Origin of the sequence: Shewanella sp. SACH (assembly GCF_001887095.2) — a bacterium.
Taxonomy (GTDB): Bacteria; Pseudomonadota; Gammaproteobacteria; order Enterobacterales; family Shewanellaceae; genus Shewanella; species Shewanella baltica.
In genome coordinates, this window is sequence record NZ_MPDG02000004.1 from 31950 (window position 1) to 230182 (window position 198233).

At 47.0% G+C, this 198233-nt stretch carries 173 protein-coding genes and 1 pseudogene; 99 read left to right on the forward strand and 75 right to left on the reverse strand.

All coding sequences use genetic code 11. The annotated features are described in order from the left end of the window. On the reverse strand, positions 1 to 567 hold a 567-nt coding region (locus BM607_RS22170; RefSeq protein ID WP_249269598.1), incomplete at its 3' end, for an EamA family transporter. Between the two features lie 126 nt (positions 568 to 693). Further along, positions 694 to 1467, reverse strand: coding sequence for an ABC transporter substrate-binding protein (locus tag BM607_RS15665; RefSeq protein WP_071940364.1), 774 nt, complete (start codon positions 1465 to 1467; stop codon positions 694 to 696). Positions 1468 to 1627: 160 nt separating this feature from the next. Here BM607_RS15665 and trmL point away from each other — a divergent pair, with 160 nt between their 5' ends. Then, positions 1628 to 2092: a tRNA (uridine(34)/cytosine(34)/5-carboxymethylaminomethyluridine(34)-2'-O)-methyltransferase TrmL gene (gene trmL / locus BM607_RS15670; RefSeq protein ID WP_006079682.1), complete on the forward strand. Its 465-nt coding sequence runs from the start codon at positions 1628 to 1630 to the stop codon at positions 2090 to 2092. A gap of 54 nt (positions 2093 to 2146) precedes the next feature. On the opposite strand, the gene BM607_RS15675 is transcribed toward trmL, so the two are convergent. After that, the gene (locus BM607_RS15675) at positions 2147 to 2701 is read right to left on the reverse strand and encodes a hypothetical protein (RefSeq protein ID WP_071940363.1); all 555 of its coding nucleotides are present in this window, start codon (positions 2699 to 2701) and stop codon (positions 2147 to 2149) included. 294 nt (positions 2702 to 2995) lie between these two features. On the opposite strand from BM607_RS15675, the gene BM607_RS15680 reads away from it, so the two are divergent. Next, positions 2996 to 5017 (forward strand): S9 family peptidase, encoded by a 2022-nt coding sequence (locus BM607_RS15680; protein ID WP_071940362.1) that lies wholly within the window; start codon positions 2996 to 2998, stop codon positions 5015 to 5017. 117 nt (positions 5018 to 5134) lie between these two features. Here the strand turns inward: BM607_RS15680 and BM607_RS15685 are convergent, their stop codons facing one another. From BM607_RS15685 to BM607_RS15710, 6 genes are all read right to left on the reverse strand, one after another. After that, positions 5135 to 6568, reverse strand: a complete 1434-nt coding sequence (locus tag BM607_RS15685) for a pitrilysin family protein (RefSeq protein WP_071940388.1) — start codon at positions 6566 to 6568, stop codon at positions 5135 to 5137. 11 nt (positions 6569 to 6579) lie between these two features. Further along, positions 6580 to 7911 carry a pitrilysin family protein gene (locus tag BM607_RS15690; protein WP_012090519.1) on the reverse strand — a complete coding sequence of 444 codons (1332 nt, stop codon included), beginning with the start codon at positions 7909 to 7911 and terminating at the stop codon, positions 6580 to 6582. A gap of 137 nt (positions 7912 to 8048) precedes the next feature. Then, positions 8049 to 9464, reverse strand: a complete 1416-nt coding sequence (locus BM607_RS15695) for an amidohydrolase (RefSeq protein ID WP_071940361.1) — start codon at positions 9462 to 9464, stop codon at positions 8049 to 8051. 584 nt (positions 9465 to 10048) lie between these two features. Then, entirely contained in the window at positions 10049 to 10282 is a 234-nt protein-coding gene (locus BM607_RS15700; RefSeq protein ID WP_071940360.1) for a hypothetical protein, read from the reverse strand. Continuing rightward, positions 10279 to 10548, reverse strand: coding sequence for a hypothetical protein (locus BM607_RS15705; RefSeq protein ID WP_212669163.1), 270 nt, complete (start codon positions 10546 to 10548; stop codon positions 10279 to 10281). The genes BM607_RS15700 and BM607_RS15705 overlap by 4 nt, the downstream gene beginning before the upstream one ends. Positions 10549 to 11165: 617 nt before the next feature. Beyond that, positions 11166 to 11885 carry a winged helix-turn-helix domain-containing protein gene (locus tag BM607_RS15710; protein ID WP_071940359.1) on the reverse strand — a complete coding sequence of 240 codons (720 nt, stop codon included), beginning with the start codon at positions 11883 to 11885 and terminating at the stop codon, positions 11166 to 11168. A 64-nt stretch (positions 11886 to 11949) separates the two neighbouring features. Here BM607_RS15710 and BM607_RS15715 point away from each other — a divergent pair, with 64 nt between their 5' ends. From BM607_RS15715 to BM607_RS15725, 3 genes are read left to right on the forward strand one after another with little or no spacing between them, the layout of a single operon-like run. Next, the gene (locus BM607_RS15715) at positions 11950 to 12333 is read left to right on the forward strand and encodes an NIPSNAP family protein (RefSeq protein ID WP_063882506.1); all 384 of its coding nucleotides are present in this window, start codon (positions 11950 to 11952) and stop codon (positions 12331 to 12333) included. Continuing rightward, positions 12330 to 12659 (forward strand): antibiotic biosynthesis monooxygenase, encoded by a 330-nt coding sequence (locus tag BM607_RS15720; RefSeq protein WP_071940358.1) that lies wholly within the window; start codon positions 12330 to 12332, stop codon positions 12657 to 12659. The genes BM607_RS15715 and BM607_RS15720 overlap by 4 nt, the downstream gene beginning before the upstream one ends. Before the next feature lies 1 nt (position 12660). Next, a complete protein-coding gene (locus BM607_RS15725) occupies positions 12661 to 13314 on the forward strand; it encodes a DUF6058 family natural product biosynthesis protein (RefSeq protein ID WP_071940357.1) in 654 nt (217 codons plus the stop codon). 46 nt (positions 13315 to 13360) lie between these two features. Here BM607_RS15725 and BM607_RS15730 read toward each other — a convergent pair whose 3' ends face one another. Further along, a complete protein-coding gene (locus BM607_RS15730; protein ID WP_071940356.1) occupies positions 13361 to 14011 on the reverse strand; it encodes a methyltransferase domain-containing protein in 651 nt (216 codons plus the stop codon). A 105-nt stretch (positions 14012 to 14116) separates the two neighbouring features. Beyond that, a complete protein-coding gene (locus tag BM607_RS15735; protein ID WP_071940355.1) occupies positions 14117 to 14488 on the reverse strand; it encodes a hypothetical protein in 372 nt (123 codons plus the stop codon). A 292-nt stretch (positions 14489 to 14780) separates the two neighbouring features. Here BM607_RS15735 and BM607_RS15740 point away from each other — a divergent pair, with 292 nt between their 5' ends. Further along, positions 14781 to 16901: an EAL domain-containing protein gene (locus BM607_RS15740; protein ID WP_071940354.1), complete on the forward strand. Its 2121-nt coding sequence runs from the start codon at positions 14781 to 14783 to the stop codon at positions 16899 to 16901. A gap of 496 nt (positions 16902 to 17397) precedes the next feature. Here BM607_RS15740 and BM607_RS15745 read toward each other — a convergent pair whose 3' ends face one another. Then, positions 17398 to 17988 carry a tRNA-uridine aminocarboxypropyltransferase gene (locus BM607_RS15745; protein ID WP_071940353.1) on the reverse strand — a complete coding sequence of 197 codons (591 nt, stop codon included), beginning with the start codon at positions 17986 to 17988 and terminating at the stop codon, positions 17398 to 17400. A gap of 157 nt (positions 17989 to 18145) precedes the next feature. Beyond that, the gene (locus tag BM607_RS15750; RefSeq protein WP_006079661.1) at positions 18146 to 19354 is read right to left on the reverse strand and encodes a multidrug effflux MFS transporter; all 1209 of its coding nucleotides are present in this window, start codon (positions 19352 to 19354) and stop codon (positions 18146 to 18148) included. A gap of 113 nt (positions 19355 to 19467) precedes the next feature. Between BM607_RS15750 and BM607_RS15755 the strand changes: the two genes are divergently transcribed. Continuing rightward, positions 19468 to 20439, forward strand: coding sequence for a LysR substrate-binding domain-containing protein (locus BM607_RS15755; protein WP_006079659.1), 972 nt, complete (start codon positions 19468 to 19470; stop codon positions 20437 to 20439). 85 nt (positions 20440 to 20524) lie between these two features. Here the strand turns inward: BM607_RS15755 and BM607_RS15760 are convergent, their stop codons facing one another. After that, a complete protein-coding gene (locus tag BM607_RS15760; protein ID WP_071940352.1) occupies positions 20525 to 22396 on the reverse strand; it encodes a methyl-accepting chemotaxis protein in 1872 nt (623 codons plus the stop codon). Positions 22397 to 22770: 374 nt separating this feature from the next. Between BM607_RS15760 and BM607_RS15765 the strand changes: the two genes are divergently transcribed. Further along, positions 22771 to 23118 carry a hypothetical protein gene (locus BM607_RS15765; RefSeq protein ID WP_006079655.1) on the forward strand — a complete coding sequence of 116 codons (348 nt, stop codon included), beginning with the start codon at positions 22771 to 22773 and terminating at the stop codon, positions 23116 to 23118. Positions 23119 to 23203: 85 nt separating this feature from the next. Here the strand turns inward: BM607_RS15765 and BM607_RS15770 are convergent, their stop codons facing one another. Together BM607_RS15770 and BM607_RS15775 are read right to left on the reverse strand one after the other, a co-directional pair. After that, on the reverse strand, positions 23204 to 24679 hold the full coding sequence (locus BM607_RS15770; RefSeq protein ID WP_071940351.1) for a DUF4145 domain-containing protein: 1476 nt from the start codon (positions 24677 to 24679) through the stop codon (positions 23204 to 23206). A 33-nt stretch (positions 24680 to 24712) separates the two neighbouring features. Further along, positions 24713 to 25420, reverse strand: coding sequence for a hypothetical protein (locus tag BM607_RS15775; RefSeq protein ID WP_071940350.1), 708 nt, complete (start codon positions 25418 to 25420; stop codon positions 24713 to 24715). Positions 25421 to 25609: 189 nt separating this feature from the next. Here BM607_RS15775 and BM607_RS15780 point away from each other — a divergent pair, with 189 nt between their 5' ends. Further along, on the forward strand, positions 25610 to 26140 hold the full coding sequence (locus BM607_RS15780; protein ID WP_006084587.1) for a DUF2780 domain-containing protein: 531 nt from the start codon (positions 25610 to 25612) through the stop codon (positions 26138 to 26140). 101 nt (positions 26141 to 26241) lie between these two features. Further along, positions 26242 to 26715, forward strand: coding sequence for a TerB family tellurite resistance protein (locus tag BM607_RS15785; RefSeq protein WP_071940349.1), 474 nt, complete (start codon positions 26242 to 26244; stop codon positions 26713 to 26715). Between the two features lie 284 nt (positions 26716 to 26999). Here BM607_RS15785 and BM607_RS15790 read toward each other — a convergent pair whose 3' ends face one another. Continuing rightward, positions 27000 to 27824 (reverse strand): HDOD domain-containing protein, encoded by an 825-nt coding sequence (locus BM607_RS15790; protein WP_071940348.1) that lies wholly within the window; start codon positions 27822 to 27824, stop codon positions 27000 to 27002. Positions 27825 to 28164: 340 nt separating this feature from the next. Here BM607_RS15790 and BM607_RS15795 point away from each other — a divergent pair, with 340 nt between their 5' ends. Further along, a complete protein-coding gene (locus BM607_RS15795; protein WP_071940347.1) occupies positions 28165 to 28776 on the forward strand; it encodes an energy transducer TonB in 612 nt (203 codons plus the stop codon). Positions 28777 to 28866: 90 nt separating this feature from the next. On the opposite strand, the gene yjeH is transcribed toward BM607_RS15795, so the two are convergent. Beyond that, on the reverse strand, positions 28867 to 30129 hold the full coding sequence (gene yjeH / locus BM607_RS15800; protein WP_071940346.1) for an L-methionine/branched-chain amino acid transporter: 1263 nt from the start codon (positions 30127 to 30129) through the stop codon (positions 28867 to 28869). 251 nt (positions 30130 to 30380) lie between these two features. Between yjeH and BM607_RS15805 the strand changes: the two genes are divergently transcribed. After that, entirely contained in the window at positions 30381 to 30812 is a 432-nt protein-coding gene (locus BM607_RS15805) for an Lrp/AsnC family transcriptional regulator (protein ID WP_006079646.1), read from the forward strand. A gap of 279 nt (positions 30813 to 31091) precedes the next feature. Here BM607_RS15805 and nrfD read toward each other — a convergent pair whose 3' ends face one another. The 4 genes from nrfD to BM607_RS15825 all read right to left on the reverse strand — a co-directional run bounded on the left by nrfD (position 31092) and on the right by BM607_RS15825 (position 33741). Next, a complete protein-coding gene (gene nrfD, locus BM607_RS15810) occupies positions 31092 to 32033 on the reverse strand; it encodes a cytochrome c nitrite reductase subunit NrfD (protein ID WP_006079644.1) in 942 nt (313 codons plus the stop codon). Next, positions 32030 to 32716, reverse strand: coding sequence for a 4Fe-4S dicluster domain-containing protein (locus BM607_RS15815; RefSeq protein WP_006079643.1), 687 nt, complete (start codon positions 32714 to 32716; stop codon positions 32030 to 32032). Before BM607_RS15815 ends, nrfD begins: the two co-directional genes overlap by 4 nt. A gap of 9 nt (positions 32717 to 32725) precedes the next feature. Further along, positions 32726 to 33187 carry a nitrite reductase gene (locus BM607_RS15820; protein WP_011845461.1) on the reverse strand — a complete coding sequence of 154 codons (462 nt, stop codon included), beginning with the start codon at positions 33185 to 33187 and terminating at the stop codon, positions 32726 to 32728. 77 nt (positions 33188 to 33264) lie between these two features. Continuing rightward, positions 33265 to 33741, reverse strand: coding sequence for a DUF2726 domain-containing protein (locus BM607_RS15825; RefSeq protein ID WP_006079641.1), 477 nt, complete (start codon positions 33739 to 33741; stop codon positions 33265 to 33267). A gap of 409 nt (positions 33742 to 34150) precedes the next feature. Here BM607_RS15825 and BM607_RS15830 point away from each other — a divergent pair, with 409 nt between their 5' ends. From BM607_RS15830 to menE, 5 genes are all read left to right on the forward strand, one after another. Then, positions 34151 to 35119 (forward strand): LysR family transcriptional regulator, encoded by a 969-nt coding sequence (locus tag BM607_RS15830; protein ID WP_012197786.1) that lies wholly within the window; start codon positions 34151 to 34153, stop codon positions 35117 to 35119. Between the two features lie 181 nt (positions 35120 to 35300). Beyond that, on the forward strand, positions 35301 to 37022 hold the full coding sequence (gene menD / locus BM607_RS15835) for a 2-succinyl-5-enolpyruvyl-6-hydroxy-3-cyclohexene-1-carboxylic-acid synthase (protein WP_071940345.1): 1722 nt from the start codon (positions 35301 to 35303) through the stop codon (positions 37020 to 37022). After that, a complete protein-coding gene (menH, locus tag BM607_RS15840) occupies positions 37022 to 37816 on the forward strand; it encodes a 2-succinyl-6-hydroxy-2,4-cyclohexadiene-1-carboxylate synthase (RefSeq protein ID WP_071940344.1) in 795 nt (264 codons plus the stop codon). The genes menD and menH overlap by 1 nt, the downstream gene beginning before the upstream one ends. 27 nt (positions 37817 to 37843) lie before the next feature. Next, positions 37844 to 38944 carry an o-succinylbenzoate synthase gene (menC, locus tag BM607_RS15845; RefSeq protein WP_071940343.1) on the forward strand — a complete coding sequence of 367 codons (1101 nt, stop codon included), beginning with the start codon at positions 37844 to 37846 and terminating at the stop codon, positions 38942 to 38944. A gap of 1 nt (position 38945) precedes the next feature. Next, positions 38946 to 40361 (forward strand): o-succinylbenzoate--CoA ligase, encoded by a 1416-nt coding sequence (menE, locus tag BM607_RS15850; RefSeq protein WP_071940342.1) that lies wholly within the window; start codon positions 38946 to 38948, stop codon positions 40359 to 40361. A gap of 4 nt (positions 40362 to 40365) precedes the next feature. Here the strand turns inward: menE and BM607_RS15855 are convergent, their stop codons facing one another. Beyond that, entirely contained in the window at positions 40366 to 41604 is a 1239-nt protein-coding gene (locus BM607_RS15855; RefSeq protein WP_071940341.1) for an EAL domain-containing response regulator, read from the reverse strand. A 332-nt stretch (positions 41605 to 41936) separates the two neighbouring features. On the opposite strand from BM607_RS15855, the gene BM607_RS22175 reads away from it, so the two are divergent. The 3 genes from BM607_RS22175 (at position 41937) to BM607_RS15865 (ending at position 46134) form a co-directional block, all read left to right on the forward strand. Next, positions 41937 to 42173, forward strand: a complete 237-nt coding sequence (locus tag BM607_RS22175; RefSeq protein WP_249269599.1) for a response regulator transcription factor — start codon at positions 41937 to 41939, stop codon at positions 42171 to 42173. An 83-nt stretch (positions 42174 to 42256) separates the two neighbouring features. After that, on the forward strand, positions 42257 to 42562 hold the full coding sequence (locus BM607_RS22180) for a response regulator transcription factor (protein ID WP_249269600.1): 306 nt from the start codon (positions 42257 to 42259) through the stop codon (positions 42560 to 42562). Beyond that, a complete protein-coding gene (locus BM607_RS15865; protein WP_071940340.1) occupies positions 42559 to 46134 on the forward strand; it encodes a transporter substrate-binding domain-containing protein in 3576 nt (1191 codons plus the stop codon). The genes BM607_RS22180 and BM607_RS15865 overlap by 4 nt, the downstream gene beginning before the upstream one ends. Before the next feature lie 43 nt (positions 46135 to 46177). Here the strand turns inward: BM607_RS15865 and BM607_RS15870 are convergent, their stop codons facing one another. The 9 genes from BM607_RS15870 to ftsY all read right to left on the reverse strand — a co-directional run bounded on the left by BM607_RS15870 (position 46178) and on the right by ftsY (position 58218). After that, entirely contained in the window at positions 46178 to 46912 is a 735-nt protein-coding gene (locus tag BM607_RS15870; protein ID WP_083548644.1) for a molecular chaperone, read from the reverse strand. Then, positions 46878 to 48206 (reverse strand): fimbrial protein, encoded by a 1329-nt coding sequence (locus tag BM607_RS15875; RefSeq protein WP_071940339.1) that lies wholly within the window; start codon positions 48204 to 48206, stop codon positions 46878 to 46880. The genes BM607_RS15870 and BM607_RS15875 overlap by 35 nt, the downstream gene beginning before the upstream one ends. 18 nt (positions 48207 to 48224) lie before the next feature. Then, positions 48225 to 50813 carry a fimbria/pilus outer membrane usher protein gene (locus tag BM607_RS15880; RefSeq protein ID WP_249269601.1) on the reverse strand — a complete coding sequence of 863 codons (2589 nt, stop codon included), beginning with the start codon at positions 50811 to 50813 and terminating at the stop codon, positions 48225 to 48227. 12 nt (positions 50814 to 50825) lie between these two features. Then, positions 50826 to 51572: a molecular chaperone gene (locus BM607_RS15885; protein ID WP_083548642.1), complete on the reverse strand. Its 747-nt coding sequence runs from the start codon at positions 51570 to 51572 to the stop codon at positions 50826 to 50828. Between the two features lie 68 nt (positions 51573 to 51640). Further along, positions 51641 to 52171 (reverse strand): fimbrial protein, encoded by a 531-nt coding sequence (locus tag BM607_RS15890; protein ID WP_071940338.1) that lies wholly within the window; start codon positions 52169 to 52171, stop codon positions 51641 to 51643. Positions 52172 to 53696: 1525 nt separating this feature from the next. Further along, on the reverse strand, positions 53697 to 54554 hold the full coding sequence (rpoH, locus tag BM607_RS15905) for an RNA polymerase sigma factor RpoH (protein WP_006079635.1): 858 nt from the start codon (positions 54552 to 54554) through the stop codon (positions 53697 to 53699). Between the two features lie 224 nt (positions 54555 to 54778). Next, complete coding sequence (gene ftsX / locus BM607_RS15910) at positions 54779 to 55744, reverse strand: permease-like cell division protein FtsX (RefSeq protein WP_006084599.1); 966 nt, start codon at positions 55742 to 55744, stop codon at positions 54779 to 54781. Beyond that, the gene (gene ftsE, locus BM607_RS15915; protein ID WP_006079632.1) at positions 55741 to 56454 is read right to left on the reverse strand and encodes a cell division ATP-binding protein FtsE; all 714 of its coding nucleotides are present in this window, start codon (positions 56452 to 56454) and stop codon (positions 55741 to 55743) included. Before ftsE ends, ftsX begins: the two co-directional genes overlap by 4 nt. Positions 56455 to 56457: 3 nt before the next feature. After that, on the reverse strand, positions 56458 to 58218 hold the full coding sequence (gene ftsY / locus BM607_RS15920; RefSeq protein WP_071940335.1) for a signal recognition particle-docking protein FtsY: 1761 nt from the start codon (positions 58216 to 58218) through the stop codon (positions 56458 to 56460). A gap of 213 nt (positions 58219 to 58431) precedes the next feature. Between ftsY and rsmD the strand changes: the two genes are divergently transcribed. Together rsmD and BM607_RS15930 are read left to right on the forward strand one after the other, a co-directional pair. After that, complete coding sequence (gene rsmD / locus BM607_RS15925; RefSeq protein ID WP_006079628.1) at positions 58432 to 59100, forward strand: 16S rRNA (guanine(966)-N(2))-methyltransferase RsmD; 669 nt, start codon at positions 58432 to 58434, stop codon at positions 59098 to 59100. After that, complete coding sequence (locus tag BM607_RS15930; RefSeq protein WP_006079627.1) at positions 59075 to 59359, forward strand: DUF1145 domain-containing protein; 285 nt, start codon at positions 59075 to 59077, stop codon at positions 59357 to 59359. The genes rsmD and BM607_RS15930 overlap by 26 nt, the downstream gene beginning before the upstream one ends. Before the next feature lie 96 nt (positions 59360 to 59455). Here BM607_RS15930 and BM607_RS15935 read toward each other — a convergent pair whose 3' ends face one another. Next, a complete protein-coding gene (locus tag BM607_RS15935) occupies positions 59456 to 60019 on the reverse strand; it encodes a NapC/NirT family cytochrome c (RefSeq protein ID WP_006079625.1) in 564 nt (187 codons plus the stop codon). Between the two features lie 434 nt (positions 60020 to 60453). On the opposite strand from BM607_RS15935, the gene BM607_RS15940 reads away from it, so the two are divergent. From BM607_RS15940 to BM607_RS15970, 7 genes are all read left to right on the forward strand, one after another. Beyond that, on the forward strand, positions 60454 to 60816 hold the full coding sequence (locus tag BM607_RS15940) for a hypothetical protein (RefSeq protein ID WP_071940334.1): 363 nt from the start codon (positions 60454 to 60456) through the stop codon (positions 60814 to 60816). A gap of 100 nt (positions 60817 to 60916) precedes the next feature. Further along, positions 60917 to 61372 carry a DUF2057 family protein gene (locus tag BM607_RS15945; RefSeq protein ID WP_011845453.1) on the forward strand — a complete coding sequence of 152 codons (456 nt, stop codon included), beginning with the start codon at positions 60917 to 60919 and terminating at the stop codon, positions 61370 to 61372. Positions 61373 to 61481: 109 nt separating this feature from the next. Then, on the forward strand, positions 61482 to 61919 hold the full coding sequence (locus tag BM607_RS15950) for a hypothetical protein (protein WP_071940333.1): 438 nt from the start codon (positions 61482 to 61484) through the stop codon (positions 61917 to 61919). 267 nt (positions 61920 to 62186) lie between these two features. Continuing rightward, positions 62187 to 62447, forward strand: a complete 261-nt coding sequence (locus tag BM607_RS15955; RefSeq protein ID WP_071940332.1) for a heavy metal-binding domain-containing protein — start codon at positions 62187 to 62189, stop codon at positions 62445 to 62447. A gap of 21 nt (positions 62448 to 62468) precedes the next feature. Continuing rightward, positions 62469 to 64010, forward strand: a complete 1542-nt coding sequence (locus tag BM607_RS15960; protein WP_071940331.1) for an efflux RND transporter periplasmic adaptor subunit — start codon at positions 62469 to 62471, stop codon at positions 64008 to 64010. A 9-nt stretch (positions 64011 to 64019) separates the two neighbouring features. Beyond that, a complete protein-coding gene (locus BM607_RS15965) occupies positions 64020 to 67169 on the forward strand; it encodes an efflux RND transporter permease subunit (protein WP_071940330.1) in 3150 nt (1049 codons plus the stop codon). Positions 67170 to 67377: 208 nt separating this feature from the next. Next, complete coding sequence (locus BM607_RS15970) at positions 67378 to 68547, forward strand: ribonuclease T2 (RefSeq protein WP_071940329.1); 1170 nt, start codon at positions 67378 to 67380, stop codon at positions 68545 to 68547. Between the two features lie 79 nt (positions 68548 to 68626). On the opposite strand, the gene BM607_RS15975 is transcribed toward BM607_RS15970, so the two are convergent. The 3 genes from BM607_RS15975 to plsB all read right to left on the reverse strand — a co-directional run bounded on the left by BM607_RS15975 (position 68627) and on the right by plsB (position 73229). Beyond that, a complete protein-coding gene (locus BM607_RS15975; protein WP_071940328.1) occupies positions 68627 to 69400 on the reverse strand; it encodes a VOC family protein in 774 nt (257 codons plus the stop codon). A gap of 149 nt (positions 69401 to 69549) precedes the next feature. Next, positions 69550 to 70806, reverse strand: coding sequence for a tryptophan permease (gene mtr / locus BM607_RS15980; RefSeq protein ID WP_071940327.1), 1257 nt, complete (start codon positions 70804 to 70806; stop codon positions 69550 to 69552). Further along, a complete protein-coding gene (gene plsB, locus BM607_RS15985; RefSeq protein WP_006079610.1) occupies positions 70806 to 73229 on the reverse strand; it encodes a glycerol-3-phosphate 1-O-acyltransferase PlsB in 2424 nt (807 codons plus the stop codon). The genes mtr and plsB overlap by 1 nt, the downstream gene beginning before the upstream one ends. 160 nt (positions 73230 to 73389) lie before the next feature. On the opposite strand from plsB, the gene lexA reads away from it, so the two are divergent. From lexA to BM607_RS16015, 6 genes are all read left to right on the forward strand, one after another. Continuing rightward, entirely contained in the window at positions 73390 to 74010 is a 621-nt protein-coding gene (lexA, locus tag BM607_RS15990; protein ID WP_071940326.1) for a transcriptional repressor LexA, read from the forward strand. Next, positions 74007 to 74519, forward strand: coding sequence for a SulA-like leucine-rich domain-containing protein (locus BM607_RS15995; RefSeq protein WP_006079607.1), 513 nt, complete (start codon positions 74007 to 74009; stop codon positions 74517 to 74519). The genes lexA and BM607_RS15995 overlap by 4 nt, the downstream gene beginning before the upstream one ends. 402 nt (positions 74520 to 74921) lie before the next feature. Beyond that, on the forward strand, positions 74922 to 76478 hold the full coding sequence (gene coxB / locus BM607_RS16000; RefSeq protein ID WP_071940325.1) for a cytochrome c oxidase subunit II: 1557 nt from the start codon (positions 74922 to 74924) through the stop codon (positions 76476 to 76478). 9 nt (positions 76479 to 76487) lie between these two features. Next, complete coding sequence (gene ctaD, locus BM607_RS16005) at positions 76488 to 78080, forward strand: cytochrome c oxidase subunit I (protein ID WP_006084616.1); 1593 nt, start codon at positions 76488 to 76490, stop codon at positions 78078 to 78080. Position 78081: 1 nt separating this feature from the next. Further along, positions 78082 to 78663: a cytochrome c oxidase assembly protein gene (locus tag BM607_RS16010; RefSeq protein WP_071940324.1), complete on the forward strand. Its 582-nt coding sequence runs from the start codon at positions 78082 to 78084 to the stop codon at positions 78661 to 78663. Then, the gene (locus BM607_RS16015) at positions 78660 to 79535 is read left to right on the forward strand and encodes a cytochrome c oxidase subunit 3 (protein WP_071940323.1); all 876 of its coding nucleotides are present in this window, start codon (positions 78660 to 78662) and stop codon (positions 79533 to 79535) included. The genes BM607_RS16010 and BM607_RS16015 overlap by 4 nt, the downstream gene beginning before the upstream one ends. Positions 79536 to 79539: 4 nt before the next feature. Here the strand turns inward: BM607_RS16015 and BM607_RS16020 are convergent, their stop codons facing one another. Further along, on the reverse strand, positions 79540 to 79758 hold the full coding sequence (locus BM607_RS16020; protein ID WP_006079600.1) for a DUF2909 family protein: 219 nt from the start codon (positions 79756 to 79758) through the stop codon (positions 79540 to 79542). On the opposite strand from BM607_RS16020, the gene BM607_RS16025 reads away from it, so the two are divergent. The 5 genes from BM607_RS16025 (at position 79757) to BM607_RS16045 (ending at position 83735) form a co-directional block, all read left to right on the forward strand. Then, positions 79757 to 80521 (forward strand): SURF1 family protein, encoded by a 765-nt coding sequence (locus BM607_RS16025; RefSeq protein WP_071940322.1) that lies wholly within the window; start codon positions 79757 to 79759, stop codon positions 80519 to 80521. The two genes, BM607_RS16020 and BM607_RS16025, sit on opposite strands and share 2 nt — an antisense overlap. A gap of 91 nt (positions 80522 to 80612) precedes the next feature. Then, positions 80613 to 81158, forward strand: a complete 546-nt coding sequence (locus tag BM607_RS16030; protein ID WP_071940321.1) for a hypothetical protein — start codon at positions 80613 to 80615, stop codon at positions 81156 to 81158. Then, positions 81158 to 82135 carry a COX15/CtaA family protein gene (locus BM607_RS16035; RefSeq protein ID WP_071940320.1) on the forward strand — a complete coding sequence of 326 codons (978 nt, stop codon included), beginning with the start codon at positions 81158 to 81160 and terminating at the stop codon, positions 82133 to 82135. Before BM607_RS16030 ends, BM607_RS16035 begins: the two co-directional genes overlap by 1 nt. A gap of 14 nt (positions 82136 to 82149) precedes the next feature. After that, on the forward strand, positions 82150 to 83055 hold the full coding sequence (gene cyoE, locus BM607_RS16040) for a heme o synthase (RefSeq protein ID WP_006079596.1): 906 nt from the start codon (positions 82150 to 82152) through the stop codon (positions 83053 to 83055). A gap of 47 nt (positions 83056 to 83102) precedes the next feature. Continuing rightward, on the forward strand, positions 83103 to 83735 hold the full coding sequence (locus BM607_RS16045) for an SCO family protein (protein WP_012090557.1): 633 nt from the start codon (positions 83103 to 83105) through the stop codon (positions 83733 to 83735). On the opposite strand, the gene BM607_RS16050 is transcribed toward BM607_RS16045, so the two are convergent. Continuing rightward, positions 83736 to 84782, reverse strand: coding sequence for a polysaccharide deacetylase family protein (locus BM607_RS16050; RefSeq protein WP_071940319.1), 1047 nt, complete (start codon positions 84780 to 84782; stop codon positions 83736 to 83738). It lies immediately after the preceding gene. Positions 84783 to 84804: 22 nt separating this feature from the next. Between BM607_RS16050 and BM607_RS16055 the strand changes: the two genes are divergently transcribed. Together BM607_RS16055 and BM607_RS16060 are read left to right on the forward strand one after the other, a co-directional pair. After that, positions 84805 to 86172, forward strand: coding sequence for an MATE family efflux transporter (locus BM607_RS16055; RefSeq protein WP_071940318.1), 1368 nt, complete (start codon positions 84805 to 84807; stop codon positions 86170 to 86172). An 80-nt stretch (positions 86173 to 86252) separates the two neighbouring features. Continuing rightward, complete coding sequence (locus tag BM607_RS16060) at positions 86253 to 88190, forward strand: S9 family peptidase (protein WP_071940317.1); 1938 nt, start codon at positions 86253 to 86255, stop codon at positions 88188 to 88190. An 86-nt stretch (positions 88191 to 88276) separates the two neighbouring features. Here BM607_RS16060 and nfuA read toward each other — a convergent pair whose 3' ends face one another. Beyond that, on the reverse strand, positions 88277 to 88855 hold the full coding sequence (gene nfuA / locus BM607_RS16065; RefSeq protein ID WP_006079591.1) for a Fe-S biogenesis protein NfuA: 579 nt from the start codon (positions 88853 to 88855) through the stop codon (positions 88277 to 88279). 241 nt (positions 88856 to 89096) lie between these two features. Further along, positions 89097 to 89888, reverse strand: coding sequence for a ComF family protein (locus BM607_RS16070; protein ID WP_071940316.1), 792 nt, complete (start codon positions 89886 to 89888; stop codon positions 89097 to 89099). A gap of 32 nt (positions 89889 to 89920) precedes the next feature. On the opposite strand from BM607_RS16070, the gene bioH reads away from it, so the two are divergent. Further along, positions 89921 to 90715: a pimeloyl-ACP methyl ester esterase BioH gene (bioH, locus tag BM607_RS16075; protein WP_012588844.1), complete on the forward strand. Its 795-nt coding sequence runs from the start codon at positions 89921 to 89923 to the stop codon at positions 90713 to 90715. A 61-nt stretch (positions 90716 to 90776) separates the two neighbouring features. Beyond that, positions 90777 to 91334 carry a hypothetical protein gene (locus BM607_RS16080; RefSeq protein WP_071940315.1) on the forward strand — a complete coding sequence of 186 codons (558 nt, stop codon included), beginning with the start codon at positions 90777 to 90779 and terminating at the stop codon, positions 91332 to 91334. Positions 91335 to 91431: 97 nt separating this feature from the next. Here BM607_RS16080 and BM607_RS16085 read toward each other — a convergent pair whose 3' ends face one another. From BM607_RS16085 to BM607_RS16105, 5 genes are all read right to left on the reverse strand, one after another. Then, on the reverse strand, positions 91432 to 93396 hold the full coding sequence (locus BM607_RS16085) for an LTA synthase family protein (protein ID WP_071940314.1): 1965 nt from the start codon (positions 93394 to 93396) through the stop codon (positions 91432 to 91434). A gap of 217 nt (positions 93397 to 93613) precedes the next feature. After that, positions 93614 to 95977: a Tex family protein gene (locus BM607_RS16090; RefSeq protein ID WP_071940313.1), complete on the reverse strand. Its 2364-nt coding sequence runs from the start codon at positions 95975 to 95977 to the stop codon at positions 93614 to 93616. 163 nt (positions 95978 to 96140) lie between these two features. Further along, positions 96141 to 96644, reverse strand: a complete 504-nt coding sequence (greB, locus tag BM607_RS16095; protein WP_006079584.1) for a transcription elongation factor GreB — start codon at positions 96642 to 96644, stop codon at positions 96141 to 96143. Positions 96645 to 96727: 83 nt separating this feature from the next. Then, a complete protein-coding gene (locus BM607_RS16100; protein WP_071940312.1) occupies positions 96728 to 97660 on the reverse strand; it encodes a diguanylate cyclase in 933 nt (310 codons plus the stop codon). Continuing rightward, entirely contained in the window at positions 97660 to 102549 is a 4890-nt protein-coding gene (locus BM607_RS16105) for a PAS domain S-box protein (protein WP_071940311.1), read from the reverse strand. The genes BM607_RS16100 and BM607_RS16105 overlap by 1 nt, the downstream gene beginning before the upstream one ends. A gap of 358 nt (positions 102550 to 102907) precedes the next feature. Here BM607_RS16105 and ompR point away from each other — a divergent pair, with 358 nt between their 5' ends. From ompR to BM607_RS16120, 3 genes are all read left to right on the forward strand, one after another. After that, positions 102908 to 103633, forward strand: a complete 726-nt coding sequence (ompR, locus tag BM607_RS16110; protein WP_006079507.1) for a two-component system response regulator OmpR — start codon at positions 102908 to 102910, stop codon at positions 103631 to 103633. Positions 103634 to 103675: 42 nt separating this feature from the next. Further along, complete coding sequence (gene envZ / locus BM607_RS16115; RefSeq protein ID WP_071940310.1) at positions 103676 to 104992, forward strand: two-component system sensor histidine kinase EnvZ; 1317 nt, start codon at positions 103676 to 103678, stop codon at positions 104990 to 104992. Positions 104993 to 105121: 129 nt separating this feature from the next. Then, positions 105122 to 107104: a methyl-accepting chemotaxis protein gene (locus tag BM607_RS16120; RefSeq protein ID WP_071940309.1), complete on the forward strand. Its 1983-nt coding sequence runs from the start codon at positions 105122 to 105124 to the stop codon at positions 107102 to 107104. 77 nt (positions 107105 to 107181) lie between these two features. Here BM607_RS16120 and BM607_RS16125 read toward each other — a convergent pair whose 3' ends face one another. Together BM607_RS16125 and BM607_RS16130 are read right to left on the reverse strand one after the other, a co-directional pair. Next, positions 107182 to 107655, reverse strand: coding sequence for a peroxiredoxin (locus tag BM607_RS16125; RefSeq protein WP_006079504.1), 474 nt, complete (start codon positions 107653 to 107655; stop codon positions 107182 to 107184). 80 nt (positions 107656 to 107735) lie between these two features. Continuing rightward, positions 107736 to 108692: a choice-of-anchor H family protein gene (locus BM607_RS16130; protein ID WP_071940308.1), complete on the reverse strand. Its 957-nt coding sequence runs from the start codon at positions 108690 to 108692 to the stop codon at positions 107736 to 107738. A gap of 358 nt (positions 108693 to 109050) precedes the next feature. Here BM607_RS16130 and BM607_RS16140 point away from each other — a divergent pair, with 358 nt between their 5' ends. The 10 genes from BM607_RS16140 (at position 109051) to BM607_RS16185 (ending at position 118146) form a co-directional block, all read left to right on the forward strand. Next, the gene (locus tag BM607_RS16140) at positions 109051 to 109341 is read left to right on the forward strand and encodes a PepSY domain-containing protein (RefSeq protein WP_012588852.1); all 291 of its coding nucleotides are present in this window, start codon (positions 109051 to 109053) and stop codon (positions 109339 to 109341) included. A gap of 2 nt (positions 109342 to 109343) precedes the next feature. Beyond that, complete coding sequence (locus BM607_RS16145; RefSeq protein ID WP_006079500.1) at positions 109344 to 110039, forward strand: response regulator transcription factor; 696 nt, start codon at positions 109344 to 109346, stop codon at positions 110037 to 110039. Beyond that, on the forward strand, positions 110032 to 111396 hold the full coding sequence (locus tag BM607_RS16150) for an ATP-binding protein (RefSeq protein WP_071940307.1): 1365 nt from the start codon (positions 110032 to 110034) through the stop codon (positions 111394 to 111396). The genes BM607_RS16145 and BM607_RS16150 overlap by 8 nt, the downstream gene beginning before the upstream one ends. A gap of 148 nt (positions 111397 to 111544) precedes the next feature. Then, positions 111545 to 113047: a DUF3300 domain-containing protein gene (locus BM607_RS16155; protein ID WP_071940306.1), complete on the forward strand. Its 1503-nt coding sequence runs from the start codon at positions 111545 to 111547 to the stop codon at positions 113045 to 113047. A gap of 259 nt (positions 113048 to 113306) precedes the next feature. After that, positions 113307 to 113942 carry an alpha/beta hydrolase gene (locus BM607_RS16160; protein WP_071940305.1) on the forward strand — a complete coding sequence of 212 codons (636 nt, stop codon included), beginning with the start codon at positions 113307 to 113309 and terminating at the stop codon, positions 113940 to 113942. Between the two features lie 86 nt (positions 113943 to 114028). Further along, positions 114029 to 114202 (forward strand): YezD family protein, encoded by a 174-nt coding sequence (locus BM607_RS16165; RefSeq protein ID WP_071940304.1) that lies wholly within the window; start codon positions 114029 to 114031, stop codon positions 114200 to 114202. Between the two features lie 91 nt (positions 114203 to 114293). Beyond that, positions 114294 to 115307: a sulfate ABC transporter substrate-binding protein gene (locus tag BM607_RS16170; protein ID WP_071940303.1), complete on the forward strand. Its 1014-nt coding sequence runs from the start codon at positions 114294 to 114296 to the stop codon at positions 115305 to 115307. Between the two features lie 66 nt (positions 115308 to 115373). Beyond that, the gene (gene cysT / locus BM607_RS16175) at positions 115374 to 116198 is read left to right on the forward strand and encodes a sulfate ABC transporter permease subunit CysT (RefSeq protein ID WP_071940302.1); all 825 of its coding nucleotides are present in this window, start codon (positions 115374 to 115376) and stop codon (positions 116196 to 116198) included. Between the two features lie 4 nt (positions 116199 to 116202). After that, positions 116203 to 117054: a sulfate ABC transporter permease subunit CysW gene (gene cysW, locus BM607_RS16180; protein WP_071940301.1), complete on the forward strand. Its 852-nt coding sequence runs from the start codon at positions 116203 to 116205 to the stop codon at positions 117052 to 117054. A gap of 27 nt (positions 117055 to 117081) precedes the next feature. After that, positions 117082 to 118146 carry a sulfate ABC transporter ATP-binding protein gene (locus BM607_RS16185; protein WP_071940300.1) on the forward strand — a complete coding sequence of 355 codons (1065 nt, stop codon included), beginning with the start codon at positions 117082 to 117084 and terminating at the stop codon, positions 118144 to 118146. A gap of 30 nt (positions 118147 to 118176) precedes the next feature. Here BM607_RS16185 and BM607_RS16190 read toward each other — a convergent pair whose 3' ends face one another. Both BM607_RS16190 and BM607_RS16195 read right to left on the reverse strand, forming a co-directional pair. Then, positions 118177 to 118653, reverse strand: coding sequence for a cytoplasmic protein (locus BM607_RS16190; RefSeq protein ID WP_071940299.1), 477 nt, complete (start codon positions 118651 to 118653; stop codon positions 118177 to 118179). A gap of 97 nt (positions 118654 to 118750) precedes the next feature. Next, positions 118751 to 122398, reverse strand: a complete 3648-nt coding sequence (locus BM607_RS16195) for an EAL domain-containing protein (protein WP_071940298.1) — start codon at positions 122396 to 122398, stop codon at positions 118751 to 118753. A 599-nt stretch (positions 122399 to 122997) separates the two neighbouring features. On the opposite strand from BM607_RS16195, the gene BM607_RS16200 reads away from it, so the two are divergent. The 6 genes from BM607_RS16200 (at position 122998) to cyoE (BM607_RS16225) (ending at position 128570) form a co-directional block, all read left to right on the forward strand. Further along, on the forward strand, positions 122998 to 123387 hold the full coding sequence (locus tag BM607_RS16200; protein WP_006079495.1) for a hypothetical protein: 390 nt from the start codon (positions 122998 to 123000) through the stop codon (positions 123385 to 123387). A gap of 188 nt (positions 123388 to 123575) precedes the next feature. Then, on the forward strand, positions 123576 to 124679 hold the full coding sequence (cyoA, locus tag BM607_RS16205; RefSeq protein WP_071940297.1) for a ubiquinol oxidase subunit II: 1104 nt from the start codon (positions 123576 to 123578) through the stop codon (positions 124677 to 124679). Positions 124680 to 124681: 2 nt separating this feature from the next. After that, the gene (gene cyoB / locus BM607_RS16210; RefSeq protein WP_006079491.1) at positions 124682 to 126661 is read left to right on the forward strand and encodes a cytochrome o ubiquinol oxidase subunit I; all 1980 of its coding nucleotides are present in this window, start codon (positions 124682 to 124684) and stop codon (positions 126659 to 126661) included. A gap of 1 nt (position 126662) precedes the next feature. Continuing rightward, the gene (gene cyoC, locus BM607_RS16215; protein ID WP_006079490.1) at positions 126663 to 127283 is read left to right on the forward strand and encodes a cytochrome o ubiquinol oxidase subunit III; all 621 of its coding nucleotides are present in this window, start codon (positions 126663 to 126665) and stop codon (positions 127281 to 127283) included. Further along, entirely contained in the window at positions 127283 to 127624 is a 342-nt protein-coding gene (gene cyoD, locus BM607_RS16220) for a cytochrome o ubiquinol oxidase subunit IV (protein ID WP_006084647.1), read from the forward strand. Before cyoC ends, cyoD begins: the two co-directional genes overlap by 1 nt. Before the next feature lie 13 nt (positions 127625 to 127637). Continuing rightward, positions 127638 to 128570, forward strand: a complete 933-nt coding sequence (cyoE, locus tag BM607_RS16225; protein WP_006079488.1) for a heme o synthase — start codon at positions 127638 to 127640, stop codon at positions 128568 to 128570. 29 nt (positions 128571 to 128599) lie between these two features. On the opposite strand, the gene BM607_RS16230 is transcribed toward cyoE (BM607_RS16225), so the two are convergent. The 6 genes from BM607_RS16230 to BM607_RS16255 form a co-directional block, all read right to left on the reverse strand. Next, positions 128600 to 129331 (reverse strand): class I SAM-dependent methyltransferase, encoded by a 732-nt coding sequence (locus tag BM607_RS16230; protein WP_087486559.1) that lies wholly within the window; start codon positions 129329 to 129331, stop codon positions 128600 to 128602. 143 nt (positions 129332 to 129474) lie between these two features. Beyond that, on the reverse strand, positions 129475 to 129999 hold the full coding sequence (locus BM607_RS16235) for a protein disulfide oxidoreductase (protein WP_071940384.1): 525 nt from the start codon (positions 129997 to 129999) through the stop codon (positions 129475 to 129477). A gap of 25 nt (positions 130000 to 130024) precedes the next feature. After that, positions 130025 to 130909, reverse strand: coding sequence for a thioredoxin domain-containing protein (locus BM607_RS16240; protein WP_071940383.1), 885 nt, complete (start codon positions 130907 to 130909; stop codon positions 130025 to 130027). A 135-nt stretch (positions 130910 to 131044) separates the two neighbouring features. Beyond that, the gene (locus BM607_RS16245) at positions 131045 to 133156 is read right to left on the reverse strand and encodes a protein-disulfide reductase DsbD domain-containing protein (RefSeq protein WP_071940296.1); all 2112 of its coding nucleotides are present in this window, start codon (positions 133154 to 133156) and stop codon (positions 131045 to 131047) included. Between the two features lie 279 nt (positions 133157 to 133435). Beyond that, positions 133436 to 133864: a hypothetical protein gene (locus tag BM607_RS16250; protein WP_071940295.1), complete on the reverse strand. Its 429-nt coding sequence runs from the start codon at positions 133862 to 133864 to the stop codon at positions 133436 to 133438. A 196-nt stretch (positions 133865 to 134060) separates the two neighbouring features. Beyond that, positions 134061 to 134810 (reverse strand): 3-oxoacyl-ACP reductase family protein, encoded by a 750-nt coding sequence (locus tag BM607_RS16255; RefSeq protein ID WP_012090585.1) that lies wholly within the window; start codon positions 134808 to 134810, stop codon positions 134061 to 134063. A 184-nt stretch (positions 134811 to 134994) separates the two neighbouring features. Between BM607_RS16255 and BM607_RS16260 the strand changes: the two genes are divergently transcribed. Next, a complete protein-coding gene (locus BM607_RS16260) occupies positions 134995 to 135915 on the forward strand; it encodes a LysR family transcriptional regulator (RefSeq protein WP_083548646.1) in 921 nt (306 codons plus the stop codon). A 46-nt stretch (positions 135916 to 135961) separates the two neighbouring features. On the opposite strand, the gene BM607_RS16265 is transcribed toward BM607_RS16260, so the two are convergent. The 5 genes from BM607_RS16265 to BM607_RS16285 all read right to left on the reverse strand — a co-directional run bounded on the left by BM607_RS16265 (position 135962) and on the right by BM607_RS16285 (position 141753). Then, positions 135962 to 136609 (reverse strand): CatB-related O-acetyltransferase, encoded by a 648-nt coding sequence (locus tag BM607_RS16265; protein WP_071940293.1) that lies wholly within the window; start codon positions 136607 to 136609, stop codon positions 135962 to 135964. A 257-nt stretch (positions 136610 to 136866) separates the two neighbouring features. Then, positions 136867 to 137553 (reverse strand): class I SAM-dependent methyltransferase, encoded by a 687-nt coding sequence (locus BM607_RS16270; protein ID WP_071940292.1) that lies wholly within the window; start codon positions 137551 to 137553, stop codon positions 136867 to 136869. Positions 137554 to 137620: 67 nt separating this feature from the next. Next, on the reverse strand, positions 137621 to 138775 hold the full coding sequence (locus tag BM607_RS16275) for an MFS transporter (protein WP_071940291.1): 1155 nt from the start codon (positions 138773 to 138775) through the stop codon (positions 137621 to 137623). Between the two features lie 11 nt (positions 138776 to 138786). Further along, positions 138787 to 140346, reverse strand: coding sequence for an ABC-F family ATP-binding cassette domain-containing protein (locus BM607_RS16280; protein ID WP_071940290.1), 1560 nt, complete (start codon positions 140344 to 140346; stop codon positions 138787 to 138789). Positions 140347 to 141009: 663 nt separating this feature from the next. Beyond that, the gene (locus tag BM607_RS16285; RefSeq protein WP_071940289.1) at positions 141010 to 141753 is read right to left on the reverse strand and encodes a transporter substrate-binding domain-containing protein; all 744 of its coding nucleotides are present in this window, start codon (positions 141751 to 141753) and stop codon (positions 141010 to 141012) included. 359 nt (positions 141754 to 142112) lie between these two features. On the opposite strand from BM607_RS16285, the gene BM607_RS16290 reads away from it, so the two are divergent. The 10 genes from BM607_RS16290 to BM607_RS16335 all read left to right on the forward strand — a co-directional run bounded on the left by BM607_RS16290 (position 142113) and on the right by BM607_RS16335 (position 151138). After that, positions 142113 to 142619 carry a sigma-70 family RNA polymerase sigma factor gene (locus BM607_RS16290; protein ID WP_012090589.1) on the forward strand — a complete coding sequence of 169 codons (507 nt, stop codon included), beginning with the start codon at positions 142113 to 142115 and terminating at the stop codon, positions 142617 to 142619. Between the two features lie 2 nt (positions 142620 to 142621). Then, a complete protein-coding gene (locus BM607_RS16295) occupies positions 142622 to 143611 on the forward strand; it encodes a FecR domain-containing protein (protein WP_071940288.1) in 990 nt (329 codons plus the stop codon). 101 nt (positions 143612 to 143712) lie between these two features. After that, positions 143713 to 146112, forward strand: coding sequence for a TonB-dependent receptor (locus BM607_RS16300; RefSeq protein ID WP_071940287.1), 2400 nt, complete (start codon positions 143713 to 143715; stop codon positions 146110 to 146112). Between the two features lie 2 nt (positions 146113 to 146114). After that, complete coding sequence (locus BM607_RS16305; RefSeq protein WP_249269604.1) at positions 146115 to 146477, forward strand: hypothetical protein; 363 nt, start codon at positions 146115 to 146117, stop codon at positions 146475 to 146477. Beyond that, a complete protein-coding gene (locus BM607_RS16310) occupies positions 146474 to 148153 on the forward strand; it encodes a PepSY-associated TM helix domain-containing protein (protein WP_071940286.1) in 1680 nt (559 codons plus the stop codon). The genes BM607_RS16305 and BM607_RS16310 overlap by 4 nt, the downstream gene beginning before the upstream one ends. A 20-nt stretch (positions 148154 to 148173) precedes the next feature. Beyond that, entirely contained in the window at positions 148174 to 148542 is a 369-nt protein-coding gene (locus BM607_RS16315; RefSeq protein ID WP_071940285.1) for a DUF3325 domain-containing protein, read from the forward strand. Between the two features lie 8 nt (positions 148543 to 148550). Then, positions 148551 to 149477 (forward strand): MotA/TolQ/ExbB proton channel family protein, encoded by a 927-nt coding sequence (locus tag BM607_RS16320; RefSeq protein WP_071940284.1) that lies wholly within the window; start codon positions 148551 to 148553, stop codon positions 149475 to 149477. Beyond that, a complete protein-coding gene (locus BM607_RS16325) occupies positions 149461 to 149931 on the forward strand; it encodes a biopolymer transporter ExbD (RefSeq protein ID WP_012197833.1) in 471 nt (156 codons plus the stop codon). Before BM607_RS16320 ends, BM607_RS16325 begins: the two co-directional genes overlap by 17 nt. Next, on the forward strand, positions 149931 to 150335 hold the full coding sequence (locus BM607_RS16330) for a biopolymer transporter ExbD (protein ID WP_006079461.1): 405 nt from the start codon (positions 149931 to 149933) through the stop codon (positions 150333 to 150335). The genes BM607_RS16325 and BM607_RS16330 overlap by 1 nt, the downstream gene beginning before the upstream one ends. Further along, positions 150332 to 151138: an energy transducer TonB gene (locus BM607_RS16335; RefSeq protein WP_071940283.1), complete on the forward strand. Its 807-nt coding sequence runs from the start codon at positions 150332 to 150334 to the stop codon at positions 151136 to 151138. Before BM607_RS16330 ends, BM607_RS16335 begins: the two co-directional genes overlap by 4 nt. Positions 151139 to 151247: 109 nt before the next feature. Here the strand turns inward: BM607_RS16335 and BM607_RS16340 are convergent, their stop codons facing one another. Beyond that, complete coding sequence (locus BM607_RS16340; protein ID WP_006079459.1) at positions 151248 to 151994, reverse strand: class I SAM-dependent methyltransferase; 747 nt, start codon at positions 151992 to 151994, stop codon at positions 151248 to 151250. Positions 151995 to 152260: 266 nt separating this feature from the next. Between BM607_RS16340 and BM607_RS16345 the strand changes: the two genes are divergently transcribed. Both BM607_RS16345 and rlmJ read left to right on the forward strand, forming a co-directional pair. Further along, a complete protein-coding gene (locus BM607_RS16345; protein ID WP_071940282.1) occupies positions 152261 to 154525 on the forward strand; it encodes a bifunctional diguanylate cyclase/phosphodiesterase in 2265 nt (754 codons plus the stop codon). Positions 154526 to 154617: 92 nt separating this feature from the next. After that, complete coding sequence (gene rlmJ, locus BM607_RS16350; RefSeq protein ID WP_006079458.1) at positions 154618 to 155463, forward strand: 23S rRNA (adenine(2030)-N(6))-methyltransferase RlmJ; 846 nt, start codon at positions 154618 to 154620, stop codon at positions 155461 to 155463. A gap of 68 nt (positions 155464 to 155531) precedes the next feature. Here the strand turns inward: rlmJ and BM607_RS16355 are convergent, their stop codons facing one another. From BM607_RS16355 to BM607_RS16365, 3 genes are read right to left on the reverse strand one after another with little or no spacing between them, the layout of a single operon-like run. Then, positions 155532 to 156287, reverse strand: a complete 756-nt coding sequence (locus BM607_RS16355; protein WP_071940281.1) for a lytic transglycosylase domain-containing protein — start codon at positions 156285 to 156287, stop codon at positions 155532 to 155534. Further along, the gene (locus tag BM607_RS16360) at positions 156287 to 157324 is read right to left on the reverse strand and encodes a DUF3137 domain-containing protein (RefSeq protein ID WP_071940280.1); all 1038 of its coding nucleotides are present in this window, start codon (positions 157322 to 157324) and stop codon (positions 156287 to 156289) included. Before BM607_RS16360 ends, BM607_RS16355 begins: the two co-directional genes overlap by 1 nt. A gap of 49 nt (positions 157325 to 157373) precedes the next feature. Beyond that, positions 157374 to 157940 carry a LemA family protein gene (locus tag BM607_RS16365; RefSeq protein WP_006079455.1) on the reverse strand — a complete coding sequence of 189 codons (567 nt, stop codon included), beginning with the start codon at positions 157938 to 157940 and terminating at the stop codon, positions 157374 to 157376. A gap of 572 nt (positions 157941 to 158512) precedes the next feature. On the opposite strand from BM607_RS16365, the gene BM607_RS16370 reads away from it, so the two are divergent. Beyond that, positions 158513 to 160135, forward strand: a complete 1623-nt coding sequence (locus BM607_RS16370) for an AbgT family transporter (RefSeq protein WP_071940279.1) — start codon at positions 158513 to 158515, stop codon at positions 160133 to 160135. 74 nt (positions 160136 to 160209) lie between these two features. On the opposite strand, the gene BM607_RS16375 is transcribed toward BM607_RS16370, so the two are convergent. From BM607_RS16375 to BM607_RS16390, 4 genes are all read right to left on the reverse strand, one after another. After that, positions 160210 to 160533, reverse strand: coding sequence for a hypothetical protein (locus tag BM607_RS16375; RefSeq protein ID WP_071940278.1), 324 nt, complete (start codon positions 160531 to 160533; stop codon positions 160210 to 160212). Between the two features lie 37 nt (positions 160534 to 160570). Then, positions 160571 to 160834, reverse strand: coding sequence for a hypothetical protein (locus BM607_RS16380; protein ID WP_071940277.1), 264 nt, complete (start codon positions 160832 to 160834; stop codon positions 160571 to 160573). A 133-nt stretch (positions 160835 to 160967) separates the two neighbouring features. Continuing rightward, entirely contained in the window at positions 160968 to 164102 is a 3135-nt protein-coding gene (locus BM607_RS16385) for an efflux RND transporter permease subunit (RefSeq protein ID WP_071940276.1), read from the reverse strand. Between the two features lie 9 nt (positions 164103 to 164111). Next, entirely contained in the window at positions 164112 to 165257 is a 1146-nt protein-coding gene (locus BM607_RS16390; protein WP_006079450.1) for an efflux RND transporter periplasmic adaptor subunit, read from the reverse strand. 899 nt (positions 165258 to 166156) lie between these two features. Here BM607_RS16390 and BM607_RS16395 point away from each other — a divergent pair. Next, complete coding sequence (locus BM607_RS16395; RefSeq protein ID WP_083548640.1) at positions 166157 to 166903, forward strand: TorF family putative porin; 747 nt, start codon at positions 166157 to 166159, stop codon at positions 166901 to 166903. Positions 166904 to 167036: 133 nt separating this feature from the next. Here the strand turns inward: BM607_RS16395 and BM607_RS16400 are convergent, their stop codons facing one another. Beyond that, positions 167037 to 167726 (reverse strand): DNA-3-methyladenine glycosylase I, encoded by a 690-nt coding sequence (locus BM607_RS16400; protein ID WP_071940381.1) that lies wholly within the window; start codon positions 167724 to 167726, stop codon positions 167037 to 167039. A gap of 207 nt (positions 167727 to 167933) precedes the next feature. Here BM607_RS16400 and BM607_RS16405 point away from each other — a divergent pair, with 207 nt between their 5' ends. Beyond that, positions 167934 to 168581, forward strand: coding sequence for a glutathione S-transferase family protein (locus tag BM607_RS16405; RefSeq protein ID WP_006079447.1), 648 nt, complete (start codon positions 167934 to 167936; stop codon positions 168579 to 168581). A gap of 25 nt (positions 168582 to 168606) precedes the next feature. Here BM607_RS16405 and BM607_RS16410 read toward each other — a convergent pair whose 3' ends face one another. Both BM607_RS16410 and prlC read right to left on the reverse strand, forming a co-directional pair. Further along, on the reverse strand, positions 168607 to 169137 hold the full coding sequence (locus BM607_RS16410) for a thioesterase family protein (RefSeq protein WP_006079446.1): 531 nt from the start codon (positions 169135 to 169137) through the stop codon (positions 168607 to 168609). Positions 169138 to 169321: 184 nt separating this feature from the next. Further along, positions 169322 to 171361, reverse strand: a complete 2040-nt coding sequence (gene prlC, locus BM607_RS16415) for an oligopeptidase A (RefSeq protein WP_071940274.1) — start codon at positions 171359 to 171361, stop codon at positions 169322 to 169324. 268 nt (positions 171362 to 171629) lie between these two features. Between prlC and BM607_RS16420 the strand changes: the two genes are divergently transcribed. The 17 genes from BM607_RS16420 to BM607_RS16500 all read left to right on the forward strand — a co-directional run bounded on the left by BM607_RS16420 (position 171630) and on the right by BM607_RS16500 (position 192071). After that, complete coding sequence (locus BM607_RS16420) at positions 171630 to 172421, forward strand: hypothetical protein (protein WP_071940273.1); 792 nt, start codon at positions 171630 to 171632, stop codon at positions 172419 to 172421. Positions 172422 to 172589: 168 nt separating this feature from the next. After that, positions 172590 to 173153, forward strand: a complete 564-nt coding sequence (locus BM607_RS16425; RefSeq protein ID WP_071940272.1) for a hypothetical protein — start codon at positions 172590 to 172592, stop codon at positions 173151 to 173153. 179 nt (positions 173154 to 173332) lie between these two features. Next, entirely contained in the window at positions 173333 to 174688 is a 1356-nt protein-coding gene (gene gorA, locus BM607_RS16430) for a glutathione-disulfide reductase (protein WP_071940271.1), read from the forward strand. A gap of 181 nt (positions 174689 to 174869) precedes the next feature. Next, positions 174870 to 175070, forward strand: a complete 201-nt coding sequence (locus BM607_RS16435; protein WP_006079439.1) for a DUF1656 domain-containing protein — start codon at positions 174870 to 174872, stop codon at positions 175068 to 175070. A gap of 6 nt (positions 175071 to 175076) precedes the next feature. Continuing rightward, positions 175077 to 175940 (forward strand): HlyD family secretion protein, encoded by an 864-nt coding sequence (locus BM607_RS16440; protein ID WP_071940270.1) that lies wholly within the window; start codon positions 175077 to 175079, stop codon positions 175938 to 175940. 5 nt (positions 175941 to 175945) lie between these two features. After that, positions 175946 to 178018, forward strand: a complete 2073-nt coding sequence (locus BM607_RS16445) for an FUSC family protein (protein WP_071940269.1) — start codon at positions 175946 to 175948, stop codon at positions 178016 to 178018. A 163-nt stretch (positions 178019 to 178181) separates the two neighbouring features. Beyond that, positions 178182 to 178358 (forward strand): hypothetical protein, encoded by a 177-nt coding sequence (locus tag BM607_RS21940; RefSeq protein ID WP_006079436.1) that lies wholly within the window; start codon positions 178182 to 178184, stop codon positions 178356 to 178358. A 3-nt stretch (positions 178359 to 178361) separates the two neighbouring features. Continuing rightward, entirely contained in the window at positions 178362 to 179858 is a 1497-nt protein-coding gene (gene putP / locus BM607_RS16450; RefSeq protein WP_006079435.1) for a sodium/proline symporter PutP, read from the forward strand. Positions 179859 to 179869: 11 nt separating this feature from the next. Next, complete coding sequence (proB, locus tag BM607_RS16455) at positions 179870 to 180970, forward strand: glutamate 5-kinase (RefSeq protein ID WP_006079434.1); 1101 nt, start codon at positions 179870 to 179872, stop codon at positions 180968 to 180970. 48 nt (positions 180971 to 181018) lie between these two features. Next, positions 181019 to 182266: a glutamate-5-semialdehyde dehydrogenase gene (locus tag BM607_RS16460; protein WP_012588921.1), complete on the forward strand. Its 1248-nt coding sequence runs from the start codon at positions 181019 to 181021 to the stop codon at positions 182264 to 182266. 402 nt (positions 182267 to 182668) lie between these two features. After that, positions 182669 to 184855, forward strand: a complete 2187-nt coding sequence (locus BM607_RS16470; protein WP_071940267.1) for a TonB-dependent siderophore receptor — start codon at positions 182669 to 182671, stop codon at positions 184853 to 184855. Positions 184856 to 184895: 40 nt separating this feature from the next. Beyond that, positions 184896 to 185537: a nickel transporter gene (locus tag BM607_RS16475; protein ID WP_071940266.1), complete on the forward strand. Its 642-nt coding sequence runs from the start codon at positions 184896 to 184898 to the stop codon at positions 185535 to 185537. A 27-nt stretch (positions 185538 to 185564) separates the two neighbouring features. Continuing rightward, a complete protein-coding gene (locus tag BM607_RS16480; protein WP_071940265.1) occupies positions 185565 to 186614 on the forward strand; it encodes an efflux RND transporter periplasmic adaptor subunit in 1050 nt (349 codons plus the stop codon). Positions 186615 to 186618: 4 nt separating this feature from the next. Continuing rightward, positions 186619 to 189786, forward strand: coding sequence for an efflux RND transporter permease subunit (locus tag BM607_RS16485; protein ID WP_071940264.1), 3168 nt, complete (start codon positions 186619 to 186621; stop codon positions 189784 to 189786). After that, positions 189779 to 190147: a hypothetical protein gene (locus tag BM607_RS16490; RefSeq protein ID WP_071940263.1), complete on the forward strand. Its 369-nt coding sequence runs from the start codon at positions 189779 to 189781 to the stop codon at positions 190145 to 190147. Before BM607_RS16485 ends, BM607_RS16490 begins: the two co-directional genes overlap by 8 nt. Beyond that, a complete protein-coding gene (locus tag BM607_RS16495; protein ID WP_071940262.1) occupies positions 190144 to 191748 on the forward strand; it encodes a PepSY-associated TM helix domain-containing protein in 1605 nt (534 codons plus the stop codon). The genes BM607_RS16490 and BM607_RS16495 overlap by 4 nt, the downstream gene beginning before the upstream one ends. Next, entirely contained in the window at positions 191745 to 192071 is a 327-nt protein-coding gene (locus BM607_RS16500) for a DUF3325 domain-containing protein (RefSeq protein WP_071940261.1), read from the forward strand. Before BM607_RS16495 ends, BM607_RS16500 begins: the two co-directional genes overlap by 4 nt. Positions 192072 to 192426: 355 nt before the next feature. Here BM607_RS16500 and BM607_RS16505 read toward each other — a convergent pair whose 3' ends face one another. Then, positions 192427 to 192846 (reverse strand): SH3 domain-containing protein, encoded by a 420-nt coding sequence (locus BM607_RS16505; protein WP_071940260.1) that lies wholly within the window; start codon positions 192844 to 192846, stop codon positions 192427 to 192429. Positions 192847 to 193208: 362 nt separating this feature from the next. Beyond that, positions 193209 to 194741 (reverse strand): DUF3612 domain-containing protein, encoded by a 1533-nt coding sequence (locus BM607_RS16515; protein ID WP_071940259.1) that lies wholly within the window; start codon positions 194739 to 194741, stop codon positions 193209 to 193211. 253 nt (positions 194742 to 194994) lie between these two features. Between BM607_RS16515 and BM607_RS16520 the strand changes: the two genes are divergently transcribed. Beyond that, a complete protein-coding gene (locus tag BM607_RS16520; protein ID WP_006084707.1) occupies positions 194995 to 195558 on the forward strand; it encodes a malate synthase in 564 nt (187 codons plus the stop codon). Positions 195559 to 195846: 288 nt separating this feature from the next. Continuing rightward, positions 195847 to 196797, forward strand: a complete 951-nt coding sequence (locus BM607_RS16525; RefSeq protein ID WP_071940258.1) for a putative sulfate exporter family transporter — start codon at positions 195847 to 195849, stop codon at positions 196795 to 196797. A 23-nt stretch (positions 196798 to 196820) separates the two neighbouring features. Here BM607_RS16525 and BM607_RS16530 read toward each other — a convergent pair whose 3' ends face one another. Both BM607_RS16530 and BM607_RS16535 read right to left on the reverse strand, forming a co-directional pair. Next, positions 196821 to 196967, reverse strand: a complete 147-nt coding sequence (locus BM607_RS16530) for a hypothetical protein (RefSeq protein ID WP_170927471.1) — start codon at positions 196965 to 196967, stop codon at positions 196821 to 196823. Between the two features lie 112 nt (positions 196968 to 197079). Next, positions 197080 to 197625 (reverse strand): LuxR C-terminal-related transcriptional regulator, encoded by a 546-nt coding sequence (locus tag BM607_RS16535; RefSeq protein ID WP_006079428.1) that lies wholly within the window; start codon positions 197623 to 197625, stop codon positions 197080 to 197082. Positions 197626 to 197770: 145 nt separating this feature from the next. Between BM607_RS16535 and BM607_RS22185 the strand changes: the two are divergent. Further along, positions 197771 to 198233 (forward strand): annotated as a pseudogene (locus tag BM607_RS22185) (metal transporter); the annotation flags it as partial.

Consider the following 198233-nt stretch of genomic DNA (forward strand, 5'->3'; position numbering starts at 1 on the left):
CGGGCCCGCCATAAACCACGCTAGCGGGATTAACATCAAACCACCCAAAAACAGCTGCCAGGCGGTGAGCACTAAAAAGTCACCCACATCCCACTTTTGCATCCAGCGAGAAGAGAAAGCAATTAACGTCGTGGCACTCAACATGCACAACACGCCGATAGGGTCGAGATCCGCCGACGGGTTAAGCAGTAAAATCACCCCGCCAAGGCCCATTAAGCCTAATAGTAACCACTTCATTCCAGGACGTTTTTTATCAATCACCCAAGCTAAAATTAAGAAAATTAACGGCAGCGTCGCCCCTAAGGTCCCCGCCACTGCGCCCGGCAAACGATACGCGCCGATAAATAACAAGGTGAAGAAGGCACCGATATTACAAAAAGCCAGCAAACCAAGCTTTGACCACACCAGCGTTGGCAAGCGAGGACGCAGCATCAACATCAGTATCCCCGCAGGCAGCGCGCGCCACACCGCCACCCAATAGGGCGACATATCATGTAAGTAGAGACTCACTAACGCATAGGTCGTCCCCCAAAATACAGGGGCGAGTAAGGCGATTACAAAAGGCATAATAACTCTTCAAAAAGTATCTTGATGTGAAGATATGTTATTCTCAGTCTTCACTCCTAGCAAGTGAAGTTTATGAATATCTCGTTATCGGTGGGAGTTAATCAGGTTAACTATTTGATTTTAAATCTAAGGTTGCCAGTCATTGTAGGACAGATGGATAGTTTGATAAATCTGGCTTAATTCTCCAGTCTGCCGCAGTAATTCAATCATGCGAGTCAAATATGCGTCCACGGCATCCCCTTCGGGGCCCTTGGCAATCACAAACACATCTTCAAAATCGCCAAAGTCTTCACGGTGGATATTATGCAACTTCAACTGTTTCAGCATCATATCGGCCTCTTCCTGCGCCCAAACGAAAGCATCGATACGGCCATGGGAAAGTTTTAGCAAAGAACGTTTAATGGTTATTGAAGGCTCCGCAGGGATAGGCATGTAATCCGGAATCGCCTCCACGGTAAATACGCGCCCCGTTTGCTGCTGATCAAATAACATGGCCTTCGTTATCGGCTTATCCACATTGGTATAAAGCACGTGGGTGACTTGCCCAAATGAAACAGAACTAAAACGGTAAGGTAAGGCATCTAACGCGGCATTATTACGGATTGCGGGCAAACCAAAATCAGCACGACCAAGCGTCACGCCTAGCATCGCACGTGAAAGCGGGAAAACCTTAATATCAATTTCAACCTCAGGATCTGCCCTATCAATTGCTTTAACCAGTTCCACAAATGGCCCTGTGCCATCGGCATTAATTAATCCAGGGATCTCCCCTAAATAAGCCGTCATCTGCCGCTTGCCGCCAGCATTAATGACAGCATCATCCGCGGCATAGGCTGGGGTGAGAATGCTGTGAAGGAAAAGCACGGAAAAAATACACAAGGTAATAAAGTGACTGAACATGAATGGTCCCTCGGTGGCTGTCTCAAGCTTAGCAGACGACAACGATTGTGGCGTTCATTCCTCGCATCCAAATGAGAACGTGATAAAGCATCACTCTGTCACTGCGCTTAGCTGCCGTTTGCCGTATAATCAGCCGTCATTTTTCTATAGGCGGGCCAGTATGTTCCATATCGCACTCTATGAGCCAGAAATCGCACCTAACACAGGTAATATCATTCGCTTATGCGCCAACAACGGTTGTCAGCTGCATTTGATTGAGCCATTAGGTTTTGATCTAGAAGAGAAAAAGTTGCGCCGCGCTGGTTTAGATTATGCCGACTTAACCAATGTAACTCGCCACAAAGACTTCGATGCCTTCCTCGAAGCCATGGCAGGTAAGCGCATTATGGCCTGCACCACTAAAGGCAGTCGTCCGCATACTGAGCTGAGTTTTGCGAAAGATGATGTGCTGCTATTTGGCCCTGAAACCCGCGGCTTGCCGATGGCGATTATCGAATCGATTCCGACTGAACAGAGACTGCGCATTCCAATGGCGGCCACCAGTCGTAGTTTGAATCTGTCGAATGCGGTGGCAATTATCAGCTATGAGGCGTGGCGCCAACTGGATTTTGCTGGCGCACTTTAAGCGCTGCCGCAGCTAAATCGCGGATTTGTGGCTAAGGGGCGGCTAAGAAGGCGGCTATGGAGATGGTGCGACAGGCGTCATCTCTATCCCGCGAAACAGCTGATAGCGATCGATATCATCATCGAGATATTGGATGTTCTGCGTCCATTGCCATCCACCCGCTTGATTTTGAGCCCGAGTCTGAGCATCGAAGAGTAACTGGATCAACGCGGGTCTCGCATTGACAACCCCTTCCCCTAGCAGGGAATAATCCCCATTTTGTCGATATAAACTAAAGACTTGCTGTTTATCTTCCGCCACACCGTCGTAATAGGTCAGTAATACTTGATCGCCCTGCTCCCTAAACCACCAAGTTTCGCTAAAGGGCGCCCTCGTGCCGATACTCACAGATAAAATCAACTGGCGCTGATCGTGGGAGCAAAAGCCCGTGACGGCCACTCTCCTCGGAATCTCCCCCGCCTTGGCAGCATCACCCGCCCATTGCCCCACTAATTGTGGACAAAATTCCTTGAAACTGACCTTAGCGGCCATGACTGAGAAGGACGAAAACACGCTCAGTGTGATGGCAAGACCCAGCATAAGGTTCAAACGGTCGATTTTAAGCGGCATATCTCTAGCACCTACCCGAAACATATCAATACATTAGCGTTAAAAGCATCAATCGACAAATCCCCCATCATAAATGATTCCTTTAACTACGGAATGAACGCTTTGGTATTGCAGTTAGCCTTACTGTTTACCGCCTACATCCGCCGCTTTTGAGCTGAGATACCCAACAAAGATTCACAGTTGCTTACATAACAGCTTATTCAGGCATAGCGGGTTTTCATGCTAACTTGCCACTTAGCAAAAATACGCAACATCATAATCCTAGTAACTGTTTGTATCACAAGGAGACTCATAGTGAAGAAGACAGGCATTTTATTACTCTGTTTACTGATGCCCTTTAGCTCGGCATTTGCAGACCAAGGCAAACCACTCTCAGCGGAATTACTTTGGCAACTCAAACGTATCGGTAGCCCGATTGTATCCCCAAAAGGCGAACACATCATCGCGCCAGTCACAGAGTACGATCTAAAAGCCGATAAAGGCTCAACCCAGCTGTGGCATTTCGATGGCAAGCATAACCGAGCCATCACAGCCAAAGGTTTAAGGGTGAGCGAGCCCGTGTTTTCCCCCGACGGCAAAACCTTGGCATTTGTAAGTCAGCGCAATGAAGACGAAGCGAGCCAAATTTACCTGCTGCCGATGGATGGTCCGGGTGAAGCGCAGCGCTTAACCGATATTCCCACTGGCGTTAACAGCATTAAGTGGGTTGGCAAGCATCTGTATTTCATCAGCAATATCTTTCCCAATCAAAGTTGGGAAGAAATGAAAACCCAGCTCGCCACAGATACAGACAATAAGGTTTCCGCCCATCAATGGAACGCCTTGCCCTATTCCCAATTTGATCACTGGTTAGATGAACGTCGCCAAGCCCACGTATTTAGAATTCCGGCCAAAGGCGGTAATGTCGAAAACATCACCCAGCCTGCGGGCCATGAATTACCACGATCAGATCAAAGCAGTGCAAGCTATGATGTTTCCCCCAATGAGCGCTGGATTGCCTTCAATGCCTATGGTTCTGAGAATAAAGTCGATCCTAAAATTGATATATTTCTCGCCACGATTGGAGGCAACAAGGCCGAAAATCTCACCGCAGATAATCAAGCGCCGGATCTGAATCCTAGCTTTAGCCCTAACGGTAAAACGCTCGCCTTTACCCGCCAGAAAATTCCCGGTTTCTACGCCGATACCTCAAGGCTGATGCTGCTGGATATCGACAGCCGTAAACTCACAACACTCACATCTGACTGGGACCGTTCTGTCTCTCAATTCAGTTGGACACCCGACAATAAGGGCTTTTATGCCACTGTGGAAGACGCCGCTACAAACCGCATTTACTCTATCGATGCCAAGAACGGCAAAGTAAAAGCCATCACAGAGGCAACCGATTTTAGCCAACCCGCCATAGGCAAAGACGGCGAACTGATTACCACCAATCAGAGCTTTTTGTATCCCGCTCGCTTGGTCAGCATCAATCCTCGCAATGGCAAGATTGAGCGCCTAGAAAACTTTAACGACGATATTCTCAAAGATGTTGACCTAGGCACCTATGAATCAGTGACCTACAAAGGCTATCAAGGTAAAGATATTCAAATGTGGGTTCACTATCCCGCAGGGTTTGATCGCAGCAAAAAATATCCACTGTTTATGCTCGTCCACGGCGGTCCACACAATGCCATTACCGACGGTTTCCATTATCGTTGGAACGCGCAAACCTTTGCTTCTTGGGGTTATGTCACTGCGTGGCCAAACTTCCACGGTTCGAGCGGCTTTGGTCAGGAATTTGCTGATTCCATCAATCCCGATTGGAAGACAAAACCCCTTGAGGATGTGCTCAAGGCGGCAGACTGGTTTAAACAACAAAGCTGGATAGACAGTGATCGCATGGTGGCGGGTGGTGCAAGTTATGGTGGTTACCTGACCTCGATTATTTTAGGTCAGCCGCATCCCTTTAAAGCGCTATTGATCCATGCTGCGGTCTACGACATGTATGCACAAATGGCGTCGGACTTTGCCGTACACAGCACCCGATTTGGCAACTATTGGGATAATCCAGAACTGTATAAAGCCATTTCGCCCCATTACTTTGCGGCTAACTTCAACACTCCAACCTTAGTCAGTCATGGCCAACTCGATTACTTAGTGCCGGCGACCCAAGGGTTCGAGCTGTTTCACACCCTACAAAGTCGACATGTTGAATCGCGGATGATTTATTTCCCCGATGAAAATCACTGGATTATGAAGCCCAATAACTCAGTCTACTGGTATAACGAAGTGAAGAAGTGGATGACCCACTTTGCCGAACCTGGCGCGCGTTAAACACCATCCATAAGATACAAAAAAGGTCTGCAATGCAGACCTTTTTAATGGGTTAACTTAAGCTAAAGCATAAGCTAACGCCTTAGTTTGAAATGACTTAGCTTGAAATGACTGAGCTTATTGGCCAAAGCCAGTGGCTTTAATATCCACGGTTTGCACTTTGCCATACTTAGCGGCGATAGGTGCAATCTTAGCCGCATTGCCAATCAACACAAATTGTAGATCTTTTTGCGGGAAGTAAGTTTTCACGAGTCTTTGAGTTTCTTCTAAGGTCAAACCATCCACCTTAGCTTGGAACTCATTGATAAACTTATCATCGAAGCCATACAGATACATGCCTGACAACAATCCCGCCAGCTGACCTGAGGTTTCAAACTTAGGTGGGAACTGGCCTTTCACATAGGCTTTAGCCGAATCTAAGGTGGTTTGATCTACGCCTTTCTCCCATAAACGAGCATAGGTTTTCAGTGCGAGATCAATCGCTTCTTGAGTGGTTTCCGTCTTAGTGAAAGTACTGATAGTAAACACACCCGAGTCGGTATAAGGGCTAAAACCTGAGCGTGCGCCATAGGTTAAGCCAGCGTTTACCCGCAGTTCGTCGTTAAGCCAAGAGGTAAAACGACCACCTAAAATAGTGTTCACTACCGTTAAACCGACATAGTCTGGATTGTCACGACTAATGCCTAAACCGCCGATAACAAAGGTGGTTTCGATTGCATCGGGTTTATCCACCAGCAAAACTTTAGCCGCAGTTAACTGAGGTAAGCCTTGATTTAAGTCAGGCTGCACCAGCTTTTCGCTGCCTTTCCACTGACCAAAGGTTTGCGTCAGCTTGGCCTTCATCGCAGCAACATCAAAGTCACCCACGACGGTAATCGCAGTATTGGCTGGTTGGTAGTAACTCTTATGGAAAGCACGCAGTTGCGACACAGCCACTTGTTCAAGCGAATCGCTGTTACCCGAAGCCGCATTACCATAAGGATGGGCACCAAATACCAGCTTATCGAAGTAACGACCAATCACCGCCCGTGGGCTTTCTTTATCTTGCTGTAATCCCGCAATCGCGCGTTGCTTGAGTTTATCGAACTCGGCAGCATCAAAGTCTGGCGTTAACATCGCCGCGCTAAATAAGCCCAGCATGACATCAGTGTCTTTCGCCATAAAATCGGCGCTGAGATAGCTGCCTTCTTTATCCGCTTCCGCGCCTAAACTTGCACCGAGAAAATCCACTTGCTGCTCGATATCCGCCTTAGATTTACCCGCCGCCCCTAACAACAAACCTTCTGCCGTCATTTGCGCCACGCCTGCGGTGGTGTCATTGACAGCACCCGCACGTACCACGGCATTTAAGGTCACTAAAGGCACTTCGCGCTGCGGCATTAAATACACAGTTAAGCCGTTATCCAGTACGAACTTGTCGTAACTTGGCATCACAAAGCTGCCAGTTTCAACGCGTTTTGGCGCCGATGTCGTAGCACAACCCGCTAAGGCTAAACTTGTGCCTAGGGCTAATGCGGCCATTAACTTAGAAGGTTTCCCGAGTGATGCCATCTTAAGTGATTTCATTGAGAGATCTCCTCGTTTGCCGCCAGCACAGCTACAGTGCGATTCGATTTACGTAAATAGGTTTGGGCAACACGTTGAATATCCGCTGGCGTCACCTTGTTATAGGCTTCTGGCGCATTAAATAGCTTGTCGTAACTGCCAAAATACATCTCATAGGTGCCTATGGTATTGGCCTTGCCATTAATGGTTTCCATCGAACGATAGAAATCCATCAACTTGATATTTTTAACTTTATCCAGTTCTTGCTGGGTAACGCCCGTTGTCGCAATCGCATCGATTTGTTCAATCAGCGCCTGCTCCAGCGTCGAGGCTTTCACCTCAGGCGTGGCAACACCCATCACATAGAAGAGGTTAGGATCGACCGACATCGGCATATAGGTTTGCGCTTCTAAGGCCACTTGTTTATCAACCAGTGATTGATATAAACGCGAGCTATTACCTTGGCTCAAAATCGAGCTTAATAAATCCAGCGCATAAAAATCTGCGTGAGTCGCCGCCGGAATATGGTAAGCCAGCATCACATTAGGTGTACTCACCGATGCCTTTTGCACAAAGGTACGACGCTCGCCCTTTTGCTCAGGTTCTACGGTGCGAATCGCTTTAGGCGGAGTTTGTGCCGGAATAGGCGCAAAGTATTTGTCGGCCAAGGCTTTAACTTGGGCAACCTTTACATCACCGGCAATCACGACCACGGCATTGTTCGGCGCGTAATAGGTTTTGTGGTACTGCACGAGATCTTCCAGCGTCCAAGCGGCAATATCCGACTCATGGCCGATCACCGACCACGAATAAGGATGAGCTAAAAATGCCACGCCTTTAATTTCGCCTTCAAGGGCATTCCAGTTAGAGTTTTCTAAGCCAGTGGAGCGCTCCGACTGCACTACGCCACGTTCGCTATCGACCATAGTTTGGTTGATATCCAAGTTTGCGATACGGTCAGCTTCAAGATCGAACATAGTTTCGAGCGCATTGGCAGGGAACCAATCGGTATAAACCGTCATGTCTTCAGTGGTATATGCATTGTTCGCGCCACCTGCAGCTTCCATAGTGCGGTCGAACATTTTCGGGCCGTACTTTTTTGAACCGTTGAACATCATGTGTTCGAAAAAGTGCGAAATACCGGTGATGCCGGGAACTTCGTTACGTGAACCGACTTTCCAAAACAAATACATGTTGGCATTGGGAATTGAGGCATCTTCTAGCACCATAATTTTCATGCCGTTATCTAGCGTGAAACTCTTAATGTCTTCTGCCGTGGTGGCCTGTGCTTGGCTTAGGGGGTTAAAAAGTCCCATGGCCAACACAAGAGCCGATAGCGTGCGCTTCATCTTGTTCGCTCCTTGCTGTAAATATCCACATATAGAGGCAAATTGTTTAACAAATCAAGCGCAGAAAGCGTATCCCGCGCCGATTTTTTGTAAGCTCAAGTTATACCGAAGAGCTTACGGAATAACGTCTGTCCGACTTATTGCGCCTTAAGCGCAGTCAACGCCACTTTAGTCATGGCCTCAACTCCCACTTTTAGCGCACTTTCATCCACATAAAATGCCGGAGAATGATTGCTGGCAGCGGTTTCAGGGTCAGTTCCCTTTGGCGTCACCCCAAGGAAGAAAAACATCCCCGGCGCTTCTAAGGCGTAATAAGAAAAGTCTTCGGCACCTGTAATTAACCCAGGTTCAATCAGCATCTTATCGCCCACCACACTGGCAAGCACAGGACGCATGCTAGCGACTAATTCAGGATTATTAACCACAACAGGATAACCTGGGTGGATCTCTGTTGTCGCACTCGCCCCCAACGTTTTCGCCGACAACTCGGCCATTTCAGCTAAACGCACTTTGATATCGGCGCGCATGGGCTGGTCGAAGGTGCGAATCGTACCAATCAGCTCGACTTCATCGGGAATAATGTTAGAGCGAATGCCACCATTAACCGCACCAAAACTCACCACGGCAGGGGCTTTAGTGATATCCACCTGACGGCTGACGATCGTTTGCACGTTAGTGATAATTTGCGCCGCAGCGACAATAGGATCGACCCCATTCCAAGGACGCGAACCGTGGGTTTGGCGGCCTTTCACTTTGATGGTAAAGGAATCTTCACTCGCCATCGCCGGACCACTGCGCACACCAATCATGCCACTCGGCATGCTGGAGGTAACATGCATACCAAACACTTGATCAGGTTTACGCTTAGCAAACAGCCCTTCCTTTAGCATCAATTCTGCGCCGCCTTCTTCCCCGTCTGGCGCGCCTTCTTCGGCTGGTTGGAAGATAAACATCACATCACCCGCGAGGCTATCTTTCACTTTCACGAGGTTTTCAGCAACGCCCATCAACATGGCCACATGGGTATCGTGCCCACAGGCATGCATCACCCCCACCTTTTGATCGCGGTAAGTGTCGGTCGCTTTAGAGGCAAAGGGCAAGTCAACCACCTCAGTCACAGGTAAAGCATCCATATCCGCCCGAATTGCAATCAACGGACCAGACTTGCCACCTTTCAGCTTTCCGCCTTTTAAGATAGCCACCACGCCCGTATGCGCCACACCCGTCTGTACTTCTAACCCTAATGATTTCAGATGCTTTTCAATAATCTTGCTGGTGCGAAATTCACGATTTGACAACTCAGGGTGTTGATGCAAATCGCGGCGCCAGTCGATCACCTTTTGCTCCACACCCGCCGCCAACTTAGCCGCATCCGGCATAGTATTGGTCGCCGCTTGCGCCGAACTCAAACCCGCGCCCATAAAGCTCAAGGCGAGAGCAGAAGCGATTAAGGTCCTGGAAAAAATGGCTTTGTTTGCAGAGGATTTAAAACCAAATGCCTTTGGGATTGCTGATTTTGAAATAGCAGATGGTGATACAGAGGATAAAGTCATAGCGATAGCCTATTGTTGTTTTTACAAGCTATCTAAACTACACGGACACTGAGGAATTGTTAATAGATTTAATGATGAAGGTAAATAACACAACAGGTATTAGGGACTAAAAACCGTCAGCAATAGAGATTAAGCACTGCCACTACAGTGACTCGCAGCCAGTCCGTCCATGGATGCTCGAACGTGGCATCCATGCCACGGACGGTCACTTCCATGGCAGTGCTTAATGCCGTTAATTCCGGCGTACATATTTAGCTTATTTCTCATCCACAACATCTATTAATGGATGAATCACGCTGTTCTTTAGGCGCAAATTTTCACGACCATAAACCGACTTAATTTCCATTATTTGGCATTGAATCAATTCTTAAGAGATTTGATTCATTTTGAGGTAATAAATTTCCTTATATGGCACTTAAACAGAAAATAAGGAATAGTTTTTAACGGCGGCGTGAATCAGTCTACGGTAGAGTATTGACAGGCACGATTTAAGACTAAACCGTCATTATAGAATCTATGGTTAACGCTGCCGTAATCTATACAGCAGCGTCGTAGCCACCAGCGCCCTTCACTGTCTTGTTAACTTATAACTCGTCTCGTGAAAAATCAGTGATACCTGATCCGAACTGGCTGATAGCCTTTTCTTTTAGAGGGTTGAGCAACAAGCGCAGTTCAATTAGATCATTGCCGATATCTGCAATCTCATCAGGATCATCTGAGGCTTCACAGGTTTCGGCCATTTGCAGCTCAAGCGCCATAAGGCCCTCAAGCACGTACTTCAATTCTGATTCTGCAAGCTCAAGCTTGAACTGGCTCATACAACTTTTCCTTCTTTCTTGAAGACAAGAGATGCTTTCAAAGACATTTCTTCGAGCAATCCCTTGAACTTGTCCACCGGCATGTTCTGAGTTGGAGAAATATAATAATGGTGAGACTTATCCTGAACCATTTTTAATCCATGTGGAGGCTGGGTATTCGGCGGAAACATCCAAATCCAATCAGTCATAGGAGCGTTGTTGATGCCTTCCCTGTCAAACACGCTGATTTCTTTTCCGTTCGCGATGATTCCATTAATGGTTGTCACATAGCTAGCTCACACATTAGATAAACGTGGACTTGAGGCATTTCCTAGACGAAAAGCTCTTCGGGTAGGATGTAAAATTCCTTTGGATACATAATGATCTCCATATCGTTGATAAAAAAGTTAACAGCGTTTTACTCTGACTTCTCGTTTAAACCCTATTAGACACAAGAAATTAAAGCGTGAGAAACATTAAATAACTAATTAATATCAGCAGGTTAACGCCATAAAAATTCAGGATTCAACAATCTTTGGGTAAGAGAAAGCGAGAATAGCTTGTGACCCTGTAATAATGGACCCTGTGCACCATTAGTTAAATTGGGGCTATAAGTAGGAAGCAGACTAGTACTCTCATTTACTCAAAACACGCTTTATGGCAAAGCGCGTTAACTCACAGCTAATCCCAAATGGCTGAGTTCTGTACGTAAACCAGACTAGGCAAAAGTGCTTCACAAATTTTAACGACCATGTATTTCAATCTCGTCCTAAAGACATTTTATAAAAACTTCAGGTCACACATTATTATTGATAAATTTCTTCAAAACATCGGACTGGCGGCGCGCTGTTAAACAAGGCCAAGTCGCTATGCATCATTGGTAAAATAGACCAATTTACCTTGTCTATTTTGTCGCAATGCCATAGTCAGCACGAAAGGATTTCAACCCTCGGCTTGAAAATTGTAGGGCACGGGTGTCGAGGGCTTTCTCTGCCCAGCCTTTAGCCAAAATATCCTTAAGAACCCATTGACCTAGAACACCAGCTAGATGGCTGCGACGCTCGCTCCAATCGAGGCATGACTTACACAAAGGGCGGCGAGATTGACGACTTTTCGGTACATCGAATACATCATCTGGTGCACCCAGCAACGAGTGTTCTACGCCACGTTTAGCAAAAAAGGTCATCCCTGCTGCGGTGATTTTTGTTTCGCCCCCTTCATGGACGATCAAATTCTGCCGACTTAAGCTGTCGTAAAGCGCCACCCCCAATTCACCCGCGAGATGGTCATAACAAACACGAGCCAGTCTCAATCTAGGGTCCGCAGGTCCATGAATGACCTTAGGGTTCGCAATGGCAGCGCTCATGTTGAGCAGACTTTCCAACAGTTCGGCCACTTGGCGGCTCTGCAGCTGAAAATACTTATGCCTTCCCTGCTTACGCACGAGCAATAGCTCGCCTTCTACCAACTTAGTTAAATGGCTGCTGGCAGTCTGTGGCGTGATGTCAGCTTCAAGAGCCAGTTCTGTCGCAGTCAATGCCTCTCCGCCCATTAAAGCTATCAACATACGTGAGCGGGCGGCGTCACCAATCAAGTTGGCAATAAAAGCGATGTTAGGTTCCATGCTTGTAATCTCATTCGGGAACAGTTCGATAACCATCGAAGCATTAAGTTTTCAGGTAATTACAATGCAACTAAAACCTTTAGCACACAAGTCAATGGCGCCAAACATAATGAAAATTACCTGTTTTATCGAATACAAAATAGACCCCTTCAAATTGGAACAATTTGCCCAATATGCTGAAAACTGGGGCGATATCATTCCAGCCTACGGCGGCGAACTCCTTGGCTACTTTCTGCCACACGAAGGCACCAACGACACTGCATTTGGTCTCATTAGCTTCGATAGTCTGGCTCACTATGAACGCTATAGAGACAAACTGAAGACAGAAGCCGCAGGCAAGGCAAATTTTCAGTTGGCAAAGCAAGGAGAATTCATTTTGAGTGAAAAACGCAGTTTCCTAAAGCCGATAGCCAAGACCTATCAAAGAGCCGCGGAGACAAAACTATGATGGTAGTTATTTTTGAAGTCGTGCCGAATCCCAGCTGCCAAGAAAGGTATTTAGAGATAGCCGCCGACCTGAAATCAAGCCTGAGTAACATTGCAGGATTTATTTCAATCGAACGGTTTCAGAGCATGGTCAATCCCGAACGCTTATTATCGCTGTCATTCTGGGAGAATGAGGCTGCGGTACAGGCTTGGCGACAACAGATATATCACCGCGAGGCACAAACTCAAGGACGCGTACAATTATTTGCCGACTATCGCCTGCGGGTTGCCGAAGTTGTTCGTGACTATGGCATGTTCGACCGTGCTCAGGCACCAAGGAGCAACTGATATGCTGCTACTTGAGTATCTGAACGCCCATTTTTATACTCGGCAACAACTGCTCGAAGTGACAGGGCAGACAGAAGCTAGGTTTATTAACTACCAAAATCAAGGCCTTATGCCTGCATGCTCCTATCGACTGCAGCTCAGCATAGTTTGCGATTCCGTCTTTGGCACACATAATGAACAGCTGGCAATTGAATACTATGCCAAAGGCTATGGCGCTTGGTTAACTATGCTGCATCAACTTGACACAGACACAGACACAGACATTTATCCCATCTTTCAGCGGCGCTATCTTGAAGCCATTAAAAAATTAACCATCCCAGAAGGCAACGGCCTCGAGCGGATTCCAGACACCAATCTAGAGCAACATATACAGCAGGAATGGGAGCATTTCCTAGCGGGCACCTATGGCTTATGTACTCAATCTGGATTACCGGAAGATATTGCCGCCAAAGAACTCGCCATAATCACAATTAACGCTTTAACCAGTAAAGACGAGCTGAGTCATAACGAGTTACTCAAACTGACAACGGCAGTCACGCTGCTAGATGAGGTCAGCGCTGCATTTGCGCCGCACGAAAAATCCCGAAGTTCCCGCTATCGTCTAGTGGATGAAATACGTCGGCGTTATCGACTAGCGGATCACGCCAACACATAGCCTTAGCTGCAAAGGACATGATTTTAGTTAAACCGCTACGATTGCACTAATTTACTTTATGCATCTCTTTATATAAGAACACTACGTCTTTATCGATGATTTCGAGTCGCCAGCCATAGTGATGCGCGAGCCACTCAAAGGTCGCTTGTGCGTAAAAGTTGATGTGGGTGGGATCGTTTTTATAGTGCCAGCGAGTAAATGCGGTTTGATCTTGTACGCGTTTAGTCATTACAGCCAAAATGCCGTTGGATTTTAATAACCTATCAAGTTGGGCAAGCAAACCTGCGGCATCGCTCACATGCTCTATGACTTCGGTTAGCGTAATAAAATCGTATTGGCGAGCCAAGGCTTCAGGATTGTTGGCGTAATAAAGATCGTAATTATCGATGTGATAGCCACGCGCCTTTGCCATCATACTCAATGCCTTGCCTTCGCCGCAGCCAAAATCGAGCCCTTGGGCCGAAATGCTAACACGGCTAAGTAATGGCTCAAGTGTGCGATTTAAAAAGGTTTGATAGCCAAGATCATTGGCATGATTCTCGTGCTTATCGTACTCGGCTTTTTCTGCCTCGGCCGAGAGATAAAACTCAGGAGGCACGCTCACCAGTTGGCAGGTTTGGCATTGATGGTAGTCGCGCTTTTTATCTTGATGATAAGCGAGCAATTCAGTGCCATGGCATAAGGGGCAGATATTCAACAACAATTCCTAGGGATAGTAAGGTGCATAGTAATGAGAATAATCGCAATGCCCACAAATAATGCTCGCACTGCCTAGCTGAAATCGACTGTGTCGATGCTCTAATTAAGGCTTAGGGATTTTACGCTCTTTTGCTGCGGCTTCTTTTGCTTCCCGTAAATATTTTTGCTCGCGACTTTCTCTTTCGTCGAACTGTTTCTGTGCCTTGAGTTTTTGCTGAGCCTCCCAATCATGGGTTTGGGACTGCTGTTTGATTTTATCTTCTCGCTCTGCCGTCTCTTTCGCCGCTTGGCGCGCCTTTTCTAATTGGGCCTGCTCTAATCGCTGGGAGTCTATGCGGGCCTTATCGGCTCTTTGCTCTAGGGTTAATTTTGGCTTAGGGGACTCGGCGGCATTGGCTACAGCAAAATAAACACTAGAAATCAGTATTAACGACATCAACCTTTTAGAGATTAGCACTTTAGATAAATGCGCCATTTCCGGCCTCCTTTATTTGGTCATCGGATGGATGAACGATAACAGCCAACTCGCACAAGATGCGCAAAACATAGCATAAAATCTGCCTAAGCTTGGAATATTCAGCAGGTGTTCTTAAAAAATATGCTTAAATACAAGTCTTAAACTACACTTTTTAAGTTTCTATTTGAGTGAAACAACAATTAGGTTTATTTTTAACCCCATGGGAATGATGTACTATTGGGCAACTTCGTATCAACGAAGACCTAAAAATAGGATGTGACCTTATATGCGTCACAAGGGAGTATCCTAAATGATCAGATGGCAACACTTACTTAAGAAACTCAGTACGGATGATCCAGTACTGCAAGAAAAGCTGTCGCTCTGGCAAGCACATCCGCACAAAACTCCCTTGGCCTTAATTCAAGGCTTCAGCTTTATTAGCGCCAACCAAGCGGCCCTCGGTTATTTTGAGGCTGAGTACGACGCCTTTGTGAATGCGACTCCCTATGATTTTTCGCCGAGAATTCAATCTTCCGGCCGCAATAGTGTTGAATATGCGAGGGAAATGATCCTCGAAGCCATTGCGGGTAATAATGTTGAATTCAACTGGCTACACCTGAGTCAAGTCGGCAATGAACTGCCAACTCGAGTGTACCTCTATCGCTGCTATCTGCAGCAACAACCCGTAGTGCTCGTGGAATTTCAAGCTCTCAATCGCCGTAATCAAACTCGCGAAATTATTTCCGATGGTTTTGCCCATATTCCTAAAGAGATTTTGTCGACTACGCTCGAGGAAAGTGCCGAAGCTGTGTATATCACAGACTCAGATGATCAGATTTTGGCCGTTAATAAAGCAATGTGCCGTATTTGCGGTTATAGCGCCGAGCAGCTTATTAGTAAAACCCCTGAATTTTTAGAGTTGAAAAGCCATCATTTAGGGGAAGAAACCGAATGCCAAATTGCACTAAAACAAAGGGGCTTTTGGCAGGGTGAGACCTGGAAAAAACGTTCAGATGGTAGTAATTTCCCTGCTTGGCAAAGTAGTCGAAAAATTATTACCGAAGATGGCGCTCATTATAATGTGAATATTTTCAGTGATATTAGCACGAAAAAGTTGTTAGAAACTCAGCTGACGACCCGTGCTATGTACGATACCTTGACTGGATTGCCTAACCGATTCCACCTTAAGCAGATCCTCAATAAAGCACTAGAGAAGCTCAAAACGGATCCTCTCACATTAGGTGCGCTGATGTTTTTAGATCTCAATGGGTTTAAAAATATCAATGACAGCTTCGGCCACTCCATGGGCGATCGGGTGTTACAACTCGTCGCCGCCAGACTCGAAGCCGGTTGTATCGAAAAAGCCGACATAGCCCGCATGGGTGGAGATGAGTTTACCTTAGTACTGCAAGACTGCAGCTGCAAAGATGAAATCCAGCTATTTGCCGAACAAATTTTAAGCCTATTTGAGAGCCCCTTTGAAATTGAAGGGCAAAAGTTCTTCCTAGGCACGAGTATCGGCATTGCGCTATTTCCGACTCACAGTGATAAAGCGGGACAGCTAATTAGCCTTGCAGATACAGCCATGTATTGCGCTAAAAAGAGCTTACCGCACCTCGTGTTTTACGATAAGGCTATGAGCCAGGCCGCGGAGTTAAAGCTACAGTTGATCAATAGCCTAAGGCATGCTCACAGCCTAAAACAATTCACTCTCGCCTATCAGGCCATAGTGGATTTACACACAAATCAAACGATAGCTGCCGAAGCCCTACTGCGCTGGCAAAAATCACCTACCGAGTATTATGACGCCGCCGATTTTGTGCCATTGCTGGAAGAGACAGGGTTAATTGTCAGTATTGGTCAATGGGTATTAGAACAGGCTTGCGTGCAAGCGGCACTATGGCGGGCACATAATCAGGCAGACTTTAGAATTTCAGTCAATGTGTCGCCACTGCAATTGGAACACTTAGATTTTATCGACCAAGTGATTAATGCCTTGGAAATGGCTAATTTACCTGCTGAGGCACTGATTTTAGAAATCACCGAATCGGCACTGCTACGCCAACCTGAGCAAGCACAACTCACACTCAATCGCATCAAAGCCTTAGGTGTCAGCATTGCCATTGATGATTTTGGGACTGGGTTATCTTCACTCAGTCGCTTAGGCACTTTGCCCATAGACAGTGTAAAAATTGATGCCGAGTTTGCCCTACGTTTAAACGAAGTGTCAGGACAAAAGCTCTGTAATGCCATAGTGCAACTCGCGCAGGCACTCGATATTCACTTCGTCGCCGAAGGCATAGAGACTCAACAACAAAGGGACATAATGACAGACATGGGCCAAGGTTTTGCCCAAGGATTTCTTTTTGGCTACCCGAGTTCAGTCGATAACTTCACCCAAACCTTTCTTACGGAAAAACATATAGCTTAAAGCTCGATAGCCCTGCCAGCACGCCATTAACTAATTGTGATTAACAATGGAATCACTCCCTGCAAAGCCAGTTATTGTCTGGCAAAGCCATCTCATCATTTGCTCCGAACAATGAACATATATACAACTGTTTTATCGGATGAGCTTTGATTAAAATTAGAGGCTAAGCAGAAATATTGCTGCGATATCATTGCGGAAAAATACAAAGCTTAAAGCTCGATAGCCCTGCCAGCACGCCATTAACTAATTGTGATTAACAATGGAATCACTCCCCTGCAAAGCAATTGGCTGGCAAAGCTATCTCATCATTTGCTGCGCAAATGAATCCTTGTTATTAAACCGTATTTCACACTAAGTTAGCGTGATCTGAATAAGATTTTGACTATTTTAATTCGTACGCAGTATCAAAACTGCAATAACTTAAAAGCACTGATTCAGACCTAAAACCTCTAAGACTAAATAATCACTTAGTCTCGCAGTTAGGTTTGTTTGAGTTCTAATAACGAGCCTGCACAGTGCTCGGCATCGCCTTAATCCGCAGTTCAACCATAGCATCAAATGCCGTCATTAAGGGTTGAACATCAAGCCGAGGATCAAGGGCGCTTAGCATATAAGCACAAGCTTCTAAGGTCGATAAACTGTCGCTACGACTCGACTTACGGATCCGGTAGCGCGACTCATAACCTTCAGCCAAATGCACCGCAGGATACTGGGTTAACCAAGGATTCAGCTGCAACATCTTAAACGCCTTGCGCCAAGTACCATCGAGTAAGAGCAATACACAATCTGGATTGATAGGCTGCTGTTCAACACTCACACTTTGCTCAGAGGGATAGACGAGATAAATCGGCTTATTACACGCCGTTAAATGTTCCCGTAAACCATTGAAGTCGGCCTCGCTTTCGCCCACATAAACTTGCGTTTCAGCAACAACAAGACTCAATACCCGCACACTATTTTTTTTATGTTCGACTTCACTCGGGTGCTGTAAAACCACCAACTGAGTCATTGGAGAAATAGGCTGAACACTCGCGCACAGGCAAGCATTCAGGGGATAACGACAAATAGCACAATAGTGACGGGACAAGCTTTACCCTCGGTTTGAGTAAGTTATTTTACGAGTATACCAAAGGATAAAGGGGTATTAGGCACAATAAAAAATACCCACAGTTCGCGGTCAAACAAACTGTGGGTAAAGGGTGTGCTCTGTAATTAACGACTTTGTAATTAACCTGTGCCGCGAACTAATGCTCGCCAGCTAACTGCTCTTGATGCCAGTGGTCGAATCGACTCAGCGCCATCATCAACAATAAACCAATAGGAAATACGCCCATTACTAAGGCCACTGCATAAGGTGCGGTTAAATTCGTTTGCTGTACGAGTCCAGCGAGCACGGATGCACCGCTCATCTGAATAAAACCTAACATAGCCGCCGCCGTTCCAGCTCGTTCACCGAAGGCCGACAGGGCCATACTGGTCGCAGGGCCAAGTAAGAAGGAAAATCCCACGCCTAACATCAACATGGGCAACATAAAGGCAAACGCTGCCATCATTCCAGTGCTCGGACCGAATTGCTGACCCGCCACTGTGATAGCGGCAGACAGAACAAGTATGGACAGCGCCAAAATCGTTGTCGGACGATTACCGAGTTTACGAATGACCAGCGGCGCCGTAAAACAGGCCACGATATTAAACACTGCATTGAAACCGAATAGACCACTGAACATGAGTTCAGAAAGCCCTAAATGCCCAATCAGCCACACAGGCGCATACGACACGTAACACAAAATCGCCGCCATCGCCGACATACAAGCAAAGGCATAAAACAAGAAGTGAGTGTTACCCAGTACAGGTTTGTATCGACCCCAACGGTAAAGCGGCCCTGTGGTAACCGTATTGGCAGGTCGAGTCTCGGGTAAGCGATAACCGACAACGAGCAACATCAACATGGCATATAACGTCATGAAAACGAAGGTTGAGCGCCACCCAAATTGCATTGCCAATAAACCACCTAAAGTCGGCGCTAATGCAGGAATAACGCAAATGGCACCATTTAAGTAACTGTAAATCTTAGCGCCTTCTTTTTGATCGTAGCAGTCACGCACCGCGCTAAACACCACGATAGAAGTCGAACAGGCAGCTAAACCTTGCAGCAAACGGGCAATCTGTAACCAATGGAACTCGATAGCCGCAGCGGCTAAAAGGCTGCTCGCACCGTAGAGTAAGACCCCAAAGATTGCCACAGGACGGCGGCCATAACGGTCGGCTAATGGCCCGATCAACACTTGGCCTAAGCCCATGGCGAATAAAAATAATACGATCGTAGATTGCACATCACTGGCAGATACGGCGAATTCTGCCGCCATAGTTGGCATTGAAGGTAAGTAAATATCAATTGCCAATGGGCTGAGAAGCACCATAGACATCAGGATAGGTAATAGATTGCGCCGCATAAATAATCTCAGTTGATCAGGAAAAGGTATTTCAGTGGGCGCTATTTTAATTAACTCAAGGTATGAACAGAAATGGTATAATTTCCAAAGTAAATTTCCTCTGAGGAATATCTGTGAATATCGACAACTTAGCCAGAATCGATCTTAACTTGCTGGTCATACTCAAAGTTCTGCTAGAAGAGCAAAGCGTGACTCGCGCCGCAAGCCGATTACATATCAGCCAGTCAGCCCTCAGCAAGAGCTTAAATCGGCTCAGAGAAACCTTAGATGATCCCCTATTTCAGCGCACGGCCCACGGCTTAAAACCGACGGCACACGCCCTAATTCTTGGGCAAAAACTGCCGAATATTTTGCAAGACTTGTATCAACTCACCCAGCCTCCGACCTTCAATCCCGCCAGTAGCAATCGACAATTCTCCTTTGCCATGGTGGAAAGCGCCTATGAAACCTTAATCCCGTATTTTATTGGCCCTATGCTAACCACGGCGCCCAACGTCAAACTTGACTCCTATGTCTGGACCGAAAAATCGATGCAGGATTTACAACAAGGGCAAATTGACTTTGGTATTTCAGGGCGGGACTTGCATCCATTGTCCGATTTTCAGGTGGATCGCCTGCCCGAAGGGATTGCCTATCAAACACTGTTTACCGATCAACAAGTATGTTTAGTGCGTGAAGACCACCCGCTGATGGCGGCGCTCACTTCAGACCAATGGAATCTCCCACTCTACCTCGACATGGCCCATGTGCAGGTTCGCTGTGAAGGCAGCGATTGGTGGGCGCTGGATTACTTTCTTGCCGATCTCGGCCATCGACGCCGGATCAGTACGACAGTACCCGATTTTTATGGTGCCGCCAGTGTATGCGCCCACAGCGATTTAATCTTCACTCTGCCCTCGAGCTTTGCACGGCACGCCTGCCAGCTCTATCCGCTTAAACTACTGCCCTTACCCTTCGAATTTATGCCCATGGCCTATGTGCTGCTATGGCATCAAAGAAATGATGAAGATCAAGGGCATAAATGGATTAGAGAAACGATTTGTCAGAGTGTGGCTAAGTTATTTACTCCCGCAGAAATGCTTTAACACACCAAATCACCATCAATAAAAAAGCCCGATAAAGCAAAGGCGTTATCGGGCTCTTATCAAAGTGAAGCGCTACAAATAGTGGTTACAGAATAAAGGTCGCGACTTGTGCATTAAGATCATTAGCACGGGCTTTTAATCCACGCGCCTGTGCCAAATCTGCCATGGCCGATGCGGTGATCTCATCGGTCACATCTTTAATCGCAACTGTGTTTTGGGTGATTTCACCCGTCACTTGAGTCTGCTCTTCCGCTGCGGTAGCAATTTGGCCTGCCATATCTGAAATCACGTTGACCGCTTGAGTAATTTCTTCAAGGGCTTTCGCCGCCGCATTCGCATCTTCAACACTGTGACCCGCTAATGCTTGGCTGCTTTCCATCAAGCTGACGGCTCTGGCGGTTGTGCGTTGCAGTGTTTCAATCGTGGTATGCACTTCTTGAGTCGAATCTTGAGTACGACGCGATAACACGCGCACTTCATCGGCGACCACGGCAAAACCACGACCCTGCTCACCAGCACGCGCCGCCTCAATGGCAGCGTTAAGCGCCAACAAGTTGGTTTGTTCTGCAATCCCTTGAATCGTCGCTAGAATGCTTGAAATTGATTGAGCGTGACGGCTCAAATCAGCAATGACATCGGTCGCTTGAGTCACTTCATCGGCCAGCGAATTAATTGAGTTACGGGTTTTATTGACTAACTCTTTACCCTGTAAACTGCTCGCTGCAGATTGTTGAGCCGCCGTTGCCGTGTTTTCAGCATTGGCCGCAATCTCATTGGTGGCACTCGCCATTTCTGTGACTGCGGTCGCGACCATAGCCACTTCCTGTTGTTGACGTTGTAGTTCAGTCACCGAGGTTTGTGTGGTGGCCAGACTACGCTCAGCATCGGCATCTAACTCATTCGCTAACTGGCGAATATGGCTGATCAGCTGATGTTGACTACCAACAAAACGGTTAAAACTGTCGGCAAGCACGCCCACTTCATCTTGAGTGTCGACTGAAATACGCTGAGTTAAATCACCGTTACCATCGGCGATATGCGCCAGTGCCTGCGATACTCGGCTCAATGGACCCAGTAACATGCCTACTAACCAAGAAATCGCTAACACACTCAACAGCAGTGCGAGTGCCGCTAGACCCAGTTGGGTGAATAACAGGCTCGACAGTGGCGCTTCTAGCGTTTCCTTATCAAGCACTAACACTAATTCCCAATCTGTATTGGGGATATCAACGCTCCAAACTAACTTATCGCGTCCTTCATTTTCAAAATACATAGGCAACAGAGTACCCGCTGCACGGCTCTGTTCTGGCAAGTTGCGATTAAGATCGTTGTCGATTTCACCTATAGGTTTCATCGTCTTAGCTTGATCTTTATAAGCGATAACTGTGCCGTCTTTGTGCATCATGATGGCATAACCGTTGGCCGGTAACTTCATCCGATTAACACCGTCAACTAGGCTCGCGATAGATAAGTCACCACCCACAACACCTTGTGTCGTAGGCTGCGCCATAGTCACAACCAGAATGTTATAAGCCACATCCACGTAAGGCTTAGTCAAGATAGGACCGCGTGCACTGATGGCTTGTTGATACCAAGGACGGCTACGAGGATCATAACCAGTACGGTCTACACTCGGATCAGAATCCAGCATTTGCCCCGCTTGGCTCCCAAAATAGGTCAACTGGAAACGGCCAGACGCTTGTGCTTGTTGTAACGTATTTAGGCTATCACCCTCAACTTTGCTCGCCAGTGCCCCCATAATATCTTGGCGGCCGGCCAACCATTCTTGAATACGCTCAGCCTGCTGCTCACCTAAGCGCTGCACTTGTTCTAGGCTGTTTTTTAACAGCTGAGACTTTTGGCTGGAATAACTTTGCCATGACAACAAACCAATCACGAGTGAAAGGGCTACCACGACGGAGAACAGAATTTTTTGCTTGAGCGAATATGAGTTCATGTTGGCGTCTAATTTATTAACAAAGCAGTGAAACAAGAGGGTGTCTGAGCGAGTTGAACGAACATTTAAAACTAATTTAATAAAGCGGCAAACTGAGTTAAAACTGCAGCTTAATCTGAACTGAATTTTCTCATACTCTGTACAGTTCGCAAAGAAATTGCTCAGATTTACATCAAAAAAATTCTAGCAAAAACATATGATTAACTAACCGTTATTCTATACACAACATAGGTGACCACGAGATCACATATCGGGATGATACGTAACAGCCCAATGGCCTCAGAGGTAAAATAAAGTAAATTAATCAAGATTAACGTGACCTAGACGCACTCGCTATTGCACACTAAATGTCCACTGCCTATCGAGGAGTTCTTATGATTTATCAACAGTTCCAACAGAGCCCGTTGCAGACCCGAATTTCTGGCCCACGGGCTTGGTTAGCCATGGCAATTAGCGTTAGCCTTATCTGTTTATCGCTATTTTTATTGCCCTTCGTGCTTTTATTTGGCGCCATTGCGCTCGGTTGTTTAGTCCTGTTTAGCCGTTTTTACATGGCACGTCAGTTGGCTAAATTTAATCAGGCACAGGCAAACGCCAAGCAACACGCCCATGCTGCAGATGAGCCACAGAGCCAGGTTTATGGTTCAGAAACGATTGTTAGGGAATCTAATGCGACCCGCCATCAAGGGCGGACTTTTGAGCATAAAGAGGATGAACACTAGGGCGTGTTGACGGTTCGAGATTAAATTTTGTTCGCTCTAGCAAGCTAGTGATCTCGAAACGAGGTGTGAAGTGTCGTTATTCTACTTAAATGACGAGTAATGTCTGTGCGCGTTTAAGGCTATGAATTTCTGCGGGATCTTGAGTTACCTTAAGTACATTTTCAATCTGTAATGCAAGAGAACGCCAAAGAGGCTCGATAATCTCGGCCTCTTTTTTATTGGCATGTTGTCGCGCCAACTTCAGCAAAGCAGCGGCCCCCACAACATCAATTCGCCCTAACATACCGTCGGCCAGTGCCATACTCAGCTCGATCATCGCAGGCACACTGTGGCCATATTTAATCACTTGGCGCAGATAATCCTCTGCCTGAGTCAAATCACTCCCAAAGGCATTGTCGTCATTGAGCATATGCTGCGCACGCGTCAGCAGGGCATCGAGTTGCCCTTGCTCGGCGGCTTCAGCCATCCAATACTCGCTGGCAATCATATCTCGAGTACAGCCATCACCGTTGGCGAGCATTAATGCCAAATGATACTGGGCGTGGGGATAACCCGCTTGTGCGGCTTTGCTAATAAAATGATAGGCTTGAGTTAGATTTTTTTGCTGATAATACAGCACACCTAAGTTCGCCATCGCTTCGGTTTGCTCACCCTCAGCGGCGCGCTGTAAGTATTGCTGCGCTAATTTGCTATCGGGTTGAAACGACTCACTGCCGACAAGATAAAAATATCCCAATAACGCCATCGCATTAACGACACCCGCCTCGGCCGCCGTCGCAATAAGCTGCTCACCTTTCGCCACCTCTGGCACACCTTGATAACCGTGGATCAAGGCCACACCGTGCTCATGTAACGCTTCCATATGCCGAGGCGCCGCAAGGGCAAACCAATAGGCGGCACGGGCAAAACTGTCAGCGGCGCTGATGTGGGAAGTAAGAGGTGAAACGCCAGAAGATTCTGGATTAGATGTGGCTTCAGCTGAAGTGGCAAACTCTTGATCTTGTTGCAGCTCTTGCTCTCTCAGTATCAGAGCCTTGGTCTTAAAGGATATTCCCACTAGATACTGGGCTTCGGCGTCATCTTCCATCACAGCGCGGTAGCATAAATCCTTCGCCGTCAGAGTATCAGACGCTTCATAACGATAATCAGGTGCGACTTGGCCTTTAACCTTGGGATACAAGTGTTCGACTAGCGCCAAAACATCTTTAATAGATTTTTGCGCCAGCGCGAGCAATTGCGCTTGAGTCAGGTGATATTTTTCAGGATGAGCGCCGCGGTTACCGTCGGCCCGCAATCGATGCAGCGCGCGAGTCGTCTTAACATCGATAACGCGCTGCTGATTTAGTTGCTCGATCCTATCGTATAGATTCGGACTCGAAAACACTATGTGCTTACCTTGCCCCAGTAACTCGGTGAGCTTATGGGTAAAACTGCGAATGTGCAGTAGCGACTGAGTCGGCACATCCTGCACATAGCTTTTTGCCTTGAGGTAGTCATCACTCAGGGAGGCCGAAAAATCTTGGATAAACTCACTATCCTTAATGACCGTTTTCGTCCCCATGAGTGATTCCCTGCAGGCTGAATTGAGTTTGCGCTATTCGACGCTTGGTTTTTTCGACACCATATATAAGCGGAACAAAGCCACGTTAACGAATAAGCCAATGAAAGACATAAAGGTATCCGATAGCATTTGCAGCGGTAATCCGCCCATAGAGGCAGCACCTGACAGCAGATTACCCACCACTGAAAGTGGCAGATAGAGCATTAATAGTGCAATAGTTCTCAGCACGATAGGACCACTAAAGCTAAAACTGCCCTTGATGGCTTCCAGCGGTGTTAAACGCTCAACCACGACCATAAAGTTCACATAGGCCAAACGGGCGAAGAGATAGAAGCTAATAACCAACCCCACCAGCCACACAGGACCGAAGGCGGCAAACAGCATCACTGGCGCTAAAATCGCTAAACCAGAAAACACCCCAGCTAATAATAGTGGTGGAACAAAAGGTAGACTTGCCTTCAGCACCATGCCCGCAGAAGGACTCTGTCCCTGCGAGCGCAGCTCTAAAAACAGTGTCAGGGCGGCGATTAATACCGAAAAGGTGAGCAGTAACAGCATCATGGCGACCATGTGTGGTGCGCCAAACTGTGGATTTTCAAGATCGACTTTACTCATCTCTACGCCAAGCCACAACTGGATCCCTACTTGGATCAAAAGTAATGGAATCGTCAGCATAGCGAGTTGCGCCAGATGATTACGGAAGAAGTTATAGGCTTCTGACAAAATTGCGGACAGTGACATGCGACTTTCCAAATAATTGAAATGAATTAACACTTAGAATTGCGCTAAGGATACCGAAAATCCCGTAGCAATGCACAGCAGAAATCACCAGTGTGAATCGTAAATCACAGAAAACTACTGCAACAAAAGTTGCAAACCCGCTAAACTGTCCTGCGAACACATGCGCAAACCATCAAAGGACGCTTCCATATGAAACACACTCTTACCCTCTCTATCTTCCTCGGCACTTGTATTTTAGCAGCGCCAGCCAGTGCAGGATGGTTAGATAACTTGGCCGGAACTCAAGCCAAAACTGAAAAAGCGGCCACGACGGCGACAGCAACTCAATCAAATGATTTGGTTGGCAGCGTCATGTCACAATTGGGTTTAAACCAAACTCAAGCCGAAGGTGGCTTAGGCAGTTTATTAGGCTTAGCGCAATCTAGCCTAGGGACAACCGACTATTCAAAACTGGCTGCCAGCATTCCTAATGCCGATAGCTTGTTAGCAGCAGCGCCTAAATTGGACTCAAAATCAGGCGTTTCTGGCTTGTTATCCAAAGCGGGGGATTTAGGTTCATCATTGCAAGGCAGTGCGATGGTGTTAGACGCCTTTGAAAAATTGGGCATTTCTAAAGATCTGGCGATGCCGATGATCAACATAGCTAAGTCTTACTTGGATACCAATGGCACTGAAGGCACCTCAGACTTACTGATGAAAGGTCTGAACTCGCTACTGTAATCCCGTTTTATCTCACCCTAAGCAATACACTGCTTAGGGTGAACTTTCGCCCCCCAATCGACTCTACCTTAATATTCCCTCCAACATGAGAACCGCCAAATATGATTGCGAAGTTAAGACGATTCTTTGAAGCACATACGCAAGCAGTCTCCCCTGAAGACAAGGCGCATCAACTTAAACTCGCCGCGGCGAGTATGTTACTTGAAGTGGTGTTTGCCGATGATACCTTAACGGCAGAGGAAGAAGCCTTATTGCCTAAGTTACTGACAGAAACGCTATCAATGTCAGAAGCTGACGCTAAAATACTGATTGATGAAGCCAAAAGCGTGCAAGGTAGCGCGACCTCACTGTTTGAATTTACCTCAGCCATTAACGCTGAATTTAGCCTAGCGCAAAAGCAGCAATTATTGCTCGCGATGTGGCAACTGGCCTATGCCGATGGACAGTTATCCCAATATGAAGACCAAATCATTCGTCGCACCGCTGATTTGCTGTACCTCAAACACAGCGAGTTAATTCAAATGCGCAATCTTGCCATCGCCGCCAATCGACATATTGATCAGGCGCCCCAGTGATTCAACGGTTTAATCAAAGTACCAATCGATTAATCCGCCGCATAAAAAAGCGTGAATGCGAAACGCTATCTCGTTTCACATTCACGCTATAGTCTTAAGACCTTATTGATATCGTCTTTGACTAAAAATGATTTGTCATGCCGCGCAATTTACTTAAACCCAACTCACTTAAATCCTAGTCAGTTAAGTCTTAGTTCGTTAAACACTAGCCAGTTGAACGCCACTCATCAGTTAAACCGACTCAGTAAAGCTCCAGACAATAAAGCACTATGCTCAATTAAATCCTAAGCTAAGGCTTTACCGATTTCGAACCCTGAACCGCGTAACTCCGTCAACTTAGTCCGCAATCCACCCATCTCCATTCTTAATCCTTTCTTGGTCGCTAACTGGGATAACCAACTGGTTTTCTCATCATCCTCAATGGTATCCCACTCATCCAACACTTTGTAAGATAGGCATAATAATGCGGCAAGTTTTGAAAATGGGTCCGAATCCTTAGGGTGATCTTGATATAAAATACCTTCCACCAACGCTGTGGTGAATTTCCAATTTTTGGCCAGCAATGCGCCGATATCGGGTGAATCATATCCAAGCAACTCACGCTCAAATTCATGCTTATCTTTACCCAGCGCCACGGCTTCAGCAATTTTTGCCGCATCTTTAGGTGACACAGCCGCAATGAGTAAGTCGCCAATACGGTGCAAGATACCGCAGGTAAATGCTTCTTCAGGCATAGCACCACAACGTTTCGCCATTTCTTGGCTATAGAGGGCAATCTCAAAGGTTTGCCCCCAAAACTGGGCTAAGTCGATTCCTTCACACTTAGGAACTGCGCCAATGACGGCCGATGCAAGCACTAAAGTACGCAGGGTTTGCATCCCAAGACGCACCACGGCTTCGTCGATCGTACCCACCTCTCGACTGCGTCCATAGTGGGCACAGTTGGCAAGGCGTAATACCCTCGCGCTGATTAAGGGATCGTGCGCAACCTTAGTGGCAATACTTTTTACTGTCGCATTATCATCATTGACTGCGTCTAATAGTTCACTGATCGCCTTGGGTAACCTGGGTAATTCATCCACTCGATTGAGTAACGCAGCTGAATCCATTTTTATGCTCCTTCTGTATGAATGATCAAAATATAGAACACAAACTAGCGCCTCGCTCGCGAGATATAATTAAATATCAGTAATGTGCAATCCTTCTGCGACACCTATTACCGGCCATCAAACTTAAGGTTTACTCCTCGATTTCGCTCAATATTAGTCACACTCCAACATATTCAGCATCGAGATCCACAAAGCTATACACAGGCTGACGGAGAGCGAAAGCGGGATTGAAGCCCTAACGCTAGAGGAGCAACTTTGCTTAAATTGTAAATAAATATTTCAAAAATTAAGTAAAGAGTGATATTGATAAAAAGCTATTAACTCACTGTAAGGAAGCAATATGAGCCAAAACGCACTCGTTAGCCGCACTGGTCTTATCTTAGCTAGTGCTTTAATCACCTTAGGGCTGTTCGTCTTTATGGCGCAGCTCATCAACAATCCACAACCTGTCACAGGACAAGCCTCGGATGCGCCGCAAATCAATATACTGATGGCAGAACGCACGCCGATACCGCCAAAAGAAAAAACTAAGCCAGAACCACCAAAGCCCATTCCTGCGCGGGAGCGTGTGAGTGTCCCTGGTGAAACCAGCGAGTCGTTAACTTTTACTCCTGAGACATTCATGCCCGAAATGCCAACGCAAACCACCCTCTATACGCAATCTGCGATGACAGCCGAAGCTCTGCCAGTTGTGCAAGTGTCGCCTCGTTATCCCATAGATGCGGCGCAAAGTGGTAAAGAAGGTTATGTTGTTGTGGGGTTTGATATTACGGCTGACGGCACTGTGAGTAATGTGCGGGTATTGGACGCAAACCCTAAGCGCGTTTTCGATAAGGCGGCGTTATCAGCGGTGCAGAATTGGAAGTACAAACCGAAATTTGATGCAGGCAAAGCCGTTGCGCAACTCAATCAGCAAGTGCAGTTAGACTTTAAATTAGATCAAAAGATTTAATCCGCAGACGAATCAAAACGCACAAAAAAGCCCTGCAATCTCTTTCGAATTAAAAGAGTTCAGGGCTTTTTGATTGAACTTTTTTCAGGATTACTCAGGAATCGCTAAATCTTGTTTGCGGCTGATGTGGGTCTTTTGCCACCAGAGAAATGGCGCCACCACTAATATCAACACCAACACATAGGACATGCTCGCACCTAGGGCAAAACCTAATGCCAAGCAAAACGCACAACCCAGCGCTACTAGTGGCCAATTATGGCGCGGTAATAACTTAGCGGCCGCTAACATAGCCATCAAATAGATCACCACAAATACGCCGTTGCTCCATGCAATAAGGTGTTCTAACTCTTGTCCAGTAAGATAAGTCAGCACTATCACGCTCGCCATCACAGATAACAGTGCAGCCAGCGCGCGAATTGGTACGCCGTGGGCGTTCTTCACCGCAAAGAAACGCGGCAAAATCCCTTCACAACTAAAGCTCCACACTAAACGTGCCGCACTGGCCGAATACACGTTCACGGTAGCTAATCCACTTGCGATCCCCAACACGCCAATCACTTGCGCGCCGTAACCACCGAGCAACTGATCAAACACGCCGATCATAGCGACGCTTTTATCCGTCGGTACTAACAGTAGTAATAGTGTACAAGCCACATAAATGACGCCCACCAGCACAGTGCCCATCATCATAGCGGGGATCATATCCTGCTGCGGACGGCGAAAATCATCGGCCAGATGGGTCATCGCTTCTATGCCCAAGAAACTCCAAAAAGCGATGCCAGCGGCAATCATCACGGTTGGCATTTCAGGCATACCATGGCTGGCAAGTGTTGTCAGATGACCAGGCTGAAAACTGCTTGCGCCAAATAAGAGGACCACAACGGCCACTATGCACAGCGTTAAGCCAAATTGCAGCTTGGCCGACACTTGAATGCCCCTTAAATTAATCAGGAACAGGCCAAAAATCACTAATACTTCAACACCGACCTTGGACCAACCCGATATCGGCATTAAGGCATTCACAAACTGAAAGGTCATCAAAATCGCGGCGGGGGCGCCCATGGGCACAACAAGTAAAAAGATCAGTCCAATTGTTCGACCAGCGGTGCGACCAAAGGCTTTTTCGACAAAGTAAGCGGGGCCAGCAGCATGGGGAAATACACTCGCTAAACGACCAAAAACCAGCGCCACAGGAATAATGGCTAAGGTGAGCAATATCCATGCGACTAGCGCGCCAGATTGCGCTTTTTCAATTGTCATCTGAGGCAAAATAAACACCCCAGTACCAAGCAAAGTGGTCGCCATCAGACCCGCACCTTGCCAACGACCTATAGTTCCGCTATTTGAATTCATCTGTTAATATTCTGTGGTATTTGAGCTGTCAGTATAGTGAGATTTTGCCCCACAATCTGCCGTTAATTTCAGTGTTCTCCACGTCCAATACCGGCAAAATCACGGCAAATAGCGTTATTTCCATCAAAATGACGGCCAGCTTAAGGTGTGGTGAAATTGTAAGCTCAAATACTCAGTAAATTCTGTTGCCATTCAAACCAATGGCAAAATTGCACACAGATCCAATATAGCCATTTTCACTGGAGTCACCCTTGGATAAATTCGATACCGCCATCATTCATAGTTTGCGTCAGGATGCACGCCAGAGCGTGTCGAATATTGCCGAACAAGTGAACCTTTCCCGCAGCGCGGTAGCCGAGCGGATTAAAAAACTCGAACAGACTGGGGTGATCCGTGGCTATCAAGTGCTCTTGAGTGAGTCGCAAAAAGAAGGGGTGTCGGCTTATTTCGAAATCCAGCATCAATGTCCACGTTGCGCCGACGTAGTACACGTATTCCAAGCGATCCCCGAAGTGATCACTTGCCGTGGTATTTCCGGTGATATGGATTTGCTCGTGTATGTGCATGCGCCCTCGATGCGCCGCCTGCATGAGATCCGTGAATATATCGACACGCACACTGATATCATCAAGATCAAAACCCATGTGGTAATGAGTGAGTGGATTAATAATTTAGGCGAGTAAAGGAAAATCGAGTGGCCCTAAAGCAAGAAACGCCACCCTAAGGAATAGAGGTGGCGAGGCCCATTTGGAGGCAGGGCAAAATATTGAAGTGTAAAATATGGCATCCTTGCCCAGCGACCTCCCTGTTACACAACCAACCGCGACTAGACTTACCCCTTGAGAGCTCAGCCAGCGCCGCAAGGGCCTCATCTACAATGTTTTCCTTTGACATTGTTTCCGCGATCCGTCGATTTCCTTGGTTCTTATCATTTTGTTCGTCTTGAATGAAGCGTTCGCACCTTAAGCGATCGTCATTTGTCCTGTGTACAGTATGAAGTTACGTAGCAACAAAACCCCGATTAAGCTCAAGCAAGCCGTCCCTGCTACATAAGCCCATTTACGTTTCGACGTCGTGGTCATAAACAGGTTCATCGCTAACGGGCCTGATAAACCGAGTCCGATAATCCCTACCCAGAAAATCCAGCCCCAGAAGCCATAACCTAAGGCATTAAAGGCGGCAATTTTACTCTGTCCTCCGGTGAGCAATAAGCCAACGAAGAAGGTAAACAGCAGCACAATCTCAACTAAGATCAGCGGGATTTCAACCTTGTGGATAAAGTGCACCTCTTTGTCATTCGGTTTGCCATTCATCAACACGCCACCGAGTAAAGAAGATGCCGCACCGGAAGACAGCCCTGATGCCAAGAACAGTAAAGGCAGCACAGGATTTTTCAGCATGGGATAACCAGGTAATGCCGATAACAAGAAGCCGGTATACGCGCCCAATGCTAAGGATAGAATCACCAGTAATCCCGTGATCGTCGCCTCAAACCGAGCTAGCAAAGCCGTCAGTTTAAGGACGATAGGGAAACGCGATTCACACCAAGCATCGACAGGTTTGCGGAAGGTTAACCCTATCCACATAAACATAAACACTTGGTAAATCAGCAGAATCAGTACGCCCATCGACATCACAGATTTAGGATTGTAAAACACCAAAATCTTCCAAAAATCGAGGGGTTTAGTTAAGTCTGCAACCAATATGCCTAAGCCCGCCATCACGGCGACTGGGGCGACAATACAGGCGGCTCGCACAAAGCCAGACTGATAGGCGTTTTGCTTCAAAACAAAATGTTTCAACAGTACGGCGAAGAACATAGCCCCTGCTGATACACCCGCCAAAAACAGGTAGATCGCAATCGGCCAATGCCAGACTAAGGTATCAAAATGTAGGGCACTCATAGTATCACCTCCCCAGATTTCGCCAGGATACGGAACAACTTAGGTCGCGTTCCGAGGGCGACTTTCGCGCGTTGAGTTGGATTTGCGCGCAGCACTTGTACTAACTCAGACGTCGGATCTTTTAAATTACCGAACACTAACGCCTTAGTCGGACACGCCTCAACGCAGGCAGGCTGTTTTCCTTGAGCGAGATTCGTCTCACGGCAGAAATCACACTTATCCGCCGCGTGGGTGACTGGGTTGATAAAGCGAATTTTATAAGGGCAAGCCGCAATACAATATTGGCAGCCGACACATTTCCACGCATTGACTGACACTATGCCGGTTTCTTTATCAATAAAGGCAGCGCCCGTTGGGCAGACGTTGACACAAGGTGCATCTTCACAATGCTGGCAAGAGATACGGCTGAAGTGATAATACTCATTCGGATACTCACCGAACGGTCCAGTTTGTTCAATCCTGACTCGAGAAACCCCTTCTGGCACTTGATTGGTTTCACGACATGCCACTTCACATGCGCGGCAACCAATACACTTAGTTTCATCATGAATCATCGCATATTTAATATCTGACTCTGCTTTAGCACCTTCAGCGGCATTCACTGTGGCGAGCAGTGATGCGCCCGTAGCGCCAGCAAATAAGGCACATGTGCCTTTTAGAAATCTTCTTTTTGAATTTTCCATAACCTACCCCTACTGGCCACTATGGCAATTGCGGCACAGCTCACTGCGAACTTTTGGCGTCATATCCGCCATAGGTTCGGTTGGGCTATGTAATTTATGACAGGCGGCACAGGGCACTTTTTGTGCGTGCACATTATGCGTCCATTCGGTTTCACCCAGTTTTCGCTGGGTATGGCACTTGTGACAAACGGCGAGCTGAGTATCAAGCTCCGAGCCATCTTTCATACCAAACACCACGATATCATTCGGCTTTTTAGGGTGGTCGCCTTTTTCGCCATGACAGGTTGAACAGGTCATTTTCATCGCATCTTGGCCGTGATGCCCTAACATTTGACCGTTACGTTTGTGGCACTTCATACAAGTCGTGTCACTGTTAATTTGAAGGGCCGACTCGGCACTTGTCGCACCAAAGCTTAAAAGCAATGCAATTGCACCCAAGCGAATCGACCACAGCCATTGTCTTTTGGACATAGGGAGTCCTCACATTTATTTTGGGAAGGGAGAAGAGGAGTGTCAGGGTTCGGAGTTACCCGAACCCGACGGTCGGATCAGACGGCTAACGCTTGCTTTAGGCTCTGTGTATCCCACTGTTTATGTTGGTTCATTTCAATAAAGTTGATATTGAACTTACTAAACAGCTTTTTCATTGGCGAGTTGTGTTCTTTGCCAAAATCACTGATCACCATTTTCACTTCAGATGAGTCATGATCTATTAACACATAGTCTAGTCGGCACTCGTGATTTAAATCAGCGTCATGCTGGTCCATTTCAAATACGGTGTCTAGCGGGACATTACAGCAAACATCGTATTTGCCTTCCACTACGGTTTTTAACGATTTAAAAAAGTTAAAACTTTGTTTATCGAACAGTACTGGTTTAAGTTTCATTTCATGATGCTCTGCCTCATCGGGGCCTGCTTTAAAAAACTTAATGCAGGTCATGACGAACATGACAAAAACAAATGGCACTGCTACAAACAGCACGAAATACATAAACGCATAGCTGAGAATGACTGAAGTATTCATAACGCCTCCAATAACCTATTTATTTTTTGTTATCTCTTTTAACGCAACTTTAGTATTAACGTGAAGCGTTTTATTTTTTTTGAACACGATCACATTTAACAATGGCAATTTAATAATAAACAACAAGTTAAGAATTCGATCTCATTACCATTTAGCGCAAATCTCGAATATAAAAATAGATAGTTGATAATCGCCAATGTGAAATTCAATTAAATGAATTTCACCTTTTAAAATTCCAAATTTATCTTTATCACATTTTGAAATATAAAAAACATTAAATCTAAAAACGACACTAGCAGACTGCGATATTATAGTTTTGAAGTTGAGATATGTTTCACATTAAATTTATTTAATGACGCCATAATTAATCGTTCTTTAAAGTATTTGCTCGATAAAAGGGATATAAAAAATGCACATTAGTAACATGGATGGCCTGGATATTCTGAGTTTGAAAATACTCGTTTCATTATATGAGAACAAGTCTGCAACTTATGTCTCTAAGGCTCTTGATATTCCGGCTCCTAAAATAAGTCGTAGCCTTAAAAATCTACGGGAAATTTTTGGTGATGAACTTTTCATTCGTCGTAAATACGGACTATTCCCCAATGAGTTTGCGACCCATTTATATCCAATCGCGAAAGAAGCCATTGAATGTACTGATAAGTTTCATAAGGCCAGAGCCGCAAATGCTAACTTAGTGAAAACGCATATCGAGATTGCTGCTCCCGGCTTGATTGCTTACGCTTTTCCGAAAGCGTTAATGCAGGCCATTAAAGATGAACAGAAGCTGATGCACATTAATATCACCCCTTGGTCTATGCATACGACCCAAGACATTATTAACGGTGATACTACGCTGGGCATTTGCTGCAATAAAAGCACGGCTGATGTGGCCGCCTTTGGCGATAAACTCCTGACGACCACTCTGCAACGCATGGATAAGGTTTACCTTATTGCGAGCCGTAATCATCCGATTTTCAAACGGGAAATCACTTTAGAGACGATTGCAGAATATCCCTATGTAAATACCGACCTCGGCAATCCCAGTTCTAAGCTCAGTCCTTACCAAGAGTTTTGTCTGAAGAGCAACATTAAACTCAATACTGAAATTACCATTACCAGTATTTCAAGTTTGTTTGAATACCTAGGAGAGAGTCAGGCACTGTCGTTATTGCCCTACCGCGTGGTTTACGAGATGGTAAGTGATGTGGCTGAACTGCACACATGCCAGCTATCGCAACTCGAAGCCGAACGTTTATATGCTCATGCCGAAGCGCCAACCATTTTCTTAGTGCAAAAAAATCAGCCAAGCAAAGTGAATGATGATTTAGTGTGGCTAAGTGGACAGATTAAAAAGATTGTTGACCATATTATTTAGCCCAAAGCAGCTTACACAACCCATAGACTAGCCACTGTACAGAGGTGATAGGCATCCCTTGCCTTAGCTTAGGCTCCACCTCAGCCCCCATACAAACCCGCCGAGAATTGTTAAGCCAAGCATACATCTTGGGGCATAAACACGTTACACTAAGCCCATCTTTATCCTAATAGATTCAGCTATGCGGACCGAAAATACAGCCACTCTTAATCTTATTTGGGGCGCCCTTATTCTTGAGGAGTTGGCACGTCTTGGCGTGCAACATGTGTGTATGGCACCGGGCTCGCGCTCGACGCCGTTAACCCTCGCCGCCGCCCAGCAAACTAAACTCCAGCGTCATCTGCATTTTGACGAACGTGGACTCGGCTTTATGGCCTTAGGTCTGGCAAAAGCCAGCCGCGCACCGGTCGCTATCATCACCACCTCGGGTACTGCGGTCGCTAACTTGTATCCTGCGATTGTTGAAGCTTGGCTAACCCACGTGCCTTTGATCGTCTTAAGCGGCGATCGTCCACCCGAATTACTCGGCTGCGGCGCCAATCAAGCCATAGTCCAACCGGGGATTTTTGCGAATTACGCCACCCAAGTGAATTTGCCAACGCCGGATGCGCATATCGCACCGCAGGCATTGCTCACCACAGTGGATGAGGCAGTGGCGAATCAAACTCGTCCAGTGCACATCAACTGCATGTATCGCGAGCCCTTGTACCCGAGTGAACTCAGTGGCGTGATTCTCGATGCCGAATCGCCTTACCTCAAACCACTGCAAACTTGGCTGCAACTCGCCCGCCCGTATACTCAATACGGCAAGAGCAAACAGCTGAGCAGCCCCAGTGACGATGCCATTATGCGGTTCGTCCACGGTAAAGGCGTGATCGTTGTCGGTACACTCACGCCCGAGCAAGATCCACAGCAGCTTATCGCCCTGTCGCAAAAAATCGGTTGGCCGTTACTTACCGATGCCCAGTCGCAACTGCGCCAACATCCCGCGGCGATAGGCAATATCGATCAACTGCTGCAACATCCAAGGGCACGCAATCTATTACAGGAAGCCGATCGCGTACTCGTATTCGGCGGGCGTTTATTGTCAAAACGCGTCATCAGTTATCTCGCCGAGCAAAATTGGCACAGCTACTGGCAAGTGTTACCCGAACAAGACAGGCTAGATCCGAGTCACAATGCGAAGCACATTTGGCATGCCAATGCAGAGCAGTTTGCGGCCTTGAACTGGTATCGTTCATCCTCGGCGAACTGGGCGAATACCTTAATCACCTATAACGATGAATTGCATAACTTATTTGTGCGCAATATCGACCAAGGGGAATTTGGTGAAGCGCAGGTGATACGCGCTATCGCTAATACTCGCCCCTTAGAACAACAGCTTTTTATCGGCAACAGCCTGCCTGTACGCTTGTACGACATGTATGCCCCAGTCAGTTGCTGCACAGCGACCACTTATACCAACCGTGGCGCCTCGGGTATTGACGGCTTGCTCGCCACCGCTTGCGGCATTGCGGCCCACGAAGGCAAGCCCACCAGTTTGATCATCGGTGATTTATCACAACTGCACGATCTCAACTCGCTGGCCATCGCCAAAGGCTTAAGCAGCCCGCTGGTGATCGTGATCCTCAATAACGATGGTGGCAATATCTTTAACTTATTGCCGGTTCCCAATGAACAAGTCCGCAGTGATTATTATCGACTCAGCCATGGCTTAGAATTTGGCTACGCCGCAGCCATGTTTAATCTGCCCTATAATCAAGTGGATAATTTAGCCGATTTTCAAGATAGTTATAATGAAGCGCTGGATTTTCAGGGGGCTTCGATCATTGAAGTCAATGTGAGCCAAAACCAAGCCAGCGACCAAATCGCCGCGCTCAACCTTTGGGTGAAACAAAGCTAATGCCAACCATGGCCCGTTACGGCGATCCTTCACTACCGACCTTAGTGCTACTGCACGGCTTTTTAGGTACTAAGGCCGACTGGTTGCCGTTAATGCCAGCGCTAAGTCAGCACTTTTATTGTATTTGCTTGGATCTGCCGGGCCATGGAGATAATCAAGCTGAAGGGTCGACTGAAGCTAAGCTCGATTTTGACTTTTGCGTCGAAAACATAATGGCGCGGCTCAACAGCCTTAATCCAAGTCCCGAACCGTTTCATCTCTACGGTTATTCCTTAGGCGGGCGTATTGCCTTGCACCTTGCAAAAGCCTATCCGCAGCGCTTGTTAAGTCTGAACCTCGAATCCTGCCATCCAGGGCTGGTGGACCCGCAAGAAAAAACGGCCAGAACCAAGAATGATGCCCAGTGGGCCGAGCGTTTATTGCATCTGGCTAGCAAAGATTTTTTAAACTTGTGGTATCAGCAGCCCGTGTTTGCCGACATGACTGCGGCCAAACGTAAAGCCTTAATCGAGCAGAGATCTGCCGTCTTAGATCAGCATCCCAAACAGCTGCTTAAAGAGGTATTCGTAGCCACTTCACTTGCGCGCCAAGCATCGATGTGGGATGTGCCTTCACAACTTGCCTGTGAGTGCCATTTCTTTGCGGGTAGCCAAGATGCCAAGTTTCACGCCCTCGCCCAAGAGTGGCAATTACACGCGCCTATTCTCGTCCACAGTATTAGCGGCGCCGGACACAACATACACCAAGCAGCTCCCGAGGCATTAATCGCAACAATAGTTAAGCTGCTTGGGTAAATAACAGAATTAAAATGTAGGAAATATATGATCTTAACTTCGCTTAACCTGTATCAATATCGACTACCGCTCGACGTATTATTGCCCGTAGGCAAGCAACGCATCGACCACAGGGCTGGATTAGTATTGCAAGCCTGCGCCAGCGCTAATGTTGGTGGCGAATACAGACAAGTCGAAGTTGAAATCGCCCCACTCTCTGGCATAGATGTCGATGAACAAGTCTTAGTGGGATTTAGCCGCGAAACACTGGCTCAAGTGCAAACGGCGTTAACCGAGTTATTGCCCCTACTCGGCGGTCAGCATATCGATACCCTGCTGGATTACGCCGAGCAAAGTCCTTACCCTTCCTTGGCCTTCGGTTTAAGTCTGTTGCATGCCAAGTTAATGGGCAAACTCGATGCCATTCGTCCACAAACTGCCACAGTCCCTTTGATTTATCATCCAACGGATGCGGGCAATGACTTGCTCGATAGCAAGATTGCGGCGCTCGGCATGCATGTTCACTCGGTGAAAGTTAAAGTCGCGCAGACCTCAATCGAAGACGAACTGAGCCTGATTTATGGCATTTTACGCACCCGCCCCGATCTCAAGCTACGTTTAGACGCAAACCGAGGGTTTACACTGGAACAAGCCATCGAATTTGCCGCTTGTTTGCCCCTAGACACCATCGAATACATAGAAGAGCCTTGCCAGAATCCACAGGATAATCTGGAATTTTATCAAGCGATTGGTATGCCCTACGCCCTCGATGAATCACTTAACGATCCCGATTATCAGTTTGTAATGCAAAGTGGCCTGACTGCGCTCGTCATCAAACCTATGCTGCTCGGCAGTATTGAAAAGCTAGCCCATTTAATCGATACGGCGCAAAGCTATGGCGTGCGTTGCATTATCAGTTCGAGTCTTGAAAGCAGTTTAGGCATTAGCGATCTGGCCCATTTAGCCGCGATTCTCACTCCCGATGAAATCCCAGGACTCGATACCCTCAGCGCCTTTAGCCAAGATTTAATCGTGTCATCGGGTAAAAAACACTGCCTTACTCTGGCGCAACTTGAGCCTATTGCACAACACGCCATTGATTCAACGCCGCAAAGTGATGTTGGTGTAGCCAAGCGTGAGGAAAACTAGTTTGTCTGCTACCCACCTATCGAAGTCGCTAGCACAGTCCCCCGTGCACCAAGCCGCACTGGCGTTTCCACAGCAGACGGCCATCAAGTTGGCGGGACAAGACATTCGTTACTCTGAGCTTAGTCAACGCGTTATCGCACTGGGTCAGCAGCTAAGAGCAGCAGGCATCGCAGAGGGGGAGCCACTCGCCTGTATTGCTGTGAATAACCTCCAGATGATTTGCCTCTATTGGGCCTGCATCGATATCGGGGCGATCTTTTTCCCGATTTCGCCCCGTTTTCCTCTAGCGCAGATCCAAGGCTTAATCGATGAACATCAGATCCACTATGTTTGGCGTGCTGAGATTTCTGATCTGCAGAATTGCAGCCAATTAGCCTTAGATTTTAATCGCCTCAGCAACGAGTTAGCCCAGCCTATCGATGTTACCCGACCCGCCAATGTGATTTTAACGTCGGGGTCTAGCGGTTTTCCAAAAGCGGCAGTCCATTGCTTAGCCAACCATATTGCCAATGCCGAAGGCGCCCGCAGCTTAATCGCGCTCGAACAAGGTGATGCTTGGTTGCTCTCCTTGCCATTATTCCACATCGGTGGTCTAGCGATATTAAACCGCTGTGCCCTAGTCGGTGCCACTGTTGTTATGCCAGACCAAGCGCTAAGTCTTAGTCAGCAAATTAACCAAGATAAGCTGACCCACCTCTCTCTGGTACCTGCACAACTGAGCAAGTTATTAGCCGACACAAGCAGCAAACTTATAACCATCAAAGCCTTACTACTGGGCGGCGGCGCAGTCTCGCTAGACTTACTCGCCGAGCTTAAGCTACGCAATATCGCCAGCTACACAAGTTACGGCATGACAGAAATGGGCTCGCAGATCACCACAGGCCGCGCGTTAAGCGACGGCAGCAGTGGCAAATTACTCCCCAAACGTGAGCTTAAAATCGAAGACAGTGTGATTTGGGTGCGCGGCGAATCCCTGTTTATGGGCTACCTCAGTTCAGAGGGAATAAGAGCTGGCGTGGATCAAGATGGCTGGTTTTATACCAAAGACAGGGGCGAATGGGACGAAAATGGCAATCTGCGCATCCTTGGCCGCGTCGATAACATGTTCATCTGTGGCGGCGAAAACATCCAACCAGAAGAAATCGAAGCCGCACTTAAACAGCACCCACAGATAGACGATGCTATCGTTTTCGCCATCCCCGATGCACAATTTGGCAATCTCCCCGCCGCTATCCTTCGCGGCAGTTTAACTCATCACACAGAATCGATTGCAAGTGAACTCGAATTGTTCCTCGCCGACAAAATCGCCCGTTTCAAACGCCCAAGACAATATTATGTATGGCCAGAAAATCATGAGCAGACAGGACTGAAAGTAAACAGAAAAGCATTAACTAACCTAATTCCAAAAAATGGTTAATCAACTAACACTCAAGGCTACATTCCTTTGTGTCAAGCAGGTCTAGATTTGCAGGTAAGAAACGTTTAATAAACGTATGCTCATCTATCGGTCGTGAAAAACAAAAGCCTTGGCCAGTTGTGCACCCAAGCTGTTGTAACAATATCAATTGCGAATTTGTTTCAATTCCTTCTATTACTAGCTCCATATTAAGTGCTTGTGATAAAGCGATCACACTTGAGATTGCAGCTTGGCATCTTGGCTCAACACTGAGTTCACGTACAAAACAACCATCCAATTTAATTTGTGAGAAAGGTAATTCACATAAACGTGCCAATGAAGAATGTGCAGCACCAAAATCATCTATCGCTAATTCAAATCCTTGCATGCGTAAACGGATTAAATTTTCCATATTCACTGCAGGCGCAGCCAACAGACCCGTCTCTGTGATTTCAAGGGTTATATATTGTGGATTGATATTAAATTTTCTGACCATATCAACAATTCGGTACACTAACTCAGTCGAATTGAGCTGAGATATATCGAGATTGTAAGCGATGGAAATCTGATTTTCTTGCTGCTGCAAACGTTGCTGTAAACAACAACCCTGTTCAAAAAGTTGTAAAAATAACTTATCAAGTAAGCCGTGTGAAATAAGCGGTTCAATAAAGGTGCCAGGATTTAGCAACCCAAAATCAGGATGATGCCAGCGTGCAAGCATTTCTGCGCCTTTCAGACTAAAGCCTGCAACATCAAACTTAGGTTGGTAAAAACCAATGAACTGCCCCAGCTTTAATGCTCGCTCAAAATCCTCGAATACAAAACTTTCGGGATCCCTGCCAATAATCAAACCAGAGGCTATCTGACTCTTTTGGATACGGCTGTACGTAAATCTATCTAACATGCGCTGTAAATTATCCACTGAAGGGCATTTACTTAAATCTCCAAGATATTCAAAATTAAGCATTTTAATCATCTGCGATACAGCGCGTCTGAGCTCTTTATCAATACCGCTAAATAACGCAACAGAAGCAATATTGTATCTCGCTTTTGCTTTACGTAAGAAAGAGAGACCATCTATGCCAGCCATCATGAGGTCACATATCACTATATCCGCAGTATGATGTTCATCGAGCCAAGCAAGCGCATCTTGAGCAGCCCCAAAAGCAAACACCTCAACATTTGCAAGAGACGCAAGATTATGCTCAAGCACCGCCCGCTGAAAGGGGTGGTCTTCTAAGACAATCACTTTAACTTTACCCATTGAATATCCTTTAAAATTAAAATACTACGAATAGAAACGTACCTTTGGCGCCCTTGCCGCAGAAAAGCCGTAATGCCGAGTTTAGATTGTCAGCTATAATTTAAAACGCTAAAGGATCTAAAATCGTGATACAAATACATACAATTGCTGATGAATTAAAAAAGAATGAGAATCTCTATAATTAAATTCATCTAACTTGCATTATTTTACGACTATTATTTAAAAGAAATTGCTGAAAAATATGTAGGAAAAATCTTAATCGCTTAGTTTTATTTCACACTAATGGCTTACAAAGGATAAAATCTGTACTCAATAGTTGCGGAGTTACATGAATGAAAAGAAAAATATTACTAGTCGATGATCATCCGGTTGTTGTTTTAGCACTAAAAATCATTTTGGAACAAAGTGGCTTTGAAGTAATAGCAGAAACCAATAATGGTGTTGATGCATTAAAACTCATTAAGGAGCTATCGCCTGATGCTGTCATTCTCGATATTGGCATTCCTCAACTAGATGGATTAGAAGTAATAGAAAGATCAAGGAAACTACTACCCCCCCCCCAATTTTAGTGTTAACGGCACAACCCTCTGAGCACTTTGTTTCACGCTGCATTCAAGCTGGTGCATCTGGCTTTGTCTCTAAGCAAAAAGACATGGCCGAAGTTACAGGGGCACTTAAAGCAATCCTTACGGGTCATTCCTATTTCCCTATAATGAGTAATAGCAACATGATTTCGAAATCGAGTCAGGATGAGGCTGAACTTGTAAAAAAGCTCTCTACTCGCGAAATGGTTGTACTACAGCAGTTAGCAACAGGTTTATCCAATAAAGAAATAGCTGAACGTATGTTATTAAGTAACAAAACCATTAGCACATATAAGACTAGATTGCTTGAAAAGTTAAACGCGAAGACTTTGGTCGATATAATTGAGATTGCAAAAAGGCAAAGCTTAATATGAAAAAAGTTATTTTAATTTTCGTATTAACATTGTACTCAAATTATTTGTTGGCACACGAAAGTAAATACACAGAATATCATTTAATTGGCTATCCAGAAAAAACAAACTTACCTTTCCTGCTGTCATCGGAAGATATTAATACACTCAAAGACTATAGAGTTTTGAATGTTGGTATCTCAGCCCCTGACTACCCGCCATTTGATATGACGGTCAATGGTGAGCAAGAGATTTATAAAGGGATCAGTGCTGACTATATACATATTATTGCTGACATGCTCAATGTTGACGTCAACATAAAACGTTATATGTCTCGAGAGAAGGTCATCACTGCGGCGCTCAATGGAGAAGTGGACCTAGTTACTACAGCAAATAAATTTGAGCAAATGCATGGTCTCATACTTAGTACGCCTTATACCATAGATAAGCCGTCCGTATTTAGAAATGCTAACTTAGGCGCGCATGAACAAATCAAGTCAATGTCTATGGCCTATGAGTACCTGCCAGATGAAGCGATAACAGATATTTATCCAAATAGGAAATTGCTAAAGTTTTCCTCTCGGCAGGCAGCTGTTGCCGCTGCAGCATTTGGGCAAGTAGACGCTGTAATAGTGGATCAGGTGTCAGCTAATTATCTAATAAACAATAATTTTTCTGGCGATCTTAAATTGGATACACACTTACCACTAAACTCCTATGGCAGCGCATTTGCAACAACGGAGAAAAATAAGGCCTTAGTTAATATCATTAACAACGCTATGCACAATATTTCCCTCGACCAGAGAAAACTGATAAGGAAGCGCTGGAGTGGTGGTGGAAGCACCATTCCTTTTGCCTCAGAACTCCCTATTTTTACGGTAGATGAGACGGCTTGGTTACAAAAAAACCCTAAAATAACAGTGGCAATCAATAGATACGCGGCCCCCCTAACATACCTGGATGATACAAATAATGCAGAAGGATTTGGCATTGAGGTTTTAGAATTAATACAAATGTATTCTGGTTTGAAATTTGACTATGTTGTCAGCAACAGATTTTCTGAACAAATTAGCTCAGTACTCAATAGTAGAGCTATGATGACAATATTTTCCCCTCACGAAGATATCAATAAAACTATTATTTTTACAAAAGAATTCTCTAATTCTCCTTATGTTTTTGTAAAACAAAAAAATATTCAATATCTAGAGACTAACTCGATTGTGGTTCCCGATGGTACTTTCAACGAAAAAATACTCAGGGAGATAAATCCAAATGCAGACATTACGATCAGTGACAATTATCTTGAAGCCTTAAATGATGTAGCAACTGGAGCAGCAAAGACTACTATTGCACCACTTGCTTTAGCAGATTTCTATGTAAACAGTTATTTTAGTGATAATTTAGAAGTAAGTAAGATCATTGATGAAATACCAAAAGCATCAGCAGTATTCGGAATGGCAAGCTCAAACCTATTGCTTAAAAGCATTCTAAATAAAACATTGACTGTTATTCCTCCTGATGAATTACAAACGGCAGAGAATCGCTGGCGTCGTAATGCCCTGCCCGCACGTCAAAGCTGGAAGGATTATAAGTATACTATTTATACTATTGTTATTGCCTCAATGATCATGATTTTGGTCTCAATTATATGGGCGCTTTATACTCATACACATTACCGCAAACGACTCTTAGCCAAGAAAGAACTCAATCAGCAACTGCAGTTTATGCAATCTATCGTTGATGCTATACCACACCCTATCTATGTAAGGAATAGGCACCGTGAACTTACAATGTGCAACGAGAGTTACCTAAATGCTTTTAATGCATCACGCGAAGATTTACTACATAAAACGACAATAGAAGGGACCAGTCGCTCTCAAGAGGCTCCAATAGTGGATAAAGAATATATACAAGCCTTAGAGGATGGTATTGCCGTATTTAAAGATAGAGAACTTCATATAAATGGAAATAAGTACAATATTTATCACTGGTTTAAGTCATATGGAGATGAGTTAGGCAATATCGAAGGTATTATTGGCGGCTGGATAGATGTGAGTGACCGAGTCAAGCTTATAGAAGAACTAGAACATGCTAAAGAAGTGGCTGACAGCGCAAGCCATGCAAAGAGCACTTTCTTAGCAACTATGAGCCATGAAATTCGTACTCCGATGAATGCTATTATTGGTATGTTAGAGCTGGCACTAAAGCGCACTAATACACAACAGTTTGATTTAAACTCTATTAAAGTTGCCTATGATTCAGCCAATGATCTACTCGAACTTATTGGCGATATTCTAGATATTGCTCGCATTGAAGCAGGCCAACTTTCACTGTCGCCCATTAGAGCCAATCTAAAGACTATTGCAACCTCTGTGGTGAGAGTTTTTGATGGGCTGGCAAGACAAAAAGGAATCTCCTTACAACTAGATTTCGATCCTACTATCACTAGAGATGTCTTCGTTGATCCCATGAGGATTAAGCAAATATTGTCAAATTTAATTGGCAATGCGATTAAGTTTACGGATAGCGGCGGAGTGAAAGTAAAAATTCAATCTGCAAATGTCACCTATACAGCGCACACTATTTTATTTACTGTTACAGATACAGGAATTGGTATTTCTAGTCACGACCAACAGAAACTATTTACCCCCTTCAGCCAGGCTCATGGCACACATAATACATATGGTGGAACTGGGCTTGGACTCATGATATGTCGCTCCCTGTGTGAAATGATGAATGGAACATTAACTCTAGAAAGCTCACCAAATCAGGGAACTAAAATCAGCATGATAATCACTTTATCACAACAAGAGGATGACACTTCGACGACTATCGAAGCGACTCAGGCTGAAATTATCACAATAGCACCATTGGATATACTCATTGTCGACGATCATCCCGCGAATCGTTTATTGCTTGCACAGCAATTAAACTATCTTGGTCATAGCATCGAAGAGGCGGAAAATGGGACCATGGCATTGGCCATGTTTAAGAATAAAGAATATCAGATGGTCATTACCGATTGTAATATGCCTGAAATGGATGGCTATGAATTATGTCGTAATATTCGAATATTAGAGCGTAATTTATTAAGAACTCCTATTATTATTGGTTATACTGCCAATGCTCAGAAAGAGGTCAAAATGGCTTGTTTAAATGCGGGTATGAATGATTGCCTCTTCAAACCTATTAGCCTCGCAGAGCTTGACCGAATGCTCAAACAGTTCTCACCAGAGCAAGAGAGCCTTACCTCTGCCCATTTTGAAGCAAAATCAGTAGAGAAATTAACAGGAAATAATACTGACTTAGTGGGCAAACTCCTAAATGAATTACTCAAGAGCAATAAAAGCGACTTGATTTCTCTACAAAAAGCAATTGAAGAGAAAGATCTCAATGCAGTAAAAGATTTTGCCCATAAAATTAAAGGGGCAGCAAGAATAATTGATGCTAAGAGACTAGTTGCAGTATGCGAAAAACTGGAAGACCCAATAAATACTAAACGCATAGACCAATATGCCATACAGTTAAGTATAGCAATATCCTCATTAGAACAGGAGGTTAAATCTTACATACGCACCAATATCGAAAAAAATTAGGGATGACTTTAATACCTTGATGGAAGTAGAACTGGATATGAATTTACTTAAAACGAGAATTAAACTGTTGAACATTGCCATCATCATCAATATATTCTGCATTAATAATAGCTAAATCTTTATTTGATTCGTTAACACTCTTGACTAATATGTTACCCCCTGAGTAAGGGGGTAACATTCCATTATAAAAAGAAGTTTCCACTCCATTAATATTCAGACTAACATTCTGGTAAGTCACAAAATAGGGAGTGTTGTTCTTAATATTTATACGGCCGTCTTCAAACGAAAATTTTTGATACTTGGCAATTTCATTAGTCTCTATGGCAAGATTATCTGGTCGAAGAAATATCTTCATTTGAGTACGTAAAGTAACAATTAATAATTGCCCTTCTTTCTCAACAATATTCTTTGATGGAGAAGGAGGAACTTCATATAAATTTAACCAATATAACTGCTCTTGTTTCTCTGGTGCGTACTCTGAAATATTTAGTAGGCTGATATGTTTATGCTCCTTCGGAGAAAAACGTAATAGACCTGGGTGAGGTAAAATTGGCGCATCAGCGATGTCTGGGCCGGAGTTAACCGAACCATCATCCACCCATAGTTGCACAATCACAGGATAGTCATTCTGATTCACCAGTGAAAGGCCCTGCTCTCTTTGTGAGGCGGAAAATATTATCCGGCTTCTGTCGGCTACAACACCTGCTATGGCGTCTTGATGCATGATAAACAACAACAAAAAACTACTGAACGCGAATGAGTACTTCTGCTTTAGCATAATATTTTCCTGCCGTAGGCATAATGCCAGGTAACTTGCCAAAAATGACTTGGTAGTTATCAATATATTGATAACTGTTTCCAATAGTACCTACCCGATTGCCCAATAAAGGCCGCCAGCCGTCCTTTTTAGCATCATATTGCGCATCTAGACTTGTTCTATTCTCAAAATTCAAAAATGGTTGATCAACACCATCGTTACGAACTAACGTTACACCGACACCTTTAGCCACATTATTATCTCCATAGGCATCACTCACTAAATATGTCACAGCATCTAAATTTGTAAGACCTAATGCTCTTGCCTTTTGGTAGTTACTAGCGTCAATTTTAAAAGCAATTGCGTTGGCATTTACTGCTAGGCCATTGATATTGGCGCTCGCTTGGCAACGATAATTTATCTGAATATTGGCCTCTCGAGTGACTCCGCGCTTTAACTCATCAATTGTCACAGTCGGAAACAGAACGTAAGGAGTGACACTCGTTACGGCACAGCCGCCAGCTCTACGTGTATACAGCTGCTTGTATAAGCTGATATTTCCAGGCCAATTACCATACCATCCAGGATAATGGGTAGTATGATCACGCCCTTCTTCAGGATAAGCCAAACCTGGCCCACCAAATGCGATATAAGCAGCAGGTTGGTTATAACTATAAGCCGTAGTTTGGGTATATCCTCTGATATCACCTATCCGAAATAACTCCACCGTTATATCGCTGAAGTTCTTTGCTTTCACAAGTATTCGTCCCTGAGCATCTCGGTCTAATCCACGTAGTGAACGATATTGCCACAGCTTAGAAAAATATTGTCCTGTCGAATTATTTTTCACTCTCGTAACGAGATTTTTTACATAAGTTGCGTAACCGCGCTCGACTCCATAAGCAACGCCATCCTCGTGCTGTCCCGAAAAGGCATTATCCGCATTGACTGAATAGATCTCATAAAGCCCATTCTCATCAGCTGCATCACAACGAAAAAGAACTTGTTCAGGATCATACCCTCCCTCTTGGCCATATGTAGTAAAAGGGACAATACTCGAGCCCAGTAAAGTACCATTTGGTTGAAAACTTTCATCGGTAATATTTACCACGGGTAAATTGAGTATTCCTCTGTTCGCATCAAATGCCCCGCTCCACATCGCAGTTCTGCCATATGCTGGATCGACATAATAGCTATTAGCGGGGTTAGTTGTTGTTGTCGATATTTTTAAGCACTGAGCAGAGACAGGCTGAGTCATTACCGTGGCCAGCCAAAGGCAACAAATTAGTAACAAGTTCAATTTTGCATTTTTCATAGTAAGTTCTTAACCTTTTTAACCACAGATAATCGGGATCCGTTGTAAAATGTCTCCTTTTAGCTCTAATGCATAATCAAAATGACATTGTTGAGTATCCTGCTCTCCCCATTGAATATTAAGCTGCCCGTTCGCCTTAGACGTTCTGACATAAGCCATACCTGCTTGGCCAACCATCCCCAAAACTTGCCCATCCTCGTCAATGACCTCTGCACCAATAGGGATTACTCCGCCATCCACCCGCTGGGTCATAAATAAGGCAGCGATGCCATGCCGAGTATCAAACTTCATTTTAACGATTGCTCCAGCATAAGGTGCAACCTGTTGCTGAGTATCAAGAAGCTCTGTGCTACTTAGCATATTGCCAGTATCAAGTGTGATCCTATTTGAACGGTAAGGTGTCAGTGAAGGAATAATGGCATAGCCTCGAGTATCGATCTCTGTCCCCCAACTATTGGTCACCCTTGCGCCAGTAGCACCATCAGCTTCAACAATCGCAAACGTATCACTTAGATTTTGGCTTAATGTTATGCCTCCTGAATGAGCAACAATTGCACCACTAAGCCCAGCACTAAGCTGCTGATATGAATCGGCGATAGAATAACTACCAGTGGCCGTCGCTTGGCTAAAACGTTTCTGTGTATTCAAACTCAAACTTTCACTGGTGCTGACTTCTTGTTGAACACTTGTGTTAACACCGTATGTCCATGTTTTATCATCAAGAACAGTTCCTGAGAGCCCTAAACTATAATTATTCAGTCCTCTAGATGAGTTACTAGCACCCAAATTCAGCATACTCGACTGACGGCCCCCTAAAGGAATAGATACTGTTAAGCTAACAAGATCCTCTTTTATCCTACTCGTATCAAAACTATCCATAGAAATAACTGGATTTACATTTGTTTCCATTGATATAGGTAGCTGACTCATATATTGACGCGAGAAGGTTAGCCCCACATTCCAGTGACCTAAACTTATCGAGTAGCCAAGTTGTAATTGATCGTCATCATCACGGCCATCTCGATATTGCCGCTTGGAACCATTTAAATAGACAAAACCCAAATCACCCAAACTCTGATTAAGGCTTAAGCTCATTTCCGCTCGTTGTCGATAGGTTTCCGATTCAAATAAATTCTTGTTTTCAAGTGTCTTTCTTAGCCCTAATACATCATTTAACTCAAGAAAAGACTCTGTTGAGTAATGATAACCAGCAAGTGAAAGAGATGTGCCGGTACTAAATGAATGACTATAGTTAAGCCCTAAACGCCAACCATATTTCCAATCATCAAAACTCCATTGGTTAGAAATACGCGAGCTAGAATGTACTGCAGTTAAACCAAAGGCCCCCCATTCTGTTCCTATGACAGTTCCAAGACTTAAAGCCAAATAGTCATCAGCTAATCGAGCACCACTATTAAGAGTAAGCGCATTACTCAAACCATACTCAAAAGTCGCATCTGCAAAATAGTCACCAGAACCCAAATAGGATACTTCACCGACTGAAAATGCATATTGGGAGTGACCCTCACGTAATGAACCTGGTACAGCACTAAATGGCACAGTAAAAGTTAAGACTTTGCCATCGGCTTCCGTCACTTCAACCAAAAGATCGCCTTCATAACTTGTAGGATATAAATCATTAATAATAAAAGGACCTGCGGCAACTGTTGTCTGGTATATACTCACGCCATTCTGCTTGATCACCACCTTTGCAGTGGTACTTGCCAGCCCCCTGACGACAGGTGCATACCCTCGCTGAGAGTCTGGCAACATACGATTATCAGTCTGAAGCTGAATACCTGAAAAACCTAAACTACCAAAGACATTACCACGTGTATAAGTTTCCCCAAGCAATAACTCGCTTCCCATTTCAGGTAATGCGCGTATTGCATATGTCCGTATTGAGGTGAAACTTTCCTGCGAGTCACGATTAACCTCACTGTAGTGATAACTCGACTGATTTCTCAGTCGCCATAGTCCCCAATTTATACCAGAATTAACACCCGTATAAAAAGCGCGCATATCGCTACTAGCACTACGGCTATTCGTCTGATAAAAGTTACTGTTATAGCTAACAAAGCCAGCATTTTCACCCGTGCTCCAAGAGGCAGGATCAACGAATCCACGCGGGGTCTGCTGTAGATAGGCCTGAGGAATAGTAATGTCTAATCTTAACTTTTCTGAATTAAACTGTGTTGACACACCTCTTACAATAGAATCTGGTGATGCACACTCAGCTTTTCCAAACGATTCGTCATCAATATAGGTCGAAATGACGTTTGTTTCATGCCAAAAATTAATATCTAAGCAAGGAAATATTTTATCCGAGCCACTATCAACAAAATCTATTACTTGTCTTTTAAAATAAGTATTATTGATATAAATATCTACTTGATATTGACCAGGGATAATGTCTGACTTTGAATTAAAACGAGATAGATAATTATCGCCATATCCGCCGCCAAATAACAAACTATCATCAAAAGTGTAATCTTGAAAGTCTTCTAGTAACTCATCCGCCACTACTGGTGACAAAACCATTTTAGCAAATAAAAAAAACAGTAGTGCACTTAGTTTTGCATAAAAAAACGTGACAGATTTATTCATAATAAAATTTACTTAGTATTTATTTTTGACTGTATATTCACGTGTAACGAAACCGCCGAAATCATTAACCAAAGTGAATTCGACAGTCATTGGGTATGTCAAAACAAATTGTTGATTTTTAACTTCAAATGTAAATATTGACTTAGGCTCAACCATGTTAACAGGTATTACTAACTCTTGTTTTCCTGAGGTAATTTTCATATCAACAAAAGACGCAAAAAAAGCTGATCCATTGTCAACCTCAACAGCCACACCATTATTTTCATACTTAATATTGAATTTAATATCCTTATACATATCATCTGGATTTAATTTTAGTTCTATTGGCCTATAAAATATTTTAACTCGGTTTTTTAACATGACGAGCATTTGATTATCTCCAGCGTTAGCCTTAGCTAATGGAGGTATCTGTAAGAAGTTTAAATAAAAAATACTCTCACGATCCTTAGGTAATTCATCGCCACTATAGATTAAGCGAATTAATTGACCTCGCTTTGGCTCTATTCTAAAAATAGCAGGTAAAACTACAAAAGGACCGTCAGCATTATCAGGTGTCGACTCTGGACTATGAGTATCAGTCCACACCTGAACAACATTTGGAAATGCATCATTGTTTGTTAACTGAACAGTACGCTCTTTAGCATCACTTGGATAAATAACACGAGTATTAGTCATCACAACACTGGCATTTACGAAATAGACCTGAAAAAAGATTACTATAAAGAATGATACTCGAAGTAATACAAAAGAGAGTTGCATAAATTTTCCATCAAAAAGAAGGCTCACCCTGCATTAGAGTGAGCTCAAACAAGACAGGGCTAATACTATTACTGATAAGAAATTGCGTATTGAACAGCACTAACAACACGACCTGCTGTTGCACTGCCAGCTTCAGAGATATATTGCACAGCAAAATCATGGGAGGCAGAATTTGCACCTGCAGCAATATTTAATCCATCAACAGTACTTCCTGTTGTTAAATTAACGCCAGTTCCACCCATTGAATCAAGGATTTGTAGTGCTACATTTGTTGCTGTACCTGTATTGCCCAAGTTACCACCTGCTGTAACGTTATTAGCTACAAATACAGTTTTTATAGGTAATGCTTTCGTTGCATTAACAGTACAACCGCTGACCGATATGGTAAATGGAGTTTCACCCGCCACAGCACCTGCTGTTGCAAGCTCAGCTGTAGAAACTGTTGGTAACAAGACTGTTGGGTTGGCAGCATTACCATTAATGGCCACTTCACAGGTTTGATCAGATACTTCACCTAAGAATGTAATAGTATTATTAGCTTGGGCATTAGCCCCAAATAATGCACTTAAAACTAAAATTGACAGTGTTAATTTTTTCATCTCACATCCTACTTTATGGAAATATTAAGGTTATGGCTCATCGAAGCTGGGTACACGATAGCAATAACGTTAAAAATTACACATAGGACTAGCCTTGCGCTCTTGTAGGAAATTTCTGAAGGCAAAATTACTTATTATTTAAAAGGCAATTTAAAATAAAAATCGCCTTTATTGAAATAATAAAAGTTAAAATTAATTATAATTAAGGGAAATAATTACTTCCCCCTCATTTTTTCGACTAAATACTAAGTTATTAAGTTGCTTGAATTCAGTTGATATAACAAGTTTTTTGTCACTATGTATTGTATTTACAAACACTTGAGGAATTATAGCCTGAGAGATAAATTGATTGAGATTCTGGTCATAACAAGAAATTGTAGATAGATCGGAGTAACAACTTGGTTCTGCTATCTCCCCCAGGAAAGAAAGAGTTCTGAACTCAGTTTCTGCTCTCACATTAAAGTGTATAACTCCGCTCACCATAATTACGCAGAATAACGTTATTTTTAGCATATCATCACCCATTCCGATTTGTAGGATACCTCATAAGTATCGACCAAGAATGGATGTTCTGAAGTATTTATATTAACTATCAATATGTTCATTGAGGAGTGACATATATCTGACTAAATTAATGTCAATGTCCAGTATAAAAACCTATTAACTCACGTTTTATACAACATATCAGGACTATAATAGCGTTTAAAAAAAACAATAATCAGCACAAGAATGATGGAGTTCAACAGCGATACGGCTCTTCCACTGTGCATAGAAGATTGTCGACACATTATGGGGCAGCAGCCATCTGACTTGACTATCATCTTGAAAATAATGAATTTTATTTTCATCAAGTAGCTCAATTAACACATTTGTCTCGAATTGACATAGAATAACCTCAGATCCCAATACATAGCTAAGTTTTAAATCTTTACTGTCGAATGGTATTCCCTTGCACAGCAACCAAAATAAGCTCTGCTGATATACTTCAACTCTCCTATTGACTCGAAATGCGCTTCCCCAACCAGCTTCCGATGAGAGCACTAACTTGGTTATCATTGAAGTCATAGCTATCAGCCCTGATAAATAATAAAAAACCGCATGATGAGTCACCTAAGTAAATTATGCGTTTCCATTCAAATTAGAACGCCTTCCCTAGCAAAGTAATCCTCTGTCGCGGACCAACTCTTCCATAATCAATATCCATATCGACTTTACTTAAGGTAATACTCAAAATGCGGGAGGAACAAGAATGTTCGATAATAAGCATCGAAAATAACTTTCGAATTGAGGCTCAAAAGTTAAAGTTACTATACTAATTAATCGCGGTTATAAATGTAGGACAAATCTGATGTGATACTGCGAAAGCAGCCATAGTATCGTACTCTTTGACATGGTTGGTCGCTAATATGCTACTTGCAGAATGCTGTTGAAGAGTTATTGCTGAATAATTATTTCACCCATAAAAAAACCTGCCGTAGCAGGTTTTTTTATGGCTAAATCACAGTCACCTTACACGTGATGCGACTTAGGCTTCCATGCAAGCTTTCAGCTTGTTCATGGCATTTTTCTCAAGTTGGCGAATACGTTCAGCCGACACTTGATAAGTCTCTGCAAGTTCTTGCAGTGTGGTTTTATCGTCATCTAACCAACGGGCGCGCAGAATATGCTGGCTGCGTTCGTCTAAGGTTTTGATGGCCGATAATAAACGACCTTGGGCATTCGATTCCCAGTTGTCGTTTTCAATGTTTTCCGCTAAATCCGATGAATGATCTTCCAAATAATGGACTGGGGCAAAATCATGCTCCTCGTCTTGATCATTGGTTAAATCAAATGCCGGATCTTGCGCAGCCATACGTGATTCCATTTCGGTCACATCGGCCTTAGACACACCTAAATTTTCAGCCACCATAGTGACTTCTGCATCGCTGAACCAACCTAAGCGTTTTTTCGCTTTACGGATGTTAAAGAACAACTTACGTTGCGCTTTAGTGGTCGCGACTTTAACAATGCGCCAGTTTTTCAGCACATATTCATGAATTTCAGCTTTGATCCAGTGCACAGCAAAAGACACTAGACGCACGCCAACATCGGGATCGAAGCGTTTAACCGCTTTCATCAAGCCTATGTTGCCTTCTTGGATCAGGTCTGCCTGTGGCAAACCATAGCCTGAATAGCCCTTTGCAACGTGCACTACAAAACGTAAGTGCGACATAATCAGTTGCTTCGCAGCTTGTAGATCACCAGTTTCCTGTAAACGCTTGGCCAACTCATACTCAGCCTCAGCGTCCAGCATGCTGATGCTAGTCACTGAATGGATATAAGCTTCTAGACTACTGGCGCCCTGTGGGACTGTCAGTGCCATTGATTGCGTTTGAAAGGTCATTCGCTCTCCTACATTTATCAGACTACTTACGAGTGCATTCTAAGGTTCAATAACAAAATACCCTAAGAATAAGCTCACGAACTATCGGCTAATTGACAGAGTATGTCAACCTCAGCTCGTTTGCGGATACCCTTTTTACCTCGCTGAAGTAGACATTGCAAGTGAACAAAAGTTCATTCCTCAGCATTTTTTTCATCACTTTTTTTAGTTTAATCGACTGATTATTATGAAGGTTCAATCGACCGTAAATGCTGGCGTACAGACAAATACGAACCTAACCAACCTAAAAATGACGCCAGTCCAACCAATTGCAGCAGTTCAGTAAAAGTGAGCGATTTCATCTCGAGCTGACTGCCATACAAGCCCAATAGCTCGGCAAGAGCCGAATCGAGATACCACACTAATAAGTTAATGATCAGCCAAGCCAATATGCCGCCAATCACCCCGTACCAAATCCCAGTGTAGAGGAATGGACGCTGAATAAAGGCTTCGGTTGCCCCAACAAGCTTCATCACTTCGATTTCGCTGCGTCGATTCATAATCGCTAAGCGAATCGTATTGCCTATCACTAAGACCACAGCCAGCACGAGTAATGCGGCAATCGCCATCACAGTGCGTTCAAGAAGACGCACTACCGCCTGTAACCGCTCTAGCCATTCGATATCTAAACGGCCAAAGCTAATCTCAGGCTCGCGCTCTAGCTTAGTTAAGAGTTCACGGGCGCCCACTGGCGTTGAATAACGCGGTGTCGGTGTGACGGTAATGACCGCTGGCAAAGGGTTTTTATCTAAATAGGCCAAGGCCTCACCAAAACCAGATAAGCGTTGAAACTCTTCTAGGGCTTGGTTTCTATCTATGTACTGCACTTTATCCACTTCGGAATAAGTCCGAATCCGCGTCAGCAGGCTCTGAATGGTTTGCTCGCTGCGATTATCCTCGATAAACAAGGAGATCTCCGCTGCACTGTTCCACGAGCTGGTAATGGTCTCAGCGTTTTTAACTAACACTTGCAATGCCGCAGGCAAACTCAGGCTCACACCCAATACCGCCATCGTCATCACGGAAGACACTGGGTTGCGCCAGAGTTCTCCCATACTCGCCATCGCTTGCTGTACGTGACGAATAAAGAACATCACAATCCGCCCAGACAGAGGTAACTTACTGCGGGTTAATTTAGCGCTGTCGCTCATTGCCCTTCACCTCTATTCGTCGGCGCGCGCGTATGCACGCTAGGATGCAACTCCTGTGCGCCCAGCATACGACCCTGTTTGAGGGTGAAAGTGCGATATTTCATCCGCGCGATTAAGCCTAAATCATGAGTAGCGATTAACACGCTGGTTCCTGCATCGTTGAAGGTTTCAAACAGACGCAAAATATCCATCGATAATTTAGGATCTAAGTTACCCGTTGGTTCATCGGCGAGCAGTAAGGGCGGCTTGTTCACAATTGCGCGGGCAATGCCGACGCGTTGCTGTTCACCGCCAGACAACATAATCGGGTTATGGCGTTCTTTGCCATATAAACCCACCATGTCGAGGGCGCCGGCCACTCGCTTACGGATTTCACCGTGGGAGAAACCTTCAATCACCAGCGGCAAAGCCACATTGTCGAACACGCTTCGGTCCATCAATAGGTGATGGTTTTGGAAAATCATGCCGATATTGCGACGCAAATAAGGCACATGCTTAGGGCTGACTTTGGCGATGTCGTGGCCATTGATGGCGACACGACCGGTCGTCGCCCGCTCGATAACCGTGATTAATTTCAACAGCGTACTTTTACCCGCACCTGAGTGGCCGGTTAAAAATGCCATTTCACCTTGTTGTAGATGAAAATTCACATCTTCCAGCGCCATTTGGCCGCCAGGATAAATCTTACTGACCTGCTGAAAATCAATCATAAATTAGCTATCCGCTTTTTCTTGAGTGAACAAGGCATCGATAAATTCTTTCGAATTAAAAGTACGCAAGTCATCAATTTGCTCACCCACGCCTATGTAACGGATCGGAATATTAAACTTGTCGGCAATCGCAAACACCACGCCGCCCTTAGCCGTTCCGTCTAACTTGCTAATGGTAATACCCGTTACACCTACGGCTTCTTGGAATAATTGCGCTTGGCTAATCGCATTTTGCCCCGTGCTCGCATCTAGTGTCAGCATGACCTCATGTGGCGTCTCTGGGTCGAGTTTTTTCATCACTCGCACCACTTTCTTCAATTCTTCCATCAAGTGCGCTTTGTTTTGCAGACGACCCGCAGTGTCGGCGATCAACACATCCACTTTACGTGCTTTGGCGGCTTGTAAAGCGTCAAACAGCACTGATGCACTGTCGGCACCTGTGTGTTGGGCAATCACAGTAATATCATTACGTTGACCCCAAACCTGTAGCTGCTCTACCGCAGCTGCGCGGAAGGTATCGCCCGCGGCTAACATCACCGACTTACCTTGGCTCTGATATTGTTTGGCTAATTTGCCAATAGTGGTGGTTTTACCCACGCCATTAACGCCGACCATTAAAATCACAAATGGGCCATTTGCATTGTCTGGCACTAACGGAATTGCAACTGGATCGAGCGTCTTCTGCATTTCTTCCCGCAGCAAGTCATATAAAGCTTCAGCATCTTTCAATTGCTTACGCGACGCTTGCTCGGTCAAATTCTTGATCAAACGCGTAGTTGTTTCGACGCCAACATCGGCGATTAATAACTGTTCTTCGAGTTCTTCAAACAGATCATCATCGATTTTCTTGCCGCGAAATAGACCAATAAAACCACTGCCAATATTCTCGCTGGTACGCATCAAGCCGCGTTTCAGACGAGCAAATAGCCCTTCTTTAACGGGTCTCGCCTGCGGCTCTGGTTGTAATTCAGTAACGGGCCCAGCGGTTTGCGTAGCTTCGGCCTGTTGTTGCGCTAACGCTTCTGCTTGCTCACGTGCTAATGCTTCAGCAGCGAGTTGCTCCGCAGCTAACGCTTCAGCGGCAGCTTGTTCGGCGGCAACAAGAGCACGTTCAGCTTCCTTGGCTGCAGCTTGTTCAGCCGCGAGTCGTTCAGCTTCTAACTGAGCAGCTGCCAGTCGTGCCGCTTCGGCTTGTTGTTCTGCTAAACGTTGAGCTTCGATTTGTGCTTGCTCATGTGCAATACGCTCGGCTTCAACCTTGGCTTGGGTTTGAGCAAGTTGCTCTGCAGCTGCTTGTTCAGCGGCTAACTTATTTGCTGCAAGTTGTTCAGCCTCTTGCTGAGCGGCAGCTTGACGTGCCGTTTCGGCTTGCTGTTCAGCTAAACGTTGGGCTTCAATTTGTGCTTGCTCTTGAGCAATACGCTCGGCTTGCACTTTCGCAAGTTGTTCCGCTTCTAACTGAGCAGCCGCCAGACGCGCCGCTTCGGCTTGTTGCTCGGCTAAACGCTGGGCTTCGATTACTGCTTGTTCTTGGACAATACGCTCGGCTTGCGCCTGCTCGGCAGCTAACTGTTCTGCTGCCAGCTTTTCTGCGGCCGCTTGAGCCTCTGCCTCAGCAGCTAAACGTTGCGCCTCTGCGCGTTCCTGTTCTAAACGCTCTGCTGCTTCAGTGTCTTGTGTTGGAGTAACAACTGGAGTTTCAGCGACGACCTCATCTTGTGACTTATCTTTACGAAACCAGGAGAAAAAACCTTTCTTTGCCATGTGTGATTCCAGCGCTCTACTTCAGTGTTGAATTTTGAATAAGACCCTGATGTTATACCAGATTGCCTCGGCAATTACGCCCAAAAAGTCGGCAATTAGCTAAGCTCACTCAGCCTTCTCACCTTTTAGTGAGACTTTGATATAAAATAGTGGCCTTTATTAAGGTGGCATAGTCTACCACTTTCTTTCTTCAGGCAAAATCACGGGGGCACTTTGGTTAAGAATCGAACGGTCAAAAATAATGTGACCAAAAGTCCAACAGCCAAAAATAAACCCGGTAGCGGTCAAGTGCGGATCATCGCGGGCCAATGGCGTTCGCGTCGTTTACCTATTCAAGATCTCGAAGGTTTACGCCCGACAACAGACAGAGTGCGCGAAACCCTGTTTAACTGGCTTGCCAATGACTTAGTTAATGCGCGAGTGCTCGACTGTTTCGGCGGCAGCGGCGCTTTAGCTCTCGAAGCCCTATCTCGCTATGCCAGTTTCGCCAAGATTATCGAGTTGCAACGCGGCGCAGCCATGCAATTAAAAGAAAATCTGCAAACCCTAAAATGCGACAAGGCCGAAGTGCTCAACGCCGATACTTTAGTGGTGTTGCAAAGGGGCTGCGAGCAAGGTTTCGATGTGGTGTTTATCGATCCGCCCTTTCGCAAAGGATTGGCAGAAAAGACCATTCAACTGCTCGATACTCAAGCTTGGCTCAATGATGGCGCGCTGATTTATGTCGAGATCGAATCTGAATTAACCCAACTGGCCATTCCACCTTGCTGGCACGCCTTGAAAGAAAAGAATGCGGGGCAAGTGAGTTACCGCTTATATCAATATCAAGCCGAAAACACTGCCGAGCCTATCGAAGATGAAAGCCATGCCCTTGCTGATTAACCTAGGTAAAGCCATTACCCTCAGCGCTTGGTTGATGATGGCCTACAACTTGGTTATGCCATTTGAAGGTAATGTGGCGATTATTTTGAATATCCTGTTTGGCATAACCTGCATGATGCACTGCTTCCAAGTGGCCATTTTCCACATGCTATTTAAGACCTTACTGCCATTAACAAAGCTTGATTATCTGCACGTATTTATCTTCGGTATTTTTAGCCTGTTAGCTTATCGACAAAAAGTGATGACTCCAGCGAGTTAACCTAACATTTAGGCACCGTCAGGCACTCAGACAGCAAAAAGCCCTCAACAGAGGGCTTTTTAATGACTAACGATAACGCAAGTTAATCGTTAAACCTTATCCTTTAGGGTAAGGGTGAGCGACGCCTTTGTGACAGTCGATACAGGTTTTTCTGTCTTCTGGGGCTTTCTTGAAGTTATTGCTGTGCATTCTCACTGCCATTTTGCTCATATTTTCTGATTGGTTTTCATAAATACGGTTGTGACAGTTTTGACAGGTTGAAGAATCGATTGCACGTAGGTAATCACGCGCTAACTCAGCTTGTTCTTTACGGTTTTCATCTAACCATGCTTGCGTGTTAAAGCCATCGATAGTTAAGAAACCAATAACATCCTTAGAAACGATGATCTTTTTCTTCAGGTATTGGAATGGTTCCTGTGCGATGTGACATTGCTGACACTGAACCACGATACCCACACGGTTGTTACCGTGGGCGGACGCCATCACTTCATCTTTCAATGAATGCTGGCTATGGCAGCTCATACAGAATGCGTCTTGGCTGGTTGCATGTAAGGTTGTTTGGGTTGCGAAGTAGCCCACAACACCGATAACAATACCGACGACCAGTAGCGCCAGGATTGAATATTTTGCGCTAGGTTTAAATAGTGCACGCCAGTTCATCACTCTATCTCCAAAAATTGTCAAAATTAGTTTTTATAAGACTAGTTTATGTTCTTTCATTTATTAGAAATTTGATTTTAAGCCGAAATTTGCCGATTAAATTAACCTTAAAAGCGCAAAATGAGACTTAGCTCTAACTATTAGGACGACATTTGGTAAAAACCGCTAGCTGAGCTGCTATGCACTTTAACTAAAGCTAATGCAATCACCCCATAATCGCAAGTTAGCGATTATCACGATGGAATTTCCCCTTTGAGAATCAATAACTATCAAAACATTTCTAGAAAATAGAAATGTGATCTAATCGACGTTTTGTTTAATTATTAGAAGTGGCCAGGAAATAAATCATTAGAAATTAAAAAATTGAACGCGATATGAAACTTTATCGGGCTAACTAAGGTCTCTAAGGGTAGCAATCAATTTTCCGAGTTATCATGGCTAAATTTTGGATCACCATAGCAGTGCTATTTTCGCTAATCGCCCAATCGGCGATGGTGAGTGCTATGCCAACTTCAGCCAATACCAATGGCCACAGCAGTCAAACCATGCTGATGATGGATGCAGAAATGAACTGCACCATGCCAGATTGTTCTGCATCCGATTGCTTGCAACACTGCCAAGATAGTATGACAAGTCATTGTCAAACCCATTGCCTATCATCACTTTACCTTGAGCCTGCAGTGCTAGAACTGGCCTTCGCCAACCCAACAAGCAAGCGTATTGCCATACAAGGCTGGGCGATGCAAACTGCCGATCTTGGACTCACTACACCGCCTCCCACCTCCAATTCACTGTAACGTCTTTCGTTTTTTACAACGTAAAACCGACTAAACACCTATGATTGCGCCGCTGCATATCCGCACCGCAACGAGGTACAGAGAATTTTTGGAGTTTATTATGAAAACCTCTTTATTGAACAAAAGCTTACTAGGCCTAACTTTCGTTATCGGTGCCTTATTAAGTAGCACCACTGTCACAGCCGCTAGCTTAAAAAGCACAGATTCGCTCAGTGTTATCAGTATCAATGGTGTGCCAGCGACGCCCTTTAAACCTATCCAACTCTCCGCCGGGAAAGTACTGCTCGAGCTAAAATATCAGGATATATTTGATTATCGCGCCGATGATAGTGGCAACTGGGTTAAATCAGCGCCGCTTTACTTAGTGCTGGATGTGAAGGCGAGTGATAGCTACCAAATCACCCAGCCCAAAATAATGACTGAAGCTGAAGCGCGTCAATTTATTAAATATCCAACGATTCAACTCAGTATTAATGGTGACAAAGCGGGCGAATATCCACTGCAAAGCCACAGCCAACTGATGGCGAAAATGTTAGTCAGCAATCCCGCTTTCTAATTTAGACGAGTTAAATATTTAATTTGAGGCATGTGCTGAAATGTGAGTTAAATCATTACAGCATAATGCCTCTATGCTAGACTCGAGCCGTTCATCATTTGGAATACTTATGCATCACACACTCGGTCGTTACTTTTTAGTCATGTTCACTTTACTCGCACTCGTCGGGCAAAGTGTTGTGTCTAATGGTCACGCCATGGTGCCGCACACTATGGATATGAGTGCGATGAATCATGAAGCTTCCCCCCAAATGCACCATGCTGCCATGACGCAGATGAACACAGAGAACCTTACTGACTCACATTCAATGGCCAACGCGGATTGCTGCAACGATAAAATGCTTCCCGGCGCGAAACAGCATTGCTGTGATGGCACCACATCATGTTCAAATGATTGTGGTCATTGTTTGACGATTTCAGTCGCTGGCACTCTATTCAGCCCACACCTCTGGCCAAGTGTGAGCATGAGCGATACTGCAATGGCCACTCCTATGCCTCATTTCCACTCGATCTCTTTGTCTTCGGCCTTTAAACCTCCGATAGCCTAGGCCTACTTTGCGCTTAATGGGCAAATCGCCCTCAAGAAGCCAAGCTAAAACGACAATTCAGTTAGCCCTAAGCTAACGCCAAATTTAGCCGTTTATTGTGGTGCCTTATCGTTAAATCGTGCACCCGAGTCTAGCAAAACGTTAATAACTGAGCTGAATGCCAAGTTGTGGCATCAATCCGTCTATCGAAGCTAACTGCTTTGAACCACTGTGCTCACAGACGTTTATGCGCTCATATTCGGCCGTTAATCCGATGGAGTGAATAATATGAAAACACTAACTAATCTCGCCTTAATCGCATTCTTGCTGACCAGCACTAGCGTGTTTGCCACGGCTGCGCCGCACGAACATCAACACGACAATGCAAATCCTCAGCAACAAGCACAAAACTATGTTTGCCCTATGCACCCCGAAGTGACTGGCAATAAAGGCGATACTTGCCCTAAATGTGGCATGGACTTAGAGCCAAAGGCGACGGAAGTAAAAACGGCTGAAGGTACGATGCACAACGCGCACGAACACCACTAAGCTAGGCTGGAGATGAGGCATATGAACCAATTTAATACAGTAAAAAAGCAGGCCCCTAAGGCCGTACTGATCTTGAGTAGCTTACTCATCAGTACGCCTTGGTTGAGCCATGCCCAGCTGGCTAACACACAAGAGCCCACGGCGACCGAAGCGGTAGTAAACTCTGCAACTGCGCCAAAGAATAACCCGTTAAATCAAGTTAAAACCTACACTTGCCCTATGCATCCCGAAGTGATCAGCCATGAGCCCGGTCGCTGCCCTAAGTGCAATATGTTTTTAGTTGAGAAACTCGATGCCGCGAACCCTGCGGCCGAGCATGCACAGCATCAAGCCGCAGATCACCAAACCTCTGAAAATGGGCAAACCTCTGCCGCCAAAGCTGCGAGTCAGGTATTCGATACCCCAACACCTAAGGCCGACAGTTTAGTTAAAGCCCAAAATCATGTGACAACAATCAAGTACGTTTGCCCTATGCATGCCCACATTATCAGTGACGTACCCGGCACTTGCCCTATCTGCGGTATGAACTTAGAAAAGGTCGAAACGGGCGGTAATACCCAAGAAATTAACATCAATGTATCCGGCAGCATGCAGCAAGCGTTGGCACTCAAAGTCGCCAAGGTTGAACGCGACACACTGTGGAAATTTGTCGAAACCGTCGGTCAAATCGACTATGACGAAAGCCAAATCACCCATATCCATGCCCGCGTTACTGGCTGGATTGAAAAACTGATGATCAAATCCGTGGGTGATACCGTCAAGAAAGACCAGCTGATCTACGAGATCTATTCCCCCGATTTAATCAACGCCCAAGATGACTACTTGCTTGCGATGGACACCGCCAAAGCAAACGGCCAAGGCCGCTACAAAGATTTGGTGCGCAATGCGGGCTTACGCTTATCCTTCCTTGGTTTTAACGACAGGCAAATCAAACAATTAGCCGAGTCACATCAAACCCAATATCGGGTACCTTTCTACGCCAAAGAAGACGGCATAGTGAAAGCCCTCGACATTCGCGATGGCATGTATATTCAGCCGTCGACCGAAGTCATGTCTGTGGTGGATCTCTCTAAAGTCTGGGTGATTGCCGACGTCTTTGAGAACGAGCAAAGCTGGATTGCCAAAGGTCAGAAGGCCGAAATTGCCGTTCCCGCCATGAATATCAGCGGCATCGAAGGCACGATCGATTACATCTACCCTGAGCTTGATCCTGTCACTCGCAGCCTGCGAGTACGAGTAGTGCTCAACAATACCGAGGTAGATTTAAGACCTAAAACCCTCGCCAAAGTCTCACTATTCGGTGGCCCGAATAAAGATGTGCTAGTGATCCCGCAGGAAGCTTTAATTCAAACGGGTAAAGAAAACCGCGTGATCGTCAAGCAAACCGACGACAGCTTTACCGCCAAGGCCGTAACCGTCGGCATGATGAGCCAAGGTAAGGCCGAGATTATTTCAGGCCTGAATGAAGGTGAACGAGTGGTGATTTCGGGGCAATTCTTACTCGACTCCGAGGCTAGCCTCAAGGGCAGTTTAATGCGTTTAAGCAGCGGTCATCAGCACTAGGAGCGCGTTATGTTGAAATATATTATCGAAGCGTCCATCAGGCAGCGATTTATGGTGTTGATTATCGCCATCATGATCACTGTTTGGGGCGTACAGGAGCTGCGGAAAACGCCGCTCGATGCGCTGCCGGATTTATCCGATGTGCAAGTGATCATTAAAACCCCTTATCCGGGTCAAGCGCCAAAATTGGTTGAAGAACAAGTGACTTATCCCTTGTCGACCGCCATGTTAGCCGTCCCCGGCGCCAAAACCGTGCGTGGTTATTCCATGTTCGGCGACTCTTACGTGTATGTGATTTTTGAAGATGGCACCGACATTTACTGGGCTCGCTCACGGGTGCTCGAATACCTGAGTCAGATCAGCAGCCGTTTACCGCAAAATGTGCAACCTTCCCTCGGCCCAGATGCATCTGGCGTTGGTTGGGTGTTTGAATATGCGCTGGTCGATCGCTCCGGCAATTTAGATTTATCGCAACTCAAGAGTCTGCAGGATTGGTACCTCAAGCTAGAGCTGCAAAGCGTGGCGGGTGTTTCTGAAGTCGCCACCGTTGGCGGCATGGAGCAAACCTATCAGATAGTGCTTGAGCCCGACAAAATGGCGATCTATAAGCTCGATATCGCCACCATTAAACAAGCCATTGATAAAGCCAACAGCGAAGCCGGCGGCTCAGTGATCGAGATGGCCGAAGCCGAGTACATGGTGCGCGCCAAAGGCTATCGCCAGACGCTAGAGGATTTTCGTGAAATCCCCCTTGGTATCACCAGTCCTTCTGGCACAGGTTTAACCCTCAAAGATGTTGCCACTGTGCGTAAAGGCCCAGCCTCACGCCGCGGCATAGCAGAACTCGACGGTGAAGGTGAAGTCGTTGGCGGTATTGTAGTGATGCGTTACGGCGAAAACGCCTTAGCGACAATTGATGCGGTGAAAGCAAAACTCGAAGAACTCAAAGCTGGCCTGCCCGATGGGGTTGAGATTATCCCAACCTATGACAGATCCCACTTGATTCTTAAGTCCGTCGACAACCTGTTTAGCAAAGTCGTCGAAGAAATGTTGGTGGTCGGCTTAGTCTGTTTGCTGTTTTTACTGCATGCGCGCTCCACACTCGTGGCCGTGATCACCTTGCCGCTATCCATCCTTATCGCCTTTATCGTGATGAATAAAATGGGTGTTAACGCCAATATCATGAGCCTTGGCGGCATCGCCATTGCCATCGGCGCCGTGGTGGACGGCGCGATTGTGATGATCGAAAACTTGCACAAACATTTAGAGCATTTTAAAGCGGATCATGATCGCGAACCCGATACGAAAGAACATTGGCGCATCGTCACCGAAGCGTCGATTGAAGTCGGCCCTGCGCTATTTTTCTCATTGATTATTATTACCTTAAGCTTTGTACCTGTGTTTGCACTCGAGGCGCAGGAAGGTCGATTATTCGCGCCACTGGCCTACACTAAAACCTTCGCCATGGCAGCGGCGGCCTTTTTATCCATTACCTTAGTGCCGATTTTGATGGGTTACTTTATTCGCGGCAAAATCCCCAGCGAACGCAGCAATCCCATCAGCCGTTTCTTGATCGCGATTTATCAACCTTCACTAAAACTGGTGCTGAAATTCCCTAAAGTCACCCTGATGTTAGCCTTAGTCGCGCTGGCCAGCGCTTGGTATCCTATGACCCGCATGGGCAGCGAGTTTATGCCCGCACTCGAAGAAGGCGATTTGCTCTACATGCCAACGGCATTGCCCGGCATCAGTGCCAGCAAGGCCGCCGAAGTGTTACAGCAAACCGACCGTTTAATCAAAACCGTGCCCGAAGTGGCCCGCGTGTTTGGCAAGGTAGGACGCGCCGAAACCGCGACCGATCCCGCGCCGCTGACCATGCTTGAAACCACTATCATGCTTAAACCCCATGACGAATGGCGTGAAGGCATGACCTTAGATGGCATCATTGCCCAGCTGCAGCAAACCGTAAAAGTACCGGGACTCACCAATGCTTGGGTGCAACCCATCAAAACCCGTATCGACATGCTCTCGACGGGGATCAAAACCCCTGTCGGCATCAAGATCACTGGAGCCGATGTCAACGAACTGCAAAGCATTGGCACTAAGATTGAAGCTATCTTAAGCAAAGTGCCACACACCAAATCGGCCTACGCCGAACGCAGTGGCGGCGGCCGTTATATCGATATCAGTCCTAAACTGGATGTGGCCGCTCGTTACGGTATGACGTTGCAGGATATTCAAGATGTGGTGCGTTATGCCATTGGCGGTATGGATATTGGTGAGTCGGTACAAGGCGCCGAACGTTATCCAATCAACCTGCGTTATCCCCGTGAACTGCGCGACAATATTGAGAAGCTGCGCGAGCTGCCCGTGATCACTAAGTCGGGGCATTATCTGCCGCTACGTAACTTGGCCGACATCGAAATTAACGATGGCGCGCCTATGTTAAAGAGTGAGAATGGCCGCTTAATCTCTTGGGTGTTTATCGATATCGAGGGCACATCTATCGGTGAATATATCGCCACCGCGAAAACTGCCTTAGATGCCGAACTCGTCGTCCCACCCCGTTACAGCTATAGCTTTGCGGGTCAGTACGAATATATGCAAAGGGTCGATGCTAAGCTTAAACAAGTGATCCCTATGGCATTAGCCGTCATCTTCATCCTGCTGATGATGACCTTCGGCTCCACCATTCAGGCCAGCATTATTATGCTAAGCCTCCCCTTCGCATTGGTCGGCAGTACTTGGTTGTTATATCTACTGGATTACAACATCTCAGTGGCCGTTGCTGTCGGTATGATTGCCTTAGCGGGTGTCGCAGCCGAGTTTGGGGTGGTGATGTTGGTGTATCTCAATAACGCCATCAAGCACAGGCAAGAAAAAGATAATTACCACAGCGTCAATGACTTGAAAGAAGCCTTGATTGAAGGCGCCGTCATGCGGATCCGCCCCAAAGCGATGACAGTGGCGACCATCTTCTTCGGCCTTCTGCCCATAATGTGGGGCGCAGGTTCGGGTAACGATGTGATGCAAAAAATCGCCGCACCTATGGTCGGCGGCATGGTCACAGCGCCCATACTGTCGCTATTTGTCCTACCCGCACTCTATCTACTGATTTACTCGCGTAAATTAAAGAAAGATCCTGCGCACGTAAGTTAACGGCAAGAGAGCACCCATAAAAATCCCCTCAAGCTATTAAGGTTTGAGGGGATTTTTCATTCAATCAGATTAAAAATCTAATTTAGCAGCAGTGCCACACAACACTCTGAGTAAAATAAGCCTCTTAGTTTATAACGCTTATGTGTACCATTAACTTAGCGCACCACAGGATTGACCCGACTTACTGCAGCAGAAAGGATTCCATCACATGACCAAGCCATTTTGTTTGACCATCCGCCGGATATGGCCGCAAGCACTTTCCCTTAAAAGCCTATCGCGTACGTTACTTGCGGCGTTCGGTTTATGCGCTGCGCTAATCATTTCAGCAGCACCTGCCTTTGCCGCGCCCGCAACCGGTGAGTTCGTTGCCGATAAACGCTGTGAGCTATTTCAATCGAAAAATAAGCAGACGAATCCAGATCAATGGCAGAGCAATATTGGTGAGCGCTATCCGGTACTCGAAATCCTCGGCAACAGCGCTAAACCTGATTGGCTGCGAGTGCGCACCAACGCAGTGAAGTCTCCCATGCGGTGGATCAGTGGCGCTTGTGGTCAGTATCTTTCCAATGTTGCAGGCAGTAATGTACCGACACCTGCAACAGCGGTAGAACCCGCGCAAACCACTACAGCATCGGATATCAAAGCCAAAAGCCGAGACGGCCTTAAAGAGCATGGCACACCAGAGAAACGCCAAGGGGATCAATGCCGAATCGGCGGTGAATTTGACGCCAACGTGCTGGCATTAAGCTGGCAAAGCACCTTTTGTGAACTCTATGGCCGCCGCAAAGCCGAATGCCGCGCACTCAGCCAAACGCCAGAATCGAGCCAGTGGCAACACTTCAGCCTGCACGGGCTGTGGCCGAATAAACAACAATGCGGCACACGTTATGGCTATTGCAGCACAGTCAAACTGCAGCCGAATGATTTCTGTTCTTATCCTGAGTTTGAACTGAATCCATCGGTGCGCAAAAATTTAGAAGAAGTCATGCCAAGCGCCCAATATGGCACCTGTTTAGAACGCCACGAATGGTGGAAACACGGCACTTGCCGTAGCCAAGACCCTAACGAGTACTTTTTATTGGCAACCCAGCTGACCCAAGCGGTCAATGCCTCGGCATGGGTACAAAAATTTATTCATGACAACATAGGTAAGACTGTCAGTAAAAGTGAGTTAAAACAAAGTTTTGACAGCAGTTTTGGTCAAGGTGCTCACGCTAAAATGAGCCTAGAATGTGGCAAGGGATTACTGAGTGAAATCCGCATTAATTTGCCCGAGGTCATTAAAGCCTCAGACTCCTTGCCTAGCCTACTCGCCAAGGCTAACAAGGCAGGCAGAGGCTCCTGCCCTGAGACAATCATGATTGATAATGCTAATTAAACAGATGGTTAGACACATAAAAACGGCGACTGAGTGTCGCTGTTTTTAATCTTAAATGTGACTCGTCCTAAATATGGCCTTACATCTGATTAAGCTTGATCACCGCAAAGGTGGCGCCTTGGGCGTCGGCTATTACAGAGAATCTGCCCACATCGGGGATATCACTGGGCGGAATGCACACTTGCGCGCCTAACGCTTGGGCTTTTTCTGCAAATGCATCGCAATCGGCTACTGCAAAATAAAGCAGCCAATGGGGAGAGATATCGCCCCATTCGGGCATGATGGTCATCATGCCGCCGATGGATTGACCATCAACTTGCCACTCAGAATATTCGATGTCCGGCATGTCGCTGGGCGAGTTAGTCCAAGGGAATATTTTGCAGTAAAAAGCTTCTTCAGTGCGTGGTTCTTTACATGCCAGCTCAACCCAGCAAAGGGTATTGAGTTCACCCTGACGGCGAGAACCGATATGATTCTTCGCTTGCCACAGCGCAAAACGTGCGCCTTGTGGATCGCTCACCTGCGCCATCACGCCCGCATCAGCAACAATATGCGGCCCCATGTGCACTTGGCCACCCGCCGCTTGAATCGCTGCAATGCTGGCATCCATATCATCAACGGCAAAGTAGACACGCCAATGGCTAGGGATCTGCGACTCTGACTCGGGGATTTGGTACATGGCACCTAAATCATCCCCCGCTAAATTGAATAGCGAAAAATGACCTTCTGGGATTGGCATGTCAACTGAATCCCAACCAAATAACGCTTGGTAGAATGTCTTAGCAGCTTGCCAATCGTGGCTTGCGAGTTCAACCCAACATGCATGTCCTTGTGCGTACTGAGTAATTTTCATCATTTGCTCCTTCGTTTTTACAATCATTCGAGTTAAGCCTGAGTTCGGGCTTCTGTCCAGTGTCGGGATAAAAAAGATCTGCAGGATTAAAACTCAATCGCTAAATACAAAAAAGCCCTCACGCAGAGGGCTTAAATCATCGAAACAAATTAGGAATATTGCGGCAGTAAATTTGCCATCGCGAGCAGATGACAAGCACCCGTGACTATGCCAAATAACACCACAAGAATAATCAGCGGCGTACCGCCTATCACTCTAAAACCTGTGCTGTCGGGGAATAACTGCCGTGATTTATAGGCCATCAGCGCCGGGACGATTACCGCCCACACTGTCGCCGCTAATGCCGCAAAGCCAATCGCCACTAAGAAGCCGTCGGGGAACAGTAATCCTAAAATCGTCGGCGGCACAAAGGTCACTAACGCGGTTTTCATCCGGCCCGAGCGCGAATCGTCAAAACCAAACAAGTCGGCGAGATAATCAAACAGACCTAAGGTCACCCCTAAGAAAGATGAAGCCACGGCCAAGTTAGCAAACAGGGTCAACATACTGTTCAACCAGCTACTCGCCATCACCTCAGACAAAGCGCCCACCAAGACCCCCATATTGCCGCCTTGGGCAATAATATCGATAAACTGGCTGCGGGGAATATTGCCCATAGTCGCCACTAACCAACAGGCATAAATCACCAGCGCGATAAAGGTGCCGACGAAAATCGCCTTGATAATGGTGGTGGAATCTTTGCCGTAATACTTCACTAAGCTGGGAACGTTACCATGGTAGCCAAAGCTGGCAAGACCAAAGGGTAGCGCCGCCCACAGATAAGGTGAAAAGCTGCTATTACCATCGGGTTCGAGCAACTTAGTCACATCGATTTCGATCAGTAAATTGCCGATTGCAAGGAAGAAGGTAATGATCATACCGCCGAGCATAATCGTGGTAATGCGATCCACGGCCTTAGTGCTGATCAATACGATACTAGCCAACACTATGGCAAACACCAGCCCAGCAACACTTTGCGGTAACTCAATTCCCATGCCCTGCAAGCTGTGATTCACAATCGAGCCACCACCGCTGATATAGGCATAAGTCAAAATATACAGCACGAAAGCGATAGAAACGCCGTTCACTATCCGCCAAAACTGCCCTAAGGTTTGCTTGCTTAAAGTATCGAAGCTAGCACCCGGTTCGAAATGCAAATTGGTTTCGAGCAGCAATAAGCCCGACATCAACATGCAAAACCAAATGCCCAATAACATTAAAATCGAATAGCCAAACCACATACCTGCACCGACCACGGGCAGAGAAAACATCCCAGCACCTACGGTCGTGCCAGCAATAATCATGGCGCCGCCGAGCAAGGACTTATCTGCGGGCTTATGCTTAGCCGCATTCATATGATTTGCCATTAAACTGTATGCTCCGCGGTGACACTCGCCACTATCGTTTGTTTCACTGACGGACGTAATAAGCTATTGGCTTGATCTCGTATGCGATTGATATTGGACTTATCTTGGTTATCCGCCAGATATCCCAATTCTTTGAGCTTAACGCTCAAGGTGCCGTAAAGTTTCTTATCGTAGAACTCAGGCGCGGTAATGCCATGCAAAGCGCCTAAACGCTGGGCGAGTAGATGACTCTCAGACTCAAGTTCTGAGCGCTCCATCTTAGGCCTGTTCGCTAACAGATTGAAAATAATGGCATAGCGTTGCAGAGTCTCGCTTACTGAACTGGCTAACAATAATAGTTGGCTAGTGTGCTCAGGCACGACGGTTAAGGTATCAGTCTCAACCACTAACCCTTGTTCAATGAAGAAATCCAGCACTTGATTGACATAGGCAGGTACATCCTTAATGCCCATGAAGAGTTCGGCTTTCAGCAGTGGATAAAAATCGGCAACGATTGACACCACTTGCTGACGCGGGATCTGCTCATTATGCGTTAAACAACTCGCAATTAATGACGGTACAATAAATAAGTGGATGATATTGTTACGATAGTAAGTCATGGACACAGCCTGACTCGCCTCGATAGACACGATTTCACCTAAAGGATCGGCACAAACAACAAACTTGTTCAGCTCTAAACCTTGCTGCACTAAATGCTTACCATCACCTTCGGCAACCGAAGTATAAGTAGTGTAAGGCACTTTTTTGAGTAGGGTCAGATACAGATCAAGCTGACGCTCCAACAGACTGCGTTCTAAGGCATTTTGATCTGTCGCCAGCAACACTAAACTCGTCAAGGTCACCGAACTCGCCGCTGCAGCATCGTTAATATTTGTCATCACTCGATTCGCCAGCACGTTTACCGCTGGCGTTAACCAGCTTGGTTTTTGCTCAGGATCATCGGCCAACTCAGTACGCCAGTTTGGCGCGCGCTCATTTAAGAAGTTTTGCAGGGTAATCGGCTCGCCAAAGTTCACATAACCTTGGCCGAAATTACCAAGTTTGCGAATCGCACCAAACACCTGCCACACAGATTCTTTTTTCTTTTTCTTACCACTTAACTCTTTATGGTACGTCGCCACTTCCATCACATGGTCATAGCCTAAATACACAGGCACCAATGTTACCGGACGCTCGATACCGCGCAGCACACTGTTCATCGTCATAGCAATCATGCCGGTTTTTGGCGCCAATAGACGACCGGTACGTGAGCGGCCGCCTTCGGAGAAGTATTCCACCGAATAACCTTTAGCAAACAGTTGGTCTAAATATTCACGGAATACTGCGGTGTACAGTTTATTGCCATTAAAACTACGGCGGATAAAGAAGGCACCACCGCGACGGAACATAGGTCCAGCGGGCCAGAAATTGAGGTTAATACCAGCAGCAATGTGCGGCGGAACCATGCCTTGATAATACAAAATATACGATAACAGCAGGTAATCCATGTGGCTGCGATGGCAAGGCACATAGACAATCTCGTGGCCATCATGGTGCAACTGGCGAACTTGCTCGGCGCCTTTGATGTTGATCCCGCTGTAAAGCTTGTTCCACAACCAAGTTAGGAAACGCTCGGCAATACGCACTAAACTATCTGAGTAATCTGCTGCGATTTCATCAAGGTACTCAATAGCCGTCTCGCGCGCTTGGGTCTCAGAAATCTTTTTGTTGGCCGCTTCTTCTTGAATCGCTTTACGCAACGACTCGGATTTGAGCAGCGAATGAAACAGTGCTTGGCGATTTGGCAACACAGGTCCAGTCATCACCTTACGTTGACGACGGAAATGCACCCGCGCGACCCGCGCTAACTTATGGGCGATCCCCATGTCAGTGCCGTGTTCGTCGGCCATGTATCGCAGAGATACGGCATTTGAAAACTGTACGAAGTTATGTCGACCTAAGAACAAAATCATCAAGCACTTGCGCAGCCAAGTCGGGTTTTCCCGCTCAAACACAGCCGCCTTCATAGTGTCATCTTCTTTTCCTGGCGTGCGGCCCCAATACAGGCTCACGGGCACCAGTTGAATGTCTAATTCAGGGCGTTCCTTATGCACGGCCAATAAACGCATAAAGCATTCGAGGAAAGGCTCGTTACCGGCACGCTCACCAAACAGCGGCTTACGCCCTTGAAGGCAGACAACCCGAGGCGCAATCACACCATTTGCCACTAAAGGCTCATAGGGGCTCGGCAGTCCTAACTTAGCCGTAATTTCGCTCAGGGCAGCGATGTCACTCAGCGATTCCGTTTTCATCACATAAGCAAGGGGTCTGGAGGCATCCAGATTCAGATCGGCAAAGGGATCCTGAGGCACAACAATAGTGTGCACTAAGTGTTTTTGGATCCAGCGTAATGATTTCAACCAAAGAGAGTCGTGTTTAGGCATTATTCTTATGCAATTAAGTACGTTTACTAGCCCGGTAGAATACCAGACTATGGGTAATATTCGCTAATTCTCTCCAACATAGCTAAAAAGTGGTTAATACTTGCGCTGCAAATAATACTGTATATACTAACAGTGACTGTATAGAAAAACAGGAAACACCATGAGACCTTTGACGCCACGCCAAGCTGAAATTTTAGAGCTAATTAAACGAAATATTGCCGATACTGGCATGCCACCCACTCGGGCAGAAATCGCGACCCGTTTAGGTTTTAAGAGCGCCAATGCGGCTGAAGAGCATCTTAAAGCGTTGGCGAAAAAGGGCTGCATTGAGATCATGCCAGGCACATCGCGGGGCATTCGTCTGACTGCGGAAGTCGAAGAAGTAACTGAAACAGGTTTACCGCTTATCGGTCAAGTAGCCGCTGGCGAACCTATTCTCGCCCAAGAACATGTTGAACAGTACTACCAAGTCGACCCAAGCATGTTCCATCCCGCCGCCGATTTTTTACTGCGGGTTAAAGGCGACAGCATGAAGAATATCGGCATTCTCGAAGGAGATTTGCTGGCAGTTCATAAAATACAACAAGCTAGAAATGGTCAAGTGGTTGTCGCTAGAGTCGACGACGATGTCACTGTTAAACGTTTCGAAAAAAAAGGTAATGTGGTCTATCTACACGCCGAAAATGAAGACTATTCCCCGATTAAAGTGGATTTAGGCTATCAAAGTTTAACAATTGAAGGACTCGCCGTCGGTGTGATCCGTAATGGAGATTGGCTATGAACAAACTACTTGGCAATGCACCCCGCCATCCGGGCTTGTGGCTCGATGAAGTCCGTGATGCTGACTATGACTGGCACCATGCACCTATCGCCTGCATGCCAACGAAGACTCAAGGTCGCCAAGAATTAATTCATCTGAGCGCGCAACTCGCCCAGTTAAGCCAACAGGGCCGTTGGTTAGTGCTCATCAACCCACCGAGTATTGGCTACAAACAAATGCTCGCCAACGCTGGCGTGCGTATGGATAGAGTCTTGCTGGTGCACGCTAAAGATGAAGTCGAAACCCTGTGGGCGATGGAAAAAGCCTTAACAAGTGGTACGTCCAGTGCGGTTATTACTTGGACCCAATCATTGGATGCACGCGATAATCGTCGCCTACAAATTGTCGCTAAAAGTGCCCGCGCCATGGGCATAGTGCTAGAAGACGTAAACAGTCACTTACATGGCGACGTACGCATTGAGCAAGGTAGCCTCTTCGGCCAACAATCTTTTTTTAGCGCTGTGCATTAAATATTCATTTAATTTTTTACCTTGAAAGCCGCCTCGCCTATGAATGTGAGGCTTTTTTTTGGCAATTTTTCAGACAATTAGATAAATAAGTGATCTTGATCAATATTTAAACAGCAAGTATGGTTGGTTTAGTCGGCGATGATATATCGCCGCCCGTGGCAAATAAATCGAGCCGTTATCGCGTTCAAAATGCCACTAAAAATAGAGAACAGATTTATTTCAGTCGTATGTGCCAGCGTGGCTAATACCAGCAGTAATAATACTTAATTAAAAGTAACAGCCGCCAACGCACGTTGAAGTCAAAAAAGCTTTTTTGGGAACTGAAGAGTTTGCATAGAGTTGAGACTTACTGTGTTGCTCTTCTTTGTAGTTGCTATTCGCAATTGGCAGAGGAGAAGTCTTGTGAAGCAATTGTTGTATTGTTTACTCGTGGTGTTATTCGCACCACCGTTGGCCGCCGCGGACATGCGGTTCAACATGACCCCTGGCGTAACCGAGATCAGTGGCAAGGTTTATCACTTGCACATGACCATCTTGTATATCTGCTGCGCCATTGGCCTTGTGGTCTTTGGCGTGATGATTTACGCCATGATCAACCACAGAAAATCCAAAGGCGCTGTCGCGTCCCACTTTCACGAAAGCACTAAAGTTGAAATCGCTTGGACGATTCTGCCATTTATCATTTTGATCTTAATGGCGATTCCTGCGACAAAAACCTTAATTGCGATGGAAGATCCCAGCGACGCCGATCTGACCGTTAAAGTCACGGGTTCCCAATGGAAATGGCATTACAGCTATTTCGATCAAGACATTGATTTTTACAGCATACTCGCAACCCCTAGAGCCCAAATCGACGGTACCGAAACCAAGGGTGAACACTACCTATTGGAAGTCGATAAGCCGCTCGTACTGCCGATAAATCGCAAAATCCGCTTTTTGATGACCTCTGAAGATGTCATCCATTCATGGTGGGTACCTGCTTTTGCCGTGAAGAAAGATGCCAACCCAGGATTTATCAATGAGGCTTGGACTCGCATCGACAAACCCGGTATTTACCGTGGTCAATGCGCCGAACTTTGCGGTAAAGACCATGGTTTTATGCCGATCGTAGTGCAAGCCATACCCGAAGCCGAGTTTGAAGCTTGGGTGACGGAGCAGAAACAAGCCGCAGGCGCGGCGGCAGAAGCCGCTCAAGCCGCTTTATCACAGACCCTTAGCAAAGAGGATCTGATGACTCAAGGTGAGCAAGTTTACCTCGGGCACTGCGCAGCCTGCCACCAGCCCAATGGCGGGGGTTTACAAGGCGTATTCCCACACCTCAAAGGCAGTCCGATAGCAACAGGACCGCTCAGCGGCCACCTTGAAATCGTACTCAACGGTAAAACAGGTACGGCTATGCAAGCCTTTGGCAAGCAATTGAGCGCACAAGAAATTGCCGCTGTGATTACCTATGAGCGTAATGCTTGGGGCAATAATACTGGCGATGCTGTGCAGGCCAAAGATGTCAATGAGCACATAAACGGCAGTGCTGGCACACAGGCACCTGCTACCACACCAGCAAACACGGCCCCAACTCCCGCATCTACAACTGAGCCCGCAGCAGTTGTCGACTCCGCAACCATAGTCGATCCGGCGAGTCTCCCCACGCTCACCCATGAGGCACTGATGGCCGAAGGTGAAACTGTCTACACCACCACTTGTGCGGCCTGCCATCAGTTAACGGGAGCTGGCATACCACCTGCCTTCCCCGCCCTCGCTGGCAGTGCTATCGCCACTGGGCCCGTCGCCAATCATCTCGATATTGTGATGCACGGCAAAACGGGCACGGCTATGCAGGCATTTGGCAAACAACTCAGCCCACAGCAACTCGCAGCAGTCATTACCTATGAGCGCAATGCTTGGGGCAACAATACCGGCGATACAGTGCAACCTGCTGATATCGCAAGCCATGGACAGTAGGGGATTATGATGAGCACAACGACTCAAGATCAAACCGCAGCCCATGATGACCATCATCATGGTGCGCCAAAGGGCATCATGCGCTGGGTGCTAACCACCAACCATAAAGACATTGGTACTTTGTATTTATGGTTCAGCTTCATTATGTTTTTAACCGGTGGTGCTATGGCCATGGTGATCCGCGCTGAACTCTTTCAGCCAGGATTACAATTGGTCGAGCCCAACTTCTTTAACCAAATGACTACAGTCCATGGGCTGATCATGGTATTCGGCGCAGTAATGCCCGCCTTTACTGGGCTTGCAAACTGGCTGATCCCTATGATGATTGGTGCGCCCGATATGGCGCTGCCACGGATGAATAATTGGAGTTTTTGGATCTTACCCTTCGCCTTTACCATCCTACTCAGCTCGCTGTTTATGGAAGGCGGCGGACCTAACTTTGGTTGGACCTTCTACGCGCCACTGTCTACCACTTATAGTCCTGACAGCACGGCACTCTTCGTGTTCTCTATTCATATCATGGGGATAAGTTCGATCATGGGTGCAATCAATGTGATTGTAACCATAGTGAATTTACGTGCGCCCGGCATGACATGGATGAAGCTGCCGCTGTTTGTGTGGACTTGGCTTATCACAGCATTCCTGCTGATCGCTGTGATGCCAGTACTCGCGGGCGCTGTGACTATGGTACTGACCGATAAGTTTTTCGGCACTAGCTTCTTCGAAGCGGCTGGCGGTGGCGATCCTGTGATGTTCCAGCATATTTTCTGGTTCTTCGGCCACCCTGAGGTCTACATCATGATTTTGCCGTCCTTTGGCATCATCTCCGCCATAGTACCCGCCTTCAGCCGCAAACCATTATTTGGCTATGCATCAATGGTTTATGCCACGGCCAGTATTGCAATTCTGTCGTTCCTCGTGTGGGCGCACCACATGTTCACTACAGGTATGCCAGTGTTTGCCGAGCTGTTCTTCATGTATTGCACTATGTTGATTGCGGTGCCAACGGGGGTGAAAGTGTTTAACTGGGTCGCGACTATGTGGCGCGGTTCACTCAGCTTCGAAACCCCTATGTTGTTCGCCGTGGCCTTTATCATACTCTTCACCATTGGCGGGTTTTCGGGGTTAATGCTCGCCATTACGCCAGCCGACTTCCAATACCACGACACCTATTTTGTGGTGGCGCATTTCCATTATGTGCTCGTGACTGGGGCGATTTTCTCCATCATGGCGGCGGCCTATTACTGGCTACCTAAGTGGACGGGGCACATGTACAACGAGCGACTGGGGCAATGGCATTTCTGGTGTTCGGTGATTTCGGTCAATGTGCTGTTTTTCCCGATGCATTTCCTTGGGCTCGCGGGTATGCCAAGGCGTATCCCCGATTACTCGATTCAATTTGCCGATGTTAATCAAATCGTTTCGATTGGTGGCTTCGCCTTCGGCTTATCACAATTGATTTTCTTAGTGTTAGTGATCAAGTGCATCCGTGGCGGCGAGAAAGCCCCCGCTAAACCTTGGGAAGGTTCCGAGGGTTTAGAGTGGACATTGCCAAGCCCAGCGCCTTATCACTCCTTCACGACACCACCTGAGGTGAAATGAAATGAAGAACCATCACCAGCCAGAAAAACCTAAGTCAAATCGAAAGCTTATCAGCATGCTCGTCATGGGTTGTATCGGTATGTTTGGTTTTGGGTTCGCGCTGGTGCCGCTATACGATGTGCTGTGTGAGAAGCTAGGGATTAACGGTAAAACCTCCAATACTGCCAGTAGTTATCAAGCGATAACCATAGATACTAGTCGTATTGTCACCGTAGAATTTATCTCCCAAGTGCAAACGGGTATGCCGTGGAAATTTGAGCCGCAAACCAAGCGGCTCGAAGTTCACCCCGGCGAACTGATACACACAGCATTTTTGGCACGCAATGTGTCAGACAGAGCCACGGTCGGTCAGGCGATACCTTCAATATCACCCGGCCAAGGCGCAGCATATTTTAATAAAACGGAATGTTTTTGCTTTAACCAACAGCACTTAGCGGCTTCGACCAGCGCTGAGTTGCCGCTCATTTTCTTTGTGGATCCTCAGTTACCTGAATCCATCCACACTCTGACCCTCTCTTACACCCTCTACGACATTACCGACAAGCAGTTAGCGTCTGCCATAGAGCAAGGAGCTGCAAAATGACCACAAAACATGAAAATTACTATGTTCCCGCCCAAAGTGCTTGGCCCATCATTGGCGCTATAGGATTGTTTCTAATCGCCTTGGGTGCAGGGCACTTTGTCCATCAACTAAAATCAGGCGCATCGGGTGGCGGTTATATCCTGCTAGCGGGTATCGCCGTGATCCTCTTTATGCTGGTTGGCTGGTTTAGAACCGTGATCAACGAATCTATGACTGGGCTTTATTCGCACCAAATGGATAGATCCTTTCGCCAAGGTATGAGCTGGTTTATTTTTTCAGAAGTGATGTTCTTCGGCGCATTTTTTGGTGCGTTATTTTATGCCCGTATGGTCGCAGTGCCTTGGCTCGGTGGCGCCTCCAATAATGCCATGACCCACGAAGTACTCTGGCCACAATTCGAAGCCGTTTGGCCGTTGCTCACTACGCCAGATGGCACCAAAACCGAAGCGATGCCGTGGAATGGCCTGCCGTTAATCAACACTATCGTGCTGCTGACCTCCTCAGTCACCTTACATTTTGCCCATGTCAGCCTAGAGAAAGGCAAGCGCTCGGCCATCACACTGTGGCTCGGGATCACCATACTTTTTGGTATGGGTTTCCTTGCCTTGCAGGCCGAAGAATATATGCATGCCTACCATGAAATGGGGCTCACCCTGACCTCAGGGGTTTATGGCAATACCTTCTTCCTCTTAACTGGCTTTCACGGCATGCATGTCTCGCTCGGCACTCTGTTTTTATTAGTGTTGTTTTTCAGAGTGTTGAAGGGGCACTTTAGCGCAGATAAGCATTTTGCTTTCCAAGCTGGGAGTTGGTATTGGCACTTTGTCGATGTGGTCTGGCTGTGTTTGTTTATTTTCGTCTACGTACTTTAAGGCTTTAGTAAGGCGTGGGATTGGGGCTAATTAACCCAGTCCCTAAGGCCACCAGCAGCAACAGAATAACGAGTACCGAGAAAATCACCCGGCGACCAAGATAACGGCTCATAGGCACTTTGTCGTCACCTTTAACCATAATAAACAAGGCCCTACCTAGATTAAAAATGATGAACAGCAACAGCAGAACTAAGACCAATTTAAAAATGAATAGGGTATTCATGCAATATCCTTATGTTCTGCTGAATAAATTAACGGTTTTTTTACTGATATTGACTGTGGCTGTATTCGTGATGTTGGTCAAGTTAGGTCAATGGCAATTAGCCCGCGGCGAAGAAAAAACCATGCTGTTAGCCCAAATGGAGGCAAGACAATCCTTGCTGCCATTAAGTTTTGAGCAGCTCCAACTCAAAATCGATAAGGAAGGCGTAACAGGTTATCGACTGCATGTGCACGCCATACCCGCGAGCTCGCAAATATGGCTACTGGATAATCAAATCTATCAGGGCCAAGTGGGCTATTTAGCCTTTCAGCCCCTGCAAGTGGCAGCGGGTCAACCTTGGGTACTTGTCGAATTAGGTTTTGTCGCAGCCAGTTCCCACCGTGATGAGTTGCCCCACATCAGCCCACTTAGCGGTGAATTGAATATCGAAGGTCGGCTTTATCAAAAGCAAATCAATCCTTTGAGTCAGGCTTTAATGGCAGAAACAGGGACAAGTGTTCGCTTTCAGAATTTGAATATACCGGAAATGGCGCAGATGTTAGGCCATCCCTTGCTCGATGCAGTGCTGCAACCGGATAAGCTACCCGCCCTCGCCTTGCCACATCCTTGGCAGCCCTTCCCACTGTCGGCGCAAAAACATTGGGGTTATGCGCTGCAGTGGTTTTCGATGGCAGCCGTGTTTGCTGGGCTCATGCTGTGGCAAGGGATTAAGTATGTAAAACGCCATAGTGCCGAAACAATCGCAAACTCAAGGAGCGAATAGGGAAATTCGTACCATACTTAGCAAGACACAAATAAAAACTAAATAAATATAAAACAATAAATTAGGGATAATTTGAATGAGAGGAGCAAGCATGAACTCCCAGAATAAATCTAAACACAAAGCATTGGGCTTGTTGTTGCTGGCGTTTATCGCGCCCGTGGTGATAGCCAAGCTAGTGCTGAGCCTGAATTTATACCACGGCGGCGCCACTAATCATGGCGAGCTGATCAATCCTGAGACCAGTTATACCAGCCTTGGGGTTGAAAATCCCAATCCCAAAGAATGGCAACTGCTGTATTTACTGCCCGCCCAATGCGACGATGCTTGCCGCGAACGCCTGTATATTTTACGCCAAAGCCACACTGCTTTAGGGCCAGATCAGGCACGAGTCGAACCGCTGATCCTCACCCATCCCGACAGCGATCTCAATGCTTTAAGCGCCTTTCAGTTTAACACTCGTCCCGCTAATGCTGACTTAAGCCATTGGCTAGATGAACAGCAGCTGATCATAGTCGATCCCTTAGGTAGCTTAGTGCTGCGCTATCCCCAAGTGCAGGGCAGAGAAGCCCATTTAGCTCAAGGCAAGGCCTTGGTTGCGGATCTGCGTAAGTTGTTAAAACTGTCGAGGGTAGATTGATGCAGCTAACTTGGGTCCTACGCTTAACCTTAGTCTTTACCTTGTTGGTGATCTTAATGGGCGCTTACACTCGCCTATCGGATGCGGGGCTAGGCTGTCCCGATTGGCCGGGTTGCTACGGCCATATCAAGGTGCCCACCCAAGACCATGAAATCGCCCATGCACAAACCATCTTCCCCGATCATGATATCCACCCAGAAAAAGCTTGGCTGGAGATGATCCACAGATATATCGCCGGCGGACTTGGCTTACTGGTGTTATTCATCTTAGTGCTGTGTTTGAAAACGCCGGAAGCACCGAAAAAATTGCCGCTCATCATAGTGCTATTGATCCTCTTTCAAGCGGCACTCGGCATGTGGACAGTGACGATGAAACTCATGCCTATAGTGGTGATGTCGCATCTTATTGGTGGCTTCAGCCTGATTTCACTATTGTTACTCCTCTATCTGCGAACCCGACCACGGCGGATCTTTAATAGCGAAACCTATGCCCGCAATCTGGCACAGCTGGCACTGGTGAGCCTATTCGTTCTTGTAGGACAGATTATGTTGGGCGCTTGGACATCATCTAATTATGCGGCGCTCGCCTGCACCGCTTTACCCATTTGCGAAGGCAACTGGGTGGATAATTTGGCAATAGCGGAAGCTTTTTCGCCATTCCAAGGCCAACACCACAGTTTCGAATTTGGAGTGCTCGATTACCCAGCACGTATGACTATCCACATCGCCCACCGAATTGGCGCTATCGTTACCGCGAGTTTATTACTCGTGCTCGCCTATCGATTATTTGTTGGCGCTGCTGGGATGAGGGCCTTAAGTCTCTTATTGGTAGGGTTAGTGATCCTGCAAGTGAGCTTAGGTATTTCTAACGTAGTGATGCATTTACCACTCGGCATTGCCGTGTCTCACAACGGCGGGGCGGCATTACTGCTGCTGACCTTAGTCGCAATCAACTATTTTTTATGGCGCAAAGCATAAGCGAGGGATCAAAGATGGCAAAACCACTCTCAATCACCAGTAGCCTACCCACTTTCAGCGTGACATGGCGCGCCTATTTTGAAATGACCAAACCTAAAGTGGTCGCACTTATGCTGCTCACTGTCTTAGTCGGCATGTGTTTGGCCGTACCCCATGCGGTGCCCGTTCAACCTTTACTCGCTGGTATGCTGGGCATTGCCATGATGGCGGGCTCGGCGGCGGCGTTGAATCATCTGATCGATCGCCGTATCGATGGCTTAATGGCGCGCACCTACAATCGCCCACTACCCAAAGGGCGTATTTCGGCAACCCGCGCGTTAATTTTCGCTGCCAGCTTAGGTAGCCTTGGCTTTATCGTCTTATATTCCTTGGTGAATCCACTCACGGCTTGGCTGACCTTTGCCAGCTTGATTGGTTATGCCTTGGTTTATACTGCCTATTTGAAACGCGCGACATCACAAAACATTGTGATCGGCGGCCTTGCGGGAGCCATGCCACCCTTGCTGGGATGGACGGCAGTGACGAACGAATTTCACGGCCATGCACTGTTGTTAGTGATCATCATCTTTACGTGGACGCCGCCACATTTTTGGGCTCTGGCCATTCACAGACGCGCCGAATATGCCAAAGTGGATATTCCCATGCTGCCCGTTACCCACGGTGTCGAGTTTACTAAAACCTGTATTCTGCTTTACACAGTATTGCTGGCAATTGCTTGCCTATTACCTGTGCTGGTTGGCATGTGTGGGCCCGTGTATTTCGTCTGCTCTAGTTTGCTCAGCACCGGATTTATCTATAAAGCATGGCAACTTAAATATCGGGATCATGATGGCTTGGCGATGCAAGTGTTCCGCTTCTCTATCTATCATTTGATGTTGTTATTCATGGCATTACTGCTCGACCACTATTTGTGGAACTAGTGTATGCAACTCGTTTGTCGCGCTAACCTGTCGTTATGGAGCCAATAATGCAGAAAAGAATTTTAGTCATCGCCATATTATTGATCGGCCTTGGCGGCCTATTTGCGGTGAAATTTAATCCCCCGAAACCTATCGAGCTAGAGAGCGGCTTTCTATTTCCGCAGGCCTATGAATTAGCGCCCTTTGAATTGGTTGATCAACATAAGCAGGCTTTTACCAACGCCAGTTTGCAGGGGAAATGGAGCTTATTCTTTATCGGTTTTACCTTTTGCCCCGACGTTTGCCCGACGACCTTAAATAAACTCGCGGCAGCTTATCCCGATCTAAACAAAATTGCGCCATTGCAGGTGGTGTTTTTATCCGTCGACCCCAAACGGGACACACCGGATAAACTCCTGACTTATGTTAATTTTTTCAATCCAGAATTTAAAGCGGTCACGGGCGAGCAGACACAAATCTTCCCGCTCACCCGCAGCTTAGGACTGACCTATGCCATGGTCGGTGAAGGGGAAAACTACCAAGTCGACCATAGTGCGGGTTATGTGTTGGTGTCGCCGCAGGGAACGCGAGTCGCAGTGTTTAAGCCTACGGCAGCGTTAGGCAAACCGCCGCAGGTGTTAAATGATGAAATGATTAGCGATTTTAGAAAAATAGTGGCGCAATACAAACCTAGCCGTTGATCACTCTTTGACCCAAGAGCCATCGTCCTTTGGCCTCACCCAAGGCTGAGAAAACCAATAGTAGCCATTGCGCGCCTTACTCGGCGCAGTGCAGTTGTAACGCGAACGACCCGCAGGTAAGGCTAAATCCGCTTGAACACTAAACTCGTTCTCACTCAACCAAGTCGGCTGTTTTGAACCTTGGCCTTGGATATAACACATCACTTGCTTAGCCGAGATATCGCTCATATCTAGGGTGACTTTAAGCTCTGGGCGCCAATGGCCGCCCTTTAACTCAGGATCACTAGGACTCTGCGCAATCACAGGCATATTTAAACTGTATAGCTTGGCCTTAAGGCTTTTTAAATCAGCATATTGTCCTGCAACAGGGAAACGCGGCAGCGCCGTTAATGGCGAATAGGGCCCAGCGGCACCCGATTGTTGCCCCAAGGCGACAAAGCCGTTCTCAGTTAACATATCCTGCAAGGCTTGATTGTACTCACCGTAGGGATAAGCCAGCATTTTGAAATTGTGACCTGTGGCATCCAAAATGGCTTTTTCTGTGTCTAAAATATTGGCCTTTACCCGCGCTAGCCACTGCGCCTGTGATTCATTTTCTAAGGCGCGGATCAAATGTTCGTGCGCCCAACTGTGGTTAGCAATATCGGCGCCTTCCTTGGATAGCGTTATCAGCTCATCCCAAGTCATCATCTCGGTAAACTTTTGTTTAATCGGCTCAATTGCCACAAACAAGGTGTAGGGAAATCCAAATTCCTTTAGGATAGGATGCGCCGTAGTGGCTATGCTGCGATAACCATCGTCGAAGGTAATTGCGACTGTTTTCGCCGGTAAATCTTGTTTTTGCTTTATCGCTTCAACCACCTGAGAAAGCGGGATCACCTTAAAGCCATCATCGGCTAGAAACTGCATTTGCTCACGAAATTGCGCGGGCGTCACGCTTGTGGCCGCAGGAGTGGTTTCTGACACATGGTGATATTGCAGAATTACCACGGCATGGGCAGAAAACGTCATTAGCCCTATGAGTGCCAACAGCACACGTTTAACCATAATGTGAACACCTCTGAAATTAATGAATACTGCTAAATCAACTTGGCTCGACCTAATGCTTAACGGCGCGAAAAATCGTCAATTACTGGCGCTTGCCCTGCCGATGATACTTTCCAATATCACTATCCCACTTTTGGGCTTAGTCGATACGGCTGTCATAGGTCATCTGAGTGAAGCCTATTATTTAGGGGGAGTCGCTGTCGGGTCAACGATTATCACATTAATCATTTGGTTATTGGGATTTTTGCGTATGGCGACCACAGGTTTAGTCGCGCAGGCTTATGGTGCAAATGATTTTCACGCCCAGCATAAACTCTTAGTCCAAGGCGCTATGCTAGCTGTGTTATTGGGCGCTGGCGTTATCGTGCTGCAAGTCCCGGTATTAAATTTAGCGCTAGGATTATCCGAAGCGAGTAGCGAAGTCGAGCGCTATTGCCGCGAGTATTTTCAGGTACGAATTTGGTCAACGCCCTTCGCCCTACTCAACCTCGTAATGCTTGGCTGGCTATTGGGACGTCAGCAACCTAAAGCCGCCATGTGGCAGCTGATATTAGCCAACCTTGCCAATATTATTCTCGATGTGGTGTTTGTCCTCGGCTTAGGCTGGGGCGTTAAAGGCGCTGCCCTCGCCTCAGTCTTTGCCGATATCACCGCTTTCTCAGTCGCACTCACTATGGTGTTACAGCAACTCAAGCGCGAAGCCAATTTTCACTTATCCCAGCTATTACCCCATGTCACCCTGACGGGGTACGGCAAATTACTGAGGCTCAACACAGATATTTTTATCCGTAGCCTCTGCCTGCAAGCGGCCTTTGCCTTTATGACTTTTCATGGTGCTGGTCTGGGTGATAATACCGTTGCCGCCAATGCCGTGTTACTGAATTTACTGCTGTTAATCTCCTATGCACTCGATGGCATTGCCTATTATGCCGAGGCAGAAGTCGGCCGAGCCTATGGCCAAAAACAGGCGGAGCAATTACGGGAAGCAGTGATCTTAGCCTGGAGCTGGTCGGCCATTACTGCGTTAGGGTTCTGCGCTGTATTCAGTCTTTTTGGTAGCAATATTATCGCGTTATTGACCAGCATTAATGAGGTCAGAGCCACAGCACAGACCTATCTTATTTGGCTGATATTTTTACCTTTATGGTCTTTTAGCTCGTATTTATTCGACGGAGTCTACATCGGTGCCGCTAAAGGCAAAGTGATGCGCAATAGCATGATACTCGCCACCTTCGGTGCATTTTTCCCGACATGGTATTTGCTGCAGCAACTGTTATTGCCTGAGCAAGGTAACCACGCCCTTTGGGCCGCCATGAGTGTCTTTATGATCGCCAGAAGCCTAACACTTGCGGGGCACTATTATTTCAGCAAAAGCTTTTTGAATAAATAAATCTGTAAAGACAGTAGTTTACAAATCTCAAAATCACTATGATGTTGATTTTACAATTGTAACAAAGATGTGATTCTATAATGAAAAGGATTTTACCGCTGCTTTTCCTGTGGCTATGCAACCATGCCGTTGCCGACACAGCGCCACAATTACCCGTTGAAGCCTTTGCCAGCATCCCAGATGTGAGCTCTGTACAGCTCTCGCCTAACGGCAAAAAACTCGCATCGGTTGTACGCGTCGACCAAGCCAAACTCAAAGGTACTGTCGTTAGTATCCAAGATATAGAAACAGGCGAAAAAAGCATTCCTCTACACACAGATAATCAAAAATTTGTCATCCTGTCTCTGCAGTGGGCAAACGATAATATCTTACTGATCAGTGCTAAGTTTCCGGCTAACCGTTACGGTACACCGACAACCGAAACCCGCCTTGTTAAGTATGATTTGACCACAAAAAAGACCTCAAGTGTCATTCCGCGCAGTGTCTTAGATCGTCTCAATTGGATCCCGCAACATCAGGGGCAAATTATCGATCTTATGGCAGATGATCCCGACAATATTTTACTGTCATTAGACGGAATGGGCGAAAACGTAGGCGAAGATAGTGTACTGAAAGTCAATTTAGCGCAGGGTAAATCCAGTTACACACAAAATGCTAAAAAGAAGATCATCAGTTGGATTACTGACAGGCAACACAAGGTCCGTATTTCTATCTATAACGATGATACTGAGTACCGCATTTATGAACAGGCCGAGCAAAAGAGAGATTCACGTTTACTTTGGACCTTTAAAGCCTTTTCAGAAGACAGTGTTTGGCCATTAGGTTTTGATGCTGACCCCAATATTCTTTACGTTCGCGCCTATCACCAAGGTTTCGAAGCCATATTTAAAGTCAATCTGACCGATCCTAAGCTCACAAAAGAGTTGGTCTACACCAATGAAGATACTGACGTTGAAGGTAATTTACTCTATTCGAAACTGAAGAAAAAAGTGATTGGTATCAGTGAAGGTGACGGCGAAGAATACACCTTTTGGGAAAAAGAATATGTGGGCCTACAAAATGGCCTAAAAGCCGTGTTACCCAACGCACACAACTATATTACTCAGTTCAGTGCCGATGAACGCCGCTACATAGTGTATTCCACTAGCTCGACCGAGCCCGGCACTTACTATTTTGGCGATAGGGACGAAAAAACGCTTTATCCAATCGCTAACCGATACGGCAGACTCAAGAGTGAACTCCTCGCCGATACTCAATATTTAACTTATGAGGCAAGGGATAAGCTCAAAATCGATGCTTACCTAACGGTGCCAAAAGGGCTTGAAGCCAAGCAACTGCCGACGATTATTTTCCCCCATGGCGGCCCCATCAGTTACGACAGCAACGACTTCGACTACTGGGCACAGTTCTTCGCTAATCGTGGTTATGCGGTATTTCGGATGAACTTCAGGGGCTCGGCAGGTTACGGCTATGAGTTTATGAAAGCTGGTCTAAAAAGCTGGGGACTCGAAATGCAAAACGACGTCGAAGACGGGACTCGCTACCTAATAGATCAAGGGATTAGCGATCCTAAACGTATTTGTATTGTCGGGGCTAGCTATGGTGGTTACGCGGCCTTAATGGGTGCAGCCATGACTCCCGATCTCTACCGCTGCGCCGTGAGTGTAGCGGGTGTCACCGATGTGGCCTATCTAGTGAAATCGAGCCGAAGATTTACTAACTATAAAGTGGTTAAAGAGCAAATAGGGGATGACTTTGATGCGCTCTATGACCGCTCGCCGATCAGTAAAGCCGATAAAATTAACATCCCAGTATTGCTGCTACATGGCGATAAGGACAGAGTGGTGAAGGTTCAACATAGCCGAGAAATGTATGACGAACTCAAATCACTGAAAAAACCAGTGGAGTATATTGAGCTGGAAAATGGCGATCATTACTTGAGCAATAACGACAACAGACTCGCGACATTTAAAGCCTTAGATAAGTTCTTAGCTGATAACCTCAACCCTAAGTTATAACTGAACAACAGTACTTTAAGCGAAAGCCAAAACATAAAAAAACGCGACTCTAAGGTCGCGTTTTTTATTCAGCTCAACAAACAAGATTAAGCGTAAGAATGCTCACCGTGTTGGTGATCTGTCACGTCACGTACGCCAGTCAACTCACCTGGGAACATGTCTAACAGTTGTTTCTCGATACCATCCTTCAGGGTGATATCAACTTGAGAACAACCGTTACAACCACCGCCGAACTGCAGTACAGCTACGCCTTCTTTAGTGATTTCAACCAGCATGATATTACCACCATGGCCGGCTAACTGAGGGTTGATCTCAGATTGGATCACGTATTCGATACGCTCGACTAAAGGTGCATCGCCAGACACTTTACGCATTTTTGCGTTAGGTGCTTTCAGCGTGAGTTGTGAACCTAATTGGTCAGTCACAAAATCGATAGTGGCATCTTCAAGGAAAGGTGCACTCTTCTCATCGACCATAGCATTGAAGCCAGTGAACTCGATTTCAATATCATCACTTTCTACTGCATCCGGTGGACAATAAGACACACCACACTCGGCTTGCGAGGTTCCTGGACTGATCACAAATACGCGAATATGAGTGCCTTCAGGTTGATCTGCTAACAACTTAACAAAATGGGCTTGAGCCGCATCGGAAATGGTAATCATGAAAACCTGCTCCGTCAGGGGATACCTGAGTGTTTTAGTAAGAATTAGCCGTATGATACTCCGACTCACCTTTGCTTTGTAGTCCCTTGGGTAGCAAGTTTGTGGATTTTTGCCATAGCGATCACGATTTGACTGGGTCATTTGGGCTGTTTAAACGATAAAATCTTAGCGCATTAAAATCGAATAATGCAACTAAGACAGTCACTTGAGTGGACATTCCAAGACGCTATATACATGCTTCTCATTCATTATCGAGATCATCCAACAAGCCTGGCGCCTCTGCCCTTGCCAAACACCATACCTGCACATGTACGTATCGCGCTTCGAATAAGCGGGCAATTTCAGAGACTGTGGTGCCTGTCGTGACCACATCATCCACCAGTGCAATACGCTGGAACGCAAAATCATCCGCTAACATAAAGGCATCGTGTAAGTTTCGTCGTCGTTGTGCACCTGAAAGTCCGGCCTGCGGCCGAGTGTCTTGCTGGCGCGTTAATCCCTCGCTCACTAACGGCAGTTGCATGAGCTGTGATAACTCATGGGCAATTAACCACGCCTGATTAAATCCCCGTTGTTGTAAGCGTTTTGGATGCAATGGAACTGGCACTATCGCTTGCGGCAAGGTGATTAATCCTTGCTGTTCTAATAGCTTAATTCGCGCCACTAAGGCGCGACACAGCACGGGCAAAGCGGCAAGTTGCCCTTGATATTTAATCGCGCCAACCCAAGCCCCTAAACCTTGATGGTAACTGCAGGGGGCAACGACTTTACGCGGCTGACGCTTTTGGCATTCCCCGCAATAATCGACCTCGATTTGCATCGACTTACCGCAGCCTAAGCAAATAGGTCCATGATATAAGCCAGATTGAAGACAAACGATGCAAATGCCCGTCTCGGAGATAGGTATGGATTGGTGGCACAGCAGGCAACGGTTAGGTAAACTGCCCGCCAACCACCTTGTGCCGAGTTGATAGCCTAAACGCATAATCCGCAAAGCAGATTGCGGCCAAATCCTTTTGACAAAGTGCGGCATACATTCACCTAATCCATTTTTGAGGCACTCAAGTGAGCCAAGTGACATCCACAAACCACGCAAATTTGCATATTGAAATCAGAGGCCAAGGGCCAGATCTGGTGATGCTTCACGGTTGGGGAGTCAATAGCGCTGTGTTTACGCCATTACATGAGTCACTGTCTCAGTATAGGGTGCACTATGTCGACTTGCCGGGCTTCGGCCATAGTCAGATGGTGGAAGGTGATCTATTAGCTTGGGTCGATGCCTTAGTCGCCGCATTACCAGAACACGCTATTTGGGCCGGCTGGTCACTCGGTGGGCTCGTGGCGACTCAGGCAGCACTGAGTTATCCACAAAAAATCAAAGGCTTGATTACTATTGCCTCATCCCCTTGCTTTATGGCAAGGGAAGACGAAGCATGGCCGGGCATTCCGCCACAAGTTCTTAATCAATTTAGAGAACAACTCGGCCAAAATTTACCTAAAACCATTGAGAGATTTCTGGCGATTCAGGCCATGGGCAGCGAAACCGCCAAGGAAGATATCAAACGGCTGCGCGATCTTGTGCTTGCGCGTCCTTTACCCGATGCCAGAGCCTTAACTCAAGGTCTGAGTATGCTGACAGACATCGACCTAAGGCCGCAACTGACAGAATTGCAGCAACCTTGGCTTAGAATTTGGGGCCGACTCGATGGACTCGTCCCCAAACGCGTACAGCCTAAGATGCCGATCACGCCGCAAATTGAAGATGTGATGCTAGCCAAAGCCTCCCATGCGCCGTTTATTTCCCATCAACAGGAGTTTTTGCAGGTATTTATGCCTTGGTTAGCGTTACAGACACGCTAACGCTTTATCTTTGAGCGATTAATGACTAGTATTTAACCATTAGTGCACCAAGGAATTTTCCATGTTAGTTGTCAGTAACTACCCCCAAGTCCCACTAGCGACCACTAATGTCGCGACGGACTCGGCTCGGGTCGACAACCAACTGAAACCTGTGGTCATTCCCCCACAAGCTGCCACTAAAGGTCATGAAGAACGCGCCTTTAATCCGCAGAATGAACGCACAGCAGATCAAACTCAGCAGCAAACCAAAACACTCGAGAATAATCAGCAACAAGTTCAAGAAAAACAGCAGCAACAGCAATCCTCGCAGCAACAAAGCCAACAACAGCAAGAGAAAAAAGCCCCCCTTGTGGTGGCCGAGCGAGTTTTACCTAAGACGCTAAAAATTGCCGCACGCGGTCAAGCGGCGCTGCAACGTAAGGATATCCGCTTAAAGGTCAGTCAAGGTGCGGCAAATTATGCCAGCAGTAACGCTAAAGCGAATACCAGCAGTGCGGCGCGTCAATCGCTCCAAGGAGAACCGACTCAATTTTATCAACAGCTTGGACAACGTATTGGTCAGTTCTATCAACAACAGACTCAGCCAGAGCAAGAATCTATCATGTCGACGTGGATTTAACTTATTCCAATCGGATTAATCTTTTCCCGCACAAGATGAACAAAAATAATAAACAAAAATGCCGCTAAATAGCGGCATTTCTTATGCTGTTTAACGCTTATTTAGGCAAACGATACAGCTCTTGCTGGTAGGCCAAACTGCCCCATAATGCCCAACTTAAGGCTTTCTTCTCTAACGCTGCAGCAGCTGGCGCATAAGGCGTTAACTGCTCAGTTTTTTCGTTATATTCGAAACCTTGAGCCGCTTTTTCTGGCTGCAGGATCACTACATCTTTACCTTCCATCAGGGCAAAGTTTTTATCGTATTGCATTAACGCGCGTCCAGGCCAATCATCACTGACCTGAGTCAAATCTCGGCCCAGCATAGGATAAGAGTCTGAAATACCAATCAATGATAGAAGTGTTGGCGGTAAATCAATTTGGCTCACAATACGATGATCGCGTTTTGGCGCTAAATTATCCCCAAGGATTAAACCCGGAATACGAAAACGTGACACTGGCACCAGATCCGCGCCACCCACTCGGCTGTCATGGTCGGCAACCACGATAAAAATCGTATCTTTCCAGTAGTCCGCATTTTTCGCCAGTTTGAAAAACTCACCAATCGCATAGTCGGCATATTTCGCCGCATTATTACGGGTTTGCTTAGGTTGTTCGTACAGCTCGATACGATCATCAGGGAATTCGAATGGATCGTGGTTACTCGAGCTAAACACTAAACTAAAGAAAGGCTTACCTTCACTGTGTAGACGCTCAAACTCACTATTCGCCTTACGCATTAAGTCTTCGTCTGACGCGCCCCACGAACCCACGAAGGCCGGAGATTTATAATCTTTCTGATCTATGATGTCACTAAAGCCGTTACCCAAAAAGAAGCTACGCATATTGTCGAAATGGCTCTCACCACCATAAATAAACTGCGTGGTATAGCCATGATTTTTAAGTAATTCAGCTATGCTGAAGAAGCCAACTTGGCTCTTACCCAGTTTCACCACAGCACGAGCTGGAGTCGGGGTAAAACCTGTCGTTACGGCTTCTATCCCGCGCACTGAACGAGTGCCAGTGGCGTACAAGTTATCGAAATACCAACCTTCTTTGGACAAGGCATCGATATTCGGAGTCAGGGGTAAACCACCTAAACTCCCCACAAAACGTGCGCCTAAACTCTCTTGCAGTAGGATCACTAAGTTCTTTGGCTTTCCGGTATAACTGGCTTGGTTAAAGCTTAGCGATGGGATATCCGTTGAGGTAAATACACTTTCAGGACGACCACTTTCCTGTCTTATGGTCGCAATAATCTCAGCGTTATCTAACTTGCCATACACTTTAGAGGCATCTTCTTCACTACCCATCTGCTTGATGGCAAACACTAATGAATAGGCTGAGTTGATGACTAAAGAGTTCACTAATGGATCGTCGGCAAACGCCACCATAGCAGGGTTAATCGGTCTATGGCCTAAGGTTGAACGCGCACCCAATAACGTCATGGCGATAACAAGCACTGCCAATACAGGACGCCAGTACCAGCGCGGGAAACGTAGATTTTTAGTGAGCTTACCGCTTAACACCCAGCCCCCCCAAAGCGTACCGATAGTTAATAGCACGGAGAAGATCAGCTCAAGTTTGCGACCCGCCCACAGCATAGAAAGCACTTCTTTCGGGTAGATCAGATATTCCACATACAGGCGATTCGGGCGAATACCGTATTCTTCAATAAACGCAGGGGTCGATGCTTCTAAAAAGAGGATGATCCACAGACCTACAGTTAACCACACCCGTAAAATCGGCTGCCACAGACGGCCAATAAAATGATCACCCGAAAATAATGCGGTTCCTAAGGCGGCAATACCCCATAACCAGCACAGGGTAGCGATATCGACGCGTAAACCTTGGATTAAGAGATGCGACCAACCATCCACAGCGGCCACGCGATCGGCTTGCCACAGCCCTAAAGCGATACGGCTCACGGTGGCAATAAAAAGCACTAATAGCGAGAAAATAAAGATGGCGCGGAAAGGCCCATGGGCATTGTTGTGCCCGCGAGGTGATAAACCAGATTGCATGTGTTACCCCAAAACGTATAAAGAGCCACTCAGCGTTGGAGTGTCAATTTGAAAAAAATCGATGAATAAGCTGTGCTATGACAACCGATTTTGCTTAACGTTGCATTAAATGCCGACTTTATATTCCCTAAGACGACATTGATGCAACAATTTTGTGAGTAACATGTAAAAAAGTCGACTCGGACATGGCTTAAGTCCGAGTCTTAACGGTTAACGCTTACTTTTTCAGCTTAGCGAAGGCATCGGCAAAGGCATTGCCCATGGCCGCGTTCGCAGGTGCTTTAGGTGCTTGCTTTTGCGTAGGACGCGCAGCAGGTTTCGCTGACTGTGGTGCCTTACTGTTATGAGTTCTGGCAGGATTATGTGGTCTTTGCTGCGATTTACTTTGATCGATAGCTTCATCCAAACGCATGCTCAAACCGATACGACGACGCTCAACATCTACCTCCATCACTTTGACTTTAACCACATCACCCGCCTTCACGATTGTGTGGGGATCGCTGATAAACTTGTCGGTCAGTGAAGAGATATGCACCAGTCCATCTTGATGCACGCCAATATCAACGAAGGCACCAAAGTTGGTCACGTTGGTCACCACGCCTTCGAGCACCATTTCAGGTTTCAAGTGTTTAAGTTCTTCCACACCATCTTTAAACTTGGCGGTTTTAAACTCACCACGGGGATCACGACCTGGCTTATCCAGTTCGGCCAAAATATCCGTCACAGTAGGTAAACCAAACTCCGCCGTAATGAACTCTTCAGGTTTGATGCTGCGCAGTAGATCTGAGTTACCCATCAGGCTCGCCAGCTCCACTTGCTTAGTCTTAGCGATAGTTTCCACTAACGAATAAGCCTCTGGATGCACAGACGAAGCATCGAGTGGATTATCACCTTCACGAATACGCAAAAAGCCCGCCGCTTGCTCATAGGCTTTAGGCCCTAAACGTGGCACTTTCAGTAACTCTTTACGATTCTTAAACTGACCATTGGCATCGCGGTAATCGACCACATTTTTTGCTAACGTCTTGTTTAAACCGGCTACTTGCGACAACAAAGGTGCAGAGGCCATGTTGAGATCTACACCCACACCGTTTACACAGTCTTCCACCACGGCTTCCAGCGAACCCGATAATTGGCTTTGGCTCACGTCGTGTTGGTATTGACCCACACCGATAGACTTAGGCTCAATCTTCACCAGTTCGGCTAACGGATCCTGCAAACGACGCGCGATAGACACAGCACCACGAATCGAGACATCGAGATCAGGAAACTCCAGCGCCGCCAATTCCGATGCCGAATACACAGACGCGCCCGCTTCGCTGACCATCACTTTAGTCAACTGTGGATGGGTATCTTTCACTGCGGCAATCAGCTCAGCGGCCAGCTTGTCGGTTTCCCGTGATGCAGTGCCGTTACCAATCGCAATCAATTCAACCTTATGCATTTTGACTAAGTTCGCCAAAGTACGAATCGACTTTTCCCACAGATTTTGCGGTGCGTGCGGAAAAATCGTCGCATGGCACAACATCTTACCCGTGTTATCGACCACAGCCACTTTCACGCCGGTACGTAAACCAGGATCGAGTCCCATGGTGGCTTTCGCGCCCGCAGGAGCGGCCATCAATAAATCACCTAAGTTACGGGCAAAAACTTTAATGGCTTCGGCTTCGGCGCGTTCGCGCATTTGCGAAATAAACTCGGTTTCCATCTGTAGCGCAATCTTAATGCGCCATGTCGCCGTCACTACAGTTTTCAACCATTGATCGACGCTGCTATCGCCCAGTTTCAGCCCTAAGTGATCACTGATAATCACTTCGCAATAACTACCTTGACCGGCCTCAGCAGCAGGATCGGCATTCATAGATAACGCTAAGAAACCTTCGTTACGACCACGCAGCATCGCCAGCGCACGGTGAGAAGGGATCTTAGCTAACTGTTCGGTATGCTCGAAATAATCACGGAATTTCGCGCCTTCTTTCTCTTTACCTGCAATTAAGCGGCTTTCTAACACACTGTTTTGGCTTAAATGTTCACGCACTTTACGCAGTAATTCCGCGTCTTCGGCGTAGCGCTCCATCAGGATATAACGCGCGCCTTCAAGCACAGCTTTCACATCGGCGAAACCCGCTTCGCTATTGATATAATCTGCAGCTTTGGCTTCGACATCGGCGCTACGGTCAGCCAGTAAGGCATCGGCTAATGGTTCAAGCCCTGCTTCGATAGCGATTTGGCCCTTAGTGCGGCGCTTAGGTTTGAATGGCAGATACAAATCTTCGAGACGTGTCTTGCTGTCTGCGTCATCAATAGCCCTTTGTAATTCTGGCGTTAACTTACCCTGAGCTTGGATGCTAGATAGGATCACTTGGCGTCTGTCGTTCAGCTCACGCAGGTAACCTAAACGTGTGTACAAGGTACGCAGTTGCGTATCGTCTAATCCGCCCGTGGCTTCTTTACGGTAGCGGGCAACGAAGGGAACCGTCGCACCATCGTCAAGCAGAGTGATGGTTGCGGCAACTTGTTGCTCACGAACATTCAGTTCTTGAGCGATAATCTGAGCGATGTTATGTGCATTAGTTTGCATAAATAAAGTGTCGTGCCTAACTGTAAAGTAAGTCGTTATTGCGCCAAAGATACCACAGGCGCCCCGTATGTTTCATGCTAAAACCTAGGTCAAATCAGAGTCTTTGATCTTTCCCCGTCATGCCATGGCGACCGCAGCAGTTGTCACGGCGGCAACCCTGTCGCTAATCAGCCTCGCTGGCGAGAGTGGTTTCAAAAGGAGTGTAACGGATCTGATTGATATACCACTCTTTTGGACCCGATGGCGTTTGCACTACCACCTCATCGTCCACTTGCTTGCCGATTAAGGCACGCGCCATGGGCGAGTCGATGGTGATGTAGCCCAATTTGGTATCGAGCTCATCTTTACCGACGATCCGATAACGCACGCGATCACCGGCTTCATTTTCAAGCTCAAACCAAGCACCGAAGAATATTTTACCTTCCTGCTGCGGCGAGTAATCGACAATTTTTAATTCTTCTAAACGCTTGACTAAGTATCTGACTCGGCCATCAATTTGTCTTAACAAACGCTTGTTGTAGGTGTAATCAGCGTTCTCACTACGGTCGCCTTGCGCCGCCGCTTCTTGGACTTTAAGGGTGATTTGCGGCCGATATTCTTTCCACAAATACTTCAACTCTTTATCTAAAGTTTGCCAACCCTGTCGGGTGATCAAATGCGCTTTCATAACTCTTTATTATCCACATGCTGAGCAAAAAACAGCGGCAATTTCACAAAATGCACGCTAAAAATCACATACAAACTCACGGGCTAAAGCCCTAGGCCTACTACTTGGTTACGTCCACTCTCTTTCGCCAAGTACAATTGCTGGTCCGCTGTTTCGATCAGTGTTTGCCAAGTCAAATCACTTTTGGGTAGCACGCTCGCGACACCCGCACTAATCGTCACTTCTTGGAAGCTCGACTCGAGATGTTCAAGATGCAAAGCTTGTACTGCATTCACTATTTTCTGTGCCGTATGAATGGCACCGGCAAGCTTGGTTTCTGGCAGAATACAAATAAACTCCTCCCCGCCATAACGTGCAACAAAGTCAGTCGCGCGCTGCAGAGAATCGCTTACGGCTTTTGCAACCTGTCGCAAACATTGGTCGCCTTCCTGATGACCATAACGATCATTAAAACGTTTAAAAAAATCCACATCTAGCATCACCACAGATAAGGCTAACTCGTTGCGGCAGCAATGTTTCCATATTTCAGGAAGTCGCTGCTCAAACTGACGTCGATTGGCGACGCCCGTTAAACTGTCAAGCAGCGCGATAGAGTGCAACAGATCGGATTGTCGCTTGAGGGTAAACTGATTTTTTACCCGCGCAGTGGTGATAATTGGATTGATAGGTTTATGGATAAAATCGACTGCACCCAGCTGAAAACCTTTAACTTCTTGCACCTCATCAAAATGAGCCGTAACAAAAATAACCCCAATAGTCGCGGTTTCAGGATCGGCTTTAAGATGTTGGCAAACGTCAAAACCCGACATACCAGGCATTTCAATGTCTAACAGCACTAAATCTGGCTGTACCTTCTGGCATATGGCTATCGCCTGCTCACCATTGGTCGCCATGAACAACTCATACTCTTCATTGAAGAGTTGATGCAGTATTTTGATATTGAGCGGCTGATCATCAACGATAAGGATCTTACCTTTCTCACTTTGGGGCCGAGCAATTAATTCTGCAAGATGCATTACGCCTCCTCCAACATGATAATCCGTAGCGTATCTAATGCCTGATTAAAATCGAGCGCTTGCACTTGCCCATGCAATATGGACCATTGTGGATGGCCTGACAGCAATTCAGCTAACTGGTCAGTTAAGGCCATAGCTTCTAAATTGTTCTCTTTTAATAGGGTCATTAGGGTATTAAGGTCCGTCTTAACACTTTGCACCGATACCGAAGAATACACGGCTTTTTCTACATTATCGCTAATAACTGCATTAAATTCTTCCACCCCAAAGTAGGTTGAAAGCTGCTGACTACTCTGATTAATGAGTTCCTCTAACGTATCCGTCCAGCGCTTAATATCAATCAGTTCAGGGCATTCTTGCTTAAACTGTTTCTCTAAGTAAGCCGCATGCGCAGCTAAACGCCGAGCACCAAAATTACTGGCAATGCCTTTAATACCATGGCTAATCGCCGCCGCCGTTGAGTGATCAAATATCTTAGTCGACTGCTTAAAGAGCGCGAGTTGCTTCATCATTTCAGGCGCAAAACTTTTGGCCATTTTTTGGAAGAAAGACTGATTACCCCCAAAACGACGCAGGATCAGGCGAATATCATCGAGTAATTGCTCATCACTCTGCTCCTGCGTCGCTTCAGGCCAGTGCCCTTCAAATTCAGCAGAGGTCATATCCTCACGGCCAACTAAGCGCAAAATACTCGGTAGTAATAATGGCATATCGATGGGTTTGCCAACATGGTCATTCATACCCGCATTGAGACACTCTTGCCTATCGGACTGTGAAGCATTAGCTGTCATCGCAAGTATCGGTAATGCTGCAAAACGTCCATCAGCGCGGATACGTCGAGTCGCCTCCAATCCATCCATATCGGGCATTTGCATGTCCATGATGACAATATCGAATAAGTCACCACTCTCGAGCACCAAGGAAACACCTTCCATACCGCCTTCTGCCAATACGACATTCGCGCCCTCATAACTCAATAGCTCATCGATAACTTGTCGATTGAGTTGATTATCTTCCACCACTAATATGGTTAGCCCTGCTAAAAATCGCTGTGAACGCGGCTGAGGGTGCGCCTCCATTGTCTTACCTTCGATGGCATTCAACACAGCTTCTGCCAAGATCTGCGATGTCACAGGTTTAGTGAGGAAATTAACGAAAGGGACACTTCTAATCTGCTGACTCTCGGCAATCACTTCATGACCGTAAGCCGTTAACATCACCACCAGCGGAGTCTGGTTATCCGCGTCTGAGTTACGCAGCATTTCGGCGGTTTGCAGCCCATCAAGGTCTGGCATACGCCAATCCATCAACACCACATCAAACGGTGTCGATTTTTCATGGGATTGTTTAACCTTCGCTAGAGCCGAATATCCGCCTAAGGCAGTTTCAACCTCACACCCAAATCCGGTCAAAATTTTCTCTAAAATCTCTACCGTCAATTCATTATCATCAACCACTAACACACGGTATCCGCTAAGGTCTGTGTGCCGAGTTTCTTCGACTTGTATGATAGGAAACGTCACATCAAACCAAAAACGGCTTCCAACACCCACCTTGCTGGTCACATGTAACTCACTGCCCATAAGGCCGATCAGCCTTTTGCTTATTGCTAGCCCGAGCCCTGTGCCCCCAAAACGGCGTGATGTTGAGGATTCTGCCTGTTCAAATCCGGTAAAAATCCGCTCAATCTGCTCGTCACTGATACCAATACCCGTATCGGTAATTGAAATTTGTACTGTGACTGTATCAGCCTCATGTCGTAAACATTCAATGCCGACAATCACTTGACCGTGGTGAGTGAATTTAAGGGCATTACCTGCGAGGTTAACGAGGATCTGTTGCAATCTAAGTTGATCTGCTAACAGCCAAGGAGGCAAAGCCGTGTCTAGATCAAACATCACCTCGACATCTTTATCACCATGGTTACCCGACAGTACAACGGCAAGATCCCGCATCAGCAATTCAATCGAACAGGGATGAAGATCGAGTACTAACTTGCCAGCATCAATTTTAGAAAAGTCGAGAATGTCGTTCAGTAGTCCTAATAAGGACTTAGCGGCCGTTTGAGTTTTATTAACATAATCTTGTTGCTGCCTAGACAAAGAGGTGTATTGAATTAATTGCAGCATGCCTAATACAGCATTCATTGGGGTGCGAATTTCATGGCTCATATTGGCTAAAAATGCAGACTTAGCCGCACTCGCCGCATCGGCCTCCTGCTTAGCTTCTCGCAAGCTTTCTTCCAATTGTTGCTGTTCAGTGATATCTAAATTAATCCCAATCACTCTAATCGCATGACCCTGTTTATCGCGCTCAACTTGGGCGGCCGCCTGAACGTAGCGAATCGAGCCATCTGTCCTTACCACCCTAAAAATAGGGTCATATTGCGCCGTTCCTTCCACAGCGCCTTTCAATTTAGCATCAGCAAAAGCAATATCGTCAGGATGAACCCGCATCGACCAGTGCTCATAGGTTAATCCTTGTTCACGAAGACTTTCAGGCTGATCGTAAATCGCAAACATACGTTCATTCCATTCAAGCGAATTACCGAGCAGATTCCAAGTCCAGATACCTAATTGAGCCACTTCGGCAGCCTTACTTAAATGGTTACTGGCCGTCATCAGTGCTTGCTGCTGCAGTAACATCAGTGAAATATCGACGCCAATGCCTAAATAACCAATAATCTCGCCAACACTGTCACGCATCGCAGTGACAGAAAGTGACACTTGAAACTGGCTACCGTCTTTACGCACATAGGTCCAATTGCGGGTTTCCGAACCTTCGGCTCTTGCCTTATAGATGAAAACATCAAAGCCTTGAATGTCTTTACCATATTCAGCGGATAACTCTGCAGATCTTATCAACACCTCCTCGAGCAAATGCAGAGGCGCAGGGGTAGATTGACCTATCATTTCCTCGGCTGAATAACCGAGTAAGCGCTCTGCTCCACGGTTAAAAATGGTGATATTCCCTTGCACATCAGTGGCTATAATGGACATTTCAGAGGCGGCATCGAGCACGTTAGTCAGTAATGACCCTAAGTTATTTTTCTCAATCTGTGTCAACTTACGGTCGGTAATATCAATCCTTAATGCCACAAAACGTTCAATTTTACCGTATTCATCAAATACTGGACCAATCACAGTATCGAACCATTTCAACGTTTGATGCTTATCAAGGTTGCAGATTTCACCGTGCCAAGACTGTCCCGCGTTTATCTGTTGCCACATCGATTGCCAGAAAGATGCATCATGTTCACCCGACTTGAGTATTGCATGGGTTTTCCCCACCAGTTGCTCACGCGGATAGCCACTAATACGGCAAAAGTTATCATTCACCTCTAAGATGACGCCATTGGGGTCAGTAACGGAATAGAGTAGCTGTTGATTAATAGTGTCGAGCAAGGTTTGGTTTTCGAGTAACGCCTGCTGCAGCGCATGGGTACGCTTGGTGACTTGCCGTTCGAGACTCGCATTCAAGCTTAAAATATGTCGTTCAGCTTCCAGCTGCGCCGTAATATCGCGGATCGTTTGGCTCATGCCAGCAATCTTGCCGTGCTCGTCGTAAATAGGTACGGCTGTAGTCGAGGTTGATAAATGGCTACCATCCTGCCGTTGGTGGCTAGTTATCCGATTTAAAGAGGTTTTCCCCGCTAACACTTCGGAGAATAATGCTCTTTCTTCCTGCACTATGCTGGCAGGAACAATCAATTTACAACACGACTGGCCAAGAGCGTGCGCCTCGGTATAGCCAAATAACTGCTCGGCACCTTGGTTCCAACTGGTAATTTGGCCTTTAGTGTCATAACTGATAATGCCATCGAGAGAATGCTCCAACATGCTAGCGCGCCTTGCCTGTTCAAGCAGCACCTGCTGCTTACGCTGCAAACTGATGGACCACATGGCAATTAATGCGGCTAAAAGCAGGCTAAACAAACTGCCACTCAACAGCACTAAACTGGGTTGATTAAGATGCAATGACTTAATAAATGATGGATAAGCGATGACTTCTATCTGCCATTGACGACCAAAAATGTCTTTCGTCATTTTATGGCGATATGCAGATAGTGGAGACGCCTCATCAGGGTGTGTTTCAAAAAAACTGATGGGACGCTCAGCTTGGGTGATATCGCTAAGCAACAGCTTAGTCATCTTCTGATTCAACGCTAACCCCATTAGAACTTCGTTCGTCACTAAGGGGGCATAACTCCAACCATACCCGGCTGAAAGTCTTTCCTGTTGTGTTTTAGGTACTAAACCCGTGCGATAAATAGGCTGCAGAATTAAGAATGATTGTAGCGGCCTACCCGTAGCCTGCACTAATGTGATGGGTGCAGATAAGCGCACTTCACCGGATAACATAGCCGCATCGGCAGCGGCTTTACGATGTGCCTCTGAGGCAATATCTAAGCCAACGGCAGCTTTATTGCGGTCTACAGGCTCAATATATTCAATAACGTATCTTTCACCATCATTTTGATTAAGTTGGCGAATATTAAAGTCAGGCCAATCATCTTGACGAACTCTTGCTATAAATGCCGCTTCATCGGCACTGGGTACTCGACGAATAAAGCCAAATCCACGGGCGCCGGGAAACTCTTGGTCCACATCCCGCGTTAAACTATAGCGATGGAAGCTAGCACGACTAATATTATGTTCACCCGCAGTGACTATCGTTCCGCGTGCCCCGCGTAAACCATATTGATATATGTTAATACGGTTAATTACGTTCTCACTGATTTGCTCCGCGTCTTCACGTAATGCTTGCTCAATCGTTTGGGCGTTCATGCGCCCCGTCAACCCTGTTAATAACGCGCTTAGCACCAATCCAATCAACAGGACTAATAAACCCCATTTCGAAGCATTCTTATAACTCATGGACAAGTGCATAAGCGCCTAATAATTTATAATCAGAGAGTTATGATTTTGGACTAATAAAAATCCTTTTGCCACTCAGCGAATATCAACAAACGATAAATGCGCCAAAAGTTGCTGATGCCCATTTAGTTACAATTTCACCCTTGGCGTGAATAAACGCGAGTATTCCCATGCAATTTCATTTGCTTAGTATTAACATTGGGCAATAAATGTCAGCATTTATCGCATTCAAGCCACTAAGGTGAGCTAGTCGCCTAGGTTGAATGCGGCTATATTAGGCAGATTCGTTTTCAATTTCAGCCAGTTGGTTAATCTTAACTGTTTCTCGTCAGTAGAATAAGCACCAATCTGAGCAATTAAAGGACATCCCATGGGACAAGAAACCTCGAAAATCCTCGTCGTCGATGATGATATGCGCCTGCGAGCGTTACTCGAGCGTTACCTGATGGAGCAAGGTTATCAGGTGCGCAGCGCGGCCAATGCCGAGCAGATGGACCGCCTATTAGAACGCGAAAACTTCCATTTACTCGTGCTCGACTTGATGTTGCCCGGTGAAGATGGCCTGTCTATCTGTCGCCGTTTGCGCCAGCAAGGTAATCCTATTCCGATCGTGATGCTGACGGCCAAGGGCGATGAAGTCGACCGTATTATTGGCCTAGAGTTAGGCGCCGACGATTATCTGCCAAAACCTTTTAATCCACGGGAATTGCTCGCACGGATCAAAGCCGTGATGCGTCGCCAAACCCAAGATGTGCCCGGTGCGCCCGCTCAGCAGGAAGCACAGATCAGCTTCGGTGAGTTTTCGCTGGATTTAGCCACCCGTGAGATGTACCACGGCGACGAATCGATTGCGCTCACTAGCGGTGAGTTTGCCGTGCTTAAAGTGCTCGTCACCCATCCACGCGAGCCCTTGTCTCGGGATAAGTTGATGAACCTCGCCCGTGGCCGCGATTATTCTGCGCTAGAACGCTCCATCGACGTACAAGTGTCACGTCTGCGGCGTTTAATCGAAAAAGATCCCGCTAATCCACGCTACATTCAAACGGTGTGGGGATTAGGTTATGTGTTTGTGCCCGATGGCGCCGCGCGTCGATGAGCCGCGCTGCCATCTTAATCTGCTGCGGTTATTGAGCCCCCGATGAAAGCTAAGTTTTGGTGGCGGTTTGTGCCTCGCAGCGCGTTTAGCCAAACCGTGATGCTGATTGGTTGTCTATTACTGATCAATCAGCTGGTGTCTTACGTCACGGTTGCCGTCTATGTGCTTAAGCCAAGCTACCAGCAAATCAATCAGTTAATCGCTCGCCAAGTCAAATTACTGTTTGTCGATGGCATAGATATTGGCCGTGAGCACTTAACCATAGTCGATGCCCTCAATGCCAAAGTCCACGACGATGGCATGAAGATTTACAATCAGCAGCAGGCGCGCGAAGCCGGTATTGAGCAAGCGACTTACTATGGTTTCTGGTCGGCGCAGATGTCGGAATATCTCGGCGGCGACGCCGAAGTGCGCGTCACCCACGGCAGCGTATTGCAAATTTGGATCCGTCCACCACAGGCGCCCTCGATTTGGATAAAAGTGCCGCTTATCGGCCAGAATGTTTCAGACCTTTCGCCGCTCACCCTCTATTTAATGGTCATAGGCGCCCTCAGCGTCGCTGGGGGGTGGTGGTTTGCCCGCCAACAAAACCGTCCACTTAGGCGACTACAAAAAGCCGCGATTGCCGTTTCCCGCGGTGAATTCCCCGATCCCTTGCCGCTTAATGGTTCGAGTGAAATTGTCGAAGTGACCAACGCCTTCAACCAGATGGCACACAGCATGAAACAGCTGGAACAGGACAGAGCGCTATTGATGGCGGGGATTTCCCACGACTTGCGCACGCCGCTCACCCGTATTCGTCTCGCATCTGAGATGATGGTTGAGGAAGATCAATATCTTAAAGATGGCATAGTCAACGATATCGAAGATATGGACGCCATCATCAGCCAGTTTATTGCGTATATTCGCCAAGATCAGGAAACCAGCCATGAGCTAGGGCAAATCAATAAACTCATTCAAGATGTCGCTCAAGCAGAAGCCAATCGCGCCGGTGAAATTGAAGTAGTATTAACTGACTGCCCCGAAGCCCAATTCCAAGCGATTGCCATCAAGCGGGTACTGAGCAACTTAGTCGAAAATGCCTTTCGCTATGGTTCTGGCTGGATCCGCATTAGCTCGCAGTTCGATGGCAAACGTATCGGTTTTAGTGTTGAAGATAATGGTCCAGGAATAGACGAGTCACAAATCACCAAACTATTTCAACCCTTTACCCAAGGTGATATCGCCCGAGGCAGTGTCGGCTCAGGCCTAGGTCTCGCCATCATCAAACGGATTATCGATAGACACCAAGGGCAAGTCACCCTCTCCAACCGCGCCGAAGGCGGTTTAAGAGCCCAAGTGTGGCTGCCGCTGGAATAGCGCGAGATCACATATCGGCAAATCAAATGACAACGCTGACATTCATGTGGGCGCTTGTCATATTAATGTCACGCTAAATTCATAAACTCAGAACAGTTAAATGGCTCTGACAATTATGAAGATTGCAAAATGAAAATTTCAACGCTGTCGCTCTCTGCTTCTGCCCTGTTGTTATTGCTCGCGGGATTATTAGCGGCCGTAGTGCTGTGGAGTAGTGATCAGCGACAAAATATAGAACAACAAACACTCACACTGCAAAGCATACAAGAAGACTTCCTCGTCGGCGTACGCCGCGATCTCGACGGCTATCTCGCCAGCGGCAACTCTAGCCAACTTGAACAAGCTAAAACTAAACTCAGCGCCATTAAGAACCAGCTCACAGAGCTTAATCTCGCCACCATGGGCGCTACCGATAATGACTTGCAAGCAAGTCTCAGCAGCTTCATTCAAGATTTAGATACCAAGTACCGCGCAGCGGGTAAACTCGCTGGCAACCCGCGACAACTGCTGGCCCACGCCGAATCTGAAATGCTCGACTATAACCGTCGTTTGGGCAGTTATGCCGATAAAGGCTTAGCCACAAATGCGGTGGTCGCCGAACAATATCTGCAATTGAGCCGCGATTTACCTTCCATCGTCTATCAACTTTCCCAGCTGACCGATGGCTATCTGATCGGCAAAAATCAGCAACTCAAGGGCATTTTAGACAGCACCAGCAAAGAGCTCAATACGTGGCACGACGCCCTCAGCGCACTGCCGTTAATCGGTGTATATGAGCAGCAAGAAGCCGATGAGTTTGCCCTCGGTGCCAGCGAACCAGAACAGATTGAAATCGGTGAAAGTGACCGCAGTGAACTGCTGAGTCTCGCCAATCGATACAACAAAGAAGTCGCCAATACCCACCAATTGCTGCAAGCCAACCAAGAGATGCAAGATCAACTCATTCAAGCAATTAGCAATGTGGAACAACAGCTTATTGGCTTAGGTGAGGCTCAGGCAGCGAAAAATCAACAGCTGAAATATGAGCTACAACTGATCCTCTACACTATGGTTTCCATCATGGCCTTGTTTGCTATTGGTTATTTGATCCTGCAGCAAAATCGCGTCGTCAAACCATTAAAACGTCTCAACCAAGCCTTTATGAAATTAAGCGAATCGAACAGCCGCGAGCGTTTAGACATTAATCGTCGCTGCGAGACGGGCCAAATCGCAGGTCATTTCAACCAGTTGCTGCAAAGGTTTGAACAGGAAGACGAAGCACAGCGCCAGCAAATCACTAAGGTTTCTCAATCATTAAGCCAACTGGTTGCGCGCATTACTCAGCTATCGCAGCACACAGAGCACACTCAGACGATTGTGGCCGATACGCAAACACAGACCGAACATATCCGCAGCCTCGCCAATGAGGTGAGCCACACTTCGGCACTCGTGGAAGACAGCGCCGCCGAAACCATGCGCCAAATGCAGTCGAGCCAAACTGAAGCCGAGGCCGTACTCAGCGCAACTGAGCAGACGCAAACCGCCGTTGGCCTTTGCCATGCTTCCCTTGAAAGCCTGAATAACTCAGTGACGGATGTGTCGAAAATCATTGATGTAATTGGCAATATCGCCGAACAAACTAACTTACTCGCCCTCAATGCCGCCATTGAAGCTGCGCGGGCGGGAGAGCAAGGTCGCGGCTTTGCCGTGGTTGCCGATGAAGTGCGAAATTTAAGTCAGCGCACCCAAGTGTCCTTAAACGAAATCGTGAAGATTCTGCAGCAACTGACCCAATCGAATCATGCCCTCAGTGAGAGTGTCGATGGCATAGCTCAGGCCACCAGCAGTCAAAAACTGCGCGCTCAAAGCCTATGGCAAGTGGCGCAAACGGTGCAAAACCAAGCGAGCGACATGGCCAATACCGCTAAACAAGGCTCGCTCAATGCCAAGGAGCAAGTCGATTATCTCGATCAATTTGTGCGCACTATGGATAGCTTAAAAGAGCAGGCACAAACCAGTTCACAACAGAGTGAAGTCATCGCCCAAGAAGTGCAGCAGAGCGTCGAGGATATTGAGACCAGTTTAGGCATTGCCGATGCTGGTAACTTACCGCCACAGTCGCGGGCCGCTTAACCCACTAAAATACCAATAAAAATAGGAGCCTAAGCTCCCATTTATTTTGATGTCCGATTACGTTCGGACCTTAATAATTACAGTGCAGCTAAAACCACTTCGGCTTTACTGGCTTCAAAAGCCTTTGGCTCTTCAACATTCAGCAGAGTCACTACGCCGTTATCTATGATCATGGCGTAACGTTGTGAACGCACGCCACCAAAACCAGCAGTGTCCATTTCTAAGCCTAACGCTTTAGTAAAACTGGCATCGCCATCGGCTAGCATCATCAATTCAGAGGCATTTTGCGCTTCGCCCCACGCTTTCATCACGAAGGCATCGTTCACAGCAACACAGGCAATCAAATCCACGCCTTTCGCTTTAAATTGATCGGCTAATACGACATAGCCAGGTAAATGCGCTTCAGAACAGGTCGGAGTAAACGCACCGGGTACAGCAAACAATACCACTTTTTTACCAGCGAACAGTTCAGTAACTTGGTGATTCACCATGCCATCTTTCGTTAGTTGGCCTAATGTAGCTGCTGGTAATGTTTGACCTTGAGCAATCATATTTATCTCCATTTAGTTAAATTAACCTGACCATACTAGCCCTATTTACCTGAGATAAACACAGAGAGAAAAAAGGGTGATTAGCCGCGAGTACGATTCATCCGCAGCCCAGCACACAAACCGAGGAACAACAGACCCAATACCGATAAGCTACCGCCACTTTCTTCGACGACTATGACATCAGGTTCTCTGTCTCGATCGCTACTTTCCAGTGGCAGTGCATACAAACCATCGGTTTCATCGGCACTAATGGTCGCGACAATGTAGCTGTAACCCACTTCGTACACATCGATTAGCACATCGTAGTGGTCCGTCGCATAACCTGTGTAGAGCGTGGTCAGCACTTCATAATCGTCCTGTGTTGAATCGCCATAAATAGTAAACACGTCCGTGGTGTAGTAATGCACCCAAGGGCCGCCATCACGACTGAGATAAAGCTCGGCAAATAAGTCAGCTCTTTCATTAAGATACGCGCCGTTAACATCGACGTCGAAGGTCACGCTAAAGGTTTGATAAAACCCATCGTAGTCAAAGTCTTCGAACAAACGACTGCTGGCATCAAAAATCGAAAAGCTGTGATACACAGGGGCGCGGTAGGGATCTTCACTGGTCGCGCTCGAACTCGGCATGCCTTGGCTCGCATGTTTCGCAGTCACTTGCTCACGCGTCATCGGCGATGCGCCCATTAGTTGCACGCGGTTTGCCGTCGGCGCTTTAGAGGATAACGCGGGCGCCAAGGATTTAACGGCTGCAGCAGCGGCTTCAGTGACATTTTTTGCGGGCGCAGCTTGTTGTAACAGGGCTAAAGCTTGCTGTTCCTGCTCGGCTGCTTGCTCGCTGTTTTCAGCTTTTTTGGCAATGCCGACACTGGCCGCAGTAAATGGCGTTAAGCTTTGCGATGACTCCAGTTCGCGGGGCTGAGCGTTAACAGCAGAAGATGCTAAAAACAGCGCGGCAATTGCCGTCGCTTTAACGAAATGGGTGTTAACCTGACTGTTAACTGTGGTTGCCATACCTTGTTTATTGAGTGTGTTCATCTTGAATACCCCATGGATAACCCGTTCAAATTGGAGCCATTAAAGTGCAATGAAGGTGAACATAAGCTGAACATCAACATTTAGTGTTCTTAGCGCGACAATACGTTCAGCCTTAGTTCATCTGGATTAGCCGACACTAGGGCATATTGAATGCGAGCATAGGAATAGACTCGCTGACAGAGCTTCAGTTCTGTCACGAATAACAAAATGACTACCAAAGTTAATTTTGATGGAATTGTGCCAACCAATTGGCTGATCTCTATGTGTTTGTTAAGGTGATGAGGTATTCTTAGTCGACTCGATAAGTTATCCATCTCACTCATTAACTTAAGATCGCCGAACATTGCGGGTACCAGATATGAAACTTGGTTTGACATTGGCCCTAATCGCTTGCTTATTGGCCTCCTTTGGCAGCATGGCAGGCAATGATAGACAGAATGATCGCAACCAAGGTGCGAAGAATGAGCAGCGCCGTCTGGCGGTCAATAGCCCAGATCAAGCTGTGGCTATGGTGCAACGCCAATATCAAGGCAAGGTACTGAGCGTGCAATCCAGCGGCTCAGGATATCGGGTTAAGCTCCTCAATAATGACGGCCAAGTGTTTTCTGTCTCAGTGGATGCCGCTACTGGCCGAGTGTCGAGGAATTAACTATGCGATTGTTATTGGTTGAAGATGATTTAGAACTGCAGGCTAACTTAAAACAACATCTGCTCGATGCCCATTACAGTATCGATGTGGCGAGCGATGGTGAAGAAGGCTTATTTCAAGCACTCGAATACAACTATGATGCGGCGATAATCGATGTCGGTTTGCCTAAGCTCGATGGTATCGCCCTGATCCGCAGCGTACGCGAACAGGAACGCGACTTCCCAATCCTGATTTTAACCGCGAGGGACAGTTGGCAAGATAAGGTGGAAGGACTCGACGCCGGTGCCGACGACTACCTGACGAAACCTTTTCATCCCCAAGAACTGGTCGCGCGGCTAAAAGCCTTGATCCGTCGCTCTGCCGGCAAGGCCAGCCCTTTGATTTATAACGGTCCCTTTAGCCTAAATACCAGCAGCTTAGAAGTGCGTAAAGGTGAAGAGTTGGTTAACCTCAGCGGCTCAGAATACAAGTTATTCGAATTTTTTATGCTGCATCAAGGCGAAGTGAAATCCAAAACTGTATTGACGGAGCACATCTACGATCAGGATTTTGATTTAGATTCTAACGTCATAGAAGTCTTTATCCGCAGGTTACGCAAAAAACTCGATCCTGATAATCAATACAACCTGATTGAAACCCTGCGCGGCCAAGGTTATCGCCTAAAAGCGTTAACGCCCGAGCCAACTGCCGATGAGTAAACGTGCCATTGTGTGGCAAGTATTGAACTCCCTTAAAGCGCGCTTAGTGATTAGCGCGCTATTGTTTATCTTAGTGTTATTGCCTTTGATCGGCGTCGCCTTAAACGATGCCTTTACCGAGCAAGTTAAAAGCGCGACCAAAAATGAACTCAGCGCCTATGTCTATTCGATACTCGCGGTGACTGAAGTCGAGAATAAACAAATATCTATCCCAGAATTAGTACTCGAAAATCGTTTTAACCTCATTCAATCTGGGCTGTATGCCATTGCGACCACTGAAGATGCCAGCGGCAAACAAACGATCGTGTGGCACTCGCAATCTTTTATGGGCATGGTGCCACCACCGCATTTTACCATCCCAGCAACGGGTCAAAGTGCCTTTGAGCAAATCGAGATCGCCGAACAACCCCATTTGATTTATAGCTTTAGCGTCAGTTTCGCCAGTCAAAATCAAAACGTGCCTGTGACGATTCACATCATTAAGGACGAGCGCGAATTTCAGCAGCAAATCGATCAATTTAACCAGCAGCTTTGGACTTGGCTGCTGATCCTCATGTTCGTCATGCTCGTGTTCCAACTGAGCTGGCTAGTGTGGACGCTGCAACCATTGGCGCGCTTTACCCAAGAATTACATTCCGTCGAGCAAGGTAAGTCTATGCAGCTAAGTAGTCAGTACCCCACTGAACTACAAGCGGTTGCGCGGCAGCTCAATATTTTGCTCAATACCGAACAAACCCAGCGCAAACGCTATCGTAATGCCTTGGCCGATCTTGCCCACAGCCTCAAAACACCGCTGGCGGTGATCAAGAGTCAGGCCGACTTAAGCGAAGCCTCCAGCGAGCAAGTGTCGGTGATCAGCCGCATTATTGGCCACCAGTTGAAACGCGCCCAAACGGCAGCGGCAGCCTCGTGGCATTTAGGGATTCGCGTCGATGACGTCGCCGCTAAGTTATTACGCACCTTAGCTAAAATTTATCGTGAGCCGCAAATCAACCTCAGCGGCGAGATGGCTGACGAAGCAGTATTCAAAGGTGATGAAGCGGATCTCACGGAAATTCTCGGTAACGTGCTCGACAACGCCTGCAAAGCGGCAAAGTCCACGGTTAAATTAACCGTGACCGGCGATGCCTATCAATTGCTGATCTGCATCGAAGATGATGGACCTGGGATCAGTGAAGCACTGCAAAATCAAATCTTTGAACGCGGTATTCGCGCTGATTCCTATCATCAAGGTAATGGTATTGGGCTTGCGATCGTGCGCGATTTAGTCGACAGCTATAACGGCAGAATTTCAGTCTCACGTTCAGAAACCTTGGGCGGCGCCAAGTTCAGCATCAGCTTTGTACACTCAATTTAATGATTTAGTTTCAATACCATAGATTTAAATTCCCACCTAAATTGCGGTTAAAAATAACTTTTTAACCGCAAAATGCTTTCAGCTTATGTTCATATTCAAACGCCTATGATGCCCATAACATCCTCGAACAGGATTATTGGAGCAAACCATGAACAGACTACATCGATGGAATTGGCTAGTGTTAACGGCGGCATTAGTGACCTTGCCTTTCACTACCACAGCACAAGCTGCGGGCGTATCTGTGAGCCAAGGCTCGAGCGCTGCGGCAAGCCAAGCCGAACTCGAACAAATGCTGGCGCCTATTGCCCTGTATCCCGATAGCTTATTGACCCACATACTTATTGCCTCAACTTATCCACTCGAAATAGTGCAGGCACAACGTTGGTTAACCCAGCGCCCCAAATCATCAGTCGATCAACTGATGACGCAAGCCGAAGACCAAGATTGGGACCCGAGCGTCAAAGCTTTGCTGGCCTTTCCGACGCTGCTGCAAAAAATGAGTGAAGATCTCGACTGGACTCAAAGACTCGGTGAAGCCTTCTTAGAAGATGAAGGCCAAGTGATGAACAGCATTCAATCCCTAAGGCAACAGGCTGATAAAGCGAATAGCTTAGCGGACATGGATAACATGGCGATCACCCGCGCCAACAATCAGATCATCATAGAACCCGCTAAGCGAGAAATCGTCTACGTGCCCTATTATGATCCGCGCGTGGTTTATGGCACATGGCGCTGGGGTGTGGCTTATCCACCCGTGTATTGGGAATTTGGCGGCTATGCTGGCTATCCCTATCGTCCGAGTCATAACCATTTCTACTGGTCACCTGGCATCCATATTTCCTTTAACTACTTCTTCAGTTCATTCCACTGGCACAACCATAAAGTGGTCGTGATCGACTATCGCCATTCACATCGTTATCGCCCACGTGAAAGATACACGGTCAGTTATGGTGCCCAGCCTTGGAAACATAAACCCGAACATAGACGTGGCGTGAGTTACCACAACCCCGTCGTGAAGCAACGCTATTACAACGAAGACAAGTATCGCGGTAGAGATTCACACTCTAGCGGCAGCAAGCAGCACTTCAATAGCCAATACTCGAAGTCAAAAGAACGCCAAGATACCCATAGCAATCAAGGTAATATGAGTAATCAGGGTCATAAGAGTCGTGACAATAAGGACTATCACAACACCAGTCGTGAACGTGATAACCGCTTACCGAGTTATCAAAAAACGCAGGCCGAGTCAAAGGAACGTCGATCCGCGACTATGGTACAAACGCCGACTCACCAGGATCGTAATGACGCGCAATCGAGACCCGTGCAGTCAAAGCCAATGCCATCGAAGGAGTCTCAGCAAAGGCAATATCAAACTCGGGAGTCACAGCCGCGTAATGTCGATCAACAAAGGACGCAGCCACAAAGACAAGAAAATCCAAGGACTGCGACCCCAAGAGTTGAAACGCCACGACCTGAGACAAGACGCGCAGAACCGCAACGTATTGAACAACCAAGACAAGCAGCGCCAAGACAACGCGAAGACGTGAGAGTGAGACAAAGTGAGCCACGCCAAAATGCGCAAACCGCTCGCTCGGTAGAACATAACCAAGGTCGCTCAACTCAAAGCCAAGAACGTCGTCATAGGGAATAACAAGATATATACTCAAGACTAATGCCCAGAAGACTCACCATCTTACTGGGCCTTTTTATGGATGATTTATCTGCAACATCACCTCACAAAACAACCTCCTCCCAGAGTTAAGATCCTAAATACATCTCATATTCCAAAATGAACTACATATAACAATTTTAATAACCAAATTTGTAGTTATAGTCAGAGTGCGGGTCACATTGGCTTCACCCTGTCGTCATTTGGCTCCCTTATAAACTCACATCTTGGAGGATGGAATATGGCAACCTTATTGATTGTGCCAGGGTTTGGTGGCAGCGGCCCCTTGCATTGGCAAAGTTGGATTGCACAGAAATATGAATCAGCGATATGGGTCAATGACTTACCGCTATTGGAGCCTAAGATCCATATCTGGGCTAATGCCATTAACCGCGCGATCGATCAAATAGAAGGGGAAATCCTTATCCTCGCTCACAGTTTTGGTTGTTTAGCGACGAGTCTTGCCATCGCACACCATCCACAGCGCATAGCCGCTGCAATTCTCGTTGCGCCCGCATCGCCAGCACGATTTTCAGAGAATGGGCATATTCTGCCTGAACACGATGGGGCGAAAACCATCAAGCACTTACTGCCAAAACATCCCTTAGGCGTTGCAGGGCTAGTCATTGCCAGTGAAAACGATCCTTGGATGCCCTTCAATCAAGCGGCAAAACTGGCAAAGGTATTTGGACTGCCCACAATCAACCTAGGGCTAAGTGGTCATATTAATGTGGACTCAGGTCATGGACAGTGGCCTCTCATCGATGTGCTTATTGGTAACTTTCTTCATCAGCTAGACGCTAAAGAGCAACCCGTTGCAAATGCCTGTTCGAGCAATGAAATACCGCGCCCAGATATATTCCATAAAAGAATATAAAATCTCAAAATATAACTTTTTAGTTATCAATGTTTCGCTATAATCATTGTTAAGTTGTCAAACCCAGCTCAGTAAGGACACCCATAATGGCAACCAGAGAAGAACAGCAAACCGTGATACCCATACTGGTGAGTAGTATCGAAAAACTCCTTGGCAGGATTGAGTTTGGGACTGTGGAATTAACCTTTCACCATGGAAAATTAGTGCAATTAGAAAAGAAAGAAAAAATTCGTTTAGACCAAGCTTCACAGCCTAAATAAAAGTTAAGTAATCAGATCAATTTGAAAAAAGTTAAACCACATCGCTGACCGGTCCACCGGAAGCCTTATTAAATAATATGAGGATTTCGGTATGAACATGTTATCTCACCTACAAAAAATCACGCTTGCCCTAGCATTAGCCTCAGCCAGTTTTTTCGCGCTCGCTGAAAACACGCTATTAAATGTCTCCTATGATCCGACCCGAGAGTTCTATCGGGAATATAACCAACTCTTCAGCCAATATTGGCAAAAACAAGGCCATAAAGCCCCAACCATACGTCAATCACACGGCGGTTCAGGCTCGCAAGCACGCTCTGTTATTGATGGACTTGAAGCCGATGTTGTCACACTGGCACTGGCCTATGATGTTGACGCATTAAGGCAAAAAGCGGATTTAATCCCTGAGAATTGGCAAAATCGTTTACCGCACAATAGCTCGCCTTATACGTCGACCATAGTGCTACTAGTTCGTAAGGAAAACCCTAAAAATATCCATGATTGGAATGACTTAACCCGTGAAGGAGTTGAAGTCATTACGCCAAACCCTAAAACCTCAGGTGGAGCACGCTGGAACTATCTGGCTGCGTGGGGTTATGCCTTTAAAAAATTTGGTTCAGAGGCAAAGGCTGATGAATTTGTTGAACAAATCTACCGCAATGTTCCGGTATTAGATTCAGGTGCCCGCGGTGCAACCAATACCTTTGTGCAACGTAAAATTGGTGATGTCTTTATCGCTTGGGAAAATGAAGCCTTCCTTGCAGTTGAGCAACTGGGCAAAGGAGAGTTTGAGATTATTGTCCCAAGCGTCAGTATTCTTGCCGAACCGCCCGTAGCGATTGTCGATAAAAACGTTGATCGCAAAGGAACCCGCTCCCTAGCTGAAGCTTACTTGCAGTATTTATACACGGATGAAGCTCAACATCTGGCAGCAAAACACTTCTATCGCCCAGCCAACAAAAAGATTGGTGAACAGTACCAAAATAAGTTTCCACAACTGACGCTTTTTACCGTCGATGACGTCTTTGGAGGTTGGAATAATGCCCAGAAAACTCATTTCAGTGATGGCGGAAAATTCGATCATATCCTGACCAAACTTAGCAAGTAGTGTTATCGATCTCTACATCGACTAACTCGCTAATGAATAACACTAATTTCGCTACGGAATAAAGATATGAGTAAGGTTGCAATGAAATCGGTGATCCCAGGATTTGGTATTACCTTAGGCTTCTCGGTTTTATATTTAAGCCTATTATTTTTAATCCCTGTAGCAGGATTAGTCTTGTTTACGCTGCAAATGAGTTGGGCTGACTTTTGGGCAGCCATTAGTCACCCTCAGGTTGTTGCCTCCTACAAACTGTCATTTGCGGCGTCTTTTATTGGCGCCAGCATTAATGCCATTTTTGGCACACTCGTGGCTTGGGTGTTAGTGCGTTATCAATTTTTTGGTAAAAATGTCGTCGATGCTTTAGTCGATCTGCCTTTTGCCTTACCGACGGCTGTCGCAGGTATCGCGCTCGTAACGCTTTATTCGACTACCGGGTGGGTAGGTCAATATTTACATTTATGGGGCATTAAAGTCGCCTACAGTCAGATTGGTGTTGTGATCGCCTTAACTTACATTGGATTGCCCTTTGTCGTCCGAACAGTGCAACCGGTTTTGGCTGACTTTTCAAAGGAACTCGAAGAAGCCTCAGCGTCCCTCGGTGCTAATCGATTAACCACCATAAGAAGAGTGATCCTACCTGCGGTATTACCTGCATTATTAACGGGTTACGCCTTAGCCTTTGCGCGTGCTGTGGGCGAATATGGTTCCGTCATTTTTATCTCGGGCAATTTGCCCTATCGCACCGAAATTACTCCGCTACTGATAGTGTCCAAAGCTGAGCAATATGACTATAACGGCGCTGCGGCTATCGGCGTGGTCATGCTCGCAGCTGCTTTCCTCTTATTGTTATTAATTAATAGCCTACAGTGGTGGGCGAGTAAAAGAGGTTAAGTCTATGGGCCAAATATCGACTGTAAATTATCAAGCTACCACTGAGGCGCCTTGGATAAAGTGGAGTTTAATCGGGATCGCATTAAGCTTTCTCGCACTGTTTCTGGTTTTGCCATTAGCGGTTGTGCTCTACGGCGCCTTCGAAGCGGGTCTCAAGGTCTGGTGGCAAGCAGTGACCGATCCCGATGCGCTCGCTTCCATTCGCCTCACCTTGTTAGTGTTAATTATTGTTGTGCCCACCAATGCTATTTTTGGTGTCGCCATCGCTTGGGCCATTGCTAAATTTGAGTTTAGAGGCAAAACCATACTGATCTCGATAATCGATATGCCCTTCGCCATTTCACCCGTCGTGGTCGGGCTGATTTTTGTGATCCTCTTCGGTGCCCAAGGCTGGTTTGGGCCTTGGCTTGCCGCCCATGATTTAAAAGTGATTTTTGCCGTTCCGGGCATAGTCATTGTCATCATGTTCGGCACTTTACCCTTTATTGCCCGTGAACTTATCCCACTGATGCAGCAACAGGGCAAAGATGAAGAAGAGGCCTCACTTACCCTAGGCGCCAGTGGTTTAAAGACTTTTTGGTACGTCACACTGCCGAACATTAAGTGGGGATTACTCTACGGCGTGATCCTCTGTAATGCCCGCGCTATGGGCGAGTTTGGGGCAGTAGCTGTAGTCTCAGGGCGCATTCGCGGTGAGACCAATACTATGCCGCTACACATAGAAGTGCTTTATAACGAATACATGTTTACGGCCGCGTTTGCCGTGTCATCCCTGCTCACAGGTTTAGCACTGGTCACTATCGTGCTGAAAAGCCTTGTGGAGTGGAAAGATGAGCGCAAACATCAAATTAACTAAACGCAACGTCCTTGGGAACAGAGCATTATGAGCATACACATTCAACAAGTTAATAAGCGTTTTAGTGATTTTGTTGCCGTGGACTCGGTCAATTTAGAGATTAAAACCGGAGAGCTGACGGCCCTTTTAGGTCCATCCGGCTCAGGCAAAACAACTTTACTCAGGATTATTGCCGGACTCGAACAGGCCGACAGTGGCATAGTCAGATTTAATGGCGAAGACATCACCACTCAGCATGTGAGTGAACGCGGTGTCGGTTTTGTATTCCAACATTACGCCCTATTTAAACATATGACAGTATTTGAGAATGTCGCCTATGGACTCACAGTCAGACCACGAAAGACACGCCCAAGTAGGGCAGACATTGCCGATAAGGTGCATTCATTACTCAAACTTGTTCAATTAGATTGGACCGCCAATCGCTACCCATCGCAACTCTCTGGCGGACAAAGACAACGTATCGCTCTCGCCCGCGCACTTGCGGTCGAACCTAAGGTATTGCTGTTAGACGAACCCTTTGGCGCACTCGATGCTAAAGTGCGCGCCGAACTACGCCGCTGGCTCAGACGCTTACACGATGAGATTAATGTCACTACAGTATTTGTGACCCATGATCAGGAAGAAGCACTCGAAGTCGCAGACAAAATTGTAGTAATGAATCAAGGTCGTATCGAGCAGCAAGGTACGCCAGAAGAAGTCTATGACAATCCCAGCAATCCTTTCGTGTATGAGTTTCTTGGCAATGTGAACCTATTTCATGCAAGGGTAAAACAAGGGCATAGCACTATAGGCAATATCCACATTACCTCACCAGAACACACTATTGACGAAGAACAACAAGGCTTAGCCTATGTGCGCCCACACGAAATCGAAGTACTGACACAACCAACTGAAAATGCCCTTAAAGTCACCTTAGACTTAGTGACTATAGTTGGCCCCGCCGTGAGATTAGAAGTCCTAACTGAGCTAGATAATCAACTTATCCACGTTGAATTATCCAAGGTCCAATTTAAACAGCTTGGCATAAACAAAGGGGATAGCGCTTGGATCCAACCGCGCTATAGCAAGGTCTTTTTAGGGGAAGGTATTTAGCCATTCGTCAGTACGGCGAATGGCGACAACTTAAAACTTCAAGGTCAGGGACTGACCTTCACCCATTCCCTGCCACTCGATGCTCAGATCCATAATCTCATTGAGAATATGTTCAAAGTCCGATTGGCTAACGGTTGGAACGGCTAGGCCACGGCTGTTACAGGCTTGCTCTAACAGATAAACAAAGCCGTTATAGGTTGGCGTTTCACCCGACCAGAGTAGTGACTGCAAGGTTCCGACTATGGATTCGGTTTGCCACACTTCCGTTTTATCTGCGATGGCGCGGGAGGTTTCGTTATGTTCTAAGGCGAAGCTGATATCGGCGCCAGCTCTGACCTGCGAGAAGAAAGCCCCTTGAATATGCAGGCGTTTTTCAACAACATAATGGATCATATCGTGGGGAGCAATGCCCTGTTCTGGCATTTGGGTTTGAGTCGCACTACCGTCCATGCGCACGCAGCGCAGCTGACCATAACGCTGGGTTCCTTTGGTGAAGATGACTTGCATAAAACCATCCTTAGTATTTCGATTAACGCATACATAATGCGAACTCAAGTATAGTCCAACTCTGCGCCAGCATTAGAAAAACAACAATACTCTGCCGTTATAAATTACGCTGGATAAAGCGGAAACACTCTTCTGCCGCTAAGGGTTTACTAAAATAAAACCCTTGCACTAAGTCGCACCCCATGCTCGACAATAATACCAACTGCGCCTCGTTTTCAACCCCTTCGGCCACCACAGTTAGCCCCAACTCATGGGACATAGAAATGGTCGCAGCACTGATAGCAGCATCGTTCGGGTCGCTCTCAATATCCTTCACAAAGGAGCGGTCGAGCTTCAATCTGTCTAAGGGCAAGAGTTTCAAATAGGATAACGAGGAATAACCCGTACCGAAATCATCAATCGCAAGTTCGATACCATGCTGGCGCAATTCTGCTAACAGGCGCGCATTCTGCTCCGGATATTGCATCGCCACACTCTCGGTGATTTCGAGCTCCAATGCCCCTTTGCCCAACTTATGCTTTAAAAGCACATTGGTGATATCGGCGACAATGCTATCTTTGCGGAGTTGATGTGCCGACAGATTCACCGCCATTCGCAGCTCGGTCGCACCCGCAGCGCGCCAAGCGGCAAGCTGCGCCATGGCGGTTTCTAACACCCATTGGCCGATAGGAATGATCATGTCGATCTCTTCAGCAATGGGGATAAAGCGGTCTGGCGCTACCATGCCAAATTCGGGATGTTGCCAGCGCACTAAGGCTTCGACACTGACCACTTGCCCAGTACGGATATCAATTTGTGGCTGATAATGCAGTCGTAATTCATCGTTAGCGAGCACTTGCCTGAGGCCAGTTTCAATTTGCTGGCGCTCAGTGATCAAGGTATTCATCGCCGCAGTAAAGAATTGATAGTTATTGCGTCCCGCCGATTTGGCGCGGTACATGGCCATATCGGCGTTTTTCATCAGGGCTTCAACACTGTCACCATCGGTCGGGAATAAACTGATGCCGATACTTGGCGATGAATGTAATGCTTGATTATTAATGATATAGGTTTGACTCAAACCGCTGCGCAGCGCTTCGGCTAAACTGGCCACCTCATCATGGTTCGTATCAGATAATGCGACCACAAACTCATCGCCACCCAGACGCGCCACAGTGTCAGTATCACCAACGATGTTTTTCAAACGACGCGCAACTTCTAACAACAGTTGATCGCCCACATGATGGCCCAAGGTGTCGTTGATATTTTTAAAGTGGTCCATGTCGATAAACATCACCGCAATTTGGCTGTCGGATACCAGCGCCTCCCTAAATACCACTTCGAGGCGCGACTGCAAGCTGAGTCGATTAGGCAGTAGCGTCAAAGAATCATGGTGGGCGAGGAAATGAATCCGTTCCTCACTGACTTTACGCTCGCTGATATCGGTAAAGCTGCCGATGTAATGGCTCACGGCACCTGCATCATCGCGCACCACAGACATCATCAACCATTTAGGGAAATCGTAACCATGCTTATGCCTGTCCCAAACTTCACCTTGCCAGAAACCTGTTTGTTCTAGGGCAGCACGCACTTGAGGATCGATACCTTTGTCGGTACGCTCGGCCTCTAAAAAGCGGCAGTTTTTACCAATGATTTCTTCTCGGGAATAACCGGTTATCTGAGAAAACGCACTATTCACATCCACAATAATGTCGTTGGCATCCATGATAGTGATGCCTTCACCACTCTGCTGGAACACCTGCGCCAATAGATTTACCCGCGCAACGGTACGCTCCTGCTCGGTAATATCTTCAACGATAAAAAGAATAAGCTGCTCACCATCGGCGCCTGTGACTAACGCACCATTAAGGCGCACTGCCACTAACTGGCCATTCTTATGAACATAATGCTTCTGATAGGGGCCATAACGACGGGTTTGCTTTAGGCGTTCTAATTGCTCAGTTTCACTTAATTGATAACGCTTTGGCGTGAGATCCCAAGGGTCAAGCTGATTTAACTCATCGAGTGAGTAACCCGTCATCGCTTCGAATGCGGGGTTAATCGCCACAAACTGACCATCATCTAAACGTTTGAGCACATGCCCCACGGGCGCCTTATCAAACAAATTACGATATCTTTGCTCGCTTTGTACCAAGGTAGCCTGAAAAGCCTGACGACGAGCAATTTCCTTCGACAAGGCCATGGTTTTTTCAGTCACTTTCTCGGCAATACGTTGGCGCTCGCCGGAGGAAACCAGCGTCATACCACCCACAACAGCACAGGTGATAAAGGCGAGGAGCAGCATAAGTAGCGATAAGCTAAAAGTATCGCCCATCAGCACAGCATAGGATTGATAAATCACTATGTGCCAATGCCGATCCGCTAGCATCAGGTTTGCTTGAAAATACTGGCCGGTTTTATCGCTAAATAGCTTGCTGCTAAACGCGGGAAACGACTTCGTGGTATTGCTATAAAGTAATGCACCGCCCGCACTCATGTCGGAGAGTTTCCACTGCAATCCCTTTACGCTCTCAACATCATTAATAATGCTTTGTAAATCAATCACAGCTGAACAAAATCCTGAGATTCTGCCTAGTCGGTCGAACGCGGGCGCAATGAGTAAAGTACCACCCGGGCCATTGGGATCTTGAGCTAATTGAATCTTAGCCGTCATCACAGGCGCTAAGGTAGCGCGCACTTTGGCAATGGCAGCGGCTCGTGTCGGCTCGCTATTGAGATCTAATCCCAGCGCCGCCTCATTGCCTATGATTGGCTGAATGTACATCACAGGCACTAACCAGCCATCGGTATTAGTTTGCCAGCCTTGAGGCCGCGTGACTTTATAAGGGCCGCCAATGGCTGAGCGGGTCGATGCCTCAAAACTGGGCAGATCGGCAGCCGCCACTAACGGCGACCAAGACCAAGCTCTAAAGCCATCTTGCTGCAGCATGTTACGTTTGCCAAACTGCACAAACTCATCCTCAGAAACCTGCTCGCTATTATCGAACAAGCTCGCTAGGGCGACGATTTGCTGCAGATTAGCCTCTTGAAAACTTTCAATATTGCTAATCACGGCATTGGATTGGATCTGAAACTTATCCTGCAACTGTTGGCGCTGGTTCATGTCCGAGTAGTAATAAATCCCCACGCAGAATAAAAAGCCCACCAGCAGGGGAACACCCGTCTGAATCCGGCGAGCACGCCAGATAGTCCGCTTATCAAATAACAACATAGTCAAAGGGATAAAGATCACGGCGCCGAGCAAATCCCCCGTCCACCAATTTATTAAACTTCCCAGTAAATCAGATGGTGGAATCGTACCGTTGATCACTAAGGCACTGTTGCCAAAAACGGTCGCCACAATACAAGTTAAGGCTAAGCTCAAGCAGGATTTAATGACGGTATTAGGATTATCTAAGGTGAATAAATGATCGACTCGGCCAAGAACATGGGCTGAAAGCACAGCCTGTATACAAGACCCAATCGAGATAGCAAAGGGTAACCAGCCCCAATGGATATGCCCGCCAATATTGATGTTAATCAGCATCGAACCAATTAACACGCCAACCCAAGGGACATACTCTTTCCATAGGATACATGCGGCAATAGCAATCCCTGCGGCAGGCCAAATCGCCGCAGAATATCCAGGCGGCAAAGCAATCATCAAGCCTAATTTACCTACAACAATGTAAGCTAAGGCGATGAAAATATTTACCTTAAGGTATGGAATAAATGACTTTATGTGTAGTCCTTCAAGCTGGCACATTTAAATGTTAACAAGCATCATGCCCTACTCACTCGATCAATCTCAAGCAGATATCAAGGTTGTGATGAAATCACAGTCTAATAATCGCATTATCTAATGTAAATAGCGTAAATGACTGACATTGTCACTGTTTTAACTTGATGTTTTTATTTGAGATGCCCAGCTAAAATCCATTTCACGACACTTAACTCGCATCAAAAATCAGCATGCAAAAATGTGCGGCGAGCAAGGGTAAATAGCAGTGTCATTCGTATGCGATAAAAGCGACTGTTGGCTAAAACCCACATGCTTATAGGGGCATTAATCCACGCCATACCGTCGCCAACACATCAACTTTAGCCAAAACGAATAAATGAAGCGCCTCACACATTTTTATTTTATGAGAACCAAATCAGTTAAATTTAGGTTAATTTTGTAAATTTATTGATTTTATTTGGTTTTAATTAAGGTTTTTTTAACGCTTAAGCCCTTTTACCACGGGGATCCGCTTTCATTCAATAGCCGCTTCTTGGTATCCTCCAGCCGCATAAAAAAGTTGCATGCTGAATATTTTTTGTTCTGCCAACTGACTCCCTTTCCCGTTCTACCGGACCCGTTAATTGAAATTAGCTCTTAGCCAATTCATTGCTGAAAGATTGAACCTGATTATTCGGTTTTCAACCTTTAGTATGACAAACCTAACCCTGTTTTTCGGGTTATTGTTTGTGCTGCCTGTAGCTGACGTTTTGTACGTATTGATCGGCGGTTGTGTCGATATTAGTGAACTCATCAGCCTCAGCAATGGCTTTTTAGTCGAGTTTATCGGCGCCAGTCTGCTCAGCCTGTTATTGCTCAACCCCCTCGTTATTCTGCAGTTATGGCATTTAATCGACTGCTGCTTCAAATTTTTCAATAATCTCGATTTAACTAACGCTTCACTTTTTTTAGCACCCCCAAGGCTAAAATCCCTCGAACATACCGCCCACGGTTGTCGCGCCCCACCATTTTAACCCTCTGTTTTTAAATTCAAATTAAGCATTAAGCGCTGAAAGCTGATCTTCGATTTCGTCGGGATGGTGGCACATTTTTGTGTCATTCCTCTTGGATTTCAGGATTTGCGCTCAGATAACGCCGCTTAGTGCGACTGCCGGTTCACGCTTGGCAGAGTTGTAAACCTTAGGGTTAGAGGAATCTTCCTTTGTTAATTCGAAAATTAAGTAAAGCGGCAATCGCGGCAGTAGCATTCATGCTCGCGGGTTGTGATGGCGGTGTGTTGGACCCTAAGGGCCAAATCGGTATCGATGAAAAACACCTGATTATCGTCGCCACCCTACTCATGCTGATTGTTGTTATCCCTGTGATTGCCATGACATTGTACTTCGCGTGGAAATACCGCGATGGCCGTGATCAAGAAATCTATGCGCCTAAATGGGCACACTCAACAGCGATTGAAACCGTCGTGTGGATAGTGCCGATTGTGATCGTAATAGTGCTAGGTGTGATCACTTGGGGTTCGACCCATGATCTTGATCCCTATAAACCTTTAGATCACGAAGCTAAACCCGTCACGGTTGAAGTGGTGTCGCTAGACTGGAAATGGTTATTCATTTATCCAGAACAAGGCGTGGCATCGGTCAATGAGTTGGCGTTTCCAGCCAATGTGCCGGTGAACTTTAAGATCACCTCTGATACTGCGATGAACTCCTTCTTCATCCCGCAGTTAGGCAGCCAGATTTACTCTATGGCGGGCATGACTACTAAATTGCATTTGATCGCTAACGAGCCAGGCACCTTCGATGGTATCTCGGCTAACTACAGCGGCGCCGGATTTGCGGGCATGAAGTTTAAAGCGATTGCCACTCAGACACCTGCCGACTTCGATGCATGGGTTGCCAAGTTAAAACAACAGGGCAAGACATTGGACTCAGCGGCCTACACCACACTGGCTAAACCGAGTGAATACAATCCGGTTGAATACTTTGGCTCAGTGAGCAAAGGGATGTTTGACCAAATCGTGATGCAGTACATGCACATGGACTCACATGACGGAATGAAAGGTCACGAAGGAATGGACATGCACGCAGGCATGGAACACATGGGCACTGAGCACACATCTGACATGGCAGACATGAAAGGTATGCACGACATGGCACATATGGCAGGCGAGCACGCGATGGAAAATACACAGAACATGGCCGACATGGATAGCTCAACACCTTCTGTACCGTCATCAACACAGGACTCATCCACAGAACCTTTATCCTTAGAGCACTCATCCACTCAAAAAGTGGAGGCGGAGTAATCATGTCATTTCTCGGTAAATTAAGCTTAGATGCGATTCCGTATCACGAGCCTATCATCATGGTGACCTTAGCGGTCGTCGCAGTGGTAGGTTTGTATATCGCAGCCTTGATCACTAAACACAAAAAATGGAGCGTACTTTGGAACGACTGGTTAACCTCAGTTGACCATAAACGCCTCGGTATCATGTACATAGTGTTAGCTTTGGTGATGCTCATTCGTGGCTTCTCCGATGCCATAATGATGCGTACCCAGCAAGCACTCGCCACCAACGGCGCCGCAGGTTATCTACCGCCTGAACATTACGACCAAATCTTCACCGCCCACGGCGTGATCATGATTATCTTTATGGCGATGCCATTTATGATAGGTCTGATGAACTTAGTGTTGCCGCTGCAAATTGGTGCCCGCGACGTTGCCTTCCCATTCTTGAACAACCTCAGCTTCTGGCTTACCGCCTCTGGCGCTGTGCTGATCAATATTTCATTGGGTTTAGGTGAATTTGCTAAGACAGGTTGGGTGGCGTATCCACCACTCTCAGAGCTGGCTTACAGTCCGGGGGTTGGGGTCGATTATTATATCTGGGCACTGCAGATTTCGGGCATAGGGACGACCTTAACCGGGGTGAACTTTATCGCCACCGTACTTAAGATGCGTGCCCCAGGCATGAAGCTGATGCAAATGCCAATCTTCACTTGGACTTGTACGTGGGCGAACATATTGATCGTCGCGTCATTCCCAATCTTAACCGCTGTGTTAGCCCTGCTGACACTCGACCGTTACATGGACTTCCACTTCTTCACCAATGACGGTGGCGGTAACGCCATGATGTATATCAACCTGTTTTGGGCGTGGGGACATCCTGAAGTTTACATCCTGATTTTGCCTGCTTTTGGTATTTTCTCCGATGTGATCTCAACCTTTACCTCTAAACGTCTGTTCGGTTACACCTCTATGGTGTGGGCGAGTGGTGCGATTTCAATTCTAGGTTTCATCGTTTGGTTACACCACTTCTTCACCATGGGCTCAAGTGCCAACGTCAACGCCTTCTTCGGGGTGATGACTATGGTGATTGCGGTTCCAACCGGGGTAAAACTGTTTAACTGGTTGTTCACTATCTACCGTGGCCGCCTACGTTTAACGGTGCCAGTGTTGTGGACGCTGGGCTTTATGGTGACTTTCACTATAGGCGGTATGACAGGGGTGTTACTAGCCTTACCAGGTGCCGACTACGTTCTACATAACAGTTTGTTTTTAATCGCGCATTTCCATAACACTATTATTGGTGGCGCGGTATTTGGTTACTTAGCAGGCTTTGCTTACTGGTTCCCTAAAGCGACAGGTTTCCATTTGAATGAGCGTTTAGGTAAAGCGTCATTCTGGTGCTGGCAAATCGGTTTCTATGTGGCCTTTATGCCGCTGTACGTACTGGGCTTTATGGGTATGACACGCCGTATCAACCACATTGATAACCCAGCATGGAACGTGTGGATCTACTTAGCCGCCGTGGGTGCTTGCATCATCATGGTCGGTATAATTCTGCAGTTTATCCAACTGTACGTGAGTATCCGTGACCGCGACCAAAACCGCGACACCACAGGCGATCCATGGAATGGTCATACTTTAGAGTGGTCAACCGCTTCTCCACCGCAGTTCTATAACTTCGCTAAGCTGCCACAGGTTGCTGATATTGATGCCTTTACCGATGCGAAAGAAAAAGGCGTGGCTTATCAACGTCAAAAACACTACCAAGCTATCCATATGCCGAAAAATACCCCAAGCGGTATCTTAATGGCGCTAGGGATCACTGCCGCGGGTTTTGCCGCTATTTGGCACATCCTGTGGTTAGCCATTGTGGGCTTAGTGGGCGCTTTCGTGGTGTTCCTGTTCCGTGCTTATAACAATGACGTCGACTATTACGTGCAACCCGATGAAGTGGCTCGCATTGAAAATGCCCACTTAAACAATGTAGTAAGGGGCTGATATGAGTATTGCAATCCCAGCAGATTTAGAAGTAGCTCACGCAGAAGATCACCACGAACACCATGACACCAGTGGCAACACTCTGTTTGGTTTTTGGATTTACCTGATGACCGACTGCATTTTGTTTGCCTCGGTTTTCGCAACCTATGCTGTGCTCTACATGAACACAGACGGTGGCGTTTCGGGTAAAGACATTTTCGAATTGGACTTTGTGCTGATTGAAACTGCCGCCCTGCTCGTTAGTAGTATTACCTACGGTATGGCGCTGATTTTTGCTAAGCGCCACAACAAAGCCGCGACCTTAGCTTGGTTACTCGTCACCTTCGCCCTCGGTTGTGTGTTTATCGGGATGGAAGTCTATGAATTCCATCACCTGATTGAACACGGCAATGGCCCACAACGCAGCGCTTTCCTGTCGTCCTTCTTCACCCTTGTCGGTATGCACGGCTTGCACGTGACCGCAGGTCTGATTTGGATGGCGATCATGATGATTGAAGTGGCGAAAACTGGTTTAGGTAATCGCAGCATCACCCGCCTGAGCTGCTTAAGCTTGTTCTGGCATTTCCTCGACATAGTGTGGATTTGTGTATTCACGGTCGTGTATTTATTGGGAGCACTTTAATGAGCGCACATAGTCATACTCATAAGCCTAGCCATGGCACTGACGATCTGGCCGCGAGCATTAAGTCATATCTAATGGGCTTTGTGCTGTCAGTGGTATTAACCGCCATTCCGTTTTGGGCCGTAATGACCCATCACTTCGAGAAAGCGACCACTCTTAGCTTAGTGCTAGTGATGGCGATAGTGCAGATAGTGGTACATCTTAAGTACTTCTTGCACTTAGATTTCTCGAAAGAAGGCAAAGTAAATACCTTCTCCTTCCTGTTTACCGCCCTGATTATTGTCATGGTAGTCGGCTTGTCGGTATGGATCATACTCGAAGCCAACGCTTTGATGATGTAACGAGAAACAGTCTATGCAAATACAAGACAGATTTATGTCACCGCAATGGAAAGCACGCTTCAAAGGGTATGTGCAGGTTACTAAGCCTGGCATCATTTTCGGGAATCTGATTTCCGTTGCTGGCGGTTTTTTATTAGCCGCCAAAGGCGACGTAAATTTGGTCTTGATGCTGGCGAGCTTAGTGGGATTGTCCCTGGTCGTAGCCTCGGGCTGCGCAATCAATAACTGTATTGACCGTGATATCGACGCCAAGATGCAGCGAACCTGCAAACGCGTGACCGTCACGGGCGAAATTGCCGTGGGTAACGTACTCGCGTTTGGACTCGCCTTAGGCGTGTTGGGCTTTAGCATCTTAGCCTTGTTTACCAATGCATTAGCCCTGCTATTTGCCGTTATTGGTTACATCGTTTATGTGGGGGTTTATAGCCTCTACATGAAACGTAACTCAGTGTATGGCACTTTGGTTGGCAGCTTCTCGGGCGCAGTACCGCCCGTGGTTGGCTATTGCAGCGTGACAGGGCAAATGGACATGGGCGCGGCTATTTTGCTGTTGATGTTCAGTCTATGGCAGATGCCACATTCCTATGCCATCGCGATTTTCCGTTTTAATGACTATGCGGCAGCCAATATTCCTGTGCTGCCAGTGGCAGAAGGCATGACCAAAGCAAAACTGCATATCGTGCTTTATATTGCCGTGTTCGCCTTAGTCAGTGCACTGTTGCCACTCGCGGGTTACACAGGTATCGCCTTTATGGCGGTCACCTGCGCAACCAGCCTGTGGTGGCTTGCCATGGCATTAAAAGGTTATCGCCACGGCGTCGACATGCAACGCTGGGCTCGCCAAGTGTTTGGTTTTTCAATCATCACTATTACGGCGCTCAGTGTGACTATGGCGCTCGACTTCCAAGTCGTGAGTCAGGCGCCACTGCTTACCTTAGTGAAATAGTTGAATGGCGTTACGCTGTACTAAGTCAGTTACTTTTTGATCGCTCGAAGGATCAACATCATGGGTCGCCTGAGTTCATCTTGCCAACCCATTTTGTTGATCATTTCCAATGGCGGCATTGGCTCGACCAAAGCATCAACCTGAAACCCCGCCGAGATCAGCGCTTTGAAATGGCTTTCAATCGTTCTATGGTACTTAGCGACGTCTGCACCTAGAAAAGAGGTTTCTCTTTTCCCTTCCTTGAAGTAATTATCCACCGGAAAATGCGCAATCTTGCCTTCACTATCAAAGTGCCAGTTCTGCTGTTCGCAGGAGGTAAACACGGGATGCTCAACGGAATAGCAAAAAACGCCTTGCGCTGATAGTTGCTCCGCCACTTTGGCAAAGACGGCGTCTAAATCTTGCACATAATGCAAAGTGAGCGAACTGAGCACGACATCAAATGCGCCGGAAGGCGACTCAAAATCCTCAATGGCAGTATTCTCATAACGAACATTGTCCGCAGTCGTCAACTCCCTTGCCTTTTCAAGCATTTTGGCTGAGATATCGATTCCCACAACGGCAGCAGCGCCCTGTTCCGCAGCATACTGGCAATGCCAGCCATAGCCGCATCCGAGATCCAGCACTCGCTTGCCACGAAGCTCAGGCAAATTCTCTCGCAGCGCCTGCCATTCCCCTGCGGACTCTAGTCCTCCGGTTGAGCGCGGCATTTTGGCATACTCGTTGAAGAATGCCGGATCATCATATTTATTCTGTTTCATAAGCTTTCCTTATTTCTTGCTTGTTACCGATACGAGTCAAGCAAACTCGCCTGATGCAGCCGCCAGATCCTGCTTTGGATTCAACCCACTTGAGCTGATCACTAAGCAACTCCGGCAAACTGCAGTCAGTTTAATGATTTGATTTAAGTAAAGAGCATTCGCCACCACATACCGGGCAGACTAGTAAAGCCAGTGGTGTAGTGTTTTAACTCGCCATCTTTAAAGATCATAATGGTTGGCGTCGCCTGCAATGACCAATCACGGGCAATCTTGCTGTCACTATCGTTAATAGTGTCAAAGCCATAATCCTGATGCTGAAGATATTTTCTCAGTTTCTCATCCTCCCCCGAACTCATGGCAACCGTCACCACAGGGTAATAGGCCGACATTTGATTGACCGCCGGGCTGACAAAATTACACACAGGACACCAAGTGCCCCAGAAGTACACCAATACCGCCTGATCTTGGCTGAGCGTGGTAATATCAAGCATCTCCCCAGCCAAGGTCGTCCCTTGTAGCTGCGGCAAATTATCCCGTGGGATATCTTTGCCACGCCAGATGTCCATCACGCTGGTCACGATAATGACAATGAGCAGCAAAAGTGCCAGCTGCTTAATCCAGCCCAATATGCGTTTAGGTAAAGATATCGAAACTTGTTCGGCGCTCATATTTTCAGTTTCCTTTGGCTGCATCTTAACTGCTCTTCTGCGTCTTATCTTTAGCGGCAATCGCGGCTTCAAGCTGCTCTTTTAACACTTCGTAAGGCACTAATCCGGGAATAAGCGTATCGGCCACTATCATACTTGGCGTGCCACCTATGCCTAACTCATTCATTAATTTCACATTATCATCGACCATTTTAGCGACGCGCTCATCTGTGTTGCCGACCCAGCGCTCGGTTGCCGTCAGTTTAGCGACCTTAGCGATGGCGGCGGCATCGAGTCCACGCGGGCTCGACATCAACATATCCTTCACCTTGAGATACTTTTCAGGCTCGTTTAACCAAACCGTTTGGGCAAAATCGACCGCCATTTTGGAGCCTTCGCCCTGCAGCGGCACCATTTTGACTATGATTTTTAACTGCGGAAATTCTTCAATCAGCTGGTTCAGCGAAGGCTCGATTTTCTTGCAGTATGGGCAGTTAAAATCGGTGAAGTACACCATCTCAATCTCAGGTGTCGCAGCGCCCTTCCACGGATCGCTTTTGGTCTCATACATGGCTTTATGATGAGTCACAAGACTGGTTTGCATGGCTGTATTTGCCCCCTCTTGCTCCCTTGCTTGCCACGCAATAATCGCTTCTCTCATTAGGTCAGGATCATTGATCAAGGCATCTTTAAGAATCGCTCGCACCTCTTGCTGCTGCGCCGCCGATAAACTGCTGTCCTTGGCATAGGCCATTGTGCTCACCGAAGGCAAGGAAACCACCAGCATGGCCATGGCGACACCCGAGACAGCAAACATCTGCAACTTGCGATGTTTGAATAAAGAGCTAAATTTCGACATTTTGGTGCCTCCGATGACTTGAGTATTCTGCATTGATTCAGTGATGTTTTGTGCTTCAATTGTCTGTTTCATAATCGATTTCCATTGTTTCAGGTCAGGGGCTTCCTGACCTGAGTATTTGTTGAGGGCCACTCGACTCGCTATTGAATGAGACTCGCCAGTGATATTGCCGAGTGACATGTCCGAGTGAACGGCTGGTCGTTAGCGTTATTTCCCTGCCGCTACGGATGACTTTTCAGGGGACGCAGAGGCCTGTTCAATCGCAGCAAGCACAAGGTCAGTCGATAGAATTTCCGGTAACTCAATCCCTTGCGGCGCACCCGGGCCGTAAACCACGTTGAATGGCACTCCAAAACGATTATGGCTTTGCAGGTAATGAGTAATGGGCTCAGAAGGCGTGGTCCAATCGCCCTTCATCGGCAAAATATGCGGCTGTTGCAACAGGCTATAGACTGGATCTTGCAAGATCACGCCAACTTTATTGGCCTTACAGGTGATACACCAATCAGCAGTGACATCGACAAACACAGTTTTTCCTTGGGCCACCTGCTGATTAATCAATGCTTGGTCCAATGGCGTCCAAGCGAGGTCCGCAGGTAAAGGTTTAGCCCACTGGTTCGCCGTCATAAATGCAATAACCGCCGACAGTAAAATGCCGATACCTAAGCAGCTCACAATAGCAATCGCGCCATATTTCTTAGCCATAAACACCATAAATATCAGTGTAATGACACCCGCTAATGGCCACAGGTAGAGCACATCAATAAAGCTGGCCAACAGGCTAATCAGCCACAAACTGGTGATGAGCAACATGCCGGAGAAAAACACTTTGACTGTATTCATCCAGCGACCGGGTTTAGGGAAATAACCCGCCACTTGCGGAAATGCCGCCACAATCAACCAAGGGAACGCCATACCCACGGCCAACGCGGTAAAGATGGCAAACAGGCTCAGTACATCGGCGCCCAAGGCGAAGGCGACCGCAGTCCCCAAGAAAGGCGCACTGCACGGTGTCGCCAGCAGCGTCGCAAACATGCCTTGTAAAAAATGGCCGCTGTTATTATTGCCGCCCGTTGTCGCCAACTTGGTTTGCACGTTAGAGGGTAAGTTGATCTCAAACACACCTAACATATTGAAGGCAAACACTGTGGTCACCAGCGCCATGAAGCCGATAAACCAAGGGTTTTGGAACTGTACACCCCAACCAATCGCTTGACCCGTGAGCTTAAGCATTAAGATAAAGCCAGCCAGTAACCAGAATGAGACCAATATCCCCAGCGCTGATGCGATGAACTGCTGGCGGATTTGATTACGCTTAAGATCTGGCGCAGCAACCACTGAACTGAGCTTCATGCCAAGTACTGGTAACACACAGGGCATGACGTTTAAGATCAAACCACCAATAAGCGCCAGCAGTATCATGCCAAATATCGAGGTACTTGCTTGGGAAATCACCACAGGCTTAACTTCGGCGCTGTATTCCAACGCTCGCTCGCTATCGGCGACAGTCATGTTCAGCGATTTACCCAAAACTTCAGGCTCGCCCAGCCAACTTTTACCGCTGAAAATACCGACCAATTGCTTGCCGTTAGCATCACTTTCGCTTGGCTTTAAGCTCACTAGCTTGAATGTGGTATCTGGCTCGCCATCGATAATCACGGTTGGACTCTGCCAGTTGGCATCATTGAGTCTGACTTCAAGTTGACCTTTGGCGGCATCCCAACCCATTGTCATCGCAGGATTCTGGCCCTCTTGGGACAACACTTTTTGTGGCACAAGCGACACGGCCTTGTTGTAAGCCAACATGGCATCGGTATCTGCTTGCAGCGCATTGGGCGTGAAGTCGAGACTAATCTGATAATCCGTCAGTACACAGATAGTGGTACAGGTCGACAAGGTCACTTTGCCACGCAGCTGAGTTGGGGCAGCGATATCATCGACTTTTAGGGTTAAGGGAAAGGTGGTATTACCTTTGTAACCAAAGGTTTGCAATCCCAATAATGAGAATTCCTCTGGCGTAGGCCATCTCCAATCCACTTGCTGTAGATTGTGTGAGCCATCCCATTTTATCGTCGGCGCAATACCGCCTTCCCCAGGACTGCGCCAATAGGTTTTCCAATCGCCCTCAAGTTGTACTTCAAGCACAGCGGGCAAAGTATTCGTTGCGGGATCAACTTCGCCCGTTAGCATAAAACGTACTTTGGCTGGCGGGTGATTATCGTTAACTAACCATCCCGTCGATGCGGCCAATAGCGACGGACTCGTCACTATCAAGGCGAGTATCCAGAATCTGGTTAACATGGATTTTAATGTACTCATTTTGTCCCCATTGGCATGAACTGTTCGTTATGCCCTGTAAATGCTTGCTTTACTGCTTAACTCTGCCCCCATTACAAAGGGCGTGATGACTTAAGAAAAATCAATGTGATAGCAGGCTTAATTCAAGAAATTTGATAGGAGATAGGATGTGTAAAAGCGGACGTTCTGCAGCTAGGTAATGGTCCTTTCAACCGGTAAACGGGTAAGAAAAGCCAACTATCGAGCTAGAGAATGGGCGCCAGAATAAACTCACCTATCAGTTTGATAAGTAAATTATTTCTATTCTTGAAAGCGACAGAGAGTGAGATGTATTCGCCTAGGTTTAGCTTGATAACCTTGTATGGGTAACAGTGTTATCACGCGGGAGGCGCGGGGAAGTAACGGAAGTAGGAACAACAGGATAAGAAATGGGATGCTACTCGGAGTGTCGATACAGGTTCGGATCGATTTCTCAGACAATTCACATTTTTTAGGCTCGCTTTTGACCAGCTCAGTACCCGCCGCTTGGGCATCGACGTGACTAGCCATATTGCTTGAAGCTGAGCTGCTGTTTAAAGCTGAACTTGAGTTTAAAACTGAGTTGGCACCAAAACCAGCACCAGAAAAAGACGTAGCCGACATCGCTTGCGCGCTCGACTCCTTGAGCAACAAGTTAAGTATTCCACTGTTTTGAGTCAAACAGAACAAGGTCAGAATGGTAAACACCATCACGCCCCATAAGTTGCCTGTTTTCTTAGTCAATAACGTAAAAATTTGGATTTCTCTTCGTCTTATTCTTTGATAATAAAGATAAAAAATGAGTGTCTTTCAACAGATAGCTGCAGATAAGACCGGCGGATTGTAACAATAGTTCATCAACAAGCAAATTATTTTGCCTTGCCTGAAAAATAGATACAGACAAAGCTTATGCTGAAAACCCACCATCAATCATCAAACTCGCACCTGTAATGTAGCCCGCTTCTGGGCCAGCGATAAAGGCGACAAAGCTGGCGATCTCTTCGGCTTTACCATAACGACCCAGAGCACCCATCGCCTTGATTGGCTCAGATGAATCGCCGTTATCAGGATTCATATCGGTATCCACAGGGCCTGGCTGAATGTTGTTCACCGTAATCGCACGTGGGCCTAAATCCCGCGCTAATCCCTTGGCTAAACCGACTAATGCCGATTTACTCATGCCGTAAATCGCACCACCTACAAACGGAATGCGCTCAGCGTTGGTGCTACCGATATTGATGATGCGGCCGCCGTCATTCATGTGCAGCGCGGCTTCTTGGCTCGCCACAAACACACTGCGCACGTTAGTGTTAATTGTTCGTTCCCAGTCTTCTAGCGTCAGATTTTCGATGCTATCCCAAATCAGCGTACCCGCATTATTGACCACAATATCTAAACCACCGAAGTGCGCTTTGGTCTCGCGAATGGCACGACGGATCGCCTCTGGCTCAGTACTGTCAGCCTTAATGGCAATGGCTTGACCACCCTGCGATATAACTTCATCCACCAGCAATTGTGATTGGGCTTCAGATGACACATAGGTAAAGGCAACTGCGGCGCCGTCACTCGCCAATCTTTTAACGATGGCAGCGCCGATACCACGGCTACCACCTTGTACAAAAGCCACTTTACCTTGCAGATTATTCGACGATTTCATAGTTAGCTCACTCAATAGGGATAAAAAATTTATGGTATAGAAAACGTTACTTATCAATCATAAATTAGCCATTGACCAGTTATTAACGCTCATTTTCATACTGTGGTAGTAGCTTACGCGATTCACTTGCCATGATTAAGTCACTAAAATGACCATCACTAAGTCCTTCAAGGAATTAATTGCCGTGATAAATAATCAATTTGTTGAGATACGTCATTTTGTCACAGTTGCACAACTCGGCAGTTTTACCTTAGCGGCGCAGGCGTTAGGCATGACAGGTTCGGCGCTCAGTAAAAGCATAGTGCGATTAGAAAACCGCTTAGGCACTAAGCTGCTGCACCGCACCACAAGGCGGGTGAGCTTAACCAATGATGGCGATTCGTACCTCACAGATTGCCAAAATGCCATGGCAATCCTAGACAATGCACAAAGCCGACTCGGCAGCGAACAACAAATTCCCTCAGGTCGAGTGCGAGTGGATTTACCCGTCACTTTTGGGCGGCGATATATACTGCCGACCCTATTATCACTATCGCAAAAATATCCCAAGCTCGAGTTATCCATTACCTTCAACGATAGAGCGACTGACTTGTTCAGTGACGGCATTGATTTGGCGGTGCGTGTCGGACAACTCGGCGACACTGTGGATTTAGTCGCCCGTAGATTAGGAGAACAACGCCGAGTAATCTGCGCATCTCCCGCCTATTTCGCTCGACTTGGTACGCCACAAGACAAAGAAGATCTCAGCCAGCACCAATGCATTGTCGGCTGGCCGCTTGGGCAGCAACATCGCTGGTTACTTAAAAATGAGGATGGGATTATCGAGGCCTATGACATTCCAGTACGCCACGAAATCGCTGATTGCGAAGCCATTTTAGCGGCCACACTGGCGGGAGTGGGTTTAGCGCAAGTGCCTATATGGTTGGTTGAGGACTATCTTAAAACTGGTGAACTTATCTCGGTACTGGACGAACTCGCCAGTGACGACACACCCATCCACTTGATTTGGCTTAAAACCCCTTACCTCCAACCCAAGCTACGGGTGATCATCGAAGAACTGGTCGACTTAGCGAAAGCGCCCAAAAGCAGATTTAAGGCAGGATAAGTAAAAGGCCTCGACTAAGCGCGACCTTTCACTTTGGGACTAACGGTTATTTGCTTTGATGTATGGATTGGTCATAGAGAGTGATCGCTTTGCTGAGCGCGTCAAAATCCGCCGAACACAAATACCGCTTTAAGCTTTCAAACTTTTCGGCAGGCCAATCGTAGATTTTTAACGCCAGTAACTCACTAATAACGTCTTTATCGAACCGATACTTGATTAATTTCGCAGGAGACCCCGCCACAATACTGTAGGGTTCGATATTTTGGGTGACGACACTATTTGCGGCAACAACCGCACCTTCACCTATCGTCACCCCTGGCATCAACATACATCTCATGCCTAACCAAGCCCCATCACCAATATGAGTATCGCCTTTGCCTACATAGGCCTCCTCGATGAAATCCATAAAGGGATATAAACAAAACCAATCCGCTCTATGCGTATGATTTCCGCCCATTAAGATCACAACTTCGGCGGCGATACACACATAGTTCCCGATATAAAGTTTATCGATAGGCCACTTAGGCTCCCACTCACGGCTCACTTCATCACCATGAAGATATCTCACTGCTGATCCCTCAAAGCCAGCATCCCAGCAATCACTGTAATAGCTATGTTGGCCTTTGACTATGATATTGGGATTGGTGACTACCTCATGCAATAACTGAACTTTTGACCAATGCTTGTTCTGCATTGTAAATCCTCTTTATAAACAAAATAATAAATATAAGACATCATGTTATGAGAAGTTTCACATTAGAATAGTCAGTGAATACGCGGTTGTTTTAGCAGAGGAATGAGTTTCATATAAAAGTCATAAGTGGGTATCAAAAAGAAAATAGCCCATAAAGCTGAAATATCGACATGAGCTATGCCAGCCGACATGTTAACCACCATAGCCCGCCGCTGCAAAGCTATGATGGTTAGTTAAGTCACACGTTTAGAAAATGACTAAGCCGTTGCACGCCAACCACGCCATGAAAGGCCCGCATAAAAAAGCTCTACATCGGTAAAGCCCGCACTCTTAAGTAACGCCTCGTTACGCGCCGGACTGACCATTTTTAGCACATTGACTAAGCGATCACAGGTGGTGCTGACCTGCTCCGGATCGGCACCAGAACCCAGCGCAAAATCTCGATAGCGTGCCAACATTAATTCAGCGCTTGGTGATGAGATATCAATACAACAATCGACCAGCACAAACGGCGCGCCAGGCTTTAGGCGTTTTTTAAGTTCGAGCAGAGTTTGCAACTTACTACCATCGTCAGCGACAAAGTGTAGCGTGAGCAAACAGCTTGCAGCATCAAATGGACCTTCTGGGGCATCTGTAATATAACAATGATGCCAATTCACTCGCTCACTCGCATCGATAGCAGCGAGGCGCGCCTTGGCAGCGTTTAACATTTCTGCAGCTGGATCTACGCCAGTGTAACGCCATTGAGATTGTAGCGAAGCAAAGACCTCGAGCTCGAATCCGCCGCCCGCGCCAAGCACAAGCAGCTCGCCAACTTCACCTATACCTTCTTTTATAAGCTGAGCAGTCATGCGCTGCATCTGCTCATAGGCTGGCACAAATGCCGTTGGGCCCTGGGCATAACGGCGGACTACATCAGGATTTTCAAAGTGTACTTGTTTCATTTTTAAACTATCCATAATCAATCGGTTGTAAACCATGATAAAAACTAGTGCGTCTTTTTATTCGCGGCTATTGAGCCTGTTTCACAGGGCGTAACACAGCGATGGCGGCACCAAATAACAAAGTAGCAAGAATGGCCATGCCTATTGGTCCAACGCTATAAGCAAATCCCGCTACGCCAGACCAGATAGCCACCCCGAGGTGCATCATAGTCATGGCGAGCGACATCAGTATGCCGCGATGCGCGTTAGATAGTTGCGCAATATAACTCTGTAATGCTGGCGAACCGACGCCACCCGCTAGCGACCACATGACTAACGGTAATATCAGCACTAATAGTTGCTGCGCGGGATACAGATAAAACCCAATGCTGACAATAAGGCACACAATTAACGCCAGTCGCATAACTTGGCGGCCGCTTTCAAGTCGGCCCGCCACGCGCGGCATTAACATATTGCCGATAACGCTACTCCCCCCTAACACAGCATACATAACACCCACGGACCAAATACTCATGCCTAACGTATCGCGTAAATGCTGCCCAATTAAATTGAATAATCCGATGCCTCCGCCAAGGCCGAAAAACATCGCCAGCAAGGCGCCAGTAGCACCCGGAATAGCCCAGATTTTAGTGACCTTTTCATCGCCATCATGGATAGCGGGAGCTTCAACAGTTTTACTGCGAACGAAAACCACGGCGAGCGCGCCAACCACACACCAAGCACACACGCCAAGTACCATAAACGCGGCGCGCCAAGAGAGCCATTCAGCCAACAATGCCCCAAGCGCTGGGCTAGAGATCATACCAAGCGTCAGCCCTGATTGAACCCATGCGATACGCGTCATCGCATCATTACTAGCGTTAGTTGAAGCATCTGCGGCCATCGCAAAAGCAATCGGTAACATGCCTGCACTAGCAATACCCGTCAGTATCCGTGTCGTCAGCCCCCACTCAAATGAGCTAACCAATCCGGTTGCGATGGAAGCCGCCCCAAACAGTAAGGCTGCAGGTAACATCACTCGCATACGTCCAAGGCTGTCAGATAACACGCCCAGTGCTGGTGCCACTATCGCCAGCGCCACGCTATAGGCGGTAATGAATAAGGTCACACGTTCAGATTGAACTCCTAAATCATGACCAATAGGTACTAAGATTGGCCCTAGCATCAGCTCATCTGCACCGACTAGGAACGCAATGAAAAATAATAACACTTTTAATAACATGGTTTGATAACCTAAATAATTTCAGCATCTTGTGCGGTGATAATGGTTTGAATGTCCACAATTCGGTCTGGCCAGTCGGCGACAAAACTACGCTCATGAGACACCACAATGATAGTCCCAGAGTATTCAATCAAGGCATGCTTAAGTGCTGCTTTTACAGTGACATCTAAATGTGTTGTAGGCTCATCCAGGACTAACAAGTTAGTCGGATTTCGTGCCAATCGGCAAAGCTTTACCTTCGTTTGCTCACCGCCACTAAGGGTACGAATAGGCTGCATAGCGAGTTTTCCTGACACCCCAAACTGGGCTAATTGTTGTCTGACCGCTTTATCATCGAGCCCACCACATGCAGATTTAATGAGATTGGCTGCTGTGGCGTCTGGATATGGCCAATGTAATTCCTGCTCAAAATAGCCAAGTTTGACCCCCGTAGAAATTGCTATCTGCCCAGCAACTGGCGCCAACTCACCCACCAAGGTTTTCAACAAAGTAGATTTACCTATGCCGTTAAAACCTGTGATCAGCACCTTTTCGCCGCGGCTAATGTTAAGTGCGATGGTGGGGAGCAGTGGCCGCGAATAACCAATTAGCAGGTCAGTTGCACTCAGCACTTGCTGGGCATTATGGGTCGTATGTTTAAACGCTATCGATATTGGCTTATCTAATTCCGGCGCGGCGAGCTTCGTTATGCGGGTTAGCTGTTTTTTACGACCATTGGCAATGCTGGCATTGACGCCAGCGCCATTTTTCGCAATGAACTGCTCCAGTTTATCGATGTGTTTTTTCTGCGCCAGATATTGCTTAGCATGAGCCGCACCATCGCTAACTTTTTGCGCCATAGCCTTATCGATATTACCTTTGTATTTGCGGATCTGTTGTCTATCTATGTCGCAAATACTAGTGGCAATACGATTCAAAAAGGCGTGATCGTGCGACACCACCATAAAGGCACCATTAAAATCAGTAAGGTAGTCGGCTAACCATTGAATATGAACACTATCTAAATAGTTGGTTGGCTCATCCAGTAATAACACGTCCGGTGACATCAACAGCAACGACGCCAACATCACCTTATGACGCTGCCCACCACTTAACTCGCCAAGCCTTGTGTGCATACCAAACTGAGTAATGCCGAGTCCGTCTGCGACCGCGTCGATATGGCTATCAACTTGGTAAAATGACTGGCTCTCGAGCTGGGTCTGAATATCAGCGGCGCGCACAAGGTAGCTATCATCTGCGCTTTTTTCGGCGCAGGCGTATATCGCCATCATTTCTGCTTCAAGTAAGTACAGCTCAGAAAAGGCGGTTTTGAGGTAGTCACGTACCCGAAACTGGGCATCCATTTGGGCGTGTTGGTCCAGATACCCCACTTTCACAGAGGGTTGCCAAATGATATCGCCACCGTCTGGCAGTAACTGTATTTGCAGTAATTTAAGTAAGGTACTTTTACCGACGCCATTACTCCCCGTTACCCCAACATGCTCAGCGGGAAAGAGATTGAAATCAGCATTTTGGTACAAGGTTTTATCACCAATGTGATAAGTTAGATTATGAACTTTGAGTAAACTCATTGTATTACATCCAAAAAAAAACGAGGGGCGGCAGTTGATATACCGGCCCCTCGTTTCAAGAAACATTGAAACTTTGCTTCTGATTTTTATCAGAAACAAAAAAGCCGACGATGAAGCATCATCGTCGGCCAAGTTTCTGCAATGTTCAGATACAAGAACCCCTTCCACTTAAAGACAGGGAATCACCTTGTAGCTGATGAAGATTCAGAAAACATCAAGCTCCGAGCAACACTTCATCGTGTTAGTGCGCGGAGCACAGTCTCCTGACAAATTTCTTGAATAGGATGTACAACATTGCAGATAACCAAAAATCTAATCAGATGGCGACTTTAGCGAAGTCGAGAATTGTAGTCAAACATAACAATATTTGCGATTAATAGAATATAATATTGGGGATTGACACCTAACCAACTGAATATTATTGATTAAACTTTATCGGCAACAATACCCACCACTGAAAAATGAATAAAGCCGACGCTGTAATTGACGCTGTAATTAAAGGTCAGTATATAAGTTTAAATAGTGAAAACACGTCAATCGCAACTTAAATTTTATGCGGAACATGAAAAAATACAACAATTATCAAAGTAACATTAGCAAATAGGCTCAATGAACTACTCTACCCTATATTCCTTGATGGATTTTACGAAAATACCAATCTAATCAATCATATTTACCTTTATATAAATCTTGAACCATTGTTTGATATAGCCCCGATTTCTGTATTTTTTCAAAGCCAGAATCATACTTTTCTACAAAAGCTTCGACATTAGGATAATTTTTAGAAAACATGAGGAAGGAGAAATTTTCATCATACGCTAAAGGGTGAATTTGAATTTTAGCTTGTTCTTCAGCAGATAAATCGCGTATCAGTTTCAGCCCCACGGCTTCATTTACAATGAACGCGTCAAAGCGTTTAGCAAGTAGCATCTTGATTCCCTGTGGGTATTCGTTTAACTCTTGAACTTTAACTCCTATCTCAGTCAGTGCGTTAACATAGTAATCGGCTCGGTTGCTCCCGATAGTAAATTGTTTAAGATCACTCATAATCTTCCAATCAAACTGACTATCTATTCGTGTAATAAATACGCTGCGAGAAACGATTATCGGTTTCTTACTGAACAGATATTGGGCTTTACGATCTTCTTGAATGGACCAACCGGGTGACGCGAGAAAATACCCATTACCGGTTTCGACTTCAATACGAGCCCAAGGTTTGAACTCGAATTTTGCGGTAATTCCTTCCTGCTCAAAAGCGATTGTGACCACATCGTTTAAAAAACCTAATCCTTTCAATTTAGCGCCAGCATACGGAGACCATTCTCCGCTACCGATAAGAACATCTTGGTTTGCAACCGAAACAAAGGCACTCATAGTTAAAATCAGGAACAGCAGAAACTTACTCATCAATTTCTCCTAAAATATTCCAACTTTCTTTTTATTCACTTAGAAACTAAGTCAAACCACCAGCAAGCTAACCCTAACAAGATGTTTTTATCTCATTAATGAATCACCATATTTTTCAAAAAGATAATCGGTCGTCCTATAGAGATAAGGCTCAAGTTTAGTTGAGCCAGTCAAAAACACAAAAAGATAGGCGAATCCTTTTGCTCGAAAGTCGCATAAAACAGGATTACAACTTATTTTCCGCCATGATTCTCGCTATGCATAAGCAGGTAATCTCATGGGCGTAATGACACAAAACTTGACCTATCAAATGATAATCAATATCATTACAGCATTATTAATATTCTTGCCTATACCGTATGACGTCGGTCAATATTTCTTCTCCTATCAATAACCTATATAGAGATAACCAGTTTTGGCTACGCGGCTGGCTATACTCACGCGTGGGTTGTTCAGAAACAGCGGCCGACCTAGCCCAAGATACATTTCTACGTTTGTTAAAAACTGGAAATTTACCGCCTTCAGGCGAATCGCGGCGTTTTTTAACCCGCATTGCCAAAGGATTGATGATTGATGCTTATCGTCGGCAGAAGATTGAAGAAGCCTACCTAGAAAGTTTGAGCTTGATGCCAGAAACCTTCATTCCTGGGCCAGAGATCCATCATGTCATCATTGAAACACTCGCTGAAATTGCCGTTATGCTCGATAACTTGCCGGATAATGTGCGCTTGACGCTGTTACTGCGCCAGATAGAGGGTTTAAGCTATGCCGATATTGCTAAGCAACTATCAGTCTCTGTTTCATCGGTAGAAAAATACGTTGCGCGAGGCTTAGCGGCCTGCTGCCTCGCGCTGGAATCCTATTAGTCATGCCTGCCAATCAATCTGGGGCCGAAAATATCGGGCAGGAAACCGATAGCGATACCATTGAAGCGGCGGCTGGCTGGATGGCACGCCTGTTGGCGGATGACGCTACCGAGCAAGATAGTATTAACTGCCAACAATGGCGTGACCAAAGTTCACTTCACGAACAAGCATGGCAACGCATGTGCCAGATCACTGGCAAGTTCGCCTCCTTACCTAAGGGTACAGGCATCCAAGTACTTGAAAAAGTTAGCCAGTCCGTCGTATCACGTCGGCGTTTCCTCAATGTTTTAGCGCTGGCAGGGATTGGCGTCACCGCGACTTGGCTTGGCGCGTCACAGACTCGACTTGGCCGGAGTCTGCAGGCTCAATACCGCACCGGCGCAGACGAAACTCGCACCTTTACTCTTGAAGATGGCACCCGCTTAACACTAAACATAGATACTGCGGTGGATGTGGATTTCTCCGCCGAGAAGCGGCAAATACAACTCCATCAAGGAGAGATTTTGATCAAAACGGGTCATGAATCTCCCCGTCGCCAATTCTTAGTCACCACTCACTTTGGCCAACTAATCGCGTTAGGTACTGAGTTCTGCGTCCGCCAATACGAACACTATGCCCGTGTAGCCGTAATCGACGGCGCAGTAGAAGCTTATGCTGCCAGTGGTGTTAAGCCACAACGAGTAGATGCAGGCCAACAAACTCGGTTTGATAAGACAATGATTGCGCCTCCTGAACCGCTACAAAACGCAGCCATCAGTTGGCGCCATGGCAAGCTAGTGGCAGAAGGGATGCGGGTAGCGGATTTTGTCGAGGAGATCGGCCGCTATCGACCCGGCTTCACGCTATACGATAGTGCTGTGGCCAATTTGACCATCAGCGGCGTATTTTCTCTGCAAGATACCGACCTTGCCCTACAAAGCCTTGCAAGCAGCCTGTCAGTAGAACTGCAATATCGCACAGCTTACTGGGTCAAAGTGATCCCAGCCCGCTAAAACCTTAACGCTGAAAATTATTTTCAAAAGTTTTTACGGGTTTTGCGATCTCGTTCGGAATAGTAGATAGAACCTATTAACTTTCCCCCTTGGGACTCTCTATGCATTCCGTTGAATTTGGCCGTTCGCGACTAAAAAAATACCGCGCTAACTACTTGTCCCTTATGGGCCTGAGTTTCACCGTCATCTTAAGCATTACAGCACCACAGCCATCACAGGCTCAAACTGTCGATGTTGATGCCAGACAAATCAACAAGCTACAACATTATCAGATTAAGGCGGGCACGCTCGATACTGTACTCAACAGCTTTGCTCTAGCCGCGAATATTGATCTATCGATATCTTCAGCACTCACTCGGGGTAAAACCAGCTTAGGGCTAGAGGGACAATACTCGATTGAAGCAGGCTTGCAAAAGATACTGGCGGGGACGGGTTTACAGGTCACATCGCGCCTTGAGGGGCAATATATTCTCGGCAAGGCGACCGCCGCAATAGTGTTGGCACCCATAACGGTTATCAGCGCTGCGGGTTATGAACAGGATATCAAAAATGCGCCAGCGAGCATTAGTGTGCTTTCAGGCAAGGATCTAGAGCAACGCAAATTTAATTCACTACAAGATATCGCGCGGGAAATTCCCGGTGTCAATGTTATTGGCTCTGGCGCACAGAGCGGAATATCCATACGCGGCATGGAGAAGGGTTATACGTTAGTGCTCGTTGACGGCAAGCGGGTACGCTCGGACACGGGAAATCCGCGAGGATTGAACAACGAAGATCTCGATAGCAATTTTATCCCTCCCGTTGCGTCGATTGAGCGCGTCGAAGTGGTTCGTGGGCCTATGAGTTCTCTCTACGGTAGCGATGCAATGGGCGGCATCATCAATATCATTACCAAAAAAACACCCGAACATTGGAGTGCTAGCGCGGGCTATAGTTTGCGCGTGCCAGACAGCAGCGCTATGGGGAATCAAAACCAACAGGATATCTATATTTCGGGGCCGCTGGTTAAAGATCTACTTGGTGCTTCCATTTGGGGAAATCAAGCCGTACAGGACGAAGACAAATATTACGGTGGATATCAGGAATCCACTAAGCGAACCCTAGGCGGTAAGCTGCGGATCACGCCTAATCGCGACCACGAGTTTATCCTCGACTACTCAAAGGCGAGTCAGCGCTACATTGGCAATCCTGGTGGAGTTCTACTCACCACAGCCAGAGGAAGTATTGACCGCGAATGGACCCGAGATGCATGGAGCATTGCGTACAATGCCTTGTTCGATCTTGGCGAACTAGAACTGAAATACTATGAAGAAGATTATGAAAGACTGACTTATCCTGCTGCAGCTGATTTCACTACAGGATCAACAAACAAAGTCGGCGATGCGCGCTTCATCACAGGTGTGGATAGCCATACTCTGACTTTCGGTGGTCAATGGACTAACGACAAACTGACTAACGGTGATTTAGGTAATGGCACTCCCCGAAGCTTTGGTACCCGTTCTGTCAGCGATATCAGTATTTTTGCAGAAGACGAATGGGAACTGCTCACAGAGAAACTTTATCTCACCCTTGGTGCGCGACTAACGGATAACGAATTCTTTGGTCATCATGTCTCACCTAGAGCATATCTTGTTTTCAATCATAACGATCACTGGACTTTCAAAGGGGGCATAGCCACTGGCTACAAGAGCCCGAAGATTGACCAGATTGATAACACCACAGGCTCTCAACGCGGCGGCAGTACGAGTCAGTTTGTCATTGTTGGTAATCCCGACTTAGAGCCAGAACAAAGCACGAATTATGAAATCGGCGCGCTTTACACTAAAGATGACACGCTAAATATCGGCGCAACGCTATTTTTCAATGACTTTTCCAACAAAATCCTCAACACCAACACCTTCTATTTCGACGATGGTAACGGTGGATATATTCCAGCCTATTGCATTTCAGGTGACGTTGGCACCAAAGACTGCCCAGCTTGGGCCACTTGGCTAAATGCCAAGGGAGCACAGATCCGCGGTGTCGAACTCGAAGGCCACTGGGACATGACTGATACCTTGGCGCTCAAAGCGAGTTACACCTATACCGATTCACGAATTGACGCAGACAACGTGATCATCAATACCCCCGCGGGTCCACGCCCTTTCGGTGACACCTTGGCATTGCTGGACGGAAATTCGCTCGTCGGCATTCCAAATCATAACGGCTCAATAACGCTCGACTACCAACCCACAGATGCACTCTCGGCATTCCTGAGAGGTAATTATGAGGGCGAGATCACCCGAGTCAGCTTCGAGCGCAACACGGTCGATAAGAGTGACAAGGATTTGATCACGCTGGACGCAGGTCTGAACTATTCGCTGAACCGCTTTATTAGCCTCAACGTCGGGATAGACAACATCACCGACGCTACACGATTTAAAGTGAATAACGATACTGGGGCCTACCGCTATTCAGAGCGCGGACGTAGCTATTTCGTTAGCGTTAAGACGCAATTCTGAATATGGGCCTACATATCATGCTCGAAAAAGACTCACGATTGTCCCATCAAGCGAAGCCCGGCAATCAAAGCGCCGTTAGCAAATGGCTGTTCACCACTGGGATGCTGGCACACTCAATCGCCATCTGTTTATTGTGCTATTTATCCAGTGGCCAACTTGTTAATACAACAGGAGCTCTGCTTTACCACATGGGTATGCCATGGACGGATGCCGTGGTAGTTACCAGTATGCTGGGGTTTATCTACTTAGTGCTCATTCTATTGTGGGCATTTTCCCGTAACGGCGTCCTGCGAACTTGGCTGAACGTAACCAGCCTGACGGGTTTTAGTATCTTCATGGCTTGGATAATTGGAGCATTAGCATGAAAGATGGATTCCGTACTCGGATGAGTCTCCTGCACACTTGGGCAGGATTGATATTAAGCGGCTTGCTGTTCGCCATTTTCTGGACCGGCACGCTGTCAGTATTCGATAAAGAAATCGATCGCTGGATGATGCCACACACTCGAATACACATGGATACTGCAAGGCCATTATCGGTAGACCGCGAGATCATACCTTTACTGGCAGAGCGAGCTGAGGGGGCAAAAGCTTGGACTATCGTGCTACCCGCTGAGCGACGACCTTTTTTGACATTGGCTTATGATTCTGCAAAGTCACACATAGCACAGCGAAATAGTTTCCACCCGATCACGCTCGAACCGCTTCCGGCTCCAAACACCCGAGGAGCGAGTAACTTTATTTACCCCTTCCATCACAATTTAACCTTACGCCAAAATAACATTGGCGCCCTACTGGTTGGTATTGCGAGCATGGGTATGCTTTGCCTGTTAATTTCCGGCATAGTCATACACCGTAGAATATTTGCCGATTTCTTTACCCTTAGGCTGCTTCGTGGCTTTAGCAGAGCCAATCTCGATATTCATAACCTTACAGGCGTTGTGCTGCTGCCTTTCACTATCGTCATCACCTTGTCAGGGCTAATGATTGCGCACTTGATCTATTTCCCCAAGGCGCCCGATGCCGTTTTCGCACAGCTTAACCCACCATCCGTGACGCAGGAACGACCCAAATCCAAAGTAAGAGAAGCTTCACGCAAACGAGAGCAAGATGTTAGCAGTGAAAATGAAGACGAAATTACCGATGCCAGAGAAGGCTCACGCAATAGTCCAGCACGGAGCCGTTTTATCGCCGAATCACAGGGGCGTGTTAGACCACAAGCAATAGGCCAACCCGCCAATGTTGTCGCAATTGATCCTATGATTGCGGCGACCGAAAACGAACTAGGTCAAGGGGCTGTCTATATGATTCGGGTTAGCAATCCTGGAGATGCAGGTGGTGTCGTCGCACTCAGGCTAAATAGCGATAACAGCGTATCTCAGAATATTGATAATAGGAGATTTTCTACCGCCACTGGAGAGGAACTAGCACATTTCAACTCATCCTCGACGACCAATGTATTTAACTTTATTGCTGGTATGCATTACATCAAATTTAAACACTGGCCACTGCGCTGGCTTTATTTTATCGCAGGGCTGGGTGCTTGCGCGTTAATCGCCACTGGCCTACTGCATTGGACTCAGGCACGCAACCAAAGGCAAGGCAGCACTGGCTTCAATGTGTCTTTTATGAATGCACATAACATCGCTGCGATCACTGGCATTATTTCTGCGACCGGGGCTTTTTTAGTGGTCAATCGCTTGCTCAATAATAGGGAACAATTTGCCGGTATCTCCAGCCGCGATCTAGAGGTATATGCCTTCTTTGGTGTCTGGCTAGCTTGCTTACTTCATGCGTTGATCAGAGTGTTTTTGAACAAACAGCATGGTTACCGAAAGGCTTGGGCAGAACAATGCTGGGCGATTGCTCTGATTACTATCGCAGCTGTGGGACTGAACTGGATAACCACAGGCGACCATCTGCTTAAAACCCTATTCACCCATACCTATTGGCCCGTTGCGACCCTAGACTTAGTGCTTGTTACTAGTGCTGTGATGGCCATTTACGCAGCGCGGAAACTATCCGTTATCCGTGAGAGTTAGATGTTAAAAGGAGAGGATTAATGCCTAAAGACCTGCTGTTAGTCGCCATATTTAGCACGGCCTACCTCAGCTTTGCTTTGTTCGCCCTGAGCCAAGTACGGCATTGGCGCGTTGTTTTCGATAAGGCGCTACCCACTCAAAGGGTGGTGTTGACCCTACGCTGCCTAGGCATCTTGATGCTAAGCATATCTTTAGCACTATCGCTGGTGCGCGACGGTGCCAGCTTTGGCAGCCTGCTCTGGATAACACTGATTGGCGTGGCTGCACTTGCCGTTGCTTTAACGTTAGCTTGGCGACCTCGCTGGTTACGTCCTGCGGGTAAATTATTCTCCTTCACTTACCCAGATACAGGGCGAGTTAACCATAAAATGAATCAAGTTAAAGGTTGATAAAATTGATGATATTGAAAGCCGTTTTACTCTCATTGGCGCTACTTACTTTACCACTCACCGGTTGGGCGCAAGAAAATACCAGCGCCGATAACAGCCAAGCCACGTTACCGATCAACACTGAGACTCATGCCATTGAGCAATTGTCTTCAGTACCTGAAACGGTAGTTTCGGGTGTGCAACAGCCAACGGAGGAAGCTTCCGCTACAGATGTGTTAGCAACATCGACTTGGTGGAACGATGCCCTCGCGCTGCTGGAGACGGGCGGCACTGTAGTGGTGATATTGGTGTTGATGTCATTGGTTGCGATGACGATTGTGCTGATGAAACTTATCCAGTTTCAGCGAGCCGGACTGTGGCAACGTAAACCCGCAAGGCAGGCATTAGCGCTATGGCAACAAGGCAAGCAGGAAGAAGCATTGCAGCTTGCTGCAGTAAGCCGCAATCCCACAGCACAGGCAATGGCACAAGCAATTCGTGGCATCACACGCCAACTACCTGAATCTTTAGTGCGTGAAGAAGTGCTGCGTTATGGCTGTAATGCGCTATTTCAGTTAAGACGCGGATTACGCCCACTAGAGGTCATAGGTTCATTATCACCACTACTGGGATTACTGGGCACGGTAATGGGTATGATCTCCGCCTTCCAACAACTCCAAGCGGCGGGTAATAAAGTGAATCCGGCGATTCTATCGGGCGGGATCTGGGAAGCCTTGCTCACCACAGCGGTCGGCTTGTGTGTCGCTATCCCAGTGGTGGCATTGCTGAACTATCTGGAGCGGCGCGTCGATCACCTCGCACATGAAATGGATAACTTAGTGACGCAACTGTTTACCCCAGAGTTATCGGCGGCCAGCACTTATCAAGCACCAAACACAGTGGTTACACCACTCACAGCCAATAACAAACAGGCACGCCATGCAAGCGCCATTTAGTCAACGACCAAGACTCACGGCTCATCCTTCAAAACGTAAAGCTGTGATTAGCTTAACGCCACTCATTGATGTGGTGTTTATCCTATTAGTGTTTTTTATGCTGTCTTCCAGTTTTCTAGACTGGCGCACTGTAGCGCTCGATACCAGCACGGCAGGTAGCCCCGCTCCCGCTGAGCAAGCGCCATTTTTAGTACAAATTAGCGCAGACCAACTGCAACTAAACGGCGAAACGATCACACTGGAAGCATTACAGCAAAAAGCACAAGGGCGCCAGCCTGCAAGCCAGATAGTGAGCCTACAGCCGCAGGCGGATACTCCAGTACAAAGGTTAGTACAGGTATTGGATGCACTTAATGCCGCAGGGATTACGCCGCTAACACTGGTAGAAGACTCCAATTGGCAACCCGCACCTGCGACGAAAGCGGACGGCAATAACATGGAGAACAACCACTAATGCATTTTCCTGAACGTCGGCCGGACCAAACCGAAGAACGTATTTTGCCGCTGATTAATGTGGTGTTCTTGCTGTTAATCTTTTTTATGATCGCAGGTAGCCTTTCTGTGACAGCGCCGTTTGATGTCACTCCACCGGTCTCGCAAAGTGATGGCGTAGATGAACCGGATGCAGTGCTCATCCTAATAAGCCGTGACAACAAACTCGCACTCGATAATGAACCGATTACGGAAGCAGAACTGTTAGCACGCATCGATATGCTGCTGTCCGCCGAGCCAGAAACCCAAGTCACGCTAAAAGTTGATGGTGAGTTATCGGGAAACCAGCTCGTGCATTTTACCCAAGCCTTGTATGGCGTAGGCGTTAAAAAGCTGCGTTTATTAACTGAGCTGGGGGCAAAATGACAGACCAAGAGTTAGCGCCGAGCATAGCGCAATGCGGTATAGCTTTGCTGTTAGCGGCTTTTTTGCACATCGCCTTAACGGCTGCAGTGTTTTGGTCACCAGCAGTAATAACGCCAACGGGTCAGGCTAAAGCGGTTGGCAACGGAGGGATTGAAATTTCCTTAGGGCCTGCAGGTAGCGCAGTGAGTGCTATGCCACAAACGACGGCGCCAGTAGCTGAGCAAAAATCTGAGCCCATTAAAGAGCAACTCGATAAACCAGCACGACTGCCACCCATAACAAAGAAAGCAACTCCCACACTAAGTACCAAACCTAAACCCATAGCGCCAACGCCTCAACATAAGCTAACAACTCAGTCCGAGGTGAATGAGCAGCATAGCAATCCAACCGAAACCCCATCGCCGACAGCGTTAGCAGCGTCTGCCAACGAAGTAGGTCAAAACGGTGAAGGTCATTCAGCAGAACAGAATAAGGCGGCTAGCGGCGATAACATGACTGGAGGAGGTTTGCTTGGCGATACCCAAGACTACACTGCGACTTTATTAGCCTGGTTGGAACAACATAAGGAATATCCGCGCACGGCACGTAATCGACGTCAGCAAGGCACAGTCATGCTGTATTTTGTGTTAGATCGTCAAGGCAGAGTCAGCGCGAGTCGAATTGAGCAAAGTTCGGGCTATCAAACATTAGATGCAGAAGCACTAAAAATGTTGGAGCGAGCCCAGCCCTTACCTGCCATACCCAATACAATGCCAAACGAGACGTTAGAACTTGTTGTGCCAGTGCAGTTTTTCTTACGTTAAGCTGCGCCGTGAAATGGGACATCCAGCGGACAAACTTATCGATATGGTCATCATATTTAATGAGTGCCTTGCTTGTTTGTCTGAGCAATCATGTAAATAGGTATAAACCCTATTTCATCGCGGCTTTTACGTAGACATCGAAACGGTTTTTCTTAGTTTCGATAACCGTATTTGGCTTAACCCCGTCCAAATCTTCGGCGTAGTCTGGGCGCTTAACGACGACACGTTTAGTTGCTAAGGCTAAAGCGGGGGCGAGTAAGCCATCGGCGTCTAAATCGGCGCCAACTAAGGATTGGAATACACGCATTTCTTTTTTAACAAGGGCCGATTTATCGCGGTGGGGATACATAGGATCGAGGTACACCACATCCACCTCTTGTGCCAATTTCGAAAGGGCTTCAAGGCTCGAACCATGGAACAGGCGCATCCGCTCACGCATCCAATCGCCGATTTCAGCATCTTGATAGGCGCGGCGCAGGCCGTCTTCAAGCAATGCCGCAACCACAGGATGACGTTCAACCATAGTTACAGTGCAACCAAGGCTTGCTAGCACGAAGGCATCGCGTCCTAAACCCGCAGTGCCATCAACCACACTTGGCATTACCCCTTGCTTTAATCCCACGGCTTTAGCGATGGATTGGCCGCGACCACCACCGAACTTACGTCTATGGGCGACGGCGCCAGTCACAAAATCCACCACTATGCCATCAAGCTTAGGCTCATCGCGTTTATGCAGTGATAAAGTATCTGATTCAAAACGCAATTCGAAGGTCGCATTCGCATCGTAGACGAGTTGCCAACGTGCACAAATATCCACAAGTGTTGGGTATTGCTGATTGAAAAAAATCGGGGTCACAGGCTGTCTTCTAACCAACGAAAATGATGGCCATTATGCCTAAAAATCTGGTTTATGAATATGCCAGTCAGCAAATCACATCAGCAAACTCATCACTGTCTTAGTCAATTTGTCGCAGTGCACCCTTAAAGATTCAAACAAGCATCACACTGTAATCCACTGATTTATAAAGATAGTAATCTATTTGTATAACAATTAGGTGATTTATGTTATATGTTATATCCCCAGTCAACCTGCGTGACTTCCGTATGGGATAAGGACTCTTTTTGCTTCAATGGCTGAAAGGTTTTTTGTTTATTAGGGATCAAGACTTTTTAAATCCTGATAGAACAATATTAAAAACCAGCTTATTGCGGATCATTCTGCTCAGTGGCGCGATGTTGACCGCTAGCATAGTGCTGCATAGCTCTTTAATTGCGTATCAGTTAAACCTCGCTTTCATTATCAGCATTACGGTCAGTTTTTTAACCGTACTCTTCTTAACTTTATGGTTTACCCGCAAATATTTACTCGCCAGCTCAATTAGCCTGCTGGCTATGGTCATTGCCGCCTGTATTTCTATACTCTTGTTTGTCCCAGACTTTAACTTATCGCAGGCGGGGATTACCTTCTTATATACCTTGCCCTTAATGGCGCTTTTTCTATTTGGCAGAAAAGTGGCCGTTATCATGATGTTTTTTAATGTATTGCCTTTTTTACTGCTGCTGCGTAACCAAAATATTCCCCCGATTATTGATATTGATATCAGTCTGCCTGCGACCCACGCTTATCTGAATGGCTTACTGTTTGTCTTTTTTAATATTTGTATTCCCTTGTCAGCAATGCGCCTGCTAAAAACCCAGAAAGTCCATGCGCAGCAAATGATCCAGCATCAAAATGCTCTGCAGCGTACCTTAGATCAATATGCTGAAATCTTTGAAAATAATGGTACCGCGTCCTTCTTCTGTAATGAGGACGGGGTGATCCTCAACCTAAATAATGCGGCCAAAGAAATCGCCGGAGAGGTCACACTAAACCGCACTCGCCTATGTGACATTTTTGAACTTACCGAAGATACCAGCACAAACTTACTGGCGGCCGCGTTTCCGACCCATTTAAAGAACAACAACGGCACTAAATATCTGCTGCAGAAAGCCTCATTAGAGCACCATGACACTTTGTTGTTTCACTGCCACGATGTCACAGAACAGGCAAACCATGCGATTGAACTGAGCCGACTTAAAAAACACCATATCAGCACACATTTCTATGATTTAGTGACCGGATTACCCAACGAGAATCACTGGTATAACCCAGCCCCAAGCACGATCCATTTGGATATGACTGTTGCCATAGTCAAAATTGATAATCTGAGTCAAATCAATGCGGCATTCGGTATCAGCGTCGGGGATGCCATCCTAAAAGCCTTTGCGACCGAACTCAAAAATCGCTTTGGTCATCACGCAAAAATATACCGGTTTAGGGGAGCCTCGTTTGCGCTTGAGTTTACCAGCCTGCCGCTGATCTCCCCCGAAAACCTCGCGCTACAATTACGCGAGCGTATTCCAACAAACCTGCAGCTTAAACATGAACAACAAATTGAATATCATCTCGAGTGCCGAGTCGGTTGCAGTTCGGGTAATAAAGCCTCACCGCAGCAAGCCGCAGAGCAATGTTTAATTGCCATTAAGCAAACCACCCAAGCTAGCCCAGTCATGGTGTATTACATTGGTTTGATTAATAATCTTCTCGAAGCCTCATCACAGAAAGCCAAAATTCGCGACGCATTGAAACACAATCGTCTGGAAATGTGGCTACAGCCTAAAGTAAGGGCCGATGGCCACATTATTAGCTTTGAAGCGCTGGCAAGAATGTTCGATGAAGACGGCACTATGATTATGCCGAACACGTTTATCCCCATCATAGAGTCATCCCAATTACAGGCGATTTTTGCTATAAAAGTCTTCAGGCAATTACTACAACTGATCCGTTCTTGGCCGAAAAATGTGCCTCTGGTCAGGATAGCCTTCAACTTATCTGGGCAAGATATTTTGTCGGATCGCTTCTTTAAGGTGTTGATCCAAACCTATATGAATCACCCCGAACTCATCCCATTATTAGAAATTGAAATCACTGAAACCTCAGTATTTTCAACCCATAAAGAAACGGGCCGACGCCTAAACACCTTAGCTCGCATGGGAGTTTCTATCGCCATTGACGATTTTGGCACTGGCCATGCATCATTAAGCCAACTCATCGATATCAGTGCCGACACGATAAAAATCGACCGCTGCTTTGTCAGTCAAATGGGCATTAGTGAACGCCATACCCAAATTGTCAACGCCGCCATCCTGTTAGCCAAGAGCTTAAAACTCAACGTCATTGCCGAAGGTATCGAAACCGAAGCCCAGTTATTGCAACTCACGGCGCTAGGATGTGAACAATTTCAAGGCTATCTATTCGGTAAACCCGCACCCGCGAATCTATGGCTGAAAACCTTTCAAATGCAAACACCCACACATTGGTTCGCCAATAAAAAGAGCGCCAACTGAGGCATTAAATTTACGCCTACAAGCATCGCAGGTATAATTGGCGTCAGGCATTTGCCTCTCTTTGCTATGTTTGCAAATTACTAGGATCCCCCATGTTAAGTTACCGCCATGGTTATCACGCTGGCAATTATGCCGATGTGTTGAAACACGCCATCTTGCTTCAAACCTTGCAGCTGATGCACAAGAAAGACAAACCACTCGTGTATATCGATACCCATGCGGGTGCAGGTGGTTATGCTTTAAGCGATGAATTTGCACAAAAAACCGGTGAATACCTCGAAGGTGTAGCTAAGCTTTGGGATAAAACTGATCTGCCGCAATCGCTGCAGGACTATGTCGCCGCCGTGCGTCATTTTAATGAAGAAAATCCTGACGAACTCAACTTCTACCCAGGTTCGCCTGCCATTATAGACATGGAATTGGGGCCTAAAGATCGCATGGTGCTGCACGAGCTGCACAGCACTGATTATGTGTTGCTGGACGATTATTTCTGCGAAGACAGGCAAGTAAAAGTGATCAAAGGTGATGGCTTAAAAGGCCTTATCGCCGCAGTGCCACCCTTAGAGCGCCGCGCTCTGGTGCTCGTCGATCCTAGCTACGAGATGAAAACCGACTATCAAGATGTAGCCGAAACCCTGATCAAAGCGCATAAACGTTTTGCTACAGGCGTGTTTATGCTTTGGTATCCCGTGGTAAATCGCGCTCAGACCGAAGGCATGTTATCGCGCCTCGCCAGCAGTGGTATTAAACGTCAGCTGAGAATTGAGCAGGCGATTAAACCCGATTCGGATGAGTTTGGCATGACAGCGGCAGGGTTATGGATCATCAATCCGCCTTGGCAGTTAGATGAAATCGCAACCGAATTAATGGATTACTTAGGTAAGACGCTCGGACAAGCGGACGGTAACATCACAGTAAAATGGGAAGTCGGCGAATAACCTTCTACTCAAATGGCGGCGATGATCTCAGGTTTTCGCCGCTTGATTTAAGTTCACAAAGCCTACAGCTAAACGCCCTTCTGCTCGCGATAACGCTTTAATAGAATTTTCACCCGCTCAACATAGGCTTGAGTTTCAGGATAGGGTGGAATGCCATTGTACTGCACCACAGTTGTCGGCCCCGCATTGTAGGCCGCGCAGGCCAAGGCCACATCCCCGTTAAACTGTTTTAGCATTTGCGCCAGATACTTACTGCCACCTAAGATATTTTCTTCGGGTAAAAACGCGTTTGCCACACCCATTTCTTTAGCCGTTTCAGGCATTAATTGCATTAATCCCATAGCGCCAGTACGCGACAATGCACGCGCATTGAAGGCTGATTCTGCGTGGATCACGGCGCGGATCAAGGCGGGGTCAAGTTGATGTTTATGGGCAGCACGGGAGATCAGGGCATCATAATTGGCGGTAAATAAACGGATACCATTCCAATCTATGGTCGAGTCGGGGCGGCAGGCAAAACAGTCATATAACAGAATTTGATACGGGTTATTGGCAGGGGCTTTGTCGGTAAATACAGTGACGCCATTGGCTTGTTGGTATTGATAAATCTTGAGTTTTTCTAAGCCTTCACGGCTGACTATGCCGCTCTCTGAATATCTGGCAACGATACGCGGCTTAGGTTTTACGCTTGCCTCCTCCGCTTTTACACTCACCATCAGACTCGATATCAGCCATAAACACAGACCCAACACGGCAAGGCTGCGAGGCGATAAAAAGGCCGCTGCCATCTGTGTACGAGTCGGTGCTGAGCGAGTGAGCAACATCAAAGTCCCGTGTGCTGATTAAGTTTAAGTACTTCAATAATAGCAAAGAGTTGCTTCATCTCTCGGTTTATCTGACTAAATTCTGCTGAAAAGGTCGCGCCATTAAAAATGGACTGCATTTGAAAACGCGTTCTGCGATTTGGCAGGAACATAATCAACTTATTGCGAAAGAAAGCGCATTGAATATTTCCACCAAAATGCTTGGCAAGTTCCTGTAAGCGCTCCATAAATGCCGTATTGAGCAAATAGCGAGACTCTACTTGATCCGTTGAAAATACATCAAACTCTTTTTCGAATTGCGGATCTTCAAGTTTCACTCGCACCAGTTCGGCATGGCTGTCAGACAAGAAATTCGCTAAACCACCGCGATCCCTCAGCACCACAGTGTGGCCGATAAACGCTTTATGGCTACTCAGTTCAACCACTAAGCCACTAAACTGGGTTTCGGTGCGGGTAACGGTTTTGCGCCTATTGGTGCTGGCATCCAGCTCTTCGACTTGCACATTCTTGGTCAAGGTGAGTTCATTTACAGTTAGCTCAACGCCTTTATAGCGGCCTTGAATATAGTCACCGAAGCTCACTTTGTCGTATTGCGGCAATACTTTAGCCGCAACGAGTCGATTCATATCGAGGCGCATTTCGCGGCTATAAACAAAATCATCACCGAAATATTTAAACATCAGTGGATAAATATCCCGTTGAACCAGATGTTTAAAATTTCGAGTCGGCGCAAAGCTCCACCAGCTCAACCCAACTAAGGCAAGCAAGGGTAAAGGTGGGAAATAAGCAACGCCGCTGTAATAGCCAATCACAGTGAGTAAGGTCAGCCCAAGTACTATCATCAAACTCAAATATAAACGTTTACGCGCCGCCTTAAGACAGGCCACGCGCTTAGTTTCATATTTACGACTAATGGGGGCTAGGTGTTCTTCGTAATACGCTTCGAGTTGAGGAAGTTCATCCAAATCCGCAGACAAACCAACATGACCCCGATAAGTCCGAATCGGGCTACCTAAAATAAAGGTGAAAATATTCATATTGATATCATAGTATTGCAGGGTGATAACTCACCCTGCACAGCTAAGCTTACAGGTATTCGGCCGCATCTACGGGCGCTTTTGCCGCTTCGCTCACCTCATAGAATGGCATCACTTTAATGCTCGCCATAGAAGCGATAATCGAGCCAGGGAAGATTTCAACCGCAGTATTAAGCTCTGACACTGCCGAGTTATAGAAACGTCTCGCTGCAGAGATATGCGCTTCGACCTCGTTATAGGTCTGCATCGCCTGAAGCATAGTGTTGTCTGACTTGAGCTCGGGATAGTTCTCCACATTCACCATCAAGGCGCCCATTTTGTCATTCAACCGCTCGGCCTGAACTAAATGCTCTTTAACGGCACTCGGATCGGCCTTGTTGTAATTATGGCTGAGCTGAGTGCGTAATTCGGTGATTTCTGTGAGCAGCGACTTTTCATGATCCATAAATCGTTTGGCGATTTTTAGAATATTAGGCACAAGATCGGCACGTTTGGTTAGCTGTACATCGATACCCGACAGGGCCTCGAGTGCAGTATTGCGCTTTTTGACTAGGCTGACGTACCAAAGATAGGTAACGATAAAAATCAGCGTTAATCCCAATAACAATTTTTCCATCTTCCATCCTTAGGTTTCTTATTCTTGTTAACAGGATACAGCTAATCATAAATGAGTGGAAATTTCACCTATGGCACAGGTTAAGACGATGAAATTATTCGCTGGTCAGAGCTGGCAATGGTGAAAGTGGCTATCTGGAGCTTCAACCACCAGCAAAACTCGCCTCTTTAGGCGGAAAACTGTGATCCGGCACATTAAAAAGCGCAATTAAAATATAAATTTAACGATATTCAGCTCCGATACAGCAAACAAGGTCTATAGTGTATTGGCACAACATTAGAGCATCCAATTTTGCTCGTGAATACTGGACTCCTCGAGAGTCCATTTTTTTATCCCCATTTTGCCCTCATCACTTCTACACAGCTAATCGCAACATTTAAGTTTCAATTAAAACTTAACAATCATACTTTCCGGCTAATTTTTTAACTTTCACCTTAGCTTTCCCCCAGAATACTTGCTGCCAGAGTCATCCCCTCAGCCACCTTATTCGCAGTCGGCCGTTGGCTATGCCTCGCGTCTGTTCTAGGGTCAAAGATAGTGCGCTGCGCAAAGGTTGACATAAAGGAAGAACGATGAGTTTCAATTCCGGCGATATCCCCCCAAAAAAGGCCTCGGAGCCAGATCCACAACATGGCGATATCAGCGCCAGTGGTTGGTTTGTGCGTTTTCTCAATATTGTTGAACGCTTAGGTAATCTTCTCCCCCACCCAATCACCCTATTCGCGCTGTTCTGTGTCGCTGTGGTCGTCATTTCAGGTATCGCGGGTTACTTTGGCCTGACCGTTGTTGACCCAAGACCTATTGGTTCCCACGGCCGCAGTGCCGATGGTTTAATCCATGTGGTAAGCCTAATGAACGCCGAAGGCTTGCGGATGATAGTCTCGCATCTGGTGACTAACTTTACTGGCTTTACGCCGCTTGGCACTGTGCTCGTCGCACTACTCGGCGTCGGGATTGCAGAACGTTCCGGCTTATTATCCGCCGCTATGCGCGCCTTAGTCATGGGCGCCTCAAAGCGCTTGGTTACTGTGACCATAGTCTTTGCCGGCATTATGTCCAACACGGCCGCCGAGCTTGGCTATGTGGTGTTAATCCCTATGGCGGCGATGATTTTCCACTCCCTTGGTCGCCATCCTCTGGCCGGTTTAGCCGCCGCCTTTGCGGGGGTTTCAGGAGGCTATAGCGCTAACTTGTTACTGGGTACTGTCGATCCCTTATTATCGGGCATAACCGAAGCTGCGGCGCGCATGATAGATCCTGAGTACAACGTCGGCCCAGAAGTGAACTGGTACTTCATGTTTGTTTCCACCTTTGTGATCACTTTCCTTGGCGCCTTTGTTACTGAGAAAATCGTCGAGCCTAAGTTAGGCAAATACCAAGGTGATGATGCGGATGAAACCGTACTGCAATCGATGGAGAGCGTTAGTGAGATTGAAAAGCGTGGCTTAAAATGGGCGGGGTTATCTATGTTAGTGCTCGCCGTTATCCTAGCGCTTTCAGTCGTCCCCGAAGGTGCGCCGCTGCGTCATCCAGAAACTGGCCTTATCTCAGGTTCGCCCTTCCTTAAGGGTATAGTCGCCTTCATCTTTATTTGTTTTGCCATACCGGGCTTTATTTACGGCAAAATAGTGGGCAGCATCAAAAATGATAAAGATGTCATCAATGCCATGTCCCACAGCATGAGCACTATGGGCATGTATATCGTCCTCGTCTTCTTCGCCGCGCAGTTTGTCGCCTTCTTCAACTGGAGTAATTTAGGTGCGGTACTCGCAGTGTTAGGGGCTGATGGGCTGCAATCCATAGGTCTGACTGGCCCTATCGTGTTCCTGTTCTTTATTATGCTTTGCGGCTTTATCAACTTGATGCTCGGTAGCGCCTCGGCGCAGTGGGCCATTACCGCCCCGATTTTTGTGCCTATGCTGATGCTGGTAGGTTATGCGCCCGAAACAATTCAAGCGGCATACCGTATTGGGGACTCAGTGACGAACTTAGTCACGCCTATGATGAGCTACTTCGGTTTGATATTAGCGGTCGCCTGTCGTTACCAGAAAAACCTCGGTATAGGCACGCTGATCGCCACTATGCTGCCGTACACCCTGGTGTTTTTCGCGGGTTGGACAGCATTCTTCTTCCTGTGGGTATTTGGCTTTGGTCTGCCCGTCGGGCCAGGCGCAGCGACTTACTATACGCCTTAACCTCAATAAAAAGGGCGCCGATGATGAAGTCGACGCCCTTGCTTTATCGGGTTGATCCACTAAAACCCGTAGATTTAGTCGTATAACCATTCCATCAACAGACTGCAAATGAGCAAAAACATACCTAGATTAAACACATAGGTCTGCAGTGTGGATTTTTCTGGCGTGTCCTTGGCTTGCGACACTATTTGGCTCACTGACATAAAAAATAACTGCGGGGTTAACCCCATGCCGACAAATAACACGGCGGCACCGACACAGCGGGTTAACTCGGGCACAGCAAGCCCCGGCAAGTAAAACGCATATACACCATAGGCCAAAAACGCCAGCGCTATGCTATGGCATATCATTCCCACGATAAGTTGCTTAGTTGCAAGATTACCCCACGAAAACACCATGTCACCCCTACACTCAGCTTAACCAGAACTATTGATGCTATTGGGCGCGCAGTTTATCTCGCTTACGATGAATCTGCACCCACGTAAACCAACCAAATAAAATGCCGCTAATGGGATAAATATAGAGTGCTCTTTGCAGTTCCGCCCAGAATGGATCGCCCAAGATAAAATAATGGATTAAGGCGACCATGAGGGACACCAACATACCCCAGAAAAATACGCCAAAGACCAAAATAAAGTACCACTTACCCTTAGCAAGTAGTGCATCTAGTTTTTGCAATTCCAATGCTGCATCATCCATGTTTCGTCCTCTTAACGGCCTAAGCGCAATATGCCAGAACTCGCGCACAGTGCCTATCCATCTTTATAACTAACAGCATTCAAATAACAAAAAGCCCCGCAATTGCAGGGCTTTAGTTTAGAAACGACTGAGCTTACTCAGCTGAGTTTGGCTTCTCTTCCTTACCTTTCTTCTCACGCTTACTGAAGATACGCTCCACTATCACGAAGAATAATGGTACGAAGAAGATACCTAGGAAAGTCGAGCTCATCATACCGCCAAGTACCGCAGTACCGATGGCGTTTTGGCTACCAGAACCCACACCCGAGCTAATGGCTAACGGCACAACACCTAAACCAAAGGCAAGAGACGTCATCAGAATAGGACGCAAACGCACACGTACCGCATGCAAGGTCGCCTCGACTAAGCCTGAACCTTTCTCGTAGAACTCTTTCGCGAATTCCACAATCAAGATGGCATTCTTGGTTGCTAAGCCCACTGTGGTTAACAGCCCCACTTGGAAGAACACGTCGTTTGGCAAGCCGCGACCGTTCATTGCAACTAAGGCACCGATGATCCCGAGTGGCACCACCAGCACAACAGCAAACGGCACCGACCAGCTCTCATAGAGTGCCGCCAGTACGAGGAACACCACTAAGATCGACAGGGCATACAGCGCAGGCGCTTGGTTACCCGATAAACGCTCTTCGTACGATAAGCCGTTCCACTCGACACCAAAACCAGGAGGAAGCTGCTTAGCAAGGTCTTCCATGATTTCCATCGCCGCACCGGTACTGAACCCAGGAGCCGTAGCACCCTGAATGTTCATCGACGGTAAGCCGTTAAAGCGCTCTAGACGTGGTGAACCGAATTCCCATGTACCCGTCGCAAAGGCAGAGAATGGCACCATGTCACCCTTGTTGTTTCGCACGTACCAAGAGTCTAAGTCTCCTGGTTGCATACGATACTGGGCATCACCTTGCACATACACTTTCTTCACGCGGCCGCGGTCAATAAAGTCGTTCACATAAGAACCACCCCAAGCCGTGGCAAGCACACTGTTCACATTAGTGATTTCAATGCCTAACGCGCTTAACTTAGCGTGATCTACATGTAATTGATAAATCGGCGCATCTTCTTGACCGTTAGGACGCACGCCCACCAGATTTGGATTCTGTGCCGCCATGCCTAGCAGTTGGTTACGTGCCGCCACTAACTTCTCGTGACCTTGGCCGTTCTTATCCTGCAAGTACATGTCGAAACCGTTAGCCGTACCCAACTCGATAACCGCAGGCGGTACGAAGGCAAAGACTAAGGCATCTTTCATCTGGCCGAACACACCCATGGCACGACCCGCAATAGACTTAACGTCCATGCCAGGCGCTTCACGCTCAGACCAATCCTTCAAGCCAACGAAGGCGATACCCATGTTTTGCCCTTGACCAGCAAAACTGAAGCCTGCCACGCTAAATACCGATCTCACGCCTTCTTCAGCCATAAAGTGATCAGAAACTTTCTCCAATACTTTTAGAGTGCTTTCTTGGGTTGAGTTAGTCGGCAAAATCGCTTGGGTAAACAAAATACCTTGGTCTTCGTCTGGCAAGAAGGCGGTAGGCATACGGATGAAGATCCAACCCACTGCAATAACCAGCACAACGTAAATCGTCATGACTCTGAAGCTGCGCTTGATGATACCAGCTACGCTCGACTCATAACGATTAGTCAGCTTGTCGAAAGTACGGTTAAACCAACCGAAGAAGCCTGTTTCTATGTGACCATGGCCCTTCTTGACTGGCTTGAGCATAGTCGCACACAGTGCTGGCGTTAAAATCAACGCCACCAGTACAGACAGCGCCATCGCAGAGACGATAGTGATCGAGAACTGACGGTAGATCACACCCGTTGAACCTGACATAAATGCCATAGGTACAAACACAGCAGATAGGGTCAGACCAATACCGACTAAGGCACCGGTAATTTGGTCCATCGACTTACGCGTCGCTTCGAGTGGACTTAAGCCCTCTTCGGACATCACCCGCTCGACGTTTTCCACCACCACAATCGCATCGTCCACCAGCAAACCGATGGCGAGCACCATAGCGAACATGGTTAGGGTGTTAATCGAGAACCCTGCCATCGATAGAATCGCAAAGGTACCCAGCAATACCACAGGTACCGCAATGGTCGGGATCAAGGTTGCACGGAAGTTTTGCAGGAAGAGGTACATGATGACGAACACAAGTACGATAGCTTCAAGCAAGGTATGCACCACACCTTCGATAGATTGCTCTACGAAAGGTGTTGTATCGTATGGATAAACCACTTCTAACCCCTGCGGGAAGAAAGGCTTCATCTCAGCAATTTTTTCACGAACCGCTGATGCGGTATCCAGCGCGTTAGCACCCGTTGCCAGCTTGATCGCTAACCCTGTTGCAGGTTGACCATTATACAGTGACACCACGGCATAACTTTCAGAACCTAACTCAACTCGTGCCACATCACCGAGGAAGACATTTGCGCCTGAAATATCCGATTTAAGGATAATCTTGCGAAACTCTTCCGCCGTTTGTAAGCGGCTTTGCGCCGATACAGTCGCGTTCAGCTCTTGGCCAGCCACAGATGGCGCGCCACCTAACTGTCCAGCGGAGACTTGAGCGTTTTGAGAACGAATAGCCGCAATAACATCTAAGCTAGTTAAGTTATATTGAGTCAACTTCAACGGATCTAGCCATATACGCATCGCATATTGGGCACCGAACAGCTGAATTTCACCTACACCCGGAACACGGCTCATAGGATCTTGAATGTTCGCACCCACGTAGTCGGCGATATCGCCTTTATCTAACGAACCGTCGGTCGATACGAAGCCTAATACCATTAAGAAGCCTGAACTCGACTTGTTAACGTTAACCCCTTGCGACTGCACTTCTTGCGGTAACAGGGTCATAGCGCCCTGTAACTTGTTCTGAACTTGAACCTGTGCAATATCCGGATCGGCTTCGGCGTTGAAGGTTAAGGTAATAGACGCATTACCAAAACTATCACTGGTTGAGGAGATATAACGGAGGTTATCAATACCCGTCATACGTTGCTCAATCACCTGAGTCACAGAGTCTTCAACAATCTTAGCGGAAGCGCCAGGATAGTTAGCACTGATCACCACGGTCGGTGGTGCAATGTTAGGATATTGAGACACTGGCAGCGAGCGGAGCGAGAGGACCCCTGCCAGCATGATAATCAAGGCGATCACCCACGCAAAGATGGGGCGATCAATAAAAAAACGTGCCATAGCTATGCCCTATTGTGCTTGCGTTTCAGAAATAACTTTGGTGGTTACTGGAGCGCCTGGACGAATTTTCTGTAATCCTTCCACAATTAATTTATCGCCCACAGCTAAACCAGAAGTGACTCGCCATTGGTTGTTAATCACTTCAGCGGTCGTTACAGTTTTCGATTCAACGACACCTTGGTCATTCACAACCATAGCCACTGCTTGACCCTTAGAGTTACGCGTGATGGCTTTTTGTGGAATTAAGATAGCCTGTGGATCAGTACCCGCATTCAACATAGCGCGAACATACATACCAGGTAACAAGATACCTTCAGGGTTAGGGAATTCAGCGCGCAGAATGACTGAACCAGTGTTTGGGTCCACACTCACTTCGGCGAACTGTAACTTACCTGGATGGCTGTATTGTGTGCCATCTTCGAGTAACAGCTGCACATCAGCATTTTCTGAAGCTTGTAGCTTACCTTGCTTCAACTTAGCTTTAAGACGTAACAACTGCGCACTCGATTGCGCGATATCCACATTGATAGGATCAAGTTGTTGAATCGTCGCCAGCGTTTGGCTTTGGTTCGCTGTCACTAACGCACCCGCAGTCACACTCGATTTACCGATACGACCAGAGATAGGCGCTAATACTTCAGTGTATTGCAGGTTGATTTTAGCGGTGTTAATCGCAGCTTCTGCCACGGTGACATTCGCTAATGCTTCTTTATATGCCGCTTCAGCTTCATCAAATTCTTGCTTACTGATTGCGTTGGTTTTCACCAGTTGCTGATAACGTGCAGCCTTAGCTTTTGCTGAGGCTAAACCCGCATTGGCTCTGGCTAAATCGGCATTGGCACTCACTAATGCGGCTTTATAAGTTGCAGAGTCAATTTGATACAAGGATTCACCCTGTTTCACATTGCCACCTTCAACAAAACTACGCTTAGTGATAATACCGCTCACCTGTGGACGAACTTCGGCCTCGAGGAAAGCTTTACTGCGTCCTGGTAATTCCACCTGAATCACTTGTGGCTGGGCAACAACATTAAGGATTCCCACTTCCATACTACGTGGGCCAGCGCCCGCCTGAGCTTTCTCTTCTTGAGGGCTGCAAGCTGCCATCCATAACGCCACGCTTATAACTGAGGCAAGTTTAATTGTCTGCCGCATGAGAACTCCTTCAAATATTAACTGCCCACATACCAGTACACTTATTGCGCTGACACGAGCCGTAATTGTAACTAAAATCAAATCCGTTATTTATCTCATAGCCTATATGAATCAACAAGGAAGATAACGAAACTAAATTGTAAACTAATGAAAATTTTCACTCATTCGGCATTACTATATTCATCGAATTGTTATTCGATTTAAAAAGCCTGTTAACTTTGAGCAACATTGTTAGAGGGATATGCCGTAAAACACCCAATAAGCCTACTCCATATTGAATATGTTGCAAATCTGTTCATATTCTAAACTTGCCGTAGGCCAAGGCTCACAGCTCAATAGCGTTAGCTTAACCGCCACTTGTTGCAATAATTTGTACATAGAGACGAAAACACAGCGCTACTGTTTTTACTCAGGCCGCTCTCAGCATCAAGTCGCTAAAAACGACCCTATCAAGACTGACAATACCGAAAGAGAGTAAGCAAGGAATTAGCTTCAGACTGCCTGCGCGTAAAAAACATCATTTAGCGGATTAATGTGCAGTTTGTTACCTCAAACATATGGCCGAAATACGGCGCCAATGGCTTGAGTCAAACCCACAACAATAAAAGTAACCGTCTCAAATTATACTGAGCGAGTTATTTTAGTGGTTAGCCATAGGCGGAGCAAACCCGAAATCCAGTTTAATACCCCATTAAATGAAACTCAGACTCCCACAATTAACACTTCTTTAATGACGAATATTGCTTACAAAGCTAAAAATTCCTCGCTTAAAAACGCATTTGTTCATATTCATTCACATATTTTCGTGATTGGTTCATTCCAAGCATCACGGCTATTCACAAGTTATTTTTACGATAATGGTGCGCTAACAACTCCCAATAATTTGAAATAATTTTGAGATGATGATTATGAAGACTCGCACTAAATTTCTGCTAAGTGGGGCGTTACTTTCCCTTGCTATGACTGCTCAAGCGGCCGATAACAACCAGCTCTTTGGCGGTACGATTAATGCCAATGTTAACTTTGCCTCCGATTATGTGTTCCGCGGTGAATCTGAAACCTTAGGCGGCGAAATCCCCGTAGTGCAAGGCACCTTAAGCTGGAATCACGATGAAGGTTGGTATGCTGGGGTATTTAGCTCCAACATCAAGTTTGCCGATCCTAATTTAGAGATCGTTACCGCGCCTTTTATCGGCAAAGCCGGTGAATTTGGCGACTCAGGATTTACCTATGATGTGATGCTGTTTTCATACCTCTACCCAGGTGCATCCTATTCAAACTACACAGAACTCTGGCTCAAAGTGGGCAAACAGTTTGGCCGCGCCAATTTGCAATTAGAAGTCACACCCACAGTCGATGACTGGTTTGGTGTCGATGGCTGGCACGGCGTGAACTACGCCTTGCACCCAAGCTACAACTTCGATAATGGCGTAAAAATCTCAGGCTCTGTCGGTTATCAAGACTTGAGCGGTGAAGGTGCCGAAGGTTGGGGACACTGGAACTTAGGTCTAAGCAAAGTATTCTACGGGTTGAATTTTGATGTCCGTTACCACGGCAGCACAGTCGATACCGACCATAAGGTCTATGGCACTCAGACTGAAATCTTCGATGACAGATTTGTCGTGGGCATCAGTAAAAGTTTTTAAGTGTAGCTCGTCGCGTTACCCGCTCATCCGCAGCTTCCCTGCGGCACTCCAGTGGCTTGATGAATAGAGCCTTGACCAGCCACCGCGGCTGGTCTTTTTTATGTTGCGCTTAAAAGTGCTAGATCTAAACGTCCTAAATTCGGTTATCCCCCACGCTGCAAGCCAAAATACGGCTGATGTCGGCCAAACAACGACCCGATTCCTGTTGCCACTGATTAAATACAGCTTGCACTTGTTTAAGCGCTGTCTGCGACGTAAAACCCGCATCGACTAACTTGTGCGCTTTAAAATAACCTTGCACATCATCGGTTAACAAAAAGGTATCTTTGCCAATGCCGCGCAGAAAATAAGGACCTGTGTTGCCGCCCAGTCGGGTACCGCGTTTCTTTAACAGTGCCCATAAACCGATAATATCCGGTGTCGGCCAAGCGGCGATCAGCTGCGCCAAGCTGCCATGTTCGCGAGCAACATCGTGGATCATTAAAGCATTATCATAAATGGCTTGAGTCTTTTTCAGATGGCGGATCAGTGTCGCATCACTCGCCCGCGCTTGAATTTGCTCAGGGGATAACATCAACACTTTATGCGGTTCAAATCCAAAGAATGACTTCTCATATTCAGGCCATTTATTAACAACCACCCGCCATACAAAACCACTTTGAAACACCTGACGGCTCATCGCTGACAATAATTCAGCATCACGATACTGGCGAATTTCATCATCGGACAGGCAACCAGACAACAAGGCTTCGAGTCCCGCAGCCCCGCCTTTGCGCTCACTGGCTCTGGCATAAATAGATGAAAAACGCTCTAACTGGCTCATATTATTACCTTTAAAATGATTAAATCCCGACACTTTTAATATGTCGTTAATAATACCGATTTTTATCCTTGATGGATCATTTGGCTTTGCAGCCAAAAATTGTGTTTATCCCTGCATTTTTTAGAAAAACTCTTACAGCAAGCACCTTAATTACGACTAAAGTTAAGGCGTAAAGTCAGTAAAATTCAGGGTTTGGAGTTAGTGCCTATGGAGCTTTTTTATCACCCCTTATCTCGCTATTCACAAAAGGTGCTGATCGCACTTTATGAAAAGCAGGCCAATTTCTACCCCAGAATCATAGATCTGCGCGACCCTTTTTCACGCAAGGAATTTCACCAAACCTATCCGCAGGCGAGAGTTCCCCTGCTAAAAACCCACGATGAGCTGCTTGTTCCCGAATCCAGCATTATTATTGAATACTTAGATAGGCATTTTAATAACAGTACCCAGCTGCTGCCCCAAGAACCGCAACGCAACTTACAGGTGCGTTTGTTCGATCGCATCATAGACAATGATATTAATAACCCATTATTTCAATTAGAAAAGTTGAAGCATACCGAGGACAGTAACGAGTTCGAAATCAAACAATTAGAGAAACAACTACTGGTACAATTTCAACGCTTAGACACGCAACTCACGCAACACCATTGGGTTTGCGGCGACAGTTTTACCTTAGCCGACTGCGCCCTAATCCCTTGTTTAAGTTATAGCTTTCAACACTTAAATCTATTGGATTTGGATGAAATCGTGCGCTATTGGCAACAGGCACAATTGCGCGGCGCTTGGATGTTAGTACAAGAAGAGGTGTTGCTGGCTGAAATGGAGGAAACGGCGGGAATAAGAGGCATACCTTAGCGGGGTAAGTCATGCCTCAACAAGATCACATATTGCGTTCTTTCTTCAACTGCAAAAACGCTTTCCACTTCACGACTTCTGGCGGCAACTCAGGTGCAGCATCGGTATAACCCGCCTCTTTCACTAACACATCTAGCGGCACTTGCTTACCTTTACACACGAACACACCGCGCACATGCACGATACAATGCAGGCCACGTTCGCTCACAAAGCGTTGTTCAATATAGAAATATTTCTCATCCCAACCGACGACTTTGGTTTCAATTTCAAAGGTTTTTAGCGGCTTGATATCGCGAATATAGGTAAATTCGGCGGCGTTAACTATCGGCATCCACTTCAACTTTAAGAAACGTTTCAGCAGACCCATCTCGGCCAGCATATAAGTCCGCGCCAGATCCATAAACGCGGGATAGCGGGAATTAGTCAGATGGAAATTGATATCGCAGTCGCTCGGTAAAGCACGATACGTGATACGGCTTGTCCCTAAAAAATCGATCTTACGGCAGTGACGCGTGCGCCAAAATAACAACCAAAACAAACGAAAATACAGATTCATAACGAGTCGCCCTTGGAATAAGAGCCACAGGCTAACAGAGGTCATACCACAGGGCAAGCGGGATCTATGTCACAAAAAAGGCGTCAGATGACGCCTTTTTATCGTTTAGCAAAACTAAATGCTCAGAGAAAATCAGCCCGTTATAATGGGCTGATTTATCAAGGTGAACAATTGCTTATCTAGCTTATGCAGCAATGCCTGAATGTCTTAACAGGGCATCAATATTCGGCTCGCGTCCCATAAACTGTTTAAACAAGTCCATAGGTTCAGCTGAACCACCCATTTCGAGGATATTGTGCAGGAAACGACGACCCGTTTCAGGGTTGAAAATTCCTTCCTCTTCGAAGCGGGAAAACGCATCCGCCGACAGCACTTCAGCCCATTTATAGCTGTAATAACCCGCAGCATAACCGCCCGCAAAAATGTGGGCAAAACCATGTTGGAAACGGTTAAAGTCTGGCGGCGTTAATACGGCGACCTGACGACGCACTTCGTCTAAGGTTTCTTGAATGCGCGCGCCTTTAGCGGGGTCGTATTCGTGGTGCATTCTAAAATCGAATAGCGAGAACTCGAGTTGGCGCAGCATCATCATGCCAGATTGGAAGTTCTTCGCCGCCAGCATCTTATCTAACAAGGCTTTAGGTAATGGTTCACCTGTTTCGAAGTGACCTGAAATTTCGGCTAAGGCTTCTTCCTGCCAGCACCAGTTTTCCATAAATTGGCTCGGTAACTCGACCGCATCCCAAGGCACACCATTGATACCCGACACGCCTGCAACATCGATTTTGGTCAGCATGTGGTGGATACCATGGCCAAACTCGTGGAACAGGGTTGTCACTTCATCGTGGGTAAATAGCGCAGGTTTGCCATCGACCGGACCATTAAAGTTACAGGTCAAATAGGCCACTGGCTTTTGCAATCCATCGGCGGTTTGGCGACGTACACGGCAGTCATCCATCCAAGCACCGCCACGTTTACCTGTGCGGGCATATAAGTCGAGGTAAAAACTGCCTCTGTGTTCGTCAGTTTCGTCGAAAATATCGAAGAAACGCACGTCTTTATGCCAACGATCAAGGTCTTTTTGCTCAACGATTTTAAGGCCGAACAAACGCGATACTGTGTAGAACAAACCCGAGAGCACTTTATCTTCGGGGAAGTATGGACGCAGGATTTCCTGTGAAATCTCATACTTATGCTGCTGCAACTTCTCGGCATAGAAACTTAAATCCCAAGATGCCATTTCGGTCACGCCATATTCCGTCTCGGCAAACGCTCTCAGCTCGGCCACTTCTGCCTTAGCTTGATCCTTTGAGCGCAGCGCTAACTCATTTAAAAATGCCATCACCTGCGCTGGCGTTTCGGCCATTTTCGTCGCTAGGGATTTGTCGGCAAAACTGTCAAAACCGAGTAACAATGCGAGTTCGTGGCGCAGCGCTAGGATTTCGTCCATCAGCGGGCTGTTATCAAACTCGCCGGCATTGGGGCCTTGATCCGAGGCGCGCGTAACGAAGGCGCGGTAACACTCTTCGCGAAGACTGCGGTTTTCGCTGTAAGTCATAACAGGTAAATAAGAAGGGAAATCTAAGGTAAATAACCAACCGTCTAACTCACGCGCATCGGCCATCGCCTTAGCGGCGGCTTTGGCAGACTCAGGCAAGCCAGCAAGCTCAGCCTCATCTGTGATCAACTTAGTCCAAGCTTGAGTCGCATCCAGTAATTGATTCGAAAAGCCACTGGTGAGTTCAGAAAGACGTTTGACCATTTCGCCATAACGCACTTTTTGCGCGTCATCTAAGCCAATACCCGATAGTTCAAAATCGCGCAGGCTGTGTTCAATCACCTTCTGCTGGGCTTGGCTTAACTGTGTAAATTCATTCGATGTACGCAGGGCTTTATAGGCTTGATACAAACCTTGGTGTTGACCAACATAGGTGCCGTATTCCGACAATAGCGGCAAACAAGCATCATGAGCAGCGCGCCATTCATCGGTGCTGGTCACTGAATTCATGTGAGAAACGGGCGACCAAATTTGGCTCAGTTCATCGTCAACCTGTTCTAGTGGCGCGACCAAGTTGTCCCAAGTGTAAGGACCTTGATTCTGCAGCACTTGATCAATCTTAGTGCGGCACTGAGCAATGGCATGCTCAACGGCGACTTGAATATGTTCCGGTTTAATCTGTGAAAAAAGCGGTAATTTTGCGCCGCTAAGCAAAGGGTTGCTCATATTGACTCCTCAACAATCTGTATCACTTATAGATAAGGGCTAACAGGCTATTTATCAAGGCAAGAAAACCGATTGCCCCCTTCGAACGCCTTGCTAACGCTATTTCTGCTTAAAAAAAGTGAACTCGTTCGCATTTAGCATTTACGCTTAATGTACCTAAGCATTATTGTCGGCTTGATCGCAAATCGAATCAATTCGCATTAACACTTATCTATGGGAAAGGTATTCTCGCCCTAACAAACGCATTTCTACCTAAATCAGCAAAAATATGGCAACAGACTCAGTAAAACTGATGGCGAGCATCCTCTGCACTTTAGGCATCAACGGCCTTAGCTACAACGCATTCGCCAATGAGAGCCTAGAAAGCATCGAGAGCATTTCAAGCGCCGGATTGCCCAGCCAGAATAGCCAAGCCTTAGCTGTAACACTGGATTTAGGTTGGGACAGTCAATACGTCTCACAGGGTCGCAATAATCTGCAAGATGGCGGCATCTATTGGCTGAATACCGCAGTCCAGCAAGACAATATCACCGTCTACGCTTTAGTTGGCCGCGGCGATAGCCAAGCCTACACTGAGTGGAATATAGGCCTTGAATATGGGTTCGATGTGGCCGAAAACCTAGAGGCTAATGTGGGTTATCAACGCATTGAAGGCTACAGCAATACCCGTTGCCACGATAACGAGCTATTTGCCGAACTCGCTTACACCGCTGAACCTTGGCTAGTACCATCGGCAAGTTATGTCTATTCCAACGAGGCTGCGGGTTACTTTGTTGAAGTGAGTTTACACAGCTATTGGCATGTCACAGATCAGCTCAGTCTCACGCCATACATCACTCAAGGGTTTGATTTTAAATACCGCACAGAAGAACACGATGGCCGCAATAACTTGCAATTTGGCCTCGAAGCCAGTTATCAGCTGTCATCCTACATGAGTATCGATGGTCACATCAGCCACAGCATTGCCCAAGGAGATATTGAGCAAGAAGCGATGGCGAATGGCGATATGAGTTCGCAAGATGAGACCTATGCCGGCATCCACTTTGCGATAACGTTTTAACTCCATTCTTAGCGCCGTGGTTTTTAGCTCAGTGTTTTGTAGCGCCGTATTACAACCTTCCTCTGTCAATTTATCCCGCTCCATTTGGCAAAATAGCGCTCACTAACTACACTCAAAAAGTCGACGGAACGACTCACCATTCATATCGATTTTGCCGAGGAACAGGGAATGTTAGCCCAGCACTTTTATCTCATCCGCACCGCCGTTATTGCCTTACTTCTGCTTTTTCTCCCAGTCATACACTCGGCTGACGCACGGCAATTACTTGAACTTGAGCCTGAATCTGAACCGAGTCTAGAGTCCCTATCACAATCGACACAAACCGCGCCTTTGCCCCTAGGCACCTTGCTCGACAGTGAGGGCAAACCGATTAATCTGCCTAACCAAGAGCAAAGCAGCTTCGAGTATTCGGCTCCCACTCTCACGCCAACCGAGCCATCCAAAACCACTAAATCAACTAAAGCCACGCAATCGACCAAAGCCGCTAAGAGTAAAAAACTCAGCCGCAAGCAACAACTTGCCAGCCGTGAACACGTAGCCAATGATCCCAACTGCCGCTGGCTCGATAAACGTATGGATCAGTTAGAAGCGCAACTCGGCGGCAAACAAGATAACACCGCTACGTATCAAGCCGACGAACTCAGCGCCCGCCAAAAGGAATGGCAATGTTTGAAATGTGGCGCAGAAGGTCCCGCTCAAAACGATCACTCTAATTGCCAATATCGCCGCTAGACGGCGACCCGATGAACAGCTAATGCCCAGTTCGGGTAAGTGTAAAGCTCGGGATCTTTTTCAGTCAAAGTACGGTCTTATGCGTTAGTCATGCAATGGGCTGGTCTGTTATCGCAAACACCCCTACAATGACCTTCTGCTGTAAAGCATCTCATCCTTGAAGTAAGACGGAGAAACTCATGGCTCAACATTTTGACTATATCTGCCTAGGCGCAGGCAGCGGCGGTATCGCCTCAGCAAACCGAGCAGCAATGCGTGGCGCTAAGGTTCTACTCATCGAAGCCAAACACGTAGGTGGCACCTGTGTAAACGTAGGCTGTGTGCCGAAAAAAGTCATGTGGTATGGCGCCCATGTTGCCGAAGCGATGAACCTTTACGCCAAAGATTATGGTTTCGACGTCACTGTTAATAAATTCGATTGGAATACCTTGGTCGAGAACCGCGAAGCCTACATTGGCCGTATTCATGATGCCTACGGCCGTGGTTTTGCCAACAACAAAGTGACCCTGTTAAATGGCTACGGCCGTTTTGTCGATGGCAACACTATTGAAGTGGATGGCGAACATTACACCGCCGATCATATCCTTATCGCCACTGGCGGCGCGCCGACTATTCCGAATATTCCTGGTGCCGAATACGGTATCGACTCCGATGGTTTCTTCGCCCTGCGTGAGCAACCAAAACGCGTTGCCGTTGTGGGCGCGGGCTATATCGCCGTTGAAGTCGCTGGCGTGTTACACGCTCTGGGCAGTGAAACTCACTTATTAGTGCGTAAACATGCGCCGCTGCGTAACTTTGACCCCATCTTAGTCGATGCCCTCGTTGAAGCCATGGCGACCGAAGGCCCTACATTGCACACCCATAGCGTACCAAAAGCTGTGGTTAAAAATGCCGATGACAGCCTGACACTGAGCTTAGAAAACGGTGAAAGCATCACAGTCGATTGCCTAATTTGGGCGATTGGCCGTTCACCAGCGACGGGCAATATCGGCTTAGAAAACACCGAAGTGCAAGTAGATAGCAAAGGCTATGTCATCACTGACGAGCAGCAAAATACGACCCACAAAGGAATTTACTGTGTCGGCGACATTATGGCGGGCGGCGTAGAGCTCACACCTGTTGCGGTTAAAGCGGGCCGTTTGTTATCCGAGCGTTTATTTAACGACATGACAGATGCCAAAATGGATTACAGCCTGATCCCAACGGTCGTGTTCAGCCATCCACCCATTGGCACTATGGGCTTGACCGAACCAGAAGCCCGTACTCAATACGGCGATGATAACGTCAAAGTGTATACCTCGACGTTTACCTCAATGTACACCGCCGTCACGGCCCATCGCCAAGCCTGTAAGATGAAGTTAGTTTGCGCTGGCAAGGACGAAAAAGTCGTCGGTATTCATGGTATTGGTTTTGGTATGGACGAAATCCTCCAAGGTTTCGGCGTCGCTATGAAAATGGGTGCAACTAAGGCCGATTTCGATGCGGTTGTTGCTATCCACCCAACGGGCGCTGAAGAATTCGTTACCATGAGGTAAAAGCGATTTTTGCTTTGATTTCATCATATTTAGGGCCAGCTAATGCTGGCCCTAATTGATCGCAGATAGCATAAAATCATTAACTCTCACGCGACTTTCCTATAATCTCGACTGAGTACTTTGCATTTTAAACCCATAGCGCGGTTATCGCTGCGCCACTGTAATCGGGATGAATAGCGTAATGCTTAAAGAACTCGCGTTCGATGGTTTGTTATTTAGTCCATTAATTATCTTTATCCCCTTAGCTTTTCTGCTTTCCTGCATCACTCGCTTGGTGCTCTATCAAACTGGGCTCTATCACAAGCTGTGGCGCGAAGCTTGGTTCGAAGTTGGGCTGTTTATCTGCTATCTGGCGTTGGTCATTTACTTGCTTGGGAGTTGATTGTTCATGGGAAAAATCTTTCGTATCAGCCTCACCCTCATTGTGGTCGCGGTTGCAGGTATCGCGGGACATTGGATATGGTCACACTACCTTTATTCTCCTTGGACTCGCGACGGCCGAGTTCGCGCCGAAATCATTACCATAGCGCCAGATGTGTCCGGTTGGGTGAACCAACTGAATGTAAAAGACAATCAAATCGTCAATAAGGGTGATGTGTTGTTCACTGTGGACGATACCCGCTACAAGGCCACCATTGCCGAATTGAATGCCAAAGCGGAAAGTCAAAAATTGGCATGGGAACTGGCAAAACATAAGTACAAACGTCGTATCGGTTTGACCAATGACAACTTGGTCAGCAAAGAAACCTTCGACGAAGCCTTTATCAATACCGAACTGGCAAGAACCAGTTATGAACTCGCACAGGCGCAATTAAATACCGCCAAAATTGACTTAGCGCGAACGCAAATTCACGCTCCCGAAAACGGCACACTGATCAATTTAAGCCTGCGTAATGGCAACTATGTCAGCAAAGGCAACTCAGTATTTTCGCTGGTCAAACAAGATTCTCTCTATATCACAGGCTATTTTGAAGAAACCAAAATCCCCTTGGTTCACATAGGTCAAAACGCCGATGTCAGCCTGATGAGTGGCGGCCATGTCTTGCATGGCAAAGTGACCAGCATAGGTAAAGCAATCGCCAATACCAATGTCACTACTAATGGACAGTTATTGCCGCAAATCGGCCAAACCTTTAATTGGGTGAGGTTGTCGCAGCGTATTCCGGTCGATATCCAGCTACATAGCATTCCTAAGGACATAGAGCTGAGCGTCGGCATGACAGTTTCCATCCAGCTACAAACTGACAAATAGTCATTATGACGCTGTTACTGAAGAGTTTATTCTTTCCAGACCGACGAACCCTCATCTTCGCGATTAAAGGCGTGATCTCGATGGCGCTCGCCTTATATGTGGCCATGTTCTTAAATCTAGAACGGCCATATTGGGCGCTGGTGTCGGCGGTATTTCTGCAAATCCGCCCTGAAAGCGGGCTCGTGATCGAAAAGGGCTTATGCCAAATCGGCGGCACCTTAGTCGGCGCGCTCGCGGGGATTGCCATACTCAACTGGTTTACGCCCTATCCCGAACTCGCCTTAGGATTACTCGCCTGCTGGATAGGGCTAAATTCTGGGTTGTCGGCCATGGTACGCCAGCAAAACTTTGTCTATGCCTTTGCTATGGCGGGCATGACCGCCTGCTTGATAGTGCTCATTGTGATGGCAAGCCCGAGCACGGCCGATAGCGCAAAAATATTCGATGTGGCGCAGTCGAGGATCAGCGAGATTGTTGTTGGGGCGATATGCGCCGTCTTGGTCAGCTCGCTACTTTGGCCAACCAAGGTAAAATATAGTCTGCAACTGCATGCTAAAAACACAATTAATCATACGCTTAACTATCTTGCATTAGAACTCGATTTACAGGGGGAACACGCGAGTCGCCATGAACATATCGACACGATTATGGAGTCAGTATCGGCGCTGAGTGACGACTCCAGCGCGGTGATTTATGAAGGCCCCGAAGGACGCGGGCAGAGCCATGCGGCGAACTTTCTCTGCAATAAAACCCTTTCGCTATTGGCGGCAATCCAAATATTTGGCCGGCTGCAACGTAATCATTCCCATCTTGTTAGCGAACCACTCGCGAAAACATTAGCCAATATGCGCAGTAGTTTTACCTTGATGGCGCAATCCAGTGATTACCAAGAATGCTACAAAATGGCGCGCACCTTGAGGTATCAACTCCAACAAAACCTGATGCAATACCGCGACCGCGCGCCGTTAGAGACGCGCTTACTCAAAGTCGCGATGGAATTAAGCGCCGATCTGATCATGGTGCTCAAGAGCTACAACGTGCTGACCAGTCACTCTGCGGTACAGCTCAACGCGCCGCCGATGGAGTTTCACCGAGACCCATTAATAGGCGTTACCACGGGCCTGCGCAGCATGGCGGTGTTTGTCATTGGGGCTTCATTGTGGATTGGCACAGGGTCGAGCGCGGTCCTCATGATGATCCTGCTGCCCGTGGTCTTTTCCATCATGATGGCGCGCCAACCACTGCCGATGTTAACCACGATTTTGCGGCGTATTCTTGTCGGCATCACTATCGCTGTACCGCTCACAGTGTTTTACGCTTTACCTTTGCTGGCACAGAGTAGCGGCGATTTCGAAATCCTGGTTTTAGTGCTCGCTGGGCCGTTTTTTATCGGCTTACTCGCCTTGGCTAATCGACCGACCTTGCCCTATGGGCTCGGCATTTGCGTGCCGTTTGCTGTGTTAGTGCAGCCCAGCAATACCATTTCATTTGCGATAGAAAACACCGTCAGCAATGCCTTAGCGATTTTTGTTGGCGTTACTGTGCTGTATTGGTTATTTAAATTGATTACCGAACCTAGCCAGCGGTTGATGCAATATCGTCTGCTGCAATCCATCCAAAAAGATCTGGTGCATATCGCGCAGCATGATGATCCTGAGCCTTGGTTTAACGCCCGCATGGGCGATCGACTGCTGCGGATCGCCGGTTACGAAAAAGGCTCGGGCAAGAGTTCGAGGGTATTTACCGATCTGGTGTTTACGGCACTTAATCTAGGCCATGTGTCGATTCGGATGCGGCGCATGTTGCAGGGCATTTCAGATACGCACTTAAACTTAGGCTTAGAAAATGCACTCAACCTTTGGCAACACAATTTAGGTCAGGCATTTATCGCCTGCGCCCACGGACAAGTCGCAGAAGAGTTTAAAATCAGCAGCGAAGCCTTATTACAAGCGCTGGCCCAATGTCCGTTACCCAATGAACAATTCACTATGATTACTGGGATGTTTGAACGCATCACTTTAACCTTCGAACGTACTGCCCACAGTATCGCCGAGCAGAAAAACACCTCAGAAAAATAGTCAGTTCTCAAACTATTTCCCACCCCAAAAGCCACTCTTTTACTGCCACCAAAACCATTTAAATCCAATAGAAGCTTGATATTTGGCCGATAAAATGCCTTAATATAGTTAGATCACTAACTATATTGGTGATATAAATTCAATTATCAACCAAGGAGAAATTATGTCTACGGAGAACCCACCAGAGGAAAATCTCATCTCGCAAGTAGCAAGCTTTACCCGATTACACGCTAAGGAATCAATGCAGTTTATGTGTTTACTTGCAATATTAAGCACCTATCTCTTTGTCATTTTGAAACCGAGTATTATTCAAAATAACAAAGCGTTAGGAGAAAAATAACCAATGAATTACCTCGCTTACATTTCCTTAGCTATCTACTTTATCGTTATGCTCGCCATTGGCTTATTCGCTTACAAAAAATCCACCAGCGATGTGTCAGGCTATATTCTTGGCGGCCGTAAGGTAAGTCCACAGGTCACCGCACTCTCAGCGGGTGCGTCTGACATGAGTGGCTGGATGCTAATGGGTCTTCCCGGTGCTATGTTTTTGGTTGGTTTCGAAACCATTTACATCGCACTTGGGCTATTGATTGGTGCTCTAATCAATTACTTGGTCGTTGCACCAAAACTTAGGGTTTATACCGAGGTGGCGGACAACGCCCTCACTATCCCGGAGTTTTTTGCTAAACGCTTCGGCAATGCTAACGGCAGTATCCGTATTATTTCGGCCGTGATCATTGTGATCTTCTTTACCTTGTATACCTCAGCGGGTTTAGTGGCTGGCGGTAAATTGTTTGAGTCAGCATTTGGCCTGAACTACGACATAGGTTTAGTCGTCACACTAGCGGTCGTGGTTTCTTATACCCTGTTAGGTGGATTCTTGGCAGTGAGCCTCACTGACTTTGTCCAAGGCTGTATTATGTTTGTCGCCTTAGTCTTAGTTCCTGTCGTGGCATATCAAGAATTTACCAGCGCTGACACTATGTTGAACTTTGCGTATCAGTCGATTCCACACTTCACCGATGCGATGCAAAACGTCACTATGTTAGGGCTTATCTCAAGCTTATCTTGGGGACTCGGTTACTTTGGCCAACCGCATATTATTGTGCGTTTTATGGCGATTCGTTCAGTAGCTGACATTAAAACCGCCAGACACATAGGTATGGGCTGGATGACAGTGACCATTGTGGGTGCACTGGCAACAGGTCTTGTCGGTATCGCCTACGCCAATAAATTTGGTATGAAGCTGACCGATCCTGAAACCATCTTTATCGTGTTTTCTGAGTTATTGTTCCATCCGATCATTAGTGGCTTCTTACTGGCCGCCATTCTGGCCGCGATCATGAGTACTATTTCATCGCAGCTATTAGTGTCATCAAGCTCGCTAACGGAAGATATCTATCGCGTTATTTCGAAGAAAGAATCTACCGAGAAAGACATGGTGAAAATGGGACGCTTTGGCGTAGCAGGCGTAGCAATTGTCGCGAGTCTACTGGCGCTCGATCGTTCTAGCAGTGTGCTATCACTGGTGAGTAATGCATGGGCAGGATTCGGTGCCGCATTTGGTCCGTTAGTTTTGTTTAGCTTGTATAAAGCGAACCTAACCCACAAAGCCGCGATTGCCGGCATAGTGTCAGGCGCAGCTACAGTGTTGTTTTGGATTTATGCCCCAGTATTGGCAGATGGACAAGCCTTAACCACAGTGGTGTATGAAATGATCCCCGGCTTTGCCGTGAGCAGTGTGGTGATTTGGATAGTCTCGTTACTCGATACTGATCCCTGTGCCAAAACCACTAAATTATTCCATAAGGCTGGCCGTGTTTTAGCCGAAGACAGATGAGGCGCGCAGGTATGACTGACTTACCCTGGAAACGCATTGTCGTTAAGGTAGGTAGTGCCCTGATTGCACCCCACAAACAAGGTTGCAGCAGCCACTACTTACTCGGCATTGCCCAATTTATTACTTATTGTCGTGCCCAAGGGATCCAAGTTGTCTTGGTCTCTTCGGGCTCAGTCGCCGCGGGATGGCATCACTTTGGCGAGGTTGATAAACCTAGCGTCACAGTGAAGAAAGCCATGGCAGCAGCAGGTCAGGCCGATATGATGGCGACATGGAACAAGTTATTTGATTTCCCGACCGCACAGCTACTGTTAACCCACGGTGATTTACGCAATCGAGATCGTTACATCAGTATTAAAGATACGATTTTCAGCCTACTCGAACATGGGCTACTGCCTATCATCAACGAGAACGATGCCGTGACCGCCGACAAGCTCAAAGTTGGCGATAACGATAATCTCTCGGCCATGGTAGCCGCAGCGGCCGATGCCGATACACTGATTATCTGTTCGGATGTGAATGGGCTTTACACACAAAACCCCCATGAAAATCCCGATGCACAGCTTATCAAGCAGGTGACCGAGATTAATGCCGAAATCTACGCCATGGCAGGTGGCGCCAGCAGCGCCGTCGGCACTGGTGGTATGCGGACTAAGATACAAGCCGCCAAGAAGGCGATTTCCCACGGGATCGAGACCTTTATTATCAATGGTTTTGATGCTGACTCATTCAACCAATTGTTGAAGGGCCAAAACCCAGGAACCTTATTTACCCCCGATGAAAAGCCAATGCAAGATCACTTGCACTGGATGACACATACCTCGCAGGCTCAGGGCGAAGTCATTGTTGAAAATGACTTTAATATCTCCCTCGACATCCATAGCGAGCAATTGACCAGCGACGATGTCGTTGCCATTAATGGGGACTTTTCTGCCGGTGACACCATTTTAGTACGCAAAGGTGATGGTACTAAATTGGCCAAGGCCAAATCCAATTACAGCAGTTGTTTACTTAGCTTTATTACGGACCAAGACGATCGCGAGTTTGCCAGTGAATTTCAGCAAAAGACTGGACCGATCATCTCCGAGAAAAACATCGCCATTCTCGAATAAGCATCAGCCGAATAAAACTAAGCGAGTAAACATCTAAGCGGAGTAAATATGACTTTAATCAAAAACTTATCTCAAGAAGCTGCTAAAGCGGCTCTTATTCTCGCCCAAGTTGACGAACAGCTTAAAAATACTGTACTCCTCGACATGGCACGTTCATTACGTGAAAAGTCCTACGAAATCCAAAGCGCTAACTTGATTGACCTACACAGAGCAACAGCCGATAACGTTGCCCCCGCAATGCTCGACCGCTTAACGCTAACACCAGAACGCGTAGAAGCCATGGCAGTAGGCATTGAAACCATCGCTGCCTTGCCCGATCCGATTGGCAATGAACGTTATATTGGTCAACGACCTAACGGCTTATCCATCAGCAAGATGCGCGTGCCATTAGGCGTGGTTTGTATGATTTATGAAGCGCGTCCGAATGTCACCGCCGATGCGGGTGCCCTATGCTTTAAATCCGGTAATGCCGTGATTTTGCGCGGTGGTAAAGAGGCGCTGCACACCAGCAAAATTATCGCCACCATTTTGCAAAGTGTATTGAAACAATACGGCTTGCCCGAGGCGTTAATCACAGTGGTGCCCGATCCTGACCGTGCCCTGATGTTGGAACTAATGCAGCAACGAGATTATATCGATGTGATCATTCCCCGTGGCGGCGAAGGCTTGATTAACTTTGTGTCTGACAACAGTAAAATCCCAGTGATCCAGCATTTTAAAGGCGTGTGTCATTTATACGTCGATAAAGATGCCGATCTGGATATTGCTTTGGACTTACTGCTCAACGGTAAAACCCAGCGCACAGGCGTATGTAATGCCCTCGAAGCCCTATTAGTGCACCAAGAAATTGCTTCGCAATTCCTGCCTAAAGTGGCCAAAGCGCTGGCCGAGCATAAGGTTAAAATCAATGCTTGTACCCAATCCGGTGGCTACTTCGAAAACTGTACTTATATGGAAGAAGACGATTTCGGCCAAGAGTATTTAGATCTCGAAATCGCCATTCGCCAAGTCGATCACTTCGACCATGCAATCCAACACATTGCCCGTTTTGGTAGCCAGCACACCGAAGTGATTTGCACCGAAAACGAAGTCACAGCCGCACGTTTCCAACGTGCAGTTGATGCTTCAGTGGTGATGGTCAATGCTTCTTCGCGCTTCTCCGACGGCAGCGAACTCGGTCTTGGCGCCGAAATTGGCATCGCGACCTCTAAGCTACATGCCTACGGCCCAATGGGACTCGAGTCCTTGACCGCTGAGAAGTATTTAGTCTCAGGTACAGGCCAAGTGCGGGCGTAAACCTAAGGTGTAAATCACACTTTTAGGCTTAACAAGTCCGTTGAATTTCGATTCAATTGTAAAGATTAAAGGCCACAGTCGGTAACGACTGTGGCCTTTTTGTTGGCTAAAGGAACTTGAGTCACAACAGCCTGAGTTCCAAGTCGATGCCCTGAAACCAAGTTATAGTAAGGCATGCGCTACAAGCGCGGTTCCCACCGCGACCGCTTATCACAGCTCGCTGACAAACTATTCGCCAATAAGTTACAACCCCGCTTCAACAATTTACACATTGAGCATATTGCATTTATTTTCAACAAACCTATCATGCGATCGATTCTCATTTGCAACTATGTGCTTTATTTGCACTCAGGATCGCCAATCATCATTTAATCTGAAATCGCCTGAAAGGATTGAAATACCATGCCTCCCCTATCTGTTTTAACGTCATGGCGCTCGCCATTGATCCCTGTACTTCTCAGCACACTCACTTTGACGGTTCAAGCCAATACGGACCCTAAGCAGGATGAGAAAGAAGATACAGAACAGATAGAAAGATTAAACGTAGTAGGAACCTACACCCGAGCGGCAATGAATAGCGCCACGGGTTTGTCTATGTCACTCAAAGAAACCCCGCAAAGCGTCACTTTGATTACCGAAGAGATGATCAGTGACAAAGGTTTGATCACTATGGAGTCAGTGTTAAACCACACTCCGGGCGTCACTATGGTGGGTGATGCCTCTGAAAACAGTAAGATTTTCGTGCGCGGTTATGCACTCGACAGCGGTGTGCAAATTGACGGCTTAATCACAACCTCTTCATCTAATGTTTACAGCGGCTCAATTGATCAAGGTTTAGACCCTGTGATTGCCGAACGAGTTGAAGTGTTAAAAGGTGCGGCCGGGATCTTAAGCGGCTTAGGTGAACCTTCTGCCACGGTTAACTTTATTCGTAAACGCCCAACGGATGATACCCGCGCCACTGCAAGTGTCAGTTATGGCTCGTGGAATACCTATAGATTAGAGGCCGATGTTTCTGGCTGGCTAACGGATTCAGGCAATGTGAAAGGTCGATTCGTCAGTGCGGTGAAGAAAGGCGATTCGTTTATCGACCGCTATCAACGCGATACCACAGTGCTTTATGGCGTGGTTGAAACGAGTCTAGGTACAGATACTAGCTTGTCACTGTTTGCGGACTATCAAAAATCGCAAACCGATGGCGTGTATAACTGGAACTCTAATCCTGCATTTTATACCGATGGCACAGCTGTCGAGTTCGGCCGCAGTTATTCCAGCTCACAGGACTGGACCCATTGGGACGTGACCCAAAAAAGTCTCATGGCCGAGTTTAAACATAGATTCGATAACGACTGGTCACTCGTCAGTGCCTACCGTATTGCTAACGCCACCATAGATGCATTGGCCTTTTACCCTGGCGACAACATAGTGAAATCAACCGGCGAGTTTGTCGGCCCTTGGGGCGATACTTATGCCGCCCAGCATGATAGAGAATCCGATACCAACAGCTTCAACCTGTACGCCACGGGTAATTTCGACTTACTCGGCCGTGAGCACAGTGCGGTGATCGGTTTTAACTATGGTGACAACGAGTTTGACAACATCAACACGAACTCCACACCCCAACGTCGCTATAACGTGGCAGATCAAGGCAATTATCCCAAGCCTAATCTGCCTAATTCACCCACCAATGGCCAAAAAAATGAACAAAGCCAATCGGGTGTTTACGGCACGGTCCGTATCAATGTATTGGATTCACTGAAGTTAATGGTCGGCGGACGCGTGAGTAACTGGTCCTACGAAAAACATGATCTCGTTGGCAATAGCACAGATGCGACCATGGAAAAAACCGGCATTTTCATCCCCTACTATGGCCTAGTCTACGATGTGACCGAACAAATCTCTGTCTATGCCAGCCGTACTGAAATTTTCAAACCCGGCACATATTTTGGTGAAGATGGCCAACTACTCGACCCCGCAGAAGGCACCAACGTCGAAGGCGGCATCAAGGTCGCACTGTTCGATGACACCCTCAATATGTCAGCGGCAATCTACGAAACCAATAAAGACAACGAACCCGAATATGCGGGTAAAGGTCAGCTACCTTCTGGGGATTTTATCTACGAGAGCGTCGATGGCATTACCACCAAGGGCTACGAGCTAGAAATTGCCGGACGGCTTACCGATCGTTGGGATATCAGTGGCGGTTATACCCATAACGACGCGGAAGATAAAGATGGCCTACGCCGCCAAACCTATCTCCCCGAAGATATTTTCAAACTGACCACTAAGTATAACTTTGAAGACATCCTCCCCGGCGTTACTGCGGGCGCAAGCTGGCGCTGGCAGAGCAGCACCTTCTATCAAGGCACTATTTGGGGTGTCGATGGCGCGCCGAATGTGGCTTACCGCCAAGCACAATCCGCCTACTCACTCGTTGACTTGATGTTTGGCTACCAAATAACACCGTCGATTTCGATGCAAGTGAACATCAACAATATCTTCGACAAAAACTATAACCGCTCACTCTGGGGTTACGCAGACTTTGGCGAGCCACGTAATGCCACGCTGTCATTACGTTGGACGCTGTAAAATTTTGCACGCCTCCCTAAACAATATTAAGGATAATTAAATGAAACAAGTACTTGTACTACTCACTTTACTCGGCGGTATCGCCTTTTCGGCTCAAGCACATGAAGTATGGCTTGAGCGCAGCAGCGATGGTTCGGTCAAAGTGCAATTTGGTGAACCGGGTTCAGAGTACGCCACAGCCGAAGAGTTAGCGTCGTTAAGCGCGGCACGAATTTTCGACGCCAATGCCAAAGCGCCGCTGACCGCCACGGCGCAAGCCGATCATTTGCTGGTTAAAACCCAAGATGGCAAGAGTGATGTCAGTTTCTATGCCGATACCGCGTGGCAGCCATGGAAAACCGAAACCGGATTGCAGGCCGCAATACTCTATGCCCGCACGGGACAAGAACACACCAAAGCGCTGCAAGATTTTGAATTTACGCCAGTAAAGTCAGGCGCTCCCGAGTTTGTGCTTAGCTATAAAGGCGCGCCACTGGTGAATCATCCAGTGCAAGTGTATCGCCCCGGTTTTTGGAGCAAGTCTTTCACTACCGATGCCCAAGGTAAATTCGCCCTCGATACCCCAGATGCAGGCCGCTACTTGCTCGTCAGCAACCACACCACAGAAGGCAAACAAACACTGGCTGGCAACGAGGTTGATAGCGTTTTACACATCACCACCACAAGTTTTATCACTCAGTAACAATCTTAATAGTGAGATGGAGTTAACGTGCGGTATTTAATGATAGGTTTATACCTGCTGTGTTTTGCAGTCCACGCAAGCGCAGTACCTGTAACAGTCGCCTTGCCCCAAACTGGCAGCACCAATGAACTGTTGCCACTCAGTGGCACCATTAAATCCGCACGGGTGGCTCGCTTATCGGCACGTACCGATGGCCTAGTAGCCAAAGTGCTGGTCGATGCAGGCTCCCAAGTCCGCGCAGGCCAGCCTTTACTCGCACTCGACGATACCTTAGCCGTACATCAATTAGCACAGCGTCAAGCCGATGTAATAGCCGCTAAGACCATACTGGCAGAAAAGCAGCGACTCCTCACCGAGGCGCAAACACTCAGCGCTCAGCAGTTATTCCCCGAAACAGAGCGCGCGATTCGCCAAGCGGCGTTAACCGAGGCCGAAGCCAATCTGCAGAGTTTAACGGCAGCACTCGCACACCAAAAAGAGGTAGTCGCCCGTCACCAACTGATGGCGCCGTTTGCGGGGGTGATTTCCAGCAAACAAACTGAAACCGGTGAATGGGTTAATGTCGGCACTGAAATCTTCACCTTAGTATCCCAAGAACAGCTCTGGCTCGACATTCAAGTGCCGCAGGAAATGTTCCAAAGCGTAGCCACTGCGACTCACGTGGACATTTCCGCCGACATGCTGCCTGAACAAGCGTTTATCGGCCATGTGAATGCCCTTGTCCCTGTGAGCGACCACAATGCTCGCAGCTTCTTGGTACGCTTAACCATTCCCGAAGCGGATGGACTTTTGATGCCCGGTACATCGGCCACTGCGACCTTCCACTTACAGCGAGCGCAACACAGTGTTGTCGTGCCGCAAGATGCGCTAGTCCGTCACCCGGACGGCCAGTTCAGCGTCTTTACCGTGCAAAACAACATAGCCCAACGCCATACCGTTCAAGTGGGCCATACGAGCGCCATCGGGATTGAAATCCTCAGTCCATTACCCAAAGATGCGCCCGTGGTGATCCGCGGTAACGAGAGCCTACAGGACCAACAGTCAGTCTCTGTGCTCAACTCTGTCATAGGAGGTTAGTGGGATGCTGAAGTTTGGTATTAAACATGGCACCTTACTGTCGGTCATCGTCTTGATATTCTGCGTGTTGGGCACGGCTGCCGCACTGCGTATCCCAATCCAAATGATCCCCGACTTAGATGTGCGCACCATCAGTGTCGCCACAGGTTGGCCGGGAGCAACGCCGCAAGACGTTGAAAAAGAAATTCTACTTGAGCAGGAACGCTACCTGCGCACCTTGCCCAACTTACAACGCATGACATCTTGGGCCGATACAGGTTCGGCATGGATAGAACTCGAATTCCCCCAAAGCACTGAGATCAGTGACGCGCTTATTCGTGTTAGCAATGCGCTCAGCCAAGTATCGTCTTATCCAGAAAACGTCGACCAACCAAGGCTTTACAGCAGTTCATATTCAGACAACGCTTTCATGTATTTCCGTCTCGTGCCTGTCGCAGGCAACCCGCTGAATCTAGACATAGACATGATGCGCGATTTCGCGAACGACTTTATTCGCCCACAAATGGAACGCGTCAAAGGCGTTTCCTCCGTCACCATTCAAGGCGGCGCTGAACGACAAATCCAAATACGGCTCGATCCCGCCAAACTCGCCCAACGCGGCATCAGCATTATGGATGTACGCCAAGCCATTAGAGATCGCAACAAGGACACCTCTGCGGGCGATATCGACAGTGGTAAAAAACGTTATTTATTGCGGGTGATTGGCCGTTTCGAGGATTTAAACCAACTTAAGCAACTGATTTTAAAACGCCAAGGTAATACGAATATTCTGCTGCAAGACGTGGCCGAGATAAAACTAGACCACGCCGAGATCCGTGAGCTGTCATTTGCCGAACAAGAACGTACCCTCAGCTTAGCGGTTAAGCGGGACGTCGGTTCTAACGTTATCGCCATCAAAGCCGCTATGATGCCTGTGGTAGCGCAGATCAATCAAAATCAACTCGCCCAGCACGCCATGCAATTAGAGCTATTCAGTGATGATGTGCGCTATGTGCAAGATTCGGTTGAAAATGTGTGGGTTAATTTGGGCCTAGGCGCATTGCTGGCAACCTTAGTCATGTACCTCTTTTTGCGCTCGAGTCGAGCCACCCTGATAGGCGTTATCGGTATTCCGCTGTGTACCTTAGCCGCCTTCGTCGGGCTGCTGGTGTTTAATCGCACTATTAATGTCATTTCACTGGCGGGTGTTGCCTTTGCCATAGGCATGACGGTCGATAACAGCATTGTGGTGCTCGAAAGCATTGAACAAGCGCGCAGACGCGGATTAGAGCGTCTCGAAGCAGCCATAAGTGGTATCTACGATGTCTGGCCCGCAGTATTAGCCTCGACGCTCACCACAGTACTAGTGTTTGTACCCATTCTATTTATCAAACAAGAAGCGGGACAACTGTACTCGGATATCGCGATTGCCATCGCTTCATCAATTATCGCTTCTATGCTGGTCGCGGTGTTCATCGTACCCGCCGCTATTGCCCGTTTTGGTTTCGGTAAGATGCACTCGGCGCAGACAAACCAAAGTGAGCCCCCCAAAGCATCACGCATATTGAGCTTAGTCAGCCAACTTGTACTGTCGGCAAGACGCCGCACCTTTGTGATTGTGCTGTCACTCGTCTCGACGATCGGGCTTGCGGCTTGGCTGATGCCTCCGGCCGAATATTTACCCGAAGGCGAAGAACCAAAAGCCTTTACTTCTATGGTCGCGCCGCCGGGTTACAACCTATCCGAAATGGCTAAAATTGCTGAAGAATTAACGACTCAGCTTTCAGCGAGAGTCAATGTCGAGGCGGCATCCTTTGAACGTGGTGAGCAAAAAATTCCGCCACTAAAATACTATACCCTCAGCGTGGGTGTCGGCAGTATTTGGGTGATGAGCGAGCCCGTTCGCAGCCAAGATATGGATGCCATGATGAGCTCACTCACCGCCTTATTTGAGCAATATCCTGGTATGCGCGCCTATTCATCGCGGGGTTCCATTATTTCCAGCAACGATGGCGGCACCCGCGCAGTCGCCTTGGATATTTCTGGCCCGAATCAAGCCAGCCTCTATCGCGCTGCCGAAGCGGCGTATCAAGCGGCGGAAAAAGTATTTGCCGAACCTCAGCTGTATTCAGACCCATCGACCTTGTCGCTAGATCAACCCCTGTGGCAGATTTCCCCTCGCTGGCAACGTCTTGTAGAGCAAGATTTTAGCGGCAGTGAGTTTGGCTATGCGGTTTCGGCACTGAGCGATGGCGCCTATGTCGACGAGTTTTTCCTTAATGATAACAAGGTTGATATCTTCCTCTTTAGCCTTGCAGGCAATCAACAGAGCCTGTCGCAATTAGCGCTCGCACCAATAGTGACGCCTAAGGGCAATGTGTTGCCACTGCAAGCCTTGGCCGATATTAGCGAGCAGATGGATAGCGACAGTTTACGCCGCGTCGATGGCCGCAGAACCGTGACCCTTTACATCATTCCACCGCGCGCCATTGCGCTGGAAACCGCAGTGGCTAAGGTGCGGGAAGAACTAGTCCCTATCCTCTATCAACAAGGGGCTGTCGGCAAAGATGTCAGTTTGGATATTTCGGGCGCAGCCGATCAACTCGAAGCGACGAAAGCGGCACTCTCCAGCAATTTTCTGGTCGCCGTGTTGATCATCTACTTGTTATTAGTCGCAATTTTTAATCACTGGGGTTATCCGTTATTTGTGCTGATCACTATCCCGCTCGGGCTCGCAGGCGGTTTAGTCGGCTTACAAGCGCTTAATTATACTGGCAGCTTATTTGCGTATCTTGGCGGCCAAGGTTGGCACCAACCCTTTGATATGATTACCATGCTGGGATTTTTAATCCTGCTCGGCACAGTCGTTAATAACCCGATTTTGATCGTGGAACAGAGCCGTAAAAACCTGCAATCAGGTCAGTTTGGTGTCGTTGATGCCGTAAAATCTGCCGTCGCCAGTCGATTACGACCAATTCTAATGTCCACCGCGACGACCTTGTTTGGCTTATTACCGCTGGTGTTATTCCCCGGTGCTGGCAGCGAACTCTACCGCGGTGTTGGCATAGTGGTATTGGCAGGTCTTATCGTGGCAACGCTACTCAGCTTAACCTTTTTACCCGCCCTGTTAATCTCTGTGCTATCCCGCACCCACAAGACAAATTCAGCAGAAGTGGCACACCATCATGACTGAAAAAACCAACATGACTCCACCGTTAACACAAAGACTGATGCGCAGGAAAACGTCAGCCATCTGGAGCGATAGCCTGCACATAGGCAATCGCTGCCTCGCAGCAACCTTTGGCGGCTATTTGTTAAGTGCAGTAGCGACTATTTTATTCGCGCAAATCCTGCCGTTATCTCAGGTTGATCGGGTGTTAACCGCCATGATGCTGTCATTTACTGTGTACACCTGCGCCGTGATTTGGGTGTTCAGCGTTAAATCAACATGGCGATACTGGCTGGATTTATTCGCGCTCAGCGGTCTGCTGTATTTAGCTTACCTCGCCGCTAAAGCGTTTGATGCTACAAGTGCTCAAGGGAGTGGATTATGAAAGACTCCTTTTTTCGTTCAATGACTTGGCTACACACTTGGGTTGGATTACTCACCTGCTGGGTGTTGTTTCTGGTTTTTTTTGCCGGAACAGCGGCCTATTACCGTGCTGAAATCAACCTGTGGATGCAACCCGAAAACCACGGCAGCCAATATGATGCCAATGCGGATAATCAACAATTGATACTCAAGGGCCTCACGTCCTTGGCACAACAAGCGCCTGACGCTGAGTCATGGTGGATTTACTTACCAACACAACGGATGCCATTACTGACCTATGCATGGAGCGATCCCGCCGCTGAAGGCCAGCGATTTGGTGATTATCATCAAGGCTTTATTAACCCTGCGACAGGTGAAGCCTTACCTAAAGCACGGGAAAGCCGAGGGGGCGACTTTCTCTATCGACTGCATTTCGACTTGTACTACATGAGTGTGCTCACGGCGCGTTGGATTGTCGGCTTTTGCACTATGTTCATGCTGGTCGCCATCAGCAGCGGGATAGTGATCCACAAACGTATTTTTAAGGATTTTTTTAGTTTTCGCCCCGGAAAAGGCCCGCGCTCTTGGTTAGATGCCCATGTCGCCAGCTCAGTTCTCGCATTGCCCTTTCATCTTATGATCACTTACACCGGCCTAGTGACTTTGATGTTTATGTATATGCCATGGGGACTTAACACGCAATATGGTGATGAAACTCAAGCCTTTTATTCGCAATGGAAACCCATTTATAGCTCAAGTGTCCCTAGCGGTGAAGCCGCCACTATGCAGAGTCCGCAGCAACTGCTTGCAAGCCTTAATGCTGCCATGCCCATGAGTGATGAAGCGTCGAGTCCAATAGAGATGCTACAGGTCGAGCACTTGAATGATGCCAATGCCAAGGTAACAGTTCGAATGAGTCCAGAACACAGCTTAAACCAGCAAGCACCTTGGTATCGCTTCAGCGCAGTAACGGGGAAATTAACTGAAGAATCAACGGCTACATCGGCAGCGAATAAAACCCAAAGCACTATGATAGCGCTTCACAGCGGCCGCTTTGCTGGCCAAGGTTTGAGATTATTATATTTACTAGCAGGGATTACAGGCTGCGTGATGATTGCGACGGGCGCCATCATGTGGGCAGAAAAACTCGCTCAGAAACAACAAAAAAGCGGCCAGTTCAAACCCGGCTTAGCCTTAGTACAAATGCTGAATCTGGCAACTTTTGCAGGTCTTCCCATAGCGTTAGCGAGTTATTTCTACGCCAACCGACTCTTACCCGTCAGCTTTATGGATAGAGAAAACTGGGAAATCCATTGTTTCTTTATCAGTTGGGCGTTAGTCGCACTGCTCGCTTGCTTCAAACGAGATAAACAGACATGGCAACGACTCTTTTTACTCACAGCCTTACTTTATGGCCTGCTACCCCTGCTCAATGCTATGACTTCGCAGTATCAGCTGATGAGCAATCTACAGCGCCAAGCCTATGTTCTCGCAGGATTTGATCTGATGATGCTCGCCCTTGCAGCGCTGTTTTACATGGCAGCTAAACGCTTGCGTAGCTCCCAAAAAGTACGTGCTGCACAAGTAACCAAAGCGACCGCAGAATTAGGAATCGAATCATGACAGCCACAAGCGAGTTATTAACCTGTTTTATCGCCATGGGGCTGTTGGCATTGTCTTATTTTAGCCACCACCGCGCCGTGCGTAACCGCCCGTTAACCGATGCACAGGCACGCGGATTTCGCACCGCTGGTACTGCAACGCTCGTCCTGTGCTATTGGCTTGCCAGTCGTCACTATGGCCCCGCGTACGCCAGCGTATTACTGCTCGGCTGGGTGTTTTTGAGTTCGATAATCCTAGTGATTTTAATCAGCTACAAACCTCGCTGGCTACAACCCATATTACCCGCCAGCGCCGTAGTGTGCTTGCTCGGCTTGTTATATTAACCAATGATTTTAAACACAAAATCACGTCAACCATGAGCGAGACTGATTGATAAAAAATCATAGAGTAGGGATTGTGAGATGAGTTCTTTTTAAAGCGCTAAACACATGAGTGACGACATAACTAATGATTAAGCACTCTCATTCCAGTGACTCGCCGTGAATATATCCCTATAGGCTCGACGGCGGCATCTGATGTAGAAGGACCTACGAATGTCGCGATCACATGGATGTGAAAGAGCGACCATGCCGCCAACGGTCACTTACATGCGAGTGCTTAATCTCAACAACTCAATACAAACCTTAAGTACGCTCTTTCAAGTTTTACAAATAGACCTAGATAGTTCGGTAAAGCCCCTTACAAAGGCTTCAAATAAACCGAAAGTACCCAAGCAACTTGGTTTTTATATAAAAAGACCTTCCAGTCACCACTGGTGGTAATAACTTCAATACGATCTCCTTTTAAAAGTGAGCCGAGTAGATATCCATTACGATTAGGCTTATCTCTAACATTGAGCTTATCTACTTTAACTTCAAATACTTGTACATTCTCAGATGTAGGTTCGCTGGTTCCTTTAACCCCAGAGGATTGGCTATTATTTGCGCCGTACAATGTAGACGATTTATAGCTCTGACTTGATGTTCCAACATGACAAGTTTTACTCCACGAAATGCATGAATTACCACATGGTTGGCCTTTCTTACAGTTTTTAGCGTAAGCAACTGATGTCAAATTACTCATTAAAATTACTAGCACTAGCAACCATAGCCTATTCATATTTAGTTCCTTTAATGTTCTTTCCTCACACCCAAAAGACATGACAGGCAAATCTCTTCTGGCCTAAATTTCATACTTAATGCCGCAGAATACTATTCCCCTCGGAGTTGCCGCAGGGCGAATGGCAAATTCGCGTGAGTCTCGCCATGGATGGCGAGCTAGCTTTCGCAGGTGCATGGACGCATCCTTCGGAAGCGATAGCAAATTTGCCAATGAGCACAAGGAGCTTTCAACTCCGTTGGGGGCGTCATGGAGTATCCAAGGAGGATAGGACGAGCAGTCCTCCTTGGTCGGGTGTGGGGTGAAGCACCACGACTTTCTCGGCCGTAAGGCCGCAAAACTCAACGTAAATCATATAGTATTTACGTTGCCCCATCACACTGTGATTTACCTGCTTGATAGCAACTCGGTTGGCGTGGGCAGACTGCGCCGCGGGAGCAAATCAGGCGGGCGTCGTTTTTGATCCCGCGCTCTATCCAGTTGATATTGAGGATTTTTGCGACGCTGACCAGATCACTTTTAATGTGTTTTGGAATAGTGACTGAACCGCCACTGGCGACACAGGCATCTTTCAAATCGTGGGCGATTGAGAGAGCATCTTTGCCTTGGGCTTCAATCGCCGGATTCAAATCAATACCGGCGCAGAGGACATGCGGGTTGCCCGCCGAATCTTCGACCTTAATTGACTCGCAGCAGTAAATGCGTGGTTCATTGCCGACGTTTAAAATAGAAATCTGTGCCGAAGTGCCGACCGTTGGCTCGCTGATCATCCTAAAGACTGCCCAATGCTGGCAGGGATCTACCACTAACCGCATATTGCCCCAAGGCAGTGGGATCCCGTTGCCGCGATAAACCGCCTTGAGCTTGCCCGGTGCGTAAGCGTCGAAATAATGCCAATGGGGATAAGGAGAGACGACAGTCATGCGCCGCATGGCGACCGAGGCTGACACTTGCAGTTGCTTGTGTACTTCAATCTCGTAACCGTGGCGGTCGAGTAATTGGCGATAAGGCACTTTAGGGCACAGCAGCGCACCGGCAAAAAAGCTCGATTCAAAGTCACGCCACGCATGCAAAATGTCCTGCGCGTTCAAGGTATTGGACTGCATACCCGCTTCTTCGTCCACTTCCTCTTTACGGCCTGAGGTCATCACACTCTTGAGGCCGTCTTTGTTGTGCAACACACAATGACCTATGTGCACGGCTAAGTCATATTTGAGTCTATTAGGACGATTTTTGAGGATTTTATTCACATAAATCGTGCTCGGCGGCTCGAAAAATGAGGTGACTAACTGGCGTGAACTCACGCCCATATCGTCGATCACTTCCTGCGGCGTGCTATCTATCCATTTGATTTTTAATCCCATGCCCTTGGCAATATCCAGCATATCGTCCAGAGATAAGGGCATACGCTTGAGACCGACTTCTTCGGCGGCACGTTCAAGATCGGGGAAATGATTTTGATGGTGTTCTTGATGGGCGCGGATCAATAAATGGGCAAACTGCCGACCTGAGATCCCCGTCTGCGACAGCATTTCTGGTATCGCGATTTGCAAAATATCATTGGAAAACAAAAAGCTGGGTTCGAGCGCCATACCGCTTATGCCACCACGTCGGCCTTTATCTGGCGTAATAGCGCTCTCTTCGGGCACATCGTCGAGGAACCAGTCGGCATCTTTTTGAAAAACGGCGGCGATCACAGCCAGCATTCCGGCACTCGGCACTCGTTTTCCACGCTCGATCATCGACAAATATGACACAGAGGGCGCACTTCCGGCGTCGACTCGAATGCAGCGTGCCGACAAATCTTCCATGGTTAAGTTATTACGTTTCCGTAGGTTACGTATTTTTGTCCCTAGGAAGTGTGATTTTCTCATCAAGCTCTGGTCATTGCGCATTTTGTAAAATTCACAGTGTAAAATTTTTATTGTGAAATTGTAGTCAAAAAAAGACTAGACTACAAATTAAGCAATCGAGAAACGACTCAAGCAAACCAGCGGAGTCAGCCCATTCAAGAAATGCTTAACCACTAACCCTTAAAGCGGGCAAGCACTTAAAGCGGACAAGCCAAGTTGAAAACAAACTTTGATAAGCCAAAAGTTAAATCAAAACCCTGAATTTTTTAAATTGAAAGAGTGAGAGGAACGAGCGATGAATATGTCAATTATCAAGAGCAACCAGATCCAACCGAATCTAAACAGCCTCATCGCAGAAGAAGTGCTAGCCGTGGCCCAAGTGAATGTCGCCGAGCACGAAAAGATCGCCAATGCGAAACAATTCCTCGACCGCCTCTTTCCACTCAACTCTGGTTCACACCAAGATGTGAGCAGCTATGTGGTTTACTACCAACACCTGTTGGCCTTTTTTGCCGACGGCAGCCACAGTGGTTTACGTCAGCCAAAACAGTTTGTGGCTTTTAACGGCACTAAAGATGCGCCTTGCGCCATAGTGTTGCAGGACCTAGGTTGCCACGTTGAACTCAGTTTCGATCGCAATGGCATGATAGGTGCGAGAGACGTTGCCAATCTGGAAGATATCCAAATCGAAACGTCATTAAACATGGTAGTCGGAACACAAGAGTCACGTTCAGCCGCATCGCGCCATTGGCTCAGCCTATTACATGCGGGTATGTCTAGCGCTAACGACACCCAAGATAAGTTGTTTACCGCAAAGGATGGCAGCGATTACAACTTGAAAAGTATCGTAAATTTATAATTTCACGCTCTGTAACCTCGCCATTTATAATCCAGCTAAGAAGATGAACTGAGCACAGTTCATCTTCTTCGATTTACCCTCCTGCTTTGCCAAACCTTCTAAGAGTCAATAAAACTGATTAACTAGATAAGTTTAATTGATTTTATTGATGATAATACTCACAGCTATAATGCCCCCTTGCATCTGTCTCCATGATCAATCCCCATTGATCGCCATTTTGTATCCGTCGCTTAATGTGAAGATCTATGGTTGGAACGATAAAACCGAATCGCTCGAGCCTAAGGCGTTATGAATTCTTCATCGATATCACAGCAAGATAATAAGACTCATCGCATCGTTTTCATCTGTGCGGGCTTGTTATGCCTCGCGCCTTTTATCTCGTCGCCCATGGCGCTAGTCTTAGGTTTTACCTTAGCCAGCCTTGGCTGGGTACCTGTGCAATGGAATATTGCCGCTCTCACCAAAAAACTCCTGTCTTATTCGATCATTGGCTTAGGATTTGGGATTAACTTAAACGCAGCGATAGAGGCGAGCACCCACAACTTCGGCTTGATAGTTGGCTCAATCTTTTTCACCCTCAGCTTAGGGTTTGTGCTCACCCGCGCACTGAAATTTGATCATGTCACGGGCCACTTAATCGCCTCTGGTACCGCTATTTGTGGTGGCAGCGCCATTGCCGCTGTGGCTCCGGCCATCAATGCGCGTAACGATCAAACTGCCACTGCGTTAGCCTGTGTGTTTGTGCTGAACTCAGTCGCGCTATTTTTATTCCCCGCACTCGGCCATTTGCTCAATATGAGCCAATACAATTTTGGTGTGTGGAGTGCCATCGCCATCCACGATACTTCATCGGTTGTCGGCGCGGCTTCAGCCTATGGCGATGAAGCCTTAAAAACCGCCACCACCATAAAACTCGCCCGCGCCCTGTGGATTATCCCCATCGCACTGGTCAGCGCTATGCTGTTTGGTGGCGATAAGCGCAAACTTAACCTGCCGTATTTTATCGGTTTTTATTGTTTAGCCATTGCTGTGGCGCATTGGTTACCGCAGTTTAACGCTGTTTATGACACCTTGTTTATGATGTCGAAACGGGCATTAGTCCTGTGTTTGTTTTTGATTGGTGCAGGAATTACAGTGCAGAAAATGCGGGCGAGTGGCCCCAAACCTTTGTTGCTTGGGGTCATGCTGTGGGCAGCGATTGGTATCACGTCTTTAGTGTATATTCTTTATTTTCAATAAGTATGGTTTAGCAGAAAGCCAGTCTACTCTGCCGTCGGCTTCATTCGCCAAGCCCAGCAGAAGACGCCTACAAAGGCGGAGAATTCGATAAGTGAACGCACGAGTCCTGTGGTTTGCGTCGAAGCGACCAAGGCAATCAGGCAAAACACGATAATCAGCCAGTTTTTCAATTGCATCTTCCTGCAAACTTAGGGATGCTCATTATTGTTTAGAACTAAAAACTCAGCAAATATCGATTTTTAATAACAAATAGCTATAACAACTAAGCCAATCCAGCGTTGATTAAGCCGCCTTAGAACTTGATGCCGCTTCATTCGCAGCAAGATCTTGATTATGTTCTTGAATAAAGTCTTCCATAAACCAAGCACAGAAAGTGTGGCGTCCATCCACAGCCGCTTTGCCATAAATGGTCGATGCCTGTTGCCTGACAGTTTTTTCTTTAGTCTGGCGAACTTCGGCAATTTCTTTAAAACTTAAGCCTTTAAGTAATAAAAATGCCACTTGCTGCTCACTCTTAGTAAAGCCCCAAGTCTCGAATTGCTGCGATACAGCTTGGCTGTATTCTTGTCTGGCAGAGCGCATTTGCGTCGACATATTGTCGATTTTCTTATCCGCATGCTCCAACCGTTTAGCCAACGCTTTCACTTCGCGGGAACGACGAATAAGGTCATAACTTAAGTACATGGCACCAATCACAGTGAGCACTAATAACATGGCTTCCTGGGCAATATGCCATTGGGGAATGCCCAATTGAATGTCGGATGAGATGTCAAAAAGCTTAAAGCATATGATCAAGGCCAACAGACCAATAATGACAAGATCCTTCATCGAAAAACTCCTAAATAAAAGCAAAATCAACCAATTAATTTATGGGACATATGTACCATAGACGGTTTTATGATACATGTCCCCCACGACTTTCGCCCACCAATCCCTACACTGACAGCACACTTTATTACCATAGAATCGTCCTATGTCTGTCAGTACGTCTTGTATCAAGTTATGTCTGTTGGCGACCTTAGTCAGCAGCAGTTTCCTGTGCCACGCCGCGAATTCCGAGCTATCTCAAGCACTCTCCACCAGCCAAGCTAGATTACATTCTCTATCTAAATCGGGCGGCCAGTTACCGCAATCGCAAATAAGCTTAAGTAGCTCATCTTGGCTCAATGGCCTGCCGAGCATTAGCCTGAGTCACTTAGGTAGCCTAGATAATGGTAACAGCTACGAGCAGGAACTCTCACTCAATTTGCCAATAAAATCCCCTGCTTTGCACAGCAGCGACAAGCAGATTAAACAACTCACCCAAAGCATTCAGGCGCAACAAGTCGCGCTGCAAGGTCTGTATTTATCGGGATTATTGCGACAAAGCCTGTGGGAACATCGTCTTGCTGCAGTGAAACTGGCCCAATTAGATCGTAAGAGACAATTGCTCGACA

What these genes read in the sequence shown, in the direction of transcription:
- BM607_RS15665 (WP_071940364.1), bottom strand. Translation starts at nt 1,467, where the DNA reads ATGTTCAGTCACTTTATTACCTTGTGTATTTTTTCCGTGCTTTTCCTT.
- trmL (WP_006079682.1), top strand. Translation starts at nt 1,628, where the DNA reads ATGTTCCATATCGCACTCTATGAGCCAGAAATCGCACCTAACACAGGT.
- BM607_RS15675 (WP_071940363.1), bottom strand. Translation starts at nt 2,701, where the DNA reads ATGCCGCTTAAAATCGACCGTTTGAACCTTATGCTGGGTCTTGCCATC.
- BM607_RS15685 (WP_071940388.1), bottom strand. Translation starts at nt 6,568, where the DNA reads ATGGCATCACTCGGGAAACCTTCTAAGTTAATGGCCGCATTAGCCCTA.
- BM607_RS15690 (WP_012090519.1), bottom strand. Translation starts at nt 7,911, where the DNA reads ATGAAGCGCACGCTATCGGCTCTTGTGTTGGCCATGGGACTTTTTAAC.
- BM607_RS15695 (WP_071940361.1), bottom strand. Translation starts at nt 9,464, where the DNA reads ATGACTTTATCCTCTGTATCACCATCTGCTATTTCAAAATCAGCAATC.
- BM607_RS15700 (WP_071940360.1), bottom strand. Translation starts at nt 10,282, where the DNA reads ATGAGCCAGTTCAAGCTTGAGCTTGCAGAATCAGAATTGAAGTACGTG.
- BM607_RS15710 (WP_071940359.1), bottom strand. Translation starts at nt 11,885, where the DNA reads ATGGAACCTAACATCGCTTTTATTGCCAACTTGATTGGTGACGCCGCC.
- BM607_RS15715 (WP_063882506.1), top strand. Translation starts at nt 11,950, where the DNA reads ATGCAACTAAAACCTTTAGCACACAAGTCAATGGCGCCAAACATAATG.
- BM607_RS15720 (WP_071940358.1), top strand. Translation starts at nt 12,330, where the DNA reads ATGATGGTAGTTATTTTTGAAGTCGTGCCGAATCCCAGCTGCCAAGAA.
- BM607_RS15725 (WP_071940357.1), top strand. Translation starts at nt 12,661, where the DNA reads ATGCTGCTACTTGAGTATCTGAACGCCCATTTTTATACTCGGCAACAA.
- BM607_RS15735 (WP_071940355.1), bottom strand. Translation starts at nt 14,488, where the DNA reads ATGGCGCATTTATCTAAAGTGCTAATCTCTAAAAGGTTGATGTCGTTA.
- BM607_RS15740 (WP_071940354.1), top strand. Translation starts at nt 14,781, where the DNA reads ATGATCAGATGGCAACACTTACTTAAGAAACTCAGTACGGATGATCCA.
- BM607_RS15750 (WP_006079661.1), bottom strand. Translation starts at nt 19,354, where the DNA reads ATGCGGCGCAATCTATTACCTATCCTGATGTCTATGGTGCTTCTCAGC.
- BM607_RS15760 (WP_071940352.1), bottom strand. Translation starts at nt 22,396, where the DNA reads ATGAACTCATATTCGCTCAAGCAAAAAATTCTGTTCTCCGTCGTGGTA.
- BM607_RS15765 (WP_006079655.1), top strand. Translation starts at nt 22,771, where the DNA reads ATGATTTATCAACAGTTCCAACAGAGCCCGTTGCAGACCCGAATTTCT.
- BM607_RS15770 (WP_071940351.1), bottom strand. Translation starts at nt 24,679, where the DNA reads ATGGGGACGAAAACGGTCATTAAGGATAGTGAGTTTATCCAAGATTTT.
- BM607_RS15775 (WP_071940350.1), bottom strand. Translation starts at nt 25,420, where the DNA reads ATGTCACTGTCCGCAATTTTGTCAGAAGCCTATAACTTCTTCCGTAAT.
- BM607_RS15780 (WP_006084587.1), top strand. Translation starts at nt 25,610, where the DNA reads ATGAAACACACTCTTACCCTCTCTATCTTCCTCGGCACTTGTATTTTA.
- BM607_RS15785 (WP_071940349.1), top strand. Translation starts at nt 26,242, where the DNA reads ATGATTGCGAAGTTAAGACGATTCTTTGAAGCACATACGCAAGCAGTC.
- BM607_RS15790 (WP_071940348.1), bottom strand. Translation starts at nt 27,824, where the DNA reads ATGGATTCAGCTGCGTTACTCAATCGAGTGGATGAATTACCCAGGTTA.
- BM607_RS15795 (WP_071940347.1), top strand. Translation starts at nt 28,165, where the DNA reads ATGAGCCAAAACGCACTCGTTAGCCGCACTGGTCTTATCTTAGCTAGT.
- yjeH (WP_071940346.1), bottom strand. Translation starts at nt 30,129, where the DNA reads ATGAATTCAAATAGCGGAACTATAGGTCGTTGGCAAGGTGCGGGTCTG.
- nrfD (WP_006079644.1), bottom strand. Translation starts at nt 32,033, where the DNA reads ATGAGTGCCCTACATTTTGATACCTTAGTCTGGCATTGGCCGATTGCG.
- BM607_RS15815 (WP_006079643.1), bottom strand. Translation starts at nt 32,716, where the DNA reads ATGGAAAATTCAAAAAGAAGATTTCTAAAAGGCACATGTGCCTTATTT.
- BM607_RS15820 (WP_011845461.1), bottom strand. Translation starts at nt 33,187, where the DNA reads ATGTCCAAAAGACAATGGCTGTGGTCGATTCGCTTGGGTGCAATTGCA.
- BM607_RS15825 (WP_006079641.1), bottom strand. Translation starts at nt 33,741, where the DNA reads ATGAATACTTCAGTCATTCTCAGCTATGCGTTTATGTATTTCGTGCTG.
- BM607_RS15830 (WP_012197786.1), top strand. Translation starts at nt 34,151, where the DNA reads ATGCACATTAGTAACATGGATGGCCTGGATATTCTGAGTTTGAAAATA.
- menD (WP_071940345.1), top strand. Translation starts at nt 35,301, where the DNA reads ATGCGGACCGAAAATACAGCCACTCTTAATCTTATTTGGGGCGCCCTT.
- menH (WP_071940344.1), top strand. Translation starts at nt 37,022, where the DNA reads ATGCCAACCATGGCCCGTTACGGCGATCCTTCACTACCGACCTTAGTG.
- menC (WP_071940343.1), top strand. Translation starts at nt 37,844, where the DNA reads ATGATCTTAACTTCGCTTAACCTGTATCAATATCGACTACCGCTCGAC.
- BM607_RS15855 (WP_071940341.1), bottom strand. Translation starts at nt 41,604, where the DNA reads ATGGGTAAAGTTAAAGTGATTGTCTTAGAAGACCACCCCTTTCAGCGG.
- BM607_RS22175 (WP_249269599.1), top strand. Translation starts at nt 41,937, where the DNA reads ATGAAAAGAAAAATATTACTAGTCGATGATCATCCGGTTGTTGTTTTA.
- BM607_RS22180 (WP_249269600.1), top strand. Translation starts at nt 42,257, where the DNA reads ATGGCCGAAGTTACAGGGGCACTTAAAGCAATCCTTACGGGTCATTCC.
- BM607_RS15865 (WP_071940340.1), top strand. Translation starts at nt 42,559, where the DNA reads ATGAAAAAAGTTATTTTAATTTTCGTATTAACATTGTACTCAAATTAT.
- BM607_RS15870 (WP_083548644.1), bottom strand. Translation starts at nt 46,912, where the DNA reads ATGCTAAAGCAGAAGTACTCATTCGCGTTCAGTAGTTTTTTGTTGTTG.
- BM607_RS15875 (WP_071940339.1), bottom strand. Translation starts at nt 48,206, where the DNA reads ATGAAAAATGCAAAATTGAACTTGTTACTAATTTGTTGCCTTTGGCTG.
- BM607_RS15880 (WP_249269601.1), bottom strand. Translation starts at nt 50,813, where the DNA reads ATGAATAAATCTGTCACGTTTTTTTATGCAAAACTAAGTGCACTACTG.
- BM607_RS15885 (WP_083548642.1), bottom strand. Translation starts at nt 51,572, where the DNA reads ATGCAACTCTCTTTTGTATTACTTCGAGTATCATTCTTTATAGTAATC.
- BM607_RS15890 (WP_071940338.1), bottom strand. Translation starts at nt 52,171, where the DNA reads ATGAAAAAATTAACACTGTCAATTTTAGTTTTAAGTGCATTATTTGGG.
- rpoH (WP_006079635.1), bottom strand. Translation starts at nt 54,554, where the DNA reads ATGACCTTTCAAACGCAATCAATGGCACTGACAGTCCCACAGGGCGCC.
- ftsX (WP_006084599.1), bottom strand. Translation starts at nt 55,744, where the DNA reads ATGAGCGACAGCGCTAAATTAACCCGCAGTAAGTTACCTCTGTCTGGG.
- ftsE (WP_006079632.1), bottom strand. Translation starts at nt 56,454, where the DNA reads ATGATTGATTTTCAGCAGGTCAGTAAGATTTATCCTGGCGGCCAAATG.
- ftsY (WP_071940335.1), bottom strand. Translation starts at nt 58,218, where the DNA reads ATGGCAAAGAAAGGTTTTTTCTCCTGGTTTCGTAAAGATAAGTCACAA.
- BM607_RS15930 (WP_006079627.1), top strand. Translation starts at nt 59,075, where the DNA reads ATGAAAGCCATGCCCTTGCTGATTAACCTAGGTAAAGCCATTACCCTC.
- BM607_RS15935 (WP_006079625.1), bottom strand. Translation starts at nt 60,019, where the DNA reads ATGAACTGGCGTGCACTATTTAAACCTAGCGCAAAATATTCAATCCTG.
- BM607_RS15940 (WP_071940334.1), top strand. Translation starts at nt 60,454, where the DNA reads ATGGCTAAATTTTGGATCACCATAGCAGTGCTATTTTCGCTAATCGCC.
- BM607_RS15945 (WP_011845453.1), top strand. Translation starts at nt 60,917, where the DNA reads ATGAAAACCTCTTTATTGAACAAAAGCTTACTAGGCCTAACTTTCGTT.
- BM607_RS15950 (WP_071940333.1), top strand. Translation starts at nt 61,482, where the DNA reads ATGCATCACACACTCGGTCGTTACTTTTTAGTCATGTTCACTTTACTC.
- BM607_RS15955 (WP_071940332.1), top strand. Translation starts at nt 62,187, where the DNA reads ATGAAAACACTAACTAATCTCGCCTTAATCGCATTCTTGCTGACCAGC.
- BM607_RS15960 (WP_071940331.1), top strand. Translation starts at nt 62,469, where the DNA reads ATGAACCAATTTAATACAGTAAAAAAGCAGGCCCCTAAGGCCGTACTG.
- BM607_RS15965 (WP_071940330.1), top strand. Translation starts at nt 64,020, where the DNA reads ATGTTGAAATATATTATCGAAGCGTCCATCAGGCAGCGATTTATGGTG.
- BM607_RS15970 (WP_071940329.1), top strand. Translation starts at nt 67,378, where the DNA reads ATGACCAAGCCATTTTGTTTGACCATCCGCCGGATATGGCCGCAAGCA.
- BM607_RS15975 (WP_071940328.1), bottom strand. Translation starts at nt 69,400, where the DNA reads ATGAAAATTACTCAGTACGCACAAGGACATGCATGTTGGGTTGAACTC.
- mtr (WP_071940327.1), bottom strand. Translation starts at nt 70,806, where the DNA reads ATGGCAAATCATATGAATGCGGCTAAGCATAAGCCCGCAGATAAGTCC.
- plsB (WP_006079610.1), bottom strand. Translation starts at nt 73,229, where the DNA reads ATGCCTAAACACGACTCTCTTTGGTTGAAATCATTACGCTGGATCCAA.
- lexA (WP_071940326.1), top strand. Translation starts at nt 73,390, where the DNA reads ATGAGACCTTTGACGCCACGCCAAGCTGAAATTTTAGAGCTAATTAAA.
- BM607_RS15995 (WP_006079607.1), top strand. Translation starts at nt 74,007, where the DNA reads ATGAACAAACTACTTGGCAATGCACCCCGCCATCCGGGCTTGTGGCTC.
- ctaD (WP_006084616.1), top strand. Translation starts at nt 76,488, where the DNA reads ATGAGCACAACGACTCAAGATCAAACCGCAGCCCATGATGACCATCAT.
- BM607_RS16010 (WP_071940324.1), top strand. Translation starts at nt 78,082, where the DNA reads ATGAAGAACCATCACCAGCCAGAAAAACCTAAGTCAAATCGAAAGCTT.
- BM607_RS16015 (WP_071940323.1), top strand. Translation starts at nt 78,660, where the DNA reads ATGACCACAAAACATGAAAATTACTATGTTCCCGCCCAAAGTGCTTGG.
- BM607_RS16025 (WP_071940322.1), top strand. Translation starts at nt 79,757, where the DNA reads ATGCAATATCCTTATGTTCTGCTGAATAAATTAACGGTTTTTTTACTG.
- BM607_RS16020 (WP_006079600.1), bottom strand. Translation starts at nt 79,758, where the DNA reads ATGAATACCCTATTCATTTTTAAATTGGTCTTAGTTCTGCTGTTGCTG.
- BM607_RS16030 (WP_071940321.1), top strand. Translation starts at nt 80,613, where the DNA reads ATGAACTCCCAGAATAAATCTAAACACAAAGCATTGGGCTTGTTGTTG.
- BM607_RS16035 (WP_071940320.1), top strand. Translation starts at nt 81,158, where the DNA reads ATGCAGCTAACTTGGGTCCTACGCTTAACCTTAGTCTTTACCTTGTTG.
- cyoE (WP_006079596.1), top strand. Translation starts at nt 82,150, where the DNA reads ATGGCAAAACCACTCTCAATCACCAGTAGCCTACCCACTTTCAGCGTG.
- BM607_RS16045 (WP_012090557.1), top strand. Translation starts at nt 83,103, where the DNA reads ATGCAGAAAAGAATTTTAGTCATCGCCATATTATTGATCGGCCTTGGC.
- BM607_RS16050 (WP_071940319.1), bottom strand. Translation starts at nt 84,782, where the DNA reads ATGGTTAAACGTGTGCTGTTGGCACTCATAGGGCTAATGACGTTTTCT.
- BM607_RS16055 (WP_071940318.1), top strand. Translation starts at nt 84,805, where the DNA reads ATGAATACTGCTAAATCAACTTGGCTCGACCTAATGCTTAACGGCGCG.
- BM607_RS16060 (WP_071940317.1), top strand. Translation starts at nt 86,253, where the DNA reads ATGAAAAGGATTTTACCGCTGCTTTTCCTGTGGCTATGCAACCATGCC.
- nfuA (WP_006079591.1), bottom strand. Translation starts at nt 88,855, where the DNA reads ATGATTACCATTTCCGATGCGGCTCAAGCCCATTTTGTTAAGTTGTTA.
- BM607_RS16070 (WP_071940316.1), bottom strand. Translation starts at nt 89,888, where the DNA reads ATGCCGCACTTTGTCAAAAGGATTTGGCCGCAATCTGCTTTGCGGATT.
- BM607_RS16080 (WP_071940315.1), top strand. Translation starts at nt 90,777, where the DNA reads ATGTTAGTTGTCAGTAACTACCCCCAAGTCCCACTAGCGACCACTAAT.
- BM607_RS16085 (WP_071940314.1), bottom strand. Translation starts at nt 93,396, where the DNA reads ATGCAATCTGGTTTATCACCTCGCGGGCACAACAATGCCCATGGGCCT.
- BM607_RS16090 (WP_071940313.1), bottom strand. Translation starts at nt 95,977, where the DNA reads ATGCAAACTAATGCACATAACATCGCTCAGATTATCGCTCAAGAACTG.
- greB (WP_006079584.1), bottom strand. Translation starts at nt 96,644, where the DNA reads ATGAAAGCGCATTTGATCACCCGACAGGGTTGGCAAACTTTAGATAAA.
- BM607_RS16100 (WP_071940312.1), bottom strand. Translation starts at nt 97,660, where the DNA reads ATGCATCTTGCAGAATTAATTGCTCGGCCCCAAAGTGAGAAAGGTAAG.
- BM607_RS16105 (WP_071940311.1), bottom strand. Translation starts at nt 102,549, where the DNA reads ATGCACTTGTCCATGAGTTATAAGAATGCTTCGAAATGGGGTTTATTA.
- ompR (WP_006079507.1), top strand. Translation starts at nt 102,908, where the DNA reads ATGGGACAAGAAACCTCGAAAATCCTCGTCGTCGATGATGATATGCGC.
- envZ (WP_071940310.1), top strand. Translation starts at nt 103,676, where the DNA reads ATGAAAGCTAAGTTTTGGTGGCGGTTTGTGCCTCGCAGCGCGTTTAGC.
- BM607_RS16120 (WP_071940309.1), top strand. Translation starts at nt 105,122, where the DNA reads ATGAAAATTTCAACGCTGTCGCTCTCTGCTTCTGCCCTGTTGTTATTG.
- BM607_RS16125 (WP_006079504.1), bottom strand. Translation starts at nt 107,655, where the DNA reads ATGATTGCTCAAGGTCAAACATTACCAGCAGCTACATTAGGCCAACTA.
- BM607_RS16130 (WP_071940308.1), bottom strand. Translation starts at nt 108,692, where the DNA reads ATGAACACACTCAATAAACAAGGTATGGCAACCACAGTTAACAGTCAG.
- BM607_RS16140 (WP_012588852.1), top strand. Translation starts at nt 109,051, where the DNA reads ATGAAACTTGGTTTGACATTGGCCCTAATCGCTTGCTTATTGGCCTCC.
- BM607_RS16145 (WP_006079500.1), top strand. Translation starts at nt 109,344, where the DNA reads ATGCGATTGTTATTGGTTGAAGATGATTTAGAACTGCAGGCTAACTTA.
- BM607_RS16150 (WP_071940307.1), top strand. Translation starts at nt 110,032, where the DNA reads ATGAGTAAACGTGCCATTGTGTGGCAAGTATTGAACTCCCTTAAAGCG.
- BM607_RS16155 (WP_071940306.1), top strand. Translation starts at nt 111,545, where the DNA reads ATGAACAGACTACATCGATGGAATTGGCTAGTGTTAACGGCGGCATTA.
- BM607_RS16160 (WP_071940305.1), top strand. Translation starts at nt 113,307, where the DNA reads ATGGCAACCTTATTGATTGTGCCAGGGTTTGGTGGCAGCGGCCCCTTG.
- BM607_RS16165 (WP_071940304.1), top strand. Translation starts at nt 114,029, where the DNA reads ATGGCAACCAGAGAAGAACAGCAAACCGTGATACCCATACTGGTGAGT.
- BM607_RS16170 (WP_071940303.1), top strand. Translation starts at nt 114,294, where the DNA reads ATGAACATGTTATCTCACCTACAAAAAATCACGCTTGCCCTAGCATTA.
- cysT (WP_071940302.1), top strand. Translation starts at nt 115,374, where the DNA reads ATGAGTAAGGTTGCAATGAAATCGGTGATCCCAGGATTTGGTATTACC.
- cysW (WP_071940301.1), top strand. Translation starts at nt 116,203, where the DNA reads ATGGGCCAAATATCGACTGTAAATTATCAAGCTACCACTGAGGCGCCT.
- BM607_RS16185 (WP_071940300.1), top strand. Translation starts at nt 117,082, where the DNA reads ATGAGCATACACATTCAACAAGTTAATAAGCGTTTTAGTGATTTTGTT.
- BM607_RS16190 (WP_071940299.1), bottom strand. Translation starts at nt 118,653, where the DNA reads ATGCAAGTCATCTTCACCAAAGGAACCCAGCGTTATGGTCAGCTGCGC.
- BM607_RS16195 (WP_071940298.1), bottom strand. Translation starts at nt 122,398, where the DNA reads ATGTGCCAGCTTGAAGGACTACACATAAAGTCATTTATTCCATACCTT.
- cyoB (WP_006079491.1), top strand. Translation starts at nt 124,682, where the DNA reads ATGTCATTTCTCGGTAAATTAAGCTTAGATGCGATTCCGTATCACGAG.
- cyoC (WP_006079490.1), top strand. Translation starts at nt 126,663, where the DNA reads ATGAGTATTGCAATCCCAGCAGATTTAGAAGTAGCTCACGCAGAAGAT.
- cyoD (WP_006084647.1), top strand. Translation starts at nt 127,283, where the DNA reads ATGAGCGCACATAGTCATACTCATAAGCCTAGCCATGGCACTGACGAT.
- cyoE (WP_006079488.1), top strand. Translation starts at nt 127,638, where the DNA reads ATGCAAATACAAGACAGATTTATGTCACCGCAATGGAAAGCACGCTTC.
- BM607_RS16230 (WP_087486559.1), bottom strand. Translation starts at nt 129,331, where the DNA reads ATGAAACAGAATAAATATGATGATCCGGCATTCTTCAACGAGTATGCC.
- BM607_RS16235 (WP_071940384.1), bottom strand. Translation starts at nt 129,999, where the DNA reads ATGAGCGCCGAACAAGTTTCGATATCTTTACCTAAACGCATATTGGGC.
- BM607_RS16240 (WP_071940383.1), bottom strand. Translation starts at nt 130,909, where the DNA reads ATGAAACAGACAATTGAAGCACAAAACATCACTGAATCAATGCAGAAT.
- BM607_RS16245 (WP_071940296.1), bottom strand. Translation starts at nt 133,156, where the DNA reads ATGAGTACATTAAAATCCATGTTAACCAGATTCTGGATACTCGCCTTG.
- BM607_RS16250 (WP_071940295.1), bottom strand. Translation starts at nt 133,864, where the DNA reads ATGGTGTTTACCATTCTGACCTTGTTCTGTTTGACTCAAAACAGTGGA.
- BM607_RS16255 (WP_012090585.1), bottom strand. Translation starts at nt 134,810, where the DNA reads ATGAAATCGTCGAATAATCTGCAAGGTAAAGTGGCTTTTGTACAAGGT.
- BM607_RS16265 (WP_071940293.1), bottom strand. Translation starts at nt 136,609, where the DNA reads ATGCAGAACAAGCATTGGTCAAAAGTTCAGTTATTGCATGAGGTAGTC.
- BM607_RS16270 (WP_071940292.1), bottom strand. Translation starts at nt 137,553, where the DNA reads ATGAAACAAGTACACTTTGAAAATCCTGATGTAGTCCGCCGTTATGCC.
- BM607_RS16275 (WP_071940291.1), bottom strand. Translation starts at nt 138,775, where the DNA reads ATGTTATTAAAAGTGTTATTATTTTTCATTGCGTTCCTAGTCGGTGCA.
- BM607_RS16280 (WP_071940290.1), bottom strand. Translation starts at nt 140,346, where the DNA reads ATGAGTTTACTCAAAGTTCATAATCTAACTTATCACATTGGTGATAAA.
- BM607_RS16285 (WP_071940289.1), bottom strand. Translation starts at nt 141,753, where the DNA reads ATGAGTAAGTTTCTGCTGTTCCTGATTTTAACTATGAGTGCCTTTGTT.
- BM607_RS16290 (WP_012090589.1), top strand. Translation starts at nt 142,113, where the DNA reads ATGACGTCGGTCAATATTTCTTCTCCTATCAATAACCTATATAGAGAT.
- BM607_RS16295 (WP_071940288.1), top strand. Translation starts at nt 142,622, where the DNA reads ATGCCTGCCAATCAATCTGGGGCCGAAAATATCGGGCAGGAAACCGAT.
- BM607_RS16300 (WP_071940287.1), top strand. Translation starts at nt 143,713, where the DNA reads ATGCATTCCGTTGAATTTGGCCGTTCGCGACTAAAAAAATACCGCGCT.
- BM607_RS16305 (WP_249269604.1), top strand. Translation starts at nt 146,115, where the DNA reads ATGGGCCTACATATCATGCTCGAAAAAGACTCACGATTGTCCCATCAA.
- BM607_RS16310 (WP_071940286.1), top strand. Translation starts at nt 146,474, where the DNA reads ATGAAAGATGGATTCCGTACTCGGATGAGTCTCCTGCACACTTGGGCA.
- BM607_RS16315 (WP_071940285.1), top strand. Translation starts at nt 148,174, where the DNA reads ATGCCTAAAGACCTGCTGTTAGTCGCCATATTTAGCACGGCCTACCTC.
- BM607_RS16320 (WP_071940284.1), top strand. Translation starts at nt 148,551, where the DNA reads ATGATATTGAAAGCCGTTTTACTCTCATTGGCGCTACTTACTTTACCA.
- BM607_RS16325 (WP_012197833.1), top strand. Translation starts at nt 149,461, where the DNA reads ATGCAAGCGCCATTTAGTCAACGACCAAGACTCACGGCTCATCCTTCA.
- BM607_RS16330 (WP_006079461.1), top strand. Translation starts at nt 149,931, where the DNA reads ATGCATTTTCCTGAACGTCGGCCGGACCAAACCGAAGAACGTATTTTG.
- BM607_RS16335 (WP_071940283.1), top strand. Translation starts at nt 150,332, where the DNA reads ATGACAGACCAAGAGTTAGCGCCGAGCATAGCGCAATGCGGTATAGCT.
- rlmJ (WP_006079458.1), top strand. Translation starts at nt 154,618, where the DNA reads ATGTTAAGTTACCGCCATGGTTATCACGCTGGCAATTATGCCGATGTG.
- BM607_RS16355 (WP_071940281.1), bottom strand. Translation starts at nt 156,287, where the DNA reads ATGTTGCTCACTCGCTCAGCACCGACTCGTACACAGATGGCAGCGGCC.
- BM607_RS16360 (WP_071940280.1), bottom strand. Translation starts at nt 157,324, where the DNA reads ATGAATATTTTCACCTTTATTTTAGGTAGCCCGATTCGGACTTATCGG.
- BM607_RS16365 (WP_006079455.1), bottom strand. Translation starts at nt 157,940, where the DNA reads ATGGAAAAATTGTTATTGGGATTAACGCTGATTTTTATCGTTACCTAT.
- BM607_RS16370 (WP_071940279.1), top strand. Translation starts at nt 158,513, where the DNA reads ATGAGTTTCAATTCCGGCGATATCCCCCCAAAAAAGGCCTCGGAGCCA.
- BM607_RS16375 (WP_071940278.1), bottom strand. Translation starts at nt 160,533, where the DNA reads ATGGTGTTTTCGTGGGGTAATCTTGCAACTAAGCAACTTATCGTGGGA.
- BM607_RS16380 (WP_071940277.1), bottom strand. Translation starts at nt 160,834, where the DNA reads ATGGATGATGCAGCATTGGAATTGCAAAAACTAGATGCACTACTTGCT.
- BM607_RS16385 (WP_071940276.1), bottom strand. Translation starts at nt 164,102, where the DNA reads ATGGCACGTTTTTTTATTGATCGCCCCATCTTTGCGTGGGTGATCGCC.
- BM607_RS16390 (WP_006079450.1), bottom strand. Translation starts at nt 165,257, where the DNA reads ATGCGGCAGACAATTAAACTTGCCTCAGTTATAAGCGTGGCGTTATGG.
- BM607_RS16395 (WP_083548640.1), top strand. Translation starts at nt 166,157, where the DNA reads ATGATGATTATGAAGACTCGCACTAAATTTCTGCTAAGTGGGGCGTTA.
- BM607_RS16400 (WP_071940381.1), bottom strand. Translation starts at nt 167,726, where the DNA reads ATGAGCCAGTTAGAGCGTTTTTCATCTATTTATGCCAGAGCCAGTGAG.
- BM607_RS16405 (WP_006079447.1), top strand. Translation starts at nt 167,934, where the DNA reads ATGGAGCTTTTTTATCACCCCTTATCTCGCTATTCACAAAAGGTGCTG.
- BM607_RS16410 (WP_006079446.1), bottom strand. Translation starts at nt 169,137, where the DNA reads ATGAATCTGTATTTTCGTTTGTTTTGGTTGTTATTTTGGCGCACGCGT.
- prlC (WP_071940274.1), bottom strand. Translation starts at nt 171,361, where the DNA reads ATGAGCAACCCTTTGCTTAGCGGCGCAAAATTACCGCTTTTTTCACAG.
- BM607_RS16420 (WP_071940273.1), top strand. Translation starts at nt 171,630, where the DNA reads ATGGCAACAGACTCAGTAAAACTGATGGCGAGCATCCTCTGCACTTTA.
- BM607_RS16425 (WP_071940272.1), top strand. Translation starts at nt 172,590, where the DNA reads ATGTTAGCCCAGCACTTTTATCTCATCCGCACCGCCGTTATTGCCTTA.
- gorA (WP_071940271.1), top strand. Translation starts at nt 173,333, where the DNA reads ATGGCTCAACATTTTGACTATATCTGCCTAGGCGCAGGCAGCGGCGGT.
- BM607_RS16435 (WP_006079439.1), top strand. Translation starts at nt 174,870, where the DNA reads ATGCTTAAAGAACTCGCGTTCGATGGTTTGTTATTTAGTCCATTAATT.
- BM607_RS16440 (WP_071940270.1), top strand. Translation starts at nt 175,077, where the DNA reads ATGGGAAAAATCTTTCGTATCAGCCTCACCCTCATTGTGGTCGCGGTT.
- BM607_RS16445 (WP_071940269.1), top strand. Translation starts at nt 175,946, where the DNA reads ATGACGCTGTTACTGAAGAGTTTATTCTTTCCAGACCGACGAACCCTC.
- BM607_RS21940 (WP_006079436.1), top strand. Translation starts at nt 178,182, where the DNA reads ATGTCTACGGAGAACCCACCAGAGGAAAATCTCATCTCGCAAGTAGCA.
- putP (WP_006079435.1), top strand. Translation starts at nt 178,362, where the DNA reads ATGAATTACCTCGCTTACATTTCCTTAGCTATCTACTTTATCGTTATG.
- proB (WP_006079434.1), top strand. Translation starts at nt 179,870, where the DNA reads ATGACTGACTTACCCTGGAAACGCATTGTCGTTAAGGTAGGTAGTGCC.
- BM607_RS16460 (WP_012588921.1), top strand. Translation starts at nt 181,019, where the DNA reads ATGACTTTAATCAAAAACTTATCTCAAGAAGCTGCTAAAGCGGCTCTT.
- BM607_RS16470 (WP_071940267.1), top strand. Translation starts at nt 182,669, where the DNA reads ATGCCTCCCCTATCTGTTTTAACGTCATGGCGCTCGCCATTGATCCCT.
- BM607_RS16475 (WP_071940266.1), top strand. Translation starts at nt 184,896, where the DNA reads ATGAAACAAGTACTTGTACTACTCACTTTACTCGGCGGTATCGCCTTT.
- BM607_RS16485 (WP_071940264.1), top strand. Translation starts at nt 186,619, where the DNA reads ATGCTGAAGTTTGGTATTAAACATGGCACCTTACTGTCGGTCATCGTC.
- BM607_RS16490 (WP_071940263.1), top strand. Translation starts at nt 189,779, where the DNA reads ATGACTGAAAAAACCAACATGACTCCACCGTTAACACAAAGACTGATG.
- BM607_RS16495 (WP_071940262.1), top strand. Translation starts at nt 190,144, where the DNA reads ATGAAAGACTCCTTTTTTCGTTCAATGACTTGGCTACACACTTGGGTT.
- BM607_RS16500 (WP_071940261.1), top strand. Translation starts at nt 191,745, where the DNA reads ATGACAGCCACAAGCGAGTTATTAACCTGTTTTATCGCCATGGGGCTG.
- BM607_RS16505 (WP_071940260.1), bottom strand. Translation starts at nt 192,846, where the DNA reads ATGAATAGGCTATGGTTGCTAGTGCTAGTAATTTTAATGAGTAATTTG.
- BM607_RS16515 (WP_071940259.1), bottom strand. Translation starts at nt 194,741, where the DNA reads ATGCGCAATGACCAGAGCTTGATGAGAAAATCACACTTCCTAGGGACA.
- BM607_RS16520 (WP_006084707.1), top strand. Translation starts at nt 194,995, where the DNA reads ATGAATATGTCAATTATCAAGAGCAACCAGATCCAACCGAATCTAAAC.
- BM607_RS16525 (WP_071940258.1), top strand. Translation starts at nt 195,847, where the DNA reads ATGAATTCTTCATCGATATCACAGCAAGATAATAAGACTCATCGCATC.
- BM607_RS16535 (WP_006079428.1), bottom strand. Translation starts at nt 197,625, where the DNA reads ATGAAGGATCTTGTCATTATTGGTCTGTTGGCCTTGATCATATGCTTT.